General features: G+C 56.5%; 165 protein-coding genes and 3 tRNA genes. 93 read left to right on the top strand and 75 right to left on the bottom strand.

Annotated features, from left to right (window positions below; genetic code table 11):
* Positions 1–102: 102 nt before the first annotated feature.
* A complete protein-coding gene (locus LOC70_RS04750) occupies positions 103–1617 on the bottom strand; it encodes an ammonium transporter (RefSeq protein ID WP_230252196.1) in 1515 nt (504 codons plus the stop codon).
* Between the two features lie 476 nt (positions 1618–2093).
* Here LOC70_RS04750 and LOC70_RS04745 point away from each other — a divergent pair, with 476 nt between their 5' ends.
* The 3 genes from LOC70_RS04745 (at position 2094) to LOC70_RS04735 (ending at position 5975) form a co-directional block, all read left to right on the top strand.
* Positions 2094–3260 (top strand): PDZ domain-containing protein, encoded by a 1167-nt coding sequence (locus tag LOC70_RS04745; protein ID WP_230252195.1) that lies wholly within the window; start codon positions 2094–2096, stop codon positions 3258–3260.
* Between the two features lie 165 nt (positions 3261–3425).
* Positions 3426–4547 carry an A/G-specific adenine glycosylase gene (locus LOC70_RS04740; protein WP_390888995.1) on the top strand — a complete coding sequence of 374 codons (1122 nt, stop codon included), beginning with the start codon at positions 3426–3428 and terminating at the stop codon, positions 4545–4547.
* A 183-nt stretch (positions 4548–4730) separates the two neighbouring features.
* Positions 4731–5975, top strand: coding sequence for a cytochrome-c peroxidase (locus LOC70_RS04735; protein WP_230252193.1), 1245 nt, complete (start codon positions 4731–4733; stop codon positions 5973–5975).
* A 204-nt stretch (positions 5976–6179) separates the two neighbouring features.
* Here LOC70_RS04735 and LOC70_RS04730 read toward each other — a convergent pair whose 3' ends face one another.
* Both LOC70_RS04730 and LOC70_RS04725 read right to left on the bottom strand, forming a co-directional pair.
* A complete protein-coding gene (locus LOC70_RS04730; protein ID WP_230252192.1) occupies positions 6180–7610 on the bottom strand; it encodes a malic enzyme-like NAD(P)-binding protein in 1431 nt (476 codons plus the stop codon).
* 1646 nt (positions 7611–9256) lie between these two features.
* Entirely contained in the window at positions 9257–10705 is a 1449-nt protein-coding gene (locus LOC70_RS04725; protein WP_230252191.1) for a magnesium chelatase, read from the bottom strand.
* Between the two features lie 312 nt (positions 10706–11017).
* On the opposite strand from LOC70_RS04725, the gene rpmF reads away from it, so the two are divergent.
* From rpmF to LOC70_RS04695, 6 genes are all read left to right on the top strand, one after another.
* Positions 11018–11200 (top strand): 50S ribosomal protein L32, encoded by a 183-nt coding sequence (rpmF, locus tag LOC70_RS04720; RefSeq protein WP_230252190.1) that lies wholly within the window; start codon positions 11018–11020, stop codon positions 11198–11200.
* 36 nt (positions 11201–11236) lie between these two features.
* Positions 11237–12166 (top strand): ACP S-malonyltransferase, encoded by a 930-nt coding sequence (fabD, locus tag LOC70_RS04715; RefSeq protein ID WP_230252189.1) that lies wholly within the window; start codon positions 11237–11239, stop codon positions 12164–12166.
* Between the two features lie 125 nt (positions 12167–12291).
* Positions 12292–13050 (top strand): 3-oxoacyl-[acyl-carrier-protein] reductase, encoded by a 759-nt coding sequence (gene fabG, locus LOC70_RS04710; RefSeq protein ID WP_230252187.1) that lies wholly within the window; start codon positions 12292–12294, stop codon positions 13048–13050.
* A gap of 194 nt (positions 13051–13244) precedes the next feature.
* Complete coding sequence (locus LOC70_RS04705; protein ID WP_007324899.1) at positions 13245–13490, top strand: acyl carrier protein; 246 nt, start codon at positions 13245–13247, stop codon at positions 13488–13490.
* 472 nt (positions 13491–13962) lie between these two features.
* A complete protein-coding gene (gene fabF / locus LOC70_RS04700; protein WP_230252185.1) occupies positions 13963–15249 on the top strand; it encodes a beta-ketoacyl-ACP synthase II in 1287 nt (428 codons plus the stop codon).
* Positions 15236–15949, top strand: coding sequence for a response regulator transcription factor (locus LOC70_RS04695; protein WP_230252184.1), 714 nt, complete (start codon positions 15236–15238; stop codon positions 15947–15949). Before fabF ends, LOC70_RS04695 begins: the two co-directional genes overlap by 14 nt.
* Positions 15950–16015: 66 nt before the next feature.
* Here the strand turns inward: LOC70_RS04695 and LOC70_RS04690 are convergent, their stop codons facing one another.
* Positions 16016–17014, bottom strand: coding sequence for an efflux RND transporter periplasmic adaptor subunit (locus LOC70_RS04690; protein WP_230252183.1), 999 nt, complete (start codon positions 17012–17014; stop codon positions 16016–16018).
* Positions 17015–17239: 225 nt separating this feature from the next.
* Between LOC70_RS04690 and LOC70_RS04685 the strand changes: the two genes are divergently transcribed.
* Positions 17240–17455 (top strand): hypothetical protein, encoded by a 216-nt coding sequence (locus tag LOC70_RS04685; RefSeq protein ID WP_230252182.1) that lies wholly within the window; start codon positions 17240–17242, stop codon positions 17453–17455.
* A gap of 39 nt (positions 17456–17494) precedes the next feature.
* Here LOC70_RS04685 and pyrE read toward each other — a convergent pair whose 3' ends face one another.
* Positions 17495–18076 (bottom strand): orotate phosphoribosyltransferase, encoded by a 582-nt coding sequence (pyrE, locus tag LOC70_RS04680; protein WP_230252181.1) that lies wholly within the window; start codon positions 18074–18076, stop codon positions 17495–17497.
* 204 nt (positions 18077–18280) lie between these two features.
* Between pyrE and LOC70_RS04675 the strand changes: the two genes are divergently transcribed.
* On the top strand, positions 18281–20200 hold the full coding sequence (locus LOC70_RS04675; protein ID WP_230252180.1) for a hypothetical protein: 1920 nt from the start codon (positions 18281–18283) through the stop codon (positions 20198–20200).
* A 92-nt stretch (positions 20201–20292) separates the two neighbouring features.
* Positions 20293–22692 (top strand): heavy metal translocating P-type ATPase, encoded by a 2400-nt coding sequence (locus LOC70_RS04670; RefSeq protein WP_230252179.1) that lies wholly within the window; start codon positions 20293–20295, stop codon positions 22690–22692.
* A gap of 886 nt (positions 22693–23578) precedes the next feature.
* On the opposite strand, the gene LOC70_RS04665 is transcribed toward LOC70_RS04670, so the two are convergent.
* Positions 23579–23872 (bottom strand): MTH1187 family thiamine-binding protein, encoded by a 294-nt coding sequence (locus LOC70_RS04665; RefSeq protein ID WP_230252178.1) that lies wholly within the window; start codon positions 23870–23872, stop codon positions 23579–23581.
* A 226-nt stretch (positions 23873–24098) separates the two neighbouring features.
* Here LOC70_RS04665 and LOC70_RS04660 point away from each other — a divergent pair, with 226 nt between their 5' ends.
* A complete protein-coding gene (locus tag LOC70_RS04660; protein WP_230252177.1) occupies positions 24099–24425 on the top strand; it encodes a hypothetical protein in 327 nt (108 codons plus the stop codon).
* Positions 24422–24970: a calcium-binding protein gene (locus LOC70_RS04655; protein WP_230252176.1), complete on the top strand. Its 549-nt coding sequence runs from the start codon at positions 24422–24424 to the stop codon at positions 24968–24970. The genes LOC70_RS04660 and LOC70_RS04655 overlap by 4 nt, the downstream gene beginning before the upstream one ends.
* A 95-nt stretch (positions 24971–25065) precedes the next feature.
* Here LOC70_RS04655 and LOC70_RS04650 read toward each other — a convergent pair whose 3' ends face one another.
* Together LOC70_RS04650 and LOC70_RS04645 are read right to left on the bottom strand one after the other, a co-directional pair.
* A complete protein-coding gene (locus tag LOC70_RS04650) occupies positions 25066–27108 on the bottom strand; it encodes an FAD-dependent oxidoreductase (protein WP_230252363.1) in 2043 nt (680 codons plus the stop codon).
* A 114-nt stretch (positions 27109–27222) separates the two neighbouring features.
* Positions 27223–28707 (bottom strand): sulfatase-like hydrolase/transferase, encoded by a 1485-nt coding sequence (locus LOC70_RS04645; RefSeq protein WP_230252175.1) that lies wholly within the window; start codon positions 28705–28707, stop codon positions 27223–27225.
* 383 nt (positions 28708–29090) lie between these two features.
* Here LOC70_RS04645 and LOC70_RS04640 point away from each other — a divergent pair, with 383 nt between their 5' ends.
* Positions 29091–30593 (top strand): sulfatase, encoded by a 1503-nt coding sequence (locus tag LOC70_RS04640; RefSeq protein ID WP_230252174.1) that lies wholly within the window; start codon positions 29091–29093, stop codon positions 30591–30593.
* A gap of 210 nt (positions 30594–30803) precedes the next feature.
* Positions 30804–31811: a transporter gene (locus tag LOC70_RS04635; protein WP_230252362.1), complete on the top strand. Its 1008-nt coding sequence runs from the start codon at positions 30804–30806 to the stop codon at positions 31809–31811.
* A 43-nt stretch (positions 31812–31854) separates the two neighbouring features.
* Here the strand turns inward: LOC70_RS04635 and LOC70_RS04630 are convergent, their stop codons facing one another.
* The 4 genes from LOC70_RS04630 to LOC70_RS04615 form a co-directional block, all read right to left on the bottom strand.
* Positions 31855–32640: a class I SAM-dependent methyltransferase gene (locus LOC70_RS04630; RefSeq protein ID WP_230252173.1), complete on the bottom strand. Its 786-nt coding sequence runs from the start codon at positions 32638–32640 to the stop codon at positions 31855–31857.
* Positions 32637–33902, bottom strand: a complete 1266-nt coding sequence (locus LOC70_RS04625; protein WP_230252171.1) for a DUF3419 family protein — start codon at positions 33900–33902, stop codon at positions 32637–32639. The genes LOC70_RS04630 and LOC70_RS04625 overlap by 4 nt, the downstream gene beginning before the upstream one ends.
* 42 nt (positions 33903–33944) lie before the next feature.
* Positions 33945–34859 carry a UDP-2,3-diacylglucosamine diphosphatase gene (locus LOC70_RS04620; protein WP_230252169.1) on the bottom strand — a complete coding sequence of 305 codons (915 nt, stop codon included), beginning with the start codon at positions 34857–34859 and terminating at the stop codon, positions 33945–33947.
* Between the two features lie 352 nt (positions 34860–35211).
* Positions 35212–36867: an alginate export family protein gene (locus LOC70_RS04615; RefSeq protein ID WP_230252167.1), complete on the bottom strand. Its 1656-nt coding sequence runs from the start codon at positions 36865–36867 to the stop codon at positions 35212–35214.
* A 614-nt stretch (positions 36868–37481) separates the two neighbouring features.
* Here LOC70_RS04615 and LOC70_RS04610 point away from each other — a divergent pair.
* The 9 genes from LOC70_RS04610 (at position 37482) to LOC70_RS04570 (ending at position 50694) form a co-directional block, all read left to right on the top strand.
* Positions 37482–39062 (top strand): CmpA/NrtA family ABC transporter substrate-binding protein, encoded by a 1581-nt coding sequence (locus tag LOC70_RS04610; protein WP_230252166.1) that lies wholly within the window; start codon positions 37482–37484, stop codon positions 39060–39062.
* A gap of 101 nt (positions 39063–39163) precedes the next feature.
* Positions 39164–40279 carry an ABC transporter permease gene (locus LOC70_RS04605; RefSeq protein WP_230252164.1) on the top strand — a complete coding sequence of 372 codons (1116 nt, stop codon included), beginning with the start codon at positions 39164–39166 and terminating at the stop codon, positions 40277–40279.
* Positions 40280–40317: 38 nt separating this feature from the next.
* Positions 40318–41265 carry an ABC transporter ATP-binding protein gene (locus LOC70_RS04600; protein ID WP_230252161.1) on the top strand — a complete coding sequence of 316 codons (948 nt, stop codon included), beginning with the start codon at positions 40318–40320 and terminating at the stop codon, positions 41263–41265.
* Between the two features lie 84 nt (positions 41266–41349).
* Positions 41350–42198, top strand: coding sequence for an ABC transporter ATP-binding protein (locus LOC70_RS04595; RefSeq protein WP_230252159.1), 849 nt, complete (start codon positions 41350–41352; stop codon positions 42196–42198).
* 10 nt (positions 42199–42208) lie between these two features.
* Positions 42209–43144, top strand: a complete 936-nt coding sequence (locus tag LOC70_RS04590) for a GAF domain-containing protein (RefSeq protein ID WP_230252157.1) — start codon at positions 42209–42211, stop codon at positions 43142–43144.
* 3 nt (positions 43145–43147) lie between these two features.
* Complete coding sequence (locus LOC70_RS04585) at positions 43148–44962, top strand: DmsC/YnfH family molybdoenzyme membrane anchor subunit (RefSeq protein WP_230252156.1); 1815 nt, start codon at positions 43148–43150, stop codon at positions 44960–44962.
* Positions 44959–47220 carry a molybdopterin oxidoreductase family protein gene (locus tag LOC70_RS04580; protein WP_230252155.1) on the top strand — a complete coding sequence of 754 codons (2262 nt, stop codon included), beginning with the start codon at positions 44959–44961 and terminating at the stop codon, positions 47218–47220. The genes LOC70_RS04585 and LOC70_RS04580 overlap by 4 nt, the downstream gene beginning before the upstream one ends.
* Positions 47213–49051 carry a NirA family protein gene (locus LOC70_RS04575; RefSeq protein WP_230252154.1) on the top strand — a complete coding sequence of 613 codons (1839 nt, stop codon included), beginning with the start codon at positions 47213–47215 and terminating at the stop codon, positions 49049–49051. The genes LOC70_RS04580 and LOC70_RS04575 overlap by 8 nt, the downstream gene beginning before the upstream one ends.
* Before the next feature lie 56 nt (positions 49052–49107).
* Positions 49108–50694 (top strand): sulfite reductase subunit alpha, encoded by a 1587-nt coding sequence (locus LOC70_RS04570; protein WP_230252153.1) that lies wholly within the window; start codon positions 49108–49110, stop codon positions 50692–50694.
* 19 nt (positions 50695–50713) lie between these two features.
* Here LOC70_RS04570 and LOC70_RS04565 read toward each other — a convergent pair whose 3' ends face one another.
* Positions 50714–51838: a tRNA dihydrouridine synthase gene (locus LOC70_RS04565; protein ID WP_230252152.1), complete on the bottom strand. Its 1125-nt coding sequence runs from the start codon at positions 51836–51838 to the stop codon at positions 50714–50716.
* A gap of 73 nt (positions 51839–51911) precedes the next feature.
* On the opposite strand from LOC70_RS04565, the gene LOC70_RS04560 reads away from it, so the two are divergent.
* Positions 51912–55043 (top strand): error-prone DNA polymerase, encoded by a 3132-nt coding sequence (locus LOC70_RS04560; protein ID WP_230252151.1) that lies wholly within the window; start codon positions 51912–51914, stop codon positions 55041–55043.
* A gap of 36 nt (positions 55044–55079) precedes the next feature.
* Here the strand turns inward: LOC70_RS04560 and LOC70_RS04555 are convergent, their stop codons facing one another.
* Both LOC70_RS04555 and eboE read right to left on the bottom strand, forming a co-directional pair.
* Positions 55080–55823, bottom strand: a complete 744-nt coding sequence (locus LOC70_RS04555; RefSeq protein ID WP_230252149.1) for a pyridoxine 5'-phosphate synthase — start codon at positions 55821–55823, stop codon at positions 55080–55082.
* Between the two features lie 127 nt (positions 55824–55950).
* Complete coding sequence (gene eboE / locus LOC70_RS04550) at positions 55951–57360, bottom strand: metabolite traffic protein EboE (protein WP_230252147.1); 1410 nt, start codon at positions 57358–57360, stop codon at positions 55951–55953.
* Between the two features lie 308 nt (positions 57361–57668).
* Between eboE and LOC70_RS04545 the strand changes: the two genes are divergently transcribed.
* Together LOC70_RS04545 and LOC70_RS04540 are read left to right on the top strand one after the other, a co-directional pair.
* Positions 57669–58931 carry a competence/damage-inducible protein A gene (locus tag LOC70_RS04545; protein ID WP_230252146.1) on the top strand — a complete coding sequence of 421 codons (1263 nt, stop codon included), beginning with the start codon at positions 57669–57671 and terminating at the stop codon, positions 58929–58931.
* A gap of 16 nt (positions 58932–58947) precedes the next feature.
* Positions 58948–59496 (top strand): hypothetical protein, encoded by a 549-nt coding sequence (locus tag LOC70_RS04540; protein ID WP_230252144.1) that lies wholly within the window; start codon positions 58948–58950, stop codon positions 59494–59496.
* Between the two features lie 31 nt (positions 59497–59527).
* On the opposite strand, the gene LOC70_RS04535 is transcribed toward LOC70_RS04540, so the two are convergent.
* Positions 59528–61282 carry an alpha-amylase family glycosyl hydrolase gene (locus LOC70_RS04535; protein WP_230252361.1) on the bottom strand — a complete coding sequence of 585 codons (1755 nt, stop codon included), beginning with the start codon at positions 61280–61282 and terminating at the stop codon, positions 59528–59530.
* Between the two features lie 387 nt (positions 61283–61669).
* On the opposite strand from LOC70_RS04535, the gene LOC70_RS04530 reads away from it, so the two are divergent.
* Positions 61670–61915, top strand: coding sequence for a hypothetical protein (locus tag LOC70_RS04530; RefSeq protein ID WP_230252142.1), 246 nt, complete (start codon positions 61670–61672; stop codon positions 61913–61915).
* A gap of 175 nt (positions 61916–62090) precedes the next feature.
* The gene (locus tag LOC70_RS04525; RefSeq protein ID WP_230252360.1) at positions 62091–63341 is read left to right on the top strand and encodes an RNA polymerase sigma factor; all 1251 of its coding nucleotides are present in this window, start codon (positions 62091–62093) and stop codon (positions 63339–63341) included.
* A 15-nt stretch (positions 63342–63356) separates the two neighbouring features.
* Here LOC70_RS04525 and LOC70_RS04520 read toward each other — a convergent pair whose 3' ends face one another.
* The 8 genes from LOC70_RS04520 to LOC70_RS04485 all read right to left on the bottom strand — a co-directional run bounded on the left by LOC70_RS04520 (position 63357) and on the right by LOC70_RS04485 (position 71995).
* Positions 63357–64130, bottom strand: a complete 774-nt coding sequence (locus LOC70_RS04520) for a YciI family protein (RefSeq protein WP_230252140.1) — start codon at positions 64128–64130, stop codon at positions 63357–63359.
* Positions 64131–64231: 101 nt separating this feature from the next.
* The gene (locus tag LOC70_RS04515) at positions 64232–64702 is read right to left on the bottom strand and encodes a DUF1579 domain-containing protein (protein ID WP_230252139.1); all 471 of its coding nucleotides are present in this window, start codon (positions 64700–64702) and stop codon (positions 64232–64234) included.
* Positions 64703–64847: 145 nt separating this feature from the next.
* Positions 64848–65720 carry a nuclear transport factor 2 family protein gene (locus tag LOC70_RS04510; RefSeq protein WP_255715485.1) on the bottom strand — a complete coding sequence of 291 codons (873 nt, stop codon included), beginning with the start codon at positions 65718–65720 and terminating at the stop codon, positions 64848–64850.
* A gap of 227 nt (positions 65721–65947) precedes the next feature.
* Positions 65948–66544: an exopolysaccharide biosynthesis protein gene (locus LOC70_RS04505; protein ID WP_230252137.1), complete on the bottom strand. Its 597-nt coding sequence runs from the start codon at positions 66542–66544 to the stop codon at positions 65948–65950.
* Between the two features lie 118 nt (positions 66545–66662).
* A complete protein-coding gene (locus tag LOC70_RS04500) occupies positions 66663–67553 on the bottom strand; it encodes a CHAD domain-containing protein (RefSeq protein ID WP_230252136.1) in 891 nt (296 codons plus the stop codon).
* 59 nt (positions 67554–67612) lie between these two features.
* The gene (locus LOC70_RS04495) at positions 67613–68074 is read right to left on the bottom strand and encodes a hypothetical protein (protein WP_230252135.1); all 462 of its coding nucleotides are present in this window, start codon (positions 68072–68074) and stop codon (positions 67613–67615) included.
* A gap of 193 nt (positions 68075–68267) precedes the next feature.
* Positions 68268–69455, bottom strand: coding sequence for an acetate/propionate family kinase (locus LOC70_RS04490; protein WP_230252134.1), 1188 nt, complete (start codon positions 69453–69455; stop codon positions 68268–68270).
* Positions 69452–71995 carry a phosphoketolase gene (locus LOC70_RS04485; RefSeq protein WP_230252132.1) on the bottom strand — a complete coding sequence of 848 codons (2544 nt, stop codon included), beginning with the start codon at positions 71993–71995 and terminating at the stop codon, positions 69452–69454. Before LOC70_RS04485 ends, LOC70_RS04490 begins: the two co-directional genes overlap by 4 nt.
* A gap of 361 nt (positions 71996–72356) precedes the next feature.
* Between LOC70_RS04485 and LOC70_RS04480 the strand changes: the two genes are divergently transcribed.
* From LOC70_RS04480 to LOC70_RS04455, 6 genes are all read left to right on the top strand, one after another.
* Positions 72357–73010 (top strand): 3-keto-disaccharide hydrolase, encoded by a 654-nt coding sequence (locus LOC70_RS04480; protein ID WP_390888994.1) that lies wholly within the window; start codon positions 72357–72359, stop codon positions 73008–73010.
* A gap of 266 nt (positions 73011–73276) precedes the next feature.
* On the top strand, positions 73277–75724 hold the full coding sequence (locus LOC70_RS04475) for a DUF1592 domain-containing protein (protein ID WP_230252130.1): 2448 nt from the start codon (positions 73277–73279) through the stop codon (positions 75722–75724).
* Positions 75725–75803: 79 nt separating this feature from the next.
* Positions 75804–77144 carry a DUF1552 domain-containing protein gene (locus LOC70_RS04470; protein WP_230252127.1) on the top strand — a complete coding sequence of 447 codons (1341 nt, stop codon included), beginning with the start codon at positions 75804–75806 and terminating at the stop codon, positions 77142–77144.
* Between the two features lie 10 nt (positions 77145–77154).
* On the top strand, positions 77155–78645 hold the full coding sequence (locus tag LOC70_RS04465; protein ID WP_230252125.1) for an ankyrin repeat domain-containing protein: 1491 nt from the start codon (positions 77155–77157) through the stop codon (positions 78643–78645).
* A 107-nt stretch (positions 78646–78752) separates the two neighbouring features.
* Entirely contained in the window at positions 78753–80195 is a 1443-nt protein-coding gene (locus LOC70_RS04460; RefSeq protein ID WP_230252124.1) for a sulfatase family protein, read from the top strand.
* Between the two features lie 98 nt (positions 80196–80293).
* Positions 80294–82105 (top strand): arylsulfatase, encoded by a 1812-nt coding sequence (locus tag LOC70_RS04455; protein ID WP_230252122.1) that lies wholly within the window; start codon positions 80294–80296, stop codon positions 82103–82105.
* Between the two features lie 128 nt (positions 82106–82233).
* Here LOC70_RS04455 and LOC70_RS04450 read toward each other — a convergent pair whose 3' ends face one another.
* Entirely contained in the window at positions 82234–84669 is a 2436-nt protein-coding gene (locus tag LOC70_RS04450) for a peroxidase family protein (RefSeq protein ID WP_230252120.1), read from the bottom strand.
* Positions 84670–84955: 286 nt separating this feature from the next.
* A complete protein-coding gene (locus tag LOC70_RS04445) occupies positions 84956–85855 on the bottom strand; it encodes a MerR family transcriptional regulator (protein WP_230252119.1) in 900 nt (299 codons plus the stop codon).
* Between the two features lie 516 nt (positions 85856–86371).
* On the opposite strand from LOC70_RS04445, the gene LOC70_RS04440 reads away from it, so the two are divergent.
* The 9 genes from LOC70_RS04440 to LOC70_RS04400 all read left to right on the top strand — a co-directional run bounded on the left by LOC70_RS04440 (position 86372) and on the right by LOC70_RS04400 (position 96023).
* Complete coding sequence (locus tag LOC70_RS04440; RefSeq protein WP_230252118.1) at positions 86372–88759, top strand: chemotaxis protein CheW; 2388 nt, start codon at positions 86372–86374, stop codon at positions 88757–88759.
* Between the two features lie 26 nt (positions 88760–88785).
* Positions 88786–89223, top strand: a complete 438-nt coding sequence (locus tag LOC70_RS04435) for a chemotaxis protein CheW (protein ID WP_230252117.1) — start codon at positions 88786–88788, stop codon at positions 89221–89223.
* Between the two features lie 72 nt (positions 89224–89295).
* Positions 89296–91818 carry a methyl-accepting chemotaxis protein gene (locus LOC70_RS04430; protein WP_230252116.1) on the top strand — a complete coding sequence of 841 codons (2523 nt, stop codon included), beginning with the start codon at positions 89296–89298 and terminating at the stop codon, positions 91816–91818.
* Between the two features lie 98 nt (positions 91819–91916).
* Positions 91917–92324: a response regulator gene (locus LOC70_RS04425; RefSeq protein ID WP_230252115.1), complete on the top strand. Its 408-nt coding sequence runs from the start codon at positions 91917–91919 to the stop codon at positions 92322–92324.
* A complete protein-coding gene (locus LOC70_RS04420) occupies positions 92321–93460 on the top strand; it encodes a protein-glutamate methylesterase/protein-glutamine glutaminase (protein WP_230252114.1) in 1140 nt (379 codons plus the stop codon). Before LOC70_RS04425 ends, LOC70_RS04420 begins: the two co-directional genes overlap by 4 nt.
* Entirely contained in the window at positions 93457–94296 is an 840-nt protein-coding gene (locus tag LOC70_RS04415) for a CheR family methyltransferase (protein ID WP_230252112.1), read from the top strand. The genes LOC70_RS04420 and LOC70_RS04415 overlap by 4 nt, the downstream gene beginning before the upstream one ends.
* A 130-nt stretch (positions 94297–94426) precedes the next feature.
* On the top strand, positions 94427–94900 hold the full coding sequence (locus LOC70_RS04410; protein WP_230252110.1) for a chemotaxis protein CheX: 474 nt from the start codon (positions 94427–94429) through the stop codon (positions 94898–94900).
* 185 nt (positions 94901–95085) lie between these two features.
* Positions 95086–95457, top strand: coding sequence for a response regulator (locus LOC70_RS04405; RefSeq protein ID WP_230252108.1), 372 nt, complete (start codon positions 95086–95088; stop codon positions 95455–95457).
* Between the two features lie 56 nt (positions 95458–95513).
* The gene (locus LOC70_RS04400; protein ID WP_230252106.1) at positions 95514–96023 is read left to right on the top strand and encodes a chemotaxis protein CheX; all 510 of its coding nucleotides are present in this window, start codon (positions 95514–95516) and stop codon (positions 96021–96023) included.
* An 18-nt stretch (positions 96024–96041) separates the two neighbouring features.
* On the opposite strand, the gene LOC70_RS04395 is transcribed toward LOC70_RS04400, so the two are convergent.
* The 3 genes from LOC70_RS04395 to LOC70_RS04385 all read right to left on the bottom strand — a co-directional run bounded on the left by LOC70_RS04395 (position 96042) and on the right by LOC70_RS04385 (position 99575).
* On the bottom strand, positions 96042–97094 hold the full coding sequence (locus LOC70_RS04395) for a putative zinc-binding metallopeptidase (protein WP_230252104.1): 1053 nt from the start codon (positions 97092–97094) through the stop codon (positions 96042–96044).
* 29 nt (positions 97095–97123) lie between these two features.
* On the bottom strand, positions 97124–98341 hold the full coding sequence (locus LOC70_RS04390) for an AI-2E family transporter (protein ID WP_230252103.1): 1218 nt from the start codon (positions 98339–98341) through the stop codon (positions 97124–97126).
* 403 nt (positions 98342–98744) lie between these two features.
* Positions 98745–99575, bottom strand: coding sequence for an EcsC family protein (locus LOC70_RS04385; RefSeq protein WP_230252102.1), 831 nt, complete (start codon positions 99573–99575; stop codon positions 98745–98747).
* A 308-nt stretch (positions 99576–99883) separates the two neighbouring features.
* Here LOC70_RS04385 and LOC70_RS04380 point away from each other — a divergent pair, with 308 nt between their 5' ends.
* Together LOC70_RS04380 and LOC70_RS04375 are read left to right on the top strand one after the other, a co-directional pair.
* A complete protein-coding gene (locus tag LOC70_RS04380; protein ID WP_230252101.1) occupies positions 99884–100165 on the top strand; it encodes a hypothetical protein in 282 nt (93 codons plus the stop codon).
* A gap of 21 nt (positions 100166–100186) precedes the next feature.
* Positions 100187–101044 carry an alpha/beta hydrolase gene (locus LOC70_RS04375; protein ID WP_230252100.1) on the top strand — a complete coding sequence of 286 codons (858 nt, stop codon included), beginning with the start codon at positions 100187–100189 and terminating at the stop codon, positions 101042–101044.
* A gap of 301 nt (positions 101045–101345) precedes the next feature.
* Here the strand turns inward: LOC70_RS04375 and LOC70_RS04370 are convergent, their stop codons facing one another.
* Positions 101346–101696: a hypothetical protein gene (locus LOC70_RS04370; protein ID WP_230252099.1), complete on the bottom strand. Its 351-nt coding sequence runs from the start codon at positions 101694–101696 to the stop codon at positions 101346–101348.
* Positions 101697–102121: 425 nt separating this feature from the next.
* Between LOC70_RS04370 and LOC70_RS04365 the strand changes: the two genes are divergently transcribed.
* Both LOC70_RS04365 and LOC70_RS04360 read left to right on the top strand, forming a co-directional pair.
* On the top strand, positions 102122–103330 hold the full coding sequence (locus LOC70_RS04365; RefSeq protein WP_230252098.1) for a hypothetical protein: 1209 nt from the start codon (positions 102122–102124) through the stop codon (positions 103328–103330).
* A gap of 165 nt (positions 103331–103495) precedes the next feature.
* The gene (locus tag LOC70_RS04360) at positions 103496–103786 is read left to right on the top strand and encodes a putative quinol monooxygenase (protein WP_230252097.1); all 291 of its coding nucleotides are present in this window, start codon (positions 103496–103498) and stop codon (positions 103784–103786) included.
* A 170-nt stretch (positions 103787–103956) separates the two neighbouring features.
* Here the strand turns inward: LOC70_RS04360 and LOC70_RS04355 are convergent, their stop codons facing one another.
* The 9 genes from LOC70_RS04355 to LOC70_RS04315 all read right to left on the bottom strand — a co-directional run bounded on the left by LOC70_RS04355 (position 103957) and on the right by LOC70_RS04315 (position 116774).
* Positions 103957–106443, bottom strand: a complete 2487-nt coding sequence (locus tag LOC70_RS04355) for a 4Fe-4S binding protein (protein ID WP_230252095.1) — start codon at positions 106441–106443, stop codon at positions 103957–103959.
* Positions 106440–107489, bottom strand: a complete 1050-nt coding sequence (locus LOC70_RS04350; RefSeq protein WP_230252093.1) for a non-reducing end alpha-L-arabinofuranosidase family hydrolase — start codon at positions 107487–107489, stop codon at positions 106440–106442. Before LOC70_RS04350 ends, LOC70_RS04355 begins: the two co-directional genes overlap by 4 nt.
* Positions 107486–108814: an FMN-binding protein gene (locus LOC70_RS04345; protein ID WP_230252091.1), complete on the bottom strand. Its 1329-nt coding sequence runs from the start codon at positions 108812–108814 to the stop codon at positions 107486–107488. Before LOC70_RS04345 ends, LOC70_RS04350 begins: the two co-directional genes overlap by 4 nt.
* Positions 108815–108938: 124 nt before the next feature.
* Positions 108939–112073, bottom strand: a complete 3135-nt coding sequence (locus LOC70_RS04340; protein ID WP_230252090.1) for an efflux RND transporter permease subunit — start codon at positions 112071–112073, stop codon at positions 108939–108941.
* Between the two features lie 81 nt (positions 112074–112154).
* Entirely contained in the window at positions 112155–113627 is a 1473-nt protein-coding gene (locus LOC70_RS04335; protein ID WP_230252089.1) for an efflux RND transporter periplasmic adaptor subunit, read from the bottom strand.
* A 96-nt stretch (positions 113628–113723) separates the two neighbouring features.
* A complete protein-coding gene (locus LOC70_RS04330) occupies positions 113724–114140 on the bottom strand; it encodes a hypothetical protein (RefSeq protein ID WP_230252088.1) in 417 nt (138 codons plus the stop codon).
* A 305-nt stretch (positions 114141–114445) separates the two neighbouring features.
* Positions 114446–115240 carry an NAD(P)H-binding protein gene (locus LOC70_RS04325; protein ID WP_230252087.1) on the bottom strand — a complete coding sequence of 265 codons (795 nt, stop codon included), beginning with the start codon at positions 115238–115240 and terminating at the stop codon, positions 114446–114448.
* A gap of 204 nt (positions 115241–115444) precedes the next feature.
* A complete protein-coding gene (locus tag LOC70_RS04320) occupies positions 115445–116188 on the bottom strand; it encodes a siderophore-interacting protein (RefSeq protein WP_230252086.1) in 744 nt (247 codons plus the stop codon).
* Between the two features lie 115 nt (positions 116189–116303).
* Entirely contained in the window at positions 116304–116774 is a 471-nt protein-coding gene (locus LOC70_RS04315; RefSeq protein ID WP_230252084.1) for a MarR family winged helix-turn-helix transcriptional regulator, read from the bottom strand.
* A 242-nt stretch (positions 116775–117016) separates the two neighbouring features.
* Here LOC70_RS04315 and LOC70_RS04310 point away from each other — a divergent pair, with 242 nt between their 5' ends.
* From LOC70_RS04310 to LOC70_RS04240, 16 genes are all read left to right on the top strand, one after another.
* The gene (locus LOC70_RS04310; protein ID WP_230252083.1) at positions 117017–119044 is read left to right on the top strand and encodes a hypothetical protein; all 2028 of its coding nucleotides are present in this window, start codon (positions 117017–117019) and stop codon (positions 119042–119044) included.
* A gap of 304 nt (positions 119045–119348) precedes the next feature.
* Positions 119349–119762 carry a DUF2946 family protein gene (locus tag LOC70_RS24580; RefSeq protein ID WP_390888993.1) on the top strand — a complete coding sequence of 138 codons (414 nt, stop codon included), beginning with the start codon at positions 119349–119351 and terminating at the stop codon, positions 119760–119762.
* Between the two features lie 428 nt (positions 119763–120190).
* A complete protein-coding gene (locus LOC70_RS04305) occupies positions 120191–120532 on the top strand; it encodes a Flp family type IVb pilin (RefSeq protein ID WP_230252081.1) in 342 nt (113 codons plus the stop codon).
* Between the two features lie 88 nt (positions 120533–120620).
* Positions 120621–121046: an A24 family peptidase gene (locus LOC70_RS04300; protein ID WP_230252079.1), complete on the top strand. Its 426-nt coding sequence runs from the start codon at positions 120621–120623 to the stop codon at positions 121044–121046.
* Between the two features lie 50 nt (positions 121047–121096).
* Positions 121097–122221 (top strand): TadE/TadG family type IV pilus assembly protein, encoded by a 1125-nt coding sequence (locus LOC70_RS04295; RefSeq protein WP_230252078.1) that lies wholly within the window; start codon positions 121097–121099, stop codon positions 122219–122221.
* A 24-nt stretch (positions 122222–122245) separates the two neighbouring features.
* Positions 122246–124045 (top strand): hypothetical protein, encoded by a 1800-nt coding sequence (locus LOC70_RS04290; RefSeq protein WP_230252076.1) that lies wholly within the window; start codon positions 122246–122248, stop codon positions 124043–124045.
* Positions 124042–125172 carry a pilus assembly protein TadG-related protein gene (locus LOC70_RS04285; protein ID WP_230252074.1) on the top strand — a complete coding sequence of 377 codons (1131 nt, stop codon included), beginning with the start codon at positions 124042–124044 and terminating at the stop codon, positions 125170–125172. The genes LOC70_RS04290 and LOC70_RS04285 overlap by 4 nt, the downstream gene beginning before the upstream one ends.
* Positions 125169–126377, top strand: coding sequence for an AAA family ATPase (locus LOC70_RS04280; RefSeq protein WP_230252072.1), 1209 nt, complete (start codon positions 125169–125171; stop codon positions 126375–126377). The genes LOC70_RS04285 and LOC70_RS04280 overlap by 4 nt, the downstream gene beginning before the upstream one ends.
* A 1-nt stretch (position 126378) precedes the next feature.
* Complete coding sequence (locus LOC70_RS04275; RefSeq protein ID WP_230252071.1) at positions 126379–127779, top strand: CpaF family protein; 1401 nt, start codon at positions 126379–126381, stop codon at positions 127777–127779.
* Positions 127776–128669, top strand: a complete 894-nt coding sequence (locus LOC70_RS04270) for a type II secretion system F family protein (protein ID WP_230252069.1) — start codon at positions 127776–127778, stop codon at positions 128667–128669. Before LOC70_RS04275 ends, LOC70_RS04270 begins: the two co-directional genes overlap by 4 nt.
* Positions 128666–129580 (top strand): type II secretion system F family protein, encoded by a 915-nt coding sequence (locus tag LOC70_RS04265; RefSeq protein ID WP_230252067.1) that lies wholly within the window; start codon positions 128666–128668, stop codon positions 129578–129580. Before LOC70_RS04270 ends, LOC70_RS04265 begins: the two co-directional genes overlap by 4 nt.
* A complete protein-coding gene (locus LOC70_RS04260) occupies positions 129577–129936 on the top strand; it encodes a DUF192 domain-containing protein (RefSeq protein ID WP_230252066.1) in 360 nt (119 codons plus the stop codon). Before LOC70_RS04265 ends, LOC70_RS04260 begins: the two co-directional genes overlap by 4 nt.
* 31 nt (positions 129937–129967) lie before the next feature.
* Positions 129968–130675, top strand: a complete 708-nt coding sequence (locus tag LOC70_RS04255; RefSeq protein WP_230252064.1) for a HoxN/HupN/NixA family nickel/cobalt transporter — start codon at positions 129968–129970, stop codon at positions 130673–130675.
* 267 nt (positions 130676–130942) lie between these two features.
* Positions 130943–132883, top strand: coding sequence for a type II and III secretion system protein family protein (locus LOC70_RS04250; protein WP_230252062.1), 1941 nt, complete (start codon positions 130943–130945; stop codon positions 132881–132883).
* Positions 132876–133439, top strand: coding sequence for a hypothetical protein (locus LOC70_RS04245; protein ID WP_230252060.1), 564 nt, complete (start codon positions 132876–132878; stop codon positions 133437–133439). The genes LOC70_RS04250 and LOC70_RS04245 overlap by 8 nt, the downstream gene beginning before the upstream one ends.
* A gap of 2 nt (positions 133440–133441) precedes the next feature.
* A complete protein-coding gene (locus LOC70_RS04240) occupies positions 133442–134158 on the top strand; it encodes a pilus assembly protein PilF (protein ID WP_230252059.1) in 717 nt (238 codons plus the stop codon).
* A gap of 158 nt (positions 134159–134316) precedes the next feature.
* On the opposite strand, the gene LOC70_RS04235 is transcribed toward LOC70_RS04240, so the two are convergent.
* Positions 134317–134862: a DUF421 domain-containing protein gene (locus LOC70_RS04235; RefSeq protein WP_230252057.1), complete on the bottom strand. Its 546-nt coding sequence runs from the start codon at positions 134860–134862 to the stop codon at positions 134317–134319.
* A gap of 99 nt (positions 134863–134961) precedes the next feature.
* On the opposite strand from LOC70_RS04235, the gene LOC70_RS04230 reads away from it, so the two are divergent.
* Positions 134962–135177 carry a hypothetical protein gene (locus LOC70_RS04230; RefSeq protein ID WP_230252056.1) on the top strand — a complete coding sequence of 72 codons (216 nt, stop codon included), beginning with the start codon at positions 134962–134964 and terminating at the stop codon, positions 135175–135177.
* A gap of 43 nt (positions 135178–135220) precedes the next feature.
* On the top strand, positions 135221–138490 hold the full coding sequence (locus LOC70_RS04225) for a PAS domain S-box protein (protein ID WP_230252055.1): 3270 nt from the start codon (positions 135221–135223) through the stop codon (positions 138488–138490).
* A 171-nt stretch (positions 138491–138661) separates the two neighbouring features.
* On the opposite strand, the gene LOC70_RS04220 is transcribed toward LOC70_RS04225, so the two are convergent.
* Positions 138662–138735, bottom strand: a tRNA-Val gene (locus LOC70_RS04220).
* Positions 138736–138871: 136 nt separating this feature from the next.
* On the opposite strand from LOC70_RS04220, the gene LOC70_RS04215 reads away from it, so the two are divergent.
* The gene (locus LOC70_RS04215) at positions 138872–139795 is read left to right on the top strand and encodes a class I SAM-dependent methyltransferase (RefSeq protein WP_230252054.1); all 924 of its coding nucleotides are present in this window, start codon (positions 138872–138874) and stop codon (positions 139793–139795) included.
* A gap of 26 nt (positions 139796–139821) precedes the next feature.
* On the opposite strand, the gene LOC70_RS04210 is transcribed toward LOC70_RS04215, so the two are convergent.
* From LOC70_RS04210 to LOC70_RS04200, 3 genes are all read right to left on the bottom strand, one after another.
* Positions 139822–141096 carry an HD-GYP domain-containing protein gene (locus LOC70_RS04210; RefSeq protein WP_230252053.1) on the bottom strand — a complete coding sequence of 425 codons (1275 nt, stop codon included), beginning with the start codon at positions 141094–141096 and terminating at the stop codon, positions 139822–139824.
* Between the two features lie 204 nt (positions 141097–141300).
* Positions 141301–144285: an ATP-binding protein gene (locus tag LOC70_RS04205; protein WP_230252052.1), complete on the bottom strand. Its 2985-nt coding sequence runs from the start codon at positions 144283–144285 to the stop codon at positions 141301–141303.
* On the bottom strand, positions 144282–151805 hold the full coding sequence (locus LOC70_RS04200; protein ID WP_230252051.1) for a DUF4347 domain-containing protein: 7524 nt from the start codon (positions 151803–151805) through the stop codon (positions 144282–144284). Before LOC70_RS04200 ends, LOC70_RS04205 begins: the two co-directional genes overlap by 4 nt.
* Before the next feature lie 340 nt (positions 151806–152145).
* Between LOC70_RS04200 and LOC70_RS04195 the strand changes: the two genes are divergently transcribed.
* The 5 genes from LOC70_RS04195 to LOC70_RS04175 are packed head-to-tail and all read left to right on the top strand — an operon-like array spanning position 152146 to position 160698.
* The gene (locus tag LOC70_RS04195; RefSeq protein ID WP_230252050.1) at positions 152146–154149 is read left to right on the top strand and encodes a TolC family protein; all 2004 of its coding nucleotides are present in this window, start codon (positions 152146–152148) and stop codon (positions 154147–154149) included.
* Positions 154146–156167 (top strand): preprotein translocase subunit SecA, encoded by a 2022-nt coding sequence (locus LOC70_RS04190; protein WP_230252048.1) that lies wholly within the window; start codon positions 154146–154148, stop codon positions 156165–156167. Before LOC70_RS04195 ends, LOC70_RS04190 begins: the two co-directional genes overlap by 4 nt.
* Positions 156164–157051, top strand: coding sequence for an efflux RND transporter periplasmic adaptor subunit (locus tag LOC70_RS04185; RefSeq protein ID WP_230252046.1), 888 nt, complete (start codon positions 156164–156166; stop codon positions 157049–157051). The genes LOC70_RS04190 and LOC70_RS04185 overlap by 4 nt, the downstream gene beginning before the upstream one ends.
* Positions 157052–157066: 15 nt before the next feature.
* Positions 157067–158494, top strand: a complete 1428-nt coding sequence (locus LOC70_RS04180) for an efflux RND transporter periplasmic adaptor subunit (RefSeq protein ID WP_230252045.1) — start codon at positions 157067–157069, stop codon at positions 158492–158494.
* Positions 158495–158496: 2 nt separating this feature from the next.
* A complete protein-coding gene (locus LOC70_RS04175) occupies positions 158497–160698 on the top strand; it encodes an efflux RND transporter periplasmic adaptor subunit (protein ID WP_230252044.1) in 2202 nt (733 codons plus the stop codon).
* Positions 160699–160749: 51 nt separating this feature from the next.
* Here LOC70_RS04175 and LOC70_RS04170 read toward each other — a convergent pair whose 3' ends face one another.
* The 3 genes from LOC70_RS04170 to ygfZ all read right to left on the bottom strand — a co-directional run bounded on the left by LOC70_RS04170 (position 160750) and on the right by ygfZ (position 165661).
* A complete protein-coding gene (locus LOC70_RS04170) occupies positions 160750–163824 on the bottom strand; it encodes a protein kinase domain-containing protein (RefSeq protein ID WP_230252043.1) in 3075 nt (1024 codons plus the stop codon).
* A gap of 173 nt (positions 163825–163997) precedes the next feature.
* Positions 163998–164642: an ECF-type sigma factor gene (locus tag LOC70_RS04165; RefSeq protein WP_230252042.1), complete on the bottom strand. Its 645-nt coding sequence runs from the start codon at positions 164640–164642 to the stop codon at positions 163998–164000.
* A complete protein-coding gene (gene ygfZ, locus LOC70_RS04160; RefSeq protein ID WP_230252041.1) occupies positions 164639–165661 on the bottom strand; it encodes a CAF17-like 4Fe-4S cluster assembly/insertion protein YgfZ in 1023 nt (340 codons plus the stop codon). The genes LOC70_RS04165 and ygfZ overlap by 4 nt, the downstream gene beginning before the upstream one ends.
* 467 nt (positions 165662–166128) lie before the next feature.
* On the opposite strand from ygfZ, the gene ypfJ reads away from it, so the two are divergent.
* Positions 166129–166980: a KPN_02809 family neutral zinc metallopeptidase gene (ypfJ, locus tag LOC70_RS04155; RefSeq protein WP_230252040.1), complete on the top strand. Its 852-nt coding sequence runs from the start codon at positions 166129–166131 to the stop codon at positions 166978–166980.
* A gap of 754 nt (positions 166981–167734) precedes the next feature.
* Here the strand turns inward: ypfJ and LOC70_RS04150 are convergent.
* The 3 genes from LOC70_RS04150 to LOC70_RS04140 are packed head-to-tail and all read right to left on the bottom strand — an operon-like array spanning position 167735 to position 171729.
* Positions 167735–168661, bottom strand: a complete 927-nt coding sequence (locus LOC70_RS04150; RefSeq protein ID WP_230252038.1) for an ABC transporter ATP-binding protein — start codon at positions 168659–168661, stop codon at positions 167735–167737.
* Complete coding sequence (locus LOC70_RS04145) at positions 168658–171348, bottom strand: hypothetical protein (RefSeq protein WP_230252036.1); 2691 nt, start codon at positions 171346–171348, stop codon at positions 168658–168660. The genes LOC70_RS04150 and LOC70_RS04145 overlap by 4 nt, the downstream gene beginning before the upstream one ends.
* A gap of 54 nt (positions 171349–171402) precedes the next feature.
* A complete protein-coding gene (locus LOC70_RS04140) occupies positions 171403–171729 on the bottom strand; it encodes a DUF6793 family protein (protein ID WP_230252034.1) in 327 nt (108 codons plus the stop codon).
* Between the two features lie 434 nt (positions 171730–172163).
* Here LOC70_RS04140 and LOC70_RS04135 point away from each other — a divergent pair, with 434 nt between their 5' ends.
* Entirely contained in the window at positions 172164–172889 is a 726-nt protein-coding gene (locus LOC70_RS04135) for a 3-keto-disaccharide hydrolase (RefSeq protein ID WP_230252032.1), read from the top strand.
* 284 nt (positions 172890–173173) lie between these two features.
* Here LOC70_RS04135 and LOC70_RS04130 read toward each other — a convergent pair.
* The 4 genes from LOC70_RS04130 to LOC70_RS04115 form a co-directional block, all read right to left on the bottom strand.
* Positions 173174–173247, bottom strand: a tRNA-Val gene (locus LOC70_RS04130).
* A gap of 84 nt (positions 173248–173331) precedes the next feature.
* The gene (gene rpsU, locus LOC70_RS04125) at positions 173332–173526 is read right to left on the bottom strand and encodes a 30S ribosomal protein S21 (protein WP_007338941.1); all 195 of its coding nucleotides are present in this window, start codon (positions 173524–173526) and stop codon (positions 173332–173334) included.
* A gap of 313 nt (positions 173527–173839) precedes the next feature.
* Complete coding sequence (locus tag LOC70_RS04120; RefSeq protein ID WP_230252030.1) at positions 173840–174127, bottom strand: hypothetical protein; 288 nt, start codon at positions 174125–174127, stop codon at positions 173840–173842.
* A gap of 422 nt (positions 174128–174549) precedes the next feature.
* Positions 174550–175428, bottom strand: coding sequence for a formyltransferase family protein (locus LOC70_RS04115; RefSeq protein WP_230252029.1), 879 nt, complete (start codon positions 175426–175428; stop codon positions 174550–174552).
* 64 nt (positions 175429–175492) lie between these two features.
* Here LOC70_RS04115 and LOC70_RS04110 point away from each other — a divergent pair, with 64 nt between their 5' ends.
* Entirely contained in the window at positions 175493–175987 is a 495-nt protein-coding gene (locus LOC70_RS04110) for a YkgJ family cysteine cluster protein (RefSeq protein WP_230252028.1), read from the top strand.
* A gap of 132 nt (positions 175988–176119) precedes the next feature.
* Complete coding sequence (gene hisS, locus LOC70_RS04105; protein WP_230252027.1) at positions 176120–177445, top strand: histidine--tRNA ligase; 1326 nt, start codon at positions 176120–176122, stop codon at positions 177443–177445.
* Between the two features lie 254 nt (positions 177446–177699).
* Here hisS and LOC70_RS04100 read toward each other — a convergent pair whose 3' ends face one another.
* Together LOC70_RS04100 and LOC70_RS04095 are read right to left on the bottom strand one after the other, a co-directional pair.
* Positions 177700–179535 carry a hypothetical protein gene (locus LOC70_RS04100; RefSeq protein ID WP_230252026.1) on the bottom strand — a complete coding sequence of 612 codons (1836 nt, stop codon included), beginning with the start codon at positions 179533–179535 and terminating at the stop codon, positions 177700–177702.
* 2 nt (positions 179536–179537) lie between these two features.
* Positions 179538–180380, bottom strand: coding sequence for an ABC transporter ATP-binding protein (locus tag LOC70_RS04095; RefSeq protein ID WP_230252025.1), 843 nt, complete (start codon positions 180378–180380; stop codon positions 179538–179540).
* A gap of 261 nt (positions 180381–180641) precedes the next feature.
* Here LOC70_RS04095 and LOC70_RS04090 point away from each other — a divergent pair, with 261 nt between their 5' ends.
* Complete coding sequence (locus LOC70_RS04090) at positions 180642–181931, top strand: MFS transporter (RefSeq protein WP_230252024.1); 1290 nt, start codon at positions 180642–180644, stop codon at positions 181929–181931.
* Positions 181932–183061: 1130 nt separating this feature from the next.
* Here LOC70_RS04090 and LOC70_RS04085 read toward each other — a convergent pair.
* From LOC70_RS04085 to LOC70_RS04020, 14 genes are all read right to left on the bottom strand, one after another.
* Entirely contained in the window at positions 183062–184039 is a 978-nt protein-coding gene (locus LOC70_RS04085; protein ID WP_230252358.1) for an ROK family protein, read from the bottom strand.
* A 69-nt stretch (positions 184040–184108) separates the two neighbouring features.
* Entirely contained in the window at positions 184109–187216 is a 3108-nt protein-coding gene (locus tag LOC70_RS04080) for a valine--tRNA ligase (RefSeq protein WP_230252023.1), read from the bottom strand.
* A 97-nt stretch (positions 187217–187313) separates the two neighbouring features.
* On the bottom strand, positions 187314–188906 hold the full coding sequence (gene cimA / locus LOC70_RS04075) for a citramalate synthase (RefSeq protein WP_230252021.1): 1593 nt from the start codon (positions 188904–188906) through the stop codon (positions 187314–187316).
* Positions 188907–188996: 90 nt separating this feature from the next.
* Positions 188997–189557, bottom strand: a complete 561-nt coding sequence (locus tag LOC70_RS04070) for a hypothetical protein (protein WP_230252019.1) — start codon at positions 189555–189557, stop codon at positions 188997–188999.
* A 177-nt stretch (positions 189558–189734) separates the two neighbouring features.
* Positions 189735–191405, bottom strand: coding sequence for a putative ABC exporter domain-containing protein (locus LOC70_RS04065; RefSeq protein WP_230252017.1), 1671 nt, complete (start codon positions 191403–191405; stop codon positions 189735–189737).
* Entirely contained in the window at positions 191402–192166 is a 765-nt protein-coding gene (locus LOC70_RS04060) for an ABC transporter ATP-binding protein (RefSeq protein WP_230252015.1), read from the bottom strand. Before LOC70_RS04060 ends, LOC70_RS04065 begins: the two co-directional genes overlap by 4 nt.
* The gene (locus tag LOC70_RS04055) at positions 192163–193611 is read right to left on the bottom strand and encodes a phytoene desaturase family protein (RefSeq protein WP_230252013.1); all 1449 of its coding nucleotides are present in this window, start codon (positions 193609–193611) and stop codon (positions 192163–192165) included. Before LOC70_RS04055 ends, LOC70_RS04060 begins: the two co-directional genes overlap by 4 nt.
* Before the next feature lie 60 nt (positions 193612–193671).
* On the bottom strand, positions 193672–194352 hold the full coding sequence (locus tag LOC70_RS04050; RefSeq protein WP_230252011.1) for a hypothetical protein: 681 nt from the start codon (positions 194350–194352) through the stop codon (positions 193672–193674).
* A gap of 667 nt (positions 194353–195019) precedes the next feature.
* A complete protein-coding gene (locus tag LOC70_RS04045) occupies positions 195020–196450 on the bottom strand; it encodes an oxidoreductase (protein WP_230252009.1) in 1431 nt (476 codons plus the stop codon).
* A gap of 64 nt (positions 196451–196514) precedes the next feature.
* On the bottom strand, positions 196515–197480 hold the full coding sequence (locus LOC70_RS04040; RefSeq protein ID WP_230252007.1) for a dihydrodipicolinate synthase family protein: 966 nt from the start codon (positions 197478–197480) through the stop codon (positions 196515–196517).
* Between the two features lie 135 nt (positions 197481–197615).
* Positions 197616–198080, bottom strand: a complete 465-nt coding sequence (locus LOC70_RS04035; protein WP_230252005.1) for a RidA family protein — start codon at positions 198078–198080, stop codon at positions 197616–197618.
* A 184-nt stretch (positions 198081–198264) separates the two neighbouring features.
* Positions 198265–198879 (bottom strand): hypothetical protein, encoded by a 615-nt coding sequence (locus LOC70_RS04030; RefSeq protein ID WP_230252001.1) that lies wholly within the window; start codon positions 198877–198879, stop codon positions 198265–198267.
* Positions 198880–199007: 128 nt separating this feature from the next.
* Positions 199008–199244: an RNA 2'-phosphotransferase gene (locus LOC70_RS04025; RefSeq protein WP_230251999.1), complete on the bottom strand. Its 237-nt coding sequence runs from the start codon at positions 199242–199244 to the stop codon at positions 199008–199010.
* Between the two features lie 70 nt (positions 199245–199314).
* A complete protein-coding gene (locus LOC70_RS04020) occupies positions 199315–202896 on the bottom strand; it encodes an aminotransferase class I/II-fold pyridoxal phosphate-dependent enzyme (protein WP_390888997.1) in 3582 nt (1193 codons plus the stop codon).
* 403 nt (positions 202897–203299) lie between these two features.
* On the opposite strand from LOC70_RS04020, the gene LOC70_RS04015 reads away from it, so the two are divergent.
* The 4 genes from LOC70_RS04015 (at position 203300) to LOC70_RS04000 (ending at position 209412) form a co-directional block, all read left to right on the top strand.
* Positions 203300–204595 (top strand): NAD(P)/FAD-dependent oxidoreductase, encoded by a 1296-nt coding sequence (locus LOC70_RS04015; protein ID WP_230251997.1) that lies wholly within the window; start codon positions 203300–203302, stop codon positions 204593–204595.
* Complete coding sequence (locus tag LOC70_RS04010) at positions 204595–205251, top strand: HAD family hydrolase (RefSeq protein ID WP_230251996.1); 657 nt, start codon at positions 204595–204597, stop codon at positions 205249–205251. The genes LOC70_RS04015 and LOC70_RS04010 overlap by 1 nt, the downstream gene beginning before the upstream one ends.
* Before the next feature lie 321 nt (positions 205252–205572).
* Complete coding sequence (locus tag LOC70_RS04005; protein WP_230251995.1) at positions 205573–207996, top strand: DUF1592 domain-containing protein; 2424 nt, start codon at positions 205573–205575, stop codon at positions 207994–207996.
* 102 nt (positions 207997–208098) lie between these two features.
* Entirely contained in the window at positions 208099–209412 is a 1314-nt protein-coding gene (locus tag LOC70_RS04000) for a DUF1552 domain-containing protein (RefSeq protein ID WP_230251994.1), read from the top strand.
* A gap of 253 nt (positions 209413–209665) precedes the next feature.
* Here the strand turns inward: LOC70_RS04000 and LOC70_RS03995 are convergent, their stop codons facing one another.
* Positions 209666–211081, bottom strand: coding sequence for a glucose-6-phosphate isomerase (locus tag LOC70_RS03995; RefSeq protein WP_230251993.1), 1416 nt, complete (start codon positions 211079–211081; stop codon positions 209666–209668).
* Positions 211082–211520: 439 nt separating this feature from the next.
* On the opposite strand from LOC70_RS03995, the gene LOC70_RS03990 reads away from it, so the two are divergent.
* Positions 211521–211916 carry a hypothetical protein gene (locus LOC70_RS03990; RefSeq protein ID WP_230251992.1) on the top strand — a complete coding sequence of 132 codons (396 nt, stop codon included), beginning with the start codon at positions 211521–211523 and terminating at the stop codon, positions 211914–211916.
* Between the two features lie 145 nt (positions 211917–212061).
* On the opposite strand, the gene LOC70_RS03985 is transcribed toward LOC70_RS03990, so the two are convergent.
* Both LOC70_RS03985 and LOC70_RS03980 read right to left on the bottom strand, forming a co-directional pair.
* Entirely contained in the window at positions 212062–214443 is a 2382-nt protein-coding gene (locus LOC70_RS03985; protein ID WP_230251990.1) for a hypothetical protein, read from the bottom strand.
* 172 nt (positions 214444–214615) lie between these two features.
* Positions 214616–216079 (bottom strand): sulfatase family protein, encoded by a 1464-nt coding sequence (locus LOC70_RS03980; RefSeq protein WP_230251988.1) that lies wholly within the window; start codon positions 216077–216079, stop codon positions 214616–214618.
* A 168-nt stretch (positions 216080–216247) separates the two neighbouring features.
* Between LOC70_RS03980 and LOC70_RS03975 the strand changes: the two genes are divergently transcribed.
* Both LOC70_RS03975 and tnpA read left to right on the top strand, forming a co-directional pair.
* The gene (locus LOC70_RS03975; RefSeq protein ID WP_390888996.1) at positions 216248–217783 is read left to right on the top strand and encodes a sulfatase family protein; all 1536 of its coding nucleotides are present in this window, start codon (positions 216248–216250) and stop codon (positions 217781–217783) included.
* A gap of 266 nt (positions 217784–218049) precedes the next feature.
* Positions 218050–218517, top strand: a complete 468-nt coding sequence (tnpA, locus tag LOC70_RS03970) for an IS200/IS605 family transposase (protein WP_230251985.1) — start codon at positions 218050–218052, stop codon at positions 218515–218517.
* A gap of 52 nt (positions 218518–218569) precedes the next feature.
* On the opposite strand, the gene trpD is transcribed toward tnpA, so the two are convergent.
* Positions 218570–219601 carry an anthranilate phosphoribosyltransferase gene (trpD, locus tag LOC70_RS03965; RefSeq protein WP_315857202.1) on the bottom strand — a complete coding sequence of 344 codons (1032 nt, stop codon included), beginning with the start codon at positions 219599–219601 and terminating at the stop codon, positions 218570–218572.
* Between the two features lie 342 nt (positions 219602–219943).
* Here trpD and LOC70_RS03960 point away from each other — a divergent pair, with 342 nt between their 5' ends.
* The 7 genes from LOC70_RS03960 to LOC70_RS03930 all read left to right on the top strand — a co-directional run bounded on the left by LOC70_RS03960 (position 219944) and on the right by LOC70_RS03930 (position 229938).
* Positions 219944–220888 (top strand): nucleoside hydrolase, encoded by a 945-nt coding sequence (locus LOC70_RS03960; protein ID WP_230251981.1) that lies wholly within the window; start codon positions 219944–219946, stop codon positions 220886–220888.
* Positions 220889–220987: 99 nt separating this feature from the next.
* Entirely contained in the window at positions 220988–221923 is a 936-nt protein-coding gene (locus LOC70_RS03955; RefSeq protein ID WP_230251980.1) for an EamA family transporter, read from the top strand.
* A gap of 179 nt (positions 221924–222102) precedes the next feature.
* Positions 222103–223221: a serine/threonine-protein kinase gene (locus tag LOC70_RS03950; protein WP_230251979.1), complete on the top strand. Its 1119-nt coding sequence runs from the start codon at positions 222103–222105 to the stop codon at positions 223219–223221.
* Between the two features lie 50 nt (positions 223222–223271).
* Positions 223272–224072, top strand: coding sequence for an inositol monophosphatase family protein (locus tag LOC70_RS03945; RefSeq protein ID WP_230251978.1), 801 nt, complete (start codon positions 223272–223274; stop codon positions 224070–224072).
* Positions 224069–224662 (top strand): flavin reductase family protein, encoded by a 594-nt coding sequence (locus LOC70_RS03940; protein WP_230251977.1) that lies wholly within the window; start codon positions 224069–224071, stop codon positions 224660–224662. The genes LOC70_RS03945 and LOC70_RS03940 overlap by 4 nt, the downstream gene beginning before the upstream one ends.
* Positions 224663–224779: 117 nt before the next feature.
* Positions 224780–228385: a PSD1 and planctomycete cytochrome C domain-containing protein gene (locus LOC70_RS03935; protein ID WP_230251976.1), complete on the top strand. Its 3606-nt coding sequence runs from the start codon at positions 224780–224782 to the stop codon at positions 228383–228385.
* Positions 228386–228438: 53 nt separating this feature from the next.
* Entirely contained in the window at positions 228439–229938 is a 1500-nt protein-coding gene (locus LOC70_RS03930; protein ID WP_230251975.1) for a DUF1501 domain-containing protein, read from the top strand.
* 32 nt (positions 229939–229970) lie between these two features.
* Here the strand turns inward: LOC70_RS03930 and LOC70_RS03925 are convergent, their stop codons facing one another.
* Positions 229971–230171, bottom strand: coding sequence for a hypothetical protein (locus LOC70_RS03925; protein ID WP_230251974.1), 201 nt, complete (start codon positions 230169–230171; stop codon positions 229971–229973).
* A gap of 303 nt (positions 230172–230474) precedes the next feature.
* Here LOC70_RS03925 and LOC70_RS03920 point away from each other — a divergent pair.
* Positions 230475–230548 (top strand) — tRNA-Asp (locus LOC70_RS03920).
* Positions 230549–230686: the final 138 nt, after the last annotated feature.

Genomic DNA, 230686 nt, shown 5'->3' with positions numbered 1-230686 from the left:
TCATCCAAAGGAAAACGCCCGAGCACGTGAGCACTCGGGCGTTTCGCGTCTTTTTTAGATCAGCCAGCTGAGAGAATGCCCAGTTGGCCAGTCAAACAGCGATCAAGCGAATTGATAGCCTTCTTCGCCGTGGTCGGAGATATCCAAGCCACGTTGTTCGCTTTCGGCGGGAACTCGCAAGCCGATGACGACATCGATCAGCTTGAGCAAGATCAAGCTTCCCACGCCGGCAAACACATACGTCACCACCACCGCAGCGATTTGGCCGATGACCAAAGTCATGTCGCCTCCGGATTCGATCAAGCCGATTGGTTGACCGTTGCTGACGTCCCAGGTTGCCCGCGTTGTAAAGACACCGGTCAAAATTGCACCCAGCGTTCCGCCGACACCGTGGACGCCGAAGGCATCCAACGCATCGTCGTAACGCAGTTTGTGCTTCAAGGTTGAGCACGCCCAGTAGCAAACGGCTCCAGCCAAAGCACCCATGATCAGGGCTGGCATCGGCTGCACAAAACCTGCGGCGGGCGTGATGCAAACCAAACCGGCAACCGCACCACTGCTGGCACCCAGGACCGTTGGCTTTCCAAGCACCAACCATTCGAGCATCACCCAAGCGACGGCTCCTGCGGCGGCCGAAAAGTGAGTCACGGCAAAGGCACTGCTGGTCAAATCATCCGACGCCAATTCGCTGCCCGCGTTGAAGCCGAACCAACCAACCCACAACATGGCCGCACCAAGCGCGGTGTAGGTCAAGTTGTGTGGTTGCAAAGGTTCGCGGGGATAACCCATGCGAGGCCCGATCAACAAAGCCGCCACCAACGCGGAGATCCCGCTGCTGATGTGAACCACCGTGCCGCCGGCGAAATCGAGTGCACCACCCAAGATGGCCTCGTCACCCGCGAAATACGACAGCGGGCCTTCGTCCCAAACCCAGTGGGTCAGTGGGCAGTAGATCAAGGTGCCCCAGAGGATTGAGAACACGACCATCGCGCTGAACTTCATCCGCTCGGCGAACGCACCGCAGATCAGTGCCGGGGTAATGATGAAAAACATGCCTTGGAACAACATGTGAGTCATTCGCGTCATCGAACCTTCCATCGGCGTGACGGGCGCACCCGCTGCGTCGTCCCAATAACGCTGCACACCGTTCATGAACAGGTATTCGGTGTTGCCGAACCAGCCGCCGGAGCCACCAAACGCGAACGAATAACCATACAGTGCCCAGAGGACAGTCATCATGCCCATCAGGAAGATGCACTGCATCATCACGCTCAGCACGTTTTTGCGTCGGACCAATCCGCCGTAGAACATGGCCAAGCCGGGTGCGGTCATGAACAACACAAGAGCACAGCACACCAGCATCCAACCGTTGTGGCCGGCCAACTTCGCTTCGTCCACACCGGCCTGCAAGCTTTCCAAGGTCGGGGCTTCTGCGGCTTCAGCTTCCGGTTCTTCCGTTGCAGCAGGCTCCTCCGCCGCTTCCACCGACGAGGTTTCTTCCGTAGCGGTTTCCGCCACCTCGTCTTGTGCCATCAACTTGGACGAGGTTGGTCCCGCCATCGGGCCTCCCACAATCCAAGCGAGCAAGAAAACGACAACCAACACGCGTGACAACATTTAGTGATTCTCCAGTGACAAGTCGGATGGGGGAGGATGGGGCGATGAAAACACACCGGGCCTGCCAACTTTCCGTCTCGATCATTTCGAAGGACCACTCGGGTCAAAGGACCTTTCGGGCCAACACGTGGCTCTGCCCATCTCCACCAATCCACTCCACTATTCCACGCGGTGCACGGCGGATCGCCAGTGGAAGCGAACCGTGACCCGCGATGTTGCCTGGGGGTGAGAGGGGACTGTTGAACGAGCCTTCGAAACAACCGAAACAGCCGCCTGCTACGTCCTGACCCTCGCCGGCAAAACAAATTTCGCGACCCGAGAGAGGACATCCGTTGGACCGATCGACGCGTGCGTTCATCTCGATTTTCGGTAGAATACGTTGATGACCTCGTGCGGGACACCCTGCCGAGTGTGTCAACGGTAACATCGCCGCTTTTATCCTGCGAATTCCGGCTCTCTCCACGACCCACTGGCCCATGCATCCCGCCTGCTCGATTCGCCAAAGCACCCGAATTACCGGCTTGATTTGTCTGTCGCTCGTCGCTTCGGTCGCCGTGGCTCAGCCACCGGAAGAAATTGCCGCTCAAATTGAAAGCTTGTCCAGCGATTCTTACCTGCGACGCGAAAACGCCACGGAATGGTTGCTCAATGCGGGCCCGGCTGCGATCGATCCACTGGTCGAAGTCCTGGAGCGAGGCGATCTCGAGACGACTCAGCGAGCGATTCGAATCCTGCACGCCATCGCGGTGAACAGCCCGATCATCGAAGGCGAACGGGGCCAGCCGAAATTGGCAACGCGTGATCCCAACACGCCCGATCCATGGGAAACATTGCTGCAACTTTCCACGATGGGAGGCAGCCGTGGCGAACGAGCGACCATGGCCGTCGAGGAAATCACGCAAGTCCGCCGAGTTCAAACGGTTCAAACGCTTTCGCTGCAAGGTGCTTTGATCGGCATCCAGGAATTTGTCTACGGAGCCCGCAAAGAACTGGCCAGCGTGGTCGAAATCAGCGACGCATTTCAAGGCGACGACTCTCTGCTGCAGTTGCTGCGTTGGGTCGACAAGATCGAGTACGCCCGCGTCGAAGGATCTGCGATTCGCCCGGACGTCCTTCGTGGCGTTGTGCAGATGCCTGACCTGAAAACACTGTCCTTGCTGTACGGCGAGCTGGACGAAGAAACGCTGAAGGTCATCGGCGATTTGTCATCGATCGATCATTTGGAGTTTCGCTACGTGACGCTGAACGACGAGATGCTGGACTCGGTTGCCAAATTGCCGATTCGCATCTCGCTGACGTTGAACGGAACCGATGTCACCAAAGATCGTGTGGAAGCTCTCCGCCAAACGCTTCCCGGTTTGAAGATTGAATATAAATTCGGTGGCTTCCTAGGCGTGCGTTGCAACGACACGCTCAATGAATGCATCATTCAAAGCGTGGTCGATGGCAGCGGTGCCCAGGCAGCCGGTTTGCGGACCGGCGATGTGATCATCAGTGCCGATGGCAATACGATCAAACGATTCGCGGACTTGCAGGCCGTGATCAACACGCACACCCCGGGGGAGTCGCTGGAAATCGGTTACCGCCGCAATCGGGTGGAGTTCCAAACGAAAGCCAAACTCGGCAAGATGACGGAGCCGTAGGCGGTCGATGGATCAGCGAGAAGTGATGCGGGACATCGCGTCAGCTCTCGGGATCGTACTCGTCGCCTTTTAACCGTTTGTCTCACCAACGCCCAAGCAGCCATCGCCACCGAAGCTCCCTCGATCGACTCCGGCAATTGGAACGAATCCTCCTGGCGTTCGCGGGTGCGCCAGAAGCTATTGAAGTGGTTTGCAGCCAACGCGCGAGACCTTCCCTGGCGTCGAGACCACTCGGCCTATCGGGTTTGGGTCAGCGAAATCATGTGCCAGCAAACACAGGTGGCAACGGTCCTGCCTTACTTCGAACGTTTCCTCGAAGCGTATCCGACCATCGCGAATTTGGCCGCTGCGGACGAAGCTGAGCTGATGCGAATGTGGGAGGGGCTTGGGTACTATCGGCGAGCTCGATCGTTGCACGCGGCGGCCCAAAAGATCGTTACCGAGCATGACGGCAACTTTCCAACTTCGTTTGACGATGTCTTGGCCTTGCCTGGAATCGGACGCTACACCGCCGGAGCAATCCTGTCGATTTCGCGAAACGAAGCGTTCCCGATTTTGGAGGGGAATACGCAGCGCGTCTTCAGCCGTTGGATCGGATTGAATGTGCCACCCACCGAGCGTGAGTCGCAAGCGAGATTGTGGGAGTTTTCGGAGTTGATGCTGCCTCGACGTAGCGCGGATGATCGGACTCGCGGACCCGCGGGATTCAACCAGGCCGCGATGGAGTTGGGGGCGTTGGTGTGTTCTCCGCGAAATCCGAAGTGCGATGAGTGTCCCGTCGCCAGCCTTTGCCACGCGAACCTCTTTGGCCTGCAAGATGAGATTCCCGGCAAGATCAGCAAGGTCCAATACGAATCACGCACAGAGATTGCCGCGGTCTTTCGTGTTGACGACAAGGTCCTCGTTCGAACGTTGCCCGAAGGCGTTCGTTTTGCGGGCATGGTCGATTTCCCACGAGAAGGCCCGCCGGTGGCTTCTGATCTGGCTGGCATGGAATCTTGGTTGGCGGTTCAGTTGGGCGTGGAGGTCCAGTTGGGCATGAAGCTAAAAACCATCAAGCACGCGGTCACTCGCTACCGCATGACGTTGCAGGTGCATGCGGCGCATTTGAGCGTGGGGCAAATGGACGCAGGCGAAGCAGCGGCCTCGACCGTTGCGTCATCGATTGCGTTGCCGGAAGGTTGGCAGTGGGCAACGCTGGATGAACTTGACGCGATGCCGATGAGCGTTACAGGCCGGAAAATCGTTGGGTTGTTGAAGGACGCCCAACCATCACTGTTTGGATAGCTTGGAATTCGTTTCGAGCGATCACCGAAATTTCCGCTTTCGATGCTGGCGTCAAGCGGCTGAGGACGCCCCCTTTCATTTCGTTGCGGGTCGACGAGATGCTAAAATACGTGTTGAGAATGCTCGGCCACCCAGCATTCGTGACGCTCCTCCGTCTACCCCCTCCCTCCATTGCAATCCATCATGACCATGCATCGAATCCGAAAGTGCTTGGCAGCGGGTCTGTTCGTTGCCGGCTCCGCCGTCATTTCATCCAGCTTCGCTCAAGCAGAAACCGTCAACTTGGGTGATCCGACCCTGACCGCTGGCATTCCTGGCGATGGCGATCTGACCATGGAGCAGGTCCAGCGTTTTCTGGCCGACGAGAAGAACCACGCGGAGTTGGACGTGGTGCTCCCCAAGGGCCTCGACGCCGCATCGGGGAACATTTATATCCCCGAAGACAACCCCATGACGCGTGCCAAGATCGAGTTGGGGCGTCAGCTCTACTTTGACCCGCGACTGTCGGCTGATGGGACCATTTCTTGTGCGACCTGCCACCATCCGGAAACGGGTTGGGGGGCTCCGACACAGTTTGGCGAAGGCATCCAGGGTCAAACGGGCAATCGAAACTCACCCGTCTCGTTCAACCGAATCCTCAGCAAGCATCAATTCCATGATGGTCGTGCTGCGTCCTTGGAAGAGCAAGCGGTTGGCCCCATCGCGAACCCGATCGAGATGGGCAACACCCACGAAGTTTGCGTGAAGATGTTGGCCGAAAATCCGATCTACACCGCTCAGTTCGAGAAGATCTTCGAAGACGGAGTGAACATCGACAATGTCGGCAAAGCGATCGCGACCTTTGAGCGAACCGTCGTCACGGGGCCCGCTCCTTACGACTACTACGCCCCGCTGTCCGCGTTCGAGAAAACCTTTGCGGATGATTTGGAATACCTCGATGAGGAACCGGCTCTGGCCAAACAATACGCGGAGCTGAAAGAGGCCGCTGCGAAGAACCCGATGACCGAATCTTCCATTCGTGGAATGGAGCTGACGTTCGGCAAGGCAAACTGCACGGCGTGTCATGCGGGAGCCAACTTCACCGACGAACAGTTCCACAACATCGGCGTTGGCATGGATTCAGAAAAGCCTGACCTGGGGCGTTTCGAAGTCACCCAAAACGAAAAAGACAAAGGTGCGTTCAAGACACCCACCATGCGGAACGCTGCCGATACTGGCCCTTACATGCACGATGGCAGCCAAGAAACCTTGGAAGAAGTCATCGAGTGGTACAACAAAGGCGGGCATCCCAACCCGTACTTGAGCGACAAGATGAAGCCGTTGAACTTGAACGAGCAAGAAAAGGCCGACTTGGTCGAGTTCATGCGACAAGGTCTGCAGAGCGATTTCCCTGTTGTCGAAACTGGCCGCTTGCCAGCCGACAGCTAAGCCGCCCTCAAACTGTAGCTCGGTGGTCCCCCACCGAGAATCACGGCGGAGGACCGCCGTGCCACAGAACTTAGAATCACGGCGGGGGACCGCCGTGCCACAGTTCTTCTCACCTCGCGTTGTTCGAAGGCATCGGCCTGGCTGCTATGTGATTTGGCAGCCAGTTGTTCAGTTGGCGTTACTTCGCAGCGTGACTCATCGCGATCACATGATCTCGTCGGCGGGTTTATTTCGCCGACGTGCGACGCCAGTTTCCACTGCGGCTTTCGAAACCGCCTGAGCCACGACCTTGGAGACACGCCGGTCAAACACGCTGGGGATAACATAGTCATCCAGCAGGTCGGACTCAGGGATCGTGGCGGCAATGGCTTCTGCGGCCGCCAGTTTCATTTCGTTGTTGATCGTGGTCGCTCGGACGTCCAGCACACCTCGGAACAAACCGGGGAAGCAAAGCACGTTGTTGATCTGGTTAGGGAAATCGCTTCGTCCCGTCGCCATGATTCGCACGTGAGGTGCCGCCTTAGAAGGCAGGATTTCGGGATCCGGGTTGGCCAAAGCAAACACGATTGGATCCGATGCCATCGCGGCGACGTCTTCGGTTTGCAACACGTTGGGTGCCGAAACGCCAACGAAGACGTCTGCTCCGCGGACAACGTCGCTGAGCTTGCCCGCCAAGCCATTCGGATTGGTGTTGTCCGCAATCCATTGTTTGGACGCATCGGGCTGGCTCGGTTCTCCCGCGTGAATCGCACCTTCGCGATCGCAGACGACGATGTCTTTGGCTCCGGAAATGAGCAGTAGTTTGACGATGGCTGTCCCCGCGGCACCGGCTCCGTTGACCACGATGCGAACGTTCGAAAGTTGCTTGCCGACTCGCAGCAAGCTGTTCTTCAGTCCGGCCAGAACCACGATGGCGGTTCCGTGTTGGTCGTCGTGAAAAACGGGGATCTCAAGTTCTTTGTCCAGCCGTTCTTCAATCTCGATGCAGCGTGGGGCGGAGATGTCTTCCAAGTTGACACCGCCGAAGGTGGGTGCCAACTGGCGAACGGTTTCGATGATGGCTTCGGTGTCTTGGGTGTCCAAGCAGATTGGAAACGCGTCCACGTTGGCGAATTCTTTGAACAGCATCGCCTTGCCTTCCATCACCGGCATGGCGGCTCGTGGGCCAATGTTGCCCAGTCCTAACACTGCGGACCCGTCGCTGATCACCGCGACGGTGTTTTGACGGATCGTCAACGCGAACGACGAATCGGGGTCCTCCGCGATGGCGTTGCAAACTCGGGCGACGCCGGGGGTGTAAGCCATCGACAAGTCGTCACGTGTCTTGATCGGCATCTTCGGCAGCACTTCAATTTTGCCGCCAAGGTGCATCAGAAAAACACGGTCGGAGGTGTGCACGACCTCGACTTCTTCCACCGTTCGCAGGTGCTCGACGATGCGTTTGCCGTGATCGACATCGCGAGCGTTGACGGTGAAGTCACGCGAAATTTTGCCGCCGCGAATGTTGACGATGTCGACCGCGCCGATGGCTCCGTCCGCTTCGCCAATCGCCGTCGTGATCTTGCCCATCGCGCCGGGCGAGTCGGTGTAACGCAAACGGATGGTGATGGCGTACGACGGGCTGTGCTGGTTCATCTTGGCGGATCACCCTCAGGTCAGAGGCTTGGGTGTCGGTGGTCAGTGAGGCTGGCGGAGGCGACTCCGCCAGCGCAACTTGTACCACGTCCCCGTGTTCGCGTCATTGCGGGAGAAGTCTGTGGAGCGATCCGCGACACTCTTGGCGGACGCGGCGCGAGCCGCCTGGTGTCACACCAAACAAATCGCCATGTGTTTCAACGCAGAGACGCTAGGACGCGGAGACGCAATGAAACGGATTGCTCTGCGGCCCCGCGCCTTGGCGGCTTTGCGTTTTCGATTGCTTGGCGTTTGGTTGAATGCAGCCAGGCTGGCTGCACAACGGGAGCGGGCTTGTGCTCGACAACCGGACCTAACGGTCTGCGGCTTGGAAGTCTGCTACGAGGCAACGTCTTCACCGAGCGTTGAATCCAAACGCGGGACCGCGGAGCGATCCGCGACATTCTTATCCGCGGAATTCTTAGCGGCCGCGGCGCGAGCTGCCCTGTGTCACACCAGACAAATCGCCATGTGTTTCAACGCAAAGACGCTAGGACGCTGAGGCGCAATGAATCGGATTGCTCTGCTTCCCTGCGTCTTGGCGACTTTGCGTTTTCGATTGTTTTGCGTTTGGTTGAATGCAGCCAGGCTGGCTGCACTACGGGAGCGGGCTTGTGCTCGACAACCGGACCTAACGGTCTGCGGCTTGGAAGTCTGCTACGACGTAACGTCTTCACCGAGCGCTGAATCCAAACGCGGGACCGGCGGAGCGATCCGCGACATTCTTATCCGCGGAATTCTTAGCGGCCGCGGCGCGAGCCGCCCGGTGTCGCACCAATCAAATCGCCATGTGTTTCAACGCAGAGACGCTAGGACGCGGAGACGCAATGAAACGGCTTGCTCTGCTTCCCTGCGTCTTGGCGGCTTTGCGTTTTCAATTGCTTGGGGTTTGGTTGAATGCAGGCAGGCTGGTGTTTGAATGCAGCCAGGCTGGCTGCACAACGGGAGCGGGCTTGTGCTCGACAACCGGACCTAACGGTCTGCGGCTTGGAAGTCTGCTACGACGGAACGTCTTGACCGAGCGTTGAATCCAAACGCGGGACCGCGGAGCGATCCGCGACATTCTTATCCGCGGAATTCTTAGCGGCCGCGGCGCGAGCCGCCCGGTGTCGCACCAATCAAATCGCCATGTGTTTCAACGCAGAGACGCTAGGACGCGGAGACGCAATGAAACGGATTGCTCTGCGGCCCCGCGCCTTGGCGGCTTTGCGTTTTCGATTGTTTTGCGTTTGGTTGAATGCAGCCAGGCTGGCTGTACAACGGGAGCGGGCTGGTGCTCGACAACCGGACCTAACGGTCTGCGGCTTGGAAGTCTGCTGCGAGGCAACGTCTTCACCGAGCGTTGAATCCAAACGCGGGACCGCGGAGCGATCCGCGACATTCTTATCCGCGGAATTCTTAGCGGCCGCGACGCGAGCCGCCCGGTGTCACACCAAACAAATCGCCATGTGTTTCAACGCAAAGACGCTAGGTCGCTGAGGCGCAATGAATCGGATTGCTCTGCTTCCCTGCGTCTTGGCGACTTTGCGTTTTCAATCGCTCGCCGCTCGTGTGGGTGCAGCCAGGCTGGCTGCACTACGGTTAACGCAACTGGCCAAACTTGCGGCCTACATCTCGTAGTGGATTTTGCCGTGGCGTTGGGAGCGGCTGATTTTGTCCATGCTGTAAAGCCCTGCCAGAACGAACTCGACGCAGGAGGCTCGCATGGCTTCGTTCTCACTCGCGTTGACCTCGAACGCTTTGTCCCACGCTGGCGGCACGTGTTGCAAACGTTCCGCGTACTGGCTGCTGGGCAGCATCGTCCCGACCTCCACTCGCACGCCGCCTCGGAAGATCTCAGCGATCTCCGCCAACCCGTGCTCTTCCACGTACTCGGCGAACACCGTTTGGATCGCCTCGGCCACCACCGAGTCAATCACCTGTTTCTCCGTCATCTGGTGCGTGCCCATCAAATCCAGCTCCAGCTTGCCAAGCGAGCTGGCGTACAGATGTCCCAAATCGCTGATTCGCGGGACGGCGGGGTTCTCGCCGTGGACGATGCCGCGTTGGCGTGCCGACGCGACGATCGTGCGAAAGTTCGCGAGCGAGAAACGTGCCGAGACACCGGAGGCTTGATCGATGTACTTGCTCTTGCGAGCTTGGTTCGTGATCTCTTCGATGATTTGGTACATGAACAGCGGTACGTGCACCGGATGCGATCCGCCCAGGTCTTCGCCGACCTCTTGCTGCAGGATTTCGATCCCCTGCATCCGTTCCTTTGGGTAGTGCGTTTGGACGATGGTGCCAATCCGGTCCTTCAACTGCGGAATCACTTTGCCTGATCGGTTGTAAGTCGATGGGTTGGCCGAGAACAGAATCATCACGTCCAAATCGAATCGAATGGGATAGCCGCGAATCTGGACGTCGCGTTCTTCCAGGATGTTGAACAATCCGACTTGGACCAAATCATCCAACTCGGGCAATTCGTTCATCGCGAAAATGCCTCGGTGCATTCGTGGGATCAGGCCGAACGACAAGGCTTCTTCGGCACTCATGCTGACGCCGCCCGTCAGTTTTGCGGGATCGATCTCGCCGATGATGTCCGCGAATTTGGTTCCGGGGGACAATCGTTCCGCGTAACGCTCGCTGCGATGCCACCAAGCGATTTGGATGTCCTCTGGCGAGTGCTGCTCCACCAATCGCTTGCCCAATGTCGTGATTGGATTCATCGGGTCTTCGTGAACCGGCAGATCCGGATGATCGATGTAGGGCACCCACGGATCCAGGAACCGGACCAGTTGCCGCATGATTCGGCTTTTTGCTTGCCCTTTTTCACCCAGAAACAGCATGTCGTGGCCGGCCAGCAAGGCCAAGCTGATCTCCGGGATCACCGTGTCCTCGTAACCCACGATGCCGGGGAACAGTTCCTCACGCTGGGCCAGCATCCCTGTGAAGTTGTCTCGGATCTCTTGTTTGACCGTTTTCGAAGTCCAGCCGCTCTCGATCAGCTCCTGCAAATTGCGTGCGGAGGGGACTTCTTCCTTGGTGGTCGTGGGACTTGGCACGGGGCTGGTCACGATAGGGCTCTCTGAGGGAGAATCGACAATCGCCAGGGCGACCGACGAAGGGTGGCTGCGTTGAACTGTTCTGGATTTATCGTATGCGACCGGCGAGGGTGTTGGTTCAGATTGGCCGGCGGAAACCGTCCGTCTTTCCGAATTGCTGCAATCGGACGCTGAGATCGCGATTTGCTCGTAAAAGCCCCCGGAAACCACGGTTTTTGCCCCCAGGACGCGTTGACGGATCGCACGTCCGGTGCTTATCTTTCGCGGTTTGAAATTCGTCCACCCCACCCATTTGAAGATCGCCCGTTCGCGGGCTTGTCTGCCATGGCCGTCCCAAAACGCAAGCACTCCAACAGCCGTACCGGCAAACGCCGCAGCCACGATCACCTGAAAAAGCGTCAGGTGACCTACTGCCCTCAGTGCAGCACCGCCGTGCCTACTCACGTTGTGTGCCCAAAATGTGGTTACTACCAAGGTCGCACCGTCGTCGAAACGACCGAACAGTAATCCCTGCACCACTGATTGAACTGAGTACGACCTGCCGTGAGTCTCGACGCAGCCAAACCAGCGATCCTGTTTCCCGGCCAAGGTGCTCAGACGCCCGGCATGGGAACGTGGTTGTGCGCTGAATATTCCCTTGCCAACGATCTGTTCGAAGAAGCCAACGACGTTTTGGGTTACGACCTGAAACAGCTTTGTGCCGAAGGCCCGGCCGAGAAACTGAACGAAACGGTTCACAGCCAGCCCGCATTGTTCGTGGTGGGGGTCGCTGCTGCTCGCGTTCACGATGAGCTGAATCCTGAATTGGCGAAGAAAATTGTCGCCGCCGCCGGGCTCAGCCTGGGTGAGTACACCGCGGTCTGCTACGCCGGTGGAGTATCTTTCGCTGACGGTTTGAAGCTGGTTCAGCGTCGCGGCGAAGCCATGCAGGCTTGTGCCGACGCGATTGAATCCGGCATGGTCAGCGTGCTCGGCTTGGATCTTGAAAAATTGACATCGGTTTGCGAAGAGGCTCGCCAGGGAGAGGAAATTCTCCAGCCAGCCAACCTTCTGTGCCCAGGCAACATCGCCGTGTCAGGACATCGATCCGCCCTCGAACGGCTCGAACCCGTGGCGTCCGCGGCTGGTGCAATGAAGGTCGTGCCGCTGAGTGTTGCCGGAGCTTTTCACACGCCCATCATGAACGGCGCAGTGGAACAGCTCACGCAGGCTCTAGCTGAAGTGGAGCTGTCGGACACGCGAATTCCCGTTTACAGCAACGTGGATGCGGCACCGCACACCTCCGCCGACGAAATCCGCCAATTGCTGGCTCGCCAAGTCGTCAATCCAGTTCGCTGGGACGATTCCGTCAACGCCATGTTGGGTGACGGCATCGACGGATTTCTGGAAGCCGGGACCGGCCGGGTTCTGCGAGGCACCATCAAACGCATCGCTCGCAAAACGCCCACCGACGGTTTCGGTGACCAACCCTGAACAGGCTTGGCCCACGGCGCCTGTCGCCACCGTTTCAATGATGTTCTCGCTCAGCGTGTTTTAGCCCGCGCGAACTTGCTGACTGAGTTTCGAAGAACCCCCCCCTACCCCACAGAAACGCTCTCATGGATCTCTCCCTGTCGGTTGATTTGAAAGATCAAGTCGCCATTGTCACCGGTGCCAGCCAAGGCCTCGGACGTGCTGTCGCCGTCGCACTGGGACAAAACGGAGCCCATGTGGTTTGCATGGCACGCAACGCGGAAAAGTTGGCTGCCACCGTCTCGGAAATCGAAGCTGCCGGCGGAACGGGCGAAGCCTTGCCTTGCGACGTCACCGATCGCAAAGCCGCTGCGGAAGCCATCGAGAGCACCGCCAAGAAACACGGTCGCCTGGACATCCTGGTCAACAACGCCGGGATCACTCGCGACAAATTGATGCGTGGCATGTCCGACGAGGAATGGGATTCCGTGATCGCCACCAATCTGACCAGTTGCTTCGTGTGCTGCCGTGCCGCCGCCGGATTGATGCGTCGTAAGAAATACGGCCGCATCATCAACATGGCCAGCATCTCCGGGGTCATCGGCAATCCAGGACAAGCCAACTACTCGGCCAGCAAAGCGGGCATGATCGGAATGACGCGGACGATGAGCAAGGAACTCGTCTCCCGCGGCGTCACCGTGAACGCGATTGCCCCCGGTTTCATCGCCAGCGAAATGACGGCGGAATTGGGCGACGTGGTGCTGGAAGAAGTCACCAAACGCATTCCTGCCAAACGAGTCGGCCAACCCGAAGACGTCGCTGCCGCGGTGTTGTTCTTGGCCAGTCGCGATGCCAGCTACATTTCTGGGCAAACCATCGTGGTCGACGGCGGAATGGTCGGCTGAGCCAGACCGGCCCAGCTAGAACAAACGACCCAGCGAGAATTGAAACGTCGATTCCAACGGCATATTGACGCGTTTTAGCTGTGTCCCCTATGTTCTGCCCGAGCGGCTATGGAGTGCCGCAACGGTTGTGCCCTCCCCCACAGAATTGCACTTTCCTTTTTCAAACCAACTGACATTTAATCGGAGTTACGCCCATGGCGTCTATCGAAGAACGCGTGGTCGACATTGTTTCTGAACAGCTCGGCGTTGACAAAGACAAAATCACTCGCGAAACCTCGTTCGTCAACGATCTCGGTGCCGACTCGCTCGATACCGTCGAATTGGTGATGGAACTCGAAGAAGAGTTCGACATCAGCATTCCCGACGACTCCGCTGAAAAGATCCAAAAGGTCGGCGAAGCCATCGATTTCATCGAGAAAGAAAAAGGCGAAGACGCCTGATCTCGGCGTCAACGCTTCACCGCGAGCCGGCTGACTCGGTCGCTCGCGGAAAGGCGTGATCCATCGGTTCGACGGAACCCATTCGGATCGCTTAGCCCAATTGGACCATTTGGCGGTGCATTTGATTCTGAACCGCCAATGGTCCTTTCATCATGCATGTGGTCCGGCATGGTCCGCCCGCATGAATCCCTTGTCTGTCTGCCCGGACCATTCCGATGGATCGCCGCGAGATCGTTCATCGACTCGCTCGTTTCGATTCACCCGATCGTTCGGCACCTTCGATCGCGGCGTCGCCCCGGCAACCTTTCGCCAATCGCAATCATCCGCAACTCGGACTGCATCGCCGCCAAATCAACTTGTCGTTTCAATGCAGTGACAGGGTGAAGGCGGCTTTTTTTGTTATGTTGCATGAACGCCGGTCGAGAACTCCGCTCCCCATAACCCTCTCACGATTGAATTCGTCACCACGCTCATGACGGACGCCTCTCCTTCGATCCTATCGCATTCATCCGCTCGACGTGTCGTGATCACCGGTATCGGGACGGTCACGCCGTTGGGATGCACCGTGGATTCCCTGTGGTCCAGTTTGCTCGCCGGCAAATCAGGCATTCATGAACTGTCGATCATGGATACCTCCAAATACAAAGTCCACTTTGGAGGCGACATTCCCGATTTCGATGTGTCTGAATTCGTGGAGCCCAAAGAAGCCAAGCGATTGGACCGATTCACCCAATTCGCGGTTCATGCGGGGGCACAAGCGGTCAACGATTCGGGCATCGATTGGGAGAAGACCGACCGAACCCGTTGCGGCGTGATTCTTGGGTCCGGCATCGGTGGTCTGAATGAGATCGAAGACCAAATCGAACGCATGCTGAACAAAGGGCCAGACCGCGTCAGCCCGTTCACCGTCCCGAAGATGATGGTCAACGCCGCGGGGGGAAATATCTCGATCCGCTACGGACTGAAAGGCCCGAACTACGCGGTGGCCACGGCCTGTGCCAGTGCAACCAATGCGATGGGCGACGCACTGCGCAGCATCCGTGGTGGCGAAACCGATGTGGTGATCACCGGCGGGACCGAAGCCGCGATTACGCGTATGGGATTGGCGGCTTTCCAGAATATGAAAGCTCTCTCCACCCGCAACGATGAGCCTCATCGTGCGAGCCGCCCGTTTGATGCGGATCGAGATGGCTTTGTTTTGGCTGAAGGGGCTGGATTGTTGGTCTTTGAAGAACTCGAACACGCACAGGCTCGCGGCGCAAAGATCTACGCCGAAGTCTTGGGCTACGGAACGACCAGCGACGCCGGACACATCACCGCTCCTGATCCAGAGGGTTTGGGAGCCAGTGCTGCGATGCGGGCAGCGATTGCCGACAGCGGCCGCGCGGCCACTGAAATCGATTACATTAATGCTCACGGAACCAGTACACCGCTCGGTGACAAAGCCGAATCTCGTGCGATCGCGAATGTTTTGGGGGACCACGCCCGCAACATCGCTATCAGCAGCACCAAGAGCGCCTTGGGGCACTCCTTGGGAGCCAGCGGCGGGATTGAGGCGGTGATCCTGTGCAAGACGATTCAAAACAACGTCATTGCTCCGACTATTAATCTCGACACACCTGATCCGAATTGCGACCTCGACTATGTTCCGAATGAACCTCGGGAAAGCGAAGTCAACGTTGCGATGAGCAACAGTTTTGGATTCGGTGGTCACAACGCGTGCGTTATCTTTGGACGATTCAATCATGACGGCTCTTGATAATCCGAATTCCGGACTGTTCGACCCCAACACCGCTCCTCAAGAAGACGCCGGTCCCGAACCAGTGGTCTACTTGGTCGATGACCAGCAAGCCGAACTGGATCTGCTCCAGCGTTGGTGCTTGCAAGAAGGGCTGAAGACCGAAACCTTCAACCAAGCCGAAGACCTGCTAAAAGTCCTTCACGCGGACTCGCACGGTTGCGTTGTGGCCGACTTGCGGATGCCTCGCTTGAGCGGCTTGGAACTACAAGCCGAAATGTCGCGACGTGAATTGACGATCCCAGTGATCTTGGTGACCGGTCACGGCGATGCGGAAAACTGTCGCGCGGCATTCCAACAAGGCGTGTTCGACTTCATCGAAAAAGGATTCCGCCACGAGGAAATCCTGCACGCAATCAACAGTGCGATTCGCAAACATCGCCGCGATCGCTTCCGTTACCAAGTCCGCAAAGAGGCGTTGGACCTGCTCCGCAAGATCTCGCCTCGTGAAACGGAAGTCATGTTGCTGTTGGCCGGTGGATCACCGCTGAAAGGCATTGCACAAGAACTCAGCATCAGCGTGCAAACCGCGTCCAAGCACCGTGGCAGCATCTTCACCAAGCTCGGCATCGACAATGAAGTCGACTTGTACAAAATGCTGTTGGCTGCGGAAGTCAACTTGGACGTGGGACCGGCCGCTCTGATCCCGCCAGCTCCCTGAGCCACATTCAATCGAACGAATCAATCGACGGCTGGTAGCACCAGCCGTTTTTGATGCGCCGCTCGACTATTTCTGTTCTTGCACCGCGGTTTCTTTGTCCGACGCCAGCACACGCAGGGTGCCACGCATTCCCGGTCGCACGCGTTGGTCCGGATTCTTCAAGTCCGCCCACATACGGACCTGGCCGTTGACCGGATTCAGCTCGTCGGAAACGAACGAGACTTCGCCACGAAGCACCGTTGCTTCGGTTGAGCCTTTCGCCGCATCCAACTCGAACTCAACCTTGCGGCCAACCAATTCCTGGCCATGTTGGCGGCCGTTTACAAATCCGCTGATGCGAATCGGATTCAACGAGATCAAACGAACCAGCGGCGCGCCGGCTTCCACCCACTGGCCTTCGGTGATGGACAGCTCAGCGACGCGGCCGTCAAGCGATGACTCGACACGATGCTCTCGCATCCGAAGCTCTGCCAACTCCACTAGCGATTGCTTTTCGCCCAATTGAGCCTCCAGCATCTTCCGTTCGCGTTCGGCTTGCTCGATTGATAACTCGGCTTGATCAATGACCAGCTTCAATCGATCGATTTCGGTGGCTGTGACACTGCCCTCGAAACTCTCGTTTGCCAGCAAGCTTTGCTCCAGTTCTCGCACGCGGACTTCTAAGGTGCGTTCCGCGTATCGTCGATCGACATCGCTGTTGGATTGCAGTTCGGCGGCGCGTTCGGCGGCCTTGGCCGCGTTCAGTTCCGCCTTGGCTCGCGAATCATCTAGTTGCACCAGCAGTTTGCGCGGACGGACCACGCTGCCTTCTTCCACCAACACCGAAGCAACCCGCCCGGCGATCGGAGCCGACAACGTGACGTCGGAGATCAAAATGGCTTGTGCCGATGGAATTTCAAACGCCGCGATGCTCACGTCGGCCGAGCTTTGTGTCTCCGGCGTTCCAGGCGGCAGCAACTCTTGTGCGACCAATGGCGTCGCCAAGAGGCAGGTCCCAAACAAAGCGGCGGAGACAAGCGATGTGAACCAGCGATTGGTCGATGGAGTATTGGCGAAAATTGGCATGGGTCGCGTCCGCAACAGGCGAGAGAAAGGTTGCCCTACAATTTACTCTCGCCGCGGACCAGCGTCACGAAATGCTTTGCCGCTCGCCAAATTCCAAGGGTGCCTGAGAAGCGGCTGGAGAAAGCTTACTCTTGCCGGGCAGCGAAAGAACCGCCGGTTTTGTTACGATGCACGCCGGCGAGCCATCGCCGTCACGATCTCCATTTCCTCCATTCGAGACCCCACGTGCAACAAGTCAAACTCTTCAAAGGTGTGGACTCAGAACTTCCCGAACTCGAGCGTCAAATCAACCGTTGGATCCGCAAAAGCGGAGCTCGGGTGTTGTCCATCAACGGGAACTTGGCACCGGCACCGTCTGCTGGCACTGGGCCAATGAATTCCTTCGCCGCGGGCGACGTGTTGGTCATCGTTCACTTCGAGATCGATGCGCCGACCGCTTGAGTCAGCGTTCGCAGGTTAGATTTCGGCCGGGCGGTTTGATCAGGGTTCCAAACCAAAGTCGCGAATTGTCGTCAGGGTCTTCAGCTCCAATCCACGCTTGGCGAACGCCTCGGCACCTCCCGCCAAGCGATCGATGATTCCGATCACGTAGAGCACCTCGAGACCGAAGGCTTCCACCGCATCGACGGCTTTCAGTGCGCTGCCGCCGCTGGTGATGACGTCTTCCACGATGACCACTTTTTGCCCCGGAGTCACCGGGCCTTCGACTTGTTGACCCATGCCATGGCCCTTGGGTTCTTTCCGAACCATGAAGCCTTTCAGGTCCACATCGTCGCCACCCGCCAGCGTCACGATCGACGCGGTGATCGGGTCGGCTCCAATGGCCATTCCACCCACGGCCGCCGGCATCACACCGCTTTCCTTCGCGTTGCTCAGCACCACATCCAGCATGGCTCGACCGACCAGCCCGGCTCCCTTGGGATGCAACGTGACTCGTCGGCAATCAAGGTAGTAGTTGGCCTTCTTGCCGCTCGCCAGCGTGAATTCACCACGCTGCAAAGCTTCGGTTTCCATCAGAGCGATCAAAGGGGCAAGGTCTTGGTTGGCCGAGTCAGACGACATCCGGAGATTCTCCATCGGGGGTGTTTGCGATTCAGTGCGAACGAATACCACAAACCATCGCGTTCAGACACCCGGTGAAAGCGGCGCATCCCCTACAACCGGCCTCAGAAACCGCACGGAACCGCTCCGGGGCCTTGCGTGAATGCGACACCAGCTAGAATACCCACTCCCCTCAACCCGCACATTCTCTCCTCAGCGTGCAACATGCCCAGCTCAGCAATATCATGGATTCGATGCTCACTTGCTTTTCTGCTTTTGAATGCGGTGGTTGGTGCAGGCTCTCAAGCAAGTCTTTGCCGTGGCGGTGAAGTCGATTCGTGGCTGAAGCTGATCGAACAAGCAAACGGCGAATTGGATCCGGAACGTTTGCCGTCGCGAGAGACTCGGGAACAAGAAACGCTGGACGCGATGCGCGAAGCGGAGGCGTTCTTCCAGCGAGTCACCGACGAAGCGAACTACCAAGCCTGGATGCGGTTCCTTCGGTTTGATCCGCTGCGATCGGCCATCGAAGAGGAACAATCCATCGCCAAACGCGGCAATGCGGCGGTTGAACTGTATCAGCGTCTTAGCGGCCCGGAAGAAGGCCTGGAACTTTCGCGATTGATCGCGCTGCGTGAATCGTTGGACCGATACATCGCCGCATTACGCTACGGCGATCCCAAACGCGGTCTCGCGCTCGTTGGGCGACAGCTTTCAACGCTCCAAGGAATTTTGACCAACGAAACGGACACCCCGATCGCCCTTTCTGATCTCTCGGGTGAACAAGTCGCCAAAATCGAGTCGGTCGTGGAATCGTTGGCCGATGCCAATCAAGCCGACACGTTGGTGCGTTCGATCGTTCGTCGTTACTCATCGCCCAATTTGCGAGCCTTTGTCGACGGCAACGTGATCGCCAATGCGGTTGCCCGTCCGGTCAACAATCCGGAAGCGGTCAACGATTGCTTGTTGGGCACCCGCGTGATCGGCAACGCTCGAGTCGTCGGTCAGGTGACCAGCCAGTTGCTTCCCTCGGACGGCAACGTGCGTTTGTTGGTTCGATTGGATGGTCAATTCAGCACGACCACCCGCGGCTACAACGGCCCCGTCACGCTGGATACCTCGGGCATCGGCCAAGTCTACGCCGCACGGCAATTGGTGGTCACGGAAAAAGGCATCATCGCGGGCGAGCCCATCGCCACCGCCAGCCTTTCCACCAACATCCATCGCATCAATCATCCTCTGAAGTTGGTTCGAAAAATCGCATCCAAGAAAGCGGCGGAAATGAAACCCCAAGCCGAAGCCCTTTCGCGACAGAAACTGCAATCGCGGGTGCTGGAAGGCTTTCGCAAACAGACCGACGAGAACGTGAATCGTTCCTTCCCCGACCTGGATGCCAAGATGGCTCCGTGGCTGGGACGATTGGACTTGCCCGTTCCGATTCGTCAACTGAGCTCGACCAGCGATGAAGTGCACGTCCAAGTCACCATGCAGCGTCCATTGGGGTTGTCGGCTGGGAACGCCGGCCCTTCGCTTTCAAGTGTGCGTACCGCGACCTCATCCGGGACCTATCCAGGAGGCTACACCGCCGCCATTCAGGTTCATGAAAGCATCCTGAACAACACGGTGATGCAATTGCTCGCGGGAGAAACCTTCACGCCGAAAAAACTTCGCGAACTGACCAGTTCGTTTGGTCTGCAAAAAGACAATGATGAGTCGACCGATGAGGAAGCCCAAGACTTCGAAGTCGACTTTTCAAGTTTTCGGCCTGTCTACTTCGAAGCTCGTGATCAAACCTTTCGCATTGGCCTGCGAGGCGACCGCTTTGCACAAGGTGGCAATGAACTGGATCGTCGCTTGGAAGTCAGCGCGTTGTATCGTCCCGCGATCACCGAAGACAACCGCATGATCCTGATTCGCGACGAGGAAATCGATTTGCAGTTCCCCGGTGGGCGTCGGCTCACGTTGTCGCAAACCGCCATCAAGGCCAACATCGAAGAAGGCTTTGACAAATTGTTTCCCGACACACTGCTGCATCGCCCGTGGACCATTCCTGCCGATGCGAAGATGCCGGCTTTGGCGGGACGCAGTGCGGACGTGATCGGAATTGACGCTCGTGATGGATGGCTGACGATCGTTGTCCGCTAGCAACATGTGTTGCGGATCCAATCACAGCGAGCACCAGAACTGCCGGAATGAGAATTGCGTAAGCTAGTGGGAACTCCTGCCATGCTAGCGTTATGAATCTCGCCGAAATCAAAGCCACCGACCCCGTTTGCGGGATGTCGGTTTCGCCCGCCAATTCGATCCGAAGTCAGCACGATGGTCGCACGTTTTTCTTTTGCTGCGACGGTTGTCGACAAACGTTCGATGCCGATCCGCAGGGTGTGCTCGCTGCACAAAAGCAGAAAGCCGAGTCAGAAGCGGAGGGCGGATCCTGCTGTTCTTCGGAACAACCGTCGTGCTGCGGCGGCGGAAACCATGGTTCCAAAAAGCAACGCGGGCCTGCGGATCCTGATGCGGTCTACATGTGCCCGATGCACCCCGAGATCGAACAAGTTGGCCCGGGAGATTGCCCAATTTGCGGCATGGACCTCGAGCCCAAGTTCATCGATCCGAATTCCTCGGGAGATGAAGAACAGCTTCGCGACATGAAACGCCGGTTTTGGGTTGGCGTGGCATTGTCATTGCCTCTGCTGGTTCTCTCCATGGGGCCGATGATCGGCTTGCCAATCGATCATTGGATCTCTGCTGGGTTGGACGGTTGGTTGCAATTGGCGCTGGCGACTCCCGTTGTCTTCGGCTGCGGTTGGCCATTGCTGGTCCGAGGCGCGAAGTCGTTCCGCACTTGGAACCTCAACATGTTCTCGTTGATCGCTCTTGGGGCACTCGCGGCGTTCGCGTTCAGCGTGGTCGCGGTGATAGTGCCGTCATGGATTCCGTCAGCATTTTACGAAGCTGATCGACCGCCGCTCTACTTCGAAGCCGCCGCGGTGATCATCACTTTGGTTTTGTTAGGACAAGTCTTGGAGTTGCGGGCACGGCATCAAACCGGCGGAGCCATTCGCGAATTGATGCAGTTGACACCGGACATCGCTCATCGGATCGTGGGTGATACGGAAGAGGACATCGCGTTGGAAAAAGTCCAAGCCGGAGACCGGTTGCGGGTGCGTCCTGGCGAGAAGATTCCGGTGGACGGGTTGGTCCGAGGTGGTCGTTCGCGTGTGGACGAATCCATGTTGACGGGCGAACCCGTGCCGGTTGAAAAGACCGAGAGCGAAAGACTGACGGGTGGCACGCTGAATCAGTCGGGAGCGTTGGAAATGGAAGCAACCGAGGTGGGCACCGACACGGTGTTGCACCGGATTGTGGACATGGTCGCACAAGCCCAACGCAGTCAGGCTCCCATTCAAAAGTTGGTGGACCAAGTCGCTCAGTACTTCGTACCCGCGGTGATCGCATCGGCGATCGTGGCGTTCATTGCTTGGGCGGCATGGGGCCCTTCGCCTTCTCTTGCCTATGCGTTTGTGTCCGCGATCGCTGTTTTAATCATCGCTTGCCCTTGTGCACTGGGATTGGCAACACCGATGTCGGTGATGGTCGGGGTGGGACGCGGTGCCAAGGAAGGTGTCCTGATTCGCGACGCGGAAGTGCTGGAGAAAATGGAGAAGGTCGACACCGTCGTGGTCGATAAAACGGGCACTTTGACCGAGGGAAGTCCCTCCGTCACCGCGGTTCAGACCTTTGGTTCCCGGAGCGAATCGGAGATCCTAGCCATTGCCGCCGCCGCGGAACGTAACAGCGAACATCCGCTGGGCCGCGCCATCGTGGCTCGGGCGGAAGAGCAATCCGTGCCGACGTACACTGCAACCGACTTCGACAGCATCACCGGCAAAGGCGTGGTTGCCACCGTCAACGATCAAGCCATCTCGCTCGGAAATGCGCGTTGGCTGAAGGAACAGCAGGTCAACGGTCTCGACGAAGCTCGCGAGAGCGCGGAGCGGCACGGTCAGCAAGCTGCCACCGTGGTTCACCTTGCGATCGATGGAACGCTCGCCGCAATCTTTGCGATCCAAGACCCAATCAAAGACAGCACGCCGGACGCGATTGTCGCGTTGCACCAGATGGGGTTGGACGTGGTGATGCTCACCGGCGACGCGGAATCCACCGCGAAAGCCGTCGCGGAGGAACTCGGCATCGATGAGTTTCGAGCCAATGTCTCTCCCGAAGACAAACACGATTTCATTCAAGAACTACGAACGGCGAAGAAGGTCGTCGCCATGTGTGGGGACGGAATCAACGATGCTCCCGCACTGGCCGCTGCCAACGTTGGGATCGCGATGGGCACGGGGACCAGCGTCGCCATGGAGTCATCTGGAGTCACGCTGGTGGGTGGCGATCTTCGCGGAGTCGTGGCAGCAAAACGATTGAGTCACAAAACAATGCGGAACATTCGGCAGAACCTCTTCTTCGCATTCGTCTACAACGCCGCCGGTGTCCCAATCGCCGCGGGTGCGCTTTATCCCATCTTCGGCATTCTTCTCAGCCCCATGATCGCCGCCGCGGCCATGAGCGTCAGCAGCGTCTCCGTCATCGCCAACGCCCTGCGTTTGAGAAGCGTGAGTTTGTCGACAAGGTGATGCCTGCTATTTATTGAGCGATCCTCACCTGTTAGCGGCACGGCGCAAGCCGTCCGGTGCCGCACTCAACTCGCCAATCTCGTCGCGAAGCAACCCAAACCGGGCGGCTCACGCCGCACCGCTAAGAAAGAGTCTTACGGAAGGACATCGATTGGCTGGTTTCACTCCAGGTAATTCTGTTTTGATCCGCCATGCTCTTGCGCATCCAGCGTGTAGCCGACTGCTGCCACGAGCGAATCTTCATCGAACAAATATCTCACGCTTCCATTTCGTGTCCACCATCGCTCACGAAGCTTTGCAGAGACGCCGCTTCGCTGAAGCTGCAACTGCTTCAGTCGCCGTTTGCACCACGACTTCAGCTGATCTCGAACTTGTTCACCACTGTATCCTCTTGCGGAAACCACAACATGGCAATGGTTGGTTCGGCAGCTCACGGCATGCAATGGCCAGGAACGTCGTTTGCAATGGTCTTTGACAACGACTTCGACAGCCGCTCTCTGTTCCGACCCAAGAACGATCGCGGTTTCTGACATCTTGTCACGACACCATGCCTCGAGGAGAGGTTGTGCGAGTTGGTCTCCTTGATGCCATTTGGTCCATCCACGCTCATCGCCGGGCAGCCATGTGCCGTAGCATGTCCAGGTCAGGAAAAAGGCAATCGGATCGTCAGTCAACCGAATCGTCCTCGATGTAATGAAAAGCTACGCGAACCTGTCCAATCATGCGTTCGAGTTAAGTGGAGCTACTACTCAATTCTACCGGAACGGCGCGGGCCGTCCGGTTTCGCCACACTATTTCGGATTGCCACATCGCTACCGAGCGGCTTGCGCCGCATCGCTATCTAGGTGCGTGCGACGTTCGTTCGAAATTGACGCACGGTCGGCGTTCATTTCTTCCTCACACTCGCGACCTTGTCCTGCATCGTTTGTGTTCGGTCGGTGCGGGTGCCGACTTTGATGCTGGTGGTGATGCGGGGGGCTCCCATGGCGTGCACGCGTTCGTGGCATTGTTTGATGGAGGCAAAGACTTCGTCCCATTCGCCCTCGATGTTCGTCCCGTAGGCGTGAAGCTGGTGCTCCAACCCGGCTTCCTCCAACACGCGTTGGCATTCCGCCACGTACTTTCCGACGGAAACTCCCACGCCCATCGGGACCACGCACAAATCAACAATGACATTCATCTTGGCTGTCTCTCATTTGAAAACGGTTGGGGTAATGCTTGGACGAGTCTAAACGTTCGCAAATCGCTAGGTATCCGTCACGAAATTCCGCCGATGGGAACACGTCAAAACGGCGGCATCATGAACGCCAAAAAAATTTGCTAACACCTGTCGAGGGTGCACGCTTGGTGATTTGAGAGAGGGCCGGTCCCCGCACACATCCAATCAACCAACGGAGTCACCAACGATGTTCCCATCCATTTCAAAGCTATGCCTCGGACTGGCCATCGCCACCGGCTGCCTACTGCCGGCCGAACGTTTGTTCGCAGACGACTGGAGCGACGTTGATGTCGATGACCGAGTGCTACAAATTGAGACCACCGACATTAATGACATGGTCTACGTGGCGATCAACCCGTTCGCCGACGACGAACTAGCGATTCATATCTTGCATTTCGTTAGCAACGCACCAAGTCTGGATATTCAGTCTCTAGAACAAGCCATCGCCGCCGCCGATGACTATCGAATCGAGTCTCGACGATTGGATCGAACGACGAAATCTTCATCGATGTGAGAGGTGGAAATGACGTCGTCGTCGTTGAACAGGACCTTGCCATTCCTGCCACGGTGTTTGGCAGTCCCGGGGACGACTACATCAGCGGTGGTGCGGCGGATGATTTCTTGTTCGGCGACAGTCCGGACGCACCAGGTGGCAAGGACACAATTCTCGGAAATCGCGGCAACGATTGGCTCGATGGAGGCGACGCGGATGATCTGCTCCGCGGTGGTTTCGGCGAAGACGAACTGTTTGGCGGAAACGGGGACGACGACCTGCGAGGCGAGCACGACGCCGATGCCTTGTATGGCGGACCAGGCAACGATTCTCTCGAAGGTGGCTTTGACGGGGAACAAGACGTTCTGGAAGGAGGCCGAGGGGTTGATACGTTCTTCTCGAAATACATCAAGCTGGTTTGGAAGTATCGCAAACGCTACAACCGATTGACGCGTCAGTGGGAATACAGCAAGACGAAGACCCCGGAAATTCTCGAAGCAGACACGGTATCCGATCTGGACGCCAATGCCGGTGACCAAGTGAAAGCCACAATCATCGAAGGCTAGCTCACCACAAAGCAAGAAGCTTCAAACAGCGAACTCGGATTCATCGCATCGCGGAGCAATCAAGCATTGGTTGCTCCGCGATCGTCGTTTCTATCTCACTCAATCGGTGCTTTTGCCGGAATCAACTGAACCGCATCCGCGATCACGTAGCCATCGGTGTCCGCGTTGCGAATTTCGACGATCGCGGAATTTCCAAAATCGAACTCACCCAAATTGGCTTGTCCTTCGGTTTGGGGATCACGCTGATTGACTCGGAATTCGTGAGCATCACCGTCGGAGTCGGTGACAATCACGAGTGTGTTGCTCGCTCGATTGGAGAAAACCGGCCATCGTAAGTTCACTTGGTATCGGCCGGGTTGTTTGAGCTTCGCTTCGTACCGAACCACGCCTTCGCCTTTCCCCGAATTCGCGTCGTGCAAATAGTCCATCCCGACTCGCTGCGGGGTAGAGCTGCTGGTGGTCCATCCGCCTTCGGTCGTCGCGTCGGCGTTGTCAACAATGATCCCGGCCAATTTGTTTGGATCGATCCCCGGATGTGGTTTGGGCCCCGCGTGCTGGAGCACCTGTTGGTCGTCCAGCAATCGTTTGGACAACTTGGAATAGTCGACCTCCTGCACCGCGACCCGATCGTCAATCGCGATGGCTGCGGCCGTGGCCGATGATTGTCCCAGCACCATGAACACGGGCTCCATTCGGATCGAACCGAACGCGATGTGAGACGCCGACAGGCACACCGGCACGAACAGATTGGACACTTCGCGATTTTTCGGAACGATGGAACGGTAGCTGATGCCGTACGGCGGGAACCCACCAACCTGCACATCGCCTTCGTTTCTCACGTGACCATTTTCATCGACGTAGCGTTGTTGGTTGTGTGAATCCATTGTGTACGCAGCCAGCCCGACCGGATCGTTCACCGCGACGCCCTGGCAGTGTTTCTGTGTCATCACGAAATCGCTGACCATGCGGCGCGCCTCACGAATGTAGAGTTGTTCTTGCCAACCGTTGCCAGACTCAAACTCGTCTTTGCACATGCCCCAACGAGAAACCTGGTTTCGGATTGTCTCGGGCATCCGTGGGTGGTTTGCCAGCGTCCACATCAAGCCCTGCTGATACAACCGATGTTTCGCGATGATTGCTTCACGCTCTTCGTAGGAGGCTTCTGGGTAGTTGTAGTTTTGGCCGATGAAGTCGGTTGAGAATCCCAATCGGTTGTTCGTGTCCGTCTTGCGATTGGGCATCCCCGAATTGATCCACGGGGCGCTGTTCTCTCCGGCTTCGTAATTTCGCAGCAACAGTTCGTACCACAGCGGTTCGTAACCCTCCGGTTTGTCAAACGGGATGCGGTTGTCCGGATGGTCCGTCAAGCACATTCGAAAACAGTACGCCTGCACGCGATGGTCCGCTCCTCCCTCTTCACCCGGACCATCGGGATCGATGTGAGGCAGCAATCCACTGTTGGGATCACCCGGAACGATGTAGGGATCGATCCCCTTGCGCAGCTGGTGATGACGAGCCATCTTCGTTTGGACTCCATTGAGCGTTTCGCCATACTGCTCGTTGGCTTCTCGCCCCACCGTGTAGCTGACTCCCGCGGCGGCCATCAAATCGCCTTCGTAAGTGGCGTCGATGAACATCCGAGCGTGATAAGTTTCGCCCGACTCCATGCGGATACCGATGATTCGAGCTGGAATGCTGCGCGTCGTCATCACGACGGACCGGTCCAAACGTTTGCCGTAGTCCACTCGGATTTGATGCTCGTCAATCCAGTCTTGGTAAACCGACAAGGCAGCACTGGGTTCGAACGTCCACATCGCGGTTTCGCCAGCCGCGGTTCGTGACTGACCGCCGCTCTTGTATTCCTCGCGGCGTTGCCATTTCCAATGTGAATCGTCTTCGTAGTACGCGGCGATATCTTCGTAAAATTCGCGAGCGATGCCACCAATCGCCGACTTGTTGCCGATGTCGGTCTGACCGAGACCGCCGGTTGTCAGCCCACCCACGCGATTGGATGGCTCAATGACAATCACCGATTTGCCCATTCGTTTTGCCTGCACTGCGGCGGCAATGCCAGCCGAGGTGCCACCGTAAATCACAATGTCAGCGGTTTCAGATTCCGCCGCCCTGGTGCAGGACATGTGACCCACATGCGACAACACCGCCAGCAACGCAGCGAAACAAACAGGAACCGGACGAGATGCCATGGTCAATCAACTCAAGAGGTAGGAAAGAAAGGAGGGATGCACGCAAGCTCATTTCGCTTGCGTGCCAAACGGTTCGGGGCGAGGTTCCCAGCCGTCGTAATGCTTCGCCGATTCGCCGCTCCAAAACGGCGACGATCCCCACAGCGGCACGGTGGGCAAGTTTGACTCCCACCGCCCGAGTTCTCGAAACAACTCGCGGAAGCGTTCACGGTTTGTGCTCGACAGGTCTCGCGATTCGGAGGCGTCTTCAGCGACGTTGAACCACTCGGCCGGTCGATGGGATGGCCGCGTTAGTTTGTCTGGGCCGTCCAAAATCGCGGCTTGTCCTTGCAGTCGCCAATACAGCCGTCGTGACGATGGCTGGCTCTCGCCGGTCAGCTCTGGCAACAAATTCAGTCCGTCGTACTTTCCCGCAAGCTTCACCATTCGTTTGCGATTGCGCCGGTCCTCGTGCGACATGGGGTCCGACAAAGGCAAAGGCTTCGCGTCGGCGGCCGCCAGAAACGTTGGCAAGACATCCAACGAGCTGACCGCTCCCTCATGAACTTTCCCGGACGGCAGCTTGTCCGGCCAATGCCAGATCATCGGCACGCGAACACCACCTTCGCGCAAACTGCCTTTGACCCCACGAAGCGGACCATTCCAACTGCCGTTGTTGGTCGCGCCGCCGTTGTCAGACAGGAACACCAGCAACGTGTTGTTCCATTGACCGGATTCTTCCAACGCCTTCCGAATTCGTCCCACTCCGCGATCCAATGCAAACATCATCGCGGCATAGGTCCGACGTTTTGGATCACTGATGTCTGAGAATCGTTCGAGGTCTTCTTTGGTCGCATGCATCGGCGTGTGCGGTGCGTTGTAAGAGAAGAAAACAAACCACGGCTGATCGGCATGTTGGTCCGATGTTTGACGAATGAACCGCAGCCCCTCGTCGGTAAAAAAGTCCGTCAGATAATCGCTGCTGAAGTCCGTTACACGCTGCCCATTGCGTTCGATCGAATGCTTCATTGTCTGCGGGAAATAGTGGTGGCTGCCCGTCAGCATGCCGCAGAAATCATCGAAACCACGTTGGTTGGGATGATGGATCTCACCCATGCCCAGATGCCACTTGCCAATCAAGGCGGTTCGATACCCTGCCGCCTTCAGATGATCCGCCAGCGTGTGCTCGCTTTGCGGCAGTCCCAGCAATTCAGGCCGAGTCGCATAGCTCGCGGCCGATGCATTCAGGTTCCCCTCGTAGCCAAACCGTCGCGGGTCGCGGCCTGTCAAAAATCCGGCTCGCGATGGCGAACAAACGGAGCTTGCCACGTACGCCTGAGTGCAAAGCACGCCCGACTGGGCCAGTTGGTCCAACTGTGGAGTTTGCAAATGTTCGCTGCCCATGCACCCCATGTCACCGTAGCCCATGTCATCGGCCATGATGACAATCAAATTGGGTCGCTGAGCCGCGAAAAGGTTTGGGTTGGTGCAGCACCAAGCGGCGATCAGAAAACAAAGAACTGGACGCGGAATCGCGACGATCGTTGGCGGCATTATTGGGCGGTCGGGGTTCAGGTGGGCAAGCGAGTTGCCGGTGGGAAAAGCAGGCGGGACTGGATCGCAAGGATCGTGATACATGACTGTATCCGGCCCCAGTGTATTCGCCTCGGATGTCTCGCGTTGCAACCGAAACCGGTCTCAAGTGTTCAAAAGAATTTGGTGCCTGAACGAACGCTCACGATGCCAAGGCGTTCGACACCATGAGAGCTAATCACGGCGACAGCATTTGATTCACGCGATTGGAAATCATTCTTTGTTTGACAGGTGGATGTTCAAGCAAGATGCTACCTGGGCCACCGCTCTACTGGCTCTATCTCTTGTCGGTATCCATCCTGCATCCGCGTCCAACGCCAACTCCCACCGTCTTCGGTTCACTTGTGAACAAATTTTCTTTCGCCAAGTCATGCTTCATCGCGTTGAGCTTGCTTTCCTCGTTTGCTTTCTCAGCCCCGATTCATGTGGTTGCGGAAGACGCATCCTTACCTCCCAACATTTTGTTCATCCTCGCCGATGATTTGGCTTGGTCGGACTTGGGATGTTACGGGCACCCTTGGCATCGCACCCCGTACTTGGACAAGTTGGCGGCCAATGGCAATCGATTCACGCAGGCCTACGCGCCCGCACCAATTTGCTCCGCTTCGCGAGCATCGATCCTGACGGGCAAAACTCCGGCGCGATTGCATTTCGAGTTTGTGACCAAAAACGAACCCGGCCTTCAAAAGATCGATTTGGCGACGCCTTTGACTGCTCCGCCATTCACTCTCAACCTGCCGCTGCACGAGCAAACCATCGCTGAACGATTGAGCGAATTCGGCTACCAAACCGCATTCTTTGGGAAGTGGCATCTCAATCCACACCACAAACGTTACCTCGGTTGGAGTCCCACGCACGGCCCCTCCGCGCAAGGTTTCCATGTTGCTGAAGAAGACTTCGGAGCTCATCCGTATGCTTGGAAGCAATCACCAGTCGAAACCATTCGAGAATCGGGTAAGTTTGCGAAAGACACGATGGTTGAAAAGGTTTCCCAGTACCTTCAGAAAGACCACGGACGACCATTCTTTGCCATGGCATCGTCGTTTTATGTGCACACACCGGTACGGACGCCATGCCAATGGTTGCGAGACCACTACGAGCAACGAATCCCTGACGATTCACCTCGAAGGAAGCAGCGGATCGAATACGCCGCGTTTTTGGAAACCTTCGACCACCACGTTGGACAGATTTTGGCAGCGTTGGACGACGCCGGTCAGTCGGAACGCACGATCGTCGTCTTTCTGTCGGATAACGGCGGCCACCCGGAGTACACGGCGAATGCACCGCTTCGTGGGGCCAAGTGGAATCTTTACGAGGGCGGTATTCGCGTGCCCATGATCGTTCGCATGCCCAAGCAATCAGCTCGCAGGACCATCGAGCAACCAGTCGTTGGATACGACTTGCTTCCCACGATGTTGGAATGGGCCGGCTCAAATGCTGATCCTTCCATTCGTTCAACCAAAGACGTGGAACAGATCGACGGAACGAGTTTCGCTCCACTGCTGGATCCTTCGTCTGATCGTCCCGCCAACACTCAGCGAAACCTCCTCTGGCATTTTCCCTACTACCATCCGGAAACCGGATTCGCCAAAGCCCCCGAGTCGATTGGAATCGACGACTTTGTTACCAGTCGCACGCGTCCCCAATCCGCCATCCGCCGAGGCAAATACAAACTGCTGCACTTCGCGGAAGATGATCGAATTGAGCTCTACGATTTATCCAAGGACATCGGTGAACAGCGTGATCTATCGGGAGAACAGACTGACATCGCCCGTCGACTTCGCGACGAGCTGCAAGACGAACTGAGACGCAGCAACGCCCGGTTTGCTACCGCGAACGAATTTTGACGTTCACGTCGCCGATCAACTCGTCTCTCAGTTGAGAAACTTTGCGTCCTGTAGCGTTTACGCGTTCTGGTTATGGCGAGCAGGACGGTGAAAACGCTTTGGTCGATTCAAGGGAACATCCCCATTGCTCTCAGGATGCTCGCTATGCGCTGGTGTTTTACCGCCTCGACCCTTGTTCTCGCCCTCTTCACGTCTAGCCATTTCGCGTCGATCGCGTCGGCAGATTCGCCCAGTCGAAAAGGTTTGGCCGACAAGCACGCTCCCGCAGGGATCATGGGCGATCACTTGCATGAAAAGGGCGAGTGGATGGTGGAGTACAAGTACATGATGATGTCGATGGAGGACAATCGTATCGGCGAAACCACCATCAGCGATGAAGCCGCGATCGGCCCACCCGGTATGCCCGCGGGCATCACGGTCGATGGCATCACCACCAACGCTGGTGCCGCACCAACGCAGATGACCATGGAAATGCACATGGCTCACATCATGTACGGTGCATCCGATGATGTGACGCTTTACACCATGTTGATGATGCCCGCCTTGACCATGGATCACATTCGTGGCGACGGCAACCCCGCAGGCCGCGGAACGGAATTCACGACTCACAACAGCGGTTTTGGCGACACCTCGTTCGGTGCTTTGTTGCGGTTGTACAGCACTGAATCACAGGACTTACTGTTCAACCTGGGTTGCTCCGTTCCTACCGGCGACATTTATCGCGAATCGACGATTCCGACCGGAGGTGCGATGTCTCAGCCTCTGCCATATCCCATGCGACTCGGCAGCGGGACGTTCAACGCGCGTCCCGGTGTAACGTGGAAATACTTCCGCGAATGGTGGAGCGGTGGTGTCCAATTCCAAACGGACGTGCCCATCGGTCGCAACTATCGCGGCTACAGCGTCAGTGATGAGTTTCGATTGAACTCGTGGACCAGCGTTCTGCTAACGAACAACTGGTCGGTCTCATTGCGAGGCGAACACCTTTGGCGAACCGATTACGACGGTGCGGACCCCGCCGCGAATAACATGTTGATCTCCACCAACGTGGAAGAGTTTCGTGGTGGCTATTGGTACAACCTCGGTATCGGCACCCAGTTCATGGGGCACGGTCACTACTTCAATTTCGAGATCGTTCCGACCATCGCCCAAGACCTGGATGGTATTCAAGTGGAAACGGATTACTCCGTCATCGCCAGTTGGTCCAAGGCTTGGTAACCGGTTCGGTGAGCCATCGCTGACCAAGGTTGGCTCTTCTTGCTCAACAGTCATTTGACGGTTTGCGACCGAGGAACAAATAGTACGGTGCCTTCATCAGCGGCATGTAGGGAACGCTGCCCAGTCGCTCTTCGCATCGAACCGTATCAAACCGCCGATTCAACATGGCCAAATGATCGCTGGACAGGAACACGTTGTCCGAAGCGAACCAAAGCGTCCAAAAGTTACGACGCAACCATCCGTGCTGTCGCCTTTCCGTCCCCGCATGTTTTCGCGAAACGTGAAAGTCGGTGACGGCGATCAATCCACCAGGTTTCAATATACGATTCGCGATCAGCACCGATTCGAACCAATCCGGGATCATGGTCAACGAATAAGAGAACGTCACCACGTCCACGCTGTTCTCGGGCATTTGAAACTTCGTCGCGTCCGCGTGATGCAGCGTCACGTTGGACAAGTGACGATCCGCAATTCGCGACGCGGCGACCTTCAGCAGCGATGGTGACAAGTCCACCAAGTGCACCTGCGACAGTTTCTTCGACTCTTGTTCGGCGGAGAACAGGTTGTGTCCCGTGCCGGCACCAAAGTCGACCCACACGCCTTGGTCGGGGAAGTCGATCCAGGAGATCAATTCCGATCGCCCGTGCAACAGGCGGGATCGGAATGAATCGTAGTAAGATGCTTGACCTTCGTAAAAGCTTTCCAGCCTCTCGCCGTGCGTGTTGCCTCGGACTGGTCGAAACAACAAGTGCCAAAGCACTTTGAAATCATCCCATCGTGAATCGGCGTGAGAACTGGAGCCGGTGGTGGGTTGTGCGGCTTCGCTCATGCCGCCACTCCGGTTGCCACCGCCTTTTGCGTTGGATCCAAAATTCGATCATCGTTGGATGTCGCGGGACCAAACAGATCCGCGATGTAGAAACTGCCGTATGTGTGAACGCGGTCGCGAGCGTGCAAGGAGGTTGCGAGTTCCTGGTGATAGTGCAACAAATCCCCAAGCTGGACTTGGTTGCCTTCGAATTGCAATTTCAGCGGATCGACGAAATCGACCGTGAGTGCCGCACTTCGCCACAACACGCGTGCGTCCGAGGTCGCTCGATTCAAAATGCTTTGCCACTCCGAGGCGAGCAGTTCCGGATAGCGGTCGTAGAGCCAGTCCATGTGATCGAGCAAAACAAATCGCGAAACTCGCTCGTCGTGTTGCGTTAAGAAACCCTCCACCGTGTTGGTGTGAGTGTGAACGCGATCCACCAGTCCTGATTTCAATCGTTGGAAGTTTTCTTCCTTCAGGTATTCCGGGCAACATTCCGGGGTGTAGCGACCGGTGAGATAGACTCGCCAGAAATAGTTGTCACGCAGCGGCAACGTTTTGAAGACCGCTTCGATCCGATCTTGGATGAACCCGCCGATCCCGCCAAGATAACTCTGGTCCAGTTGTTTGCGTTGGCTACGGGGCACGCCCAACATGGCGAGTGTTGTGTCACGTCGCAACGCCCAACGCAGTGGCTTGCTCCAGAGCAACTGATTGATGTTTCGCTCTTGATAGATTTGTCGTTGCTGGTCCACCGATTCGGCTTGCAGCAATTCGCCAATCGCTTCTTTCAGCCCCGCTGGACGTTTCAGATAGCCGTTGATCAGCCAAGCAAACAATCCCGAAGTGCCGCGGAAGTAGAAGCTCTGTCGACGCGACGTTCCATCAAAGAAATTGGAACGTCGGTCCCAGATGGAACGTACGTCGGGGGCGAGCGAGGCACGAATGTGATTGTTGTAGAGCGATTGCCAATTCGCGTGCACGCCACGTCCGAAGACTTGAAAGAAGTCTTCGTAATTCAGCGTGCGAATCGCGGCGCACTTGAGTTCCAGCAAAGCGTTCTGCAGCGGGTTCATGTCGACCGCGTGAACGGACCGTGGGCTCTCCAAGGCATAGTCCAGAGCATTGCACCCGGCCGACGTAATGACCAGCACAGAGTCATCCTGTTCCAGTGACAACGCTTGACGGTCCAAGCGAGGGTCTTCCCAACAGGTGTTGTAGACCAGGTTTTTTTGATGAACGACTTTGAAGCACTTGTTGCCGAGCCAGTTTGCGACCATTCGGGGGTGTCTTTTCTTCAGTTGGTTGAAATGAAAACGATGTCAAGCGGCGTAACCGCTCGACGAAGTGCCAGCACTCGCTGGGATCCACTCGGGCGACGCCGAATCCTCAAAAAGGTTTGGTGTGCCACTGCTGTGCGGTTCGTCGTGATTGCCGTCGAACTGCCGCTGTGCAGGAAGTTGCAAGAACAGGTCCTCGTCGTAAGTTCGGACCAGGTGAAGTTGGCCATCGTGGCGCTCCACCAAACCGGTGCAGTTCTCGACCCAATCGCCGGTGTTGCAGTACCACATCGACTTTCCGCTCACGATGTCGGGCGTATGGATGTGTCCACAAATCACACCATCGCAATCGCTCACCTTCGCGTGATGCAAGATCTTGTTTTCGAAGTCGCTGACAAAACGAATCCATCGTTTGACACGGTCTTTCAGATGGGAACAAACACCATGCGGATTTTGTTCTCGACGCAACCAAGTGCGGTGGTACCAGCGGTTCATGCTGAGGCAAGCGTCGTAAAGAACCGTGCTGCCTTTGGATAACCACTGAGCGTTGGCTTCCACGCAATCGAACATGTCGCCGTGGGTAATCAGAAACCGCCAACCCGCGACCGTTTCCATCACAAATTCGTTGGCCACTTCGAATCGAGGCAATGTTGCCATGCACCCCGCACGAAAAGCAGGATTGCGTAAAAAGGAATCATGGTTTCCCGCGACGTAGTGAATCTTGGTGCCTCGTTGAGCCAGTTCGATCAGGTGGGCAATCACGTCGTCGCAAGCGGAGGACCAATGCCAACCCGTGTTGATTTTCCAGCCGTCAATGAAGTCGCCCACGAGGTACAGCGACTCGGGATGGAATTGGCGAAGAAACGTGAGGAACTCTTCTGTTCGCGAATGCTTCGATCCCAGGTGCACATCGCTCACCAAGAGGGTCCGGACCGGCGTGGGGGCGGGCCGCTGCATGCCTGCTTCCTTGGCTTGGAAGGAACGGGAACGGTCCACCTCAACACGGAGCATCCACTCCGAGCGGGGCGTGCAATCCGATGCCGACCGTCGCAACAACTTCGAATCCAATTTGCTTTTCAATCAACTGAAAGATCGACGTTGAATTCGAGTGGGAAGGTATCAACCGAGTGTGTTGATCCTGTTAACGCCCGATGCGGGTTGGGGGAAACTTGTCGTGTCCCCAAGAAGACGGGGCAAACGCCGAAGACGCGCAGAACAAGATGCTCGCGCACGAAAAAACGCCCGGTGCGGAACACCGGACGTTTTCGAGATTCATTGCATTTCGCGACATGCCGCGAAACGATGGTTCTTAGAACCGCATTTGGTACTGGAAGTAGAAGAAGTCCGCGTCGACGTCGGGAACACCTGCGGTCGTGCTGTAGTACTTGCCAGAGTTGAAGTGCGAGTAACCAATCAGTGCGCTGTTGCGTGGGTTGAGCGCGATTTGGAACAAGACATCGATCTCGTGTCCAAGCTCACGATCGCCCGCAGGGTTGTTGGTATTGTACGGGTTCATGACTACGTCGAACGGAGTGGTTTTCTCGTCCAGCATGAAGTAGTGATACCAAAGCAACAGTTTGACTTTCTCGCCGAAGAAGGGCGTGATGAACTGAGCGTTGATGTCATGCAAGTTACGGCGACCGAACAAGTCCATGAAGCCGTTGTACTTGTGAGCCAACGGGAACAGGTGATCGAAACCGTCTCCACCACGAAGCGAATCGTCGCCACCGGACGCGTAGTCGTACCAGAACCAAACGGTGGGCTTCCAATCTTTGGTCAGAGCAATTTGACGCCCCAAACCGCCGGTGAAGAAACCGGCGCTGTGATCGGTGCCGTCGCTGTTTGTTCCGAACTGCGTGCCACCTTCGTACTCGTACATCCAATTAGAATCGGTTTTGCCAACAATGCGGCTACCGATTGTGTGGTAGTCGAAGTCAGCCACATCGTTGTTCAAACCGAGGTAGTAGTTCTCCCACTGGCCGAGCCAAGTGTCCTTGCGGGTCATGTACGCACCGAAGAACTGAACGTCTTGGTTCGTGGAGTCCCACTTGTCTTCGTACGCAAAGGTGCGTTTGACGGGATGGGTGTAGAACGCATCGATCGAACCGTCTTTGTTCGCGTAGGTCGCACGAACACCGTCGAAGGTACGACGGGTGTTGGCCCAATCCAAGCAAGAGACCAATCGCTGAGCTCCCAGCAACAGTTCTTGACGACCGCCGCGAACGCTGAGGTTGTCCGTGAGCTTCGCTTCCAAGAACAGGTTTTGTGCTTCGCCGCGGTTCTCTTCGATCGGACGGTTGTTGAAGGTCTCCCCGCCCGAATCCGCATAGAGGTATTCACCGTAGAAGCGAACGTTCTCTGACAAACGCCAATTCGCGAACATGCGGTAACGAGTCAACCAAAACTGGTCGTCGTTGCCGGTCAGTCCAAGTCCGGTAGGGCCCAAGCCGCGGAAGTTGCGTTCGCTGTGATAACGCACACGTGCTTCCCCACCGACATCCAACGTTCCGTTCAGCATGCCCTTCAGCGAGTCGCCGAAGAACGAGGGGCCGTCGTAACAAGGATCATTGAGGTAGCTGTAGTCGTTGGCATAGAAGACGCCTTGGTAGGCACCCTTCATCTTTGCCATCGCGGCTTCTTTTTTCTTCTTCGTGCAGCAACCACCTTGGCAACAATTGCATGGTGCGCCGTAGGAAGCGTAGGACGGTGCCGCGTAGGTGGATTCATCAACCACGGGAGCAGCCAGATCAGATTCTGGCTGAACGATTGATTCCGTGGCGGCTGGCTTGCTGGGTGCGGTCGGCGATGGGCCTGGCTCGGTGAGAGCTCCTTCGCCCTGTTGAACGACCAACAACACGGTGGGTTCGAGACCCGATGTGTCTTGGGCGTGAGCGTTGGAGGAAATGGCCGCTGTTGCGATCGCAATCGCACTGAGCAGGCGGCGTTTCCAGTGGCGTTGAGACATAACGTGAGAGCTCCTTCGTGGAGTTGATTGGTAACGAATCATCCAGATCGTGGTTTGGATCGTCGTAGTTCCGTCCGCCAGAGGAACAGCGGTCAGTCACAGATGGCAGAAATCAACACCCGGGGCTTCATAGCGATCCTGTTCGCCTATCGGCTGGATCGTTTCGTCGCTGAAACCGCATCCAAATCGAGTTGCAAATTGCAACCCGTTCAAAGGTTGCCAATCCGATCAACCGGAAAAGTCGTCTGTCGGATACAGGTTTGGACCCGTCCCGAGTCGCTTGATCGCACATAAGTCGCGTCAAAACCTTCAGTTCACCCAGTGGTCGTTCGTGCCGCGAGCACCGCTGCCCAAACCTTGCGCAGGCGATGGCCGCATGTGCTGAAGCGTTGGGCAATGCCGCCTTGCGGGATGAAGATGCTAAAGACTTCACAAAGGTCAGTGATGGCCTGGTGCCCGTTAGGCGCCACTAGTGTTTCACGAGCCCCCTTTGTTAGTTCCTGCTCAGTTCGCGCCGTACTTCCGGCATATTGCTTGCGAAACGTTAAACCGGCATCACTAATGCCACTTTATTGCACAGACCCAACTTCTTCATTCGACGGACAGTTTTCGCGATGCCGATCACCTCCCCCGGCTTCTGCCTTGACCCGGCCACGGCCCCATTTGTCTCTCCCAATAGCGATCACCGCGGGACCTCCCGAGACGGCATTGCCAGCACAACTCATGCAACTGTGTCGGCGTGGTTTGCCTGCCTGTTCGTTGCCGTGTTCGCTTTGCTGACCGCTGGCTGCAGCGATTCAGGCGTCAGCCTGGAAGACTTGGAAAAAGCCGCCGCGAAGATCGACGTCAGCGAGATCGAGATCGACACGGAAACGGATGACGCAACCCAGATGCTGGACTTGGAAAAGTCCGACCTCACTTTCGGTTTCATCAAACTCACCGACTGTGCGCCCCTGGTCGTCGCGAAAGAGAAGGGTTACTTCGATGACGAAGGCCTGAATGTGACCCTCGAGTCACAATCGAACTGGAAAATCCTTTTGGACAACGTGATCAACGGCCAATTGGACGGGGCTCACATGCTGGCTGGGCAGCCCATCGGGGCAACCATCGGCGTCGGTACCAAGACGTCGATCGTGACCGCCTACAGCCTCGACTACAACGGCAACGGCATCACGGTCAGCAACGACATTTGGGCGCAGATGCAGGAAAACGATCCGGCACTCAAGAGTCCCACGCCAAAGCACCCAATCAGTGCGGACAGCCTGAAGCCGATCGTTGAGAAGTATCTGCAAGATGCGGGTGAGCCATTCCCCATGGGCATGGTGTTCCCCGTCAGCACGCACAACTACGAAATTCGTTACTGGTTGGCGGCGTCCGGCATTCACCCGGGGATGTACACCGAATCCGACATCAAGGGATTCACCGACGCACAGGTCAAGCTGTCGACGGTTCCTCCGCCGCAGATGCCGCAGAACTTGGAAGCCGACATCGTCAAAGGCTACTGCGTTGGCGAACCATGGAATCAGAAAGCGGTGGTGACCGGAATCGGTGTTCCCGTCACGACCAACTACGACATCTGGAAGAACAATCCTGAGAAAGTCTTTGGTGTCACCAAAGGTTGGGCAGAGAAAAATCCTCAAACGCACCTGGCTGTGATCAAAGCTCTGATCCGTGCCGGTAAATGGCTGGACGCCACGGACGACTCCGGCAAGCTGGTCAACCGCATGGAAGCGGTCGAAATGCTCAGCCGAAAAGACTACGTCGGTGCGGAGAAAGAAGTCATCGCCAACTCGATGACGGGAACGTTTGTCTTTCAGAAGACCGACGTTCGTGAAATGCCTGACTTCAACGTGTTCTTCAAGCACGAAGCCAGCTACCCGCACTACAGCGATGCCATCTGGTTCCTGACTCAAATGCGACGCTGGGGCCAAATCACCGAGCCCAAACCTGCTAGTTGGTACGCCGAAACGGCCAAGGAGATCTATCAGCCCGCCATCTACCGCGAAGCGGCGGAGATGTTGATCAGCGAAGGCAAGTTGGATCCGAATGAGATTCCCGCTCCGGACTACGACGGCTATCGCGAAGTTTCCACCGACTTCATCGATGGCAACAAGTACGACGCGAAAGATCCTATCGGCTACATCAACAGCTTTGAAATCGGCAACAAGGACGACGAAGCCTTGGCCAAGCAGTAAACGCTCTCACAACGCATGTCGGTCGTGATCCATTCGCGGCCGACATGCACGAGCAACCCATCACCCCAAAACACAACTTCTCTTTTTGGACCAATCCCCTGATGAACTGGCGTGGCAATCTTCTTCGGTTTTGCAATGTAGCGGGTCTTCCGATTTTGGAGCCCTTTGTTCGACTCGCAGCCGGCGAGGACAAACGCGAACAGCTCGTCGGAATCGCGAAATTCATCCTGCTGCCGATCGCAGCAGTTTGTGTGTTTCTGGGGTTGTGGGCTGCAGCCGCATCCAGCGTGGTGACCGACAGTGCCAAGTTGCCCAGCCCACAAGCGACATGGTCAGCCGGAAAGCAACTGATCGCGATGCACTACGAGCAACGTGAGGCCGACAAAGCTGCCAAGCAAGAAAAGCTTGTCGAAGCCGTTCAGCTTCTTGCCGAGGCCAACGCTTACACCGCGGCCGCGAGCAAAGCCACGGGTGAAAAGAAATCGAAACTCGAGGACAAGTCGCTGGCTCTGAAGAAGCGAGCAGTCGCCGCCGCGAACTTCGTTCCGTCCAGTGCCCCCACATTCATCGACCAAATTTGGACCAGCGTCAAAACGGTGTTCTTCGGTTTCTTCTTGGCCACCATCGTTGCTGTACCGATCGGCGTCTTGTGCGGCATGAGCCCTTGGTTCAACGCGGCGATGACCCCGTTCATTCAAATCTTCAAACCCGTTAGCCCGCTGGCTTGGCTACCTTTGGCGTTCATCGTCATCATGTGGTACTACGCCGGGTACAGCAGTGGCGAAACGTTCTTCGACAAGGCATTCCTGATTTCCGCTTCGACGGTTTGCCTGTGTTCGCTCTGGCCGACCCTGGTCAACACAACGCTGGGTGTCGCCAGCGTGGACAAAGACTTCATCAACGTCGCCGACGTGCTGCGTCTCTCTTGGTGGCAACGCCTGACAAAGATCATTCTTCCCGCCAGCTTACCACTGATGTTCGCCGGAATGCGGATCAGCTTGGGCGTTGGTTGGATGGTTTTGATCGCGGCCGACATGCTCGCCCAAAACCCAGGTCTCGGAAAATTCGTTTGGGATGAATTCCAAAACGGCAGCGATCTGACCTACGCCCGCATCGCATTCAGTGTGTTGGTGATCGGTCTGATCGGACTGTTGCTGGATCGCATCATGATCTTTTTCCGCAACTTGGTCAGCTTCGGCAATCCATCGCCAGTTTGAGTTTCAAAGCCTCCTCCTTTCCAAACCATTGGTGACTCATGAGTGTTGCTCTCGAAACCAAACCGTCGACCCGGAAACGTGTCGTCTCCTCCGCTCCCAAGCCCATCCTGCAAATGCGTGGCGTTTGCAAAGGCTACGGCAGTGGCGTCACTCGCAACGAAGTCCTGCAGAACATCAACCTGAACATTCGCGAAGGCGAGTTTTTGGCGGTGGTGGGATTCAGCGGCAGTGGCAAAACGACGTTCACCCAGTTGTTGGCGGGGCTGATCAGTCCCGACCAAGGCACGATCACCATGAACGACGAACCCATCAAGGGACCGTCGCCCGATCGCGGCATGGTGTTTCAAAACTATTCGTTGCTGCCATGGCTCACCGTTCGCGGAAACATCGCGCTGTCAGTCAACACGATCTTCAAGGACTGGTCGCGTGAAAAACGCAAAGACCATGTTGAGAAGTTCATTGAGCTGGTCGGGTTGAGCCACGCTGCCCACCGTCGGCCGCACGAGTTGTCGGGCGGGATGCGTCAACGAACCAGCCTCGCTCGGACTCTCGCATTGAAACCGAAAGTCTTGCTGCTCGACGAACCGCTGTCGGCACTGGACGCGCTGACTCGCGGGCAACTCGGCGACGAGATTCTGAAAATTTGGAGCGAGGAAAAACAGACTTGCGTGATGATCACCAACGATGTTGACGAGGCGATCATGGTTGCCGACCGCATCGTTCCACTGAACCCCGGGCCCAATGCATCGCTGGGGCCGGTCTTTACCGTTGGCTTGGATCGCCCTCGAAACAAGACCGAACTCAACGACAACGAAGAGTTCAAAGGTCTTCGCAACGCCGTCACCAATTACTTGGTTGCCGTTCGTCAAAAAGCCCGTCGAGACGAAACGTCGGCCAATCCCGCTCAGCAATTCCGTTTGCCTGAAATCGAACCGGTCGATTTGACTCGACCATCACGGGCGATTTTCAACACGGGACCGCGTTAGGCCTGATGGGCTTCGTCCGTCGATGCGAAACCCTCGTCGTTTGCTCCATACCATTCAGAAACCTTCCAACCAAACTCATCGTACATGCGCGGCTACGTCGAAATGTTCCGGCTCGGCAAGACCTACGACACCCACAATGGGCCGGTCGTGATTGTCGAAGAATTCGATCTCAATCTTGAAAAGGGCGAGTACGTTTCCTTGCTTGGTCACTCCGGTTGCGGCAAGAGCACGGTGCTCACCATGGTGGCTGGGTTGAACCCGATCACCACTGGCGGCGTGGTCATAGACGGTCGTGAAATCGATGGACCGGGACCGGATCGTGGGGTGGTGTTTCAAGCTCCTTGTCTGATGCCATGGATGACCGCACTTGAGAATGTGATGCTCGGCGTCAACCAGGTTTACCTGACCGCCAGCAAACGTGATCGCCGTGATTTGGCCTCGTACTACTTGAACTTGGTGGGGCTGGGCAGCAGCCTGCACAAACGAGCCAAGGACCTCAGCCAAGGCATGCAGCAACGCGTCGGCATCGCACGCGCGTTTGCGTTGCGACCCAAGATGCTGTTGCTTGATGAGCCGTTCGGAATGCTGGACTCGCTGACACGGATGGAGTTGCAAGAGATCCTGCTCGAAATCTTGATTCGCGACAAAGTCACCACGGTGATGGTCACCCACGATGTCGACGAAGCCCTCTTCATGAGCGACCGCGTGGTGATGATGACCAACGGCCCGCGAGCCAAAGTCGGTGCCATCTTCAGCTTGCCCTTTGAACGTCCTCGCGTTCGAGCCGATGTGTTGGATCACCCCGAATATTACGACTTCCGCGGCAAGATGATTCAGTTCTTGGAAGACCAAGATCACAAGAAGCTGAAAGCCGACGCCGAGAAACGAGCAAAAGCTCAACAAGAACAACTCGCCACCGCCGATGCCACCTGAGGGTCTTCTCATGACCACGATCACCGCTTCGGAACCAACCACCGATACAAACACCTTGCGTACCTCATTGCCTCCGCTCGCCGTTCCCGATCCTTGTTACCTGCAAGGCGTCCATGTTTGTGACGTCGTTGCTCCCGGTGAGTTTTCACCCGAAACCGATCCACAAGTTCTGACCATCGCGCAACGTTGCTTGGAAGAAAGCGACGCGATGGTGGTTCAAGACGCGGCTCTTTTACCTTCCGACGCTTCGTCCGCTTTGGCCATTCCCGTTTTCTTTGACGGCGATGTTCAATCGGTGATCGTGCTCTTTTCGAAGGCCGCCACGGAAACCATGTCGGATCCGGTCGGCGTGTTTGAAGTGTGGCGTCCCGTGGGACCGCATGACGAAGTCGCCCTTCGCGAAGGCTACTACGGCAAACTCGAACGATTCCAAAATGTCAGTTCGTTTGTTCGCTTCGAAAAAGGAAACGGTTTGCCCGGTGTCGTCTGGGATCGCGAGATCGCTCTCGTCCAAGACGACTTGGCGAATCACATGGGGTTTCTGCGAGCCGCGGGTGCTTCGGCGGACTTGCTGAATTCCGCGTTGGGAGTGCCGATCTTTTCGGATCAGTTCCTCTCGACCGCGGTGCTGATCCAGTCCAGGAAAACGCCCATGGCTCGGGCGATGGAAGTTTGGAAAGTCAACGATTCGGAATGCGAACTGACCAGCCAGGCTTACGGCGACGTTGAAAAAGCGTTTCGGTTGGACGTTGGCACCAAGGTTCCCACGAACACCGGCATCCTCGGGTTGGTCACCCAGAATCAACGAACCGTGTTGATCGAAGACATGGCTGCGTTGCTGTTGACCCGACCTGCGGACAAAGCCTTGCCATGCCCGACCGCGGGATTGGCGATTCCATTCTTTGACGGAACCGTTCTCAGCTCCATCACTTTGTTGATGTTCTGATCCATGTCCAGTCTACTTCCCACCGAAACGAATGTCGCCGTGACAGCCGGGGCCAATGGTTCACCCGCTGCGGGTTTGCCGCTGGACGGACAAGGCGACTCGTTCGACTTGGTCTCGATGCTGCTCAAAGAACAGCAAACGTTGACCGCGGTGGAAGAATTTGCTTCGGTTCATGAGACTGAGGATGAGGAAGCGCACCTGATTGATGCCCCGGCACAGGCCCGCTACTACAGCAAGCTGATGCCGGCCAGTCCACCAGGTCCGGGCCAGCAGTACGCATTCAATGTGGACCTGGACACGTGCAGCGGCTGCAAAGCTTGCGTCGTCGCGTGTCATACGATGAACGGTTTGGACGAAACCGAAAGCTGGCGTCGCGTTGGTACGTTGGTGGTTGGGGAACCATCCGCGGAGACCGCCACCACGTCGCTTCCCATCGCGATCGGTGTCCAGCACGTCACGACGGCTTGTCATCACTGCGAAGACCCCGGTTGTCTGAATGGTTGCCCGGTGAAAGCCTACGACAAAGACCCGGAAACCGGCATCGTTCGCCACTTGGACGACCAATGCATCGGGTGCAAATACTGCACAATGATGTGCCCGTATGAAGTGCCCAAGTACAGCAAACGCTTGGGTATCGTTCGCAAATGCGACATGTGTCATCAACGCCTGTCCGTCGGCGAAGCACCCGCCTGCGTGCAGTCGTGCCCCAACGAAGCCATCTCGATTCAGATTGTTGAACAACAGGTTGGGGCGCCCGACGTGCGAGAACGGTTGGTGAGCGGTGCTCCGCTTTCATCGATCACTCGCCCCACCACCACCTTCCACAGCTCGGATCCGAACAAACGATTCGAAGGAATTGCACAAGATCACGAGATCGACGAACCCGCAGAAGATCACTGGCCGCTGGCCGCTTTGCTGATTGCTACGCAAATCGGTGTCGGCATGTTGGTGTGCGAGCGCGTGGTCGCGGTGCTAGGGGCGATATCGGGCGAAGGCCTGAATTTAGAAACCACGCGTTGGACCGCCACAGTGGCTTGGGGCATTTCGATGGTCGGGATGAACCTGGCTCCACTGCACCTGGGACAACCACTGCGATCTTGGCGAATCTTTTTGGGACTGCGTACATCGTGGCTCAGTCGTGAAGCCGTCTTGCTGGGCAAATTTGTGGGTTTGCTCTCCTTGGCGATGGGCGTGCTCTGGTTGCCGGTCATCGCACCGATGTTGCCCGAGTCGCTTTCACTGCCCGAATGGTTGGTGATTCCCGATTGGGCCGCACCGGTGTTGCTCGTCGGTGCCATTGTGTTTGGTTTAGCTGGCCTTTTCAGCAGTGCCATGATTTACATCGCCACGCAACGAACGCTTTGGCGGATGAACCGAACATTGATGCGATTTGGTGGCACGACGGTGATCGGCGGTCTACTCGCATTCGGCGTGGTGCTCGCGGCCACCTCGCAACAGGTCGCGATCGCCGGCGGCTTGCTCGGCACCGCGATCGCGTTGGCTGCGGCCAAGTTGGTTTGGGAACATCACATCTTGCTTCGCCGCGAATCGGTGGATGGCAACGATGCTTGGGATCGTCGTAGTCAGCGACTCGTTCGTCAGCATCTTCAATCTTTGAGCAAAGCTCGACTCGTCTGTGGATGGGTCGGCGTGGGGCTGCTCGCACTTTCCGTTTTGGTGGGTGTTAGCAGTTCCAACTGGATGCTCGCGGGAATCGCAATGGTGGGTGGCCTGGTGCTTGCCGCCGGCGAGTACCTCGAACGTCTGCTGTATTTTTCAAGCGTAGTTCACGACCGCATGCCGGGGACGTTGCGATGAGCATTTCAACTGATGAAGTTCCATCGGAACGCGAAAAACGTTTTCAGTTGCCGACATTGTTGCAACGCCGCACCGGCCCCATGACCCGCGAATTGGTTTTGCATCCCGGCGAACATGGTTTGGGCATGACCCATGATTCCATGTCGGCCGATACGACAACGACCGCGACATGTGGGTATTGCGCGACCGGTTGTGGTTTGCGTTTGCATCTCAAAGACGGCGAAGCCGTTGGGCTGACTCCGGAAACAAACTATCCGGTCAACCTGGGGATGGCCTGCCCCAAAGGTTGGGAAGCACTTCGAGTTTTGGATTCCGCCGAACGAGCCACACAACCGCTACTTCGCGACTCCGGTGGCGAGCTGACGCCCATCACTTGGGATGACGCATTGACCTCGTTCTGCGAGGGAATGAAATCGGTCCAAGCCAAACACGGTGCCGAGTCCGTTGCTTTTTTGTCGACCGGACAAATTGCTTGTGAGGAGATGGCTTTCCTGGGGGCGTTGGCACGTTTCGGAATGGGCATCCGCCACTGCGACGGAAACACTCGCCAGTGCATGGCCACGGCGGTCACCGCTTACAAAGAATCGTTCGGTTTCGACGCGCCGCCGTACACCTACGACGACTTTGAGCAAAGCGACTGCATGGTGTTCATCGGTGCCAATCCGTGCATCGGCCACCCGATCATGTGGGAACGCGTGCTTCGCAATCCCAACAATCCCGAGATCATTGTCATTGATCCTCGGCGAACGGAAACTGCCGCGGCTGCGACTCAGCATCTGCAGCTCCAGCCCAAAAACGATTTGCCGCTGCTTTATGCGATCGCGAACGAATTGATCCGACGCGACTACGTCGATCATGACTTTGTTCAAAACCACACACACGGATTCGAATCGCTTCGTGATCACGTGTCGACGTTTGAGCTGGAATCCGTATGTCAAAATGCGGGCCTCTCGGTCGATGCGGTATCACAAGCGATCGAATCCATCGGCCGCGGCAATGCGGTTTCGCTGTGGTGGACCATGGGTGTCAATCAAAGTTACCAAGGCACCCGCACCGCCCAAGCGATCATCAACATCGCCTTGATCACCGGCAACATTGGTCGACCTGGAACAGGTGCCAACAGCATCACCGGTCAATGCAACGCGATGGGTTCGCGGCTGTGGAGCAACACCACCAATCTGTTTGGCCATCATTCCTTCGAAAGCGATGCGGATCGGGCAAAGGTCGCGGAGGCGTTGGACATTCCGGTTGAGCGAATCCCAACCACGACCAGTTGGAAATACAACCGAATCATCGAGGGCATTCGCAACGGCGAGATCAAAGGGCTGTGGGTCGTCGCAACCAACCCGGCGCATAGCTGGATCGACCAAGGCGATGTGCGTGAGTTGTTCGACCAACTGGATTTCTTGGTCGTGCAGGACATGTATCAGACCACGGAAACCTGTGCTCACGCGGATTTGATTTTGCCATCAGCCGGTTGGGGTGAAAAAGAAGGCACGTTCATCAACAGCGAACGACGCTACGGTTTGCTCAAAAAGGTGCGTCACGCTCCCGGACAGGCTCTCGCGGATTTTCAAATTTTTCGCGGCATCGCCCATCGATGGGGATTGGGTGACATGTTTGCCGAGTGGACTTCGCCCGAAGCCGCATTCCGAATCATGCAACGTGCCAGCCGAAACCAACCCAGCGACATCACTGGCATCGACGGCTACGAGCAAATCGATCGCTGCGGTGGTATCCAGTGGCCTTGGTCACAGGAACAAGCCGACGGTGGTTTTGAACCGGAACAACAGCGACGCTTGTTCGCCGATGGGCATTTCTTTCACGATGACCAACGGGCACGTTTGATCGTCGACGATATCGACGCGATGCCCGAGCCCGCCGACGAGGACTTTCCGATCGTTCTGCTGACAGGGCGAGGAACCGTCAGCCAATGGCACACGCAGACTCGAACGAGACAAAGCCCTTTGCTGCGTTCGCTGTATCCCAATCAACCGTACATCGAAATGAATCCTCGTGATGGCGATGCGTTGGGCATCGATCACGGGGATCTCGTCCGCGTGCAGTCCCGACGTGGTGAAGCAGAGGCAACTGCCTGTTTGACCCATTCGGTTCAGTCGGGCCAGGCGTTCATGCCCATGCACTACGACTGCACCAATCGATTGACCCTCTCACACTTTGACCCGCACAGTGGCCAACCCAGCTACAAGGATTGCGCGGTCCGAATCGTCCCCGTTTTGTCGAGCGACCATGTCTGATCAACAGGATCAAAACGCTTTCTCCGAAGAACAGAAGCAGTACCTCTCCGGATTCACCTTCGGAGCCGACGTCGCTCGCGCGGTCCAAGGTCTGCCCGTTATCTCCGGATCAGGAAGCAACGGAACCACGCTCGCGTTGGGTGGTGGTTCCGCCACGGTCGATGGTGAACCCGTTCCCGCCGGCCCCGAACGTTTTGCCTACGAAGCCCAGTCCGCTGTCATTGCATCGGGCAAGAAGCTTTCCAAGGAAGAACAAGCCAAACGCGAAAAGAATCCGTTGGACATGTGGGAAGAAATGCAGGCTCGTAGCGACGCCGGCGAATTTCCCAAAGGAACCGATGTGTTCCTGCAAAAGTTCCATGGGTTGTTTTACGTTGCACCGGCCCAAGATTCCTACATGTGCCGGCTTCGAATTCCCGGCGGTCAAATTCAAGCGTGGCAATTGCGAGGCTTGGCCGATTTGGCGGATCAATCAGCGGGGCCCTACTTGGACCTGACCACGCGGGGCAACATCCAGTTGCGTGAGATCCCCGCCGATCAAGCGATGAACATCCTCTATGGCACTCGGGAATTGAACATCGTTCCCCTGGGCAGCGGAGGTGACAACATTCGCAACTGCACCAGCAGTCCGCTGTCGGGTTTGGATCCGGACGAACTGATCGAGACCTTGCCACTCGCCAAGCGAATGCATCACTACATTCTCAATCATCGCGAAATGTATGGTTTGCCACGCAAGTTCAACATCGCCTTTGAAGGCGGCGGACGAATCGCTTCGCTCGAAGACACCAACGACATTGGTTTCAAAGCCGTGCGAGTCTCAGACGAAAACGCGTCGGACGACTTGCCGGCCGGGGTCTACTTCCAACTCTGCTTGGGCGGCATCACCGGCCACAAGGATTTCGCGAGGTACACGGGAGTCTTGCTGCGTCCGGACGAATGTGTGTCGGTCGCCGGTGCGATCGTGCGTGTCTTCATCCGCACGGGTGACCGAACGGATCGCAAGAAAGCTCGTTTGAAATACGTGCTCGATGACATGGGATTCGAAAAGTTCATCGGCGAAGTCGAAGCCGAAATGGGCAAAGAGTTGACCAAGGTCGATGTGGCCAAACTCAGTGTCCAAGACATCGAGGACCGCCATGCTCACGTCGGTGTGTTCCCGCAGAAGCAAACGGGGATGAACTCATTGGGTGTGGTCTTTCCCGTCGGCCGCATGACCACGGATCAAGCCCGCACGTTGGCCGACCTGTCACTGCGGTACAGCAATGGCGACATCCGATTGACCGTTTGGCAAAACTTGATGCTGACCAACATCAGCGATGCTGATCTGCCGGCCGTTCAAGAAGCCATCCGAGCTTGCGGCTTGGACTACGAAGCCAACTCCATTCGTGCCGGACTGGTTGCCTGCACCGGCAGCGCCGGTTGCAAATTCGCGGGTGCTCCGACGAAGGCCAACGCCATGGCGATCGCGGAAAAAGTCGAAAGCGTTTTGACGCTTGATCTGCCGGTCAACATTCACTTGACCGGTTGCCACCACAGTTGTGCTCAGCACTACATCGGCGACATCGGCTTGATCGCTTGCAAAGTCGAGGTCGGCGACGACATGGTCGACGGCTATCACATTTGTCTGGGTGGCGGCTGGGGGTCACGCCAAGGAATCGCACGCGAGATCTTCACCTCGATCCCGTTCGAAGACGTCCCCGATTTGGTCACGGCAATTTTGACCAGTTACCAACAGCACCGCCAAGACGACCAAGAATCCTTTCATCAATTCGCTAGCCGACTTAGCGATGACGAATTGAAAAATTTAATCGCGGTTCCCGTAGCCGCCTGATCCGCCAAACCTGCTTCAAACGATCCAGCCGCAAACGAATCCCCAGGATTGATCTCATGTCCAGCTTCATTCCAGAAACAGCTCCCTTCAACGAACAACAACGTGCTTGGCTCAATGGTTTCTTCGCGGGACTGACCGGAATCCAAGAGACAGCGAACGGTTCGGTCGCGTCCGCATTGGCCGTGGGACTACCAGGTGCCGAACCTGAGGTCGAGGAGGAAGAGGATTTCCCGTGGCACGACGCTTCGTTGCCAATCGTCGACCGGATGGAGATGGCAGAAGAAAAACCTTTGGAACGCAAACTGATGGCCGCGATGGCTCAGCTTAATTGCGGCTCCTGCGGGTACTTGTGCCAAACCTATGGCGAAGCCATCGCGTCGGGCGAAGAGAAAAATCTCAGCCTGTGTAGCCCCGGCGGCAAAGAAACCAAACAGATGATCAAGAAGTTGATGGCGGACGCTCCCGCGACGAACGGGACCGCCAATGGCGCCGTCGCGAATGGTGCGGCCTCCAACGGAGCCGCGGCTTGGTCACGCAACAATCCGTATTCCGCCAATCTGCTCGAATCACGTCCGTTGAATCTGGAAGGTTCCGCGAAAGACACGCGTCACGTAGCCATCGATTTGACTGGCTCGGGGATGCGCTATGAAGTCGGCGATGCGTTGGGCGTCTACCCGGTCAATTGTGGCGACCTGTGTGCCCAAATCATCGATCGTCTAGCTGCGGACTCGCAAGTCAAAGTGGCCACGCCGCTGGGCAATACCAAACCGTTGCTCACTGCCCTGCAAGAAGATTGTTGCCTGAAGGACCCAAGCGATGAATTGATCGAACTGCTGATCGGCCGTACTCCGGATGCGTCCGCACAAGACACCCTCAAGCATCTACTGGCCGAGGGTGTGCCAGAAGGGTTTGACGTCCTGGACGTGCTCGAAGTGGCCGCCGGTTCGACGATCACCGCCACCGAGTTTCTCGAGTGTTTGGATCCGCTGAATCCCCGTTTGTATTCGATCGCCAGCAGCATGAAAGCCGTCGGAGACCAAGTGCATCTGACGGTTGGCAAAGTGGTCTACGAACGAGAGGGCCGGGTTCGCAAAGGCGTTGCCAGCACAATGCTCGCCGAACGCATTGCCGAAGGCGAAAGCCTTCGAGTGTTCGTGCAGCCGAACCATGGTGGATTCACGGTGCCAGCGAAAGAAGACACGCCGATGATCATGGTTGGCCCCGGAACCGGCGTCGCTCCGTTTGTTGCTTTCCTGCAAGAGCGTGCGGCCAAAAAGTCACCTGGTGACAATTGGTTGTTCTTTGGCGACCAGCACGAGGCGTATGATTTCCTCTACGAGAAAGAACTCACGGACTACGTGCACGATGGCGTGTTGTCTCGTTTGGACACGGCATTCAGCCGGGATGGAGACAAGAAGGTCTATGTCCAAGACAAAATGCGAGAGAATGCAGCGGAATTGTGGCAATGGCTGAAGAAGGGAGCCCACTTCTATGTCTGTGGCGACGCCAGCCGGATGGCCGCGGATGTGGAGCGAGCCCTGTTGCAAATCATTGAAGACGAAGGTGGCATGTCCGCCGAAGACGCCAAAGCCTACTTGAAAACCATGACGAGCGAGCAACGCTACGTGCGGGATGTTTATTGAGTTGGAGAGGTCTCTCGGATCACGACTCTTCTTGCGAACCGTGCATTTCTCTTGGCACGTATTGGCCGGGACCGTCGTCGCTGTAGTGCTGTTGCAACGCGGATTCAAATTCGTCACGCGATCGCAACCGTGTGAAGGCCATGCGTACCTCACGGTGGTTCGGGTGACTCTGGGAATACTTGATGCAGAACTTTCGCATCAACAATGGTGCTCGTTGCTCCGAGTAGGTCTGTTCACACAGAGCGAAGTGCTCTCGCATCACGGCGGCTTGTTCGTGAATGGTTGGCGGAGGTGGCAAGGGCTCGCCGTTTCCGATCGCTCGTGATTGTTCAAAGATCCATGGGTTCCCGATGGCTCCGCGAGCCACCGTGACACCATCGATTCCGGTCTGTTTCATCATCTCAAACCCATCCACCGCGGCGAACAAATCGCCACTGCCCAGGATTTTCAATCGATCACCCACGTGATCTTTGACATCTTTCAAAAACGACCAACGACTCGGGCCGACGTAACGCTGCATCACGGTCCGACCGTGCACGGTGACTCCGGCCAGTCCCACGTCCATCGCACCATCGAGTATCTCAAAGAACTGGTCGCGGGCTTCTTGCGTGTCGTCCATGCCGCGTCGCATCTTGACCGTGACCGGGATGTGATCTGGCACGATGTCGCGCGTCCGACGCAGAATCTCGATGGCAACGGAGGGTTGAGACAAATGAAATCCGCCTCGGCAACGTCCCAAGACCTTTTTCACAGGGCAACCGAAATTGACATCGATCACGTCGAACCCGGCTTCCACCAATTTCAACGCCCCGGCGGAGAACTGCTCCGGCTCCGCTCCCATCAGTTGCCCGCCGACGGGATGTTCCTCGTCCGCGATGTCCAAAAAATGCTTCGTTTTTTCGCGTTTGGTCAGCGACAACAAAAACTGGTCCAGCATCACTTCGCAAAGCGTGTAGCTGGCGCCATGCCGCCGTGCGATCACGCGCATCGGTAAATCGCTGTACCCCGAAAGTGCTGCTTGCACGATCGGGAAACCGATCGGGACGTTGCCCAGCGAGAGTTCTTTCCATTCGTAGGGAAGGGACGAATTTCCCGGCGAATTCGATTCAGCGGCGGCGGTCGTTTCAGAAGCGGAGGATGTCATGGCCGCAGTTTAGCCCCCATTTCCCAAAACGACGATGGGCAAGTTCGTCCGCATCCGCGACAATCGGAGCGAAATGCGATACGTCGAACTTCACTGCCGCAGCAACTTCAGCTTCCTCGACGGGGCGTCTCACCCCGACGAACTGGTCCAGCGAGCCGCCGAATTGGGCTACGAAGGACTGGCGATCACCGACCGCGAGAGTATCGCTGGCGTGGTACGGGGATTTTCGCCGGCACAAGAACTGGGGCTGCAGTACATCGTTGGGACCGAAGTGCATCCCACCGACGCACCGCCGATGGTGCTGTGGCCGACCGACCGAGCCGCCTACGGACGCATGTGTCGCCTGCTTTCGCTTGGCCGGATGCGTTGCGAAAAAGGCCGCTGCGAATTGTCCTTTGAAGAAATCGCCGAACATGCGGAAGGATTGCTCGCCGGAGTCATCGCCACTGACGAATCACGTTCCATCCAGGATCATCATCAACGTAGCAACGATACGCGGCAATTCTTGCGAGGTCCGTTCCGCGATGTCTTTGACGATGCCGGCTATCTGCTGGCGTCCTTTCACCGAGGCGTGGATGACGCGGCCAAGGCGAGCTGGTTAAGGGATTTGTCAATCGGCACCGATGTGCCGTTGTTGGCGTGCGGGGACGTTCGCTATCACTCCGCCGAACGGATGGCACTGCATGACTGCGTGGTGGCGATTCGACATGGCAAATCGATCGATGAGATTCAATCGGAACGATTGGTCAACAGCCAACACCATCTGCGGTCGCTGGATGAGATTGCCGAACTGTACCGCGATGTCCCGGACGCCGTCGCACGCACCATCGATGTGGCATCGCGATGCCAATTCACGCTGGATCAATTGAAGTACGAATACCCGGTCGAGTTGGCTCCCGAAGGTATGACGCCAATCGAGCATTTGAAACGATTGACTTGGGAGGGGGCTCTCGGGCGTTGGCCAGACGGTGTGCCGGAGAAAGTCATTGAAACGCTTCGGCACGAAGTCAAACTCATCGAGGACCTTCACTACGAAGCCTACTTCCTGACCGTGTGGGACATCGTTCGTTTTGCCAGGTCGCGAAAAATTCTTTGTCAGGGTCGCGGGTCCGCCGCCAACTCGGTGGTCTGTTATTGCTTGGGGATCACCGCGGTGGATCCGACGCAAACGGATCTGCTGTTCGAGCGGTTCATCAGCCGGGAACGCGGCGAAGCCCCTGACATCGACGTGGACTTCGAGCATCAACGTCGCGAGGAGGTGCTGCAGTATCTCTACGAAAAGTACGGTCGCGATCGAGCTGGGATGACGGCCGTTGTGACCTGCTATCGGGCCAAGAGTGCCATTCGGGAAGTTGGCAAGGCCCTCGGTGTCTCGCCGGACATCATCGACGCCGTCGCGAAATTAGCCGGTAGTTACAGTCGCAATCCGGAGCTTCCGGAACGTTGCCGCGACGCTGGGCTGGATCCCGACACGGCGCTCGGAAGACGGTTTTTGTATCTGACGGAAACGCTGATCGGTTTTCCACGCCACCTGTCACAGCACGTGGGCGGGATGGTGATGACCGCGGGCAACCTTTGCGAATTGTGCGTCACCGAGAACGCCGCGATGCCGGGACGCAGTGTCATTCAGTGGAACAAAGATGACTTGGACGACATCGGAATTTTAAAAGTCGACATCCTTGCCCTTGGGATGCTGTCGGCGATTCGACGTTGTTTCGAGTTGGTGGGGCAGCACCATGACCGATACCTATCGCTTTCAACGATTCCACCGGACGACGCGCCGACCTACGACATGATTTGTGCGGCGGACACGATGGGCGTGTTTCAAATCGAAAGCCGGGCTCAAATGAGCATGCTGCCTCGGCTCAAACCACGCTGCTACTACGATTTGGTGATCGAAGTCGCGATCGTTCGTCCGGGGCCGATCCAAGGCAACATGGTTCATCCGTTCTTGGCGGCTCGCGAAAATCCAAACGCGGCGAAGTACCCCAACGAAGCCATCCGCAAGGTGCTGGAAAAAACGTTGGGGGTGCCGATCTTTCAAGAACAAGCGATGAAATTGGCGGTGGTCGCCGCGGGATTCACGCCGGGGGAAGCGGACCAATTGCGGCGAGCCATGGCGGCTTGGAGACGACCGGGCGTTATCGACCGATTCCGACTGAAACTGTTGGAAGGCATGAAGGCCAACGGTTTGACCGGCGAGTTCGCGGAGAACGTCTTCCGTCAAATTCGCGGCTTTGGTGAATACGGTTTTCCCGAATCGCACGCGGCCTCGTTCGCGCTGCTGGTCTACGCTTCGTGCTATTTGAAAAAACACTATCCCGCCGCCTTCTGCGCCGCGTTGCTCGACAGTCAACCGATGGGGTTTTATGCGCCGTCGCAACTCATCCGTGATGCGCAGCAACATGGTGTTCGTGTTCTGCCGGTGGACGTCAACGCCAGCGATATTCGTTCGCGATTGGTGGACGATCCCAACCGATCGCAGCCCGCGGTGCGACTGGGGTTGCAAATGATTCGTGGTTTGCCCGGCGATGTGGCTCAAAAAATTATCGCCGCGCGAGACCGCGGCGGAGAGTTTCTCAATCTGCACGATCTGACCACGCGAGCGAACTTGTCCAGTTCGAACCTCGCGACGTTGGCCGATGCCGATGCGCTGGCGTCGATCGCGCAAGACCGCCGTGCTGCGGTGTGGCAATCGCTCGCACAAGATGACTCGGCGGATTCGATGCCGTTGCTGGCGGATCTTGAACCGGACTGCAGCGTCCCGGAAGAATTGGTTCCCATGTCGCCGGCCGAAGAGGTTCGCAATGACTACGCCACCACGGGATTGAGTTTGAAAGCCCACCCGGTTTCTTTCTGGAGAGACGACTTGGATGCAATGCGTTGCAAACGAGCCAGCGATCTGCCCAAACTGCGTGACGGCGTGCACGTTCGCGTTGCCGGATTGGTGTTGATGCGTCAGCGTCCGGGCACCGCAAAGGGCATCACGTTCGTGACCATGGAGGACGAAACCGGATCCATGAACTTGGTGATGTTCGCTCAAGTCTGGAAACGATTCTTCAAAATCGCTCGGGCCAGTGATGCTTGGATCGTCGACGGCAAGTTAGAAAACAAGCAAGGCGTGATCCACGTCATCGTGGGCCGCATCGAGGACCTCAGCGAAAAAGCCACCGGGCTGCGCGTTCCCCGACGCGACTTTCGATAGGCCTGATTCAATTGGCGGAAAGTCTTGATTGGCAGCTCAGCCCCGATTGGCAATGGTCACGGTGTCGAGCAATCGCCGCATCTCAGCAACCGCTTCGCGCATGCCAACCATGACGGATCGGCTGACGATGCTGTGTCCGATGTTCAGCTCCGCCATGCCTTCGATCGCGGCGACCGGACGCACGTTGACGTAGTTCAGCCCGTGACCGGCGTGCAAACGCATTCCCGCCTCGCGAATCATTTGCCCAGACGTCGTCAATCGTGATAGCTCATGGTCGACGGCGGCGCCTTTGGCCAAGGCGTACGGCCCGGTGTGCAGTTCAACCGCGTCGACTTGCAACTTCGCCGCGGCTTCCATTTGTTTGGGTTCGGGATCCAGGAACAAACTGGTGGCGATTCCGGCGTCTTTCAACATCGACACCGCGTCCGCAATCCGTCCCGAATCGCCCGCGACGTCCAAGCCGCCTTCGGTGGTCACTTCTTCGCGGCTTTCGGGGACCAGCAACGCCCAATCCGGTTTCACTCGGCAACAAATGCCCAGCACGTCTTTGGCACAGGCCAGTTCAAAATTGGTTCGAACCTGAACCGTCTGGACAAACAGCTCCACATCGCGGTCTTGAATGTGACGACGATCCTCACGCAAGTGAAACGTGATCCCGTCCGCGCCGCCTTGTTCGGCCAGCGACGCCGCGGTGACCGGGTCGGGCTCTTGGCCGCGGCGGGCTTGGCGAAGGGTGGCGACATGATCGACGTTGACGCCGAGATCAATGAAGTGGGGCATGGAAGGATGCGTGAAAGTGATGCAGGTGAAAAAGAAGAAGTGAGCAGAAGTTGTCCGCAAGCTGAAGAGGGCCGTCGGCCAAGGTGGCTCCGGACGACCGGCGGAGTCACTGGCTTTGGAAAAACAATCAGCTCAACTCGGATAAGACATCGTGCAGCCAAATGAGTTCGGAGGCAATGTCGCCCGCCAGGTCACTTCGTCCGGCGGATTCGGGCATCACCGACCAAGCGTAGGTTTCGACTTCCAAGTGTCCGGTGAACTGCAACGGTTGTCGACGCTTCGACGCATCGGTGAGTTCGACAACGCTTTTCAGGGTTTCCAAAACGTCGGCTCGCGTGGTTTGCAGGTGCCCAAATTGCTCGGCAAAGATCGGCACGTGGAAATGAATCATCCAACGTTTGTCCGTCGCGTAACGACTCGGGTTGGCGTCCAAATCCTCGAGCACCTTCGGCAGGTCTTCTTCCAACACAAACTTGCCCGACGCGGTCACGCGACCCGTTTGATGCAGGTAGCGATCTTCCGCGAACGATCGCAATTGCGTCAGGGTGGCTTCGCGGTCTGTGTCCGCGATGCGGCTCCAATCAACCACGATTGCGCTGCTGACCTGAATCTTGCCGACCATGATGCCGGCTTTGGCATACGCCGCCAAAACATCGTGTTGTGATTCGCCCATGACCGCCGAGTGACAAACATCGTGGCACACGCCGATGTAGCGACGGTGGGTGGCATCCGGCAATTGTTGCTCGAACCATTCGATGACTTTCGCCGCGGTATCGAGAATGCATCCGGGTTCGGGTTCGATTGCCAGTACGATCCGTTTGCCGGTTCGGTCTTCCAGTCGACGCAGGTCTTCCGCCATGCGTCGCAAATTCGTTCCCGCGTGGTGCAGTTGATCGTCGCTGACTTTGACGCGATTGCCTTCGGCATCCACGGTTTGTGGCCAACCGATCGGCAACGTGCTGATGGAACCCAACGTGGTGTCGGCGGGCAAAATTTCCGACAGAATTTTGGCCAAGTCACGTGTGTAGCCGATGCGAGAATCTTCCCACCAGGTCGGCATGTAGACCGCGTGCTTGACGACGTCCTGGTGAAAATTCGCGTAGGGAAATCCGTTGATCGTGTAGGGCAACAAACGAGCTTGCTTCATCGCCGAGGTCAGTGGCTTCAGCCCGTTACGTCGCAGATCATTGGTGGCTTCGGACGATAGCCACAGTCCGACACCCAAAGGTGACGCGGTGTTCACGATCGTCGCGAAATTCTTGCCGGTTTGAACTTTGGGTGTTCCGTCTTCGCCGGAGTACTGCGAATCCAAAATGCGACGACGCACCTCCGCCGAAATCGATCGTAAATTTTCGGTGACGCCTTCCACGTCGACGCCGGCGTGAATGTTGGTGCAGTATCCAACCGACCAGCGGATCGCCGAATCGTGTTCCGGTTTGGAACCGGACTCCGTTGCAGACCCCGAGGCCGCTGCAGAAACATTTGACTTACCTAGAACCGATGCAACGTCGGGATAGCCTGCGGGTGTGGACGTCATGCGTGGAGGGATTGTCTGGGGAGCATCATGAGAAGGGCGAGAACCGGTTTGTCTCAGACCAAGGCTTCGCTTGTCCGTTGGGGCGTCGAATTGGAACCAACGTTTCGATGACAGGATGCGTTGCTGTCTAGCATTCGCACGCCCTGCCAACGACGCCCGACCAATGACGAACCGGCCCGCAAAGGTTAAGCTCCTCAGCGGGCTTTGTCGCCCCAGGGCAAAGCCAATCCAGCGTCTTTTCAAACCCTTCACCGCATTTTTCGGGTGTCTTTCCATTGGCCCCGACACCAGCAAGGCCTCTCAACCGCATGTCGAACACCACGGCCGAAATCATTTCCATTGGCGATGAGATGACCTCGGGTGCCCGTTTGGACACCAACACTCAGTGGCTCAGCCAGCGTCTTGGTGAGCTGGGGATCGAAGTGCCCTTTCACACGACGGTAGGCGATACCCTGCAACACAACACGGACGTGTTCCGAATCGCGGCGGAGCGTGCCGACATTGTGATCTCGACGGGTGGACTGGGCCCCACTCGAGATGACCTGACGCGGGAAGCCATCGCGGAGGCATTGAGCGTGCCATTGGAAATGCACGCCGAGTCGTTGGAACACATCCAAAACATGTTTCGTCGTCGCGGACGCGAAATGCCCGAACGCAACAATTGCCAAGCCATGTTTCCTCGCGGGGCGACACCGATTCACAACCCGCAAGGAACGGCGCCGGGCATCGACGTGATGTTCGATCGGTCCTCCGGATCACGCTCTCGTATTTTCGCTTTGCCGGGTGTCCCCGCTGAAATGAAAACGATGTTTGAGCAAACGGTATCCCCCGCGTTGCTGGATCGCGGAGACCGTCGCCAGCACATCGCGCATCACGTGATGAAATTCTTCGGCACCGGCGAAAGCGATATGGAACACCGCTTGGGCGACATGATTTCGCGAGATCGCCAACCCCGTGTTGGCATCACCGTCAGCGCCGCGACGATTTCGTTGCGAATCGTGGCAACCGGTGATTCCCCCGAAATCTGCCAATCGCTGATCGATCAAACTCGCGAAGAAATTTTGGAAAAGGCCAGTGAGTTTTACTTTGGCGACGGAGAAACATTTGAACAACATCACGCGGTGATTCGGCATCTGAATCAAGCGAGCCAGCGTTTGCTGTTGGTGGAATTGGGACGTGCCGCACCGTTGGGCGATTGGTTTGCGGCCGTTTCCGACGAACCGGGCTTCACCGCCGATGTACCCGCTTTTGTGGGAGGCATCTCGCTCGCCGACCTGACGGATCTGCAACAATGGGTGGGGCTGCCGGATGACGCCTCGGCGGAAAGTTGTCTGACTGCCCTTCAGCAACGACTCAAAACCGATTGGGTGCTGCTGGTGGACGAGTACCCCAGCATTCATCAAACCAGCGAACATCCGTTGCCGGGCGGTGAGGTTACCTTCACCGTGGCCGCTCCTGATCAAACCTTTCCTTCCCAAACATTGCATTTGACCGCTCACCCCAGCATCCTGCATGCGCGTGTTGCCAAAGCGGGGCTGTTTTGGTTGCGGAAGTGCTTTCCCACCCTTTGACCGAGAGTCTCTCACGATGAAACGATTTGCATTGACCGGTTTGGCCTGTGGTTGCATTGCCGTCGCATCGCTCTTGTCGATCGCGTCGCCCGTTGTGATGGCCCAAGATGGTTCGCCTGCTCAGGAAACTGAAACGTCGGAAACTGAGACGTTGAAAATGAAACCGACGGAAACAACTCCGGCAAGCGACTCAGATCGCGAAGAACGATTGGCGAAGTACCTCAGCGGAGCCACCTTCACCGGCCATTTCACGGTGGATGGCCGCGAGGACAAAATGCTCAAGCCCGAGTCATACACCATTCGTTCGTGCGAGAAATTAGACGCTCCCGACATGTATTCCATGAAGGTCGCAATCAAGTACGGCGACACGGACGGTGAATTCCCAATGCAACTGAAAATCCTGTGGTCTGATCGCACTCCCGTGATCACGATGGATTCCGTTTGGATCCCGGGGCTTGGCACCTTTTCATCGCGAGTCTTGATCCACGACGGTCGTTACGCGGGAACTTGGCAGCACGACGCCAAGGGCGGTCACCTGTTTGGCAAGATCACGCCCGCGGAGTAGTGGGTTTCAAATCGCCTCAGCGATGGAAGCGTCACTTCGAATAGATCAGCACGGCGTAGGCGCCAAATGAAATCGCCGCCCGCGCGGGCAAACCATCGTAAGGCTGATCCACCGCCTCGACGTGCTCGACCGGATGATCGTCGAAATCTTGGTCATAGCCTGCCCAATCGGAATTCAATCGGAGCTGCCACTCGCCGGTCGCTGGGAAACCGATTTCGTACTCTTCCCAAGCCCGGTTCGAAAAATTCGCCACGACCAAGACATCATCCGCCGGATCATCTCCGCGTCGCACAAACGCAATCACTTTGTCCGCTTCATTGACGTGATGCATTTCAATGTGCTGCCCAGTTAGTCCTGCCGTCTGCCCACTTCGATTCAATCGGAGATGGATCAAATCGCGAAAGAGACGTTTGATACCACGCAACCGCTTGGCACGTTCCCATTCAAGCGGATCCGTATCTTGAAACCACTCGTCCTCGAGTAGCTCCTGTCCTTGAAACAACATCGGCAAACCCGGCGCAGTCAAAGCCATCGCGGCGGCGAGCAACGTACGTTTCTTTGCGTGCCGACTTTCGGGCGATTCGGGATCGATCTCGCTAGGAACGCGAGACTTTCCGTTGGCGACTTCATCGTGTGATTCGCTGTAAATGACTCGCTGAAACGCATCCCCGTTGTAACGATGGCAAAGCGCATCGCGGACTGACCACATATCGCGGTGGGCGTCATCGATTTCTTGCACCACGCTACGAATGGGGTGCACAAATGCCGCGTCCCATTGCGTGGTGAAACCAGCACCACCTTGATCTTCGGGCTTGGTCAACCAGTTGTTGGTCTGCAGGTCTTCCGCAATCAAATAGCAACCCGGGAAATCGCGTTTCAAATCACGATTGATCCATTGCATTAGCCCCCAACCTTCCGCAATGTCGTCGTTGCCAATCCCTGAAATCGTTCGAATGTAGGCAGTCATGTCGTAACGCAAACCATCAACATGGTATTCACGCATCCACATCATCGCGTTGTCGTGGATGAACTGACGAACTTCACCGCGTCCGTAATCGGGCCGTGTGTCTCCCCAAGGAGTGCTGGAACGGTGATCCTGGTAAAAGTAGATCCCACCCTTTCCATTCTCGTTCCATCCATCAAACTGCCACAGATCCAAGTCGCTCGGCCCGAAGTGGTTGTAAACGACATCGATGATCACCGCGAAACCGGCCTGATGAGCCTCGTCGACAAAGTGCTTCAATGCGTCGGGACCACCGTAGGCCTGTTCCACCGCGAAGATGTGAGCGGGGTTGTAGCCCCATGAGAGATCGCCTGCGAACTCTGCCACGGGCATGATTTGAATGGCATTGATCCCCAGATCCTTGAGGTGCTTGAATTTGGCAATCGCATCTCGAAACGTGCCAGGAACTTCAAGATCGTCGCGGTGGAATGTCCCGATGTGCATTTCATAGATGACCAACTCGTTCTGGGATGGTCGCTCAAACGCCTCTGTCTTCCAATCGTATTGATCTTGGTAGACCACCGCGTTGCCAACCGAGTTGGTGACTTCGCGTGCGTAGGGATCAATGCGATCCAAGATTTGTTCCCCGTGGCGGATTCTGAACTTGTATTCATCCCCCGGTTTGGCCTCGGCGATGTCGACATACCAGTAGCCATTTTCTTCATGTTGCATCTCGGCTTTGGAATCATCCCAGTCATTGAATGTTCCGATGACTGAAATTCGCTCGGCGTTGGGTGCCCAAACGCGAAAAGCGACGCCGGCATGGTGGATAATCGCTCCCATTCCGGGATGAATCTGTGTCGCCTGCGAACTGTCATCCCGTGTTGCATACTTCCGAGCCACAGGTTGCTCGAGGGTTTGTGGCGTCAACAAAGCCGACTCGTCCATTGATGTTCCTTTAAGAGCATTCCGCAGGGCTGATGGATCGGTGATGTGGCGATGTCAATTTTCGCTCCATCCATCATCGATCTCGAATCGGCTTGCTGAAATGGCGGCAGTGCAAATGGCAATTCTCGTGCCACGTTGATTCCTCGGCGAACAGATTGCTGGCACGACAAATGCTTTTGCACCCTCAACGCGTTTGGCTCTGAGGACCAAACGCTCGACGACAACGCGGCGAAAACCGACGCGTCGATTTTGTTTCCTCAATCCTCTTCAACGGAGTGCATCATGCGAGCCTTCATCTTCATCGCCGCGATTGTTTTGGTCTTGGTCGTTCTTGGATGGTTGCGGTTCACATCGGACGATGGCGATCCAACCGTTCGAGTTGACACCGATAAGGTGCGGCAAGACACCTCTTCTTTGGTAGAAACGTCAAAGGATGCTGCCGACGGTGCCGCTCAAACCATCGATCGCGCCGCTGAGTCCATTGACGCCAGCATTGATCGAGAACCAGTCGACGTTGTGACTGAATGAGTTTCGCATTCGTTCCAGCAAATTATCCCAACGCAACGGCCGATCCGTCGCACCACGCGGTTCGTCTTGAAGTAAGTTACCGGCTGTGGCTTGAGACGATTTGATTGCCCGAGGCAACAAACGTTTCGCCGTTTTGTTCGTGACTTCGAGAACTTCGGTGGTGGCCGGCGCTGGGATGAGCCTGGATGATTCTGTCTCAAAAACGATTGAACGGATTTACCGCGAGGATTCTCGGCGAGTTTTCGCGAGTCTGATTCGCTTGGTGGGTGATTTTGACCTCGCTGAAGAAGCGATGCATGAGGCTTTCGCTGCCGCGATGCAGCAATGGGCAACCGAAGGCGTCCCTGACAATCCGACATCCTGGCTGATCTCCACGGGCCGTTTCCGCGCCGTGGACCGAATCAGACGCCGACAAAAATTCCAGGATCTGCAACCGGAACTGATAAGACGAGTTGGCGAATTGGAAGCCGCCAATGCGGACGGATCGGATCACGAAATCCAAGACGATCGCTTGCGGCTGATCTTTACCTGCTGTCACCCAGCGATTGATCAAAAAGTCCAAGTACCGCTAACCTTGCGGGAGGTTTGCGGGATGACCACAGAAGAAATCGCACGGGCGTTTCTGATGAAGCCCTCGACGATGGCGCAGCGAATCGTACGTGGCAAAGCGAAGATTCGAGATGCGGGAATCCCATTTGAAATCCCATCCGTTTCGGAGCTTCCTTCGCGTTTGGATGCCGTGCTGTCGGTGATTTATCTGGTGTTCAACGAAGGCTACTCGGCATCGAGCGGCGAACATTTGACACGATCGGATTTGTCCAACGAAGCCATCCGGTTGGCTCGTTTGCTACACCGCTTGCTGCCCGACCCCGAGGTGGGCGGATTGCTCGCGTTGATGCTGCTTCACGAATCTCGGCGCGCAACTCGAATGGATAAGAATGGCGACATCGTGTTGCTGGAAGAACAGGACCGGAGTCGTTGGAACCAGTCTTTGATTGAGGAAGGGCAACGCTTCCTACGGCAAACATTGAGAACCAAGCGGATCGGAACGTACACCATCCAAGCTGCCATTTCAGCGGTGCACGCCGATGCCAAGACTCCTGAAGAGACGGACTGGCGTCAAATTGTCGCTCTCTATGACATCCTCGTCCGAATCCAACCCTCGCCGATCGTTAGCCTGAACCGTGCCGTCGCGGTTGCGATGCGGGATGATCCTGCGGCGGGACTAACGCTAATCGACGAGATTTTGGACTCGGGCGCCTTGGCTGAACATTCTCTTGCTCACTCAGCTCGCGGCGAATTGTTGCGACGCCTGCAACGATTGCCGGAAGCGAAGATCGCGTTCGAGAAGGCATTGTCGTTTTCCACCAATGAGGCTGAGCAACGCTTTCTAACTCGCAAGATCGCGCTCATCACAACGACCTAGTTTTTCGCGATCTGATCAATTCGCCGAAGCCGAAGACGTGTTGACCGTCGGCAAGGGAAACAGAGGTCGAATCTCGGTGGTACCACGCGTCGTCGCGGGAATTCGCGAGGCGATGCTAATGGCTTGGTTCAAATCCGATGCGTGGACCAGAAAATACCCCGCCAATTGCTCTTTGGTTTCCGGATAAGGCCCATCGGTCACTTCACATTCGTTGCGACGGACGCGAACGCAAACGGCCGAAGAAGCAGGCTCCAAGGGCGAAGCCGAACGATATTGACCGCAACGATCCAGTTCATGACAGAGGTCGACAGATTCGTTCAATGCGATCGCGTGTTCCTCCGGTTGCCACACACCTTCCTCTGAGAAAAGCATGAGCAGATAGTCTTTGCCTTCATTCAGCGAGCCCGCCTGCCCTTCTTTCCAAGCGGGTGCCTGTGACGGCGGAAGTGATAATTCGCCGGATAGTTCCGTGAGCCGCCGGATCTCGACGGTGCCTTTCTTCGCAGGTGGCAAACGGCTCGCAATGTCGATTGCCTCCTGCTGATCTTTCACGTCAATGATGTAATAGCCGCCAAGTTGCTCGATGGTTTCCGCAAAGGGTCCATCCGTGACTTCGCACGATCCTTCACGGACACGAACCGTGGTGGATGTGCTCACGGGATGCAAAGGTGCGGAGTCAATCCACGTGCCACACTCAGCAAGCTCTTCGCAGATGCCCATGGATTCGATCATGCACGCCCGGCGTTCGTCTTCCGTCCAATCATTTTCCGCACTGTATATCAACAACATGTACTTCATCGATCTCGAACCTCAGTGAATGGGAACAAACTCATTGACCTGAGCCAGTCAAAGGCGATTGCATTTCAGACCCACAAGCCGGTTGCAGCATGTTAGACACGCGTATGCTTGCCGCTCATGAATTGCACCCATTCCCCGTCATCCGTTTGCATTTCGCTAGTCATTCGCCAGTTGTTTTCGTCGATGACAATGATCGTGTCGCGATAGTGAGCCGTTCCTTCGCCTTCAAACTTGGGGCCTTCCGCAGCGAGTTGAAGTCGGGTTTTCGACTCGTCCAGACATCCTTGGTAGTGCCAAATGTTCGCCATCATCGAACCCATGAATGTGCCAACGTAGTGACCCAACTTGGGATCAAATCCAATGCTCATCAAAGAGGACCAAGCTCCTTCCTCCGATTCGCCACTGGATTCACTCAGCAGCCACATCCCATTCAAGGTGCGGCAAGTCATCTTGCCTTCCGCTTGATTGATCGATCCATCGGGCATGGAACACTCGTGTTCGAATTTCCATTCACCCACCAATTGTTCCAGCCATTCGTGTTCAGATTGCGGTTGAGAAAACATGTCTTGTCTCGTGTTGGAATTGAAAAGTCTGCTGCATCGAATTTGATACGCGTTGCCTCTTGCCGGCAACGTGTCATTGGATTGACCGATTCAACCATGCGTATCGCGCTGTCTCGGTTCGCATGCCTGCTGTGTGAACAAACCGTTAGCTGGCGCAGGCATCCGGGTCATAGTCGGGCACACTCATGACCTCCGGATCTTCGATCAACCAGGTCTGGTTTGTCATGGGATTGAAGGGCAGTGAAACATGTTCATGCACCACTTTCCATGCACCATTTTGGCGTTCGTAACCAATGGTGACTCGCATCCATGACTTTCCCGCCGGATGGTCCGGGTCCTCCGTTCGAAAACTGTGCAACCCATACGCGAACGCAACCTCGCCGGCCACATGAAACTTCATGTTATGGAAAACCGACTCGAACGCGGGGAAGTTTGGCAAACAATTCTGCCAAAGCTCACGAATCTTTTCAGGACCTTCAAACTTGTAGGGCGGGATCGCACCGTACAACACGACTTCCGGTGCGTAGTCGCGGACTAAACCGTCGCAATCCTTGGCTTCCAAAGCGTCGGACCAGCGTTTCACGGCACGACGTAATTCCGCCTCTTCTGGCGATTGAATTTTCTTGACAAGATCGGCTTCCTGTTGACGGAGCTCTTCAGTCATCGTTTCTCCGAAGTCTTCCATTCCAAAGATGGGTCGAATATCAATGTCAGAATCTTCCATCATCGGATTGGGGCAGCGACGGACCCACCGCACCGCTTCATCTATCGAGTCCACTTCCCAAATCCAATACCCAGCGATCAGCTCCTTCGTTTCGGCAAACGGCCCGTCGGTCACTGAACGTTCGGTGCCATGAAAGTGAACACGCACTCCTTCGGAGCTTGGCTTCAACCCTTCGCCGGCTTGCATGATGCCCGCATCCACCAGCTCTTGGTTGAAGTTTCCCATCGCGGTCAACAAAGCCTCATCAGGCATTCTTCCAGCTTCTGAACTGGGAGAAGCTTTGACCATTACCATCACTCGCATTGTGTCTCTCCGGGCAAGTTCGTCTCGATTTCGATCACATTCAGACGTTGTATCCCATCAAACCGCAGTCTGCGTGACGGAACTCCAACGAGACCGCGAACCGTTCCCAGCGTGTCACCTAAGAATCAGTCGCGAATTACAGAGTGGTCGAACGGCCTTCGAGTGGATCGACACCGATCAAAGTTTTTTTGCGAAGTTTCTTGATTCGCGTTGCCAACTCAGTTGACGAAGAATTGGTATCCCACCAAGCCGAACGTCGCGATTGAGATGCACACCGCCAATCCCGCCAGCAATCCATCTCGGGCCAGGATGGCCAGTGCGAATGCGAAGATGGCTCCTCCGGCGAGGTTTGCGCTGAAGGGGATGAATTCCAGAATTGGTGTGCTCATCGCGACCAGGATTGCGGCGACCGCCAACGTGCTGATCGTCGCGTGATTCATCATGAACGTCCAGCGTTCGGCGGTCATGGAATCCAACCACGCGGCGGGACGTCGCAGCCAATCCAGCATCTTCTTCATCTTGTCCTGGCTGATCTCTCGCCGCTCAATCCAATGCGGAATCCAAACATGATCGCGATGCGCGAGCATCTGACCACACAACAAAATCGCGATGGCCCCCAGCAGCACCGGGACACCCGGTAAGTCCGCGGGCCCGGGCAGCAACATGATGGCACCAACCACCAACAACAGCGACGCGAACGAATTGCGACCGACCGCGTCCATGACTTGGCCGAATTGGATGCGTTCGTTCTGCTCTGCAATGTCGTCGATGCGGTGAAGGATCTGCTCGATGGGAGCCTGGTGGTCAATACTCATCTTCAATACCTGGGGTTCAATTCCTCGGCAGCGGAGGTCGCGAATTTTCAAGGAGAAGTATTGACGTTGCAAAAGCCGAACCAATCAGAAAGGAACCTTTATGCGGATTGCGACCGCGCTAGTTGGCATCCCGCCAGATGTGCCAATAGGCACGGATGCGTTGGTCAAAGGCATGGGTAGACTCAGCAAACAACTGCCGACCCAAATTCACCGCAGCAGATTGGAGTGTTTCTCGCTTGCGATCCGCAATTCCCTTCAACACTTGACGTGTCTTTTTGCTGACCTCTTTTCGTTCAGCAGTCTGGTTGAACACAGCCAAGTCGTGGTCATCGCCCAACTGATCCGCCAAGCGACTGGACGCTTCGATCATCGGCGTCATGGCCTCTGGCCAAACACCCTTGAGCAGACGCAAGTGATACCAGTGATACTTCACGCGTTTACGAAACTCGTGCAACGACTCGGTGCTTGGGGTCTGGATCACCGAATCCAGTCGTGATTCCGCACGTCGTCTGGTTTTCGTCAATCCCTTGTGAATTGCCGCGTAGCCGTCGTGCTTCAGTCTCCAGTTGCTGGATCGCTGCTTGACGTCAGCCAAATCCTGACGCACCTTCGCCAGTGCGTGATCAATCACATCGTCGGAAATTTGTTGAAGCTCTTTTGCCAGTTTCAATCGTATGTCTGAAAAAGCGTCCCGGTCGATGTGCTGACCGAATTCGTCCATCAGATCATCATGACTTTTGACATTCGTTTTCGCATCACGGATGGCTGAGATTCGACGGGCTGCATCCCGGATCGCTTTGTTTTCGACATCGTATGTCTTGCCCAAAGCCGGACGTACCAACCGCAACAGGCCTCGAATTTTTTTACAACGTTTGCGAACCTGATGGACCGCGTGGTGCCGGTCGTTTGAGGATTTCTCGATCTCGCGAAGAGCCTTGTCGATTTGCTCGTTTGCAATTCGGTGCAAGGCATCCTGTGGGGTCTCGCTTCGTTTGATTCTGTAACTCATGACTTACCCATTCCAAAACGAAGGATTTATAGGCGACCACGCGTTCCGAGCTGCACGTTTCACCGAGACGGCAACTGAGCCGCGATGAATTCAGGCCAAGATTGGCATGGAAATTCGGGAATGTTTCCCGAAGGGAAGCTCATCTGAGACGTCCCATCAAAGACTGCTTCTTCAACACCGCGGATCATCTGACGACATAGATTCGATTCTTCGTGCTCTTCAATGGCACATTCCACCTCGAAACAGAGCGTCCACCATTCTCGCCCAAGCAATTCGACGTGAGCCCATTCCGTTTGCAACTCGGTGTGGTTGCCATCGGCATCGCGTTGACCTTCGAGTGGGACAGTGCGTAACTGCCGTTGTTTGCGCACTCGCACCCAGACAGACATGCAAGAACGAATCAGTTTCGCATCGAAGGCGTCGTTCATACGGAGTTCCCGCAACGGGTGTTTCTTCCATCGCTTCCAACTCAACTTGCGTTCGTTTTGGTCGGGAAAGCGTTGACTGGAATCCAGCTGCATCTTCGCTTCGAGTTGACATCGATCCACCGGCGTTTGTTGCCTGGCATGCTCGGGATTGCCTCGCAGCTTGACGCTGGATCGAGCATCTTGAATTGGAGCGTACCAATCCGTTCTCTCTTCACGTCGGAGATCAAGGTTGTTGGTTTCCCAGCTTGGGAACCATGAGGGTCGTCGATCGAAAAACCAGCGTGACTCAATCGTGGTCATGTGAACCCACCCCTTGATGACTCCGCTGCATGGAAGACGTCCTTCCCCACTCGCACATTTCGACCATACGAGCCATCTGCTTTTCTTCGTCCGCCGGAACAAATGCGATGGAGGTCGAGGAATGGCGACTCGACAACTCGGTTACTTCTCGCAGTTCGTCGTCACGGTCATTTTTTCGGTCATCGAGATGGATGCCGAAGCAATCCAGACCATTTAACAAACGATGACGAAACTCGGCGGAGTCCTTCACCAATGCTCCCGAAAGCAACAAAGCATCGCACCCTCCCATAACAGCGATCCCAGCGCCAACCGTTTGACGCACTCGATTGGCATACATCTCGAGAGCCAATCGGGGCCTCACATCGCCTTCCGCGGCCGCGGGCAATAAGTCACGGGTGTCTTCGCTGATTCCTGAAACACCTTTCAAACCGCTTTCACGGTTCAGCAAACGTTCCACTTCATCTGGCGATCGACCGTCGCGAATCATGGACAACACAATGGCGGGGTCAATGCTTCCACTCCGTGTACTCATCATCAACCCATCCAAGGGCGTCATACCCATGGTTGTCCATCTACTTTCCCCATCCACAACAGCACATGCGCTAGCACCACCTCCGAAATGAAGCGATAACCATTTCGAGCCATGCGATGGTGCGTGCTGCCCATTACCGCCGCTAGAAGACAATTTCGCCCACGCCAACGCTACTGACTCGTGGGCCAAGCCGTGGAAGCCAATGCTGCGATATTCCTCACCGAGGTCATACGGAATGGGATATCGCCAATGAACCTCGTCAATCGTTCGATGGAAGGAAGAATCAAAGACAGCATGCACTGGTTTATCGGTGGATTGCATGACCGTTCGAGCCACCGCCACGTCAGAAGGTAGGTGCAAAGGCGCGAGAGGAAAGATGGATTCCAGGTGCCGCAGAACTTCGGGTGTCATTTTGCAAGCAGGGATCGCCCAGTAGCGTCCTCCGTGAACGCAACGCACAGCAATTGCATCCACTATCTCCCAAGGCAACCGTTTTAGCAGCGACTTTGTTTCTTCCGCGAGTCGATCTTCACCAACGATTCGATCAACCATTCCCGAAGGCAACGAAGTGAGATCTCCGGTGGTATCAACCAAACGATATCGCAACGACCCGCTGCCGGGATTGAGAGACAAGACGATCACCGCTCAGCTCCCGTCGCCAAACACTCCTCCATGCCTTCACCATCGACCTCCCAATCAGAAAACGATTCCACGTCTTCACCGTTGGACTGCGCGTACGACAGCATCTCTTCGCGGCGACGTTGGGATTGTTGGCGGATGGGATCCAGACGCGAACGAATCGAGGGACGTTGCACAGCGGCTGCACACAGGATTTGATCGACCAACGTAAAGCGATCGATTCCATTGGCCGCCAACAAGCTGAACGGAGTGGTCGTCGTCCCTTCCTCAACGTACCCATTGATTCGAAAACGTTGATGATTTGGACGGTTCCATAGCAACTGTTTGACCGCCGACGGATAGCCATGGAAGTTGAAGATGACTGGCTGTTCTTCTGTGAAATACTTGGCGAATGCCTCCCGATCCAAACCGTGAGGGTGAAAGGTCTGTTCTTCTAGGATGAGCAGATCCGTGATGTTCACTAGCCTGAGCTTCAGCTCCGGAACCGCTTTGCGGAGTAACCTTGCCGCGACTATGGCTTCCGAGGTCGGGTAGACTCCACAGCAGGCGAGCACAACATCGGGTGTTTCCGAACCGTCGGATTCGCCAGATGGCGTCTGGTCGCTAGTCGCCCAATCCCATATCGATAACCCACGTCGGCAATGATCGTCCGCTTCATCAGCGTTCAACCATTGTGGCATCGGCTGTTTGGAAGCCACGATCAGATTGATCTTGCCAGTGCTGCGTAAGCAATGATCCAGCGTTGAAAGTAGACAATTTGTATCGGGTGGAAGGTACACACGGACGTTTTGTGCCTTCTTGTTCAACAACATGTTGAGAAATCCCGGCATCTGATGCGAATACCCGTTGTGGTCCTGTCGCCATCCTTCACTGCTCAATAAATAGTTGAATGAGCTGACCGGTTCTCGCCACCCGATTTCGTCTGATCGCTTCAAGAACTTTGCATACTGTCCCATCATGCTGTCGACGATGGACACGAAGGCTTCATAACATGGGAACACCGCATGCCGCCCCGTCAGCAGGTAACCCTGCATAAGGGCTTGGCACGTGTGTTCCGAAAGCATTTCAAAGACGCTGCCGATCAGGTCAACATTTGGATCTTGATCCGGTGTTGGCCACACGAACTGACGATCGCTGGCCTCCAGTGTCTCTGTCAGTCGATTCGACTCAAGTTCGTCAGGACAAAACAAACGAAACGCACCGCGGTTTTGCTGAATCACCTTTCGAAGCAAAGTTCCAGCCCGCTTCATGTCGCTCGCAACTACACTTCCTCGGTTACCAATCTCGACAGCGATCGAATCGTTTCGCCAACTCGGCAGCTTCAACGGCTTGCGGATCTCGCCACCGTTCGATTCCGGACGCATGCCCAAGCGAAGGTTTCCTTCCGGTAGCCAATCCACCACTTGAGCGTGCGGGCGATCATTCTCATCGAACAATTTTTCGGGTTGATACGATCGGAGCCATTGTTCCAGTGCCTTCAGATGTTCTTCGTTCTCGCGAGGACTGGGAACGGGGATCTGATGCGATCGATGAGTCCCCTCAATGGGTTTGCCGTCTAATTCTGCTGGGCCAGTCCATCCTTTTGGCGAGCGAAATAGGATCACAGGCCAACCTGGTCTGTTGGGAAGCTGTTGCCCATGGGCCAACTCACGTCTCCAGTCATCACGCAACTCGTCCATCTTCGAGTGAGCCTGATCAAATGCCGCTGCGATGGCTGCGTGATTCACGTGGGCAGCCTCACCGTGTTGTACCGGAGCAACGGACAGTTGGCTGCGATGGTTCCCACCCGTTGTCCCCGCGTTGATCAGGATCGGGAAGTAACCGTAGCCTTGAAACAAATCCGTCAGCTCATCATCCGACATCGAACCCAGTATGGTTCGGCTGGAGATCTTGTAGTGATTGAGGTGTACGATCGGCAGCACCATTCCGTCTCGCAGAGGATTCAAGTACTTCGTCAAATGCCAAGCGGTCGCGGTTGGTCCCGTCTCCGCTTCTCCATCGCCAACGATGCAGGCAACCATTCGTTCGGGTGCATCCAGCGCGGCACCAAACGCTGTTGCCAACGCGTAACCCAACTCACCGCCTTCATGAATCGCTCCTGGCGTGGCAGGAGTGAGGTGACTTGGGAACCCACCGGGCCAAGAAAACTCTCGAATGAGCATGCGTAAGCCGCCTGACTCTCGACGGAGGTCGCTGTACCGCTCTCCCAACGAACCATCCAAGAAGAGATTACTAAGGATAGCGGGAGCCCCATGCCCGGGCCCGGTCACCAACAACGTTGAAAGCTGGCGTTCAACGATTAGCCGATTGAGGTGAGTAGCAATCAGATTGATCCCAGGACAAGTCCCCCAGTGCCCAAGCAATCGAGGCTTGATGTGATCGGGCCGCAACGTTTCCCTCAAACAGACATTCTCACGCAGATAGATTTGCGCGGCAGAGAGGTAATTCGTTGCACACCAGTACAGATCCAATTGTTCTGGGGAGAGTTTGCCTTGCACAATCAATTGCCCTGGTTTGAGACAGGCGGCCAAGGCTCGTCGCATGAAGAACGATCCCATACCACCCAAACAATTTGCACGTTGCACTTCTACGTCTGGAAGTGTTCGATGCCGGGCGCCGACGATCCGGCATGCTGCAAATCAACGCTTCAAATCGTGTGCCGCCCTTCTCTCAGAGTCCTCGATTGAGTGTTTGTGACGTCACTTTGGGTTGATTCACGAACCTGGCATTGAGCTCCGCTATCAATCGAACGATTCGCGGGCGTCTCAGCCGATCCATAGACAAATTGGCCGGCCATCGCTTACATTTCACCGAAACTGACGTTGACGCTCTGTCTTAGTCGAGAGATCGACCACCGCACTGCTGTCAACATTCGCATGCTTTGCCTCTAGGATGAACCATCACATGTCGTTGACTCCTTATCTGTCGTGCCGCTTGATGTGCGGTCTGATCCTTGCCACCTGCTGCGTTGGCCTTTCCGCTTCCGCGGAAGATTCGAACTCGAAGAATGCGGAAGAATGGACCGTGCTTTTTGACGGCAAAACGCTGGAAGGTTGGGAGAAAGTCGGTCGCGACGACAGCCACTGGGAAGTGGAAGACGGTGTGATCAAGGGCACCGGGCGACCTTCGATGCTGGTCAACACGTCCGGGCCGTACAAGAACTTCCGTTATCGCTGCGAAGTCAAAATCAACGATGGCGGCAATTCCGGCGTCTATTTCCGGACCACTCGCAAACCAGGCTTCATGGACGGTTACGAAGCCCAGGTCGACAGCACCCACACCGATCCGATTCGCACCGGGTCGCTGTACGGTTTCTGCCACGTTTATCCTCAATTGGTCAAACCAGATACCTGGTTCACCTACGAAATCGAGGTCAAAGAAGACAATTGGCGTGGACGCGACATGCTTCGCATCAAAATCACCGTCGATGGCAACGAACTGTATGAATACATGGACTTCGAGAAGACTTACGGTCCAGGCCACTTCGCCTTTCAACAGCACGATCCTGGCAGCGTGGTGCACATTCGAAAAGCCGAAGTGATGCCGCTGGCCGATTGATCAGCCGCGTTCGAAGCCGGATGCCATCGAAACCGATTCGCGATCGGCTTGATGGGCTATCTCATGCAGGCATTTGCGATCGAAGCTTCAAGGGTGATCAGACTTGATTTGCATCGCCCATTGAGGGAAATGAAGCACCGCAAATTCAGCAAGCAGGAACGAAATCGAGTAATATCAGGCGAAGCGTTGGACGGCCCTTTTGACGAGGGGCGACCAGCGTCTCGCCTGATTTCGATTCCCACCGATCTGCTGCCGGAGTCCTTCCGTTGCCACGCTTCCGCCCGCTGCTCGTCTGCGTTTGCCTGACGGTTCTGGTCACGTTGAACGTGAAGGGGTTTGGTGATGACACCGATCCGTCGGCGGACGCGGCCAACTCCGACGTCACGTTGGGTAATCCGTCGAACGCCATCGAAGACGACTTGGCGGTCGTTCGTGATTTTCTTTCGCAGCAGTGTCTTGATTGCCACTCTGGCACCGATGCGGAATCCGGTTTCGATTTGGCAGGTTTTGACTGTCGCGAAGAAGCTTTCAACTCGCCCGATTTCGCGATGGAGGCTTGGGAGAAAATCCTGCGGCGGGTTCATACCCGTCAAATGCCGCCCCCGGAATACGGTCAGCCGGACGAACCCACCTATGCCCGAGTCACCGAGTCCCTGGTCGACCTGCTGGACGCTCGCAGCAAACGTTATCCGAGGCCCGGGCGTTTGAGTGCGATGCGTCGCATGACGCGAGTGGAATACCAAAACGCGATTCGGGATCTGCTGGATGTGCGAATCGATGCCGCTGACTATCTGCCCAAAGATGAATCCAGCCACGGGTTTGACAACATCACGGTCGAAGAGTTGTCCCCGACGCACCTGAATCGATACCTCACCGCAGCCCAAAAGATCAGTCGTCTGGCGATTGGTGGATTGGGAAACGGTCCGGCTGGTGTGACGATTCGTCTTCCGGCCGAGCGTTCGCAGGAAAACCATGTTGACGGTTTGCCGTTTGGGACTCGCGGCGGTGTGCTGTTCCAGCAGCACTTTCCCCAGACCGGCGAGTACGAAATCGAACTGAAGCTCACACGTGACCGCGACGAACAGGTCGAAGGTTTGCACCGCGAGCACCAGATCGACGTTTTGATTGATCGAGCCCGCGTGCATCAGTTCACGGTCAAACCGCCAAAGCGAACCGGCAAATGGGGCGGCCCGGACTACACACATTCGGATTCCCATTTGAAGACACGTTTGCGCGTCGAAGCCGGTCGGCACAACGTGGGCGTGACGTTCACCAAAACTTTTTCATCGCTGACGGAAGGCAAGCGTCAACCCTTCGATGCAAACTTCAACCGACACCGACATCCGCGATTGACCCCGGCGATCTACCAGGTTTCCATCGTGGGCCCCTTTGCTCCGGAAGGGCCTGGTGAAACCACCAGCCGAAGATTGATCCTGGGGGAACTTCTCTCGTCAGAGACTCGCACGCGGGCGGATGCTGCCGACGCGTTGAAACGCCTGGCTCGGCGGGCTTATCGACGCCCCGCGACGAAGGACGAACTGAACTTGTTGCTGGCGTTCTTTGACGAAGGCAACGCGGCGGGCGATTTTCAGCAGGGCATGGAGTCCGCACTCACGGCGTTGTTGGTGAATCCAAATTTCCTGTTCCGAATCGAGTCGGAAACTCCCTCCTCCGACGATTCCACTTCGGTCGCTATCAACGATTACGAATTAGCGACCCGTCTGGCCGCGTTCCTGTGGAGCAGCATTCCCGATGAGCAGCTTCTCGATTTGGCGGAAACCAAACAGCTTCGAAACGATGATGTTTTGCGAACGCAAGTCCAACGAATGTTGAGCGATTCGCGGTCGGAGGCTTTGGTGACCAACTTCGCGTCCCAGTGGTTGCAACTGCGAAACTTGGATTCGATCACGCCTGACCTGCGACTGTTCCCGGACTTCGACGATAACTTGCGTCAATCCTTCAAGCGAGAGACTCAGTTGTTGTTCGAGGATGTGTTGGTCAACGATCGCTGTGTGACGGACTTGATCGCATCGACCGAAACGTTTTTGAACGAGCGACTGGCAACGCACTATGGCATTCCCGGTGTCAACGGGAGTCATTTCCGCCGAGTGAGAGTCGATGACGCGTCGCATCGCGGCGGAATCCTGCGGCACGGCAGCATCCTGATGGTCACGTCGTATGCCACACGAACATCACCCACCATTCGCGGCAATTGGGTGCTCGAAAATGTGTTCGGTACACCGGCACCGCCGCCACCGCCGAATGTTCCCAACCTGGAAGAGAAGAACACGCTGGCAGCCAAGACCGTTCGCGAACGGCTTGCGATGCACCGAGCCAATCCAACATGTGCCAGTTGCCATGACTTGATCGATCCACTTGGCTTCGCACTCGAAAATTTCGATGCGGTGGGACGTTGGCGGCAATTCGAAGGCACGCTCGACGTGGATTCGTCGGGCCAATTGCCAGATGGAACCGAACTGAATTCGATCGATGCGTTGGAACGCGGCATCGTTGCTCGGCCGGACATCTTTGCCCAAACGGTCACGGAGAAGTTGATGACCTACGGACTGGGGCGTGCCACGGAACCGTTTGATGGCCCGGCCATCCGCCGAATCGTTCAGCAGTCATCGCAAGACAACTACACGCTGCGGTCGATCATCACGGGAATCGTCTTGAGCGAACCGTTTCGATACCGCGAAATCCGTTCGCGGTAGTAACCAGCGCATTCTTTCATCAAACACCCACTCCTCAAACCGTCGCGATTCGAAACGCCAACCAAGGACCGAAAGCACAATGAAACGCATTCACCTTTCACGCCGCACATTGCTTCGTGGCTCCGGTGCGGCGGTGGCTTTGCCGCTGTTGGACGCGATGGTTCCTGCCATGACCGCGTCGGCCGCCACGGTTGCCGCCCCCAGCAAGCTCAAGCGGATCGGATACATCTACATCCCGATGGGTTACAACCCGGCGGCATGGACACCCAAGGGGGACACACTCGACAAATTGCCATCGAGTCTGTCGCCGCTCGAATCGGTCAAAGATCATCTGACGGTGATCACGAACACGGATCTGCAAAACGCCTACCCGGGGTCGCACGCCACATCGAACTCCGCATTCTTGAGTGCCGCTCGCGCCAAACGAACGGAAAGCAGCGACTACTACAACGGAACCACTGTGGATCAAATCGCGGCTCAAAAGATCGGCTCGGAAACCCAACTGCCTTCGCTGGAGTTGTCGATGGATCTGCTGTCGACCGTGGGCCAGTGCGACAACGGTTATGCCTGTGTTTATCAAAACAGTTTGTCTTGGGCCTCGCCGACTCAGCCGTTGCCTTCGGAAGCTCATCCGCGAATCGTGTTTGAAAGCTTGTTTGGCGAAGGTGGCACCCCCGAGCAACGGCAGGCTGCGATTCAAAAGCGAGCCAGCTTGCTCGATTCCATCACGCAAGAGATCAAACGCATTCAATCCCGCGTGGGGTCTTCGGATCGGAACAAAATCGACAGTTACTTGGAAAGCATCCGTGAAGTGGAACGCCGTATCCAACTCGCAGAACAAACCAGCCAAGACAATCCGTTGCCCGATTTGGATCGACCCGTCGGCGTTCCAACGGCATACGCGGACCATGCCAAGTTGATGTTTGACTTGCAGTTGTTGGCTTTCCAAGGCGATATCACTCGCGTGGTCAGTTTCCAATTGGCACGTGAAGCGAGCACGCGAACCTATCCGGAAATCGGTGTGCCGGATCCTCACCATCCGGTGACCCACCACGGCAACAATCCAGACAAACTGGAAAAGGTTGCAAAGATCAATCAGTTCCACGTTTCTCTTTTCGCGGACTTCCTTCAACGGATGGACGAGATCCCAGAGGCGGACGGAACATTGCTGGATCATTCGCTGTACATGTATGGCAGTGGGATGGGCGATCCGGACAAGCACGATCACAGCAACCTGCCGATCTTGGTTGCCGGTGGCGGCGCCGAAAATATGCGAGGCAATCGCCACCTGCGATTCGACGATCCGGAGCCACTGTCCAACTTGCACCTGACGTTGCTGAACAAAGTTGGCGTCCCACTGGAATCCTTCGCGGACAGCACTGGCACCATCGACCACTTGTTTGATCCGGTGACGCTGTGAGGGTGACACGATGAGGCTGAATCAAAGACACCTGCCTGGAACGGGCTGGGGCGTTGTCGTGATGCTGGCGATGGCTTTTCCGGTCATGGTGGTGCGTGCGGATCATACGACGTCGACCGCGAACTTGGCATCAGACGCCTCGGCGGGCTGGTTGAAGGACGCGGAGCTGAACGACTGGTCCGGAGTCGCGGCGGCGATGAAGCGAGACTCGTTCGACGTGAATCAGTCGCAGCCGGACGGCATGACGGCTGTCCACTGGGCGGCTTACCATGACCAACCGCAATGGATCGAGCGTTTGCACGCGGCGGGTGCGGATTTGGATGTGTCAACTCAGTACTTGGTGTCGCCGCTAAGCTTGGCCTGCGAGTTTGGAAACATGGATTCGGCGCAAATGCTTGTGCGATTGGGAGCCAACGTGAATTCCAAACGTCTGGGCAAGGAAACGCCGTTGATGCTGGCCGCACGCCAGGGCAACGCTGAGATCGTGCAGAGCCTGGTCGAGGCGGGGACTGATCTGGACGAAAAGGAAACTCGCGGACAAACCGCTTTGATGTGGGCCGCCGCCGCTGGCAACTCGGACGCGGTCGACGTGTTGTTGAAAGCCGGTTGCGATGTGGATCATGCTCTGTCCGCGTCGGGTTTGACCGCTTGGATGTTCGCGGCTCGCCACGGCCGGACCGACGTCATCCATCGCCTGTTAGAACACGGCGTGGACGTCAATTCGGTGGTGAAGGTCAAACGCGGGGGTGGCCGCAATCCTCGCGATGGGATGTCGGCCTTGATGTTCGCGGTCGAAAGCGGGCATCTGGAACTCGCGGTTGATTTAGTGCGTCGTGGCGCCGACCCGAATGACCAACGCAGCGGCTACGGTCCATTGCATGCGATCAGTTGGGTTCGAAAAACCGAACGAGGCGATAATCCGGAGGGGGATCCCGCACCACGAATCACCGGTGGACTGCATTCCTTGGCATTCGTTCGTCAAATGGTTGAGCTCGGGGCGGATGTCAATTTGCGTTTGAAAAAAGGCTCGTCCCGTGGGCAACGTTTGAATCCGCGCGGTGGCACGCCGTTCTTTTTGGCGGCTCGCGGTGCCGACATTGAATTGATGCAGTTGTTGTTGGAACTGGGAGCGGATCCCAACCTCGCCAACGACGACCACACCACGCCTTTGATGGCGGCTGCGGGTGTGGGAGTGATCGCGGTCGGTGAAGAACCGGGCACTCCGGAGGAAGTGGATCTGGCATTGGAGATGTTGGTTTCACTCGGCAATGACCCCAACGCCATTGACCGCAATCGTGAAACCGCGATGCATGGGGCCGCACTTCGAAACTTTCCCACCGCCGTCCGCAAGCTTGCGGAATTGGGTGCCGTGTCAGATTCCTGGAATCACAAGAACAAACGCGGTTGGACCCCGTTCGATATCGCACGTGGCAAACGCCCCGGCAGCGTCAAACCTTCCCCGCCCACCGTTGAAGCGTTGAAGGAAGCTTCTAGCTTCTAGCTTCTAGCTTCTAGCTTCTAGCTCTCCGCTCTCCGCTCTCCGCTCTCCGCTCTCCGCTCTCCGCTCTCCGCTCTCCGCTCTCCGCCCTCCGCCCTCCGCCCTCCGCCATGCTTCGCATCTGTCTGTCGCTTGTTCTTCTGCTGGTCGTTTCCTCCGCGTTTGCGGCGGAGCATCCCAACATCGTCCTCATTCTGGTGGACGACATGGGCTACGGCGATCCTCAATGCTTCAACGACCAATCGAAGATTGCAACGCCCAACATTGATTCGCTGGCTCGCGAAGGCATGTGCTTTCGCAATGCCCATGCCCCCGGCCCGCTCTGTCACATGTCACGGTACGGCTTGATGACGGGGCGATATCCTTTTCGAACCAACGTCAGCGTTTGGCCAACGCAGCCACTGATTGATGCTGACCAACCGACCCTTGCATCGCTAGCCAAAGCCCAGGGTTATCGAACCGCCATGGTGGGCAAGTGGCATTTGGGTTTCGAGGAACGGTCGCCAGAGACTTACGAGGGGGAACTGCGTGGAGGCCCGGTCGACCGTGGGTTCGATGAGTTCTTTGGCATCCGAGCCTCCACCGACATCCCGCCCTACTTCTACATTCTAAATCGCCACGCGGTGTCGCCGCCCACGCGAAAAATCGAGGCCAACTCAAGCGAAGGCTGGTCGCCAATCCAGGGTGCGTTTTGGCGAGCTGGCGGAATCGCTCCGGAATTGGAGTTATCGGATGTGCTGCCGCATTTCACTGATGTCGCCATCTCAACCATCGAGGAACATCCGACCGGTGAAAAAGCATCACCGCTGATGCTGTATCTCGCTTACCCTGCACCGCACACGCCTTGGTTGCCCAGTCCCGCTTTTCGAGGCAAGAGTCGAGTCGGGTCTTATGGCGATTTCGTGATGATGGTGGATCACGAAATTGGTCGCGTGCTTTCCACGCTGAGGAACCAGGGCATGGATCGCGACACGGTCGTCATTTTTACTTCGGACAATGGTCCGGTGTGGTATGACAAGGACACCGACCGTTTCGAGCATGATTCCGCGGGGGCCCTTCGTGGCATGAAGGCCGACGCATGGGAAGCTGGTCACCGAATGCCGTTCATCGTGCGTTGGCCGGGCACCGTTCCAGCGGGAAGCGATTCGGATCAATTGGTTTGCTTCACCGATTTGATGGCGACGTTCGCGGAAGCTTGGCAAGTGGAATTACCAGCTAATGCCGGTCCGGATAGCTTCAGTTTCTACAACACGCTCACAGGCCGACCGCAATCGCAAAAGAACCCACGTCGGGAGTTTGTCATGCGAGCAGGCAGCAACTCCAAGTTGATGACGATCCAAAAGGACGGCTGGAAGTTAATCACAGGGCTCGGATCGGGCGGCTTTTCAAAACCAAGGCGGGTGCAGGCACAATCGGGCGAGCCCGACGGACAGTTGTATCAAGTCGAAGTAGATCTATTCGAAGCCACCAACTTGTATCAACAGCGTCCCGACTTGGTGAAGCAGTTGAGCGAGCACCTTCAAAAAATTGTCCGCGACGGCCGCAGTCGCTGACGCTCTTTGTACTCCTCTTGCTGCTCGACCTTCCTTCTTCCTTCCTCCCTTCTTTCTAGCCCCACCTCAACTCCCTCCTCTCCCGCCGGTCAATTTCCATGAAACCGTCCCGCCTTTTGAAACGTCTTCGGATCCATTCAGCCTTCATCGCAGTCTGCTTGGCGATCTCCTTTGCCCCACAATCGATTCAGGCGGATGACTCGTCTCGACCCAATGTCATCGTCATCATGAGCGATGACCAGGGCGTCGGTGATTACGGTTTCATGGGCAATCCGATCATTCGCACTCCTTCATTGGATGAGTTGCGAACACGCAGCGGGCTGCTGAGCCGTTTTTACGTCAGCAGTGTTTGTGCACCCACGCGTGCCAGCCTCATGACGGGGCGATACAACTATCGGACTCGCTGCATCGACACTTATCTCGGGCGTGCCATGATGGACCCTGCGGAAGTCACGCTGGCGGAATGCTTGACCGACGCTGGCTATCGAACGGGGATCTTTGGGAAGTGGCATTTGGGCGACAACTACCCAATGCGACCGATGGACCAAGGTTTTCATGAAAGCCTGATTCACCGCGGTGGCGGCATCGGCCAGCCTTCAGACCCGATTGGTGCGGAAGGCAAATACACCGATCCGACGTTGATTCACAACGGCGAAGAAGTCGCGATGAAGGGTTACTGCACCGATCTCTTCTTTGATGCCGCGATTGAGTTCATTGGCGATCAGACACAATCCCAGTCGCCGTTCTTCACCTACATCGCGACCAATGCTCCTCACGGCCCATTTCATGATGTGCCGGAACGACTGTACGACGAGTACAAGGATGTGGACTTCAGCCCAATCTTGGTGAGCGATCTTCCTGATCGCCGCAGGAACGCGGAGTTTGACAAGCTGGCCCGGATCGCCGCGATGATCACCAACATTGATGAAAACGTTGGCAAGCTCATGAATGCGTTGGGCGAAATGAATCAGCTTGAAAACACCATCGTGTTGTACCTGAACGATAACGGTCCCAACTCGAAGCGTTTTGTTGGCAACATGCGAGGCAGCAAGACTCAGGTAGACGACGGCGGCATTCGTTCCCCGTTGTTGTTCCATTGGCCCGCCAAGGTCAAAGCGGGAACGACCGTGGATGTGATGACCGCGCACATCGATCTCATGCCGACGCTACTCGAAGCTTGCCAAGCGAATGTCCCCGACGGAACCTCGTTGGACGGAAAAAGCTTTCTGCCGTGGATCACGGGCAAGCGTTCTGCGGACGATTGGAAACAACGCCAAATCGTTTTTCAGACGCACCGAGGGAACGTGCCGCAACGTTTCCATCACTTTGCCATCCATGAACATCCATGGAAACTCGTCCATCCCAGCGGGTTCGGGAAAGAGAACTTTGAAGGCTCGCCTGACTTGGAGCTGTACCATCTCGAAGAGGATCCCAAACAGCAGCACAACCTTGCTGCTGAGAAGCCCGAATTGGTTGGACGTTTGAAAGCGGCTTATGAGAAATGGTTCGAGGACGTTTCCTCCACGCGTCCCGACAACTACGCACCACCACGAATCGTGATCGGCACAGACCACGAACCAGAATCCGTTTTGACTCGCCAAGATTGGCGTCATGAAAGCGGGCGCCCTTGGTCACGAAACTCGACGGGGTTTTGGTTGCTGCAAGCTCCCGCTCGACAAAACTACGAGGTCGAGTTGGTTCTGACGGACGATCAACACTCCGGCGGTTCTGCGATACTGCATGTCGACGACGAGGAATTGATGTTCCACGTCCGACCTAACGCGAGGCGTGGGCACACCGTCAAAACAACGCTTCCTTCTGGCCCGATTCGTCTGTCTGTTTCTGTCGATAAGTCCATTGATGCCGGTGTTCATCAAGTGATCTTGCGACGATCTGATCGACAACGATAACGACGATGAGTTTTCTGGTGCGTTGATGATGGTGTCGCCTTCTGCCCCGCAGAAGCTGCGTGCGAAGGCTGCTTTTGCAGAGCGAAAGGCGACACTGTTGAGGCAGAGGCAAGAAAGTCCACCGCCTGCTAGACCAATACCACGAAATCCATCCCGCGGTAGTTCTCTTCGCCGTTGCTGAGCTGAACATCCAAGGCGTCGTTCCCCAGGACCACGTAGTCATCGGACAATGCCATGCGAACGACGTAGGCTCCGGATTCGTCGACCGAATCGAAGCGATATCGGCCCATCTCATCCGTGATCGCCACGTCCACCACGGTACCCTCACCATCGACCAATTCCAGCACCGCTCCCACCATTGGCTCGAGAGGTGTGTCTTGTTCACCGTCATCGCGTGGGCGATCTTTTTGACCGCGATCGTTCCGGCCGGAAGCATCTTGGCTTTGGTCTCTTTGCCGACCGCTGTCACGTGCGAGTGTTTCCAAGGCATCTTCCTCAATCAAGGTGGGAGCGAAGAGGTCTTCGCCTTTACCATCACTCGTTGAGGTCGTCGTGGTGGACGCTTGAGCCATCACGGTGCCGGAAATCTCAGGAGAGAAGAAAAACACATCGTCCTGCAATGAATTCAAGTTGGTGTTGCGAGCGATGACGTCGCTGAGCGTCGTGTTTTCGATCTCACGGATCTCGCGATCTGACATGGTGTTTTCGTAATAGAACCGATCGCCATCTCGCAATCGTTCGAACTGATCGGCGATGATGGTGGTGGCGGTCTCACCGAGCGATCCATTCTCCGTGCGGTCCTCGGCCAAGATCCCCACCCAAAGATCGATGTTGTTCACATCGCCGTAAAGCGATTCCAACTCGGAGGCCAAATTCGCGTCCGAGGTGATTTGATCGAATGACTCGTAGGTTTCCAGTCCGTACGCCTCACGGACCGAGTTCAAATCAGCCAGTCCGTGGTCGCGTCCACGTTGGATGTTCAACGAAATCAAATCAAACCCGCCGGCTCCCGGAGGCCCAAAAAGGAAATTCCGCAAACTGTCCACCACCTCCAGATCAACCTCCTGCGACAGCGTCGATGCAGCGTACTTCAACAGCGGATCAATCCCGGTCTCCTCCAGCATCTCCGGCTGAAAGAACGCGTTGGCCAGCGAGACATCTTCGGCGATCTCGTTGCCATCATCATCCACGAATCGGAACGAATCGTTCAGAGTGGTGTGGCCGAAACGGAATGCCGCGGTCGAAAATTCATTCGCGATGGACGGGTCAACGTTCGCGTCATAGCCCGTGTATCGCGAGAGAGCATCGTCACCCAGCAAGGCTGGTAAGAATTCGTTGTAGGTGATCGACTGCATCTCAGCGATCACGATCGTGCGAGCTTCTTGGTAGATTTCTTCATCACTGAGAGACGGGTTTTCCGCAGCGATTTCATCGGCCAAACGATTGTGTTCGCGAACGAACAGAGCATGCATGGAAGTGAGCACCACGTTCTCGGCGGCGCGGATGTCACCCGCCAAGACGCCTTGGTTGTCGTCATTGGGGAGCAAGCCGTCTTCCGTGATCAACAATCGTCCGCCGACAAATTCTCGTAATGAATCAGCCGTCGCTTGGTCACTGCCGTAAACTTGCGAGCCATCAATGAACGCGGTGATCGCGTTGACTTGCTCGGCAGGATTGTCGACGGATGTCCCCGTTCCTTCCGCGATTTCCGATCGAGTCAGATGGATCGTCGCTTCACCGGTATTGAAGGGATCGAACAGCGGGTCGCCGGCGGGGACTTCAATGTCGAAGGATTCGCCATCGGTCTCGGGTTCGAGCGACAGATCGATGTCATGGTCCAAAAATTGTCCCCATGCAAACACGAAGGAGCTCAAACCGCGTTCATTGGTTGTTCCGTCGGGATCCGCAGCCGACAACGCGTTGCTGATCTCACGGGCACTCGGGCGGTCCGCCCCCGCGGGCTCTGAAATTCCGTCCGCGTAATCGTTGTCAGCGACTCGCAGCAGGGGCGTGTTGGCCGATCCCAGGTCCGGATTGTCGACATTGTTTCCCGTGCCATCAATCGAACGAATTTCATCGGTGGTCGTGTCTGCATCGGTCGGGGATTCGTTTGAATCGTCCGCTCCTGGTACCTCCGTTGCTGGATCGTCCGTTCCGGGATCGTCCCGGTTGTTCTCGTGACGCTGGCGATTCAAGCGGTTGATCACCATCAACGCGTCGAGAGCCGAGTTACGTCCGTCGTTGTTGACATCCGTCATTCGGCCCCGACGTCGCTGCTGCAGATCAGCGTTGCCCTGAGCCGAAAGTGGCTCCAGCGATCCAATGGGTTCGGCCGTGCCCTCTTCGCCCATGGCGTTGATCACGGTGAGAGCGTCGAGTGCGGATACTTCGCCATCTTCGTTCACGTCCTCCGGGAACGCTTCGTTGTGAAAGAGGTTGGCCGCCAACAACTTTCGAGTCTCCAAGCTCTCGGATCTGAGACGCCGCCGTCGCATGCGACGCGTTTGTGTCTTTGTTCGTTTCGACTTCGAACCACCTACCCAACGATTCCAGAGCTTGTCCATCGCGACACCCGTGACTGTGCGGAGAAAAGAGAAGAGAGGGCGAGCTTCGTTCGTTGCAACGAAAGCTCACCCAATCACAGGGGGCGATCCACACGCAATTTGCAACAAAACGTGAGACAATTGCCCGTTCCGCGAAAAAGCTTTCTGCCCGCGTGACATGAGCGGCTCCGTTGTTCCCTTTGAAAGGTTGGGCACGCAACCGTTCGACGCTTGCTCGCCAGGGATCGACGCTTAGTCGCCAGGGATTGTCATGCGATGGAGGTGTCGTTGGATCGGTGAAATCAGTTCAAAGCGACTGCGGCGATCGAGAACGAAGAGAACCGGTCGATCCGGTTTCCTTGTCGACCTTCTTCTTGGCGACCATGTCTTGAACAAAAGCCGCCATGCCACCGAGCGTTTCGAAGTAGGTGCAGGCCTCCAGCGAGTGAACCGCTGACTTTGACAGCCCGCCGCCTCCGATCATCAACGGCGTCTCCACCGCGAGCATCCGGCGAAGCAAAAGGTGTTGTCCGATCAAGTCTGCTCGGTCGTCCCAGTGCGTCGAGGAGCACCACACCAGGTCGGCCGCCAAAGCGTTTGCCGCATCGGCCATTTCCTCGGCAGGAACACGTGGACCCAAATCGTGAGCTCGAACGCCCAGGCTGAGAAGCGACAACGCGACCAATTTGGACGACATGGTGTCGCATCCCTCGTGCAAGCATCCGCCCACCGCTTGCAAGCCCGTTTCTTGAACTCGTTGGAAATGGGTCTCCAGCGCGTAGATTGACCTCAACATGGTCTCCGTGCAGATCTGCGTCTCGTAAACCTTCATCTCACCACGCTGCCACATGGTTCCCATCGTCCACAACGCTGGTGCGATAGCTTGATCGATGATCGAAATCAGATCAGACGGTTGGCGACAGGCCGCTAGGATTCGATCGCGTAGTTGGTCGGACTGTTGCGTCTTCAGCAGATCCAACACATTGTTGGTCGACAGGCTGCCTCGCCACGAATGACGAGTTTGCCGTTGCAACTCACCGATTCCCAGTTTGCAAGCCAATTCGTCCAAAGCGTTCAATGGCACGCGACGATGGCCGCCTGGAGTGCGGTTCAGTTCGACGCCATGTTTCTCGCACAAACGTTTGAAGGTTGACGGGCTGACGCTCAACTGCTGGGCGGCATCGCGAATGGACAGTTCTGTTTGCATTTCAACACTCCGTTTCAGCCAGAAGACATCGCGGCGGACCAACGATTCCCTTGTTTCAATCGGATGTTGCAACCGCGTCACTGAAATCATTGCCACTACCGTCTGCCGAGGTTCAAGCGTGGTGGAACCGCTTGGAAACGGCATCTGTTGAGGACTAAAAAACGCTTCGAGGCGTCTTACCGGGACTTCCCTACATACAAACCCTCGCGGCATGCACGATTTGAGCGTGCGTGGGTGCGATTTGCTTTGGGCTGCAATTCGCTAGATCTGATCGGTTTGGTCGATTTGGGTGAGCTTTTTCGAGGCCCCAAACGCTCGAATCGATTCATTGTCGTCTCTGCGAAACCGTCAAACTCGCCGAGAGCTCCCTGACAGGCAAAGTCAACCCGACCGCCAATCTTTTCGCGGGTTACATAACAACAGGCTCTTCCAACGACTGGGTTGGAGACCCGCGACACCGTTGAGCGTCGCTTGGAACGCTCAACGAAGTGCCACCACTGGGGAAATAGCGGTACCGTGAATATCGAAGACGCAGAACTGATCAAAGAGTTTGTCGTCGAGTCGCAAGAACACTTGGGCGACATCGAGAAAGACTTTTTGACGATGGAACAACAAGGTGAGGATGTCGATCTCGACCTCGTCAATCACATCTTTCGTGCAATCCACTCGATCAAAGGAGCCGCCGGCTTCCTTGGTCTGCCCGTTTTGGAATCTCTCGCTCATCGCGAAGAAGAAGTCCTGAACAAGATTCGCAATCAAGAAATCGTGCCCACCATTGATGTGGTGAGCACACTTCTTTCCGCGACGGACGGTTTGAAAGAGTTGCTCGATTCAATCGAAGACTCCAACGACATGGATGTGTCCGAAAAAATTGCGGCACTGGACTGCATTCTATCGGGAAGCGGCGGCAACCCAACTCCCGCCGCAGCAGAAGCTCCTGCTGAAGCGGCACCTGCGGAATCCGAAGCAGCTAGTCCGGCTGCGGTTGAGCCGACTCGCGACTCGGAGCAAGTTGCTCAAGACGCGGAAACGCAGTTGGAACAAGCCAGCGAAGGAGTAGAAGCCGCTGCTCAAGCTGCTGCACCGGAAGCTCCCCCAAGCCCGGCACCGGCGGCTCCCTCTGCACCTGCCCCCGCACCCAAGCCAGTCGCCAAGAAGCCTGAAGCGAACAAGTCATCCTCCGGAGTTGGGAGCGACACTTCGCCTGCCGAAACTTCGATCCGTGTCGATGTCGGCTTGCTCGACACCTTGATGAATCAAGTTGGCGAATTGGTTCTGGCACGCAACCAGATGCTGCAATTCGCAGAGCGTTTCGATGACAACGAATACAACACCACGTCGCAACGTTTGAACCTGATCACCAGCGAGTTGCAAGAAGGCGTGATGAAGACACGCATGCAACCGATTGGCAATGTCTGGGCAAAGTTCCCACGCCTGGTTCGTGACTTGGCCCAAATCTGCGAAAAACAGGTTCGCATCGAAATGCAGGGCAAGGAGACCGAACTCGACAAAACAATCATCGAAGCGATCAAGGACCCGCTGACTCACTTGGTTCGCAATACGGTCGACCACGGCATCGAACCACCAGAGGTCCGAGCCAACTACGGAAAGGATCCGGAAGGTTGTTTGATGTTGCGAGCCTACCACGAAGGCGGGCAAGTCAACATCGAAATCGTCGATGATGGTGCGGGACTGAACATCGACCGCATCCGATCCAAAGCCATCGAGAAATCGATCATCACCGAGCAACAAGCTCAGGCGATGGACGAGCAAGAAATCTGCAATCTGATCTTCGCTCCCGGCTTCTCGACCGCTGAAAAGGTTTCCAATGTCTCGGGGCGAGGCGTGGGAATGGATGTGGTGAAAACCAATATCGAAAAGATCGGCGGCACTTTGGATCTGGAAAGCCACTCCGGATTGGGAACCACCATCCGAATCAAGATTCCTTTGACGTTGGCAATCATTCCCGCATTGTTGGTCAAATGTGCCGACAATCGGTTCGCGATTCCACAAGTCAACTTGATGGAATTGGTTCGACTGGAAGGCGAAAACGCAACTTCCAAAATCGAATACATTCAAAACGCTCCGGTGTATCGACTCCGCGGTCAACTGCTGCCATTGGTTGACTTACGCAACATCTTAGGCAAGCCAGCCGACGACCCGTCGGATACCGGCGAACATTCGGCCATCAACATTGTTGTGTTGCGAGCCGACGACCAACAGTTTGGGCTGATCGTCGATCGAATCAACGAAACGGAAGAGATCGTCGTCAAACCACTCAGCCACCAAATCAAGGACATTCCGGTTTATTCGGGTGCCACGATTCTAGGCGACGGCAGCGTGGCGTTGATCTTGGATGTTCTTGGCATCGCTCAACGAGGTCGCGTGCTGCAATCCAGCGGTTCACGCAACCCAAGTCGTACGGACGAGGCCGCCAATGAACACGCGGGCAAGGCTCAATCCTTGTTGGTGTTGGGCGTTGGACCCAAGCGTCAAGTCGCCATGCAAATGTCGCAGGTGGCTCGACTCGAACAAGTGCCAAAGAAACTGATCGAGGAAGCGGACAACAAGAGTGTTATCCAGTACCGCGGTAAGATCCTGCCGTTGATTGATCTGGCATCGATCCTAGGAGTTTCGCGAACCGCCTTCGCCGCTGCCGAGGCAACGTCAGAAGATGCCGAAACACCAGTCGAAGTGAATTGCCAAGTCGTGGTCCACTCTGAAGAAGGCCGCAGTTTCGGCATCGTCGTCGATCGCATCATCGACATCGTCGACGCTCACATCGACCTCGTTGAATCGCACAGTGGCAATGGGGTCTTGGGCTCCGCCATCGTTCAGGAACGAATCATTGACCTCCTGGACTTGCCCGCCGTTATCCAAGCGGCCGGACATCAGCTCGCTTAAGCCGCCAAGCCAAAACAGGAATTCAAATGATTGACGACGACCAAATTTGCACCTTCTATCTGGATGACCAGGTCTTTGGGATCGAGGTCAAATCCGTTCAAGAAGTGATTCGCTATCAGAAGATGACCGAGGTCCCGTTGGCTGATAACTCGGTTTGCGGACTGATCAATTTGCGAGGCCAGATCGTCACGGCGATCGACCTTCGCACGCGACTGGGACTTCCCGATCGCGAATCGGACCAACTTCCGATGAACATCATCGTTCGAGGCGCATCCGGCACCGCCACCAGCTTCCTCGTCGACTCCATCGGAGAGGTCGAAATGATCGACCCCAAAAATCTTGAACGCACACCGGGAACACTCAACGCCGTTGCCAGCGAGATCATTCGCGGTGCTTACAAAACCGACGATGAGCTGATTTTGATCCTCGATAGGGAGAGAGCCATGAACGTCAGTTTGAATTGACTTTCCTCCTGAATCAAACCTTTCGACCGAAACCAAATTTCAACCATCACGCCGATTAAAAGAACCATTCCCATGAGCACCACTCTCGAAAATTCAAAAGACAACGCTACCGCCAACACAGCACGCAAAACGAAGGCTTCGTCTCGTTCCAAAGCGAATGACGCATCCGCGGATGGCGCATTGCAAACTCAAGCACAAGCACTGAACGCCTCGCAATTGGTGTTTGAACTGGACCACGACGGCATTGTCCTGAGTGCCAACAACCGTCTTTTGGATTTGCTCGGCCGAGAATGGGAAGACGTCGTCGGTTCGCCGTTTGGCAACCTGATGCCAACGACCAACCAAGCCAAGAAGGCTTACAAGCAAATGCTACAAGACTTGCCATCAGGCGACGTCGCTGCGGGGGAGGTGTTGCTGCTTGCGTCCGACGACACCGATCGATGGTTGGATCTGACCTTCCATCCCGTTCACAACGAGAACGGCGAGTTGGAGCAAACGTTGGTAATCGGATCCGACATCACCGAAAAGAAGCACTTGCAACATCAAGTCGACGAGCTTCAGGTTTACGTCGATGTGGTCAACATGACCAGCATCGTTTCCGAATCGGATCTCAAAGGTGACATCCTTCGTGTCAACGAAAAGTTCATCGAAGTTTCGAAGTATCCAGAAGACGAACTGATCGGTTTCGGCCACAACACCACTCGGCACCCCGATATGCCGAAAGAAGTCTTCAAGGAGATGTGGTCGACGATCGGCCGTGGCAAACCATTCCGCGGAATCATCAAGAACCGCGCCAAAGACGGCACGCCTTACTACGTCGACGCGGTCATCGCACCGGTCATGGGCGACAACGGCAAGCCACGCAAGTACATCGGAATCCGCTATGACCTGACGGAAACCGAGATCGCTCGCCACAACACCAACGGTTTGTTGGACGCGATCAACTCGACGAACGCCTTCGTCGAATTCGATCTGGATTCCAACGTCGTCTCGGCCAACGACAACTTCCTGACCATCATGGGTTACCAAGAGGAAGAACTCGTTGGTAAGCCACACCGAACCTTCGTGGATGGCGTTTTCTCTCGATCGAATGAGTACAACCAATTCTGGGACGAGTTGAAGGCCGGCAACCCACAAAGCGGAACCTTCAAACGTGTCACTAAGACCGGGGAAGACGTTTGGTTGCACGGGGTTTACTGCCCCGTCAAGGACGAGATGGGGCGCGTTGCCAAATACGTGCAAATCGTGACCGACGTCACCGAAGAACGACTCCAGAACGCTGACTACGAAGGCCAGTTGGCTGCCATCGGCAAAGCTCAAGCGGTCATCGAATTCAATCTGGATGGAACGATCATCCACGCCAACGACAACTTCTTGGCTGGTTTGGGTTACTCGCTCGACGAAATCGTTGGCAAGCATCACCGCACCTTCGTGACACCCGAACACGCCGCATCGCCTGAATACGCACAGCTCTGGGAAGGCCTGAATCGTGGCGAGTTCCAAGCCGGCGAATTCAAGCGAATCACCAAGAGCGGTGAACCGATTTGGATCCAAGCGTCCTACAACCCGATCTTCGACTTGAATGGCAAACCATTCAAAGTTGTGAAGTTCGCCACCGACATCACCGATCAAGTGAACGCTCGGGAAGAACTGAAAAAGAACGTGGACGAGATCTTGGAAGTCGTCAACGCAGCCTCCGGCGGTGACCTGACGCAAGAAATTCATGTCGACGGTGAAGACGCCATCGGCCAAGTTGGTTCGCGTCTGCAAACGTTCTTCAAGGACCTTCGCAACAGCATCGAATCGATTGCCGAAAATGCGACCTCGCTCGCGGGTGCATCCGAAGAACTGTCAGCGGTTAGCACCCAGATGAGCAGCAACGCCGAAGAAACCTCTTCGCAAGCTCAAATCGTTTCGAGTGCCTCGACGGAAGTCAGCCAAAACATTCAAACGGTCACCACCGGCGTCGAAGAACTGAACTCGGCCATTCGCGAAATCGCTCGCAACGCAAGTGAAGCGTCGAAGATCTCCAACCAAGCCGTTGGGATTGCGAGCGACACGAATGACACGATCACCAAGCTGGGTGCCAGCAGCCAAGAAATTGGTAAAGTGGTGAAGGTCATTACTTCGATCGCTGAACAGACCAACCTGTTGGCTCTGAACGCCACCATCGAAGCCGCTCGTGCGGGTGAAGCTGGCAAGGGATTCGCTGTGGTCGCCAACGAAGTCAAGGAACTCGCGAAAGAAACCGCGAAGGCAACCGAAGACATCAGCGGCAAGATCGAAACGATCCAGTCCGACACCGGTGGAGCTGTTTCGGCCATCCGCCAAATCGGTGACGTGATCAATCAGATCAACGACATCTCGAACACGATCGCCAGTGCGGTGGAAGAACAAACCGCCACTGCCAACGAGATCGGTCGCAACATCGGCGAAGCCTCTTCGGGTGCCGACGAGATTGCGAAGAACATTACCTCGGTTGCCTCCGCTGCTGAAAGCACCTCGCAAGGTGCCGGCAACACGCAACAAGCCGCGGGCGAGCTGTCAGAAATGTCGGCCGCTCTGCAGCAATTGGTCATGCGATTCAAGTTCTGATCGCAAATCGATGACAGATGTCCCGGCATCCAATCTGACGGATGCCGGGACATCGCTTTTGAAATTTGAGAACGCTTCACAGCGGCGTTCTTTTGCTCATGCGATTTCCAACCAACCCAACGCAACTCAATATGAATGTCCTGATTGTTGATGACTCGCGAGTGATCCGACGAATGATTGCCCGCATCATGAAGTCAATTGGCTACGAAACACACGAAGCCGAACATGGGCTGGAAGGCCTCGAGCGATTGCAAGAACTCGGCCGCGTCGACCTGATTCTGGTCGACTGGAACATGCCAGAAATGAATGGGCTCGAATTCGTCAAAGCCGTGCGTGCCGATGAGCAACACGGTGCGACCCCCATGATCATGGTGACCACTGAATCCGAAATGGAACGGATGGCATTGGCGTTTATGGCCGGCGTGAACGAATACATCATGAAGCCTTTCACGGAAGAAAACATCAACTCCAAACTAGAGATCCTCGGCATTGGAACCACGGTATGAGTTCCGAAAAAAAAATCCGAGTGATGATTGTCGATGACTCCACCGTCATCCGGCGATTGTTGACACAAACCTTGTCCGAAGATCCATCCGTGGAAGTGGTCGGTACCGCGCCCAACGGAAAGATTGCACTGGCCAAAATCCCAACTCTCAAGCCCGATGTTCTCACGTTGGACATTGAAATGCCGGAGATGGATGGTCTGCAAACGTTGACGGAACTTCGCAAGGTCAACAAGACACTGCCGGTCATCATGTTCAGCACGCTCACGCAGCGTGGAGCCGAAGGCACCTTGGACGCGCTCGAACGCGGCGCGAACGATTACGTGGGCAAACCAGCCAACGTTGGCAGCGTGACCGAAGCGATGACCCGTGTTCGCGGGGACATGATTCCCAAGTTGAAGGCATTGTGCCCTGGCTACTCCACGCCAGCCAAATCCATTCGAAAGACTCTTCAAAGTCCATCGGCGGACCAGCCTGAAACCTCAGCCGAGACGTACAAGACTCGGCCAGCTCCCATCGCAACTCGTCTGGACATTCTGGCCATCGGTGTCTCCACTGGCGGACCAAATGCGCTATCGAGCTTGCTACCAGAGATTCCAGGTGACTTTCCGATTCCGATTGTCATTGTTCAACACATGCCACCGATCTTCACCAAGCATTTGGCCGATCGGTTGAACCAAAAGTGTGAATTGGAAGTTTCCGAGGCCGTGCAGGGGGATGCTCTGCTTCCCGGTCGTGCTTTGATCGCACCAGGTGACTTTCACATGACGACTTCCGTCGCCTCAGCGACCGCCACGGTGGAGCTGAACCAAGACGAAGCGGAAAACTCGTGCCGCCCCGCCGTGGACGTGCTCTTTCGCAGCGTGGCCAAGAACTATGGCCGAAACAGTATGGCTTGCATCTTGACCGGCATGGGCAGTGACGGTCTGGCGGGATGCGAGTTGATCGCCAAGGCAGGCGGTCGAATCATCAGCCAGGACCGTCAAACGTCCGTGGTCTGGGGAATGCCCGCCGCAGTGGCAAACGCGGGGCTTTCCAATCAAATCCTACCGCTGAATGAAATCGGCGGCGAACTCATCCGACATGCAACGCACGGTCGTCCCCGACGATCTCTCGCTACAGCAGGGGCTCTCTCATGACAACATGCACCGCCGATTCACTCTCGACGGAAGACTTTGATTTCCTTGCAAAGCTCGTTCTCGATCGTTCTGCCATCGTGCTCGAACCGAGTAAGTCGTACTTGGTGGAGTCTCGGTTGAACCCGGTCGCTCGCGAACATGGTTTGGATTCCATCAGCGAACTCGCGGAAACGCTTCGTAAACCGAACCAACGCAAGTTGGCAGAGGCCGTCGTTGACGCGATGACCACCAATGAAACGAGCTTCTATCGAGACATCCATCCGTTCGACTTACTGCGAACCAAGCTCCTTCCCGAGCTGATCGAAAAACGCAGCAACGAAAAACGTTTGACGATTTGGTCCAACGCTTGTTCCAGCGGTCAAGAAATCTACTCAATCGCGATGATGATTCGCGAACACTTTCCACAACTTGCGGGTTGGGACGTGCGTCTGCGAGCCACCGACCTCTCGTCGGAGATCCTGGAACGTGCCGAGAACGGAATCTTCAATCAAACGGAGGTCAACCGTGGCCTACCAATGCAGTTGTTGATGAAGTACTTCCATCGCGACGGGGTCCATTGGCGAATCAACGACGACATCCGTTCGATGGTTCGGTTCGACAGCGTCAATCTGATCGAAAATTGGCCGCTTACGCTGATGTCCGTCGATGTGGTGTTCCTACGCAACGTGCTGATCTATTTCACGCCCGACACCAAACGGGAGATCCTTGCAAAGGTGCGCCAGAGAATCCGCGAGGACGGCATTCTCTTCCTGGGTGGATCCGAAAACACGATGAATCTCACAGATGAGTTTGAACGCACTCAGGTAGATCGTACTGTGTACTACCGCCCCGTCTGAATCGTTGGTCGAAAACCATTTCGACATCAAATTCCTTTTGGTTTGAGTGATCGCGTGGCGTTCGTATGAACAGATCACATCACCCACTGAAACCAAGTCTCGCACAAATCCTTCTAAAGAAAGCGAAACCATGGACATCCAACCGATTGAACCCGAGAACGTCGTTCAGCTTGTTCAGGCGATCTTTGACAACATGTTGCAAATGCCTTGTGAACCTTCCGCCGATGCAACTGCAGCCCAACAAGACCCCGAAGCGGACCGTTTGGTTGGCTGCGTTCAAATCCAAGGCGATTGGACAGGCGCGGTGGAGATCAACACTCCCTTGGAACTGGGACGCAAGGCGGCCGGAGCCATGTTGATGATGCCGGAATCCGACGTGTCCATGGAAGATGTCCAAGACACCATTGCGGAACTTTCCAACATGGTCGGCGGCAGCATCAAAGCGATCTTGCCGGGGCAGTCCTCGTTGTCTTTGCCAAGCGTGGCCAGCGGCAGCGGACTGGATTTCAAACTTGCAAACGTGGTTCACACGCAAGACATCGCACTTCACAGCAATGGGACGGACTTCACCGTTTCCATTTGCCACCTCGACTCAAATTCATAAGCGTCGAAAATCCATAAGGGTGCCAAGGTGGAACGGCATGGCATAAACCTTGATGACATGCATTGCCGTTCAATTTGCACCCCTTGTCAGACCTGCCTTCGAACGATTGGGAAGGTAGGTTTCCTTAGGGCTCGGCCAATCACTATTAAACCTTAGCAAAAAAGACAGAGACGGAGAAACGAGAGATGAAAGTTTTGCTGGCAGAAGATTCGGGTGTCATGCGTAAGATCATTGCCCGAGGGCTCAATAGCCTGTGGGTCGATGACGTGGTGGAGGCAGCCGACGGCGCCATCGCATTCGAAGAGTTTAAAAAAGACCCCAACATTGATTTGGTGTTGACCGACTGGAATATGCCCAACATGAACGGTTTGGAGTTGGTGCAAGCGATTCGCGGAACGGGGTCCAAGGTGCCTATCATGATGATCACCACGGAAGCCGAAAAGGGCCGCGTGCTGGAAGCCATTCAAGCCGGCGTGAACGACTATCTCGTGAAACCCTTTGACCAACCCATGCTGCAAGCCAAGTTGGAACGCGTGCTTCCTCAAGCAAGCAGCTGAGTCCACTCGGCCGTCCGTCGCGGCCGACCCAACGTGACGCAACGCTCGGAGAACCTATGAGCACCGAACTTCTCACCATTGAACAAGTCATCGCGTCGGCGATCGATTCGTCGGTTCAGAACACATTTCAAATGATGGTCGGATCCGACATCGAGAAGATCGAAGCTTCCGAGTTCACGGGGGCTGCGTCATTGGACAGCGAATCGCCTTGCTGGCTCATCTCACTTGACTGGCAAGGCAAAATCTCCGGCACCGTGGTGCTGCTGTTGGATAAAAACTCGGCTCTACAGTGGTCGTCCAAAATTCTTGGGATGGATGACAACATCCCGGACGAGGACGTTCTGGATGCCGCCAAAGAACTCGGCAACTTGGTCGCCGGTGGCGCCAAGTCGCAGTTGGATCAGTTCGACCTCAGCATGTCCGTTCCGAAGATGCACCCACCGGGTTCTGAGTTGCAATGCGAACTCATCGAGAACGCCGAGATCATTTGCCACTACCAATCGGAAGGGATCCAACTTTCCGTCTATGGAGTGGTTCACGATCAGTGCATTGGCTCCGAAAGTTAGTATGCCACGGCTTTGTAGCTAATCGGTGACCGACACCGGTACCTCAGCCATTTCGTCGCGGGATGGAAGATGCATCCCTCTCAACTCGTGAATGAACGCGAGTTTCTCGAGAACCGCGGGTGAGAGTTGTTCTGGCAACAACGGTTGCAATCCTAAATCGAGGTTGTATTCACTGACTTCGATCACGATCTTCAACACGGATTGCACGAGCCGTTGATGATCGGCTTCGGTCGTCAGATCCAATGTCTTGCCGCCGATGCTGTTGGCGGTGGTTGCGATCGCCATGATGTCCAGATAGACATTGACTGTCTCGGCAAAGTCTTCCCAAGGGTGCATGGTTGCGTAAGCGCTGACGTGTTGGTCGGCCCAATCCGCCGGCGGTCCTGATTCGTAGTGACGCTTCATCGCTTCGGAATAGTCGATCGCATCAGGGTCACCGAACAGTTCGTGATAACGACCCTTGGCGACTCGCATCGCCCAAGACCAATCGATGTAGTGTCCCACTTCATGTCGCATGTGTCCGATCAAAGTACGCTGTGGCTCGCCCAATTGGACTCGCAGCGTTTCGCGATGAACGCTGTCTGCCTCTTTTAAGTTGATGGTGATCAAACCGTTTTGATGACCGGTGATGACCTTTTGGGGGTTCCCGTTCTCGTCAACGGAATCTTCCCTGAACTCAAAGAGCAGCGGATATTCCTCCGCCGTGTCACCAACAAATGGAGGCAGTCCCAGGTCTTTGAGCTGCAATAGCAATCGTCGTTTCGCGGACTCCATTCTGGACCAACGTTGGATACTTTCAGGTTGATCCAGCGGAGGGATGACTCGCGTGTAAGCACACCATACGCAAAGCTGACCCGGCTTGACGTTGTAGCACTGACAGATGCCGTGTTCTTGATTGATGCAGGGATAAGCCTGCACCTCGCAGGTATCGCAGCGAAGTCTGTTTTTTCGCTGCGTGAAGCTGGTCAAAGAATCACAAACGGTGCATCGCCCGAGCGAAGCCTCGCAGGAGACACAGGTGTGGTTGTCGAAAAAGATGCGGTTGTCGCATCGACATGTTCCGGTTTTCATCAGTGAACCGAATGGAGAAGAGTTGGATGTCAGTTCGCGGTGACAGAAGTTGTCATCGCTGATTCCGACGGTGTTCGTTCGTTGCTCGCCGCTTCTCGTGTGACGGAGCGTTCGGCTTGGTCGTCTGTCTTGGGTTGTTCCGCACCCAGGATCATCGCCAAAGGTCGCAATTCGTCGTAGCCCTCACACGCCATGCGAACTGCGATCAAGATTGGAACGCTGAGGAAGACGCCCATGATTCCCCACATCCATCCCCAAACGACGATGGACAGGAAAACCAGCACCGGACTGATTTGCATGGACCGTCCCAAAATCGCCGGCGTAATGAATTGTCCTTCCAGAGACGTCAAGGTCATGAACACCAGCGTCACGACAAAGGCGTAGTAAGCGGGGTCGAAGTTCAACAACGCGACGAAGAAAATGATTCCCGCACCCGCGATCGCTCCCACGATCGGGATGAAGTTGAATGCAAACGCCATCACGCCCCACAGTATCGGCGAGGGCATTCCGAGGATCCACATCGCGACGCCAACCACCACGCCCAATCCAGCGTTGATGGCCGATACCTGGGCGAGATAACTACCCAGACCTTCTTGTACGTTTTCAATGACCTCAACCAGTTTCCTTCGCGAAGAGAAACTGGGAAGCGAACGCATCACGCTTCGCAGCAAGTCGTCTCCTGTGGCGAGCAGAAAGTACAGTAGTGCGATGCAGATGGTTAAGAACGAGACGACATTTCCAGTGCCACTCAAGTAAGACCAGCCGCTCGTCCAAGTCGGTTGTTTGATTTCAACGGGAACGGGTTTCTCACGAGCCGAGTCCGCCTCCGATTCGCGTTCCGCTTCCGCCAGTTCAGCGGTTGCTTCGTCGACGTCTTGCAATCGATCGGTGATGAAAGCCAACTTGCTTTTGACTTCGGCGAGGTGTTGCGGTGCATCCGCAATGCTCTCCTTCACAGGTTCGATCACCACGTACGTTCCCAGTCCCAGCATCAGCAGGATGCCGACGATGATGCCAATCGCACCGATCGACGACGGGACGCCCCAGCGTTTTCCTTGTCGGACGATCGGTCGCAACGTCAGGTAGAGCACGATCGCGGTGACCACGGGAATCACCAAACTGCGAGCGTAGTACAACGCGTAGAGCACCAACATTGCCGCACAGATGCGGGCTGATAGAACGCCCATTCGTCGATCGATTGGGGAGGGCTCTGCCTGAAGCACCTCATCGGATTGCGTGTTGGTCATTGCGGTGAAATGGCTCAGCAGGGTGATTCAAACAGCTACCGGTCTTGGCCGATCACCGCAAACTATCGAGTCGCGGGAGGAAACCTACACCGTGCATTCGCCAGAAACCCCAGCATTTCCGCGAGCGACGTCTGAAATTGCAAAGGTCGTACCAATCCCAGCTGGAGAAAGGAATTTTGGGATCGGTGCAAAGCATCTTGTCACCCAATCAATCCGCCGCGAGCACTGTTCCGCCGCAAACACTGTTCGACTCCGGTTCTCACGAAAAACGTTCGGTCATGGAGCAACCTGGTCGCGAAATGACCATTCAATGCTGTGTGGCGTTCTGTTTGGTCGCAACCTCTCTGGCCGCGTCTTGTCGGACGGCGTCATGCGGGGCCAATCACGGAAATTGCCGAAGCGATCACTTTACTTCCAGGTTCGAGTAGGCTTCGCGAATCAACGCTTCGCCGTGCTGCCGTTCGAGTCGGCGGATGGTGAAGTGGGCCCGAGCGAGATCTTGGTAGTGATCGATGAAGTAGCTGTTGATCAACGCTCCGCCAACCGCACCAATTACTGGGATCGCCTGAGCCGCCAGTTTCTCACTGACAACGACGCCAAATCGCTTGCCAATTTGAGCCACCAAGCGAACCAAAGGTGGAGCAGCTTGGTCACGCACGCCGTGTTTCAAAATGTAGGTCGATGCGTCTTTGATCTGTTTGGCCATGGCGGCTCGTACGGCGAAGTATCCGATCTCGGTTTCATCATCGATCTCGGCATCATTTCCCGGATCCAATGCGAAGACTTCCAAGCACGCCAAACGTGTTTCGACCTGCGCCAAATCCTCGCCTTCACTGCGTGCGATATCCGCGACGCTACGTAGAATCAACACCGTTGAAACGGGCAATTCCGCCACCACGGTCGCTCCGCCCAACGCACCTCCCGCGGCCCCACTCAAACCGGCCAGGACTTTGTGTGACAGCAGTTTGGGTTTGCCCAATTTGCCGCCCGAGCCCTCGCCTTCGCCCAGTGTTTTGAGTGCCACGTCCAATGCGACGTGCAGCGATTTATCGATCGCCGCATGGACTGCGGATTCGACACCGTCGGGCAGCATGCGTAGCGAAGCGGTAATCGGTGCACCAATCATCTCGGTCAGCCGATCCGCGATCCCATGATGCTCCAACGTCTTTTTCGCGATTCGAAGTTCTTCCAAAGCATCAGCGGGAAGTTCGTCCGTCAGCAAGTTCTCGTTCAAAACTTTGTTCTCCGATGAAGCGACGATGCGTCGAGAATGGTTGATGAGTGTGGGCCAAACCTACCATCGCTGCGGTGAGTCTCACTCGGGTTCGGCGATCCAAATTTGATCGAACAGTTGGGTGGCACGGACCTTGCGTGGAGATTGCACCAGCGACACACCCACGTGAAAGCCGGCTACCAATCTAGCTGCGCAGGCCAGTTCAGCAGGCCAGTTCAGCAGGCCCGTTGAGCAGGATAGCGTTGGCGATTCCGTGTTGTCTGTCTCACTGTGCAAATTTGTGACCAACCTTTCCGAGGATCTACGATATGGCCAAGACAACGACTGACCACTCGACTATCCAACAATGGGTTCAAGAACGCGGCGGAGTTCCCTCCACCGTCGAATCCACCACCCGATCCGATAGCGATGTTGGGTTGCTTCGCATCGACTTTCCGCACGGCGGACGCAACGACGAACTGTCGACGATTAGCTGGGAAGATTTCTTTGCCAAGTTCGAAGAAGCTCAACTCGCGTTTCTGCACGATGACGAAACCGCGGAGGGAGACGTCAGTCGTTTCTGCAAATTCATCCAACGCGAAGACGCGTGATACTCACGGCGATGTCCAAACATGGTTTCCAATCTTGAACCAAGCAGCTCCGAGCTCACCCATTTCGAAACACTGGACGGAAGGGAGTTGCACTGCCAAGTCGACGGCCCCGCGGCGGCGGATTTATGTTGGGTGGTGGTCCATGGACTGGGCGAGCATGTCGGGTGCTATCCAGATTTTGTTCAGCGGATGACGGACAAAGGACGCGGGGTCGTCCTTTATGATCAACATGGTCATGGTGAAAGCCCCGGTGCTCGTGGCGATGCACCTAGTTTTGAGACGCTGGTCGACGATATCACGGTTGCACTGGATTTTGCCGCTCAGCAGTTTCCCAGTGCCGAATTGGTTTTGCTTGGTCACAGCATGGGCGGCAACTTGGTACTCAATCAATTGCTCGGTCGAGAAAACCAGCATGTCCGCCGCGCGGTGGTCACCAACCCAATGATTCTGCCGCCCAATCCACCAACCCGACCGCAAGCCTTCGCGGCTTGGCTGACCGGAAAGCTGATCCCGCACATTCGCGTTTCGGCATCGATCGACCCGACACAATTGACGCAGGACGATGACGCACTTCGCAAAATTGCAACGGACGAGTTGGTCCACGAAAGCTTGTCGATTGGGATTGGCAGCCAGCTTCTCAATCACGGAATTTGGTTGCTGGATCACGCAAGCGAGCTTGAACATGACTTGCTGGTGCTGACGGGCAGCGAAGACGAACTCTGTGATTCCCAAACGACGGTTGACTTCGTTCGCCAAGCGGGATCGCATTGCCAACATGTCCCGCTGGTGGGCATGAGGCATTCGCTCTTGATTGAAGCGGATCGCGATCGCGCTTACCGAGCCATCGAGGCGTGGCTGGAGGCGACTTCCTCGGAATGACTGCCCGCGCGGAATGACTGGTACATCAGTTGCGGACCTTGATTTCGGGTGAACCGTTGGGTTCACGTTCCGTCTGTTCTTACCAGGAGTCAAACATGGGAACTGCTACCCTCTCAAAAGATCAATGCATTGAAAATTGCCAGAACTGCCAGACAACCATCCAGGACATGCTCACTCGAGTGTGTTTGAAAGAAGGCGGCTCACACGTCGAGCAAGAACACGTCAAGTTGATGCTGGATTGCGCCGCCGCATGTTCGGCCTGCGTCGACTTCATGAGCCGAAACAGCGACTTTCACTCGCATTACTGTCGTGCCTGCGCAGAGATTTGCGATGCGTGTGCGAAGAGTTGCCAGCAGGTCGGCGACATGGACGCCTGTGTCGAATGCTGCCGCAAGTGCCATGAAAGCTGCTCGGCAATGGCCGCCTGATCGACCGTCAGCCCGGATGGGTAACCACGGCGGGCAATGCGATGGGTGCGTTTGCGTTGCGATCGCACCCACCCATCGTCTTTCTTCGCAAAACTGATTCTCGGCAGGAGTCTTTCTTCGCAGAGGACTTTCTTGGCCGGGCATTCTTCGCAATGCTCTTTGCAGCCCGCGACTTGTCCTTCTTCGTGTGGTTCGGTCGTCAAACTGGCTAGCGAAAGATTCACGCGTCGCGATCAGCATCTTTTTTCGAAAGAATCATTCGCTCGATTGCATGTCCCCGCCTATTCATAGCGTAGGCCGCTAGCACTCAGGGAAGCGATAACGGAACGTTCTCTTACCTTGCCGGGATCTATTGATTGACGCCCGTTGTCGCTTGGCATCGCAACAGTGACGGATGGGATAGCGATGACTTTGACCGCAGCTATATTTTTCAACTCATGAAGTGACGGCTGCTACGAGGACGGCTCATTCCGAACGCGATTCGCGGACATCGACCGCCTCCAGTTGGTCTGGAACACGTCTTTGTATCTGTTCAGCTGCCACTTCATTGTCCGCTCTCCACCGCCAGCGATTGCGAACGTTGTTTCTCACGACGTGACACCATCCCGCTTCGCTCGCGTTCAGTTCTCAATGCAAATCAAGAGTCTCCATGCGTCGCAACGCGTCCATTTCTATCTCTGCTCGATGTTTCGTTCCTGCGTTTCTCGCTGGTCTTTTATGCAGCGGAATCGCCAACACTGGCGTCGCCCACGAAGGTCACGAGCATTCGTCGGAAACCCTGGTTGCCAAGTCCAGTGCGACCGATCCGAATCTGCCCAGCACCTTCCAAATCGGTGACGTGACCTACGCTTGGAAGCACCGTGCCGACCTCGGCCAACAATCGGACGCGCTGGCCGCCGCGGCCAAAGGCGGACTGCACAACAACGCCGACCAAGACCCCGTGACCAAGGAAGTTGTGACGGTCGTCAGCCGACATGGTTTGGTTGCACTGGATGCGGAATTGAAATCGTGGAGCTTGGTTGAAAACCAGGACCCCAAGTTCGCGGAGGGAATGAACTCTCACGGAGCGGACTGTTTTTTGTTCAACGACGAGTCCTACTGGGCCTTCGCCTCCACCAACACCGGCGAAGTGGTTCTTTCCAAACGTGGTGAAGTGGTCGCTGTTTTGACCTCACCTAAAGGTGGCGAATTCGAAAACGAAACCATCAACAGGTACTACGCCGACGGAGGCAAGTTCGCACCATGTGATGTCGTGTTTGCACCCGAAGCGGAATCGCTGATCGTCGTGACCGGCTACGCACCTGGTGACTACGCGTTGACCGCCAAGTTCGTTGACGGGAATTGGAAATGGACCGGTGCGGCTTGGGGTGGCAAAACCAGCCAAGGAGGCCCTTTCGCGACCGCTCACGGCGTGGAAGTGACCACGATCGATGGAGACGAAGTGATTGAAGTTGCCTCGCGTGCTCACGGACGTGTCTACGGTTTCGATGCCAAAGGCGAAATGCAAAAGCTGCCCGGAACCTCCGAGGAAAAATTCATCCAGTTGCCACCTCGTTCCAACCCATGCAATCTCGCTCTGTTCGGCAACGAAATGTATCTGCCGTTGCTCAATCCTTTGGCCGACAGCAACGGTGTGGCTCCAGTCCTGATCGTTGCCGATGGCAAACCGGTCGGGCGATTGGTCCCGGCCGATTACGACGGCTTGCAATACATGCATCACATGCATGGTTTTTGTGCCGTTGAGCGTGATGGCAAACTGTTCGGGATTGCCCTGTCATGGCCAAACGGTGGCGAGAACCAGAAAGGCAAACGCAACGATGGCCAAATCGCGATCTTCGAAGCGGTCGCCGCCGAGTGAGTGATCTCGCGGTCGCCATTCTCCCCGCGAAGGCAGCGTCAGCGTTTGCAACTACGATTTCACAAGCTCGCCGCAGATGGCATGATGTGACACAGCGTCGGTGATTCGCGAATGTTTGGCATTTGGCCCCGGCGTTGTTGAACCTCAATCCATTCGGAGTCCATCGTGGCAAAACTGACGATCGTCGCCAGTATCAAAGTGAAATCGGATCAAGTCGACTTCGTGAAATCGCAACTGGAAAATCTAGTTCCGATCACTCGCGAAGAAGCGGGCTGCGTGCAGTACGACTTGCATCAGGACAACGAGAACCCGGCCCATTTTCTGTTCTTTGAAATTTGGGATTCTCGCGAATTGTGGCAGGACCACACCAACAACGACCACATCAAAGCGTATCAGGCTGCCACCGAAGGTATGGTGGAAGAGTTCGTCCTGCATGAGTTGACACACATTGCTTGATTGGGAAGAGGCCTGATTGGTGCTTGGCCTGATTTGTATGCGGCCTGAGTGGTGCTTGCTCTGCTGTTGGTACGAACAGAGTCGCCGTTTGCTCCGCAAAGGATGCGATCACCATCGCGGCTTCCACGGGGCAGCCAAGCAACTCATGCAAACGTTGGTCAGGCCGCTCGTCAGAACGGGCTGATGTCGTCGGAGGGCTCAGATTCCGTTCCGAATGGATCATCCATCTGGATCGTCGCTTCGGCGGCTGGTGTCTCTGTTTCGGTATCTGATTCGATGATTCGCAAGGATGCCGATTGACGTTCATCGTGCATCGCTTTGTAAGACCCGGACATCACCCGGTCTTCGCGGCCCTCACCTGTCTCGACAATGATGGCGGAATGATCCAGGACGCCGCGTTCTTTCACATTGATCGCGACGCAACGAGTTTGGCACAGACCGCAGCCAACGCATTTGTCAGCCAGAACAACCGGCGCCGTGAACCCCGTTCCATCCACCGGATTGCCTTGCGCATCCACCTCGACGCCCACCTGTGTGTATTCAATCGCGTCGTAGCCGGCGGAAATGCATTCTTGAACACACAGGTCGCATGATTCTTTGCCGGCAAACGGCAGACAGGTTGTCTCGTTGACGATTGCCAATCCCATTCGAGCGTGCCGTTTTTCATCGAGGGGCAACGCGCGAATGGCACCGGTCGGACAAACTTGGCCGCATGCGTTGCAACTCGATTCGCAACCGGCCCAATCCGCTTGGACCACCGGCGTCCAAAGTCCTTCCAGTCCCTGTTCGAAACCCAATGGCTGCAGCACGTTGTTGGGACAAGCTTTGAAGCATTCGCCACAGCGAATGCACATTTCCAAGAACTCTTGTTCGGGAACGCTGCCCGGCGGACGTATGGGGCGAAACGCATCGGGATCATCCAAGTTGGCTCCCAAGCCTTTGCCTAGCACGGTGATTCCGGCTGCCCCCGCGATGCTAGCGGCAGACCCGGTCGCCAGCGAAAGAAAGCCTCGGCGCCCCAAGGAGGTTTCGTGCGTTGGTGGATCGTTCTCAACCTTCAACTGGACCAAGTTGGAACGTTCCACAAACTTGATCGCATGGGTCGGACAGACTCCCGCGCAGGACTGACAAAGCGTGCAATCCGTGACGCGTGTGGTGAAGTCCGGCTTGATCGCATCAAACGGGCAAATTTCGACGCACTTGTTGCAGTGAATGCAACTGGATTCCACTTTCCGCTCGGTCAATCGAAACAGGTTTCCAAGTGAGAACACCGCTCCGCTGGGACAAACGTATTTGCACCAGAACCGAGGCCGCAAAAATCCCAGTCCCAGCACCGCGAAGAACATGACGACGCTGACGATATGCCCGACGTTCATGCTCGGTACCAAATGCCAGCCACGAGTAGCCCCGCTTTGCAATGGATCAAACAGGAACAAATACCCGCGTGTGACAACGGGGATGGCGGCAAAGAAACCGGACACGAGCAGGCCGGCTGAAGCGGCCAGCAAGATTCCCGCGAGCAAGTAGTACTTCACATGCACCCACCACCCTTCGTCGGGAACTCGCCAGCGTTTGGTTCTGCCTGCAATGGCCCAGTCGAACAAATCGATCGTGGTGCCCAGCGGACACAAGTAGCCGCAGAAGCCTCGGGGCACACAAACGCAGACGATCAAGATCGCGGCGGCACATGACAGTGACCATACCCAACTGCGTGAAGCAATCGCGGTCGACAAACTCAACAGCGGATCGATCATCAAGAAGGTCTCCGCTGGAATCCATTCCTTCGTGTCCAAGTTTTCGGTGTAGTGATCCGGCCATGCCAGTGGATCACGATCGGTCGCTTCAAACTCCTTGGACAATGACATTCCAGTGATGACATCCACGAACAACGGACTCAAATCTCCGACTGGCCGCAAAAGAACGGAGTCTTCTGACTTGTCGATCACCGCGAATTCACCGAGCGCGTTCTGTTCGGGGGAACTACCCGACGCCGCTTGCTTGGATGTCAGAAACCAAGTGGCTCCCGCCTTCCAATCATTGCCCGAGTGGTCACGATTGTTGGCTGTCTCGTCGCTCTTGGTCGAGAAGCTTGCTTGGAACGTTGCTGCTTGGCTGTCTTGGTCGAACGCAACAAAGGTCACGTCCGCCAAAGTGTTTGTAAGATTCGGTTGGGCGTGATACGGCCAGCACACATAGAAAAACAACCAACAGAACACGATCAGGCAAGTGGCTTGGCTCAGGCGTCTCAGCGGCGATGCAACCCAGCTTGGGCCCAATCGTCGCAACCAACGTCGCAGCAACCCGCGCTGTTTCGTTTGCCAATTGGATTGCAAACCGGGCAGCAGTCTCCGAAAGGTTCGGCCGAGAATGGAACCGCTGGGGTTGGTGGAGGGTGGCAAACGTTTGATCGCCGGCAGATACCAATCCAAACGCAACCGCGAAGGCGAGCGGCGATCTCGCCAGCCGGTTTGAGCCAAAACGATTGCCAGCGAGAAGCTGATCGCGGTGACCAGCCATCCCCATGCTCGCCCTGCGTCGCTCCACTGATCCACGGCACCCCAATCAAAAAACAAGGCACCGCCGAGAAGCAGTGCCATCAAGCCGAGGATGATCGCCAATCCACGGCTGGCAACCGGCGTGATCTTGGCTTCGCTCATGGCAACTTCACCTGCTTCAGCAGTCCCAAATGCCAAGTGATGTCACCGTATCCACCCTTTTGATATTCGCGATCGTCGGCTCCCTGAAACAACATGGTCAAGTTGTCCGGATCGATCACCAGGCGTTGGTCGTGGCCAGCACGCAAGAACTCGCCATGGCTGTAGGACGTCGCCCAAGAATCTTCTTGGTTCACGACATTGCGAACGGAGACAGCCGGCTTTTCACGACTGGCGGCGAGAGGGCTCCATGGCCCATCCAGATGATTCGCGACGAACAGTTTGAAGTATCTGCGTTTGCCGTGTTGGGCCTCGACCAACGTCACGTACTGCTGGCGATCGCGGATACGGTAGGTGTGGCTGGCTTCGAAGATATCCGCCGTCAACACCACCTCGGGTTCGCTCCATCCTTGGTTAGGAAATTGGTCCAGCCGAGTTTTCGCGTGCCACATTTGGCCGTTCAGCGATGTGAAGAGCAAGTGAGCCAACGAGTCATCACAGATCACCCAGTAATCCAGTCCGGCTTTCTTTCCTTCCGGCACGACGTACAACGCTGCCGGCTTGGTCCATGATTCGGCATCGTCAATTGAGTCGTTCGTCGAGTAGCACGGTCCGTAACTTAGCCCGCGAGACTCATCGACGGCTTGGTAGATCAGGTACCACTTCTTCTGCGGCTCGAAATAGAAAATCTGCGGGGCGCCGTGATACTGCATCGTCAGGTCCAGCAATCTCCAGTCGGCGTTGGCCGCGTCGGGCCAGTCTTCAAAGCTGCAGTACCCGATTCGAATGCGTCCGTCGCCTTTGCTCTGGTTGCGCAGCGTGCAGAACAGATGCCAGCGATCTTGGTAACGCACAATGCTGGGATCTTTGACCGCCACCCACGGGTGTTCCGACTCTGGGAAGTGTTCTTGGTTGACGGAAACCAACCGAGGCCCCACTTTCCAATGAAAGTCACCCGATTTCCAGACGGATTCTTCCGCGATGGCACGTTGAACTGCCAGAAGCGATGTAATCGTGCCAAGTAATACCAAACCAAGCCAACGCATCATTTTGCTCCTTGTGCCAAAGCGCGAGCCGTCGCATTGACGATGGCTTGCGAAGTGATCGTGGCCCCGCTTGTCCCATCGATCTCACGGACGCCTTGTGTGTCGATGATTTGTTTTGGCGTGTCGGTCAACGCCGCGTAAAACTGTTTCTCTTTATGTTGTGTCACCTCCACTGATTCGATGCGACCACTGGCGACGGTAACTTGGACGTGCAAGTCGCCGTTGTAGCCTCGAGCGTGATCGCGGTAGACGCCATCGGCAACCTTGCTCACGTCCGCCTGTTCGAACAAGCGAATCGCTTCGATGGAATCGCTCGCTCGTCCGCGAAAACGTTGGAGGTATTCCGCGTTCCTCGCTTCGTTGCGATCCAGAATTTGTTGGTAGTACCGAAGGGCTTCTTCGTGCTTGCCCGCCGAACGAAGTGCGTCGCCGGCGTTTAGAAACGCCTCGTTGAAGGCCCGCGTTTTCGCGAAACGATCGGCGACTTTCAAAGCTTGGTCCAGTTCGCCCATTTCGCCAAGAAGCTTGATCGCATCGACATGCAAGGATTGCCCACGAAGCATTGCCATCGCCATCGCTTTGTTGCCCAGTCGGTAATAACACTCCGCCAAGTGAACCCCGGTTGGCTGGTTCACTTTGGCATCGGCTTTCTCGTACCAATACGCCGCGCGGGGATAGTCTTGAAACAGCTCGAAATACTTGCTGGCCAGAGCCGAAGCATCACGCTTCAACAGTTCGCGATTTCCTTGATGCAGGTCCATGCATTCGTAGATCAGCTTGACTCCGGATCGCCATCGTGACGGATTGGGATTGACCCGTCCCCACATGTACTGGCCCACGTTCTTGGACTCGTTCCACGGCCCTTCGGCTTTCATGGGCCAACTGAGGTCCAATGACTTTGGGTGATTGAGGGAGGTGCTGTCCAACCAATCCGGATCGCTCGCCCCCAGTTCAGCGATCAATTGTTTCACTTCATTGCGGCTGCGTTGCACCGTCTCGCCATTGGAGACATCCGAAGTATCGGATGAAGCGGACTTCATTGGATTGATCACAAACCGTTTGCCGCCAAATGTCACGGCGTGGATCGCGGAATAGGAATATGTGCGAGAGACCGTTTGCCCCGCGATGGAAGATTCAAAATCAAACTCCTTTTGCGGCTTGCGAATCTCCAGCACTTTTCCGCTCAAGGTCGTCCCGTTCAGAAACTCAACGCTGTCTTCGGCGGATACGACCAAACCACCTAAGAGCAGCCATCCCAACATCGCGATCCGAAACCCTTGGATGCGCAGGATCCGAACTGTTGATCGGTTGTCAATGGATTGATTCATCAAGTCGTCTCGTGGTGGGGATGGATGGAGGCAGGCGTTTCTTCATGCTGACGGTGGATCGTTTTTTATCGAAGATCAGCCCTCGTTCGCTCTGGCAACGCGAATGATTGTAAGTGGTCACGAATCAGTCATGCACGGACGGTGGCTCGATTCTCGTTCGGTCGTCCAACAACAACCAAAACAGTCCCGGCCGGATCAGGAATTCCGCCATCGTTGCGGTGATCAAGCCACCAAGGATGACCGTGGCGACGGGGAACAGAATTTCTTTGCCAGGCAGATGGCCACCGATCACCAGCGGCACCAAACCCAACCCGGTGGTCAGGGCCGTCATCATCACGGGAGCCAATCGATCCAAGCTGCCCTCGACAATCACGTTCTCCGAGACTCCTTCGTCTTGAGAACGCTTGAAATAGGTCGAGACAAGCAGTAGCCCATTCCGCGCGGCGATCCCGCCCAAGGAAACGAATCCCACGGTCGCCGCCACGGAAAACGTTTGGCCGGTGACATACAACCCGAGGATTCCTCCCACGAAGGCGGCTGGCAGTGCGATCAGCAATTGCAAAGCGATGTTGAGCGAGCTGTACGTCGAAATCAGCACGAGCAAGACTCCCACCAAAGCAACCAGACTCAGCCAAAAGATTCTCTGGTTGGCTTTCTGCTGTGCTTCAAACTGCCCTTCGTAGGAAAGGAAGTATCCTTCGGGTAACTCAACCTGGGCGGTGATGCGGTCTTTGATTTCAGACACCACGCTGCCAACATCGCGTCCCAGCGTGTTGACGCGAACGACGATCCGCCTTCGACCATCTTCCCGATGGATCGTGTTGGGCCCCAATGTTTCATAGACTTTTGCAAGGGTTCCCAAAGGCACCCGTCGCCCATTGGGAAGCTCCATGGGAACCCGATGCAAATTCGCCAAGTCACGACGTTGCGACTCCTTCAGTCGAAGCAAAATGTCGAATGTGCGCTGGCCATCGATTAGCTGAGAAACCTCTTGACCGTGTAGCGCCGTTTCAATGAAGTGATTCACAAATCCGGCCGTTACACCGTGGTACGCCAGCATGTCTTTCTTCAACTCCACACGAATTTGTGGCGTCGGTTGTTGCTGCTCCACGATCGGTGGTGCGATGCCGGGGATCGATTCGATGGTGTGCTTGATGTGCTCGGCTTCTTCACGCAGCGTTTCGAGATCATCGCCGTACAGTTTGATTGCGATCTGCGCGGTGACGCCCGAAAGCATGTGACTGATCAGGTGCGCAATCGGTTGTTCGACTTCCGTTTCAACACCCGGCACATGCTCGACCGCTTCGTGCAACTGCTCAATCAGCTCTTCTCGACTCAGCCCACTGTCCGGATTCAGTGTGATCACATACTCGCTGATGTTCACCCCCATCACATGTTCGTCTTGTTCGGCCCGTCCCGTGCGACAGGTGAACCAGAGCAAGGGCCCCGTGGGATTGGTTTCGGACTTGAGCAGCTTCGTCAAATTGCGATCCGCCATTTGGCTCAGTTCGCGACTGACCTCCAGCGATGTTCCCGGCGGTGCGAACAAATTGACTTGGGCTGCACCTTCGTCAAACGGTGGCAAGAAATCCCGCCCCATGTTCCAGGCCACCACGGATCCAACAACACACCCCATGCCCAGGACCGAAAGCGATGCCGTCAATCCAACGGGATGCATACTGAACCGAATGATCGGCCGGACGATGCTTTTCAAACCCCGAAGCAGCCAACCGTCCGTTTCCCGATGAGTCGCCTTGGCTTTGGGCAGCAAGAAAGAGGAAAGCACCGGGGTGACCGTTAGCGAAACCAACGTCGACGCGGCGATGGACACCAGATACGCAACTCCCAGAGGCGCAAACAGGCGACCTTCCATCCCAGTCAGCGCGAACAACGGAGCGAACACAATCACCACCAAGACCGTGCTGACAATGATTGCATTTCGCACTTCCACGCTGGCGTCAAAGATCACCGCCAAAGCCGACTTCGGTTTCGCGGACAACGCGTTTTCTTTCAGTCGCCGTGCAATGTTCTCGACGTCGACAATCGCATCGTCGACCAACTCGCCCATCGCGACCGCCAAACCACCCAGCGTCATGACATTGATCGACAGACCCAACCAACGGAACACCAATGCGGTCACCAACACCGACAGCGGAATCGCGGTGAGCGTGATGAAGGTGGTCCGAAAGTTCAGCAGGAACAAAAACAACACCACCACAACCAAGATCGCACCGTCACGAAGTGCCTCCAAGACATTCGCGACACTGTGGTCGATGAATTCCCTTTGCTCGTAAGTGGTCTGCAGTTCGACGTCCGCCGGCAGCGACGGCCGCAACTCCGCGAGTGCCGCATGAACCGATTCCGTGACCAATCGTGTATCCGCACCCGGTTGCTTTTGAATGGTCAGTACAACTGCTGATTGACCGTTGACGGACGAATCCCCACGTTTGATTTGAGCCACCTCGCTGATCTTCGCGACCTGCTTCAACAGCAATGCTCGCTGACCAGTGGATCGGATCGTGGTCTCACCGATCTCATCGACGTCGACGTAGCGTCCAATTCCGCGGATCAGAAATTCCTTTCCGTCTCGGCTGATGAACCCGCCCGTCACGTTTTGGTTGCTGTCTCGTAGTGCCGATTCGACCTCCGCCAAACTCACTTCGTATCGGTGCAATTGGTGCTGGTCGACTTGCACATGGATTTGCTTTCGATCACCGCCCATGGTGATGACTTGTGACACGCCGGGGATCTTTTTCAGCCGCTGCCGTACCACCCAATCCGCCGTGGTTCGCAGTTCCATCGGCGACGTCGATCCATCGTCGCTCCACATCGCCACCAAAGCGATCTGCCCCAACAACGAGGAACGTGGTCCCATCTGTGGCTTCACCCCCGCCGGCATTTGATCCACCACCAGAGTCAACCGCTCCTGAACAATTTGCCGAGCCGATTGCACGTCGGTGTCCCAATCAAACTCGATGTTGATCACGGACAATCCAATCCCGGAAGAACTACGCACCGCGATGACTCCCGCGGCACCATTCAAATTCGCTTCCAAGGGAAACGTCACACGTTGCTCGACCTCTTCAGGTGCCATCCCTTCGCACTCGGTCACGATCACAACGCGGGGGCGAGTCAGACTTGGCAACACATCGATCGGCAATGTCTGCGCAACGATGCTGCCCAGTACCATCACGGCGATAGCGGCACACAAGATGACCAACCGATGCCGAAGAGAAAACTGAATGATGAAATTCAACATGAAACGAATTCTTGGGGAGCGACGAAGGAGAAACAGCGAACCGCGAGTCAGATAAACGACCCTCGGTCAAACCACCAACCGTCAATGGTCGTGGTGATGGTGGTGGCCCCCGCCGCCCTCCGCCTGCATTTTCATCGCCAGGTACAGTTTCTGAGCGTTGTTCAGGGCGACTCGGTGGGTCGTAAACTCCTCTTCCAAATCCTGCTGGTCGTCACGCTGGATCACGACGATGCGATCGTCTCGGTACAGCAGCCTGATCGGCACAGGCTCCAACTCGATCATCACGTCATGGTCATCGTGTTCCGGTTCGTCCTCTTCGTCATGGATGTGCTCGACAAAGACGAATGCATCGGGGCCTTCCACCACAACGGCCTCGGCGGGCAGCATCCATTGGTCCTTCCACTGCTCCACCGGAAGCCGAAGATGCAGCCGCTGGCCCGGTCGGAAACGCCATTGTTGGAACAACCGTCCGTCGGAAACGCGATCTCGTGTCACTTCGTTCGGAAGCTCGACAAAGAAGGTCACGCTCTGCGTCGCTTCGTCGACATGGTTGTCGATGCGTAGCAAAGGCAGTTCGACAGACGCACCATGAGCATGCTCGGCTGAGTGATCATCCACCACAACCATCCAATCCCGTTGCATGATGCGGTCCAAGACATGCAAATCATCCTGGAATGCCATGCCCTCCAAGTACAAACGCGAGTGATAGGCCACGCTGCATAGCAAATCACCACGGGCCACGGACATACCCGGGTGCACCATCAAATCTTCGACCGAAAAACCGGAGACTTCTTCGGAGTTCATATCCGAATCGATGAAGCTAGGCGGAGACACCTTCAGTTCCGTCGCCAACTCCCGGTTCTGCAACACTTGGTCCACGCTCGCAGAAGGCAACCCACGACTTCGCAGTTCTTGAACCAACGTGGATTGCTGAGCCGAGAGCTGTTTGATTTCGTATTCCAAATCGCGCAGCTTGTTTCGCGAAACCGCCCCCGAGGTGACCAGTGGAGACAAACGCGTGATCTCTTGATTGGCGACTTCCTGTCGCGTCAGTGTTTCCAGTAATCGCGATTGAGCGTCGATCACGGCTTGATCGGTGATCCGAATCGAAAACAAAGTCGAATCGGAAACCAAGCTCTGTCCGGGGAGGACCTCAACCTTCTGCACGATGCCCGTGACTGGCGCCGAAACGGACAAGTCGCTACGACCGGGGATCTCGACCACTCGAGCTGGAACCAACTGGGTTTTCCAGTGATCGCCTCGTTGCACCATTCCCATCCGCAAACCCAAATTGGCATACGCCTGCTCGGTCAGCGCGACATGGTCCTCTTCGTGATTCTCCTCAAGGTGGTCTTCTTCGGTGTCCTCGTCTTCGATGTGCAAGTCGGACATCCCCGCGGGGTGCGGATCATCCGAATGCAAATCCTCGGGGGCATGAACGGTTGACGGTGACAGGACCAGGCCGGCTGCGGTTCCCAAACCAAAGACGAGAGTGAGCACTCCCGCAGCGATCAATGCACGCAATCCCGCACGAGAGATACCTTGTTGTGACATAGCGATTCTTTTCTGATGGAACGTTGCCGACTTCTCTGAGCCGCCGGCAAAAAATGGGACGGATGTCCCAGAACATTCGTGAAAGAAAAGAAAGGCTTAGAGGCGGAAAACCTGAAGAGCGGGACGACTGAGCGCGCGCACGTTCAGCCCGCGAGAATCAATGCCTCTCCCCCGTTCATCCGCGACCACCATCAAAGCCCCGAACGCACCGTTCGCGGTGTCAGCGACATCCAGCGATTGAACGCAGTCGCCGTTTGCCGGCATCGGATTTCGCGAGCCTCGGGTGTACAGCGTCCTCGGCTCACCCGTGCAATCGTGGTTGTCCGAGTTCGACACCTCTCCGGCAGCAGTGGTTGCCGAATCTTTTTGTGACAACTGCACCAGCGATGGATGCGAATGTCCGTCGGCATGGCTGAAACCGTCTAGCAACTGCAACCAAGCGTTGTGCTCCAGGCATCCGCAGGGGCAAGCTCCCATCTGATACAACATCGCAATCACAAGCACGCATTGCACGAGCCGACGTTGCAGTTTCAACAGAAGCGGGCGGGGATTCAAAACGTATCCGTTGGGACGGGCCGATGAGTCGCAACGAAAGCCAACAGGCTCGCCGCGATTGAGTCAACGCCTCGATTGTAACTAGGACGACTCGCCGATGGAATTCCAATGCGGCCACGTCTCGTAACTGCTCTGTCAGTTTTCACGGAACGGATTGGACAAAGAGCATCGATCCCCATGATGATTGACTTCACTCGCGAGTCCGGTCGCGTGCGAACTTGAGCTTTGCAAGAAGATCGCTTTGTCCGGGCAACGCTGTTTCTTCAGGCCACGCTGTTTGCGACTGATCGGAAGTCGTCTTCCCATGTTTGATGCGAGCATCCCGCTGCGTTGGCGAAGTGGCTTTCGTTGTCGAGCGCGCCGTTGCGGATACCTTCGTAAATGCCAGCGATCACCGTGCCCATGAAATCGCCCAGTTCCTCTGTGCGATCCTTGCGATATTCCTCCACCGTCATGTCGCGGTAAGACAAATCGGTCCCGAAGGTCTGATTGAGATAATCGGTCAGCTGGCTTTGTGTGATGGCCTGCCCGTGCAAGTTGTAGGTGTTCCCGTTGTGGTGGGATTCCGTCATCATGTGAGCGTAGGCAGTCGCAAGTTCCGGGCGTGTGGTGTAGCCACATTTGCCACCGCCCGCACAATTCGCGATCTCACCACGCTGTTTGTATTCGTCCATGTAGTCAACGTCAGGCTCGATGTAGATTCCGTTCCTGCCGATCACCCAGTCCAGACCGCTTTCGCGAATGTCGGCTTCCGTTTGGCGATTGCTTTGAACAATCGGCGAGAAGGCGGTGCCGCTCTCCGCAACCTGAATGCTGGTGTAGACAATCTTCGTCACGCCCGCATTCTTCGCGGCTTCGATGACATTGCGATGCTGGCCAATTCTTTTTTCCGGCGAGTCCATTCCCGAAACCAGCAGAACGGTGTCCACGCCGTCCAGTGATTGCCGAAGTTGGTCCGGTTGCTCGTAGTCGCCCGGTCGAATCTCCACGCCGAGCGACTCTGCTTTGGCAGGAGTACGAGCCAGCCCAACGACCGCGTCCTTGGCCAACCAATTCAATCGTCGCTTTCGTGATCGCAGCGCCCAATTGGCCGCTGGCGGATGTGATGGCGAATCGAGTCATGGCACTCCCTCTTTCGGCTGAACGTGGATAGATTGTCTTTTGAGAATCAATGTAAATTTGAGAACGTCATGCTGCGGGATAAAGCAAACTTCAGCCTCCAAAGGACTAAATGAGCCCAGCATAGGATGCAGTCGCATGAGTCAGGATCGTTGTTCGTTGTCCAGTCGCTTGGCTTCCTTGTGCCCCTCGTCTGACTGCCCCAACTTCCAGTAGCTGGAGAGATACAGATTGCTTGCTGGCACCGATTTCTCGTCGCACAAATAGTGTCTCAGAAATCGCATGCTATTGAATTCGCACGCCGCCCAAACGCTGACGCGTCCTTCATGCCAATCCAAGGCACGGACCTTGGATGCCAGGAACTCTCGGTCCGCTTCGAGCCGCGGGTTCACTTCCCAGTGCAAACGCACACCGTCCGGGTGATCGATGTCAAGAATCGCATCTTCGCTTGGAACTTCAATCACAGCGTGACCCACCGCGGCCGATGGCAGCTGTTCCAAGTTGACGCTGATCGCGGGCAGAGCGGATAGATCGCCCGCCAATAGAAACCAATCCGCGTCCGGCTCGATCAACTTCTTCGGCCCGGGGCCTCCGACCATCACGCGGTCGCCGACGGATGCTGAGCGTGCCCATGTGCAAGCCGGCCCGGAGGGATCGTGCAGAACAACATCCAGGTCGATCTCGCCTGGCCGTTGCTTTCGCACGGTGTAACTTCGCATCAACGGACGCTGGTCGTCTTCCTGCGGAAACACCAGCTTCACGTAGGCACTTTCTTGATCTGCTGGGAACTCTGCCATCGCGTCGCCTCCCAAGGTAATCCGCAGCATGTGTTTGCTGAGCGGGACCGAGCGGATCACTTCCAATTCTCGAACAGGCCGTTTTGCCATGATTCCTAACTTCCGATACGTAACCGTGCGAGGCGACCCTTCGCCGCAGCACTCTGTTTGCAAATTCAATTCAGCCAACGCTTTCACGCAGAAACAATCGTGCAGAAAAACGCGACTACGAATCCTGACGTTGAGACGCAATCATCGATTGTGCGATTCGCATGAATGACTGGATCTGTCTCTCGCTCAAGCCACCAGTCATCTCCGCCGCAGCCTCCTGTTCGCACCGATCCAATTTCTTCAGCAAGCGTTTTCCCGATGGTGACAGAGAAAGAAACTGGCTTCGGCGATCCGCCGGGTTCTCTTTCTTGCGAACGTATTCCCACTGCGACAAATCGTTCAACACACGAGCCAACTGCGCCTTGTCCATCTCCATCTTTTGCGTGATGGAACGTGCCGTGCTGTCAGGGCAATTGCGAATGCATTTCAAAACTCGCAGGTGAGTGACGGGCACTTCAATTCCGTGACGCCGAACGCCCTCCCGAAGCTGCCGCCGGTGAGCATGCATCAAACCATGCAGCGATTCACTCAGCGAAGCGAAGCCATCTCCGAGTGCACTCGCACCTATCGATCCTGAACTCGACATCTGAATTCTCCTGAACGTTGACAGTGTCAACTTTATGCGTGAACGTTGACACCGTCAACTGTTCTGATTGAGCTTCATTTTAAAACGCTTCAGCGAATCGCTTTGCTTGCAGATGACCTCGCTATCAACGCAATCACGCGTGGTTGTGAAACGCTCCGTTTTTGTTGACTCCTGAAACCCACGCCGATACGTTTGATCCAAGAGTTGTCCCCACTCCCCTCTTTGCAAAGAATTGGATTTTTATGCAAATCTCGCAGCGTCTTTTTCGACGAACCGCCACGGAAGCCAAACTCAGTCAACCTCAACGACGACGTCGACTGAAGCTTGAATTGATGGAAAGCCGGCGGCTTTTGGCGGTCATCGTCGATACCACCACGGATGTTAGTGATCCAAACGATGGCGTCACCAGCATTCGAGAAGCCATCGTCATTGCCGCTAGCACGCCGGGTGACGATGTGATCGAAATTCCGGCCGGGAATTACGAATTGAATTCTGCATTGGTCATTCAGGACTCCACCGGCCAAGTAGAACTGCACGGCACAGGTGGTACTGCAACCCTAGATTCCAGCCAACAATCTGGATCGCAACGTCGTGGGATTTTCGTTTCGCCTGGTAGCCAAGTCAGCCTCCGAGAACTCAAGCTCACAGGCGGCTCCGCTGACATCGCCGGTGCCATCGAAAACCAGGGCGACCTGACGATCATCGATTCAGTGCTGACCAACAACGTCGCGAAATTCGCTGGTGGTGCCATCTTCAACTCGGGTTCGCTGACCATCCAAGACTCCGTGCTGAAGAACAACACTTCCACGTTTGGTGACGGCGGCGCGATTCGCTCGATCGCTAACGCGCCAGTCACCATTGTCGATTCCGTGCTGAAGGACAACGAAGCCGGCAACCGCGGCGGAGCGATCTTCGCCGAAGATGCACTTCTGTCGATCTCTGGAACGGACATCGAGGACAACGCCGCAGGAGGTGCAGGTGGCGGAATCTTCGTCGAGCGGGGAGCAACCGTCAGCCTCACCGATTCGCGAATTCGTAATAACTCGGCACGATACGGGAGTGGTGGTGTGTTCTCATTTGACAGTTCGGTCACTGTGATCGACTCCGCTCTCACAGGCAACGAAACCGCTGAGGGCAGTGGCGGCGCGATCTCAGTGCTCGGCAACAGCGATGCCACCTTCATCGACAGCAACGTTTCTGGCAACTCTGCCAGCGTCGATGGCGGAGGCCTGTTTGTGGAGCAAAGCAGCGTCACTCTCTTAGATAGCCGAGTCAACGACAACGTTTCGGGAAGTTCCGGCGGTGGCATTCATGCGGTCGGATCCACGGTCGACATTCAGGACTCGGTGATGCAAACCAACCAAGCTCGCTTTGCGGGCGGCGCGATCTTCGCGTTTCAAGTCAATCTCGACGTGAATGATTCGCGTCTGCTGAACAACTCAGCGACCGAAGGCAACGCGGGTGGAGTGATTGTCATTGATTCAAACGCTGAGTTTGTGGGGACTCGCATCGCGGGGAACCATGCATCCAATGACGCGGGCGGAATCCTGATCGACAACAGCGTCGCTGAGATCAGAGATTCAGACATCGCGGGCAACACGTCACAAAGCGGAGGTGGTGGCCTTTACATTGAAAACTTCTCCAACGTGCAGATCAGCGATACCCTGATCGTGGACAACTCGACTCGATCTGCCGGTGGTGGGTTGTTTGCCTTTGACAGTTCTTTGACGATTGACGATAGCCGAATTGTTCAAAATTTGGTCAGCCAAGGAGATGGTGGTGGCGCCAGCATCCTCGGTGATTCCAACGCTGTCATCACGGACACGAAGTTCAAAGACAATGTCAGCGGAAACGACGGCGGCGGCATTTTCTTTGATGGAAACTCGCTGGACCTTGTAAGTAGCCGCATCGATCGCAATACCGCAGGTAACAACGGCGGTGGTTTGCACGTGGCGAGCGGGCACGTGTCGATCCTGGATTCCGTGCTGATCAACAACGTCAGCGGACATCGGGGTGGTGCGATGTACAACTCAGGAACCACGGTAGTCGTGGATACCAATTGGATGTTCAACCAGGCCGATGTGCACGGTGGAGCCATCTTCAATGCGAATGGCGGAGACCTGGATATCTCCGACTCGTTCTTCAAGGAAAACGAGACCATCTACTCGCATCTCGGAACTGCGATCTACAACGACAATCTCGCGGTGCTGACCCTCAATGCGGCGACAGTGTTCCAGGACCAAACGCTCTACACGGTCTACTACGCCTGAGTCTCGGCACTCAACAGGCCGTGTCACGCAACAGCGAGCAGTAACCTGCCAACCGCTGCTCGCGTTGCAAGCTCACATATTGCCTCGGGGAACCGCAGTAGGCTGGCGACAAGATTGCGGCGAGACCGAGGTGGGTCGCTAGGACCGGCAGATTGCTTGCACGCGGCAATGGACCTGAGGAAAGCGCTTGAAATTTCGCCTTCTGGCTTGACGAACCGTTTTTTGGTGGTCATCGTAAAACCCGCTAGATTCCTTGGTCGGACCGTCTGCATCTCTACGAAATTCCGTCGCTCGATAGTCAAACATGACGTCGCTGGTCCGATCCGTCTTGCCGATTCTGCTTTGCAGCGTGGTTGCCCTTGGGCAAGCCCCGGTGTGGTTGCACGTCGGCTCATGCGATGGACACGCGTCGGTTGAGACCGCTCCAGCAGCGAACGAGAACGGTTCCTGCTCGCACTGTTGCCATCATCGTGACGCTGCTAGCCGGCCGGTTGAAGGCGACGATGCAAAGCAGTCAGGATCTTCGTCGTCAGGTCATGATCATGACTCGCATGATTGCTTTCTCTGTCAATCCTTGGGAGCTCCCACCGGTTTCACCACGGTCGATTTGACACCGCCACTCGCGGAGTTGTCGATTGATGAGGCCTCCCTTCTTTACGCCCGAGTTGATGTCTCTACGCATCGATCCACGGCACGTCCTCGCGGCCCTCCCGCCTAGTTCGACGCACGAGCGTTCCTGCGTAAGCACGCAGTCCAAATCGCTTTTGTTGCGTTGAATCATCGCTGGAAATCACCAAGGAGTTGCCGCGCGCACGCTGTGCCACGCATTCATTCTCTGCTTGGAGCCGGCGGTGGCATGGTCTCAATACGTTCCGCCGCGTGGGTGTAGTTGATTACGGTCCGACCACACCTCGATTGGTTGCGCTCATGCGGTGGGGCACCATTGAAAATTTTTGGCTTTCGAACTGCAGCATTTGCATGTTGGATCGAAGCTCGCTTCCGACTTTTCGCGTGTTTTTACACGCCAGCCGATCAAACGTGGATGGTTCGTTCGTCGCCGCCATCCACGGCCTGCACTGGTCATGCGGAACCTTTTGCCAGGCGACAAAACACTTTGTTAACTCGTTTTTCTTGAAGGAAAACAATATGCGTAAGATGCTTCGCAACAAGAAGGGTCAAGGTTTGGTGGAATACGGTCTGATCATCGCCGGTGTGGCTTTGATCTGTGCCGCCGCCGTTTCGGTTTTCGGTCACAAAACAAGTGACCTGTTCGCCGCGGTGGCGACGATCCTTCCTGGGGCACACACAGATGACAATGGGCCGATCACAACTGGAAAGCTTATCGAAACAACGGCCGATGGGACTTCAGGGGCGATTGAAATTGATGCGGTTGGAATTGCTGCGAATTCTGGAAACTCGCGTCTCGGAGACAACGTTGGTCTTGATACTCCGACTGATTTCGGTGGTTTGATCTTGGAAGCCGAATGATCAGAGTTTGAGTTACTCTTTGCATCGATTTCTGCTTCGGCGAGTTCGCTTCGTCGAATCGGATTTCTGAAAGGGAAGTTGTCATTTCGTGTTCGCTGTGATTGCAATCATCACTTTCAGCTTGCTGTTGGTTGCTAGCTTGCAGGATTTGCGAACACGGGAGATCCCGGATTGGATCTCCGTTTTGATCGGCACCATCGCGATCGTGAGTTCCTTGCTTGGTTGGCTTGGGCTCTCGATCGCTTGGGTGCTGGTCGGTGGTCTCACTGGCCTGCTCATCGCTTACGCCTTGTTCCACTTTGCGAAATTGGGCGGCGGCGATGGGAAGTTGATTGTTTCGCTGGGACTGCTGGTCGGTCCCGTCGGATTGCTAATTGTTCTGTTTTGGATGGCGATGGCCGGTGGCGTGCTGTCGCTGATCGCGATGCTTCGCGGCCAGCGAGACTACGCCTATGTGCCCGCCATTCTGTTTGGCTTTATTGGCTACATCGCGTTCGTATCGTTTTACTGCTGAAGGACACCAACTTCCACGGACGAATGAGTTCCGGGCACGACAAATAGCTTATGGGTAACGATCTTTCATCCACACGCAGATCGCGAGCCAGCGATGCTCGCGGTTGTGCATGCGATCGATCAGGGCAAGCTCTCATTGAGTTTTCTCTGATCGCGTTGGTGCTGTATTTGTTGGTGGGCGGAGCGATCACGTTCGGTATTTGGATCCACGCGGCGGGGCAAATTCAAGTTGCGGCGAACGTCGGGGCACGCGAATTGTCTCAGACCCCGCTGCCAATCGATTGCAGCTTTGAAGAAGCTTTGCGAGACCGAACGGTGATGCGTCGGATCTACGACGATCGTTGGTTGGTGATCGATTTGGATGAGTTGGAACAAGAGATCCCCAACTACAACTTCTTTCTCGATGTGGTTCCACAAATGCCGTTGTTGAATCAGCAATTGGCGACGCTCTACATCATGGACGAATTCGTCGAACGAGGATCAGCCGAGGATTGTGAACTTCCCTCGGAAAACGAAATCACAACCACCCGCAGACTGCTGAGATACCCGGGCGCGATGCTGGAACGCACGGAGGATGAGGAAGGCAAACCCGAGATCGGCTTGGACTACGTCGCCGACGAATTTGTGGTGCAGATCCCCCTCGTGATCGAACGCCAAGAGGGCCACAACGGAGGCGGCGGTGCGGAACGAATTCGATGGGTGGACGTGGTCGAAGAAATCGACACCGAGGATCTGCCGGACGATGACTCCGGCAACAACCCCGATCCGTTCATGCTGGACAACCCCGACGAAAACATTCGAGGTGTCGTCGCCCTTCGCGTGCACTATCCCGCTCAGTCACCGTGGATGAGTAGCTTTCGAGACAACGGCAAGTTCGTTCCAAATGTTGGCGATCCAAACGCGGCCATCGATTGCGAAGTGGAATCAATCAATCCCGACGCGATGCGTGGCACATTGCTCTGTCGGCCTTTGATTGAATTTAACAGCGACGGAGAACGCATCTATGCGGGGACGTACGGGGGGAAGTATGGGTTGGGCGTTCATGGAGCGTTGACCAGCCCGGAATTGACTGGCAGTGCCATTGGCATTCGTCCCTACCGACGAACGCTTGTCTCGCACGCCATTTTTCGCAGGGAAGTGCTACTACCTGAGAAACCAGAAACTCCTTCGCCCTAGGCGAGTCACCAATCAAAGATGGTCATGAGAAAACAACGATCCTCCCTTTCGTTTCTGAAGATTGTCCTCGCGACATTCCTTGTGCTGGGTGTGCTCACGGCGGGCGTGGTGGCGTCTTTGGTCGCCGCGGGAATTCCAATGGAGCGTCTGGCATTTTGGAGGCAATCAGAAGCTCGGCCCGATGCGATTTCTCTGCCGATGAACTGGCGTCCGATCGCGGCCTATTCCAAAGTCGCCCGCGGCGATTTGCTGGATCCTCGGACCGGCAAGATCCACGGAGTCGATGTCCCGCTGACCTCGCTTCCAGGCATGAGTGCGACGGTTGCATCGCCCGACGGAACGTTGATCAGCCAACGCATTCAAGCGGCGGAGCGAACCGCCGACGGAGTGTTGTTTCAGTTAGACGATGGCAGCGTCGTGACCGATCAGCAATTGGTTCAGCTGGGAGGTGCCTTCACCCAGGCGACCGACATCATCGGACGGGTGTTGAAGAGCGACAAGACACCCGGGTTCGCATTTGCGGAAGCCAACTTCTTCGAACGAGGCACGCCGGCGGGACTAGCGGGGGCGACTCCACCGGGGATGCGAGCGATGACTTTGAAAGCGGATCAGCTCGCCGGAGTTCATCGCATCAGCATGGGCGAACAAATCGATTTGGTCGCGAATATTCCGCTGAAGAAACTCAGTCGGTTTGAATACTCAACGGGCAGTCGCTTGCCGGGCTCGGAATTGGTCATCGATAGCAGCCGAGCATCGCGTGACGAAGAGAAAGAGACCACAGCCAGATTGGTTGCACGACAAGCCAAAGTGTTGACACCGGTCGTTCAACGCGTCAGCACGGAAAGTTCGGCATCACTCACGCAAGGCAAACGCTTGTTGAGCGTGCCGGTGGAAGAGGTTGTGTTGGCGGTTGCCGCGGAGGATGTGTCGGCCGTCACGGCGGCGTTGGAATTGAGGGCCACGGTCAACGTGTTGGTTCGCAGTGGTCGTCCGGACTCGAAGGAACCAACCGCCAACGTTCCCGATGGAATGGTCGCGGTGCCCATTCCGGGGCAAACGCTGCTCGCTTATCAAACCATTCGTCCGACCAGCTTCGAAGATCCCGCGACCGCATATGTCAGGACGATTCCCGTTCCTGAGGAGACCGCCATACGCTCTAATTGGATCACGGATCTATCGCAGTTGGTGGGACGCGTGCCAAGACACGATCTGCCCGCCACCGTGCCAATCAGCGAGTCGGATTTGATGCCGCCGGGAACCGCCACTGGATTGTCAGGTGCCACACCATCCGGAAGGGTTCTGTTCTTTTTGGACACCGACGGCTTGATTGGAGGTGATGCATTTGAGTTTGGTCAGCATTTGGATTTGGTCGCCAGCCGAACGGCGGAACAACCCCGTGGTTCTCGAGGTCGTTTGACCAATGTTGTATTGACCGACGCCCAGCGGACCAGCGTGGAACCCATTGCGGACGATGTGGTGGTGATGATGCCCACGCGATCACCGGGCAACCCGACGGCTCAACAAGGTCAATCAGCAGACATCAAAACAGCCGCGAAATTGATCCTTGCTGTTCGGCCGGATCAAGTCGCTCGGTTGGAGTACGCGGTCGCTGTTGGGGCCAGTCTCAGAGCCACCGTCCGTGCAGCGACACCGCTGATGGATGCCAGTCGAAAACCCATCCCGGAAACGGCGATCCCGGCTTCGCCGTCATCCGATTCCGAACGTGTGACTGTGATGAAATTCAACCCGTTGGCGGATGCGAAACGCACGGACATTTTCGTCGGTGGTGCCCAAGCCTCTCACTTGTTTGGGGCATCGCAATGAACCGAATTCTGAATTGCAATCCTCCTAACAAAACGCGAGGAAAATCAGCCGAACGTGACGGTGTGGTCTTGGTCCTGATGGCGATCGTTTTTTTCGTCTTGATTGGAATCGCCGCGTTGTCGATCGATCTAGGAATGGCACGGTTGACACAAACCCACATGCAATCCGTCGCCGACGCCGCGGCGATCGAAGGCGGGTGGAACCTTGCCATGCAGCGAACTGAGTTGGACGTTCGCGAGTTCGTGGTTCAGCGTGCGGACCTGGCGTCAGACAGTTGGGGGCCGAAACGTATCGAACTCGATGAGGGAACGATCGTCGCAGTTGCCGGCCAAACCATTCGTTGCGACACCTTAGGTGATCCTGTCGAGCCGACCTTGGAAATCAATGCCAGCAACGAATTGGCGGGCGACATTGTGTTGGGAAATTATGACCGAGAGGTGGTGCCCGACGAATTGCCAGGGCAACCCGCCGGTTACGATCGTTCACTGACCTTCCTTCCCGACACCGACCAGCCGAACTCGATCTTGGTTCGTTTACGACGCACCGGAGAAGACGATTTGGCGGGCGGAACCTCCGCCGAACGATTGGTGGGGCTTTGGACGCGAGGCTCACTGCTGAACCTCGAATCGAAAGCTCGCGGAATCTCGGTTCGTGGTGAATCCATCGTCCAGCTCATGCCTGTGGTTGCCGTCGGTGGAGCGTCAAGCGAACTCGTGCCTAGCGCGTTGTCCGTTGCCTTGCCGCGATCAGAGATGGAAGCGGAGACCTATCAGCGGACATCATTGAGGCGGATTGACGAAGCTTCCTTGACGGTTGGCACCCCTGTTTCGTCGGTGGATGCCGCCACGGATTTTGCGGGCGTTGGTTATCTGCCCATTTTCGATGTCTTGCCAACAGGCAACTCGGTGGTCATCGGGTTCGTTCTAGCCGAAGTCACTGCGGGGGCTGTCGTGCCACGCACGATGGAGGAACTTGGGTTCGAGTTCCCCAATGCAACGGCGAATCCGACCTGCGTTTCGGTCTTGAACGACGAAGTTCTGATGGCCAATCGGTCGCTTGCCGGTACAGACGCCGCGCACGCACCCGTCCTCGTCCGAGCCAGACAAATTCAGGGGACCAATCCATGACTCAAATCTTGGCTGTCGTTCAATCGGAATCGCTCGAGGTCGAACTCGAAGCCGCCGTAGCATCGCTTGGCGGTGACACGTCCATTGACTTCGCAGCGGACCTCTCGTCTGTGATCGCTCGCATGCGGCATGACGCGCCGGACCTGTTGGTGTTGGAGTTGTCGTCTTCGATGGAGTCGCTATCGCAATGGCAACACGCGATCGAAGTGCACGATGTCTCGTGCCCCATCATCGGAATCTTGGATGACGATGCGGAGACGGTCGATGGCTTGTTGGTCGAGGCCGTGCGGATTGGCGTTCGCGATTTTCTACGTCGACCGGCCAGTTCCGGCGAACTTGCCGGCGTGATGCGTCGCGTGGAGAAGGCACGTCCCGAGATGGGCCGGCGAGGGAAGTTGCTGGCGGTCGCCAGCACCAAAGGCGGCGTGGGCAAATCCACCATCGCGGTCAACACCGCCGTCCATTGGGCGACCACCACGGACAAGCGTGTTCTATTGGTCGACGCTTCATTGCAACTTGGTGTGGCGGCCTCGTTGTTGAATCTCAACCCAACCATGACGATCGCCGATGTTGCAGCGATGAAAGATCGTCTGGATGCGACGATGATTCGCGAGGTGGCGACGATCCACGAATCAGGACTTCACGTTCTGGCGGCTCCACCAACACCAGCTGACGCATCGGATGTGGATGACGAATGCATCTCGGTGATCTTGGGGGTTGCCAAGTCGGCGTTTGACTTGGTTGTCGTCGACTCATTTCCGTTGCTCGATGCGACCACACTCGCGATTTTTGACCGAGCTGATCATGTGTGTGTGGTCACTGAAAACGTGGTGCCGACTTTGACCGGGACCGCGGCGATGTTGAAAACATTGGACCAACTGGATGTACGTCGCAATCGTCGCACCATGGTTCTCAATCGCTTTCAAAAATGTGCGGGCAGTCTGTCCGCGAGCGAGGTGTCCGAACAACTGAACGAACCCGTCGCCGCGGTTCTTAAAAATGATCGCCGAGTCGTGGAGGCGGCCAACTTGGGTGTTCCGGTGATCACGACACGAAGTTGGTTCGGGGTGTCGGGATCGATGCGGCAACTCGCTGACGACCTGCTTCAGAAACTTTCGGTCGAGGCACCGGTCGCGCCACAGGTCGTTGCCGAACCAGCGATCGCAGTGGAAGCCGAACCGATTTCGCCAGCGGTTGTGAGCTGACATGAGCGAATCCAATCTGAGAGCGAGACTCGGCAAAGTCGGCCGTCCCACTAAGCTGAAACCTGACGGTGCCAAGCCGGAACGATTGGCCGAAGGCAATAGCAACGCCCATGCGGAACCCGCGCGACGAAGTCGAGCCGTCACCGTCAAAGGACGCTTGCACGGACAACTGCTCGATGACTTGGATCGTCGTGGGTTGCTGAGTGCGGATAGCGACCAATTGAAGGAAGAGGTCGATGTGTTTGTCGCGGACGTGGTGGCCAACGAACAACTGCCACTGAACGAATCCGAACGCTCACGGTTGTCCGCGGACTTGTTGGAGGAAACATTGGGTCTGGGGCCACTGGCCCCGTTGATGGCCGATCCGACGGTGACCGACATCCTGGTCAACGGTCCTGATCATGTCTTCGTCGAACGTTATGGCAAACTGGAACTGACCGACGTTGAGTTTCGAGACACCGATCACCTGACGCGAATCATTTCGCGAATTGCAACTCGGGTTGGCCGCCGCATCGATGAATCGCAACCCATGGTGGATGCTCGTTTGCCGGATGGGAGCCGTGTGAACGCGACGTTGCCTCCGGTCACATTGGATGGCCCCACGTTATCCATTCGCCGTTTCGGGCGGCGACGTTTGCGAGCCGAAGAGTTACAGCGATTGGGCATGTTCAGTTCCACCATGGCGGAGTTCTTTTCGATCGCCGTGAAATCGCGATTAAATATCTTGATCAGCGGCGGAACGGGCAGCGGAAAGAGCACCTTTCTCGGTGCCATTTGCGAAAGCATTCCTGACGACGAACGTGTCGTCACGGTCGAGGATGCCGCGGAGTTGGTGCTCGATCAATTGCACGTGGTGCGGATGGAAACCCGGCCAGCCAATGTCGAGGGGCGAGGCCAGATCACGGCCCGCGATTTGGTCGTCAACGCTTTGCGAATGCGTCCTGACCGGATCATCGTGGGGGAAGTCCGCGCGGGGGAGTCGTTGGACATGTTGCAAGCGATGAACACCGGGCACGATGGTTCGCTGACGACGGTTCACGCCAACAGCCCGCGTGACGCGATTTCTCGATTGTCGACGATGGTGTTGATGAGCGGTATGGAATTGCCCGCGGCCGCGATCCGGGAGCAAATCGTTTCCGCGATTGACCTGATCTTGCATGTTCGCCGCTATGAAGATGGTGTCCGACGCGTTGAATCCGTTGATGAACTGGTTGGTTTGGAAGGAAACACACCCCAATTGCAACAACTGTTTCGATTTGACGTGCAAGGTCGCAAAGGAAAGCGATTGCAAGGAAAGCATGTTGCGACAGGAACGGTTCCGCGATTGGTCGACAAGCTCCGCGCTCGTGCGATCGACATCCCGACCGCTTGGTTCGAAAAAGACGGCGGAACCACCACGTGAGCGCGCTGGTCATCCTCGCCGTGATGCTTTTCGTCCTTGCGGGAGCCACGTTGGTTCTGCGGCGATCGTTCGCTTCGGCAAACGCGACGGACCGGTTGAGTGAAAGCATCGCTTGGTTGACACCGCCGAGCTCGGCGGAAGAAAACGCCGCAACGACGTCCAAGACTGAGCAACGTCGAATCATTCGGCCCTTGGCTCGCCCGCTGCGTTGGTTGCCGTATGCGATGGGGGTGTTGCTGGCGATTTCAATCGGGTTGCTGACATCCATTCCTTGGTCGATTGTGGCGGCGATTGGTTTGGTGTCCGCCTTGCTTCTGGCCCAAGTTGAGAGCATGTGGCACACGTGGCGGCTGAGTCGGGTGGAACGCCAACTGATCGATTTACTGGACATGATGATTCCGATGCTGCGAAGTGGTGCGGGGGCGTCTTCGGCATTGGCGGCGGCATCGGAGGTCACAGCTGCGCCTTTGAAAGGCCAGATTGATTGGTGTGTTCGGCGAATCCAATTGGGCGATTCAGGCAGCGAAGTCTTTCAAACGCTGGCCCATCGGATCCCAATCGACGTGATGGAATTATTCGCAACCACGATGAGCGTGCACTGGGAAACCGGTGGTTCGCTGGCACCCGTGCTCGCATCGGTCGCTCGGGTGGCTCGCGATCGTCAGGAAGTGGCGCGGCGGATTCGAAGCAACATCGCTCAAAGCCAATTCTCCACCGTTGCGGTACTGCTGCTGATTTACTTTGTCGCTTTGGTGCTGTGGCTGGATCGCCCGGCGGTGATGGTTGAGTTCGCCACCAGTTCACTTGGTTCCGCTGCGATCGCGGTGACGATCGTTTTGCAGGCGGTTGGCATCGTGTGGATGAACCTCATCAGCAGGCCAAAGACATGAGCATTCAATTTCGAATCGTTTTAGTCGCATTGCTTTGGGCCGTGATTGCGGGGATCTGCTTTGCTGTGTTGCGTCGATATCAGCGGCGAGGTGAAGCAGCGTTGCGATTGAGCCGTGACATTCGTCGAGATGCATCGCCAGAAGAGGGACGCAGACCGGGGTGGCTGCGACGCTACATGTCATTGGCGGGATATTCGTCTCCCGCGGCCGGTGTGATGCTGATTGTCGCAACTGTTTTCATGTTCCTCGCCGGAACGATGGCGGTGCTGGCGATGCGCTGGAGCGGCGTTCAGCAACTCATTCTCAACGGCATTGAAGCGGTCCCCGGTGGACTGTCAGGAATGTTGGCTCCCGTGGTCATCGTGTCACCGTGGCTGATCGTGGTGATGATTTCGCTGTTGCCACTGTTGATTGTGCGAGCTTCTCGACGCAAGCGAGTCCAACAGGTTTCGCGTGATTTGCCGCTCGCGTTGGATCTTTGGGCAACGCTGGCCGAAGGAGGGCTTGGATTTGACGCGGCACTGGACCGTTGGATGAAAACGCAGCGAGTCGATCGTGTGCTGGCGTCCGCATGTCGCGGATTTCAACGCGACCTTCTCGGAGGAATGGCCCGTAGCTCAGCGTATCGTCGTCTATCAGATCGCTTGCAGATACCGCCACTGACGCGATTCACCGCGGCGATGATCCAGTCCGAACAGATGGGAAGCAGTGTCTCAGAAACATTGCGTTTGCAAGCCGAAGACGTGCGAGCGGAGCGACGCGAAAAGTCGCTGGCTTTTGCGCAGTCACTGGCGACCAAACGTGTGATTCCGTTGGTCGTTTGTTTCTTGCCAGGGTTGTTCGTCTGGCCACTCGGTCCGTTTTTCACTCAGCTTTTGCGCATCGTCGACAGTCTGACGGGGACAGGATGAGTGAATTGATCGATCGATCCAATGGACGAAAATTGCTTTCAAAGGTCGAGTTCGCGACCACATTTTGGAAACGTTTCTGGGGTCTGCAATTTCGTCGTGAGTTGCCAAGCGGTCATGGAATTTGGTTGTCACCGTGCTCTTCTCTGCACACCTGTTTCATGCGTTTCCCCATTGATGTGGTGATGCTTGATGAGCGCAGAAAGATTGTTGCCGTTCGAAGGAATGTCCAACCATGGCGGCTGCTGTTCTGCGAAAGAAAAACTCATTCGGTGATCGAAGTGACTTCCGCCGATGCGGGCTGGACGGTTGGTCACCAAGTCGATGTCATTGATTTCGACGTCACTGATCGTTCCTAGATTTTTTGGTTCTTTCCCTGAAGGCTTCACGATGCATTCGCATACTCACGAGATGACATTGGGGCTCGCGTTTTTCCTGGGGGCGTTGCATGCGTTGGAACCTGGGCATGGCAAAACGGCCATGTTGGTTTACCTGAGTGGAGAACGGCGTAGTTTTTGGCATCCTTTGGTGATGGGGATATCCAGCGGTGTGGCGCATTCCGTTTCGCTGATCGCGATCGCGATGGCGGTGCATCTGACACACCATTTGGTTTCAGGGGATCACCATCATGAAAATGATGCGGTGACTCAGTCGCTGCAATGGATCAGTGCCGGTTTGGTGATGTGCGTCGGACTATGGATGCTTTGGTCCGCGTGGCGAGCCAAGCCAATGAAATGCGGATGCAAATCGCATCAAAATGGTGATTGTGACGCGAAATCGTTTTCTAGAAAATCAAGCTACTCGATGAGTGCGCTGCTGGGCGTCGCGTTTGGACTGCTCCCTTGTCCGTCGGCATTGGCTGCTTACTTCACCAGCATGTCGACCGGTTCACCCGTCGCGGCGTACACGGTGATTGGACTGTTCGCCGCGGGAATTGCTTGCAGTCTGAGTTGCGTTGGCATTTTGCTGCAACGCTTTGGCGGAAGTCTGATCCGAGAAAACAGTCGGTTTGCAAAGCTTCCCTGGCCGTATCTGCGAGCCGGGTTGATTCTTGGCGTCGGCGTCTTTTACTGCAGCCGATTGGTTTTGGTTGCTTAGAATCCGGTGCTCGATCGACGTCCTATCCAAACGTAGGAGCGAGCTTCGTTGTCGAAACCCGGTTGATGGAGAGGGAAGGCTCAAGCTGAGGGCCGATTGTGCCGAATTTAACGGATGTCCTGTGGTCGGACTCGCGACAGATGCTGCCGGCTGGCTCAAGACGGCTCCTCTGTCAACACAATCAGTCTCCGCTCACGGAAAGCCGGCATGACGGTGTTTGCACTCATTCGATCCCGCAAACTTAGGTTGCGACAACTCCAAGCTGGGATGGCAGTCCTGCTATGGCTAGTTGTTCCACCTCAGGGAAAGGCACAAGAAGACGGTCCGATTCGCCTGCCCGCTGCTGATTCTCCCGGACGCGTTGAGGCATTTGCTGAACCGTTTCGGTCAGAAGCGACTGCCGCCATCGAGTCGGACGTTCGCGAATCGTTGATTCAATCTGACTTTCCTTCTGAGCTGATCCTGCCACCGCCCAGTGCCGACGCTCAGGAACGAGCCAAGCGTTTCGTGCAATCGGAAATCGATCCCGAAATCCCATTGTCGTTGGTCTTGGGACGCCCCAAAATTTTGCGTCTTGCCGACACGCCGGCGCGAATTTACATCCCGGATGAAGAGACCATCCGCGCCGTAATCATTGATCCCGAAGGCGGTCGTGAACTCGCGGTGACCGGACTGGAACCCGGCACCACCACACTCATGCTTTGGTTCACGGATGCATCTGCACCGAGCGGGCAGAGCGTTGTCAGTTATTTAGTTCGTGTGTACGAAGATCCAATCCTGGCGAAACCCGTCGAGGACCTGGAAGACGAGCTGAACAACAAATTCCCCAACAGCTACATCGAGTTGGACGAGATCGCCGATCGCCTGATCGTTCGCGGCCAAGCCCCCGATGCAATTGAAATGTCGCAGATCCTGCAAGTCTTGGCAGGAGCTCGCGGCGTGCGGCCCGGCGTCACGCGTCCCAACAATCCTGTGACCGTTGCAGGTGCCTTTGACTTTCTAAGTCCGATTGATCCTTTGTCGAGTGAGGAACAGGCGGCCGAACGTCGACGCGTGATCGATCCGGTCGCGTTGGCTCAAGCGGGAATCATCAACCAGATGAAGATTGTTGGTGAGCAGCAAGTCATGCTGAAAGTCACCGTGGCGGAGGTCAATCGTAGTGCCGCTCGAAGCATTGGATTGAACTTCGCTGTCGACAACGATGACGGTTTGACGGTTTTTCAATCTCTCACGGGAAACTTGATTCAAAACAACAACGCGGGGGCGGGCCAATCGAGCGCCAACGTCCTGGCGTCGCTCGATATGGGGCAGGTTCGGATGGCGATCGAAGCCCTGCGTCGATTGAATCTTTCACGGACGCTTGCGGAGCCCAACTTGGTCGCCATGAATGGCCAACCCGCTGATTTTCAAGCGGGCGGTCAGTTCCCCATTCCAATCATCAGCAGCGGCGGACAGGGAGGAAACAACCTGCAAGGCGTGTCGTTCGTTCCCTTTGGTGTTCAACTGCAATTCACGCCGTTCATTCAAGACCGCGACGTGATCCGGTTGCAAATGAACGCCGAGGTCAGCACTCGAGACGAGTCACTGGGCACATCCATCGGTGGCGGAGGCGGCGGCACCCAGGTGTCCGGACTGAACAGCCGAAACTTTTCGACCACGGTCCAACTTCGCAGTGGTCAAACCATCGCGGTCGCTGGTCTACTGCAGACCAACTATGGAGCGAGCACCGACCGAGTGCCGTTTTGGGGCGATTTGCCTATCGTTGGAGCAACCGGTGGCGTCAATCGCAGCAGCAGCGGCGAACAGGAACTGGTGATCTTGGTCACTCCTCACCTCGTGGCTCCTGTTGATTCTTGTGAGCAACCATCGTTGCCCGGCGACGATGTCCATGAGCCCTCGGACATCGAATTCTTCATCGCGAATCGCTTGGAAAGCCGTCGTAGCAAAGATCATCGCTCGTCTGTTCGCACCGATTACGCCCGGCAAAAACGAGCGGAGCATTGTTGCCCAGAGATCTACATGGCAGGCGAGATCGGACCCACGGATCGTTGCTGTCCCAGCCCCGCGGTGATGTCTCATCAAGCCGCTGCCCCGGTTCCGCACAATCAGCCGTCCATGCCGAATACGGTCGTTCAGCCTGCACTGCCCCCTGCCACGCCGCAGTCGTTTGGTGAGATGTTGTTGCAACCAGGAGTGAGCCATGAATAAGCGTGCCCAACTTGCACTCACCGCCATCGCGGTCTCCTCCGCGTTGACCATCGGTTGCGCCGGACGTCACGGGATCTTCGGAACCGACAAGTGCGCGGATGTGCCCGCAGGAGCCATCCCCGAACCGGCTGGAACCAAAGTCTGTGAATGGCAAACGGAACAGGTCCGGAATGCGATCGCCGATCAAACGGTCTACTACCAAGCGGACTTCGTTGGTGGTACCGCGGAGCTTTCACCGGCGGCAATGGAGCGTTTAGCTCGCAACTCTGGCAGCGGCCTGCTCGCCATACAAAACCATGTGATTGAGCCTTCCGGCGATACAGACCTTGACGCTTTTCGCGTGGACACGGTGACACAAACGTTGCTGCAAGCCGGCGTGCCACAACCTGTCGTCCAGGTCGCGGTTCCCGCCGCCTTGGGACTTCGCGGTCCGCAAGCGGAACGCGTTGCGGGCGGATTCGGAACCATCCGAAACTCGTCCGCTGGCACTGGGGCTCCGATTTCGCGTCCGTCTGGTTTGGGCGGCGTTGGTATCGGTGGCTTCGGAGGCTTTTAGTCATGCGTCCTGCCATTTCATCCACCATCAGCTGCCTGGCATTGCTGCTGGTGATCAACGCCTTTGCCGGGTGTGCGCGTTTCAAACGAGCGGAGGATTCATCTTTCCTCAAACCGCTCGGTCAAGACAAAACGGAACTGAACGCAGCGAATCGCTCCAAGCCGTTGGATGAGCGGACGCTTTGCATGGAAACCGCGAAAACGGTGGCGGCGAAGGGGCACGCGAACGAAGCTTCCAAGCTGTATCTTCGAGCCGAATCGCTCGCTCCTGATCAACCACCGTTGGACAGCGAACTGGCACCGTTGTTGGCCAGCCTGTGTCAGTTCGAAGATTCTATCCAGCGTTATCAGCGACTGACGTCCAGTGATCCCGGCAACCAAGACCACTGCAACAATTTCGCGTGGACGTTGATGGAGGCGCGACGCTACGAAGAAGCCATTGCAGAGGCTCAACGTGGACTCGAGTTGGAGCCGAAACAGCGGAGGCTACGCACCACGTTGGCAATGATCCATTATCGCCGAGGCGAACGACAATTAGCCGAACGTCATTTCACCGAGGCCTTGGGTGCCGCCGACGCGTTCTACAATCTCGCTCTGCTGGACATTGACGATGGTAATTTGGATTCCGCACGTCAGAGTTTGATGCGAGCGAACCAGACTCCGTCGCCCAATCCCAACGCAGCCAAGTTGCTCGCGAGCCTTGGCAAAGACTTCTTCTAGGTCCGAAGCCACTTCGCCTCTTGCGAAAGCGAACGTGAACTTGCATCCCCAGGAACCGGCGGAAGGCCATTGTTGCTGGTTCGCTGAGTGAATGCGGCTTGATATTGCTGCTGCTTAAAATGCTGTTCCGTACGTGTTCAAGGAAAGCGCGACGATGTTCATTCGATCCACGAGGGCGCGGCGACGTCTTGGAGGAGTTTCGCTTCCCGGAAGGTCAGGGGGCGTTTGGGGATCACGGTCAAACTGCCGTCGGTTTCCAGCACGACCCAGTTTGCTTCGGCGAGCGAGGTGAACCCTTTCTCACGCAACTTGGCAAACACTTCCGATTCCGAAATGCGTTCGCGTTGCATGTTTTCCGTGACGAATTGTCCTTTGTGAGTCAACAAGGACGGTTGCGGTTTGACAACTCGCCGAAAGAGCGAGCTCTTCATGACGAGGTAGGTGGTCAACCACTGCAGTGAGGCCAAGATCGCGATCGCGGTGGTAGCATCGGTGATCGAGACGTCTTTCAGCAGGATGCCAGAACCCACAAGACTTCCGATTGCGATCGTGACAATCCAATCGAAGTTGTTCATTTGGCTGGTCAAGCGTTTGCCCGAAATTCGAACGACAAGAATCACGAGCAGATAAAAGTAAATCGATCCGATCGCGACGCTCTCAAGGCGGTCAATGCTGTTGAACCACGTGTCAATCGATTCCTTCATGACTGATCCTTGCTCTTGCTGCTTTCGGCCCGAACGTTTTCGTCTTCCCGTTGGTTTCTCATCTTCTTTCATTGAATGAGCGAAAGAGACCACTGCAAGATGGCTGAACAAATCCTGTGCCATTTCCACGAGGTGTCTTTGAACGCAGCCATCATCCGACGAGTTGAACATCTGGCCGGTGTCAAAGCAGCGAACACTTGGCAGTCATGTCTTCGCGATTTCGCTGAGTGGTTGAGCGTCGGGGGGGTGCATGCCAGCAAATTGCACAAAGCGATGGTGGCGGGAGTCTTTCGATTGCGACCGCATCCGCTATGATTTCGCGTTGCCAACGTGCCCCATCCGCTTTGTGAGACTCACCATGGCTGATCATCAGAGTGTCGATCGCATCTCTGATCCAAACCGCCTGAACAGTCTTCGGGCAACGAAATTGCTCGATAGCCCGCCGGATGCCGCGTTCGATCGACTGACCCGCCTCGCATCGAGGCTTCTGAAATGCCCCGCTTCGGTGGTGACATTGGTCGACGAAGACCGCCAGTTCTTCAAGAGCTGCATTGGCTTGCCCGAACCGTGGGCATCCCGACGCGAAAGTCCTTTGACGTATTCTTTCTGTCGCCAAGCCGTCCTGTGCGATGAACCGTTCATCGTGGACGACGCCTCGATCGACCCTCGCGTCAAAGACAACCCCGCGGTGGCCGAGTTTGGAGTGAAAGCTTACGCGGGAATTCCCATTCGCACGACGGATGGCCACGTGCTCGGATCGCTTTGCGTGTTCGACGCTGTCTCTCGTGAGTGGAATCAGACGGAGATCGAGACTCTCAGTGAATTGGCGTCCTCCGTCGAATCAGAAATTGAGCTGGTAACGATTTCCGAACGCGAACGCGACCAGCAGCAACTCTTGGCTGCCGTCATCGAACAATCACCCCTGGCTGTTTGCGTGGTTGACAGTAACGCGCGAGTGCAACTTTGGAATCGATCGGCCGAGCGAATGTTTGGCTACCGTTCTGACGAAGTGGTTGGTGAAGCGTTGCCGATTGTTCCCCCTAAGAAACAGAGCGAGTGTCAAACAGTTCGTGAATCGGTCGCCCGAGGTGAATCGACCATCGGGCTATCAACCGATCGGATGCGTCGCGACGGGACGTTGGTTCATGTCAAACTCGCGGCCGTACCGCTTGCTGGATACGAGGGCGAACCCGGTCGGATGCTTTTGATGTTCGACGATATCTCCGAACAGATTCGAGCCGATGCCGAACGCGATGAACTGCTTGGTCGATTGCAAGAAGAAACCTCGTTGACGAACGCCGTGCTGGATCAGTTGCCGGCGGGCGTCATCGTGGCGGATGCCGAAAGTCGAAAGGTTCTGTCCATCAACGAGCAGGCTCATGAACTGATAGGCCGTCGTGTGTCGGCGGGCGGCAGCGCGGACGCGTTGGCTTCATCCGTGGGGTATCACGTCGACGGAACACGTTATCAACCCGAAGAGTGGCCGACCGAACGAACGATGCGCCGTGGCGAATCGATTTCGAATGAAGACATCGTCTTTGAACATGAGGATGGGACACGGCGACGAATCCTGACCAGCTCCAAGCTCGTCACGGATGCGAATGGAAAGCAGGCGAGGGCGATCACCACCTTCACCGATGTCACCAAAATTCGCGAGCTGGAGGCGGCACGCTACCGGAGCGAGCAACAGGCGAAACAAATTCTGGCCAGCAGTCACGACAGCATCAAAATACTTGATTTGCAGGGATGCCTTGTTTCGCTCAATCCGGTGGGAGCTTTGCTGCATGAGATCGACGACGTGGACGAATTGATCGGCACGCCCTGGATTGAATTTTGGGAGGGAGAAGATCGTGAGCGTGCCGCGACCGCCGTGGCGGAAGCACTCGCTGGTCGCTCGGGCAGATTTCGGGGGATTCGTCCGACTCGCCTTACCAAAATCGATCGATGGTGGGACGTCGTCGTCACGCCCATTCGGGGCGAAAATGGTGAGCCAGAACAAATTCTCGCCATCTCCCGCGATATCACGGAATCCGTCCGGGCGGAACAACAACGTGAGGGCCTTGTTCAAAAGCAGATACAAGCTCGTCAAGAAGCTGAATCAGCCAGGGAGAAGTACCAGAACTTAGTCAATGGTTTGGATGCAATCGTGTGGGAAGCCGATGCCAACACGTGGGAATTCAGCTTTGTCAGCGAACGTGCCGAGCAAATTCTCGGCTACCCGATTCAACGCTGGCTTGCTGACCCCGGATTCTGGCCGAGCATCATCCATCCCGACGATCGTCAACATTCCATCGCACTGTGCCAGAACGCAACGCGACAGTGCCAAGACCACGATTTTGAGTACCGCGCCATCACCAGGGACGGACGCACCGTTTGGCTTCGTGACATCGTCTATGTGACATCAGACGATGAGGGGCACCCCAGCCATCTTCGAGGCGTGATGGTCGATATCTCCGCCAGGAAGGAACTGGAACAAGAACTCCGGCAACGTGCAGAACAGCTTGCGGAAATGGACGCTCGCAAGAATGAGTTCCTGGCGGTCCTTGCCCATGAACTTCGCAACCCGCTTGCTCCGGTCAGCAATGCAGCCGAGCTGTTGCCGTTATGCAAAGAGAATCCGCAGGAGGTCATGGAGATTGCGGAGATCCTGCAAGCTCAGTCGTCGCAACTGGTGCGTCTGATCGATGACCTCATGGATCTATCCAGGATCACTCGCGGCAAGATCCAGCTTCAAAAAGAGAGCGTGTCGATGGTCGACATCTTGCAAACCTCGGTGTCATCGGTCCGACCGTCTTGTCTCGCTCGGGGGCATCAACTCAACGTCGATCTGAGTCCGGGAAACGGCGTCGTGGTGATGGGCGATCGTGTGCGGCTGGCCCAGGTGTTCACGAACCTTCTCAACAATGCCTGCAAATACACACCATCTGGTGGCGCGATTGATGTGGGATGTGAAGTGAGCGATGGATTCGTCGAAGTCTTCGTTGCTGACAACGGTGTTGGAATCTCACCAGAAGACGCCGAAGGAATTTTCGAGATGTTCACCCAGGTCGAAAGTTCCGTCACGCGAAGTCAAGGAGGTCTGGGGATCGGACTCACGCTTGTGCAGCAGTTGGTGGGGCTCCACGACGGAGTTGTTGTCTTGGACCAAACCTACGAAGGTCCGGGAAGCCGTTTTGTGGTTCGCCTGCCAATCTCCAACCAAACGGAAATCAGTGACGAACAATTGACCTGCGTACCATCCGAAACAACGCTGAACGTTGTTGTCATTGACGACGTCCGAGCCGTTGCAACGATGCTGGTAAAACTGATTGGTGCTCTTGGGCATCAAGCACAGATGGCGCTTGGTGCGGAAGAGGGAATTGAGCTTGTCCACAAGATCAAACCTGATGTTGTGTTTTCGGACATCTGCATGCCGGGGCACTCAGGTTATGAAGTCGCCGCCGCGCTCCTGCCCCTCAAAAAATCTTCAGGAACCACATTGATCGCAATGACGGGCAACGGTCAGCCGGAGGACGTCAAGAACGCGTCGGCTGCGGGCTTCGATCACCATTTGGTGAAACCCGCCAGCATCCAAATGTTGCGCAGAGTCTTTGAAGAAATCATCGCAACCAAAAGTTCGGCACGCTGATTTTGCCAGCGCGAGTCAGAGAGTCTTTTGGCGCCGAACAAGTGCGATCTCTTCTGAACGAAGAATCCAATGCCAAGCCCGCAAAGCGTGTCCCAAGCAGCCGTCCGCCAAGCGAACGCCCAAGAGGCTTCTCGACCGCCAACTGACAAGGTTTTCGGCAGGTCACCGAAATGGGCGATACAGAATTCGAATCTGTGGCCTCTGCCGTGTGAAAGCAGCGCTCTAACCAACTGAGCTAATCGCCCGGAGTGCCTGTACGACAGTTTTGTTGGCTGTCGTTTTCGGCACGTGGAGCGGAAAGATTAACTTTCTGGGGCGGCGGTGACAAGGCTTGATTGGTGCACTCATCGACGTTCACGATCCGCGCGATACACTGCCGGAATGAGTCGTTCCAAACCTTCCCAATCTGCTGGTCAATACCTCGGCGAACAGGCACTCCAGTCCAATTCTGATGGCTATCAATTACTGGACTTTGGGGATGGGAGAAAGCTGGAATTGGTGGCGGGGCGGTTGCTGGACCGGCCATCGCCCGCCGCGGAAGGATTCGTCCGCCGACAACCTGGTCGATGGTCAAAGGCCGACAGTCGCTTTGAAATGAAGTCCAAACGTTGGACTCATCGTACTCGCTGGAACGCTTCGACAATGTCGTGTGACGGTTTTCAAATGCCGGTTGGCCCGACACCCTACGGGCACATTGGTGTCTTTCCAGAGCAAGCCCCCAACTGGCACTGGTTGAGGACTCAGAAGTTGCCCGCGATTTCCAGTGATGGAGAGCAACCAAGAGCATTGAACCTGTTTGCCTACACGGGGGCGTCCACGATGGCGTTGGTGTCCGCGGGGTTTGCGGTGGCTCACGTGGACGCGGCGAAACCCAATGTGCAATCGGCTCGCGAGGCCGCCGCGGCGAATGGTTGGACGGAACCGCCGATCCGTTTTTTGGTCGACGATGCCGTCAAGTTTGCGGCGCGAGAAGTTCGTCGTGAGAATCGATATCACACGATCGTGATGGACCCGCCGGCATACGGGCACGGGCCAAGTGGAAAGGCTTGGCGATTGTCGCGAGACATGTGGCCGCTGATCGATGATTGTTTGAAGTTGTTGGACCCGACGGCGTTTCGAATGCTGATCACGGGGCATTCACCCGATGTGAATCAGCACGATGTGCAGATGTACCTGGATCAAAACCTGAGACGCGTGGTTTCACCGTCCGGCGAAGTGCGGTTCAAGGTCGGACGTTTGCGGTTGCCAGACGCCAACGGGCGAGAGCTGGACGCAGGGTTTTTCGTTCGAGTCTGGAACGAGTGATCAGGTAGTTGCGATGGACACCTGACTCAGTCTTCTTCTGAAGGCGTTTCTTCGAGTGGCTTTGGCGGGGCGGGTTCGCAGTGGTCCATGTAGTCCAACTGCACGCGAACGATTTCTTTCGTGCACTCGAAGAATGCGTCCAGCACCTCGGGATCAAAGTGGGTGCCGCGACCTTCTTCGAGGATCGCGAAACACTTTTCTCGCGGCATGGCTTTCTTGTAGGGACGTTCGGCTGACAACGCGTCGAACACGTCGGCAACGGCGGTGATGCGGCCTTCCAAAGGAATGTCGTTTCCAGCCAAACCGAGTGGGTATCCGGTTCCGTCAAAACGCTCGTGGTGCGTTTGTGCGATGCTGGCCGCAAGACGCATGAGAGCACTGCCGTTGCTGAGCATGTCTGCTCCCAATTCCACATGCGATCGCATGCGGCGAGCGTCGCTGCCTGTGTGTGGCTGGATGATCTGATGACCAAACTTCACGTGGTTTTGGATCACCTCAAATTCTTCGGGTTCGAGTTTGCCCGGCTTCAACAGAATGCCATCGGGAATGGCGATCTTTCCAACGTCATGAAGCTGAGCTGCCATTTCGATGTCGCGAACGAACCAATCGGGAAGTCCCATTCCTCCCGCGATGATTCCCGCGAAGCGACCGACTCGAATGACGTGGTTTCCGGTGTCGTTGTCACGCATCTCGGCGGCACGAGCTAAGCAGTAGATGACTTCGCGACGTGACGCTTCCAGTTCTCGGGTGCGTTGTTCGACCTTCAATTCCAGTTCGGCCGCGTGGTGTTGCAGGCGATCTTGGAAGCTCTTGCTTTGCAGCGAGTTACGAACGCGTGGCGTCAAATCCATCGGGTCGACAGGCTTCAACAAGAAGTCCGTCGCGCCCAATTCCAAACACACCAACTTGATTCGTTCGTCAGTATTCGCTGTTAAGATCAGAACCGGCAAGTGTTTGAACCGAGGATCCTGACGCACACGTTCCAAGATTTGGATGCCATCGACGTTGGGCATGTTGATGTCCAACAACAGCACGTCAGGCATGCTGCTTTCAAGGATCCGAAATGCCGCGCTGGAGTCCGTCGTGGTTTCGAAATTTCGATAGCCCGCGCGTTCCAAATACTTCTTCACGACCAAGACGTTGGCGATCTCGTCGTCGACGATCATGATCTTGCCGGGCAGGGTGGGGACCGGCTTGGCTGAGTTTCCTTGCGGCAGGGCACCAGGTGATCCGGGACCGCTCCCAGGAACAACTGGCGCGCTGAAGACGGCAGAATCGCTAGTGTTGGGAAGAGAACTCATGGAACGGATACCGGCATCAAATAATGGGTTTCAAAATTCGCAACGTATGTAGCTTCCAAGAAACATGGCTTACAGATCGGTGCATGCGTCGCACTGCCGATGCTTGCGGCCGGATGTGCATCGGTTCTTGGATAGCTGGAACGATTGAGCGGATTGAAACGGCTTCGTCGCGACGCATATTGCACCGGCGATTACCCCCATCGACTATGAAGTCGCTTGTGGCATCGGACCGGGCACGATCATGCGTCTGCGAACAGATTCAATTTCTGCCAAGCGAGCTTCGCAAGTTGCCAAATCCTTCTGGTGAGCGGCGTCGATCAATTCGCGTGACGGTTGGGTCAAGTCACCATAGCCCACCGTGCCACCGGCACCTTTCAACCAGTGTGCACTGAGTCCCAAGTCCTCGTAGCGTCTTTCATTGAGTTCGTTTCGCATGTCCAGCAATCGGGCGTCCAAACGGACAACAAAGTCCGACACGATGGCGTGGAAGTCGGGATCATCCAGCGGCAACGCACATTGAATTGGATTTGGGATCGACGCGATGTCTTGAACCGGTGAAAGACCTACGTCGCTCGGATCGCGATTCATTGCGGCGGTGAGGTCGATCGCCGCTGCTTCGGACAAAACCAAGCCGGGAATCACGACGCGTTGATGCAACTGTCGAATTTCAGCCAGCATCTGCGTGGCGATTTCACTCGATTCGTCTTTGGCCGCTTGCTCCAGTGTCCTTGCGGGTTCGGTGAAGACATCCAGCCCCACGGTTCCGCCGGCTCCTTTGAGCCAGTGAGCTTCCCCGTGCACGACGTCGAATTTTGATTCTTGGATGGCTTGTTCGATTCCATCCAAACGTGTTTGCAATCGCGACACGAAGTCGCCCGCGATGGCGCGGAAGTCTTCGTCGTCCATCGGCAAGCTTGGAACAATCGCGTCGCTGGCTTGATTGGATGGTGATGTTTCGCTGGTTCGTGGCGCTGCACTGGATGGTGTTTCGGTTGAAGCGGTTTCGTTTCCAAACTCGATGGCCGGAACCGATGGAGTCGCATCCAATGTGATGGCGGGATGAGCGGCCGGGTCAACCGTTCCCAGATACTGCGACACCATCGCCAACAGCTCGTCCAGGTTCACCGGTTTGGTCAAGAAGTCATCGCAGCCAGCCTCGATGCATTTTTCGCGGTCGCCACGCATGGCGTTCCCGGTCAACGCAACCACCGGAGTCGTGTTGCCACTGGATCGTAGTTGGCGTGTGGCCGAGTACCCGTCTAGCACCGGCATCTGCATGTCCATCAACACCAACGCGTAAGCGTCATTTGATTCGTTAGCTAGTTCGATCGCATCCAAGGCTTCTTGGCCGTTTTCCGCCGTGCCGACTTGGGCGCCGGCTCGCTTCAGAACCAATTCGATCAAGCGACGGTTGGCTTCTCCGTCATCGACAATCAGCACTCGTTTTGCTGGCAGACGCAGCAGTTCGGAGTTTGCATCGGCCTGAGCCTTTTCCTTGGCCAAGCGTGCCAATTCTTCCGGGCTGATCATGTCATTCAGAGCAGCGGACTGAGTTGGCAATTCCACACGGAACGTGCTGCCGACGCCGATTTCGCTGTGCACGGTCAACGATCCGCCCATGGCTTCCGCCAAACGGCGACTGATCGAAAGTCCCAATCCGGTACCGCCAAACTTTCGCGTCGTGGAGCTATCGGCTTGGACGAACGAGTCAAAGATCTTGGCTTGTTGCTCGGGTGTCATTCCGATGCCGGTGTCGATGATGTCGATCCGAAGAATCGGGTCGTAGCCTTCCACGGAATTGGACGGAGTCTTGAGCAACGAAGTTACGATCGAAACCGATCCGTCCTCGGTGAACTTGATCGCGTTGCCGACCAAGTTCGTGATGACCTGACGCAGACGAGTCGGGTCGGCCTGGATCGTGCGTGGGATCGCGGTTCGGAATTCGACTTTCAAATCCAACGCCTGTTCGTCTGCTTTGACTTTCAAAGTGTTGGCCACGTCGGTGACGATTGCTTCTAAGCTAGTGTCAATCGATTCGACTTGCAGGTGGCCTGACTCGATCTTGGACAAGTCCAAAATGTCATTGATCAATTCCAACAGGTGAGCCCCGGAACGGTGAATCATGTTCAGGTGATCGACGGCTTCGTTGCTGTTGGAAACCAAGCCACGACGTAGGACGTCGGTGAATCCCAACACCGCGTTCAATGGTGTCCGAATTTCGTGGCTCATGTTGGCCAGGAAGTCGCTCTTTGCCGCGTTGGCATTTTCGGCGGCGTCGCGGGCTTTCGCCAAAGCCACTTTGTTTTCTTCGATCAACGTGATGTCTTCGAACGTGACCAAGTAGCCTTGTCCCGCGATCGGTGTGCAGTTCACGCTGAAGGTCAGCATGCGTCCGTTGTTCTCAAATTGCAGAATGCGGTCGAGCACGGAATCATCGATCTCTTGCGATTCGACCCAAGGGCGTTTTTCATCGCTGCCTTCGATGGATCGCCAATCCAACTCATCGATTTTCTCGCCCATCAATTCCGATGCTTCGCGAGAGAGCAATTGATTCAGACGCCGGTTGGTGAACAGGATTCGGCCGCGAGAATTCAACAAAACCAAACCAACCGTGATCGTGTCCAATGCGTTTTCGACGTGAGTCGGGACGGCGCCGGATGGATCTAGGCTTTCCAAGGTCTTCTTGAGAAAGAACGAAAACTGGATCAAGCAGGCGGGCACCAAGACAATCAGCAACCACGCTGGAGCCCAGTAGTTCAATCCGAACAATCCACCGGTGTTGGCAAATGCCACCTGCATCTCGCCCCACTGTTTTCCGTAACGGAACACCGGAACGCGCATTTGGTTCACGTTGTCACTGACCGTTTCGTCCCAGTGACCCACGTGATCGCCCGCCGCAACCAGCAACTGTCCTTCCACCGAGACCAAGCCGATGGAGTGAATCTGCGGGTCGCGATGCACCACCGATTCCAGCGTGACTCGCAACGAGTCGACTTGTCCATTGCTGGCCATGGCCGTGCCACTGATCGCCAACGTTTCGCACAAGCGCGCACGACCGTGCAAGATTTCCTCTTGCTCGTTGGGAAAGAACCCAGCGGCACTGGCGACGAGCAAACTGCCCGCCATGAGACCGACCAGTCCGAGCGAGATCCGAATTCGAATCGGGATTCGTTGATAGAGAGAGATCATTCGTCTTCCATCGCTTTGTCGTGACGGTCCATGAGTTCTTCGAGGGTTTCGCCGTCACCGTTTCCAGAGAAACCTTGCATGATCAAGAGCGGGTCCACCGCACGCCACGCTGGCATGTGAGCAATCAACCCGGACAACAACAATCCACTTCGTAAACCCCAAGCCACCACACCAACGGTCACACTGGAGGCGGCGGCTCCGGCCGTTCCGACCACGATCAAGTCGCCTTTGATTTGTGAATCCAAGCGGTGCTGGTAACTGTCGAGTTGGTCCCACATCTCGCCCGGCTGACTCATCAAGGCGTAGTCAACCGAGTTCATCCGCACGCTATCGCTGCCGAAGTCAAAGTCCAAATCCAGGCGATCCATGCGGTCGGACGAACCACCATTTGCAATTTGAGTGGTCTCTCGTTGCAGTTCACGCTCGGCGGCTTCTTGTGCTAAGCGGGCTTCGTTGACGGCGGAGCCTATTCGCTGGCCATCGCCCGATGTGTCGTCGGTTCCCGCGGCCCCTTCGCCACCCTGAGCTCCGGCTTCGGTGGTGGTGGCCGCCGCATTGGGCATGGCCACGGCGACTTCCGACGCTTCCGCTTCGGCGGATGATTCAGAGTCCGCTTCTTTGGATTCGTCTTCCGTGCTTTCTTTGCTTTCGGATTCGGACGCCGACTCGGCAGCTTCGCTTTCTCGCTGCGATTCAGATCCGCTGCCGTTGTCCTCGACCGTCGGCGTGGGAGGAGGCTGTGGAACGGTGGGCACCGGCAAGAACGTCAACGTCACGGTGGCCGCCGCACTGTGTTCGCGTCCATCAAAAGCCGTCCACTCAAACGTGATCTGGCCGATGAAACCGACAGGAGGCGTGTAGGTGAATTCACCGGTCGGCAGGAGGTTGAGCGTGCCAACGACCGGCCCCGAGCTCAGATGCGCGGTCATCGAGTTCCCATCGACATCCTCCGCCAAACCATCGAAGACCGAAGCGGCCGACTGAATCGTTTGCCCGGCCAAAGCACTTCGCTCCAAATCTGCCAGCGTCGGTGCGGTATTTGTATTGGTGACTTCGATGGACAGTGTTTGCGTGGCTTCCGGACCGCCGCCGATGGACGCGTCGTCCAAATCGATGGTGACGTCCAGCCAAGGATTCACGATGCCGTCGAGAGTCACGCCAGCACGAAGTCGCAATTCAGTACCGACGACCTCAAACAAAGCCGCGTCGTCACCTTGCAAGGAGAAGCTTTCGGTGCCCAATGCATCGTCATCAATGACTAAGTCGGCCACCTTCAAACCACTGGACATGTCCTCGTCTTCCGCGATTACGGTGATGGCGTTGGTGAGCGTGAAATCAGGAGCTTCGTTGACATCGGTCACGGTCAGCGTGAAGTCCGTCGACGAATCGATTCCACCGCCGAGCGACGAATCATCGACGTTGACTGTTACATCGAGCGTCGATGCCGTTTCGAAGTCCAACGCCGCATCGCCTCGCCAAAACAGTTCGTTTCCATCAATCTCAAACAACGCCGCATCATCACCGGACAGAGACAGCACATTGGTTCCGGTGCCATCATCGGTCACGATGATATCGGCCATCTTGATACGAGACCCCGTCGCGGTGTCTTCGGCCAGCGAGGTGCCGGATTGACTGAGGCTGACCGTGGGAGCCGTGTTCACGTCGGTCACGGTCATCGAATGAGCCGCCGTGTCCAACGCACCGGCGGACAAGCTGGCGTCGTAGACCTCAACAGTCACATCCAACGTGGCGTTGCTGTCGTAGTCCAACGACGCATTGTTGACCAGCCAAAGTTCGGTGCCGTCGATACGGAACAAAGCCGCGTCGGCTCCGATCAGAGCGAACGTTTCGGTTCCCAGTGCATCATCATCCACCACGATGTCGGCGACCTTCATGCCGGATGACAGGTCGGCACCTTCGCTGATGGTGGTGACCTGATTGGCCAAACTCACCGAGGGGGCTTCGTTGACATCGGTGACGGTCAGCGTGAAGTCCGTCGACGAATCGATTCCACCGCCGAGTGACGAATCATCGACATTCACGGTCACATCGAGTGTCGATGCCGTTTCGAAGTCCAACGCTGCATCGCCTCTCCAAAACAGCTCATTGCCATCAATCTCAAACAACGCCGCATCATCACCAGACAGCGATAGCCCGTTGGTTCCGGTGCCATCATCCGACACGATGATGTCGGCCATCTTGATACGAGATCCCGTCGCGGTGTCTTCGGCCAGCGAGGTGCCGGATTGACTGAGACTGACCGTGGGAGCCGTGTTCACATCGGTCACGGTCATCGAATGAGCCGCCGTGTCCAACGCACTGGCGGACAAGCTGGCGTCGTAGACCTCAACCGTCACATCCAACGTGGCGTTGCTGTCGTAGTCCAACGACGCGTTGTTGACCAGCCAAAGTTCCGTTCCATCGATTCGGAACAACGCCGCATCAGCTCCGATCAGAGCGAACGTCTCGGTTCCTAGTGCATCATCATCCACCACGATGTCGGCGACCTTCATGCCGGACGAAAGGTCGGCACCTTCGCTGATCGTGGTGACCTGATTGGCCAAGCTCACCGAGGGGGCTTCGTTGACGTCCGTGACGGTCAGCGTGAAGTTCGTCGACGAATCGATTCCACCGCCGAGCGACGAATCATCGACATCCACGGTCACATCCAGTGTCGATGCCGTTTCGAAGTCCAACGCCGCATCGCCTCGCCAAAACAACTCATTGCCATCAATCTCAAACAACGCCGCATCATCACCGGACAGCGACAGCACGTTGGTTCCGGTGCCATCATCCGACACGATGATGTCGGCCATCTTGATACGAGATCCCGTCGCGGTGTCTTCGGCCAGCGAGGTGCCGGATTGACTGAGGCTGACCGTGGGCGCCGTGTTCACATCGGTCACGGTCATTTGGAATGACTTCGTGTCATCCGGTGAACCGCCGACATCGGTGTCGTCCACGACCACATTCACATCCAACACATTGTTGGTGTCGTAGTCGAGCGTGACGCCATCACGCAAAAAAAGTTTGGTGTTTGAGTCGCGAAGTTCAAACAGTGCGGCATCATCACCGGTGAGCGTGAAATCGTTGGTGCCAATTCCATCATCGGTCAACACGATGTTGGCCACGTGGACGCCACCGGTTAAGTCCGCGTCTTCCGCGATCGACCCCAACACCGAATTGATTGCAATTGTCGGAGCGGAGTTCACCTGATTGACTTGGATGGTGAAGCTGGCTTCTTGCCAGGACGTGTCGGAGCTGGTTGCTCGAACGGTGAAACTGTGTTGCGTGGCGATGTCATAGTCCAGCGTCGCCGCCAAGGTCACGATGCCCGTGCTGGAGTCAATCGTGAACTTCGAATCGGGATCGCTGACCAAGCTGTAGGTCACGGTATCGCCATCGGGATCGGTCGCGGAGGCTTGGACACCCACCGCCGTGCCGATGCTGGCGTCCTCGTCGATCGAATTGGGATCGGCATCGGTGTCACTGATCGCACCCACTGGCGAATTGGACATGACACTTTCGACCAGGGTCAGCGAGTTGATCTCCTGATTTTCATGGTTTTCCAACCCGATGTCGCTCCCATCGAACAAACGTTCGGCGGTTGCAATCGATGCATTGCCACCGATTCGCGTCGATGACATCGTCAACCGAAAGACATCTTGGTTGCGACCGTTTTGACCGGCGATGTTGGTGCTTTCATCGGATCCCTCGTGGACGGCGATCAGCAGGTCACCAGCCGTCAGTGCAACACCACCGACGGTGACATTGTTTTCAACCAAATGGATTCCAACGATTCGTTCCGAGAAGTCCAGATTGCCTCCGTTGGAATCCTCGACTGAATCATCGCCTTCGATCAGAATCGCTTGCGTACCAGCGGTGTTCGATTCACCGACGGTGTCCGCATGGAAGGTGTAGATGCGGTCTTTCTCGCTTCCACCGCTTCGCGAAAGCAAAAACGTTCCCTGAGCAAGCGTCGTGTCACCGACTTGAACTCCATTCACACTTTCAACGAGAGATATCCCTCGCAGATCCCCGCCGATGGGATCATCCAGCAACAGGAAGAAATCGCCCGACGAATAATCACCGGGGGTGGACGCGCGGAAAACGACGACCTCACCTTTGTCAAAGGTCTTGTCCGCTTCGTTTTCACTCGAGAACGTCACCCCGTTCTTGTCAATGAGGAGCAGCAAGTCTCCTTCTTGCAGATCAAAACTATTGGCACCGCTACCGACACTCAAGTTTGACCAAACCGAGTGCATCCCGCTGATTGAGACACTGGTGTCGGCGGTGAAGTTTTCCAAACGAAAACCGGGCGTTGAAACCGAACCCGCCGTGCCGCCACCACCGTCAAAGCTCAAACCAGGATCGGCCACCTGCACAATTTGGTCTTCACCCCAATTGGACAATCCGGAAACCGACGAGCCGCTGACGTCTTTGTCCGTTGTGAACCACAGCCCATCGGGTTCCGCCAGATCCTGCACCCGAATGGTCAACGTTTGCGTGGTGTTGTTCCCCATCGAATCGGCGACGTGTACCACCACCGTGTAGGTCGGTTTGGTCTCGAAGTCCAACACCCCATCGGTCAGGATCAGTTCATCCGAATTGCTGCCGCCGATCGAAAAACTTCCCGCGTCGGGACCACCCACAACGGTGTAGGTAAAGCTTTCGCCTTCATTGGGATCGATCGTGGTCAGCGTCCCCACGGACACCCCACCGCTCGTGTCCGTGTTTTCAACGACGTCAGTGGGTTGGAAACCGAATGACAAGGGTTGTTCATTGTCCCCGGACGCTCCCAAGCCAATTCCACGGGGTTCACTCAGGCCCGCGATTCCCAACGAGGTGACGTTGGACCCATCTAAATCTGAGAAATAGATGCCAGGTTCACCACCGTCGGTCCAGTACAACTTTTCGTTGACGTGATCGATTGCCAAGCCATCCGGTGAGGTCAATCCGCTGGTGATCAACGCACTTCGATTGGTGCCGTCCAGGTCCGCACGCCAGATTTCCTCGTCACCATTGGCCATGGAGTAGTAAAGCGTGTTGTTTTTGACATCGATCGCAATGCCCGTGACGGAGGACGATGCGGTGAACAGAACGCTTCGGTTGGAACCATCCAAATCCATGCGTTCGACCACCCGACGCATTTGGTCACTCCAGTAGACGTGACCATTGATCAAGTCCAACTCGATATCGTTGGGCCGAGTTAGATAGAACCCACCGGCGGTTTCAGTCGCCAACGTTTCCACATTGGTTCCGTTGAGGTCGGCCCGTTTGACGTGATTCTCAAAATCATCGTCCTCCACCCAGTAGATTTTGCCGTTGATGAGGTCAACTTCCAAACCGCGTGGCTCATTCAAGTCGGTCAGGATGTTCGTCAGCCCGGTCCCGTCGAAATTGATTTGTCGGATGCGTCCTGATTGAGGATCAGAGAAATACAAACGCTGATTGACCGAATCGACCGATAACTCGCTGGGATGGCCAATTCCGCTGGCGACCGTTTGAACGTCCGTGCCATCTAGCTTGGAGGATTTGATCTCCTGATTGTCGTAATCAATCCAAAACAGGCGATCGACCACCGCACCCTCGTATTGGTACGCTCCGATATCAATTTGCGAATCGAGTGAGCTGAATCCTCTCGCGTCCGCGGCGGTGCCTGCCAGTTCCACCCCCGCGTCAATCGCGGCACTCCCCGCCAGCAATGCATGCGTTTGCACATAGCCGCCGTTGTTGGCGAGCGTGTCCAGGTTTGCCGCTGCGCCAATGAAGTCTTCTCCTCCGAAACCAGTCGCCACTCCGACCGTGCCAATCAGGTTGCCACCGCTCGACGAGAAAGCACCTTGGACATCCGGTCCCGATGAGGTGGCGGTGTTTCCGCTGACGATGCTGTTGGCGATGATGGTGTTGCCCGACTCCACATAGACGCCGCCGCCGATGTTGGAATCGTTCGCCGTGATCGTCGAATGAACGATCCGCGCGTTGGCCTTGTTGTAGAAACCTCCGCCGACGTTGGTCCCCGTGTTGCCACTGAGGGTGACATTCTTCAATGTGGTTTGTGACGCGTCGGCCTCGGCGAAGATGGCTCCGCCCACGGTCGCCACGTTCCCGGAAAGGGTGACACGATTCAGTCTCGCCGTGCCGCGGTTGGTGATCCCGCCGCCCGTGTTGGTGCTTTGGCCGTTGACGCCACCGTTGTCGATGATCGAAACGTCGGTCAGCTCGATGGTCCCGAAACTGCCGATGGCTCCCCCTTCCGTCGCCGAGTTGTTGGTTAAATAGGCACGTTCCAAAACCAACGTGGAACCGGCTGTATCCACCCGGATGGCACCGCCCATCTCTCCCTCTGCCCGACCATCTCGCAGCGTCACGTCGGTGAGCGTCAGGTTTCCTCCACGCAGATCAAACAGACGGCTCATCTCGCCGCCGTCCAGGATCGTCACATCGATCCCGTGACCGACAATCGTGACATCTTTCAGAATGTCCAGGTCGCCATAAAGGTTCGCGTCATCCTCGCTGCCATGTCTGGTCAGTTGAAAGACAGTGGGTGTGTCCAGCGCAGCATCGAACACGATCGTGTCCCCGCCGGAACCCGCATTGACGATCGCGATGGCTTCTCGCAGTGACATTTCGCCGTTGTCGTTGGATTCATCCACCCAAGTCGTGACGGTGATGGTGGCAAGTTTGTATTGCCAGGATTCCTGGAACGCTTCGCTGACGACGATCTCGGTTTCAATCGTTCCCGTCGCGTATTCCAGCACCCAGTCGGCTTCGTAGCGATCGTGACCCGTGTCATTGGTGCTGGCGGCCACGTCGGCCCCCGTCAACGCGGCGATCGAATCCACCAACGTCTTGCCATCGGCATCCGCGGCCAAATCACAGCCATAAAACAGAATGTCCGCATCGCTGGTCAGCGCATGTTGCCACGTTGCGATCTCACCGGCGTAGGCATCCAAGTTGCCAGCGCTCAACCAAACGTTGCCCAAACGGACCGAGGAGCCTTCGCCGTGCGAGATGATCTGCACCGATTGCACGTCGAAACGTGACTCTAGGATCTCCGATATCTGTGTGATCCCATCGCGATTGGCATCCAAGACAACGACTTCGCTGCCGGCACGATGAATGCGCAGTTCTTCGAGCAACGCGTCCAAATCAGGAGTCGCCGAATCAACAAAGATGATCTCGGCCACGCTGGTTGAATCGTTTTGCGTGGCAGGATCGTCAACACTGGATGACGCGGTTGCCTGTTCCGATTGGGCGTCGGATTCCAGAGGGATTTCCATCACCGTCGCAGCGGATGATCCATCACCGCTTGAATCGTTGCCATCCGCGGTGTCCATCATCGCGGGATCGATCGGCGATGCGCTGAAGAGCACCATTGGTTCCAGGGTGCTGATGCTCGGCGAGGGACGACGGTGAGCGACGGAGCGACGAGGCAGCAAGGATTGCTGGGTCAGCGTTGCGACGTGGTCCCATCGCAAACAGCAACGCTGCCACCAGTGTGTTGACCAATTTGACATTCGGAACCTCGCTTCCGTGCGCGAATCAAGGGACAACATCATCGACACACGTTTGCTCACGGTACAACCCATTGGTGTGGGCCGGTCGTCCGCCGAAACGTAGGCGACAAACGTGGGCCGTGACGGCAATACGGTCTGCGAAGTTCTGGTTTTCCTTGCGAGGTGGTGAATCTGTAACGATTGCGACAATCACCCCACTTGTCGGTGTAACGATGACGTTCGATTGCGGGATTCAATTCGTACCCAGACACGTGGTCGGCCGATTCGAGAAAGCATCGCGTGGACTCTTGCCCAGGTTCTGCGCCGACCGACCTTGCTCTTTGATTCGATGACAGCTGACGTGAAACTGTTTGCCGCTCCGCTCCGAACGACGCCGACTCGCGTCCTGAAAGTTGGGCTGCGCACTCACAGAGTCAGCAAACTCGCGTCGATTCGTTCGACGTGGCTGAAACGATTGGCACTGAGTTGTTTGGTTTGTGTCGGCTGCTGCGGGGCCATCGACCCTCAATCGGCGGTGGCGCAAACATCGGTCGAAGTGCCCAGCCATCAAATGCACCAGAACCTCGAGCTGCCCATTCCGAACGCTGTGCATTCGCGTCCCTACGAACACCACATCGATCGTTACCGCAGCCAGGTTTTGGATACACCCGTCACCGATGGGGATGAATCCTGCTGGTTTGAAAACTCGCCCGCGCTGGCCAAGCCGAGCATCCTGGGTGGTCAGGTCACGGTGCTGGATCCAAAGACGGTTTGGTGGGACCAACACGTCACGACGCCACTGGGGTTGGCCGATCAACACACGCCGGTGGATGCTTCCGCGTTGGCGCAGACCGCACTGATCGCATCGCCTTACGTGCGTGGTCTTTTGACGGAACCACAGATCTCGATGACTGACATCGTGATCGCCGACGCCCAGTTTGATCCGTTGACGTTCTTGGATGCGAACTACACCGACACCAACGACCCGGTCGGCAGCACGCTGACCACTGGCGACGCGTCTGAACGGTTTCGCGACAACTTGTTCTCGTCGTCGGCGGGTGTTCGCAAAAAGATGACTTCCGGTGGAAATTTGGAACTGGTCCAACGCGGCGGGTTCCAAAACAACAACTCCACCTTCCTCGTTCCCAATCCGCAGGGAACTTCACGGTTGGAATTGAACTTCTCTCAACCGTTGCTTCGCGACCATGGCAAAGCCGTCAATCGCACGCGAGTGATCCTGGCGAAGATCGACGCGCAAATCACCAACAGCGAAGTCCGTGAAGAAATCCAGACTCACCTGTTGGACGTGACGACGGCGTACTGGGAATTGTATCAAGCCAGAGCGGAATGGCTGCAACGCAGTCGTTTGCTGGAAAGTGCCCAAGAGATGCAAGGTGTGTTGCTGGCTCGCGGTGAAGTTGACTCTCAGCAACGACAAATCCTTCGTGCCAACGTCGCCGTCGCCAAACGGCGTGCCGATTTGGTTCGCATCGAGACTCGGATTCGCAACGCGCAATCAAAGTTGCGTTTGCTAACCGGCGATCGTCAATTCGCTCAGTTCGCCGAATACGAGATGGTGCCGGTTGAAAAACCATTGATGCAGTCCATCGAACTGAGCACGCGTGACGCGACGCTGACGGCGTTGGACAACCGTCCCGACATCGTCCAAAGCTTGCAACAAATGCATGCTGTGTCGACCCGCGTCGGTGCCGCTCGCAACCAAGTGTTGCCGCGTTTGGATTTGTTGCTCAGTTCCTATGTCGCCGGATTGGAAACCGGAACGAACACGTTCGGGGCGATTGGCCGCCAATTCAGCGAAGGGCGTCCGACTTACTCCGCCGGTTTGGTGTTTGAACGTCCGTGGGGCAACCGTGCCAACCAAGCTCGTTTGCGTCGCAACCGATGGGAATGGACGCGATCCTACGCCGAATTCCAACAAACCACCGAAGCAGCGATCACGGAAGTCGAAATCGCCGTTCGCGAAACTCAGACTCTATTCAATGAGCTGATCGCCAAACAGCAATCGACCAACGCCGCGGCCAGAGAAGTCGAATACCTGCGTTCGCGATGGACGTTGCTGCCCGATCCCAACGAAAACGCGATTCTGTTGATTGAAAACCTGTTGGACGCTCAAGAGCGTTTGGCGGATGAGGAACGCAGTTTGGTTCGCTCGCAAGTTGCCCACGCTTTGTCTTGGGTCAGCCTTCGCAAAGCGATGGGCGTGTTGTTGGTGTGCAACGTGGCGGAGGTTTCGCCGCCCCTGAATGATCTTTCGGTGATGACGCCACCGGAACCGCAACCGTTCGGCGGGATGATTGAAAGCGAACCATTCAGTCCCCCAAAACCCGCGGAGCCGACACCATGATGGCTTCGCTCACACAATCTTGGTTTCCGCAGTTCAAACGTGTTGCGTTCGGATCGCAACCGACGGAATTCGCGATCGACGATTTGTTGGTGCAGATCCACTCACGAGGCCAGCGTTGGCGTTCCGCCTCCGATGAAGACCTCGCCGGCGGCCTATCCAACATTCGCTACGATTGGCTTCGCCGAAACGCTTCCGACTCCGGTTCGTCCGTGACGGAAATTTGGCGCACGTGTTTGATCGACAGTGTTGCCATCGCCTCGGAAGCCATTCGTCGTACCCACAAGATCGAATTGTTTGAGGTGCAACTTCGTGCGGGACTGATCGTTTCCTCGGGGATCGCGAACGGACGTGGCGGAGTCGCGGAAATGCAGACCGGCGAAGGCAAGACGTTTGCCATGTTCGTCGCTGCGGTCATCGCAGCCATTCCCGGTCGTGGCGTTCACTTGGCAACGCCCAATGCCTACCTCGCGGCACGTGATCATCAACAACTGGAACCCACTTGGAATCTGCTGCAATTGAACAGCGGTTGTTTGCCCGAGGACGCTTCTGCGGAACAAACCCGCGCGGCTTACCGTGCGGACGTCACCTACGGACCCGGTCACGCCTTTGGCTTTGACTATTTGAAAGACCAATTGGCTCTGGGAACCAAGATGCGTCGACGTCCCGGCGCATCGCTGCTTTCGCGTTTGCAGATGGATGCTCAAGCCGACAAGCAACTGCAACGTGGATTGGCGGTCGCCCTGATCGACGAAATCGATCACGTGTTGATCGACGACGCTTTGTCACCGTTGTTGCTTTCCGGAACGCACCCGGGGGAAGCCGACGATGCCGAGGTCCATCGGCGAGCCATTCCGATCGCAAGCGAACTCAAAGAAACACGCGATTTCCGATGCGTCGCGAAACGTGTGGAGCTGAACTCAGACGGCTTGGATCGCGTTTATCAATCGGTCGATGCGGTGTCAGATGCTTCGCTGCATCGGCCTTGGCATGAATACATTGAACTCGCGTTGCAAGCTCAGCATCTGCTGCATCGTGATGCCGATTATGTGGTCGAATCCGGCGAGGTTCGGATTGTGGATCCGTCGACCGGACGCATCTACGAAGACCGGACTTGGTCAGGCGGTCTGCAACAAGCGGTTGAAGCCAAAGAAGGCTTGCCCATCCGGCGAGAATCCGAGGCACTCGCCAAGATCACTCGTCAACGTTTCTATCGATCGTATGACTACCTCGCGGGAGTCACCGGAACAGCCAGCGATTGCCGCGACGAGTTGCGAACCGTGTACGGTCTGAAAGTGCAAACGGTGAATCCGCGTTTGCCATCGCAACGTGTGATCCTGCCGCCGCATGTTTCTTCCAAGCAAGCGGACAAGCTTCGTGCCATCGCGGTGGAAGCTCGAGCAATGGTCGAGGCGGGACGCAGCGTTTTGATTGGGACGCTGGACATCGCTTCCAGTCTGGCCGTGTCGAAAGAACTCTCGAAACACGGATTGCAGCACGAACTGCTCAACGGGCTGCAAACCGCGGACGAAGCCGAGGTGGTTGCCAGTGCGGGGCAGCCCGGAGCGATTACCGTCGCCACCAACATCGCGGGACGAGGCACGGACATCGGACTCCATCCCACGGTTCGCAAGCAAGGCGGACTGCACGTCATTGTCGCTGAACATCATCGATCCAGTCGCGTCGATCGTCAATTGATCGGACGTTGTGCACGTTGTGGTGATCCGGGCAGCAGCCGAGCGTTCTTGTCGGCCGACGACCCAATGATCCGCGACTCCGCACCGTGGTTGGCTCGGGCGCTGACGCAAGTCATCGCATCGGGGCAAACAGCAACGCAGCCAAAGACAACGCTGCCCGTTGAAGAACAGATTCAATCAATCCAACGACATCACGCCAAACGCGCCGCGGTTGCCCGCCAGCAGCTTCTCGCCGCGGACGAACGAGATTGCGTGTTGGTTCGGAAAGCCCAATCGAACCGCAACGCGAACGTACAACTTCACGCCATGGATGCAGGAATATGAAACGCACCTGGATCAAAACGTTTTGTCTTTTCACGAGCCTTGTTTGCTTGCCCATGAGCGGCATGGCGCTCGCCGATGAATACGAAGCGTTCACCGAACCGTACCGCCGCATTCGTGTCTCCTCCTCGGAAATGGGTGTGATCACCGAGTTCCTCGTCGAAGAAGGCGAAGCCGTTCGCGAAGGCCAGGTGCTGGCACAACTTGACGATGAGCTGCTCCGTAAATCGCTGGAAGTTTCGCGGGCCGCCAAAGACGCCGTCGGAAGCAAAACCGCGGCCGAAGCCGAGGTGGTGTTGCGCGATCAACAGGTCCAAAGCTATCGCCGTCTGTTCACGCAAGGCAACGCGACGCCTCGCGAATTGGAGCGAGCTGAAAATGACCATCGGCAAGCCCTCGCTCGGCTGCAAAGCGTGACGGAAGAATTGGCCGTTCGCGAATTGGAGTACCAACGTGTTCTGTGCCAATTGGAACATCGCCGGATTCTGGCTCCGTGCAACGGAGTGATCGTGATGAAGGCAAAGGAACGGGGCGAGTTCGTTTCCCCGACGGATCCGGTGGTTTTGCAAATGGTGCAGTTGGATCGCATCAAGGCGGTCTTCTCCGTTCCGCTACGCCGAATCGATCAATTGCGAGACGGACAAGATGTGTTGCTTCGGGTGGGCTCCAAACGTGCGTCGGTCGTTGGCAAGGTCGAGTTCGTTTCCCCCATTGCAACCGCTGAATCCGGCACGGTCCGTGTTAAAGTCGTGGTGCCAAACGAGAACAATCAAATTCGCAGTGGAGTGGTTTGCTGGTTGGATTTGGAAGCGTCTCCGAACGCCATCCGTGGTGCCCGGACGCGCGTGAGTGACGCTCCTTTGATCCTGTCGCCCGCCGTTCGCTAGGGAAGGGAGCCGCTGATGGAAGACGTCGACGTGCTTTCCGCAACCGTCAATGACTTAAGACATGCGACGGCTGACGCAACGCGCGATCTTGGTCTGGATTGGCAGCAGCGTGCCGAAACGCTCGCCACCGCGATTGAACTGCAAACCACGCTGGATGGCTGTCAGGAATTCGACGACGCGACTGCGATCGCGACCCGGAGCTTGTGTCGTTGGTTGAAAGCCGAGGGTGCGGTGTTGTGCTGGTCGCGACCCGGCGGCCGTCTTCGCTGCGTTCATGACCACGCGAGCGGTGGCGGTCAGATTGCCGGAGACGCCGAACGTGAGTTGCTGGCGGCCGCCGAAGAAGCCTGTTTGCGAGAAGGCGTGACTCACATCGGGCAATCGGACGTCGCGGCGCCCCCGGCAACCATGGCGATGCGGCAATGGCTGCAAGCGATCGGTTCCTCGCACTTGCTGGCCTGCCCGCTGAAGGAACCGGACTCTACCGTTCGTGGCGTGTTGATGTTGGTGTCCGCCAACGATCGTTCCGCGGCGACGGTGATGGATGCGTTTGCACCGCTGTTGGCCAGCAAACTGCAGAGCATCGAACGATTGCAACCCGTCGGGATGGAAGCCACCATCGTACGCGGCATGCGATCGTTTCGACGTGTTTGGCAGCGAACATTGGTGTTGGTTTTGTCGGCTGTGTTTTTGCTGATGTTCCTGCCGGCACCTCACAACATCCGCACTACGGTTGAGTTGCAACCGGTCAAACGTCGGTTTCTTTCCGTGCCATTTGATGGACCGTTGCAAGCCTGTTTGGTTCGTCCCGGCGACATGGTCGAGCAGGGCGAACTGCTCGCCAAAATCAATCCTCGCGAATTGGAATTTGCTCTGGCGGGATTGAAAGCCGAAGCCAACCAAGCCGACCAGGAACGTCGTGGTTCCATGGCCACGCATGAGTTCGGCAAGAGTCGCATTGCCGCGTTGGAAGCGGATCGCTTGAAGACCCAAACCGATCTGCTGAATTACCAAAAAGAGAATCTGGAGATTCGCAGTCCCATTGATGGGATCATTCTCAGCGGCGATTGGAAACAATCCGAAGGCGCTCCTCTGACGCGAGGCGAAACGTTGTTTGAGATCGCACCGACTGGTTCGATGAAGGTCGAGATCGCGATTTCGGAGGAGAACATCGCCCACGTTGCCGTGGGAATGCTGGCGCAGATCCACACTCACGCCATGCCCGAACGTGTGATGCACGGCGAGATCAAACGCATTCAACCCACGGCCACCATCCGTGAATCTGAAAATGTGTTTTTGGCGGAAGTCGAAATGGACGATCAAGAAGGGCTGCTACGGCCGGGGATGAAGGGGCGAGCGATCATCTATGGCGACCAACGTCCCATCGGTTGGATCGTCTTTCATCGTCCATGGAATCAACTGCTCCGCTGGTTGGGTGTTTGACCATGGCGCGCGATCCCGGCACGATTGATTGGCAACGCGAACCCATTCGTTTGGCGGACGATGTGAAGGTTTGGCCCGTTCGCGAAAATGGGAAGCCCATTTATCGATTGGAAATCCCCACGACCCATCAATTCTTTCGGGTCGGATTCGCGGAATACACGTTTCTGTCGGCACTGGACGGCAAACGGACTTTGGCACAGGCTTGCGGACTGGTCACCGCTCGGATGGGCCGCGAAGCACCGACGTCTTCTCAGTGCGAATCCATCGCACGATGGCTGATCGAAAACAGACTCGCTCATTTCGCCGATTCTCCTTCGCCGTCTCGCGGAGCCCGTTCGGTTTTGACGGATGCAGCCGGCTCGAAGAATGATTCGATCTGGACGCGTTGGAATCCTTTTTGGATCAAGACACCAATTCCGGGGGCGGCGTCTGCGTTGCGAATCCTCGCCGAACCATTGCGTTTCCTTTTCGCGGTCCCCACCGTCCTGGCGGGCCTGTTGCTGATCGCGGTTGCCTTGTTCGGTTTGCTGACGAATCGTCACGAGTTCCTTCTAGGAGCATCGTCCATCTTGGACCCGTCCAACTGGAACTGGCTCTTGTTGACGCTGGTTTCCTTGAAGTTCGTTCACGAGCTGGGGCACAGCATCGCCGCCTATCGGGTTGGCGGTTCCGTTCGTGAAGCCGGTGTGGTTTGGGTGTTGATGGCACCGCTGGCTTATGTCGACGTCACAAGCTGTTGGAGATTGCCCTCGAAATGGTCTCGGATGGGCGTTGCGGCCGCGGGGATGTTCGTGGAGTGTGTGATTGCATCGGTGGCCGCATTGACTTGGCTGACATCCGACAATGAACTGCTCCGGTGGTGGTGCCACCACGTGGTGTTGTCCGCTGGGCTGTCCACGTTGCTGTTCAACGCCAACGTGCTGATGCGTTTCGATGGCTACTTCATTTTGTCGGATGCTTTGGGGATTCCGAACTTGGCATCGGAGTCGGACCAGTCGGTGCGACATTGGTTTCGCCGCTGGTTTTTGGGGGAGATTCAAGCCGAGTCGTCGTATCGTTCATGGCGTCGGTGGACCATTCTTGGCTATGGCTTCGCCGCGAAGGGTTGGCGAGTGTTGGTTTGCATCTCACTCGGTATCGCCAGTTCGACGCTGATGGGCGGAACCGGCATTGTGCTGACCGCACTCGGAATCTGGCTGTGGTGGGGACGTCCCCTGGTGAGCGGACTGCGTTCCACGCGAATGTTGGCCGCACGAGAGCCGCTGGTGTTTGCCAGGGCGGCGTTGCTGGTGAGCTTGGCTGCGGTTGTTGTCGGTTGGGCGTGTCTTTCGATGCCGATCCCAACGTCAGTTCGAGTTCCCGTGGTGGTGCAATACGATCCCGATACTGCGGTCCGTGCCGGCGTGGAAGGATTCTTGCGAGAACTGCATGTTGAAGAAGGTGAATGGGTCAGGGCGGGCCAGCACCTCGCGACGATCGAAAACCGAGAATTGTCTCAACGAGTCGCTGAACTTCAGATTGCTCAAGAACAGAACGAGATCCGCCTCCGCAAAGCGATTGACACGGCGGATGAATCGACACGTTTGATCCTGTTGGAAAACCGAACGGCGATCATCGAAAAACTGGCCACTCTTGAGAAGCAAACCGCAGGCCTGCGTGTGGTCGCCACGCGATCCGGGCAGGTGATTGCGAATGATTTGTCCGCCAAACGCGGGACCTATCTGCGCGAAGGAGACTCCATCATGGTGGTCGCATCCGATGCGGACAAAGAAGTGCTGGCGATGATCGATCAATCCCAGATCGAAGACGTTCGCAATCAAATTGGTGGCTCCATCCGGCTCAGTTCCGCCGACCGGAGTGTGCATTGGGCACAGCTAGAAACCATCCAGCCGCGCGCGACCGATCGAATTCCTCACGCCTCCCTCGCCGCGACGCACGGCGGATCGCTCACGGTGCGTTTGGATGACGAAACCGAAGAGGACTCAATCATGGACGATGTCTTGGGACAAGCTCAGGTGGAGTCGATGCGACTGCTTCACCCGCATTTTCGGGGCGTGTTGCGATTGGAAGACTCTTCGGCCGAGAAGCTTCCTGTCGGGATGCGATTGGACGCTTACTTCGGTTGGCATCAAGCGTCCTTGGTCACTCGAATTCAGCGTTGGTTCCAAAAGGCGTTGGCGGATGCGGAAGATCGCCGTTCGTGACACCAGCGAAATGCGCGGATCCCTCGCGCGGTCATCATGTCGGTCAAGAAGTCAGGCCGCACCAATTTGAAGCACCGGGAAGGCTTCGGCGGCCGCCGGCAGCATTCGCATGGCGGCGAATTGCGGGTGCTTGATCAACAACAACGGCAGCATCGGACTGCGAACGTTCAACAATCGTGCCAGTTGTTTTTCAGCGGGCTCGCGATCAGGCAAGTCATTGCGTCGAAGTTGCAAGATGCTTTCGTTTAAAGTCGGTCCATACGGTCCATAAGGAATGGACGCCAAACGTTGGGCGCGTTGCTCGAAATAGCTTTGGCTGCCATCAGACTTGTTCCATTTCAATTGGGGATCGAGCATTGCCGCCATTGCGAAGTCACCTCCATGTTCGTACATGTCGATCAACAGACCGCGAGCGAAGTGTTCGGTATCCAGAGGATCAAATCGTTTCGGAAGCTGCACCTCAGCAATAGTTCTGGCGCTTTCTCCGTTGGCGTTGAACCACTGCGACCGAGCCAAATCCGCTTGCAGCAACTTCGATAATGGGTGCAGGGACGCGGCCTTTTGCAAGGAACGCATTCCTGACATTTCCATCCGCACGTCGTATTTGAACGACATGAGCTGGACCCAACCCAGTTGATGATGAACTTGCCAGGAATTCTGGGCTTCTTCCGCCAGGGTGGTGAGCTCTTCGCGGGCTTGGTCCAGATCGCCAAAAGTTTGGTACTTGAGCATCGCCGAAGCCAATCGCGCATCGACGTTGTTGCTATCCAACGCCAGTGCGATGTCGGTCTCGCGGCGTGCTTGCGCGATCAAATTCAAAGCTTCGTCGTCATCGACCCGACCAGCCAACGTCAATGACGTCAGCCCATAACCGGCGTGGGCGGGTGCGTAATTCGGATCTTCCTTGAGTGCACTTTCAAAACACTTCAAAGCGCTTTGCAGTCCTTTCACGCTGTCCGGGTCGGCTTGCGTGCGACCCTTCAGAAGGCAATTGAATGCACCTGGCACGTCTGGCGTGGATTCTGTTGAGCTTTCATGCAGACTTTTGTCGATCGCCTCGGCGACCTGCCGCGCCAAATTGGTTTGATCGATCAGGTTGTCACCGGCAATGGTGCGGATCACCTTGCCCCACAACTGAGTTCCCGTTTTCGCGTCGATGATTTGGACGTTCACGTCCATCACGCGGTTTTGATCGCTCGACGATTCGGTGAATGTCCCCGCGACCAAGGCGTCGACTTCCAATTGAGCTGCCACCGCGCGGTACTGCGGTGGGAAACTGGCGTTCAACGGGACGTACTTTGGCACGGACAACCCATCCAATCGACTCAGTTCATTCGCGACCAAACTCGCCAGCAATTCGCCTTTTTGCAGACTGCGGCCGCCGGCTGGCTGGCCGTTGACGATTCGCTGATCAGTCTGACTCAACGGGGGCGTGAAGCTCAGCACGCCAATGGAACGAATACGGTTCAGTTTCTGCCAATCGCCACTGAAACCAGACACGCCCAGCAGACCGCCCACCAAACTGCCGCCGATCAATTCTCCAAGACGTCGGCGTGACAGTTGTGGCACGCCAACAGTTGATTGACGAGAGGGATCCAGTGGCATGGCCAGGGTGTCGGCACCGCCCGTGCCATTGGCATGCGGTCCCGCCGGCAAGGTTCCCACACAATTGGACAACGCCTCCGCGACAGCCGCCGAGGTTGGGCGTTCTTTGGGATCCTTTGCGAGCATCGCAATGATCAGGTCGGCCAACGCCACATCGTCGCGTCGACGTCCCGGGTCCGGAAACGGTGATGTCTCCAGCACGGCCGCGTAGCGACTGGCGGGAGTTCTTCCGGTGAAGGCTGGTCGCCCGTAAAACGCTTCGAACAGCAAGCAACCCAGCGAGAACACGTCCGCGGCTGAGGTAACGGCCTCACCGCGAGCTTGCTCCGGAGCCATGTAACCGGGAGTTCCCAAAATCATGCCTTCGCGCGTCTTGGCTCCATCGTCCGCCGTTGCTTCCTCGGAGGATGCGTCGCTTTCCGGATCCAATTGACCGGGACCGAAGACCGCTCGACCCACCCGTGACAGACCAAAATCGAACAGCTTGACCGATGGGATCGAGTGAATGCTGGACGATTGACTGGCGAGCGAATGACCGCTGATGGTTTTGCTATTCGCGGTGGAAGGAGTGCTGCGGCGACCAACCAGCATGATGTTCTCTGGCTTCAAGTCGCGGTGCACCACACCGGCGGCGTGCGACGTCGCCAGCGCTTCTGCCAATTGACGTCCCCAATAACGCACCATTTGCGTTGTGATTGGTGCGACATCCGTGCGACGAGGCTCCATGCGACGCATCAACGTTTCGCCACGCAGATGTTCCATCACCGCGTAAGGCATGCCCTGGTGCACACCAACGTCGAACAACTCAACAATGTTGGGGTGGGACAACGAGGCCACTGCCTTGGCTTCGCGTTGAAAGCGTTCGACCAAGTTCGGCTGACCATCAATGGCCAACATCTTCACCGCGACACTTCGTTCCAACCGAGTGTCGGTCGCACGGTAGACAATGCCCATGCCGCCACGGCCCAACACTCCGTCCAAGCGATATGGACCAATCACCGTGCCAAGTGGCGGCAACGCATCGGTTTGGTTTGTCTTGGAAACGCGGTTTGGCTTGTTGGCGGAAGCGTTGCTGGAATTGCCGCGAGTTGATGGTGATGCCATCGCGGGCGTGTCCATCGGCTCGCCAGTCGATGGAGTGTCGTTCCCAGGCGAGAGGATCTGGGTTCGATCCATTGAATCGTCGACACGATCGTCTGCGGAGGAATCTTCGCCGGCGAAGGCTCCCTGGTTCGCACCATTGGGTGATGGACCGGGCGTGGTCGTTCCCCACAGCAATTGATTCGACAACGGAGGCGCCGCGTCGTCCGATTCGCCTTCAATCTCGGCCTGGATCGCACGCAGTTCGTTTCGCAAGAGATCCGCGTGTTCGCCGCCATGCCGAGCCACCAGGGAGTCGATGTCGGTCGATTCCGACACGGACGCGGCACCATCGTTTTGTTGACGCAGCGCCGATTCGTATTCCAAGCACACCGCATCGAGGCGAGCTAATTCGCGAGCCGGCAGATCACTTAAATTCATCGTGAACCAATTCCGTAGCTTTCACACCCAACAGTCGTCGGAACGAATCCAAACGGACGCGGTGCTGTCAAACGCTGTGCTTTCAGTATCGATCAATCGGCGATCGAGGAGCGGGGGTGTCAGCAACCAGACAAGTCGTTCCCGGCGCGTTCGCCTCGGGAACCATACCGCCTTTATGTTTGATCCGACGTGGATTCCGCCGCCTCCGCCCATGTTTTTCGTATCAATTGCAAGCGACGTTCAACCGCGCGCTTGCTCATCTCCAACTCTTTTGCGATTTCGTCTACCAAAAAACCGTCCATCCGCATCACCGCGATTTCTCGCAATTGCTCGTCCGGCAGGTCATCCAGCAGTTTCTCGCATGCTTCCGCCAATTCCAATCGCAAATCCGGCGGCGCGTGATCGGATTCGCCTCCTCCGGAGAACTGTTCCAGGCCCGCCCGTCCGGAGTCGCCGGACGCATCCAGGAACACCGACTCGCCCCGAACCTGACCGCCACCGCGTTTCTGTCGTGTTTGTCGACGCAGGTGCGCGTTGACTTTGCGACTGGTCAATGTGATCAGCAGTCCCCACAAATTATCGGGGCCCGACAAATCCGGAAACTTTTCGCGTTGAACCCCCGCGATGAAGCTGTGGAACGCGGACAGGGCAATGTCTTCTTCGTCGCCCGACCGCCGAAGGTTCTTTGGCAAACGCGTTCCGGCCAAGCGTACCAGCGGTTGAAAGTAACGTTCCCACAACACCGCCGTGGCATCGTTGTCGCCATCGCGGACCTTCACGAGCAGGTCGGCAAACTCTTCGAGAGTCAAATCATTCATTCGGGTGATTCTCCGACGATTGGAGGCAACACTTCAGCGGTGTACGACACGTCGCCCACTTTCCCCACCATGACGCTGCCCGCATCAAAGTGGCTTCGCCGGGCATATCCCATCGCCATCCCGACGCCGTTCTCGTTGACTTCGCCAACACTGGTGATTCGTCCCACTGGCTTGGCATCGGCCGCTGCGTCTTCAGCAAAAAGTTTGTCGTCGGCGGACGGTTTCGCGGATGGCGAAACGCCCTGCAATCGCCATCGCACCAGCTTCTTTTGGACTTGCCCAAGAGCGTCCAATCGAGCCACGGTTTCTTGCCCCAGATAGCAACCTTTGGTGAAGCTGATGGTTTGCTTTTCGCGATCGGCTTCTTGTGGCAAATGAGCGTCGGTTAAATCGACGCCGTACCAAGGGAACCCCGCGGCGATGCGATGTTGGTGGAACATGACTTCGTCGCCGACTGCGAATTCAGCCGCCTCTGCGCTCATTGCCGCAGCGATGGTGTCGACGTGATCTTCGGAATCACTCGGTAGCAAATACAGGGTACCCGCGGGGACCCAGGGCAATTGGTAAGCGTCCACACCGTCATCACACGTCATGGTCGGCTTGGTTGTTGGTTGCACTGAGTTGTCCGCACCGGAAAGCGAGGTGTCGCCGGATTCCAACATGACCCAAGCCGCAAAGTCGTCATCGCGAATCATCGGCGTTGCGTCTTCGCGGATGGTGTATCGGTCGGCATGCTCCGCGATCGCGGTTGATTGACGTTGACCATCCGTTTCACCCGAGATGCCGGGGGCACCAATCAACCGGAATCCGTTTTCTATCGCGAAAGCGAAGACATGCCCCAAGCACTTGCCTCGCACATTGGTGATGAAGGTTTCCACCCCGTCGCGTGTCTCACCTTCGGCGGTCAGAGACTTGATTTGGTTGGTGGTCAGATTGTGAAGAATGGCCGTCGCATCCTCCCCCACCAAATCCAACACGCACAACGAGGGCAAACGAATTAAATACGAGGTCAAAGCCATGCAAACGGGAAAGCAGAAAGAGAAGTCTGGCAACGATCGAAGGCCCCCATCTTACCGTGAACGGACCATATCCCGCTATTCGGCATGGGCGATGCCGATCGGTGTGGTTTCGTGACTGGGCCGAGCCGAATTCTCCATCGCCTTTTTGCGGGAGTAGCACGCAATGCCACTGCGGTTCGCCAACGCGGTTTGGGGCGGCGATGGAGTCTTCGAAAGCAACGATGATCGGACGGAATCAGTGGGTTAGCGGCGGGTTCCGCCACCATTTTCGCGTAGTTCTTCCGCGATGCTTCTGTTTGGAAACGGTTTGCCGAAATGCGTTTTGGCCCGGCATCTGCTTCGCCACCGTTCGGATTCCGTTTCCTTTTCAGAGGTGGCGGATTGTGTGACAATTTGGGCGGCTTCCCCTCGAACAGGGTGCCTCTCTCTTCAAACCTTCTCTCATTCTTTTCAGCGACAGGTGCGGTATGCGTTGGCGTGGTCGACGACAAAGTGACAATGTGGAAGATCGTCGGACCGCGGGGGGCGGAGCCGTGGTGGGTGGTGGCATCGGTGTGATTGTGATCGCCATCATCATTGGATTGCTCGGTGGCAACCCGCAGCAGTTCCTGCAACAGGCGGCTCAGCAACAGGGGCCGGCCGCCGGCGGCGGCGAAGTGCAATTGAGCCCTGAAGAAGTCGAAGCCGGCGAGTTCGTCAGCACGGTTTTCGCTGATACCGAAGAAGTTTGGACCGATCTGTTTGCCCAGGCCGGACGCGATTACAAAAAGCCCACGTTGGTCTTGTTCAAGGATCAAGTTCGCAGTGGTTGCGGATTAGCCAGCAGCGGCACGGGGCCGTTCTATTGCCCGGCTGATGAGAAGGTGTATCTCGACACTTCGTTCTTTGGACAATTGGCTCGCCAGCTCGGCGCGCCCGGTGATTTCGCACAGGCGTACGTGGTTGCTCACGAAGTCGGTCACCACGTTCAAAACCTGCTTGGCTACACGGATCAAATGGAACAGATTCGCCGCCAGGTTCCTGAGGTGGAGTACAACAAGTATTCAGTCAAGCTCGAACTGCAAGCTGACTTCTTTGCCGGAGTCATGTTGCACCATGCGGAAAAGAAATATCGCATCATTGAAGACGGCGATGTGCAAGAAGCGATGACCGCCGCGAAAGCCATCGGCGACGACACGTTGCAACGACGCAGCCGTGGTTACGTGCAGCCGGAAACGTTCAACCACGGCACCAGCGAACAACGTTTGCGTTGGTTCATGAAGGGGTTGCAAACAGGCGACCTGAACCAAGGCAACACGTTTGAAGCGGAAAGACTGTAGTCGCCGTTGGAGGCCGGTTGGTTTTGAACGTTGCCTGGAGGGAATGTCCAACTCAATCGCCGAGCGAGATCCCGCCACCCTGTGACTAACGCGGGACCGCGGAGCGATCCGCGACATTCTTAGCGGTCGCGGCGCGATCCGCCCGGTGTCGCTCACACCAATTCACGATCTGGTTCAATGCAAAGCCGCTAAGCCGCAGAGCCGCGGTGGATGCAGCCAGGCTGGCTGCACTACGGGTTGGGGCGGATTTGCGTGGTGGAACCGGAGCGAAGGCTCTTCGGCTGTGCGGTCTTTCGGGATGGAGGGTTTGCACAGTGAGCAGAGTTCTAGCGCTGGACCGCGGAGCGATCCGCGACAATCTTAGCGGCTGCGGCGCGAGCCGCCCGGTGTCACTCACACCCATTCACGATCTGTTTCAACGCAAAGCCGCTAAGTCGCGGAGCCGCGATGGATGCAGCCAGGCTGGCTGCTCTGCGGGGTGGGGCGGATTTGCGTGGTGGAACCGGAGCGAAGGCTCTTCGGCTGTGCGGTCTTTCGGGATGGAGGGTTTGCACAGTGAGCAGAGTTCTAGCGCAGGACCGCGGAGCGATCCGCGACATTCTTAGCGGCCGCGGCGCGAGCCGCCCGATGTCACGCACACCCATTCGCGATCTGGTTCAACGCAAAGTCGCTAAGTCGCAGAGCCGCGATGAATGCAGCCAGGCTGGCTGCACTACGGGTTGCTGCGAACGATTGGGACTTGGCTTCGGTGGTGCTAGGAGACCAAACCTTCGGTGACGCTCATGAAGACGTCTTCCAGGGTAGGATCGCGATCGTGGAAGGAACGCATTTGGACGCCTTGTGCGATGAGATGATTCAACAACGTTGCCAAACCCGCGTCATCGGTTTCTAGCTCGGCGATCACTCGATCCGGACGCATTTCAAGATCACGCAGTGCGGGACTGCTACGCAAGATCGAGATGCCTGCTTCCGCATTTTCGGTGAATGCAATTTCGACCGTGCGGTTGCGTCGGATCTGGCGATAAACCTGGTCGATTGGGCCGCTCATCAATAGCTGACCACGTTCGATGATCCCGATCGAAGTGCAGCAATCGGCAAGCTCCGTCAGGATGTGGCTGCTGATCAAAATGGTTTTCCCCATGCGACGAAGCTCCTTGAGCAACGCTTTGACTTCGACGCGAGCCCGTGGGTCGAGGCCGCTGGCGGGTTCATCGAGAATCAAGACCGGCGGGTCGTGCACCAACGTCTTTGCCAAGCACAAACGTTGTTTCATTCCGCGAGAGAGCCCGTTGACGAAGTCGTCGCGTTTGTGCCCGAGGTCGAGCAGCTCCAACACGTTGTCGATGATCGCTCCGCGTTGCGATCGAGCGATGCCATAGGCCACGGCGAAGAAGTCCAAGAACTCCCACACTCGCATGCCATCGTAAACACCGAAGTTGTCCGGCATGTATCCGATAGCACGACGCACGCCCATCGGGTCATTCATCACGTCACATCCCGCGACTTCACCACGGCCTCGGGTGGCGCGAAGCAGTGTTGCCAGGAAGCGGATGGTCGTGCTCTTGCCCGCACCGTTGGGGCCAATGAAGCCAAACGTTTCACCCGCATCGATTTGCAAGTCGATCGATTCCACCGCGGTGAAATCACCATAGTCTTTGCCAAAACCTTCCAGGGTGATCATGGAGTGTCCTTCTCAGTTGCGGGGTCGGCAGAGGTGTCTTCGGAGTCGGAGGTCGCGTCGTTCTGCTCAGGCGAAGCAGTCGTTTTGTTTTCCTTCACCTGTTTTGTCACGCGGCGGAAATCGTCGGCCAAATCCAGGTCGGGCTGCGGTTCGGGGATGTCGGGGTACGACAGGTGTGCCATCACAATGGTATCCGCTTGCGTTTGGCTGCAGGCCGGCGAGACGGTCAATCCACCCCATGCGGGACCATTGGCGTCATCGGCTTGATCCGGTGGCACCGCGGCCAATCGTGCCACCAAACGCGTGCTGCCGGTGGGAATTCGCCGGGAGGCCAGAATGCGCTGCATGCACTGGCGAGCTCCGTCGGGAATGTCACCGGACACGCGAATGGAATCGGCGTCTTGGAAGGAAAGTGCGGGGCTTTCTCCAGGAGCAATCGCGCCAACCACGGCGATCTCAAATCGGGAGGGTTCGCCCGCTCTGCGAATCACGAATGCATCCATCAAGTCCAGGTCCGAATCGTTTTGCAATCGAGTGCCATCGGCTGACAGCGACAACTGACCACCGACCGGCACCATCTGCTCGACGTGCACGGAGCCATACGAATTGCTACCAACGCTGATGCCCTCCAAACGCGGGCCTGCATCAAAACCAAGTTGCAGCTTTAGTTGTTCGTTGCCAAACATGCCCGCGTTTCTGGCGTCCGTTCGATTGGATGCCAGCATCGTGATAGCTGCATCCGGGCGATCAAATTGGACGGCGTAGTCGCTGGCCAACGAGTTGTAGAAAGCGATTGTCCGTGTCAAATGGCCTCGGTCGTATTGCGATGGAACTTCCAAAAAAGCAAGTTCGTTGCGGCTGCGGGCGAAGCCCATGTCGAGCTGAGCGGCCCGCGCCACCATGAACGCTCCGACGAGCGCGATCGGTACCATTGCCAACCAAGCCCACTCCAGTCGCCCCATCCAACGAAAGACGAGGTAGTTCAGCGGGATCAAGACAACCAGATAGATTGCCAGACTGCGGACGACGAGCGAGGAGTCGGGAATGGTCACCCCAATTCGGTCTTGCAATGACGAGCGAAAGGAACGCATCAGTGGGCTGTCGTCTTTCCAGCCCCCCACTCCACTAACAGGATGCTGCAGCACTTCTGCATCAATCCGGAGGTGATAGTCTTTCGGGTCCAAGTCGCTGTTTTGCTGAGCGGCCGTTTCCTGAGCGGCCAAGTTGCTCTTGGTTTGATCGTAACCGAGTTGCATGTCTCGCGCGAACAAGCGAAATGCCGAATTGATTGCGGGCGGAATGTCTTCGGATTGCATGCCCACCATGGTCTGTTCAATGCTGGGACGATTGGCGAGCGCCGCGATTTCACGGTCGGTGAGGTCTCGATTGTTCTGTGCTTGAAGATCGTAGAACGCGGCGTTGTCGGCGTAGTTGGTCTTCTTTCGTTTCCGCGGTGGGCGTGCCAAGATGGCGGAATTGAAGAAGCTGTGATAGGACTTCCAAGCCGTCATCCATTCGGTCATCAGATCCACGCGGCTTTGAACGATTCGTCCACGACCGATGCGTCGCTGATACACCATGTCGCCCGCACCAAGTGCTTCGGCGTCGGGGTGAGGCTGCCCGGCAACCACCACGGTGCTGCTGTTTTCGCGAAGCCGGGCTGCGATGGCGGGGATTGATTCGTCCGTGCGAACGCGGTGTGATTCCAAAAACGCGATGGCGTCGTCGCTGCTGACTTCTTGGTTGCCATCCGCTTCAATGGGAAGCAACTTTCGTAGAGAAGCGTCTTCGATCGCATCCGCGGCGATCGGTCCGTTGACGATCAACGTCCCGCCAAAATGAATCCAATCTGTCAGGGCGACTCGCTGGCCGGGCGTCAGGGCGGAGGAAGTCAAATCATCCCAGAACAAGACTGACGTGGAGGTCCAGTCCAACATGGTTTCAGAAAGTGGCAGCACACCCTGAGTCGGCGGAATCACGACGCGGTAGTTTTCACGCGCGCGATAGAACTGATCGACCGAGCGGTGAGGTTCGACCCAGTCCGCGGTTTGCAGCAACGTGAACTTTTCCGAACGCTCAGTCAGGATGACAAAGAAGAACGTCTGCGACGGCAGGGCGGCGAAGGTGGAAGGACGCAGCGGTGTTGGCGATCCGGTGCGAGAAGAAACGTAGTCACCGTCGAAGCCGACCGATTGCAACGTTCGCCCGCCTGCTTCCGGGGCGAGAGCACGCGTGTCCAAGACGCGACGTTGACCGCGTGGCAACACGGCGGGGCGTCGCACGCGAAAAGGTTTGCCAACGGTTTTCGCCGCGGCGTCTTCGAGTTTTTGCTGGGTGTCCTCGGTGTCGTCCTCCGACGCGAAGAGCCTTTTTGAAAGGGGGACTTTCGTTTCGGTTTGAATGACACCTCGCTCGTCATCATGGTTGCTGCGCAAAGCGATGCTGGCTGAAAACCAATGCCCGGGCTTGATGGCTCCATCGGCCGTGCCCTTGGTGCCCGCGTCCGGTCGTGTCGCCGGAAACGCCTTGGCCGAATCGATAGTCAGCGGCGGCAGCTTGGTTTGTTCTTCCGTGGGCTCGTCTGGGCCGTCGTCCGAGGGTCGGCATCCATCGCAACCCACCACCAATGGGATCAGCAGCAACCACGCGAGCCAGTTTCTAGGCCGAGAAGTGGAGGCAGCGATCATGGAGGGGCTCATTCGCGAGGCAACGGATGGGAAAGGACTCGGCGAACGAGTCCACTACCAGCCCATTACCATATTGGATTCGATCGCGATGCGGGCCTGTTCCAGGTCGCAACCGGTCTCCATTCGGTACAAACGGATGGCATTGACCTTGTCGCCCGCTGATTTGCTGAGGCAATCGCGGGCGGTGGTGCAGGGATCCAGTGTGCGTTCGGTCAGTCCCAATGCACCCTTGCTGATCACCCAGGAATCTCGCGGGCGTTTTGTCATTCGAAGCACGTCGTCTTCCGGGTAGGCATCGTCGACCACGTCGCGAGCCGCTTCTTCGTTCTCCGCCCAAGTGATGATGATGTGCGCGTCGGTTTCAATTTCAAACAAAGGCATGGTGGATCGATCGTTTGGAGGAAGCGGGCCGTGACGCAGCATGCGATTGCTGTCACTTCATCCTAGTCCACCAAGTCGATCGGCTGTAGGTCTTCCGCGATGGGATTCCGGTGCCTGCTGCCGGAGTGGTCGGATCGTAGGGACGGTGTGGATCCATGCGTCGCGAAACGCGATCTCGTGAGCTGCGGGCCGCGATGGCGAGTGACGCCGATGGCGATCCGCCTTGATCGTTTTTCGATGATCATTTTGATGCGTCGGTGAACTCGCGGAGTTAAATTGGGCCGCGAAGAGTTCGTTCAAAACCGCTTTGCTATGCCTTCGATTGCCAGGAATCTTTTGTGACAAGTTTGAACCCGCTCGGTCCGAGTCGTTGCGTTGTCAAAGGAGCTGCATTGTTCTTCCGATTCACGGTCCTTGGCGTCTGGCTTGTCTCGATGGGCACCGTCCACGCCGGTCCACCCTCCGAAAGCAACTCTGGGTCGGCGGGTGATGGTCATCTCTTCGTCGAATTGTTCGATGGCAAGAGCTTCGATGGTTGGCAGCACGGCGGTAACTGGCGAATCGAGCAGGGGGCGTTCTATCGGGCGTCCGGCGGCGGGCCGCTGACTTACAAACGCGATGTTGTGCCGGATGACTTCGAGCTTCGTTTTGAATGGAAAGTGTCGGAGGGTTGCAACAGTGGCGTCTACTACCGGCCCGGCCAAGTCGAGTATCAGGTGTTGGACAATGTGGGCAGTCCCTACGGTGAGAACCCTCGCCAAGCTGCCGCGTCGTTATTCTTCTGCATGGCCCCGTCCAAAGACGCAACGCGGCCTGTGGGGCAATGGAACTCCGCTCGGGTTCTGTGCAAGGGAACCGTGATCCAACATTGGCTGAATGGGCAGAAGGTGTTGGACTTTGATTACACCGATCCCAAGTGGGCCGACATGGTGGAACTGCTGACGATCCGTGGCGGCGATTTGACCGGTCGCGGAGGTGAGCTTTGGTTGCAGGACCACGGGCAACCGGTTTGGTATCGAAGTTTGAGTTGGCGGGTGATCCCTGGCGATGAGATCCTCGAGGCATCCGGTGATTTTGAGCCGATGCCGATTCCACCTGCGGCTTTGGCGAAAGAGCGGCAACGGGTGGAGGCGATGCTGCGGCAAAAACGGTCGCAGTAGAAAGCCATTGGGATTTGCTTGGGCCGGTTTTTGGTGCGGTCGCTGAGGTGTGTTGTGGGAAGTTTTGCGCGGTCGAAAGTCTTACGACATTCGCTACGTGGTGATTGGCGTGTGTTGATGGGGCTGGGTGTGGTGCCCCGGTTCGCGATGAGGTGGGTGAGGCACTGTGTGGGAGGCGCGGTCGAAAGTCTTGACGACTTTCGCTACGGGTGGCCTTGGTCCGCGAGGTGCGGGCAGAAGAGCGTGCGGCCAGCTCCCGGGAAGGAAGCGGCCAGCACGGCAAATGGGCGATGAGGGACTCGAACCCCCGACATTCTCGGTGTAAACGAGACGCTCTAGCCAACTGAGCTAATCGCCCATGCGGGAAAGCGATTCCCGATGAGGCCTCGGTTCGTTTGGGCCGAGGCGTTTTGACTTGTGGCTGACGCTGCGAAGCGAGCGATCAGCGGGACAGCATGCGAGTGCGTTTGTTGCGGCGTTCGGCACGCAGGCGGGCGCGACGATTGGTTTCACTGGGCTTTTCGTAGAACTCGCGGCGACGCATTTCTTTCTTGATACCGCTTCGCTCCACCAACTTTCTGAATCGGCGAACTGCCTCCTGAATCGTTTCCCGATCACGCACCAATAACTTTACCATTGCCGCTCCGTAAACCCTTTCAATTCAATCGTTTGCATGGTCCAAATCCTCCAAGTCGAGGAATGAAATAATCGCATCCGGGCGCAGCAATTCGCCGCCCCGTCACGGTGAAGGCCGCGAATCATAACGACCTGACCCCGCCCCCCACAACCGAAGAAACAGAAATCAAGACCGTTTTTATGCCGAAAAATGCGGCCTACAGCAGATTTCGGCGAGCGGCGTCACATTGGGCAATCTTGTCCCGCAAACCAACTTGTTCGAGCGAACGGACTCACCGCGACGTGCATGCCTCAAAGGACCTTATGTCGGTCGTTCAGGCGGCGGAACGAGAGAGATTTTCCATCGGAACGGTTTCGCAGCGAACGCCGTCGACTCCGTAGTAGACCAGTGTTTGTGTTTTGAGATCCGCAATCGCGGTCAGCTTGACGCTTCGAGGCCCGTGCAGGCAAAAGTACAGCCCGCAGGTGGCTCCGCGTCGCACCACTTCGCGCTGTGTCAGCGGGAATTGGTGGGGTTCCAAGTGGCCCAGTTCACACAACTTGTCTTCGACTTGGCGACGCAGCAGCGGCAAATCGATCGTTTCGAGGGAATACCCGATCATCAACATCCTTTCGTTCCGCGTTCTGCCCGTTGCGATGGTGCCGCGTCTGTTCGACGAGACGTCTCCACCGAGTGAAGCCATCAGTGACTGCGTGCAACGGACGCCGACGGTATCGACGCGCCAGCGGTGAAATCTTGGAGTCGATTTGGCTCAGGTCCGGTCGTGCGGACAACCGGATTGAAATTCATTCCCATTGCGCCCGTTGTGGTTGACCTGCGCGATTGTGCGGGGGGATTCGCTCCGGTCGGTCAGACGGTTTGCCCGATCTGTGGTTCGAGTTGGTCTGGGAAATCGATGGATTTCGAATGTTTTGAAAAGACGAATGGCGGGCGTTTTGGGCGGTGGAGTTGTTGGGCAGCTCCCCGGCATTGGTTGGTTCTTCGTCTGCGGTTCGGGCCGGACTGGAAGGGGAGTTTGATGGTTCAGGCGGGCTGTTTGCGTGGCACAACGCGGTGGAAATGCAGGTGGACTTCGCGATCGACGACCCGGCGCACACCTTCGACCAAACATGCTGGTTCGTTTTCGGATTCGCCCTGAGCAATGATCTTTTCGAGCGGAGTTCCAGGAACCACGGAAAAGGTTCTTTGGTTGATGGTTTGGTTGCCCGCGTCCAATTCTGGAATGATGAAGTGGCAGGTTGCTCCAAACGTCAGCATGCGAACGTTGTGTGCATCGTGGTAAGGACGGAATCCGGGAAAGCCCGGCAACAACCCGTGGTGCAGATTGATGATGCGACCACCCGCGAATTGCCAGCACGCATCGGCGGGCAAAATCCTCATGTACCGAGCGAGGATGAGATAATCGATGTCGTAGTCGTCAAGCGTCTTCAGAAGAGCCGCGTTATCCACCGCGCCCGTTCCATCGCCGATCATCTGGTAATCGCAGTCGAATTCCTCGGCCAGAAAGCTCAGCTTTTTCCGGTTGGAAATGATGACGGGGACTTCCGCTGCGATCTGACCGGAGGCTACCGCTTCCAGAACCGCTCGCGGAGTGTGCTCCACATACGTGCAGGCCACCGCCAAACGAGGTCGCTTGGCCCTCGCGTCGGGACTCCAGGCACGGATCGACAAACCCGTGTGCTCGCCAATTTGACGCATTTCATCCTGCAACTGCGTCAGCAACGTCATCGGCTCTGAACCAGCATCGAGCTGAATTCGGCACAACATCGCGAACAATTCTTCCTCATCGTGGTCATACATCTGGATTTCGGAAATCCGAGCCCCGCGAGCGGTGACATGATGAATGATTGGATCGGCCAAACCCGAATGATCCGGGCCCAAGGCGGTGATGACGACTTCCATGTGGAGGCTTTTGCGAGGAAACTATTGCCCGACGAATTCGCAAATTATCACATTCGACCCGCTCATGCCCACCGCATCCAAGCTGCCCGTCGCCACACCGCCTTCCGTCACCGGACGCCGCCGCGCGGATTACCCCGCCGACGCGAATTTGTGTGAGTACTGCACGGCGAAATGTTGTCACTACTTCGCCTTGCCGATCGACGAACCCGTTTCGCGAAAGGATTTTGACTTCATTCGGTGGTACTTGCTGCACGATCGAGCCACCGTGTTTGTCGACGAAGACACCTGGTACCTGCTGGTCCATACGACTTGCAAGCATCTGCAGGACGACAACCGATGTGGGATCTACGAGACGCGGCCGCAAATCTGTCGCGAATACACGACCAAAGAATGTGAATTCGAAGACGACTGGTGCTACGAGAAATACTTCGAAACGCCGGAGCAGATTGACGAGTACGCGGACGCTTTGTTCGGTCCACAGTTTCCGCAAGGTGCCGACCGCGACATCGATTCCATCCGCAGTCGCAGACCCAGCGGTCTGCCGGTCGTCGCGTCGTAATTGCGGTCGTCAACGCCGCATCGAATCATCATGCACTCACGACTGCATCGCGGGTTGATTGTCCCGCCAATTCGCGTCGTTAGAGTTCGCTTTTCCCGTTTCCATTGATCTAACTACCACTCCACTTCATCCATGATTCAACCTCGCACGCTGAAGGGATTCCGCGACTACTTGCCCGCCGCCATGATCCCGCGGGAACAATTGATGCAGACCGCTCGCGAAGTCTTTCGCAGTTTCGGGTTTGCTCCGATCGACACGCCCACGTTGGAACACCTGGAAATCCTCACTGGCAAAGGCAGCGAGGAAACGGATCGTCAGCTTTACCAATTCGAAGACAACGGCGGGCGTCCTGTCGGGATGCGATTTGACCTGACCGTGCCACTGGCTCGGTTCGCCGCGCAGCACATCGGGACATTGGGAACGCCGTTCAAGCGTTACCACATCGCTCCGGTTTGGCGAGGCGAGAAGCCGCAGGAGGGTCGCTATCGCGAATTTGTGCAGTGTGACTTTGACACGATCGGAACGACGTCGGAGCTGGCTGACATCGAAGCGGTTTGCGTGATTGATGCGTTGTTGCGAGCGATTGGAATCGACGCGTTCACGATCAGCATCAACAACCGCGCCATTTTGACGGGCTTGTTGGAATCGTTGGGGCTGGCGGACAAGACGACGCCGGTGCTCCGCAGCCTGGACAAACTCGGGAAAATTGGCCGCGAAAAAACGGCAGCCGAGATGGTGGAAGCGGCGGGGGTCACGCCAGAGCAAGCGGATTCCGTTTTGCGGTTGGCGGAGTGTGACGGTGAAGCGGAGTCGATCCTGGCGGCCCTGCCCGAGATCACGGGCGGCAACGAAACCGCCGCGGTGGGCATTGAACGTTTGACGCAGATTTATCGAGGTGCTTTGGCGTCGGGCGTCCGTCCAGATCGGCTGAAGATCGATGTCTCGATCGCGCGTGGTTTGGATTACTACACCGGAGTGATTTTCGAAACGACGCTGGATGAATTGCCGGGGATCGGCAGTGTTTGCAGCGGTGGCCGCTACGACAATCTTGCTGGGCTATACACGAAGCAACATCTGCCCGGTATCGGCGCTTCATTGGGGCTGGATCGATTGCTGGCGGCATTGGAGAGTCTTGGCCGGTTGTCAGGAGTCAGCAAGCCTTGTGCGGTCTTCATTCCGTTCTTTGACAAGGCTCATCGCGACGACTACCTCCAACTTGCATCGCAAATTCGTGCCGCTGGAATTGGAGTCGAGGTTTATCCCGAGCCGAAAAAGCTGGGCCAGCAATTGAAGTATGCCGATTCGCAAGGTTTCGCGACGGCCATCATCGCAGGTGGTAACGAATGGGAAGCTGGAACCGTGCAAGTCAAAACGCTGGCGACCAAGGAATCGCAAGACGTGGCTTACCAACACAAGGCACCGGAAGCATTGATCGAGCTGCTTAAAAACGCCGTTTGATCTGGTCCACGTCGGTCCGGTTCAACGGACGAAGTCAGTAGGTCCGGTTCCACCGGACGAATTGAGTTCGATGTCCAGTGGAACCGGACCTACGATGGATCATGTTGGTGGTTGGGTTTACTCGGGTGGTGTGTCGATCAGGGGATCGAAGCGTCGCCAACAACGGACCAGCGTCCAACCCGCCAATCCCGCGTCACCCCAGGCAGTAGGTCCGGTGGAACCGGACCTACGAGAAACTCATGTTGGGGTCGGGTTTACTCGGGTGGCGTGTCGAGCAAGGGATCGAAGCGTCGCCAACAACGGACCAGCGTCCAACCGGCCAATCCCGCGACACCCCAGACGGCCGTCAAACTGCCGGTGAAGGCGACTGGGCCGACCATCTTTGGCGGGAGCACTCGTTCGCAAAGCATCGCAAACGTGACCAAGGCCATGGGTGCAATCGCCAGCATCATGCCTTTCCAAAGAAACGTCACTTTGGCCCGGATGACCATCGCAATTCCCTGGGCATGCACATGATGCGGGAAGGCGAGAAATAGGGCGTTCTCGATAGCAAACGTTGCCACGGCGAGCGATGGCAATGCGAGGAACAACCAAAGCGTTTGCCAGCCTGGCGGAGATGCAATGAGGGTTCCCAGTCCCAGAGTGGTCCATTGAAAAAGGATGGTGATCGCGACGGGGACACTGAGCATGCCAACGCACATGGCGACGTCGCCCAGCGGCAACGAACGCACCAAGAACATTCGTTTGAGGTCGCGGCGAAAGTCGATCTGAAGTGCGGGTGGCGCCAGCAGCAGAGAGCTGAGCGCGATGCCGCCAATCACGAACACCCACTGTTTCGTGCTTTGATCTGTCAACAAAGGCGACAGCGACAAAGCCATTGGAATCGCGAAACTGACGACCACGTTGGCGGCGTAGCGTCGAACGCACTGCAGTTGTCGAACGACCAAACCGGACATGCCTTGATAGGAATCGGGAAGCAAGCGAGCCAGCCAGTCACCGAAGCGTTGAATCCGCGTGGGCGACATGGCTTTGTGGCGCATGCCATCGCGAAATGCGTCATCAGACGTTCGCCGTTGTTGCAGCACCTTCAAACGACGTTGTTCGTAAGCGAGTTGGCGATCAGACGACCATCGATCCGCCCACACCAAGCACTCCGCGAGTCCCGCGATGACGGCGACGGCAAAGATTGCAAGGAGGCCTTGAACCAACCAAACCGGGATCGTCGCAATGAGTTGATGGATGCCAGGGATGGCGAGGTCGCTGGTGATGGCTTCTCCTGATGCCAGCGAGGCAGCGGGCAGCAAGGCGAACGCCATGGATTGGATTGCCGTCGATCCGGCGTAGTGCCCAATTTCAGACATGCCGGACAAGACATATTGCAACGGATCGCTTCCCGGCGGGGTGGATTGCCATGTTTGGATGCCAAGTTGCATCAGTATCGCCAATCCGACCAGCAGGCTGGTTGCTCGAGCGTAACGGCGCACGTTTGGCGACAAGGCGGCAATCAGGTGCGAGATCAAACGCCGCAGCAATTCCAAGGCGACGAGTGCCAAGCAAACTCCAAGCAGCAACGAAACAAGGGACACCGCGTCTCGCCAAAGCACGACTCCGAGCAGGACCGTTTTGGCCATCGAAGACGGAATCGCCGAGGTGGCTTCGCGCAGGACCAGTGTTCTTCGAGCGATCGGTCCCCCGCCCAACCACAAGCGGTCTGGTTCGGTCAATGTGACCAGATCCATGTCCGTGTTGGTTTGGGACCAAAGCTGTTTCACCGCGTGATAGAGCGCGTACAGGATCATTCCGCCGGACAGCCACAAACGCAGTTGTTCCGGATCGTTGGCTTCGCGCCGCGAAAGCAGCGTGATTCCCGCCAGGAGGTACAAGCCGACAAACGTGACTGACAGAACGGAAGCGATGGCTTGCCGCGGTGAGAACAAACGGTTCCAAAATCGCGTGATCCGAAATCGAACCTGCGTTCGTGCGAGGAACTTCAGGCCATCCAGCGAGCGATCCGGATCAAACCAATCGGTCGTGGCGCGATCCGGTGTTGGAAAGTTTGACGGTGCGGTGCTGGAGAACGACGAACTCATGGTCACGAGACCGTCGTTGGCGAGGCGGGAACGGTGGGTGAGGTCAGCGGCATCGCGACGCCAGTTTGTGCGGCGGGCATCACGACTGTGGACTCGTCCTCATCTTCCGCGGAGGACGCGGACTCGTTTGCAGAAAGATCCATCGCGGCGAAGAAGGCTTCTTCGAGCGATTCGGTGTTTGGGAATTCCTTTCGCAGACCGGACGTGGTGCCGTGGTAACGCACCAAGCCATTCTGCAGCAGCCAAACTTGGTCGCAGACGTCGCTGATCATCGCCAGCAAGTGGCTGCTGATGATGGCAGTCTTTCCTCCGCGAACAAATTGACGGACGGAATCGAGCAGGATTCGGATGCCGGGAGGATCCAATCCTGTCAGCGGTTCATCCAGAAGCAGTACTTGCGGTTGGATCAAGTAAGCACACGCGACGGCGAGCTTCTGACGCATTCCGCGGGACAACGACGTCACCGTGGCATCGTATTTCGCCAGCAGTTCGAATTGTTCCAGCAGATCAATGGCCGTTCGCCGATGGTCATCGATGTGGTAGAGGCGAGCGACAAAGTCCAGATGTTCGCCGACGGTCAGGTCGTCGAACAATGGCGGGTCATCGGGGACATACGCAATTGTTCTTTTGAGGCGAACCGGGTCCGTTTCAGGGGAAATTCCATTGATTTGAATTTCGCCTGCAGTGGCAGGCAGCAGCCCCGCCATGCAGCGTAAGGTGGTTGTCTTTCCCGCACCGTTGGGGCCAACGAGACCGCACACCACACCGGCTGGGATCGACACGGTCACGTCCTTGACGGCGATCGTATCGTCATAAAGCTTTTGTAAGTGATTCAGCTTGATCATCAGCCGGTGCCAAATTCAGGGAAGAACGCCTCATTGGACGCTACCCCACGGTGGTTGCCAGGGCGGTGAACCAACCTCGCGGAACCGGTCTCCTTCTTGGCAACCCGGCGGGTCGTGACGTTTCGAACGGTCGCGACAGCTAGAGGGTGGAGGCAGATCGCTCAACGCCGGGAACGGTCCGGTGTTTGCCTCTGGCGTTTGGGGATCTCTGAGCGGTCCGGTTTCGCCAGCATTTCGTTTCTTTTCATTTGGTTTCACTGCATGTCGAGTTCGTCCACCCGCCCGATTGCTTCGCCGTATGCGTCGGTGGTGGTGGATGCTGCACAATCGACGCCGACGCAGGGACGTTCCGCGTGGGAGCCACTGCGAGAACCCATGTTCCGTTTGTTTTGGATCGCTTCGTTGGCATCCAATTTGGGAACCTGGATCCACGAGGTCGGTGCGGGATGGTTGATGACGACGTTGGATGCGACCCCGGAAATGGTGGCCGCGGTGAGAACGTCGATGGCTTTACCGATTGTGTTCCTTGCCATTCCCGCGGGAGTGTTGGCCGACCGAATCGACAAGCGTCATCTGTTGATCGGAACGCAATCGATTTTGTTGTTTGTCACCGCGATGTTGGCGGTGTCGACCGCGACGGGTGTGATCACCGCGTGGGGATTGCTGGCGATGACGTTCGTGATCGGTTTGGGAATGGTGGTGCACGTCCCGACTTGGCAATCCGCGATTCCTGAATTGGTTCCACGCTGGCAAATCAGCCGTGCGGTTGGTTTGGGGAGTATCAGTTTCAACCTGGCTCGTGCCGTGGGGCCGGCCATCGGGGGTGTGTTGATTGCTTTGGTAGGCATCTGGAGCACCTTCGCCATCAATGCGATTTCGTTTGCGGGCGTGTTGGCAGTGTTGCTGCGTTGGAAGCGTCGTACGACGGAAGACAGCCGTGGCCGGTCATTTCTGTCGTCGATGCGGCAGGGCATCCGATACGTGATTTGGAAACGAACGATGCGACACGTGATGCTGGGCGTGGTGTTGTTTGTGTTGCCGGGCAGTGCGCTGTGGTCGCTGATGCCTTTGTACGCCAAGACCGCGCTGGGATGGGGACCGTCCGGTTTCGGGATTTTGGTAGCGATGATTGGATTGGGAGCGGTGATTGGGGCGTCGATGTTGCCTCGCGTTCGATCACGATTGGGATCAGATCGAACGATCGCGTGTGCGATGGGGCTCTACGCGACGGGTATGTTGACGTTGAGTTTCGAACCGTTTTGGCCCGTGTTGTTGTTCGCCACTTTGCTGATGGGATGTGGCTGGATGGCGACGTTGACCACTCTGAATGCCACCGCCCAAATCACTCTGCCACGACGATTGCGCGCCCGCGGGATGGGATGTTATCTGACGATGATGGCGGGATCGATGTCGTTGGGTTCACTGGTTTGGGGGCAAACGGCCGGAGCGATTGGGATGCCCAACGCGTTAATGGTCGCCGCGCTAGCGATGATGGTTACCGCGGGGATCAGTTTGTTGTTGCCCCTGGCGGCCACGCTCGACGATGCCTGATTCAGTTCCAATCGCGACTGTCGCGTTGAGGTGAATTGCTGCAACGATGTTGCTCGTCGAACGCACCAAGTAGCAGAAGTGCGTTAGCACCGGTTGTCGCACGGTACAGATGGAAATGTGACAAGCAACGTGTGGGCGTTGGTAGGCCGTACCGAGCGCAGCGAGCTACGGCGGCGAGCGGGGTTGCTGGGGAGCGTTTGGTCGATCGGTTTTGCCGAGAAGGTTTCGGATGAATGGGCCAACCGCGGCTAACGCCGATCGGCTACGGCGTTGGTTGGCGTGTTGAGGTGGATTGTCGGATCGAAGTTACTCGACCGAGAGCACCAAGTAGCCGAAGTGCGTTAGCACCGGTTGTCGAGTTGGTTGCAGTGGTGTCTGGCAACGAGCGAGATTGGAACTGGTAAGTAGGCCGTACCGAGCGAAGCGAGCTACGGCGACGAGCGGGGGTTGCTCGGGAGCGTTTGGTCGATCGGTATTGTCGAGAAGGCTTCGGAAGAACGGGCCAACCGCGGCTAACGCCGATCGGCTATGGGGTTGGTTGGCGTGTTGAGGTGGGTTGGCGGATCGACGTCGCTCGTCGAGTGCACCAGGTAGCCGAAGTGCGTTAGCACCGGTTGTTGCGCTGGTTCAGGGTTGCGTCTCGAGCAAGATTGCAACTGGATGGTAGGCCGTACCGAGCGAAGCGAGCTACGGCGTGAGCGGTGTCGCTCGGGAGCGTTTTGTCGTTTGGTTGTGTCGCGTAGGTTTCGGATGAATGGGCCAACCGCGGCTAAGGCCGATCGGCTATGGGGTTGGTTGGTGTGTTGAGGTGTGTTGAGGTGGGTTGGCGGATCGACGTCGCTCGTCGAGTGCACCAGGTAGCCGAAGTGCGTTAGCACCGGTTGTTGCGCTGGTGCAGTGGTGTCTGGCGACGAGCGAGATTGGAACTAGTAAGTAGGCCGTACAGAACGCTGCGAGCTACGGCGACGAGCGGGGGCTTGGGGGCGTTTGGTCGTTCGGTTTTGCCGTGAAGGTTTTGAATGAACGGGCCAACCGCGGCTAACGCCGATCGGCTACGGGGTTGGTTGGTGCGTTGAGGTGGGTTGGCGGGGCAACGTTGTTCGGCACCTGGGGATCGCTATTGGCGATTCTCACTCGGGCGGTTGGGGGTAGGTTTTCTTCGCCCACGCCGCGGCACCGAGAACGCCAGCGTCATCACCCAACTTGGCAGGTTTGACTTCGAAGCGGTCTTTGTAGACCGGCATCACGCTGTCTCGCGCGGTCTTTTTCACCGTTCCAACGATGAGATCTTCCATCGCTTCCACCAATCCACCGCCCAAAACGATCGTGTCCGGACAGAGCAAATTGACGATGTTGGCAACGCCGTAACCGATCGTGACGCTGGCGGATTCCACCAATGCTTTGATCGCTTTGTCGCCATTCTTGATGGAATCGGCTAACGCTCCGCTGCGAATGTTCGCCAGATCTGTTCCGGCGTCTTCCAGCAACGCCGGAGCTTCACCGCGAAATGCCAATTTGGCGGCTTCCGATGCAATCGTCAAACGACTGGCTTCGGACTCCAACGTGCCTGACATTCCACTGCCGCTGTCCCCGTTTCCATTGCTGATTCGAGTGTGCCCGATCTCCATGCACGAGATCCCAGCACCCTGCAGGATTTGGCCTTCGTAAACGCAACCGCCACCGATTCCCGTTCCCGGGAAAACGCCGACCGCACAACGGCTGCCTTTGGCCGCACCGAAAAGGAACTCGCCATAGACGCCCGCATCCACATCGTTCAACACGGTCGCTGGGCAATCAAATTCCTTCTCGAGGAACGATTGAATGTCGACGTCGTCCCAACCGAGGTTGGGCGTCATCAACACGCGACCCTTTTTCAGATCGATCGGGCCGGGGCAACCGATCCCGATGCCCGCGATCCGTTCCGCATCCAATTCGTTTTCATCGAGCAACCGTTGGATGGTGGAACCGATTCGAGCGATGCCGCTGTCGGAGCCTTCGCGGCCGCGAGTTTTTCGGCGTCGACGTCCAAGTTCTTTGAATTCATGGTCGTAAGCAACAGCCAACATCTTGGTGCCGCCAAGATCAAATCCGATCCAGATATCTTTCAAGGGAGTAACCGTGGGTTGATTGGTGTTGGTCGACGGAACCGATCGGTTCACGCGGGACGACGCGGGCGATTATTTCTTCAATTGCAACTTGGATATGTCATGAGCGACCGCTTCCAGTTGCGTTTGCAAAGCAGCGAGCGATTCGCGTTCCTTTTGCACGATATCTGCTGGGGCTCGGCTGACAAAGCTTTCGTTAGATAGTTTGTTTTGTTTGCCCGCAATCTGCCCCGTTAATTGCTTTTGGAGTTTTTCCAAGCGACCCAGTTCGGCTTCGACATCAATGAACTTTTCCAAGTCCACGTGCACGTCGACATCGACTTCCGCCAACGCGATGTGGGCGTCGGTTTCAAACGCGACCGTTTCAGGTCCGAGCGACTGAATCTCCGCACCGGTCAATGCTTCGAAGTAGGCCGTCATTGGTTGCAGCAATTCTTGTGACGATTCGCTGCAGCGAATGCCCACCGGCAGCGTTTCCTTCGGCGCAATGTTTTGACTGGCACGAATTTGACGGATGGCGGCAACGATTTGTTGGAACTCGCTGAACTGACGTTCAATCTGTGAATCATGGTGCGTCTCATCGGCGACCGGATAGTCCGAGGTCATCACAAACTGGCCCACCTCGATTGGCTCGGGCACGCCGCGTTTGGGTGCGATGCTGCCCAGGTGTCCCCACACCGATTCAGTCACGAACGGCATGATCGGGTGCAGCAATCGGAGCAATTGATCCAGTCCGTGCGCGATCACATTCTGAGCAATCTGACGCTGCGAATCATCCGACAGACGAGGCTTGGCAATCTCCACGTAGAAGCTGCAGAACTCGTCCCAAGCAAAATCGTAGAGCACGCGAGCGGCTTCGCCGAACTGGTAATGCTCGATCGCGTCACCGACTGTTTGGGTCACGGTCGACAATCGCGAAAGAAGCCAGCGGTCTTCGATGGGCAACGACTTCACATCGAGTGAAGTGGGCTCGAAGCCATCCAAGTTCATCATCACAAACCGGGATGCGTTCCAAAGTTTGTTGACGAAGTTGCGAGCCGTCTCAAACCGTTCGCTCACCACCGCCGCTTTGGGCAATGCCTTGTCCGCTTCGGTTTCAGCCCACTGGGTCGAGAAAGGTTTGCCGCAAGCCGGACATTCCATCGATGGCAGTGAACGATTCTTCTTGGTTTGGTCGATCAGCTTTTCACACGACGGACATTCGTACTGCACCGGCATGCGAACGTCTTGCGTTTCGGTGGCCAAACGGGCCAAGCCAAACCGCAACGCGTCTGGACCGAACTTGTCGATCACATCGATCGGGTCCACGCCGTTGCCTTTGGACTTGCTCATCGTCTCGCCCAGACCGTCCAGGATCTTGGGGTGGATGAACACTTCGTGGAACGGAATTTCGCCCACGTTATTCAGTCCCATCAGCACCATGCGAGCCACCCACAACGTCAAGATGTCACGCGAAGTGATCAGTGTGGACGTGGGGTAGAACTTGGCAAGCTCCGGTGTTTCGGCTGGCCAACCCAAGGTGCTGTGCGGCCACAATGCGGAACTGAACCAGGTGTCGAGCACGTCGGGGTCTTGCGTCAGTCCCAGCGCGGCCACATCGGTTTCCACGGTTTCGTCTTCGCTGCGGATGCAAACGAACACGGCTTGCGTGGGTTCACCCGACGCGTCCACGCCATCGGAATCGATGCGTTGTGCGATTTGATCTGGATGTTGTTCAGCAAGTTTTTCCAATCGGGTGGAAAGCTCATTGGCTTCGGTTTGCGACAGCCCACCCACCGACCAAATCGGAATCCGGTGGCCCCACCAAAGTTGGCGACTGACCGGCCAGTCACGTTTTTCGCTCAGCCAATCCAGATAGCCTTTGCTGTATCGCGACGGGAAAATTTGCACGCGTTTGTCGCTGACAGCGTCCATGGCTGATTGAGCGAGTTCATCCATCGCCACGAACCATTGATCCGCCAGGTACGGTTCGATCGGTGTCTTGCTGCGATCGCTGTGCGGCAGTTCGATGTCGCGATCTTCGATGTCGCCCATCAAGTCCAATTCTTCCAAAGCAGCCACCACGGCCTTGCGAGCTTTCGGAATCGTCAGTCCCGCGAATTCACCGCCTTCGCCGTTGATCGTGCCATCCGGATTGAGGATGTTGATCATCGGCAAGTCTTGTCGCAGCCCCACTTCGTAATCGTTGGGATCGTGAGCCGGTGTGATCTTCACGCAGCCACTGCCCATTTCGGGTTTGGCCCACTCGTCCGCCACGAGTGAGATTTCACGATTGACCAGCGGCAAAGTCAGCTTGCGACCATCGGCGGCCATGTCGCGAAGCGTTATCAATTCGGGCAACCGTTCCTCGCGACGTTTCTGAAGTGCCTCCAGTTGTTTGTTTAGCTCGGCAGTTTCTTTCTCGTTCGCATCGGCCAGCTTTTCGCGAATGCTGGTCTCGACGGCGTCCAACGCGGCAGCGGGATCCGGGTGCACCGCCACCGCCGTGTCGCCCAACATGGTTTCGGGGCGAGTCGTGGCGATTTCCACGAATTTGGGCTCACCGGGTTTGGGATCGATCACCGGATACTTGAAGTGATAGAAGTGTCCTTTCTTCGTTTCGTTGAACACTTCGTCATCGCTGACCGCGGTCTGCAAGAACGTGTCCCAGTTCACCAAACGTTTGCCGCGATAAATGCGTTGTTTGCCGAACAAGTCATAGAAGGTCGCGCGCACAGCCGCGGCACACACCGGGTCCAGCGTGAACCGCAATCGTTCCCAGTCGCAGCTCGTGCCCATGCGTTTTAGCTGGCCAAGAATGCGTTCTTCGTATTGGTCTTTCCATTGCCAAATTCGATCGACCAAGGCTTCGCGGCCAAGATCATGGCGAGTTTTGTTTTCCTGTTCTTTCAGTCGCCGTTCCACCACGGCCTGAGTTGCGATTCCCGCGTGGTCGGTGCCAGGCATCCACAATGTTTCGAACCCCTGCATGCGTTTACGACGCACCACGATGTCTTGCAGCGTGTTGTTCAAACCATGTCCCAAGTGCAACGCTCCGGTCACATTGGGAGGCGGGATCACCACGGAAAACGGTGGTTTGCTGGATTCAGGATCCGCGTGAGAGCATTTGGCGTCGGTCCATGCCTGAGCGATCTTGTCGGCTTCTTCGGCGTGTTCGAATCGGGTTGGAATTTCGGACATGAAACAAATGGCAACGGAAGTGAATTGAATAATCGGCGGACATCCTGGTCACGCCGTTGGAATCATGACTGTGCGAGTAAGCAACCGGTTCGGTCGATCACGCTTCGCTGCGGTGCAGTTTGTATTCGACGCTGTCGACGAGAGCTTGCCAGCTGGCTTCGATGATGTTGTCGCTAACGCCGATCGTGCCCCACGTTTCTTTCCCGTCGGTGCTTTCGATGTTCACGCGAATGGAGGCGGCGGTGCCGCTGCCGGAATCCACCACGCGGACCTTGTAATCGATCAGCGAAATCTCGCTGAGGACGGGATAAGCCCCCGACAAAGCCTTTCGCAAACCGGCGTCGAGCGCATTGACCGGACCGTGACCTTCCGCGGCGTCAAACCACAAGGTGTCGCCCACCTGCAGTTTGATGATGGCTTCGGCGAAGGCGACATGGTTGTTGACATCGCGATCGCCAGCGACGACGCGGTATTTGATCGTTTCAAAGTGGGGGCGGAACTTGCCCGACACGCGGCGGATCAGAAGGTCAAACGATGCCGTTGCCGATTCAAATTGGTAGCCGCGATTCTCCAGTCGCACGACCTCGGCCAGGATCTTGTTTTGCAGTTCCTTGTCGTCGCCAACGTCGTACTTGCCCGCGATGGCTTCGATGTTGCTGCGTCCCGACAACTCGCTGACCAGGATGCGACGCTCGTTGCCGACCATTGCCGGATCGATGTGTTCGTAAGTGCTGGCCGCCTTATTGATCGCGTGAACATGCATGCCGCCTTTGTGAGCGAACGCGCTTTGTCCGACGAAGGGCTGGTTGTTTCGCCACTGCAAATTCGCGGTTTCGTAAACGAATCGCGAAAGCTCGGTGAGTTGTTGCAAGGAGCGACCGCCCAAAACCGAGTAGCCTTGTTTTTTCAATCCCAAGTTGGCGATCACCGCGATCAGGTCCACGTTGCCGCAACGTTCACCGATGCCATTGATGGTGCCTTGCACCTGAGTCGCACCGACATCAACGGCAGCCAACGAATTCGCGACGGCCAACTCGCAATCATTGTGGCAGTGGATGCCGATTTGCAGGTCGTACGAAGCCATCGCTTCTTTCGCGATCTTGGTGACTTCCGCGATTCGCTCGGGCAACGTGCCGCCATTGGTATCGCACAGAGCCAGCCATTTGGCACCGGCTTCGGCGGCCGCCTTCAAAGTCTTCAACGCGTACTCCGGGTTGGCGTTGTAGCCATCGAAAAAATGTTCCGCGTCGTAGATCACTTCGCTGTGCTTCGCCAAAAATTCAGCGGACTCCCCGATCATGTCGAGGTTTTCATCCAGCGTGGCACGCAGGACTTCCGTGACGTGAAAGTCCCAGGTTTTTCCGACCAATGTGCAACATGGTGTTTGTGCAGCAACCAAGGCTTTCATGCCCGGGTCATCCTCGGCCTTCATCGAACGACGCCGCGTCATGCCGAACGCGCAAACCTTTGTCTCGCCCAGATCGTGTTTGCGAATTTGCTCGAAGAAAGCGACGTCTTTCTCGTTGCTCAGCGGGTAGCCACCTTCAATGAATTCGACCCCAATCTCAGCCAACCGAATCGCAATGTTCAGCTTGTCTTGCAGCGAAAAACTGACGCCTTCGCCTTGCGAGCCGTCTCGCAAGGTTGTGTCGTAGATCAAGACCGGTTGGGCCGACGAAGTGGCACTCATGAAGTTGAAATGGGGAGCAGGGGGATTTCAGGAAACAAACAGTGGTTCTCGAAGAGCTTCTGACCGGAGGTTGGCATCGGCTGGTTGCGACTACCGGGACTCCGTCGGATTCTCAATCACTCGCGGTGACTGGTAAGGATTGGCGGAGGCGTTGGAGGCGGGCGAAACTTTTTCGTGGTCAGGGGCGGCTGAAACCGAGGGATTCGGTGCCGCCAGCAGGGCGTCTTGTTCCGAGGTGTTTTCGCTGTCCGGCGTCGTGTCGCTCGGTTCCAAATTGGTTCTACCGCTCAGTCGCTCGCGTCGTTTGCGTACCCAGACTAACGCCAAAAGGGCGAAGACCAAGCAAACAATGGTCATCGCGACGACCAACCGGAACGACACGGGATTGATGATGCCTCCGGCCGCGCGATCGGCAATCAACACCAGGAACCGAATGGCTCCGCAAGCGAATCCCAGCAGCCCCAAGGTCATGGCCACCATCGTGGCATTGAGCCGTCGGTGCGGGTTCAGTCCCACCACGCCCAGAAACAACAAAGGAATTCCAAACATCATCGGAACGAACTGCGTGAAGCTTTTTTGGGTGGTCACGCTGATGGCGGCCACCGTCAGTCCACACAGGACCAGTCCGAAGAAAATTCCGATTCTGGCCATGGTTGTTTGAAGTGCCCGCTGAAATTGGACAAACGAGTTCCGCCGATTGAAAACCGCGACCGGCTTTCAGTTGCTTGTTGTATCGTTTTGAAGCCGATTTCTGTAGGCCAGTAGATTCGTGGGGACGGGAGAGCTCGTTCCGTTGGTCGAAATCGCGAGTTTCCCCGATTTTGCCGGTCAATCAGCCTGAAACAGCTCGCGATTGCGGAAAAGAATTGAGCTGACCCACCAAATGAGCGGCTGGGGCAAAGCCAACGCCGTCGCTACGGCGAACCCGATCGCCGTGCGATCCATCTCGGTCAGCACCGCCACGGCAGCAGCCACGAGGGCGGTGAAAATCAAGGTTGGCAGCAATCCAATCCCCAAAACAAGCATATAGAGCATGGTTCGGCCGCCCTGCAGCACATCCGGGGTGCCGGTGGGAAGCGCCCGCAACGAGGTCGCGGCAGATACGAAGTTGACGGTCGAGGCGTAGGTCAGATCCAACGCGAAACCGGCGACGGCGAAGCTCAGAGTTTCCACCCAGCCGCGAGGGGAAAGACTGAAGCCGATCGGCAAAAACGCAAATCGAATGCACCACATCATGGCAAGGTGGCCGGCGAGCATGCCAACGGTGATCGCAAAGGGATGCACCGGCAACGTTCGAAACCACGTCAGCGTTCGCGGCGAGGCCGCCAGGCCCAAGGGTTGGCTGATCGTCATCAGAAAGCTGAGGTAACATGCCGCGATCATCATCGCCACCATCGACCATTCGCGGAATTGCAGATGGATGACATTGGGCCGAAACAACTGAAACGCGATGAAGCCAATCGCGGTGAGAAACCCCAGAATCCACAAGCCCACGATCAACGATCGATGTCGTCGCAATACGAAAACCAATTGTTGCCAAGCGACCGGGCCCGCACCTCCCAACCACGGCAATCCTGGAAGGCGAAACGTCGATCGACGCTCCTTCGTCTGCGAACTACCGAATTGGCCAGACCGCATTCGCGCCACCCGTTCCTGTTTTCTCGAAACCCCGGCCACGGCAAGTTCGGCGAATCCGGAGCGGACTCGGTAACACATCGCAAAACCCGCCATCGGCAGGCTGATTGAAACCGCCAACCAAACGAACATGGGAAGACCAAGCGGTTGGTGAAGCAGTCGATCAAAGGGGACGAACGGCAACGTCATCACTCGACCCAGCGAAGACGTTTGGCAACCCAACAGCCAGCGCTGCCATGAAAAACCGTTGTCGCGGATTCCCAACGGAAGCGAACTGATCATCAAAATCACCACCCCGCCCAGCAAGACGCGGCCAAACCAATCTCGGACGCCGGATGGAACAACCGGTTGGCTAAAAGCGTGCAACGTGGTGAGAGATGTGATGGTCATCCCGCCGGTGTAAATCGCAAAGAACGCGGAGAGATAACTGCCCGCGGTTGGCAATGCGAAAACCGCCATCAATGAACTGCTGACGACCCAGGTCAACGCGATGGTCATCAACCGATAGGAAAGGATTTGATGATCGGTGAAAGGTCCCGCCAAGACGAACTGCAATTCCGGTGGCCGGAGTTCGGTGATCTGTTGGCCAATGTCAAAGTAGATCGCCATCGCAACGATCAACAACATCATCAACGGAATCGTTTCGGTGGCTCGCGCGTAGATCTGAACGCCATCCAGCGATCCGGTCCAGGCGGCGATGAACATCGGCATCAAACCCATGGACACAGTGCCGATTGCCAAGATCCCAACCAACGCTCCCGCTGGCGTTTTCAAATGACGGCCCATCTGCCGCAGCGCGGACCACAGCAAGACTCCGATCAACCGCGACAACGCGGGGTCTATGATCGAAGCTCGCCCGCTCATGTCAGCGGATCCGCGTGTGACGTGAATTCGTCCGACGTCGATTCAGGTTCCGCCGTCAATCGAAAGAAGACTTCTTCTAAAGAGTTCGTGTCCCCGCCAAACTGTTCGCGGGCTTGCTGCAGCGGTCCGTGAAAGAGGACTTCGCCACGCCGCATCAAGACAAGGTGATCGCAAACATCTTCGACCAGCGAGAGCAGGTGCGAACTGACCAGCACCGTGGCTCCCCGATCCGCTTGTTCACGAACGGTTTCTTTGAAGCGACGAATGCTGGGTGGATCCAAACCGGTCATCGGTTCGTCCAGCAACAACACATCCGGACGACGCAGGTAGGCACAGACAATCGCCACTTTTTGCCGCATGCCTCTGGATAGACCCGAGGCGATGGTGTGTCGTTTTTCGGTCAGATCAAAACGCTCGCAAAGTTCGTCGGCATAGGTTTCCCATTCGGACAAACGGTAGGCCGAAGCGACAAAACGCAAGTGATCGTCAACGGTCAACGAATCAAACAGTGGTGGATCATCGGGAACGTAAGCGGTCCGTCTTTTGACTTCCAAGGGATCATTGTTCAGCGACGCATCGGAAATGTTCAGCTCACCCGCCGTGGGCGACAGAATCCCACACAACGTTCGGATCGTGGTCGTTTTGCCAGCGCCGTTGGGGCCGACCAATGCGGCAACGCGTCCCGCCGGAACGTCGAATGAGATCGAATTCACCGCAGTGAAATCGTCGTAGCATTTCGTGAACTGGCGGACTTGGATCATACCGGGGTGGACTCGGCAACGAGGGCTTGGTCAACCTCATTGCTGACGATCACCCCGTAGTTGATGGCACCCAACCAGCCGCTCATGATGATTCCAACGCTTCCCGCGTGATACATGCCTTTGATCTGTTGCGGCAAAGCACGGCTGACGCCAAGCCCCTCGAACTTGGTGCCGAAGCTTGCGCCCATTTCATGTTGGGTGTAGTGATGGAACGTCTTCGGCGTTGCGGCTTCCGCGTGTTCAATTTTGTCTCGTATGCCCGGGATGTATTTTTCCAACGCGTCGATGGTGGTCTCGACCAAATCTTGCTTGCTGGCCAAGTAGTCTTCTTCGCTGAGGTCGGCCCAGTCGGACCAGTTGGCATTGGTGCTGCTGACAACCGCGTAGCGTTCTTTCTTCTTGTGAGGCCGGGTACGAGGGTAGTAGAAGCTGAACGTTCGGGATGTGATGTCGCGGCTGAGCAAGAGGTCCGTGCGAAACTCTTTCGCTGTGCTGGTGAAGAACAAATCGCCGCTGGATTCGTCGATCTCTTCGCCCGGTTTCAGAGCCATGTACACCTGCGTGCTGCTGTTGTTCAGACGCACGGCTTGCGTTTCCTCAACGAAGTTCTTGTCCAGCTTTTCAGGGCCAAGCATCTTGAGGACGGTCGTTCGCAAGTTCGCGTTGCTGACAACCGCTCGGCATTTGATTCGTCGACCGTGAACCTTGACGGCGGAGACACGAGTGCCGTTGATCGGAGAGTCGCTGACTTCGATTTCATCCACCGGGCAGTTGATACGGATGTCGACGTTGTTGGACTCAAGTTCTTTCTTCATTCGCATGACGAGATCGTCGGTGCCGCCTTCGTAGATGAAGACGCCTTTGCTCATGAAGTTACTGAACACGATGCCGTAGGTGATCGCCGGGTCTTCCAGCGTGGAACCGTTGGCGTAGGTGATCGGTTCCATCAATAGCCGAACCACGTCGTCTCGTCCGGGAAAGAACCGGTCGAACAATTGCCGCGTGGTGGTGGCTTGATCGTCGTAAAAATTCATGCCGCGTGCGGTGTCGAAGAACTCGTTGACCGTGGCGTGCTCGATGCCGAACTTCGTCGTCAGCAATCGCGTGAAGTCTTCTCGGTTGAACGTCGTGGTGAGCGAGAATTGGGGGTTGTCGAATCGAATGTTTTTCAGCTGAACGATTCGGTCCGATATGTCGCGGCTCCAGTACCGGCGGCAGGATTTGATCATGCCGTGCGGGAAACCGTGCAGCGAAATGTCAAACGTGTGGCTGCCGGGACGCAGGAACCAAGTTGCCAACCCGCCGAGCTTGTAGTGTTGTTCCAGCAACAGCACGCGGTGGCCGGCTCGCCCCAGAATGTTGGCCGACGTCATTCCGGCCAGTCCGCTGCCGATCACCACGACATCGTATTCGTCGGCGGCTCCCTTGAGAAAATCCTTTGCCATGGCGGGGGTCTTTGGTCTCGCGAAATGCTGTTGATTAGGAAGTTGAGTGAAGGTGGAAGCTCATCGTGCGACGGCTTGCAGTTCGACGTACACGCCGGTTTGGTCGTCGTTAGCGGGACGGTCCCCGGACAGCAACAACGATTTGTCGTTGACCAGCCATCGATCGTCCAGTATCCGCAACGATTCGCCGAGGGGCAACGTGACCATTTCCGACGGAACTCCGGTGGAGATCACGTCGTGCGAAGTGCGGAAGGTCGACGTGTGATCGTCGGGCAGGGTGGTCCCCATCCGACGCACGCCCGCGCCGTCTCGCACCAGTGTAGAGATTTTCCACTTTTCGTCGCGGGGATCTTCGGCGATCCGAACGGTGACCCGCGATTCGCCAGGCCGAATTGCGATCATCGAGTACCAATCGGGTTGGGTTTTGCCTTTCGGCAGCCAAGTGCTGTAGGCCAACCGGTAGTCCCAGTCGGAACCATCCGGAATGCGAACACGAAAGACGTATTGCAAGGGCGTGTCCGAGGGGGCGCGGATCACGGCGACCTGATCTTCGTCCGTGGGTGAGAGGTAGCCGACCTCGGTGCGGAGAGATTTTAACTCCGATTCCGCGCGTCGCAGCCGGGTGATGGAGATCACATTTCCGAGCACCAACGCGATGAACGTGATTCCGAGGAGCAATTGCCGGAGCGAAAATCGGCCTGCACGTCGAACAGGCGATCGCGAGTCAGAGGGCTCACTCATCAAGCGTCGTGCACCGTCGGAAAGGCTTCATGCGTCAGCGACGCCGTGTGAAAAACAGTTCCGCACAGCGTAGCATTTCGGCAATCCCTGTATGAGCAGGAGCCACCGGACGAAACGCCGAGTTGGTGTCATGGGGAGACGTGATGACGACGCCCGTACGTCTTTTAAGAGCGTAGGTCCGGTTCCACCGGACGGAATGTGGCATTTTCAATTCATGCAAACGTCTCGAAGGATGAGACGCTCAGCAAGATACGCGCTGATATGCTGCCGTGAGCTGAAAGCTGCTCGCAAGGGTTGGGTTGGTTGGCGTCCGGTGGAACCGGCCCTACGCCTACTATTGGGAGCGTAGGTCCGGTTCCACCGGACGGGTTGAGGCGTCTTCGATTCATGCAACCGTCTCGAAGGATGTGCCCTTCGAGAAGATCACGCGATGACACACTGTCGTGAGATCAAAGTCGCTCGCAAGGGTTGGGTTGGTTCGCGGCCGGTGGAACCGGCCCTACGTTTAAGAGTGTAGGTCCGGTTCCACCGGACGGAATGCGGCGTCTTCGATTCATGCAACCGTCTCGAAGGATGTGGCCTTCGAGAAGATCACGCGCTGATATGCGGCCGTGAGATCAAAGTTGCTTGCATGAGTTGGGTTGGTTCTTGGCCGGTGGAACCGGCCCTACGCTTGCATGGCTTTTTTGAGGTCGTTGAGCTGTTTGCGTTCGTCTCGCTTTTTGTAGAAGGGGTCGAGCGGGTAACAGCCGCTGATAATCCCGTTGCGAGGAGCGGTGGTGCAATCGCTGAACGTTCGGCAGACCTTTTTACGTTGCCAAACGGTTCCCGCGGTGACGTCGGCGGGCAGGTCCGGATACGACAGCACCATCCGGCCTAGGCCAATGGAATCCGCCATGCCGCTTTTCACGACGGCTTGTCCAACGTTGGGCAGGTAGTCTTGCAAGTAGGTGTAACCGGATCCGATGAATACCATCTCGGGGTGCTTCTGCTTCATTTCCGCGACGGCTGCGATTTGCCGGGCGACGCCGACCAAGGGGTCTTCGGGTGGCAGATAACCATCGCTCGGCGGGAAGAACGCGGGGCGTTGAATGTGCGGGTTCGTGTACGGGCTGCCCGCCGTTGTGCAAATCATTCGGATGCCGATTTCATGCATCACGTCGATCAGCTTGGACGTTTCACTCATCTCCACCGTCAAGCCATCGTCGCCTCCGCCGAACACCTTGTTGGGTTCGCCACCGGGCTCAGGTTCGCCCGTGCGATCGGGACCGGGATGGTACGGCAAGAAATCAAACAGGCTCAATCGCACGCCGACTTGCATGTTGTTCGTCGCGGCGTCGATGCCGGACACGATGTCACGAAGAAATCGCGTTCGGTTTTCAAAGCTGCCGCCAAATTTTCCGGGCCGTTCGCGACCGGCCAAGATTTCGTGGCCGAGGTAACCGTGACAATGCTTGACATCGACAAACTGAAAGCCCGCTTTTTCGGCTCGCACTGCGGCAGCGATGAAGTCGTCGATCAGCGTTTGAAGTTCATCGTCGGTGAAGATCGCCGAGTCGTCGGTGATTTTGACGCGACGGTCCAGCACCTCGTTTCGCTGAACGGTACGAGGCTCGGTGATCGACTTCACGTTGGGGCGTGAAAAGCGACCGGAGTGCGTCAGTTGCAAACCAATTAGCAGATCATCGCTGGTGCTAAAGTGACTCTCGTGTTCGTCGATCAAATCTTCGCGAAGGGATGCGATCGCGGACAGGTTCTCTTCCGTCAGCAGCAATTGGTTCGGGTTGGCTCGTCCGTCGTGCCGGACGGCGACGGCTTCCCCGCCCCAGATCAGTTTTGCGCCGCTGAGACCAAAGTTGCGCCAGCGTCGGCGGGTCAGATCGGTGGGGGCACCGTCGGTCGTGCCGTCCCAACCTTCCATGGGCAAAATTGACCAGCGGTTTCCGACGCGAAAGTTGTGAACATCGAACGATTGAGCAAGCGGTGAATCGTCGCCGGATTGAACCTCCGCGTCCGACGGTATTTCAATATGGTTTTCTCGCAAATGAGCGAGGAAGTCATCGTGTGTCTTCAGCGATGCGATGCGAGGATAAGCCATGAAGGAATGTCACCAGGAAGAGATGGAACGAATGGGTGTCGCCAGCGAGTCGGTTTGCAAACGCCTACAGGTAGGCGGCGAGGTCTTGCGAGATCAGATCCAAGATGGCTTGGTCGCTAGCGGGACGTTCGGGGCTGCCGGGATAGGTTTGATTGCTGGCGATCTTGCCACGGGCGTGCAGGAACATCGCTGCCGTGTGCTTGTAGGCCGGCACCGGAGCGCGAAACGCGAAGGCCCCCAGGTACTGCAGCAGATCATTGAGTGCGTAAAAACGCGGGTCGCCGTTTTCCCACATGGAATCACGCAAGGCGAACTCCGCGGGGCAGAACGTGGAAAGGCCGAGCAGGTAATCGCTGCCGTACATCACCATGTCGATCGCCAAATCATTGCCGGTCAGGACTTTGAAGTCAGGGCGAATGCGGTTGCGAAGTTCCAATCGCTGCCATTCCAAAATTCGATCCAGCGACGAATGTTTGGCACCGAGGCAGTTCTTGATTCCCATCAGCCGCTCATAAAGCGACAAGGAGTAGATCTTGCCGAACGGTGCGAACATGGTGCCCAGTTCAAAGGCGTAGAACGATTCGCACTCCTTCGCCAGTTCGTCGTAAGCCGCGAGAATGGCGTCGTCGTCGCCGGATGTCAGCCCGAACGACTGGAAGAAGATCGGTGTGCCCTGATGACGTTGAATCTGCTCGATGCCTCGGCGGTAAGCGTCCGCGTCGAAGGAAGCATCGGGGCCATCGCCGACAAACACCCCACCCAGATACGATCGTCCATCCGCAATGGCGTTGGTTCGCGAGAGGGCTTCGTCGCGAATGTCGTCGGAGATCAGGTTCGCGTAGCCGGTGTCCATGTTGATGGCCGGCGTCAGTCCCGCGTCCAGCGTCGCAACCACGTGGGACTCAAAGCCCGTCCAATCGATCTCACCACCGGTCGTCATCGGCAACAGAATGGCCGACATACCGGTGATCTTGCGATGGCGGATGGGGGCGGGCGCGGACGTCAGTTCAGGCAGAGTGTTGGTGTTCATGCCCGAATCGTAGCGACGAGGCGAAACCCAGTCTTGGAAAATCGGGTGAATCCACGCTTATGCAATTCGGGCACTCTGCCCAATTCGCCGAACAGAGTTGCAGAACCGAATGAATTGAGCGTTGGTCTGCTCGGATCAAGTGTTGATCTCGAAGATCGCCTCGATTTCGACCGCAATTCCGCCTGGCAACGCGTTGGTTCCCAGGGCACTGCGAGCAGCCACGCCTGCGTCTTCGCCAAACACGTCGCGGAAGAGTTCGCTGCAGCCGTTGATGACCGCGGGTTGGGCATCGAACGAGTCGGTGCAACGGACCAAGCCGAGCAGCTTGACCAGACGAGAAACCTTGTCCAGCGAACCCAAGTGATTGCGAAGGGTGGCCAGCATTCCCAAACCGGTTTGACGAGCGGCTTCGTAGCCGACTTCCACGTCCATGTCCAATCCCAAGCGACCCGTGATGAGTGTCTTGTCGCTTTTTAGTGGGCCGTGGCCTGACAAGTACACCATGTTGCCGGCTTGCACGATGGGTTTGTAAACGCCCATTGGCTTGGGGGCGGGAGGCAGTTCCAGTTTCAGTTCGTCAATTCGTGCGTCGAAGGACATGGCTTGGGCGATGCAAAGTGGAAGTGAATCAGCTAACTCCAACGGAGTTCATTCGCGGCCACCAAGATGACGTCTGTGGGCTCCGCTTCCAAGATGAGGTGCACACGCCGAAACCATTTTGCCTGTTTGCGATCGGTCGACCCTTGGATGAACGACTTTCGATTCTCTGGCACGCGAGGGCGTTTCAAACTTTGCGAAGCAAATGCATTCCGTCCCGGCCTCGGTAGGTCAGCAGCAGAGCACCCACCGAACCTCGCGCGTCGACCAACGTTTCGAAGAAGCCCTGTTCGCCGGGCCATGGAAACGCGAAAAAGAGGTCGAAATCGTCGAGTTCCAGTCCGATTTCGTCGTACACGTCGTCTTCATCCGTTGTGACGTTGCGGACTTCCAAAGCAATCTCCGCAAGCTCCTCCACATCGCGAGGAACGATGCTGCCGCAGTAGATTTGGGCGGCATTGTGCAGTTCGTCGGCGACGTCTTGGGCCGCAGAAACCAAGTTGGGTTCGATTTCAATGCCGACGGATTCCATGCCCCGAAGCGAAGCCAGCATGGCACCCGCGGCAAAGCCGGCTCCCAATTCGCAAAAGCGATTGCCCGCGAGCAGGTGGTTTTGCTGGATCCATGTCATCGCTTGATCGAGCAAATGAAAATCGCACGTGACGAAGTTCTCAATCACTTCTTGATCAGCCAACATGAACGCTTCGATGGCTTCGTTCACCGTGTCGATCAGATGCTCGGCACCGTCGTGGTAGGGCAGCGATCGGATCGTCGATGGGATGTCAATTTCTTGCCAAGCCACGGTGGGCGTTCCTTCACTGAAGTGGCTTTGAGGGACGATGGAAGTAGACTCGCCAGTGACATCGGCGAGGTCAGTCTGCTAGGCCAGCCCGCATGGCGTCGTGATCGAGAAGAGCAGCCCGAGTCGAGTCAGATCGCTCGGATGCGTTGGCCGTCGGGGCTCAGGGCGAACAAAGGATCTGGATGCCGCTCCACCACCTGCAAGACTTGTTCGGTGGTGATGTTTTTGCCGGACGCGTTGGCGTGTTCCACCAATTTCTGCACGCCGATCGAACCGTCGGAATCCAGTTGGAGTCCGATCGATTGCGGTTCGTGCCGAAGAATGTAGGTGAGGTATTTGCTCACCCGTGTCAGTCGCTTGTTCATGTCGTCAGTCTAAACATGCGACGCACATCCGTCGCCCTGAGAAATCACGGGCGATACGAATTTTCGCGAATCAGCCGGTGCCGCGTAGCGAACTGGAGGGCGAATCGCACAGATCATGAAGGTGATGCGCGGTGCGTTCGACCGTGAAGCGAATCTGTTCCTCGGTGTGATCGCTGGTGACGAAGAAACGCAGGCGAGCCGCGGATTCGTCGACGGCGGGATAAAGGATCGGCTGCACGTTGATGCCGTCCTTTTTCAGACGGTTGCTGAGCCGCAACGCGATCAAGCTGTTTCCAGTGATCACGGGAATCACCGGTGTTCCGCCGCTGTCGCCCGTGTCCAAATCGGCTTCGCGGGCGAGCTTCAAGAACAGTTCGCTGTTTTCGCGAAGACGCTGCACACGTTCGGGTTCACGCTGCAAAACGTTCAGCGATTCAATCGCCGCGGCGACTTGCCCGGGTGGCATTCCGACGCTGAAGACAAAACCTGGCGCGGTGTAGCGGAGTAGTTCGATCAATGCTTCGCTGCCGGCGATGTATCCGCCGCACGACGACGCGGACTTGCTGAGCGTGCCCATCCAGATGTCGACATCACGAGCATCGAAACCGAAGTGTTCCGCCATGCCGTGACCGGTCTTACCCATCGTGCCAAAGCTGTGGGCTTCGTCGACCATCAGCATCGCCCGATGGCGTTTCTTGACATCGATGAACTTGGGCACGTCGGCGAAGTCACCGTCCATGCTGTAGACGCCTTCGATGATGATCAGCGTGCGACGGTATTGGCCTCGCAGAGCCGTCAACATTTTGTCGAGGGCTTCGTAATCGTTGTGCGGGAACGGGCGACGTTTGGCACCGGACAGCAGTGCCCCCTGCACGATGCTGTTGTGGGACAACGCGTCGTGCACGATCAAGTCGCCGGGGCCAACGAGGTGGCCGATGGTGGTTTCGTTGGTGGCGTGACCGCCGACCATGGTGATCGCGGAGTCGACACCGATCCACTTCGCGATTTTCTTTTCAAGTTCGCCATGGATTGGTTTTTCGCCGCTGACCAATCGGCTGGCGGAAACGCTGGTGCCGTAACGCGCGATGGCATCAGCGGCGGCTTGGGAGACTTCAGGGTGACCGCTAAGTCCCAAATAGTTGTAGCTGGCAAAGCTGATCAGCGATTTCCCGTCGACCATCGTCTTGTCATTCACGATGCAGTCGTGAACGGTGAAGTACGGGTTGGGAACTCCGGTCAACTGCATCTGCCGCATGGTTGATTTCAGGCGGCGGTATTCAGCGAACTGAGTGAAGTCGTCTTCCGGTTCGACCTGCGGCGTTTGCATGACGCGGGCCAGTGGGCCTTCGCCGCTGTTTGTCGCGGATCCGTTGGCGGTCGCGTTGACCAAGTCCTCGTCGCCATCGCGGCGAGAGGCATCGTGACCGGCGAGGAACTGTTCGGCGCGTCCGAGTGCACCGGCGGGCAGGTAACGTTCGACCGCCGTGGCGACTTGCCCGATGGTTTCGATTTCGTCCAGCACCTGCTCGGGGAAGCGTCCTCCGAAGGTGCGTTCCAAGTTCCGTGCAATCTCGAGTCGTTCCAAACTATCGAGTCCCAGATCAAGAACAATATTGGTTTCCGCATCGATCGTGCCGGCTCGCTCTCCTGCGATGGCTCGAACATGCGACACGATGGCTTCCGAGATGACCGGGTCCGTGTTGGAATCTTGCCCTCTGGAAAGTTCCGCCGCGGCGGCCTTCATCATGGTTTCGCCGGCCGCACCGGCTTGGTGCAGCGAAGATTCTTCGCCGCGAACCCACTGGGCGATCACTTTCAATTCTTGGTCGCGAACGGCGTGCAAGCAGGCGTGCCGTTGGATTTTGCCGCTGCTGGTTTTGGGCACGGAACTGTTGCGAACCAAGTAGATCGCGTCGGGCGGCAAGTCGTGTTCTTCCGTGACCGCACGCCGGATGGCTTGCAGGTGTTCGTCCCAATCCAAGTCGCGTTTGCGAACGGTTTCGGCAACAACGATCAATTGTTCGCGACCGCTTTCAGTCTCATCGCTGTCCGCGTTCATCGCAAAAGCCGCGACCGAGCCCGCTTGGACAACGTCGCTGGCACGTTCGACCGTGGCCTCGATGTCTTGCGGATAACGATTCACACCGCGAACGATGATCATGTCTTTCAGACGGCCGGACACATAAAGCTGGCCTCCGTAGACAAACCCCAAATCGCCGGTGCGCAGGAAAGGACCATCGCCTTCCGCCGTCATCGCCGTGAAGGTCTTGGTCGATTGTTCGCGTCGTTGCCAATAGCCGCGGCCGACCGAGGGACTCTGAACCCAAATCTCGCCGATGGCATCAGGAGGCAGCGTTTGCAGGGTGTCGGGATCAACGATGACCAGCTTTTCGCCCGTCAGAACTTGTCCGCAAGCCACCAACTCGCGCGAGTTGCGAGCGGAGGTTTCCGCGTTGTTGGCGGAATCAGCGTCGGTTTTGTTGTCGGTCGCGGTATCGCTGGTTGTTGGCATCTCGACCGATGGTCGAACGGCCTTTTCGTCCAGGGCTGGTCCATCGAATGACTGCGTGATTGGACGCGGCGAACGAGGTCCACCGGTAACAATCAATGTGGTCTCGGCCATGCCGTAACAAGGCAGGTGCGACGAGTGGCGGAACCCGTACGGTTCAAAGCGGCGAGTGAATGCGTCCAAAGTCGATTTGCGAACCGGTTCGGCTCCGTTGAACGCGATTTCCCACTTCGAGAGATCGAGTCCTTCGAGTTCTTCGTCGCGAATTTTGTCGACGCACAACTGGTAGGCAAAGTTGGGGCCGCCGCTGATGGTGACTTCCAGCTTGGCGATCGTTTGCAGCCAGCGAATGGGACGCTGCAAGAACGCCATGGGGCTCATCAAAATGTTGTGTCGGCCAACAAACATTGGCATCAACACACCACCGATCAATCCCATGTCGTGGTACGTCGGCAACCACGAGGCACCGATGATGGTGGCTTCGGGCTCGAACGCGTGCAGGATCAATTCGCTGTTGGCGATCAAGTTGGCTTGTGTGAGCATCACGCCTTTGGGTGAGCCCGTCGAGCCGGAGGTGTACTGCAACACGCCCAAGGCTTCGTTGCGAAGTTTGGGGCATCGCCAGTGAGCCGCGTCGCGTTTGTTGGGGTTGTCCGTGCCCAGCAATTGCACGCCGATTAGGTCCTCGTGAAGTTCGTTGCCGGAGAGTTGATCCACCACGGACTGCGTGGACAGGGCCCAACGAGCATCGGCGTCGACCACGATCGAACGAATTCGCGAGGCTTTGCGGTTGCGTCGTGGCGGGTAGGCGGGCACGGCGATCGCCCCGGCCGCGTGTGTCGCGAACAGCCCGATGACAAAATCCAAACCAGGCGGGTACAGCAGCAACACTCGGTCGCCCGCGCGGATGCCGCATCGGCCTTGCAGGTAACCGGCCAATCCTTGGACCTCGTCCCACAACTGCGTGTAGGACAACGTTTGCGTGGTGCCTTCTCCATCCGTGAACGAAAACGCGGGGGCATGCGGACGGACCTGCACCCAGTGGCGCAGGACCGACACAAAGTGGTCGCGAGGGGGCGTTTCGTTTTGGAAGTACTGTTGGAGGTCCACCGATTTCAACCTGTTGCAATGATGCCGTCTCAGAACCGCTCGATCATGATTGACCGTATTCCTGGTCGCTCCATGACCAAGAGGGCGGTTTGGGGAGGCAATCAGTCATTGTCGCAATCATGCACCAATCGAACGAATCGGCCAAGGGTTGACCCTTTCTGGCTGGCATCGCATGCCAAGCCAGAGGGGGCGTTTGGAGAAAAATCGGTCGCTTTCGGTGCGTTGCGGCATCTGAAGATCGAGTTGTTACCCCGCTATAATGGTCTATTTGAACCGTTCAACGCCACATGACTATCGCGGAAAAAGAATCCGTTACCGGTCTCCGGCGTTCTCGGTTACTTACGCGAAAACTCGAGGTGCCTTGCGGAAATGCCGCTGGCAGCCGCCTGTTTTGTATTTCACTGGATCATCACACACCCTGACGGGCTGACGGAACATGAAGGATTTCTACGATTGCGTGGTCATTGGTGGCGGCCCTGCGGGTGGTTCCACCGCGTCGATTGTCGCCGAGTCGGCGTTCAGCACACTGCTGGTCGAGCGAGATCCGGTGCCTCGGTTTCACGTTGGCGAATCGCTGATGCCCGAGTGCTATTGGCCGCTGGAGCGAATTGGGGTCCTGGATCAAGTGAAACGAGCCGGCTGGCAAACGAAAAAATCAGTCCAGTTCGTCACGCACACCGGAAAAGAATCCGCGCCGTTCTTTTTCCGCGAACATGATGAACGCGAGTGCAGCACGACGTGGCAGGTCGAACGCAGTGAATTCGACAAGATGTTGTTCGATCGAGCCGCCGAACTCGGCGCTGATTGTCATGACCGAACGCGATTGGTCGATGTCGAAACCGAAGCCGGGGATTCCGACGATCAGCCCGTCGCCCGCGCAGTCACGTTGAAATTGGCGGATGGAACGCTGAAAAAAGTTGGTTGCCGAGTCGTGGTGGACGCCACCGGTCAACAGTCGTTCTTGGCCGGAAAGTTGGGGCTGAAAGAGATCAATCCGGACCTGAAGAAAGCCGCGATTTGGACGTATTACCGCGGCGCGGTCCGAGGCGAAGGCGATAACGACGGCGCCACCATCATTCTCAACACCGAAAATCGTGATTCGTGGTTTTGGTTCATCCCGCAATCCCGCGACATCACGTCCGTCGGTTGCGTTGGCGACAACGACTACTTGTTGAAAGGTCGCGGAACGCCGGAGCAAGTCTTCGAGGAGGAATTGGCGAAGTGTCCGGGTCTGCAGCCGCGACTCGCCAACGCGACTCGTGTGGGCAAGGTCTCCACGGCAAAGGAATTCAGCTACATGACGCGTCGGCACGCCGGTCCCGGTTGGGTTCTGGTGGGCGATGCGTTGGGGTTCATCGATCCGGTTTATTCGTCAGGCGTCTATTTCGCGCTGGAAATGGGCGTTCGAGCTGGGGACGCGATTGTTACTGGATTGCAAAAAGACGACGTGTCAGCGGAACAGCTCGGCCAATGGACCGATGACTTCAAAGCCGGTGCGTCGCGAGTTCGCCAGTTGGTGCATGCGTTCTATAACCGCGATTTCAGCATCGGGCGGTTCATGAAAGAGCATCCCGAGTATCGCGGCAACGTGACGGACTTGCTGATCGGACGGGTATTCCACGAAGATGCGGGCAAAATGTTTCCGGCCCTCGATCAGTCGATCGAGATGGCTCGGGCCAATGCCATGTCCAAATCGGAATCCATGGCCGACACCAAACCCATGCCGACTTAATGTCCACCACTGAAACCGACGTCGCCTCTCAAAACGCTCCCGATGAATCGGGCCAACGCGAACTGAATTTTGTTATCACAAGCGATCTCGCCGAGCACTACGACGGCTTGATCTTTGACTGCGATGGAACGCTGACCAATTCAATGCCGCTGCACTACTTGGCGTGGCATGAAACGATGACTCGGCACGGGATTGAATTCCCCGAGGATCGTTTTTACGCGATGGGTGGCATGCCCAGCGAGAAAATCATCGCGGTTTTGTCATCGGAACAAGGCGTGACAATCGACATCGATCTGGCGACGGCGGAAAAGGAAGCGGCTTTTATCGCTCGAATTCCGCAAGTCGAACGATTGAATCATGTGACCGAGATCGCGGAACGCCACCGCGAGCGAGTTCCCATGTCCGTCGCCAGCGGTGGGATGCGAGACATCGTGGCGGACCAATTGCGAGCCATCGGGGTCTCCGATTGGTTCAGCGCTCTGGTTGGCAGCGAGGACACCGAACTTCACAAGCCTGAACCCGATGTCTTTCTGTGTGCCGCCGAACGAATGGGCGTCGACCCGACACGATGCCTCGTTTTCGAAGACAGCCCCCTGGGTTTCGAAGCCGCCCGCAAAGCCGGCATGCACTGGGTCGATGTTCGTTTGAACGCTTAGCTGCTGTTGTGTCGAGACGCAGAGGCCGAAAACCATCGCCAAGCTTTCCTTGACGCGGCGTTGGAAGAAAGCGGCGGTTGCGGCAGGGATGGCGATCGAGATTTGTCGATTTTCTCCGAGGGCTCGGAATCAGCGGTGGCGAAGTCCATCGACTAGAATTTTGGCATGAGACAACTTTGCCAATCGTTCTGTCTAACTCGCCAGCCCATTTGCGAATTTTTAAGGGGTCGCAAGAACGTCAACTGTTCGTTCGCGAAAAAGGTTATTCTCCAATTCGCGCGAAAGCTTGTTTTTGCGTGCTTGTGTGGTTTGGTTGCCTTCATGACCGCCGAGTTGCGAGCTGGTGATTCACCGAAACCGACCAACGCTGTCAGAAATTTTCTGCAAACCCATTGTGCGGATTGTCATGCGGATGGGGCTAGCGAAGGTGGGTTGGACTTGGATCGGTTGGGGGCAGATCTGAGTGATGCGGCTGTTTTGGATGTTTGGATTCGAATTCATGATCGCGTCCGAGATGGAGAGATGCCGCCGCCGGATGCGAGTTCCCTTTCCAAGTCGGATGCGCTGAAATTCGCGGATGCAATTCGAGGTCCGCTCGAGCAGGCACATGCGAAACAAAAGGCGACGGTGCTTCGGCGACTGAATCGACGGGAGTACGAGAACACGCTGAATGATCTGTTCGGCACGGAGGTCGAATTGGAATCGCTATTGCCCGCGGATGGACGTAGCCATGAGTTCGACAACGTCGGTGAAACGCTTGGGATCTCGATGGTGCATTTGGAACGTTATCTCAGTGCCGCCGACACCGTGTTGGATGCGGCGATCGCCAAGACGGTCGATGCACCAAAGCAACATCACATCGACACGCACTACGCGGAGACTCGCGAGGCCAAGACACATCTCGGCAAGGTGTGGAAACAGCTACCGGACGGTGCCGTCGTTTTCTATCAAGACTTTGGGTATCCCGATGGGATGTTGCGAACCAGCAGCATTCCGAAAGCGGGACGCTATCGCATCACGATCACCGGCTACGCTCATCAGTCAGACACACCCATCCCGTTTTACGTCGGTGCAAAAAGCTTTGCTCGCGGGAGTGAACGACCGACCTTGGGTTACTTCGACATGCCACCGCTTGGCGAAGACGGCGAGCCAACAACGGTCGAGCTGGAAGCATTCCTCGACGAGCGTTACATGTTGAACATCATTCCGTATGGATTGGTGGTTCGTGAGTACAACATTCGCCGCGACGGAGTGGATGGCTATGACGGTCCCGGTTTGGCCATCCGCAAAGTGACGTTGGATGGACCGATCCAGGAGTCCTTTCCATCACGCGGGCACCGACTGATCTTTGATGGGTGGCAACGCACCGAGATTGAGCCACATCCACCGTCGAAGCGAGAGAAGTCTTGGTACGTTCCGGAGTTTCAGCTTGGCAGCGAGGACGTGGATTCGGCCATGAAGGCGACTTTACGACGTGTTGCCGAGGCCGCGATGAGGCGTCGTGTCACCTCCACCGAACTGCAGCCCTATGTGCAGTTGTTTCATGCAGAATTGGACCGTGAATCCAACGATGAGCCATCGGCCCAAGCGGCCGATCCCGAGGAAGCGTTGCGGACGGCGGTGGCTGCCGTTTTGTGTTCGCCAGACTTCCTCTACTTTCGCGAACCGGAGGGAAGGTTGGATGATCATGCTTTGGCGGTTCGGTTGTCGTACTTTCTGAATCGCACATTTCCGGATGATTCGCTGCGAGCGGACGCGGATGCGGGCGGCTTGGTTGGCAATGCAAACGCCTTGATCAAACATGCGCGTCGACTGCTGAGTGATCCCAAGTCGACTCGTTTGGTGGAAGACTTCACCGATGCATGGTTGAACTTGCGGGACATGGATCAGACCAGTCCAGACCAAAAGCTCTTTCCTGAATTCGATACCTATCTGCGCGATAGCATGTTGGAGGAGACGCGGTCGTTTTTTGCCAAGTTGCTTCACGAAAATCGTCCGGTGACGGATTTGATCCAGCCTGACTTCGCGATGTTGAATCGTCGGCTGGCGGAGCACTACGGCATCGAAGGAGTCGAGCACGCGGACGTGCGACCTGTTGCCATCTCGAGAGATTCACTTCGAGGCGGTTTGCTCGGCCAAGCGAGCGTTTTGAAAGTCACCGCCAATGGCACCAATACATCGCCGGTGGTTCGTGGCGTTTGGGTGACCGAACGCTTGCTGGGCATTCATCCGGCACCACCGCCACCCGGAATTTCTGGAGTCGAACCCGATATTCGCGGTGCGGCGACGCTGCGGCAATTGCTGGATCGACATCGCGATGAAGATTCGTGTCGAGCTTGTCATGCGTTGATCGATCCGCCGGGCTTTGCACTTGAAAGCTTCAATCCAATCGGTGGTTGGCGTGAACGCTATCGCAGTTTAGGCGAGGGCGAACGAGTGGATCTGCAGGTCAAGAATCGTCGTGTGCAGTATCGGTTGGGGTTGCCCGTGGATGCTTCCGGAGAATTGCCGAGTGGTGAGTCCTTCGATGGTTTTCAAACGTTTCGACAGTACCTCGTCAGCCAACCGGACCAGTTGGCTCGTACCGTAATCACGAAGTGGCTGACGTTTGCGACGGGACGTGAAATGGGTTTTTCAGATCGAGCTGGGATCGATGCCCTGGTGGCTCGTTCCGCGAAAACCCACCATCGGTTTCGCGACATGTTGGAATTGGTGGTCACCAGTCAGATTTTTCAAACGAAGTGAACCCGGCCTTCGCCGCATCGCAACGTTCTCGATTCGCTTCAACCCTCCAGTCTTTCCGTTTCCTCGCATCGCGTCGTCCAACATTTCAGTGAAAGCTCATTCATGTTGATACCTTCTCGTGCCATGTCGCGTCGTCGAGTCTTGCGAACCGCGGGAGGGATGGCGATCGCGTTGCCGTTTTTTGAAGCCATGGGCCCAACGCTCGGTCAACAGGTTCTGGCTCGCGACAATGACGTGGAATCTACGCCGAAACGCTTCGTCGCCATCTGCGCTTCGCTCGGCTTTCATGGCGGACACTTGTTTCCGCAAACCGCCGGAAATGACTATGAGGCGACGCCTTATCTAGAACCGCTGATTCATCACCGAGACAAGTTCAGCTTGTTTTCGGGGCTTTCTCACCCGGAGCAGAACGGGAATAACGGCCACGCGTCCGAGTTGACTTGGTTGACCGCCGCGCGTCGTCCCGGTTTGGCCGGGTTTCGCAACACGGTGTCGCTGGACCAATTGATTGCCAGTCGCATTGGCTTGCAAACGCGGTTCCCCTACTTGGCATTGACGACCGGCGGGCAATCTCTGTCGTGGACTTCCAGTGGCGTGGAAATCCCGGCTCAACACTCGCCGTCGAAGTTGTTCACCGCGATGTTCGTCGATGGCAAGCCACACGAGGTGCAACAGGACTTGGATCGTCTGCGCCGCGGCCGAAGTGTGTTGGACACCGTTGGCTCACGAGCGAGGGCGTTGAAGCAGGAGCTTGGCAGTCGCGACCAGCGAAAGTTGGATGAGTATCTGAGTTCCATTCGCGATTTGGAAAGTCGTTTGCAGCAATCAGAGGGTTGGGTGAAACGCCCCAAGCCAAACGTGGACGCGGAACCGGTGGAAGACATCCACGACAAATCGCTGGCGATCGAGCGTCAACAATTGATGTATCGAATCATCGCGTTGGCGTTGCAAACCGATTCCACTCGCACGATCACCTTTCAATTGGCGGGACTGAATTCGGTTCCCCAAATCGAAGGCGTGCAAAGTGATTGGCATGGTTTGTCACACCACGGCAAAGACCCCGACAAAATCGCGGAACTGAAACGGATTGAACTGGCCGAGTGGAAAGCTTTTGCTGAGTTTTTGGATCAGTTGCAGTCAATCGAGGAAGGGACGCGAAGTTTGTTGGACCAAACGTCCGTGCTCTTCGGTTCCAACCTGGGCAATGCGAGTGCGCACGATTGGCGGAACTTGCCGATCCTGCTCGCCGGCGGCGGTTACCGACATGGCAGCTACGTGGCTCACGACGAGAGCAACAACACGCCGCTTTGCAATCTGTACGTTCAGTTGGCCCAGCGAATGGGCGTGGAAACGGACGCGTTTGGATCCAGCACCGCAGTCGGCATTCGCGGACTAGACGAATCGCCCGCGACTTGATGTTGCTTTGAGCGTAGGCCGGATCAAGGAACGAAGTGACGCCGATCCGGCAACGAGCTGCTGGCCGTCAAATGGAAGGTAGCTGAACTCCATCGATCAATCTCAAAGCCGTTGACGAGGTACGCGGCTTTCGCGGAACGAAAGGCGACACTTTGTCTTGGACGCCTGCAACGCCATCAGCAGCTGCGAAGCAACTGCTGTCTTTCAAAGCCACGGGACTCAAAGCCACGGGGCTCTCAAGACCACGGAAGACTCAGCGTCCGAGGTTCTTGTTCATGTTTGTTTTGTACTGTTCGACACCGGGTTGGCCGTAGGGGTTGATGCCCAGCAAGCGGCCTTCGATCACGGTGGCGATCATCAGCATCTGGAACAACTGACCCAGCACATGTGTGTCGATCTGGGGCAGGATGATGTCGGTCGTGGGACGCCCGTCCGCGTGCAAGGCATCGTTGGTTCCCTTGATCGCGGCGGCCATGATGTCTGGCAAGGTCTTCTCCGCGATGTCGTTCAGCGTGTCTTGGTTGCGGCTGCTGTGTCCGACGGCTAATGAATCGGTTCGCTGATTTTCAACGATCACATTGTTGAAGACTTTATCGTTGCGGCCTTGCTGGTGTTGTTGGTGGCGGCTGTGCAGGTCTCGGGTGTTCAGCGTGGTCAACGGTGTCACGCCTTTGCCTTCCTTGCCGTTGGATTCCGCGAGCAGTTGGTCGTACCACAATCCGACGGATTCCAAAGCTTTGCTCCAAACGCTCAACACGCGAATGGATTTGTCGCGGTGTTGCGAGAGCAGGTGGTTCACGGCGACGAATTGCAGCACCACGTTGTCGGCGTAATCGGCGGTTTTGAAGTGTTCGTTCATCGCCGAAGCACCCTCGAGCAGCTTCATGCAATCCAAACCGAGGAACGCGGCGGGGACCAATCCGACGGGCGACAGCACGCTGAAGCGACCGCCCACTCCATCGGGCACGCTGAAAATTTCATCGCAACCAATTTCCGTCGCGAGGTCGTGCAGTTTGCCACTTTCGCCGGTGACCGGAACGACCAATCGTGACAACCATTCGTCGGCTTTCTCGCCCAGTTCCGACTCCAGGTTGGCGAGGAATTGTCGGAATGCGACCGCGGTTTCCATGGTGCCGCCGCTCTTGCTGATCACGATGATCGCGTGACGTTTTTCAGCGTCGGTGTCGCCGTAGCCTCCTTCGCGAAGACGACGTAGCAGCGAGTCCGAGGCGTCGTTGTCGACGTTGTTGCCCTCGAAATACATCCGTGGTTTGCTGCCACGCGAGGCTCGGCTCATCTCGTTGTGATACGGGTCGCAGCATGCTTCCATCATCGCACGAGCGCCCATGTAGGAACCGCCGATGCCCAAGACCACGGCCGCGTCAATTTGATCGTGCAAACCGTTGGCGACCTTGAAAATCCGTCCCAATTCGGATTCTTCGCGTTTCTCGGCGTAGGCTTCCAGCAGCTCTTCGGGCAACCAAAAGAACCTGGCGTCCAAAGGTTGCTTGTCCGCGGGGACGTCGCCGGAGTCGTATTGCTGACGATCGGTTTCCACCATCTCGGTCCGAAGGGTTTCCATCTGGCCCTTCAAAGAATCAATTTGGGCCTGAGTGATTCCGTAGTCGTCATTGATGGATCCGGAAGCGTCGAAACGGAGCAAGCTCATGATGGGGCCCGTGTGAAATGTCTGAGAGTGAAGTGTCAGGGAGACAGCGAAATAAAGAAGTGACACGGCGGTGTCAATGCACGAAGATGATACTGAATCCCCACGGCATGGTCAGGGTGCCGACAGATGCACACGCAAGATTCAAATTTCAACTGCGATTGGCGCTGAGTTTGTCGTTGGATTCATCTCTGCGTGTCAACGTGTTGCGCAGCGGTGTTTGTTTGCAAGCATCGAAGCGGTTGGGGACGAGAAAAGATCGTATGCAAGCACTCAACAAAAATGCTTGCGAGCACCCTTCTCGGACAAGTAACATGAAGTGGTGTTGAACGATCGCTTGGCATGCTTGAGCGAGCGAGACGATCGACACCATGAAGTTCGTTACCGAACTGTTCTCTTCCAGGCGATTGCCTTTTCTTTCATTTTGGCGAGTCACTTCGAGATGATTCACTACACATGTGATCGATGTCGACAAGAAATTGACCCCACCCAAAGCTCTCGATACACCATCTTGATTGAGGTGCAACGATCGGAAGAAGAATGGAATGACGACGAAGCCATTGATCACTTGGATGCGTTACACCAAGCGATCGAAGCGGACGTCGCAGACGGTCATGATCTGCCTGAGATCATGGATCACGACATCGCGATGCCACGTGCGGAAACCGATGAAGATTGCTTGGGCGTGGAGGATCCGGCCGAGTTGCACGATGATTCGATTGCGACCGGCGAGGTGGTCACGCAGTCTTTCGATTTGTGCGAATCGTGCTATCGCCGTTACCGCAGCAATCCGCTGGGACGCGAACGCAACCTGAAGCTGCATTTCAGTGACAACTGAACGAATCGCCTGATGGGTACGCCTGATGGGGCGCTCGCGTGGAGCCGCGCCCGCGGGGATGCGGGATTGCAATTTGCTATAGCTTCGAGCTGTTTGAGTCGCTCAAGCTGCCTGAGACGATCAAGCCTTCTGGGCCATTCAGGGCTCAGTTCCCAAAGGGATCGTCGTTGGACGAATCATTGCTGCGACGAGTGTCACGCGTGGTCGCATTGTCTTCACCCTCGTCTTCACCAATGGACGGTTCCTCACCCAACATCCACTCGGCATTGACCGCAGCACTTCGCAATGCCGACAGGTTGGCCGGCAACTGACGGTCCATTCCCAACGCATCCACAAATTGCCAACGTTCCTTGGCTTTCATCTGCATGCGTTGTTCGCACTGCGTTAATCGATTCTCGAGCTTGATCAGATCGTTTTGGTAGCGTGCCAGCACTTCACGTGGGAAGGCTGACGCGCCGCGTTGGCGTGTGAGTTGATTCGAGACTCGTTCCACCTCATCCTTCAACTGGTTTCGAAGTTCCAGCAAGCCTTCGAGTTCGCGTTCGATTTCCATCAGCTTCTTACGTTGTTCAACGATGTGGCGAAGTGTTGTGGTCTGTTCTTCGTTCCACTTGTTTTCTGCGATCCAGGCTTGCAGTCGATCCAGCGAAACTTCGTGCCATCGTTGTGGATCTTTCTGTGTGTGTTGCTCACGGATAACCAGTTTTCGCGACTGACCATTGGCGAGATCAAAACGGAATCGAGTCCACTTGTCCGCGTTTTCGACGGTGACTGAATCGTCGTCCATGGCGACCATCTTGTATGGCTGTGGCGTTTCAGGTGACTCCAACAGAACGGTGCGATCGTCCCCGCTGCGGTTCAGGATGTCGTACCGAGTTTCTCGCTGGTGCAATGTTTCGATGGTGAGTCGGTGCAATTTGGAATCGAGCTGAATACTTTGTACCGTCGTTGAATTCTCAGTCGGATGCGGTGTCACACGGACGCCGCCATCCATCGCGTAGCCGACCAATCGCTTTGAGGCGGGACCGAGGTCCGGCAAGACGACTTCGCCGAGGATGGATCGCATCGCTTCGCCGGCCATCACGCTGAGCGGTCCCGATGGAAGCAACGCCGGAGTTTGGTTCTCCATTTCCAAACACAACAACGTTGCCGTCGGATGATACGACTGGCGGTAAACCGAGACATCGTCGATGGAAACGGGTTGGACCAGTGTATCCAACAGAGCTGTTTTGCCGTCTTTCAAGTCGACGTCTTCGAATTGCAATTCCAGCGTGCTACCCGCCGGAGCGTTGGACGTTTCGCTCATCGCTCGGCTGAGCGAGTCCCAACTTGCTTCGGGAGCAAAGCCAAAGTCTTCTTCGGTCGACGATCGACCGCGGGAGGCACCCAACGAACCACCACCCATGCCTCCCATTCCGCCGCCACCGCCCATTCCCATGCCCATATCCATTCCCATCATCATGTCGTCCATTCCGGCAGACGGTGCATCAGAACGACGAACGCGGCGACTGATTTTTCCAACGGTGGACTCTTGGTCCACTCCGCTGACACGGCCCAGCGTTTCGTTAAATTCAGGTGCCATGGCGACTCGCCGTGTTGGGCGAGCAAGTTGATTAAATTGGGTGCGAGCGATGGAACGCATGTCCATTGAAAACAGTACCGGGCTGCCGTCGATCAGGTTGAGTGAAACGCCCGACCAATCTTCCCCCGATGTGTTGTCAACGATGCTGCGGTGGATCAACTTGTCGCCTTCCACTCGGTAGCTGACTTTCCACATCGGGACTGATCGCATGACGCCGATGGAGACTTCTCTTTCAGGTCCATCTTCAAATACAAACTCCACTTCGTCCGTTCGCAGTTCGGCCGGTTGAGATTGCTTGCGAAGTGCTTCCTGCAGACGCATCCGAAAGGTTTCGTCCAGCGGTTCGATGGATTGGAAATCGTCCAGCCAAGTCGATTGCAACCCACTGTCAGTCAAGATCGTCACCATCTCGCGTTCGTAACGCTGTTCGCCTTCGATGGCTTGCCGTTGTTCCACCGCAATCAGAACGCCATTGAGTGACTTGCCGGTATGTTCCGTTGCGACCACACGGCGGCCTTTCATCGACACCAGCAAATCCCCGAGCGTTCGAATGCTTGGGAGTTGAACTTCGGGGATGACCGGGTCGCGTGGGGAAGCCATACGAATCTCACCGGCACCGGCCGAGTCATTCAAACGCGAAACTCGCAAGGCTTCGTTGAGTTCAAACTCGCCCACCGACACGGAATAGACGCCCGGTCCGTTGATGGTGCCGTGGTATTCAAACCAGCCTTTCCCAGCCGCGTGCAACGTGATCGATTTCAGTTGCAGTTCCACGGCGGGAATCGTGTCCGTCTTTTTATCCGCGATCGGTTCAACGGAAGTTGTCTCAGCCGCATCCGTACAACACGGCGAATAGGTGTTGCTTCCGAGGACCAATAGGGAGAATGCAAAACAGAGTTTTGGCAGCGAACCGAGAGCGGTCCGCGCGTGAGCGAAGCGTTTCATCGTGCGATTCCGAATGGGGATGAGAAGCATGCGAGCGAGACCGTGTCGGTTTCGCTCAAACTTGATTCTAAACCGTGAAGACTTAAAAAACTCGTTTTCACAACGCACGAGTGCGACGATTCTTAGGTCAGACTGCAAACGATTGATCACAAATGCTGGCCCAATTCGCGACTCAGGAAGACTTGGCTTCCGTGGCGGCTTCGTCTTTCAGTTCCTTGAAACGGGCTCGCATCTCCTGCAGTTTCGCCGCGTGGGCTGAATCGTTGGCCAAGTCCTTTTCTTCATGGGGATCGGTCGCGATGTGGAAGAGTTGTTCGCGATCGAACTCGGGCCAGTAGAAATACTTCCATTCCTTGCGAACCAACGCTTCGGATCGAGGAATGAAATTCTTGTCGCGAATCGTTGGGTGCTCGTAATAGAACTCCTCTCGCCATGGTTTCGATTTCTCTCGATCGCCGGCGTAGAGATCCGCTAGATCACGGCCTTGCATGGAGCTTGGCGTCTGCATGCCCACCGCGCTGAGGATGGTCGGTGCCAAGTCGACGCTGAGCGTGAAGTCCTCGTTGGTGGTGCCGTGCAAGTCTTTGTTCATGCGAGGATCGCGAATGATCAAGGGCACGCGGATGCTTTCTTGATGCGGGTACCATTTGTCGGCCAAGCCATGTTCGGCGTGGTAGTAACCGTTGTCCGTCGTGAAGATCACCAACGTGTTGTCCAGCACGCCTTGGGACCGAAGTTCACGCAGGATGCGTCCGCAGGTGGAATCGACTTCCGTCGCGAGGCGGTAGTAGTTCTTCATCATGATTTGATACTTCTCCGGAGTATCAAATCGCCAGTGATAACGGTTGCGTCCCTCATTGGCTTCGTTCGCAACGAACTCGGGCAACCGATGAAACGACTCATCGTTAGCGTTGTCCGGAACGGGGATCTCAACGTCTTGGTAGAGCGACATGCTCTCCGGTTGAGGCAGAAATTGAAGCGGGCTGCGATCTTCCGCGTGCGTGGCAAAGAAAGCGACGGTCAAGCAGAACGGTTGATCCTTTGGCCGAGAATCCAAGAACTCCAATGCATCATTTTCGTTGCGCTGGGTCACGTGGACTTTGGAACCATCGGGCATCTCGAACCAATGGCGTCCGTAGTACGAGCGACCAAAGTCAAACTGCTCGGCGGGAAACTTGCCGTTGTGCCATTTGCCAACGTGACCGACGTAGTAACCGTTGTCGCGAAGGACGCCAGGATAGGTTTGCTCCCAGGGAGTTTTGAACGCACTGAATCCATTGCATCCGTGCGACGCCATCCATTGTCCTGTGAACAGACACGCACGGCTGACACCGCAGATCGCGGTTGTGACGCAGTTTTCTGTGAATCGCATTCCTTGCGAGGCAAGCTTGTCCAAGGTGGGGGTTTGCACGATGGGATTGCCCGCCACGCCCAGCGTGTCGTGACGCCAATCGTCGGCATACAAAACCAAAACATTCATCGGGCGTTCGCTAGCCTTCGTTTCGGCAGCAGGCTCGGCGGCGAAAGCACTGAAACCGCTCCCGACCAAAGCAAACGTCAAGCAAAAGCAAATCAAACGGTTGCAAACGGGCAAAGAGAACGCGAACGATCCCTTGTTGATCCAAGGTGCAGACATGGTGTTCTTGAGAAGAAGGTGGGAATCAGGGGGACGTGACACACGAGTGTGATCAGTCGAGATAGAGTAGCAGCTTCGAATGGTTCAGTTGAACTTTTTCACGTGAGAGCATGAATGCCAAATTTGTCCCCACATCCGCACCCCACTGATTTTGAAAAGCTCCGAACGATGACGTGCCAAATGATCATGCGAGTGGCTCTCGCCGCATATGCGATCGCTTGTTTGGAAGCGTGCGTTTCGGTGGAAGCGTTTGCGGAGGAATCGGCCCAGCCCAACGTGTTGATTCTTTACGCGGATGACTTGGGCTTCGGCGATCTGAACATCCAGAATGCGGATTCGAAAATTCCAACTCCCAACCTGGACCAATTGGCTCGCGAAGGAATGCGGTTCACGGATGGGCATTCCTCCTCAGGGATATGCACGCCGAGCCGCTATGCACTGCTGACCGGTCGCCATCACTGGCGCGAATTTCATGGCATTGTGAATGCGTTTGGTGAGTCCGTCTTTGCCGATGAACAGCTCACGATGGCAGAGATGTTTCAACAACAAGGTTATCGAACGGCAGCCATTGGGAAGTGGCACTTGGGGTGGGATTGGGACGCGATCAAGAAGCCAGATGCAAAGACGTTCGGCGAGGGCAAGAAGAAAGGGTACGGTCCGGACGCCTTTGATTGGTCCAAGTCGATTCCCGATGGGCCATTGGATCATGGGTTCGATTCGTACTTTGGTGACACCGTGATCAACTTTCCGCCGTATTGCTGGATCGAAAATGATCGAGTGGTGAAGGCTCCCGATACGATCATGGACACGGCCAAGTGGAAGCCAATCAAAGAAGGCAATTGGGAATGTCGCCCTGGTCCAATGACGTCCGATTGGGATCCCTACCAGAACATCCCAACGACCACTCGGCGGGGAGTGGAGTTCATCACATCGCAAGCGGAGACCGATCAACCGTTCTTTTTGTACTTCGCCTTTCCGTCACCTCATGCACCCATCATTCCCAACGATGAATTCGATGGTCGATCGGGTGCCGGGCCGTATGGGGACTTCGTTTGCGAAACCGATGATGCATGTGGGCAGTTGTTGCGTGCCTTGGATCGATCCGGACAACGCGACAACACCATCGTGATCTTCACCGCGGACAATGGTCCCGAACGTTACGCCTACGCTCGAGATGAGAAGTTTGACCATTGGTCGTCGCAGCCATTTCGAGGGCTCAAACGCGACTTGTACGAAGGCGGCCACCACGTGCCGTTTTTGATTCGCTGGCCTGGCGTGACCGAACAAGGATCGGTGTGTGACGCCTTGGTTTCCCAAGTCGACTTGTACGCAACGTTGGCGGAAGCGTTGTCGTTTCAGGTGCCGGAGGGGCAGGCTCATGATTCGAAGAGTTTGATGCCCTTGTTGAAGAATGCCAAGCAGAAACACCGCCAATCGTTGGTGCAGAATACTCGTCAAGGAGAATACGCGTTGCGGGATGGCGATTGGTTGTTGGTGGATGCGAAAAGCGGTTATGTCAGCGGTCGCGATAAAGCTTGGGAAGCTAAACGGCAAGTCCCCTCCGATGACAAGCAACCTCACGAGCTCTACGACCTTTCCGTCGACATTGGCCAACGAGACAACGTCGCCGCGGAGTACCCTGAAAAAGTCGCTTCGATGAAGCAGTTGCTCACCCGAATCCGAGAAGACGCCTACCCGGAGTAAGCCGGTTCAACGCGTTGGATGTCACCCCTCCGGGGTTCCGCATTATATATCTCCTACCGACACCCGGGGTTTCACCCCGGGTTAGCACATGTCCTCGCTCCGCGAGTGATGGATCGCGTCGGTTGGTGGGAGTAGGTGCATCCTGAGGGTACTGCAGTCGCGGAGCGACGGTATGAGATAGCCTGGGGTGTCAACCCCAGGTGCAGTTGGCAGGCAATTTCAGCAAGCCCCAGAGGGGCGGTATCCCAAAGCAACGGCTCTTGAACATGCCATCAACCCACGCAAACATTTTGCTCCACGCGGTGTTCAGCACCAAGAATCGCTTTAAACTCATCCGAGACGATTGGCAAGACGAGTTATTTGCCTACATCGGTGGTACGCTTCGGGAACACAAAGCGAACCTCGTAAAAGCTGGCGGCGTGGAGGATCACGTTCATCTGCTGTTCCAATCGCATCCGTCGTTTGCGATCGCTGACACACTTCGGCTGATCAAAGCCAATTCGTCAAAGTGGATCAACGAACAGCGAAAGGTACCCGCGAAATTTCAATGGCAAACGGGCTACGGCGTTTTCTCCGTCAGTCAATCCGTGAAGGCAGCGGTTTCGCGATACATCGATCGTCAGCGTGAGCATCACGCCAAACAAAGCTACGAGTCTGAGTTCTTGCAGTTGCTCGATCTCCACTGCGTCCAGTACCGCAAGGAATTTGTGTTTGATCAAGAACTCCACGGTTGACACCTACCCGCATTCCTTTCAATGCAAGGCCGGGTTTGTTACGCGAACATGGTTATTCCGCGAGGCGGCGGAGTTGTTCGTTGGCGGCACCGGAATCGATGGCTTCGGCGGCGAGCTGGACGCCTTGTGGGAGCGTTTGGACTTTGCCGACCAACTGCAAGGCCGCGGCACAGCCCGCCAAGACCGTGTCGCGGTGAGGTCCGGGCGAGCCAGCGAAAAGGTTGCGGATAATCTCGGCTGACTCGGGCGGGTCGGCGGCGGCCAAGGCGGTTTGATGCACCGGCGTCAGACCAAAATCGCTGGGCGTCCAAGTGTGGTCGGATTGCGTGCCGGGGGCGACTTCCATGCAGTGCGTCGAACCGTCGAGCGAGACTTCGTCTTGGCCGTCTTCCGCATGCAACACATAGCTTCGCTGCGTGTCCAGTTGAGCGAGCGCGGCCGCGATCTTGGTTTGCGTATCTGGTGACGAGGTTCCAAGCAATTGATGGGTGGCACCGGCTGGATTGCAAAGTGGTCCCAGCAAATTGAAGAGTGTGGGCACCGCCAGTTTTCGACGAACCGACACCACGTGTCGCATCGCCGGATGCAATTTCGCAGCAAAGCAAAAGCAGACACCAATGTCGTTCAATCGTTTGGAGACCTGTTCAGGCTCCGATTCAATTCTGACGCCCAGGCATTCCAGCACATCGGCTGATCCCGTGCGGCTGGTCGCTTTGCGATTGCCATGTTTTGCCACCGCGACGCCGCAGGCGGACGCGAGGATTGCGACGGCAGTTGAAATGTTGAAGGTTCCCGAACCGCTGCCGCCGGTGCCGCAGGTGTCCAGCAACACTTCGTGGTCGTGATCGATCCGAGTCATGTGTTGACGCATCGCTCGAGCCGCGCCGACCAACTCGCTGACCGCCTCGCCTTTTTCGCGAAGGGCCAACAGGAATTGCCCGACCTCGTCTTCGTTGGCGGTGCCTTGCAACATCAAGTCGATCAGCGAACCGGTTTGCTCGGCTGACAAGTCCTTGCCCGACTGAGCCCACTCGATGGCACCGGAGAATGAAAGCGGCGAATCAGCGGAAACAGAATCAGGCATCGGATCAGAAACGCGAAAAGCGGAAGGAAGCGGGACGAGCATGCTTGACACGCATGCTTCATCGATGGGGCGATGTCGAACTTGCAACTTCGGATTTGCAGCGATCGACAACGGTGATCGAGATTGGCGTGCGAAATGAAAGTGTAGTCTGCCGCGACGAACCGTCGCGACCCACCACCGCTCAACGTTCGTGGTCCAGCACCCTCTGGCTTCGTTGGTTTGCGGAGGCGATTCTTCCCGCGAAGTCGGCTTTCGTTTGGACGACATTCCACTGACGTTTGAGCAAGCATCGCCAGCTGGAAGGGTCTCGCCCGAGTCACTCGAAGAACCTAAACTGATGGGATGAGCAGAAAGATCATCATCGACTGTGACCCGGGCATCGACGACGCCGTGGCGATCACCATGGCTTTGTTTGACCCTCGTTTGGATGTGGTTGCGATCACGCCGACCGCTGGCACCGTGGATGCGGAGCAGGCCAACACCAACGCGATGGGGATCATTGATCAGCTCGATCCCGCACGCTATCCGCAAATCGGAACAGCTGCGGTCCCCAACGATCCACCGATGCTGGACGACAGCCATTTGAACGGGCCGGATGGTTTGGCCGGTTACAACTTTCCGTCGGCCACTCGCCAAAACGACCATTCCAGTGACAAGCTGATGGCGGACTTGATCCGTCGGCATCCGGGTGAAATCACGGTGGTTTGTTTGGGGCCGCTGACAAACTTGGCTCGTCTGTGTCGCATGGACCCGTCGGTTCTGCCGTTGATTGACAAGGTCGTGATCAGCGGCGGCGCGGTTTCGCACAGCGGCAATGCGACGGCCGTGTCGGAGATGAATTTCTTCTTTGATCCCGCCAGTGCCAAACAGGTTTTCGCTTCCGCGACGACGAAGAGCTTGGTGCCTTTGGACGTGACCGATGGCGTTACGTTTGGAGTCGACTTGTTGGAAAAGTTGCCAGCCGAAACGACGCGGGCGGGCAAGTTGCTTCACAAAATCTTGCCGTACAAGTTCCGGATCTCGCATCAAAAACTCGGTCGCGAAGTCATTCCCTTGCAAGACGCCACGGCTATCATCGCGGTCAGCGAGCCTGAGTTGTTTCAGTGGGAGGACATGGCGGGTGACGTAGAAGTCAACGGAGCGCTGACGCGAGGCATGACCGTTTTCGATCGACGCTTGCGTCCGGAATGGAGTGTCAACATGGAAGTCGCGCGGCGCGCCAGTGTCGCCGATGTTCGCGACGCGATTGTTCGAAGCATTCGTTACGCCGGCCAGCAAACTCGTTGAAGCGTTTGGCAAACAACCCGCTGAACTTGCTCGGTCGATCATTGATGAACCCGCAAGTCGCTCTCACCCCAGGATGGCTCGGTTGATAGCCGCGGAATCATGACCTGGATGATGTTGGCGTTGGTGTCGGCGGCGCTCCTGGGCGTTTATGACTTGGCGAAGAAATTGGCGGCTCGCGAAAATGCGGTGCCGATGGTGTTGTTCGCCAGTGCGTGCGTTGGTGTTGGAATTTGGGGACCGCTGTTGTTGTCGCAGCGTTTGCTTGGCGAAGCGTTCCCCATTGATTTCTTGATGGTTCAACCGCTGAGCTGGACCGACCATGCCATGCTGTTTGCCAAAAGCGTGCTGGTCGGAGCGTCCTGGACGTTGGCTTTGTTTGCGTTGAAGCATTTGCCGTTGTCGATTGCCGCGCCGATCCGGTCGACCAGTCCCGTGTGGACCATCGCCATCGCCATTGCAGCACTGGGCGAACGTCCCAGCAGTGTGCAGTGGATGGGGATCGCCATCGTGATCGTGTCGTTTTGGATCTTTTCGACGATTGGCCGTTCCGAAGGGATACGATTCACCACGGATCGGTGGGTCGGATGCATGTTGGTGGCGACTTTGTTGGGAGCGTTTAGCTCGATCTACGACAAATTCTTACTGCAAAAAGGTGGATATTCACCAGCAACGGTTCAGGCGTGGTTTACCCTTTACATGTTGCCGGTGATGACGCCTTTGGCGATTCATTGGGCACGGCAACGACGGTTGATCGCCGAGTCGGGAACTGATGAGCGTCCTGTCGCGTCTAAGTTTGAGTTCCGGGCGGCCGTTTGGTGCATCAGTCCTTTGCTGTTGGCAGCTGATTTGGTGTACTTCACAGCGCTGGCGAACCCGGAGGCCATGGTATCTGTCGTTTCAACGCTGCGGAGATGCAGTGTCGTTGTCGCGTTAGTTCTTGGAGCGTCACGTTTGGGCGAAGTGAACCTTCGACGCAAAGGTTTTTGCGTTGCGGGGATTTTGTTCGGCGCGGCGTTGATCTTGTCGGGGAAATAGGCTGCTTCAGCGGCCTTCACTGGTAATCCCTCATCCCATGCTCTTTTTTAGCGATCGACGAACAACGTATTCACAGTCAAGCTAGACTTTAACGCTTGAAGTAAGAGCGTCCCGGCGAACAATGTTGGTTGCTGGATGATGTTTGGTGACAAGGAAGCCGCCGCAACGGTTTAAATGGTATGCCTGCAACCACTCGCTACGAACCTGTTCCGACGATCACGTATCTCGGGGAGGAATCCAACCAAAGTGACCCCAAGCTGGTTTCTCGCTACGACGACCTGACTCGTCGTCGCAAGATGAACTGGACCGGTCACTATCACCTGCGTCGTATGTTAGGACGCGGTGGTCAAGGCGAGGTCTATTTGACAGAGCACCGTGGCACGGATGGCTTCACCGTTCCCGTGGCGATGAAGATCTTTTCGCCGGAACGATTTCCCGACGCTCGGACGTACGACGACGCCATGCAGCGAATCGCGTCGATCGCGGCTCGCATCGCGCTGATTCAGCACGACAACCTGTTGGACGTTCAGAACTTTTTCGAACGTGACCGCATTCGCGTGATGTTGATGGAATGGGTCGACGGCTATGACCTTCGTCAATTGGTCATGCCAAAGTGTTTGGAATTATTGCGTGATCACATCACGCCCAAACGCTGGAAGTACATCAACGACGTCATCATCACCGAAGGCCCGGAACAGTCTCGATTCAAACCCGGTGTGGCCGTGGCGATCGTGCGAGAATGCTTGGCCGCGTTGGCCGCACTGCATCGTGACGGCATTGTTCACGGGGATGTGAAGCCCGCGAATATTATGCTGAAACGCAGCGGGCACACCAAATTGATCGACATGGGTTCGTCCATCGACTACCGGAATCCGCCCAAAGATCGAGAGTGCACGCCTCTTTATGCGGCTCCGGAAGTGCTGGACAATTTGGACGCCACTCCGCGAAGTGATTTGGCCAGCGTGGGATATGTGTTGATCGAGTTGTTGGCTGGTTTCAATCCATTCAACAACACGAAGAATCTTGGCGAATTGCTGCAAGCCAAACGTGAATTGCCGATGAATCTGGAACGGATTCTTCCGGAAGAGGTGCTTCGCAACGCGTTGCTCATGAATTTTTTACGTGGCCTGATTGCCCCGGATCCAACGCTGCGTTTCGTTAGTGCGGAAGCCGCGGAGCATGTGGAACAGGGGGCAGCGGCATTCCATCGACAGCTAATCATTGGCAATATGTCGACGGAATACGACAATGACATTCGTTTGTGGTTGGAAGAGTTGCGTCGGTTGGAAAACGACTGACGGCTTCCGACCCGATCGGAACGCCTCCAACCAACCCCAAGACAAACTTCATGGACAATGCCCATTTGAGGCTAGCCGTCGAAGCCGCTCGCGCCGGAGCGGTTGAGTTGATGGCCCGACGCGATGATCGCGTCGTGCGTGAGAAAGCCCCCAAAGATCTGGTCACCGATGCTGACCTGGCGTCGCAAAAAGCCATTCGCGAAATTTTGACGCAGGGGCATCCTGACTATGCCTTTGTCGGCGAAGAAGAAGGCGAAAACGATCCGCCGGCCAGCGTCTTGGCTGGCGACAGCGATGCACCACCGTGCTGGGTCGTCGATCCGTTGGACGGAACGGTCAACTACGTCCATCAACTACAGAGCTTCGCGGTTTCGATTGGTCTGTACTCCGCGGGCAAAATGCGATTGGGCGTGATCTACGATCCCACTCGCGATGAGATGTTCACGGCCGTCGATGGCCAAGGAGCTTTCTGCAACGAGAAGCCAATCAGCAGCAGTGATTGCACGCAGTTGGACGAGAGCTTGATCGCGTGCAGCTTTCGAGCGGGCGTGACGGGCGATTCCCCTGAGGTCACTCGGTTCGTCAAGGTGCTGGAACGTTGTCGGTCGCTGCGACGACTGGGATCGTGTGCACTGAATATGTGTTACGTCGCCGCGGGGCGTTTGGATGGGTACTGGGCGACCAACGTTGCAGCGTGGGATTCCGCAGCGGGGACCGTGATCGCTCGCGAAGCCGGTGCCGTGTTGGAAGGGTACGGCGGCGAAGCGTTTGATGATTGGAACCCAAAGTTTTGTGTTTCCGCCACGCCTGAATTGCAATCGCGACTCACCGAGCAATTGAGTGGCACATGATCATCGATCCCAATGAAGTCAGCATCAGCGCGGTCTACGAATCGATGGTCGCGTTGATCACGCCGCGTCCCATTGCGTGGGTCTCCACGCTTTCGCCGGACGGGATTGCGAATTTGGCGCCGTACAGTTTCTTTGGTGGTGTGGGAGCCAATCCACCGACGGTGATGTTTTGTCCGGTCAACCGATTGGATGGGACTGCCAAAGACACGCTCGCAAACGTTCGAGCCAACGGTCAGTTTGTGGTCAACGTCGTGACGGAAGAGTTCGCCGAATCGATGAAGCAAACCGCGGCGGAGGTGCGAGCCGATGAGGACGAGTTTGTCTTGTCCGGTTTGCAAAAAGCTCCTTCGGAGAAAATCGCTGTGCCTCGCGTCGCGGACGTTTTGGCGGCGATGGAATGTGAAGTGATCACGTCGATGCAGTTGGGACCCGGTCGTGGTGGAGCCAACTTGGTCGTCGGACGGATCGTTTCGTTTTATGTCGCCGATTCGGTGACCGGTGAAAACGGCTTGCCCGACCCAGAACGCATTTTCACGATCGGACGCATGGGGGGCCCACGCTACACGCGAACTCGAGATCGCTTTGAGTGACCCCATGCACGCACCCCTGCGGGGTGTGAAGTCTATTGGTTTGGAGCAATTCCAGGTTGGTAGTAAACTGGGCTTTCCCACCGCCCCACCCAACCTTTCTCCTTCCCGGGTAACTTGATGAACTGGAACGTTCTCGCGTCCTGCCTCTTGAGTGGATGGTTTGTCACCTCGCTACTCACTCCGGCTCCGCTTTCTGCGGACGAGCTATCGGCGGACAGCTCCGACACGAAGTCGACCGTGAACTTTGGGCGTGACATCCGACCCATTTTGTCGGATCACTGTTTCGCGTGTCACGGACCGGATGAGCACGATCGCCAAGCCGGCGTGCGATTGGATTCGGCCGATGGCATCGCGGATGTGATCGACACGGATGACCATGAGGCGAGCTTGTTGATCGAACGCATCGTCACCGACGATGAAGACATGATCATGCCGCCAACGGAATACCACAAACCGTTGTCAGAAACTCAGGTCGCGTTGCTGAAACGTTGGATTGCCGAAGGGGCACCTTACGAATCCCACTGGGCGTTCTCCACACCGCAGCGCAAGCCCGTTCCTGGGGCGGAATCGTCGGACTCGGATCGCATTGATCAGTGGATTTTGGCGGGAGTGAAATCGTTGGGTTTGTCGCCGGCGGGGAAAGCCGACCGGCGCACGTTGGCTCGTCGGGTATCGCTGGATTTGACCGGTTTGCCGCCAACGTTAGAGCAGGTCGAAGCGTTCGTGAAAGATTCGTCACCGGACGCCTATGAAAACTTGGTCGATGAACTGTTGGCCACTCCGGACTACGGCGAGCACATGGCTCGGTACTGGTTGGACCTTGTGCGTTACGGCGATACACACGGGCTGCACCTGGACAACTATCGCGAAATGTGGCCGTACCGTGATTGGGTTATCGAAGCGTTCAATCAAAACATGCCATTTGATGAGTTCATCACCAAGCAGTTGGCCGGTGACTTGTTGGACGAGTCTGACGAAGCGCAGTCGCTCAAGAACAAGATCGCCAGCGGTTTCAACCGATTGAACGTGACGACCAACGAAGGTGGATCCATCTACGACGAGGTATTCGCTCGCAACGTCAGCGATCGGACGGATTCGTTTGGAACGATCTTTCTCGGGCTGACGACAGGTTGTGCGGTTTGCCACGACCACAAATTCGATCCCATCACGCAGAAAGACTACTACGCTCTGTCAGCCTATTTCAATTCGTTGGATGGCCGAGCGATGGACGGCAACGCGAAGGATCACGCGCCTGTGATTCGTGTTCCTTCGGAGGAGCAATCAGCCGAACTGACGCAACTCGCATCTGATCTGGCCGAACTGGATCGCGAACTTGCAGGGCCGCTGCCGGAAGTCGACGCTGCACAACTGGAATGGCAGCGTTCGCTTTCAGAGTCGGAGGATTCCTTGCAGGTCAAGTTGCATCCATCGGAAGTCAGCACGACGCAAGGCGGCAAAGCCAAGGTCAATGACGATGCTTCGGTGGAGTGGGAAGGCACACCGCCCGCGAAAGACGTGATGCAAATCGTTTCACCGCTTTCCGATGGGCCGTGGAAGGTGTTGCAGTTGCACGCTCACACCGACAAAGACCATCCACGTGTTGGAACGGCGTCCAATCAGAACGCGGTGTTGAGCGAAATCAAAATCGAGACCCGTCCGAATTCGGACGCTGAATGGACCGCTCTCAAAATTCGATCCGCACGAGCCAACGTCGAGCAATCCGGCAAAGAGTTCGCGATCAGCAACGCCATCGACGGCAAGATCGACGCGACAACCGGATGGGCGGTCGCGGGGCATCAGCAAACCGGCGATCGGACCGCTTGGTTTGAAATTCCCGATTTGAAAAATTACGTTGAATCACCCGACGCACAGATCCGAGTCTCGTTGCACTACGAATCGGTTCACGTGGCTCACATGCTTCGCAAAGTGACGTTGTCGCTGAACAGCTCGATGGGGCAATTGCCGGCTGACCAGCAAATTGTCTTGGGCGAAGTTCACTTGGTGGGACCGTTGCCAATTCAGAACGCGGGCGATGGTCTCAAGAACGCATTCGCTGGCGAAGACAAAAACGAGTTTGATGCATCGAAAGTCGTGACGCATAGCGATCGCGAATTTCAGTGGCAGCATCACGCGGACGTGGTTGCGATCCTGCCCAACACGTTGCCGGCGGATGATGAGCAGCCTTCCGTCACGGTGCTTCATCAAATCGTCCGGTCACCATCGGATCAAAAGGTCGAACTGATGATTGGTTGCGACGATGGCGGCGTGGTTTATTTGAACGGCAAAGAAGTCGCGAAACAGAATCTTGGCAAGCAAGAGAGTGACACGTTCAAACCGCTCGCGAAACGGCATTCGCTGGACTTGAAGAAGGGAGACAACCACCTCTTCATTCGCCATGTGAATCGCCAGGGCCCCGCCAAGGTGACTTATGCGATCAAGTCACCCGCCATGCAGTTCTCCGATGCGTTGAAGGATCGACTCGCCAAGGTGGACGTTCGTGATGAATCCGAACAGGCACTCGATTGGCAGTCCGCACAGGTTTTCTATCGCGAAATCGTTTGCGATCATCCTCGTTGGCAGGCATTGCAAGACATGCGAGACGGCATGATTGCGATGCGGGACAAGGTCAACGGCCAAATCGCCACCACGTTGGTTTGGAAAGAAACGTCCAAACCTCGCGACGCATTCATCTTGCAGCGTGGCCTGTACGATTCACCGGGAGACAAGGTCGAACGAGCCACGCCGGGTTTCTTGCCGGAGTTCCCGGAGGACGCACCGAACGATCGTTTGGGTTTGGCCAAGTGGTTGTTGCGGGACGATCATCCATTGACGTCACGGGTGGCCGTGAACCGGTTCTGGCAACAATTGTTCGGCCAAGGGTTGGTCAAGAGCAGCGAAGACTTTGGCAGCCAAGGTCACCAACCCACGCATCCGGAGTTGCTGGATGAACTTGCAATCGACTTTCGCGAAAGCGGATGGAATGTCAAAGAACTGATGAAGCGTTTGGTGATGACGGAGGCTTATCAACGGGATGCCACCGCAACCCAGCGGATGTTGGCTGTTGATCCGAACAATCAATTCTTTGCTCGCGGTCCTCGGTTCCGTCTGGATGCGGAAACGCTTCGTGATCAGTTGCTATCGGTCTCCGGGCGTTTGGTGACCAAACGTGGCGGCCCGAGTGTGAAACCACCTCAGCCTGCTGGATTGTGGGAAGCCGTCGGGTACACGGACAGCAACACGGCCAACTTTGTCGCGGACGAAGGTGACAAGACACTGCGTCGCAGCGTTTACACGTTTTGGAAACGCACGAGTGCTCCCGCCGTGATGTCCACGTTTGACGCACCCAGTCGTGAATCATGCACGGCACGACGAGAGCGGACCAACACTCCGATGCAGGCGTTGTTATTGCTGAACGAAACGCAGGCCATGGATGCAGCTCGCGCGATGGCCGAGCAAGTCATCTCGTTGCCGACTCCGGATCCATCGGATTGGGAAGCCAATTCGCGAGAGCGACTGCGTTCGGTCTTTCAACGCGTGACGCTGCGTCCGATTGAGACCAGCGAGCTACGTGCTTTGGAAGCACTGCTGACAGATCTGACGGAACACTACACCGTTCAATTGGAGGAAGCTCGAGCGTTGGTTGGATCACCCAACCCGGATTGGGCAGCTTGGACGGTCGTCATGAATACACTTTTGAACTTGGACGAGGTGGTTTGTAAATGAGTCGCTCAGAATTCCCTTGCGAAGATTGGAACTCAATCATGCAATCGCCGTTGATGTCGTCAGTTCTTCAAGAACGCATGCAGCATTTGACTCGGCGTTCGTTGTTCTCCAGTGCCGCAGCGGGGCTTGGTGCCGCGGCACTGGCCAGCATGCCAGGAATGTCGAAGGCGGCGGACAGTCAAACTGTTTCGATCGACACGCCTCCGACGCCGGTTCCGAATGCCGGTGTGCCTGGACAACCCGGATTGCCGCACCACGAACCCGCGGCGAAACGCGCGATCTATCTGTTTATGTCAGGTGCACCCAGCCAGATGGACATGTGGGACCACAAGCCGACCATGGCGGAATGGTTTGACAAGGATTTGCCAGAGTCCATCCGGCAAGGCCAACGATTGACCACCATGACCAGCGGGCAGGCTCGTTTCCCGATCGCACCCAGCATCTACAAGTTTGCGCCGCATGGCGCCAACGGGACGATGGCCAGCGAGTTGATTCCGCACATGGCCAAAAAGGTCGATGAAATTGCTTTGGTCAAATCGATGTACACCGAAGCGATCAACCACGATCCGGCGATCACGTACATCTGCACGGGAAACCAGTTGCCGGGCAAGGCATCGTTGGGTTCTTGGTTGTCATACGGTTTGGGAACCGAGAACGAGGACTTGCCCGCGTTCTTGGTCATGACCGCTTCTTGGACCGGGCGAAAACAAGCTCAGGCTCTTTACAATCGATTGTGGGGCAGTGGTTTTTTGCCCAGCAAGTACCAAGGCGTCGCGCTGCGCAGCAGCGGCGACCCGGTGTTGTATTTGTCGAACCCCAACGGCATCGATTCGGGGGTCCGTCGGCGGATGCTGGACACGCTTGCGGAACTCAATCGCAACACGCTCGATCGTTTGCATGATCCGGAAACCGAGGCTCGTATCGCGCAGTACGAGATGGCGTTCAAGATGCAGACCAGCGTTCCTGAGTTGACGGATCTCAGCGATGAACCGCAACACGTTCTGGATCTGTATGGTCCCGATGTGACCAAGCCGGGGACGTTTGCGAATTGCTGTTTGATGGCGCGGCGGATGGCGGAACGCGGCGTTCGCTTCACCCAGATTTTTCATCGCGGTTGGGATCAGCATGGCGCTTTGCCAAAGGACCTTCCCAATCAATGCCGCGACACCGATCAACCGTCGGCTGGCTTGCTCACTGATTTGAAGCAACGTGGCTTGCTGGATGACACGTTGGTGGTTTGGGGCGGCGAGTTTGGACGCACGATCTATTGCCAAGGCAAACTGTCAAAGACCAACTACGGTCGCGACCACCATCCGAAGTGTTTCTCCATTTGGATGGCCGGAGCCGGCATTAAGCAAGGCGTTGTGCATGGGGAAACGGACGAGTTCAGCTACAACATCGTCCGCGACGGGGTGCACATTCGTGATTTGAACGCGACGATTTTGAACCAGATGGGAATCGACCACGAGCGATTCACGTACCCCTTCCAGGGATTGGATCAGCGACTCACCGGTGTCGAAGAGGCACGGGTGGTCAACGAGATATTGGCCTGATGGTTCGAAGCTGAATTGTTCAGCTCAAACGATCAGATGCGAAAGCGGTCGCCGCGCAGGCATAAGAAGCCGAACAGTACGGAAGCGACTGACAGCAGCATCCATTGAAATTTGGTCAGGTGGGTGAAGTAATGTTCGAACTCCCACCAACAATCCCAGAAGTAATCAACGATTGAAAAGGCGAGCAAGAAAGCGTCCATATCGGAACTCCCATTTGCATCCAGGTGTTTCACGAGCTAGGTGCATTCAAAGCTAGTTCGAACCCCACCGCGCGGACAACAAACTCTGGCGTTGGAACGCAGAAAGTCCGAGATGCGATTTTCCCGCAAGGTTTGATCGTTAGAACCGGCAGGATTGGACGCCCCAAGATGCCCACCAAACAAAATTTTGTGGGACGCCTCAGACCGGCCTTGCAACCAATCCGAGCATGGATATACTCCAGCCCATCACAACGGAGATGACACTTTCTTCATCTTGTTGCGAGCATTTGAAGAAGATTGAAACGAGTTTGACTCGGTTGAAATCAGCCTCAATGAGGCGCGGTAGCTCAATTGGTTAGAGCCCCGGACTGTCGATCCGGAGGTTGCGGGTTCGAGTCCCGTCCGCGTCGCTTTTCTAAAAAAGCCCAGCTCATTTGAGCTGGGCTTTTTTTGGTTTGCCCAGCGAAGCTGGCAACCCCAGTCGGTGCTTGCCACCGACCAAGCCCTGTTCATGGGGAATTGAATCCGATTCGCAAGGGCGTCGTTGG

Source organism: Rhodopirellula halodulae (assembly GCF_020966775.1).
Classification (GTDB): domain Bacteria; phylum Planctomycetota; class Planctomycetia; order Pirellulales; family Pirellulaceae; genus Rhodopirellula; species Rhodopirellula halodulae.
Note: the sequence above shows the minus strand (reverse complement) of the source record. Positions and strands in the feature narration are given on the sequence as shown.

What these genes read in the sequence shown, in the direction of transcription:
- LOC70_RS04750 (WP_230252196.1), bottom strand. Translation starts at nt 1,617, where the DNA reads ATGTTGTCACGCGTGTTGGTTGTCGTTTTCTTGCTCGCTTGGATTGTG.
- LOC70_RS04745 (WP_230252195.1), top strand. Translation starts at nt 2,094, where the DNA reads ATGCATCCCGCCTGCTCGATTCGCCAAAGCACCCGAATTACCGGCTTG.
- LOC70_RS04735 (WP_230252193.1), top strand. Translation starts at nt 4,731, where the DNA reads ATGACCATGCATCGAATCCGAAAGTGCTTGGCAGCGGGTCTGTTCGTT.
- LOC70_RS04730 (WP_230252192.1), bottom strand. Translation starts at nt 7,610, where the DNA reads ATGAACCAGCACAGCCCGTCGTACGCCATCACCATCCGTTTGCGTTAC.
- rpmF (WP_230252190.1), top strand. Translation starts at nt 11,018, where the DNA reads ATGGCCGTCCCAAAACGCAAGCACTCCAACAGCCGTACCGGCAAACGC.
- fabG (WP_230252187.1), top strand. Translation starts at nt 12,292, where the DNA reads ATGGATCTCTCCCTGTCGGTTGATTTGAAAGATCAAGTCGCCATTGTC.
- LOC70_RS04705 (WP_007324899.1), top strand. Translation starts at nt 13,245, where the DNA reads ATGGCGTCTATCGAAGAACGCGTGGTCGACATTGTTTCTGAACAGCTC.
- fabF (WP_230252185.1), top strand. Translation starts at nt 13,963, where the DNA reads ATGACGGACGCCTCTCCTTCGATCCTATCGCATTCATCCGCTCGACGT.
- LOC70_RS04695 (WP_230252184.1), top strand. Translation starts at nt 15,236, where the DNA reads ATGACGGCTCTTGATAATCCGAATTCCGGACTGTTCGACCCCAACACC.
- LOC70_RS04690 (WP_230252183.1), bottom strand. Translation starts at nt 17,014, where the DNA reads ATGCCAATTTTCGCCAATACTCCATCGACCAATCGCTGGTTCACATCG.
- pyrE (WP_230252181.1), bottom strand. Translation starts at nt 18,076, where the DNA reads ATGTCGTCTGACTCGGCCAACCAAGACCTTGCCCCTTTGATCGCTCTG.
- LOC70_RS04675 (WP_230252180.1), top strand. Translation starts at nt 18,281, where the DNA reads ATGCCCAGCTCAGCAATATCATGGATTCGATGCTCACTTGCTTTTCTG.
- LOC70_RS04670 (WP_230252179.1), top strand. Translation starts at nt 20,293, where the DNA reads ATGAATCTCGCCGAAATCAAAGCCACCGACCCCGTTTGCGGGATGTCG.
- LOC70_RS04665 (WP_230252178.1), bottom strand. Translation starts at nt 23,872, where the DNA reads ATGAATGTCATTGTTGATTTGTGCGTGGTCCCGATGGGCGTGGGAGTT.
- LOC70_RS04660 (WP_230252177.1), top strand. Translation starts at nt 24,099, where the DNA reads ATGTTCCCATCCATTTCAAAGCTATGCCTCGGACTGGCCATCGCCACC.
- LOC70_RS04650 (WP_230252363.1), bottom strand. Translation starts at nt 27,108, where the DNA reads ATGTCCTGCACCAGGGCGGCGGAATCTGAAACCGCTGACATTGTGATT.
- LOC70_RS04645 (WP_230252175.1), bottom strand. Translation starts at nt 28,707, where the DNA reads ATGCCGCCAACGATCGTCGCGATTCCGCGTCCAGTTCTTTGTTTTCTG.
- LOC70_RS04630 (WP_230252173.1), bottom strand. Translation starts at nt 32,640, where the DNA reads ATGAGCGAAGCCGCACAACCCACCACCGGCTCCAGTTCTCACGCCGAT.
- LOC70_RS04625 (WP_230252171.1), bottom strand. Translation starts at nt 33,902, where the DNA reads ATGGTCGCAAACTGGCTCGGCAACAAGTGCTTCAAAGTCGTTCATCAA.
- LOC70_RS04620 (WP_230252169.1), bottom strand. Translation starts at nt 34,859, where the DNA reads ATGCAGCGGCCCGCCCCCACGCCGGTCCGGACCCTCTTGGTGAGCGAT.
- LOC70_RS04615 (WP_230252167.1), bottom strand. Translation starts at nt 36,867, where the DNA reads ATGTCTCAACGCCACTGGAAACGCCGCCTGCTCAGTGCGATTGCGATC.
- LOC70_RS04610 (WP_230252166.1), top strand. Translation starts at nt 37,482, where the DNA reads ATGCCGATCACCTCCCCCGGCTTCTGCCTTGACCCGGCCACGGCCCCA.
- LOC70_RS04605 (WP_230252164.1), top strand. Translation starts at nt 39,164, where the DNA reads ATGAACTGGCGTGGCAATCTTCTTCGGTTTTGCAATGTAGCGGGTCTT.
- LOC70_RS04600 (WP_230252161.1), top strand. Translation starts at nt 40,318, where the DNA reads ATGAGTGTTGCTCTCGAAACCAAACCGTCGACCCGGAAACGTGTCGTC.
- LOC70_RS04595 (WP_230252159.1), top strand. Translation starts at nt 41,350, where the DNA reads ATGCGCGGCTACGTCGAAATGTTCCGGCTCGGCAAGACCTACGACACC.
- LOC70_RS04590 (WP_230252157.1), top strand. Translation starts at nt 42,209, where the DNA reads ATGACCACGATCACCGCTTCGGAACCAACCACCGATACAAACACCTTG.
- LOC70_RS04585 (WP_230252156.1), top strand. Translation starts at nt 43,148, where the DNA reads ATGTCCAGTCTACTTCCCACCGAAACGAATGTCGCCGTGACAGCCGGG.
- LOC70_RS04580 (WP_230252155.1), top strand. Translation starts at nt 44,959, where the DNA reads ATGAGCATTTCAACTGATGAAGTTCCATCGGAACGCGAAAAACGTTTT.
- LOC70_RS04575 (WP_230252154.1), top strand. Translation starts at nt 47,213, where the DNA reads ATGTCTGATCAACAGGATCAAAACGCTTTCTCCGAAGAACAGAAGCAG.
- LOC70_RS04570 (WP_230252153.1), top strand. Translation starts at nt 49,108, where the DNA reads ATGTCCAGCTTCATTCCAGAAACAGCTCCCTTCAACGAACAACAACGT.
- LOC70_RS04565 (WP_230252152.1), bottom strand. Translation starts at nt 51,838, where the DNA reads ATGACATCCTCCGCTTCTGAAACGACCGCCGCCGCTGAATCGAATTCG.
- LOC70_RS04560 (WP_230252151.1), top strand. Translation starts at nt 51,912, where the DNA reads ATGCGATACGTCGAACTTCACTGCCGCAGCAACTTCAGCTTCCTCGAC.
- LOC70_RS04555 (WP_230252149.1), bottom strand. Translation starts at nt 55,823, where the DNA reads ATGCCCCACTTCATTGATCTCGGCGTCAACGTCGATCATGTCGCCACC.
- eboE (WP_230252147.1), bottom strand. Translation starts at nt 57,360, where the DNA reads ATGACGTCCACACCCGCAGGCTATCCCGACGTTGCATCGGTTCTAGGT.
- LOC70_RS04545 (WP_230252146.1), top strand. Translation starts at nt 57,669, where the DNA reads ATGTCGAACACCACGGCCGAAATCATTTCCATTGGCGATGAGATGACC.
- LOC70_RS04540 (WP_230252144.1), top strand. Translation starts at nt 58,948, where the DNA reads ATGAAACGATTTGCATTGACCGGTTTGGCCTGTGGTTGCATTGCCGTC.
- LOC70_RS04535 (WP_230252361.1), bottom strand. Translation starts at nt 61,282, where the DNA reads ATGGGAGCGATTATCCACCATGCCGGCGTCGCTTTTCGCGTTTGGGCA.
- LOC70_RS04530 (WP_230252142.1), top strand. Translation starts at nt 61,670, where the DNA reads ATGCGAGCCTTCATCTTCATCGCCGCGATTGTTTTGGTCTTGGTCGTT.
- LOC70_RS04525 (WP_230252360.1), top strand. Translation starts at nt 62,091, where the DNA reads ATGAGCCTGGATGATTCTGTCTCAAAAACGATTGAACGGATTTACCGC.
- LOC70_RS04520 (WP_230252140.1), bottom strand. Translation starts at nt 64,130, where the DNA reads ATGTTGTTGATATACAGTGCGGAAAATGATTGGACGGAAGACGAACGC.
- LOC70_RS04515 (WP_230252139.1), bottom strand. Translation starts at nt 64,702, where the DNA reads ATGTTTTCTCAACCGCAATCTGAACACGAATGGCTGGAACAATTGGTG.
- LOC70_RS04510 (WP_255715485.1), bottom strand. Translation starts at nt 65,720, where the DNA reads ATGGTAATGGTCAAAGCTTCTCCCAGTTCAGAAGCTGGAAGAATGCCT.
- LOC70_RS04505 (WP_230252137.1), bottom strand. Translation starts at nt 66,544, where the DNA reads ATGAGTATTGACCACCAGGCTCCCATCGAGCAGATCCTTCACCGCATC.
- LOC70_RS04500 (WP_230252136.1), bottom strand. Translation starts at nt 67,553, where the DNA reads ATGAGTTACAGAATCAAACGAAGCGAGACCCCACAGGATGCCTTGCAC.
- LOC70_RS04495 (WP_230252135.1), bottom strand. Translation starts at nt 68,074, where the DNA reads ATGCAGCTGGATTCCAGTCAACGCTTTCCCGACCAAAACGAACGCAAG.
- LOC70_RS04485 (WP_230252132.1), bottom strand. Translation starts at nt 71,995, where the DNA reads ATGCGACGAGCCTTGGCCGCCTGTCTCAAACCAGGGCAATTGATTGTG.
- LOC70_RS04480 (WP_390888994.1), top strand. Translation starts at nt 72,357, where the DNA reads ATGTCGTTGACTCCTTATCTGTCGTGCCGCTTGATGTGCGGTCTGATC.
- LOC70_RS04470 (WP_230252127.1), top strand. Translation starts at nt 75,804, where the DNA reads ATGAAACGCATTCACCTTTCACGCCGCACATTGCTTCGTGGCTCCGGT.
- LOC70_RS04465 (WP_230252125.1), top strand. Translation starts at nt 77,155, where the DNA reads ATGAGGCTGAATCAAAGACACCTGCCTGGAACGGGCTGGGGCGTTGTC.
- LOC70_RS04460 (WP_230252124.1), top strand. Translation starts at nt 78,753, where the DNA reads ATGCTTCGCATCTGTCTGTCGCTTGTTCTTCTGCTGGTCGTTTCCTCC.
- LOC70_RS04455 (WP_230252122.1), top strand. Translation starts at nt 80,294, where the DNA reads ATGAAACCGTCCCGCCTTTTGAAACGTCTTCGGATCCATTCAGCCTTC.
- LOC70_RS04450 (WP_230252120.1), bottom strand. Translation starts at nt 84,669, where the DNA reads ATGGACAAGCTCTGGAATCGTTGGGTAGGTGGTTCGAAGTCGAAACGA.
- LOC70_RS04445 (WP_230252119.1), bottom strand. Translation starts at nt 85,855, where the DNA reads ATGCAAACAGAACTGTCCATTCGCGATGCCGCCCAGCAGTTGAGCGTC.
- LOC70_RS04435 (WP_230252117.1), top strand. Translation starts at nt 88,786, where the DNA reads ATGATTGACGACGACCAAATTTGCACCTTCTATCTGGATGACCAGGTC.
- LOC70_RS04430 (WP_230252116.1), top strand. Translation starts at nt 89,296, where the DNA reads ATGAGCACCACTCTCGAAAATTCAAAAGACAACGCTACCGCCAACACA.
- LOC70_RS04425 (WP_230252115.1), top strand. Translation starts at nt 91,917, where the DNA reads ATGCGATTTCCAACCAACCCAACGCAACTCAATATGAATGTCCTGATT.
- LOC70_RS04420 (WP_230252114.1), top strand. Translation starts at nt 92,321, where the DNA reads ATGAGTTCCGAAAAAAAAATCCGAGTGATGATTGTCGATGACTCCACC.
- LOC70_RS04415 (WP_230252112.1), top strand. Translation starts at nt 93,457, where the DNA reads ATGACAACATGCACCGCCGATTCACTCTCGACGGAAGACTTTGATTTC.
- LOC70_RS04410 (WP_230252110.1), top strand. Translation starts at nt 94,427, where the DNA reads ATGGACATCCAACCGATTGAACCCGAGAACGTCGTTCAGCTTGTTCAG.
- LOC70_RS04405 (WP_230252108.1), top strand. Translation starts at nt 95,086, where the DNA reads ATGAAAGTTTTGCTGGCAGAAGATTCGGGTGTCATGCGTAAGATCATT.
- LOC70_RS04400 (WP_230252106.1), top strand. Translation starts at nt 95,514, where the DNA reads ATGAGCACCGAACTTCTCACCATTGAACAAGTCATCGCGTCGGCGATC.
- LOC70_RS04395 (WP_230252104.1), bottom strand. Translation starts at nt 97,094, where the DNA reads ATGAAAACCGGAACATGTCGATGCGACAACCGCATCTTTTTCGACAAC.
- LOC70_RS04390 (WP_230252103.1), bottom strand. Translation starts at nt 98,341, where the DNA reads ATGACCAACACGCAATCCGATGAGGTGCTTCAGGCAGAGCCCTCCCCA.
- LOC70_RS04380 (WP_230252101.1), top strand. Translation starts at nt 99,884, where the DNA reads ATGGCCAAGACAACGACTGACCACTCGACTATCCAACAATGGGTTCAA.
- LOC70_RS04375 (WP_230252100.1), top strand. Translation starts at nt 100,187, where the DNA reads ATGGTTTCCAATCTTGAACCAAGCAGCTCCGAGCTCACCCATTTCGAA.
- LOC70_RS04365 (WP_230252098.1), top strand. Translation starts at nt 102,122, where the DNA reads ATGCGTCGCAACGCGTCCATTTCTATCTCTGCTCGATGTTTCGTTCCT.
- LOC70_RS04355 (WP_230252095.1), bottom strand. Translation starts at nt 106,443, where the DNA reads ATGAGCGAAGCCAAGATCACGCCGGTTGCCAGCCGTGGATTGGCGATC.
- LOC70_RS04350 (WP_230252093.1), bottom strand. Translation starts at nt 107,489, where the DNA reads ATGATGCGTTGGCTTGGTTTGGTATTACTTGGCACGATTACATCGCTT.
- LOC70_RS04345 (WP_230252091.1), bottom strand. Translation starts at nt 108,814, where the DNA reads ATGAATCAATCCATTGACAACCGATCAACAGTTCGGATCCTGCGCATC.
- LOC70_RS04340 (WP_230252090.1), bottom strand. Translation starts at nt 112,073, where the DNA reads ATGTTGAATTTCATCATTCAGTTTTCTCTTCGGCATCGGTTGGTCATC.
- LOC70_RS04335 (WP_230252089.1), bottom strand. Translation starts at nt 113,627, where the DNA reads ATGTCACAACAAGGTATCTCTCGTGCGGGATTGCGTGCATTGATCGCT.
- LOC70_RS04320 (WP_230252086.1), bottom strand. Translation starts at nt 116,188, where the DNA reads ATGGCAAAACGGCCTGTTCGAGAATTGGAAGTGATCCGCTCGGTCCCG.
- LOC70_RS04315 (WP_230252084.1), bottom strand. Translation starts at nt 116,774, where the DNA reads ATGTCGAGTTCAGGATCGATAGGTGCGAGTGCACTCGGAGATGGCTTC.
- LOC70_RS04310 (WP_230252083.1), top strand. Translation starts at nt 117,017, where the DNA reads ATGCAAATCTCGCAGCGTCTTTTTCGACGAACCGCCACGGAAGCCAAA.
- LOC70_RS24580 (WP_390888993.1), top strand. Translation starts at nt 119,349, where the DNA reads ATGACGTCGCTGGTCCGATCCGTCTTGCCGATTCTGCTTTGCAGCGTG.
- LOC70_RS04305 (WP_230252081.1), top strand. Translation starts at nt 120,191, where the DNA reads ATGCGTAAGATGCTTCGCAACAAGAAGGGTCAAGGTTTGGTGGAATAC.
- LOC70_RS04295 (WP_230252078.1), top strand. Translation starts at nt 121,097, where the DNA reads ATGGGTAACGATCTTTCATCCACACGCAGATCGCGAGCCAGCGATGCT.
- LOC70_RS04290 (WP_230252076.1), top strand. Translation starts at nt 122,246, where the DNA reads ATGAGAAAACAACGATCCTCCCTTTCGTTTCTGAAGATTGTCCTCGCG.
- LOC70_RS04285 (WP_230252074.1), top strand. Translation starts at nt 124,042, where the DNA reads ATGAACCGAATTCTGAATTGCAATCCTCCTAACAAAACGCGAGGAAAA.
- LOC70_RS04280 (WP_230252072.1), top strand. Translation starts at nt 125,169, where the DNA reads ATGACTCAAATCTTGGCTGTCGTTCAATCGGAATCGCTCGAGGTCGAA.
- LOC70_RS04275 (WP_230252071.1), top strand. Translation starts at nt 126,379, where the DNA reads ATGAGCGAATCCAATCTGAGAGCGAGACTCGGCAAAGTCGGCCGTCCC.
- LOC70_RS04265 (WP_230252067.1), top strand. Translation starts at nt 128,666, where the DNA reads ATGAGCATTCAATTTCGAATCGTTTTAGTCGCATTGCTTTGGGCCGTG.
- LOC70_RS04260 (WP_230252066.1), top strand. Translation starts at nt 129,577, where the DNA reads ATGAGTGAATTGATCGATCGATCCAATGGACGAAAATTGCTTTCAAAG.
- LOC70_RS04255 (WP_230252064.1), top strand. Translation starts at nt 129,968, where the DNA reads ATGCATTCGCATACTCACGAGATGACATTGGGGCTCGCGTTTTTCCTG.
- LOC70_RS04250 (WP_230252062.1), top strand. Translation starts at nt 130,943, where the DNA reads ATGGCAGTCCTGCTATGGCTAGTTGTTCCACCTCAGGGAAAGGCACAA.
- LOC70_RS04245 (WP_230252060.1), top strand. Translation starts at nt 132,876, where the DNA reads ATGAATAAGCGTGCCCAACTTGCACTCACCGCCATCGCGGTCTCCTCC.
- LOC70_RS04240 (WP_230252059.1), top strand. Translation starts at nt 133,442, where the DNA reads ATGCGTCCTGCCATTTCATCCACCATCAGCTGCCTGGCATTGCTGCTG.
- LOC70_RS04235 (WP_230252057.1), bottom strand. Translation starts at nt 134,862, where the DNA reads ATGAAGGAATCGATTGACACGTGGTTCAACAGCATTGACCGCCTTGAG.
- LOC70_RS04230 (WP_230252056.1), top strand. Translation starts at nt 134,962, where the DNA reads ATGGCTGAACAAATCCTGTGCCATTTCCACGAGGTGTCTTTGAACGCA.
- LOC70_RS04225 (WP_230252055.1), top strand. Translation starts at nt 135,221, where the DNA reads ATGGCTGATCATCAGAGTGTCGATCGCATCTCTGATCCAAACCGCCTG.
- LOC70_RS04215 (WP_230252054.1), top strand. Translation starts at nt 138,872, where the DNA reads ATGAGTCGTTCCAAACCTTCCCAATCTGCTGGTCAATACCTCGGCGAA.
- LOC70_RS04210 (WP_230252053.1), bottom strand. Translation starts at nt 141,096, where the DNA reads ATGAGTTCTCTTCCCAACACTAGCGATTCTGCCGTCTTCAGCGCGCCA.
- LOC70_RS04205 (WP_230252052.1), bottom strand. Translation starts at nt 144,285, where the DNA reads ATGATCTCTCTCTATCAACGAATCCCGATTCGAATTCGGATCTCGCTC.
- LOC70_RS04200 (WP_230252051.1), bottom strand. Translation starts at nt 151,805, where the DNA reads ATGTCAAATTGGTCAACACACTGGTGGCAGCGTTGCTGTTTGCGATGG.
- LOC70_RS04190 (WP_230252048.1), top strand. Translation starts at nt 154,146, where the DNA reads ATGATGGCTTCGCTCACACAATCTTGGTTTCCGCAGTTCAAACGTGTT.
- LOC70_RS04185 (WP_230252046.1), top strand. Translation starts at nt 156,164, where the DNA reads ATGAAACGCACCTGGATCAAAACGTTTTGTCTTTTCACGAGCCTTGTT.
- LOC70_RS04180 (WP_230252045.1), top strand. Translation starts at nt 157,067, where the DNA reads ATGGAAGACGTCGACGTGCTTTCCGCAACCGTCAATGACTTAAGACAT.
- LOC70_RS04175 (WP_230252044.1), top strand. Translation starts at nt 158,497, where the DNA reads ATGGCGCGCGATCCCGGCACGATTGATTGGCAACGCGAACCCATTCGT.
- LOC70_RS04170 (WP_230252043.1), bottom strand. Translation starts at nt 163,824, where the DNA reads ATGAATTTAAGTGATCTGCCGGCTCGCGAATTAGCTCGCCTCGATGCG.
- LOC70_RS04165 (WP_230252042.1), bottom strand. Translation starts at nt 164,642, where the DNA reads ATGAATGATTTGACTCTCGAAGAGTTTGCCGACCTGCTCGTGAAGGTC.
- ygfZ (WP_230252041.1), bottom strand. Translation starts at nt 165,661, where the DNA reads ATGGCTTTGACCTCGTATTTAATTCGTTTGCCCTCGTTGTGCGTGTTG.
- ypfJ (WP_230252040.1), top strand. Translation starts at nt 166,129, where the DNA reads ATGCGTTGGCGTGGTCGACGACAAAGTGACAATGTGGAAGATCGTCGG.
- LOC70_RS04150 (WP_230252038.1), bottom strand. Translation starts at nt 168,661, where the DNA reads ATGATCACCCTGGAAGGTTTTGGCAAAGACTATGGTGATTTCACCGCG.
- LOC70_RS04145 (WP_230252036.1), bottom strand. Translation starts at nt 171,348, where the DNA reads ATGATCGCTGCCTCCACTTCTCGGCCTAGAAACTGGCTCGCGTGGTTG.
- LOC70_RS04140 (WP_230252034.1), bottom strand. Translation starts at nt 171,729, where the DNA reads ATGCCTTTGTTTGAAATTGAAACCGACGCGCACATCATCATCACTTGG.
- LOC70_RS04135 (WP_230252032.1), top strand. Translation starts at nt 172,164, where the DNA reads ATGGGCACCGTCCACGCCGGTCCACCCTCCGAAAGCAACTCTGGGTCG.
- rpsU (WP_007338941.1), bottom strand. Translation starts at nt 173,526, where the DNA reads ATGGTAAAGTTATTGGTGCGTGATCGGGAAACGATTCAGGAGGCAGTT.
- LOC70_RS04120 (WP_230252030.1), bottom strand. Translation starts at nt 174,127, where the DNA reads ATGATCGGGTATTCCCTCGAAACGATCGATTTGCCGCTGCTGCGTCGC.
- LOC70_RS04115 (WP_230252029.1), bottom strand. Translation starts at nt 175,428, where the DNA reads ATGGAAGTCGTCATCACCGCCTTGGGCCCGGATCATTCGGGTTTGGCC.
- LOC70_RS04110 (WP_230252028.1), top strand. Translation starts at nt 175,493, where the DNA reads ATGCCCACCGCATCCAAGCTGCCCGTCGCCACACCGCCTTCCGTCACC.
- hisS (WP_230252027.1), top strand. Translation starts at nt 176,120, where the DNA reads ATGATTCAACCTCGCACGCTGAAGGGATTCCGCGACTACTTGCCCGCC.
- LOC70_RS04100 (WP_230252026.1), bottom strand. Translation starts at nt 179,535, where the DNA reads ATGAGTTCGTCGTTCTCCAGCACCGCACCGTCAAACTTTCCAACACCG.
- LOC70_RS04095 (WP_230252025.1), bottom strand. Translation starts at nt 180,380, where the DNA reads ATGATCAAGCTGAATCACTTACAAAAGCTTTATGACGATACGATCGCC.
- LOC70_RS04090 (WP_230252024.1), top strand. Translation starts at nt 180,642, where the DNA reads ATGTCGAGTTCGTCCACCCGCCCGATTGCTTCGCCGTATGCGTCGGTG.
- LOC70_RS04080 (WP_230252023.1), bottom strand. Translation starts at nt 187,216, where the DNA reads ATGTCCGAAATTCCAACCCGATTCGAACACGCCGAAGAAGCCGACAAG.
- cimA (WP_230252021.1), bottom strand. Translation starts at nt 188,906, where the DNA reads ATGAGTGCCACTTCGTCGGCCCAACCGGTCTTGATCTACGACACAACC.
- LOC70_RS04070 (WP_230252019.1), bottom strand. Translation starts at nt 189,557, where the DNA reads ATGGCCAGAATCGGAATTTTCTTCGGACTGGTCCTGTGTGGACTGACG.
- LOC70_RS04065 (WP_230252017.1), bottom strand. Translation starts at nt 191,405, where the DNA reads ATGAGCGGGCGAGCTTCGATCATAGACCCCGCGTTGTCGCGGTTGATC.
- LOC70_RS04060 (WP_230252015.1), bottom strand. Translation starts at nt 192,166, where the DNA reads ATGATCCAAGTCCGCCAGTTCACGAAATGCTACGACGATTTCACTGCG.
- LOC70_RS04055 (WP_230252013.1), bottom strand. Translation starts at nt 193,611, where the DNA reads ATGGCAAAGGATTTTCTCAAGGGAGCCGCCGACGAATACGATGTCGTG.
- LOC70_RS04050 (WP_230252011.1), bottom strand. Translation starts at nt 194,352, where the DNA reads ATGAGTGAGCCCTCTGACTCGCGATCGCCTGTTCGACGTGCAGGCCGA.
- LOC70_RS04045 (WP_230252009.1), bottom strand. Translation starts at nt 196,450, where the DNA reads ATGGCTTATCCTCGCATCGCATCGCTGAAGACACACGATGACTTCCTC.
- LOC70_RS04040 (WP_230252007.1), bottom strand. Translation starts at nt 197,480, where the DNA reads ATGAACACCAACACTCTGCCTGAACTGACGTCCGCGCCCGCCCCCATC.
- LOC70_RS04035 (WP_230252005.1), bottom strand. Translation starts at nt 198,080, where the DNA reads ATGTCCTTCGACGCACGAATTGACGAACTGAAACTGGAACTGCCTCCC.
- LOC70_RS04025 (WP_230251999.1), bottom strand. Translation starts at nt 199,244, where the DNA reads ATGAACAAGCGACTGACACGGGTGAGCAAATACCTCACCTACATTCTT.
- LOC70_RS04015 (WP_230251997.1), top strand. Translation starts at nt 203,300, where the DNA reads ATGAAGGATTTCTACGATTGCGTGGTCATTGGTGGCGGCCCTGCGGGT.
- LOC70_RS04010 (WP_230251996.1), top strand. Translation starts at nt 204,595, where the DNA reads ATGTCCACCACTGAAACCGACGTCGCCTCTCAAAACGCTCCCGATGAA.
- LOC70_RS04005 (WP_230251995.1), top strand. Translation starts at nt 205,573, where the DNA reads ATGACCGCCGAGTTGCGAGCTGGTGATTCACCGAAACCGACCAACGCT.
- LOC70_RS04000 (WP_230251994.1), top strand. Translation starts at nt 208,099, where the DNA reads ATGTTGATACCTTCTCGTGCCATGTCGCGTCGTCGAGTCTTGCGAACC.
- LOC70_RS03995 (WP_230251993.1), bottom strand. Translation starts at nt 211,081, where the DNA reads ATGAGCTTGCTCCGTTTCGACGCTTCCGGATCCATCAATGACGACTAC.
- LOC70_RS03990 (WP_230251992.1), top strand. Translation starts at nt 211,521, where the DNA reads ATGATTCACTACACATGTGATCGATGTCGACAAGAAATTGACCCCACC.
- LOC70_RS03985 (WP_230251990.1), bottom strand. Translation starts at nt 214,443, where the DNA reads ATGAAACGCTTCGCTCACGCGCGGACCGCTCTCGGTTCGCTGCCAAAA.
- LOC70_RS03980 (WP_230251988.1), bottom strand. Translation starts at nt 216,079, where the DNA reads ATGTCTGCACCTTGGATCAACAAGGGATCGTTCGCGTTCTCTTTGCCC.
- LOC70_RS03975 (WP_390888996.1), top strand. Translation starts at nt 216,248, where the DNA reads ATGACGTGCCAAATGATCATGCGAGTGGCTCTCGCCGCATATGCGATC.
- tnpA (WP_230251985.1), top strand. Translation starts at nt 218,050, where the DNA reads ATGCCATCAACCCACGCAAACATTTTGCTCCACGCGGTGTTCAGCACC.
- trpD (WP_315857202.1), bottom strand. Translation starts at nt 219,601, where the DNA reads ATGCCTGATTCTGTTTCCGCTGATTCGCCGCTTTCATTCTCCGGTGCC.
- LOC70_RS03960 (WP_230251981.1), top strand. Translation starts at nt 219,944, where the DNA reads ATGAGCAGAAAGATCATCATCGACTGTGACCCGGGCATCGACGACGCC.
- LOC70_RS03955 (WP_230251980.1), top strand. Translation starts at nt 220,988, where the DNA reads ATGACCTGGATGATGTTGGCGTTGGTGTCGGCGGCGCTCCTGGGCGTT.
- LOC70_RS03950 (WP_230251979.1), top strand. Translation starts at nt 222,103, where the DNA reads ATGCCTGCAACCACTCGCTACGAACCTGTTCCGACGATCACGTATCTC.
- LOC70_RS03945 (WP_230251978.1), top strand. Translation starts at nt 223,272, where the DNA reads ATGGACAATGCCCATTTGAGGCTAGCCGTCGAAGCCGCTCGCGCCGGA.
- LOC70_RS03940 (WP_230251977.1), top strand. Translation starts at nt 224,069, where the DNA reads ATGATCATCGATCCCAATGAAGTCAGCATCAGCGCGGTCTACGAATCG.
- LOC70_RS03935 (WP_230251976.1), top strand. Translation starts at nt 224,780, where the DNA reads ATGAACTGGAACGTTCTCGCGTCCTGCCTCTTGAGTGGATGGTTTGTC.
- LOC70_RS03930 (WP_230251975.1), top strand. Translation starts at nt 228,439, where the DNA reads ATGTCGTCAGTTCTTCAAGAACGCATGCAGCATTTGACTCGGCGTTCG.